This window comes from Wolbachia endosymbiont (group B) of Xylocampa areola, assembly GCF_964028205.1.
In the GTDB taxonomy this organism is placed as follows: Bacteria; Pseudomonadota; Alphaproteobacteria; order Rickettsiales; family Anaplasmataceae; genus Wolbachia.
Map to the genome: position 1 here is coordinate 230,687 of NZ_OZ034771.1, position 230,686 is coordinate 461,372.

Sequence of the window (230,686 nt, forward strand, 5' to 3'; positions counted from 1 at the left end):
TTTGCCCCTTGAATGATGAATCTTGGTTCAGGATTGCCAGCTCCAAATGGCTCTAAGCGCTGCAGTTGATTCCAAAGGGATAAGTTTATTGCTTTAGCTGTTACTATACCATCAGCTTTTATAGTTTTATCGTTTGTGGAGTTTGCAAATCTTTCAGTAAAAAAATCATGTAGATCACTTATTTTATCTTCTTCAATCGAAAATCCTGCTGCCATACTGTGACCACCACCTTCAATGATTAGGTTGGTAAATTTTGCAGAAAGAACCGCAGCACCAATATCTACTCCAGAAATTGACCTACAGCTTGCTTTTCCTATTCCATTGTTTAAAGATATCACTATCGTTGGTAAGTGAAACTGCTCTTTTAGTCTTGATGCAATGATACCAATTATTCCCTGGTGCCAATTACCACTTACCATTATAAAATTTACACCTAAGTGGGCAAAATTTTCCGCTTGTGTTGTGGCTTCCAAAATAGCCTCATTTTCTAGCATTTTTCTTGCATTATTCAAATCTATTAGTTTTAGCGCGATTGAATGTGCATCATCATCATCATCGGTGGAAAGCAACCTTGCACCGAGCGATGCTTCTCCAATTCTTCCTCCGGCATTTATACATGGCCCAATACTAAACCCTAATCGTGAAACACTTGGTTTTTCAAGGATTCCCAAAGCGTCAAACAAAACACGTAAGCCAACATTTTTTCTTGCTGACATAACTTTTAATCCTTGTAAAACAAAAGCCCTATTTAGGCCTGTAATCTGCATAACATCGCAAACAGTTCCAAGAGCAACCAAATCCAGTAGATCAAATAAATCTGGTTCTTTTTTGTTGGTAAAAAATCCTTGCTCACGTAGGATTCTGTTAAGAGCAACAATTAGCAGAAATGACACTCCAACTGCTGCTAAGTTATTATAAGGAGAGCTCTCATCAAGGCGGTTGGGATTAACAACTGCTACAGCACTTGGTAATTTTTCTGTTCCAAGGTGATGGTCGACAACTATAATATCAAGTCCAAAGACTTTTGCATCTTCTATTGGTTGATATGCAAGCGTACCGCAATCAACAGAAATACATAAATCAATACCATTCTTTTTAAGTTGTAATAAAGCATCTGTGTTCAATCCATAGCCCTCATCAACACGATCTGGAATATAGATTATAGAGTGTGTCCCAATCGCTCTTAGGTACCTATTAATCAATGCTGATGACGTTGCACCATCAACATCGTAATCACCAAATATTGCAATATTCTCATTATTGTTTATTGCTTTTATTATGTGAGAAACAGCTTTATCCATATCAAGGAGGTGAAAGGGATCTGGTAATAGCGATCTGATTAGTGGGTGTAAGAAGTCATGTGCATTTTCTATGTTAACACCACGAGCAACTAATATTCTTGCTAATATTTCTGGCAACTCAAATCTCTGTATAAGAGTAAAAATCTCCCTTTGATCTGCTTCTTGTAACTTCCACAGTGCATTTGTTATGCTGCGTTTTTCAATATCAAGTAGCATATTTTTTGTAAATAAAACTACTTTACCAGAACTTTTACGCTTGTTCTATAATTGTGTTAGACTTCTGTATAACCTAAAGAAAGATATAGGAGAGTGTCACTCGAAAGGAATCACATTTATTTTGACAAAGAGCATCTGTAAAATCTGATACTTCTTCTTGCATAACATGCTCTTTAATTAGTATTATATCTATATTAGCATATAAGTGTGAATATTATATTAGTGTAATTACTTTTTGGTATACATAACAAATTTATGCCTGGAAACAGTTTTTGGTTACTCAAACCTTTTCTACCTTTATTTCATATTCTTTAAAGTATTTTTTGCACTTTCTTTATAAAAACCATAGGTACCAATCGGTTTTTAGCTTAAGAATAAAGGTTAAGTATCTGGAATTCTGGACATAAAATCCTCCTGAAAGATTAGAAAGAAAATGCAGCGCACATACAACAGAATTTGAACACGTGCTGAAGAAGATACACTACGTTTTTTTTTGAAAAATTGACTGAAAAGTCTGCAGACGAAGATAGATTTTTGAGCTCTTAAAATACCTCTACTGTTAGAGTAAGGAAAGCGAGAAGGTTTGTCAAGCAATCTTTATTGGCTGTTGTACTAGAATTCAGTTTTTCGTATAATTTGCTAGAATTTGTGTGAAGAATTTTAAATATGAAAGGCCTATATATTAAAACTTACGGCTGTCAGATGAACGTTTATGACTCCATTTTAATGGAGAATATAGTTAAGCCTTTAGGGTTCAACGTTGTTAGTGATGCAGAACAAGCTGATTTGGTGATATTAAATACTTGTCATATTAGAGAAAAGGCAGCAGAAAAGCTTTACTCAGAGCTTGGAAGAATCCATTCATCACAAAAAAATAAGGAAATGACCATAGTGGTGGCTGGATGTGTAGCGCAAGCAGAGGGAGAAGAAGTGTTCAGAAGGGCTCCTTTTGTTGATATTGTTGTTGGTCCGCAGAGTATTCCTGCTTTACCGGAGTTGATAGTCAAAGCAAGCAGAAGTAAAGGTCATGTAATAAATACTGATTTTCCAGAAGTTGCAAAGTTTGATAAATTGCCGGATGAATGCTATGGCAATAGCCAGGGGTCTTCTGCGTTTCTTGCCATACAAGAAGGTTGTGATAAATTTTGTACGTTTTGTGTGGTACCATATACACGCGGGGCTGAGTATTCACGACCAGTAAATGAAATATTTCGTGAAGCATTGAATTTGGTTAAAAACGGAGCAAAGGAAATTACTTTACTTGGTCAGAACGTCAATGCTTATCATGGAGAGTGCGAAGGAGAGGTGTGGGATTTAGGAAAATTAATTAGTCACATTGCTAAAATTGAAAAGCTAGAAAGAATCCGCTACACAACTTCTCATCCAAGAGATATGCACGAATCTCTCTACTTGGTACATGCGGAGGAATCAAAACTCATGCCGTTTGTTCACCTACCTGTGCAGTCAGGTTCGAATAAAATATTGCATGCAATGAACAGGAAACACACTGCAGAGGAGTATTTGGGAATAATAGACAGATTGCGCAAATTGAAACCTGAAATCGAATTTTCTTCTGATTTTATTGTTGGTTTTCCTGGAGAAACTGAAAAAGATTTTGAGGAAACTATGAAGTTAGTAGAAAAAGTAAAGTACGCTCAGGCTTATAGTTTTAAATATAGCCCAAGGCCAGGAACGCCAGGGGCGGAAAGAAAAGATCAAGTACCAGAAGAGGTTAAAACAGAGCGTCTTCTTCGTTTACAGGAATTAATTAGCAAGCAACAACTTGAATTTAATCAGAGTATGATAGGAAAAACTATTCCTGTTCTATTCAGTGATAAAAAAGGTAAACACCAAAATCAAATTATTGGTAAAAGCCCATACATGCAATCAGTATGCGTTGATGATCCTGACGATAAATACAAAGATAAAATAGTAAATGTAAGGATATTGGAAGCTCGGCAAAATAGTTTGTTGGGATGCGCTGCCTAATTAGAGAAAAGTGCTCCCATGGTCTCATGTAGAAGCACTTTGTGTGTTTTTATAAGTTTATAAGCTATCTAGATTTAATCCTTAAGGGACTACAACTCTCTGTTACGCAATCATATGAGACTTGATATAATAGATTTGCGGGATTTTTTTCTTTTCCCACTGATAGTGTACTTTTTCAACCTTTCCAGAATTATTATATTCATAAGAAAGCGATCTCCAAATAACGCTGCTTTTACTATTATTTTTGTTAGCATCGTGAAATTTCTGATAAGGCCAACTGTTATTGTCTTTATTCATCTTTAACTTAAGTAAATAAGTCTGATTTATTAATATGCTGTATAATAATGTCAATACCTATCTATGTTTATAGAAACAGAGTTTTTGAATTTGTAATTTTCCAGAAAGCTCTATATTCTTTGATTTTATCCAGTTAAAATGAATATGAAGTATTATCCTGATACAAGCAGCAGTCCTGATTTTTCATTGCTAGAAAAGGAAATCATAAAATTTTGGCAGGAAAATAAAATTTTTGAGCAGTCAGTCGAGAAACGTTCCAAGGATCATTGTTTTGTATTTTATGATGGGCCTCCGTTTGCAAATGGACTTCCGCATTACGGACACTTGCTTACTGGTTTTATAAAAGATGCATTTGCAAGATATCAAACTATGCTGCAAAAAAGGGTTGAACGCAGATTTGGTTGGGATTGCCATGGGCTACCGGCTGAGATGGGCGCGGAAAAGGAACTTAGAATATCTGGTAGAACTGAGATAGAGAAATTTGGCATTGAAAAATTCAATAATCATTGCCGTACTTCTGTGATGAAATTTTCATCAGAATGGGAGAAGTATGTAAATAGACAAGCAAGATGGGTAGATTTTCACAATGACTATAAGACTATGGATAAGTCATTCATGGAGTCGGTCATGTGGGCATTTAAGCAGCTTTATGATAAAGGTCTGGTGTATGAATCAATACGCGTTGTTCCCTATAGCTGGGCGTGCGAAACTCCACTCTCTAATTTTGAAACAAGGCTTGATAATGCATATAGAGAAAAAATTAGCAAAGCTGTAACTGTTGCTTTTGAACTTTTAGAAAATCCAAAGCAATTTAAACAAAAATGTAGATTACTTGCTTGGACTACAACGCCTTGGACGTTGCCGAGCAATCTTGCACTGGCAGTAGGGGAGGATATTGAGTATTGTATGGTGTTAGTAAATGGTGAAGTCTGCATCTTTGCTGAAAGTTATTTAGAGAAATTTGTCAGCCACTGTGAACAAAGCAATATTCAATATGAAAACTGTAATACAAAACTTAAAGCGAGTGATCTTGCAGGTCTTTCCTATAAACCACTGTTTGATTACTTTAAAGATACAAAGAATGCGTTCCGTGTTTTCATTGCTGATTATGTTACAGGAGAAGATGGTACTGGTGTTGTGCACACTGCTCCTGGATTTGGTGAAGAAGATTTTTACCTTTGCCAAAGCCATGATATTCGAGCTGTTTGTCCAGTTGATAACGCTGGAAAATTTACTACTGAAGTTTCAGATTTGGCAGGAGTTCATGTTTTTGATGCCAATGATACAGTAATCAAGAAATTAAAAAGGCAGGGGAGCTGGTTTAAAACTGAGCAATATATTCACAATTATCCACACTGCTGGAGAACTGACACTCCTTTAATCTACCGCACTATGCCTTCTTGGTATGTTGCTGTGACAAAGTTTAAGGGAAGAATGACAGAGCTAAATAAGAGAGTTAATTGGATGCCAAATCATATAAGAGATGGTCAATTTGGAAAATGGCTTGAAGGAGCGCACGACTGGTCTATTTCACGCAATCGATTTTGGGGTACGCCAATTCCTGTGTGGAAATCAGATGATGCAAAATATCCAAGAGTGGATGTGTATGGCTCAATAGCAGAACTAGAGCGAGATTTTAATGTTAAAATAGATGACTTGCACAGACCATTTATCGATACTTTGATAAGACCAAATCCTGATGATCCAACAGGAAAATCAGTTATGCGTCGTGTGCCTGATGTGTTTGATTGTTGGTTTGAGTCTGGCTCGATGCCGTTCGCGCAAGTTCACTATCCGTTTGAAAATAAAGAATGGTTCGAGAAAAATTTCCCTGCGGATTTTATCACTGAATATATAGCACAAACAAGAGGATGGTTCTATACGCTTTTTGTGCTTTCCACTGCTTTATTTGATAGTGAGCCATTTAAGAATTGCATATGCCACGGTGTGGTTCTTGATGTGAAAGGTCAGAAATTATCCAAGCGTTTAAATAATTATGCAGATCCAATGGAGGTTTTTGACAAATGTGGTTCTGATGCGCTGCGTTTTCTTATGCTATCTGGTTCCATTGTTTGCGGTGGTAATTTACTACTCGACAAAGAAGGAAAATCGATACGAGATATTCTGAAGGACGTAATAAAACCTATTTGGAATAGTTATCACTTTTTTACCATGTATGCAAATGCAGATGGAATTAGAGCTGAGGTTTGTAAAGATTATCAGAGTACCATTGATCGCTACATGATTTCCAAATGTTTTGAAGCTGTGGAAAGTATACAAGCTTCTATGAACAACTATAATTCCCAAGAGGCTTGTAAAACCCTGATGAATTTCTTTGAAGTGTTAAATAATTGGTATATTCGTCGTAGTCGTGAGCGTTTTTGGAAAAATGATTTAGATCAAGACAAAACTGATGCTTATAATGTTCTATACACAGTTTTTTATTACATACTACGGGCTGCAGCTCCTTTGTTGCCACTCATAACAGAGACTATATGGCAAGGGCTTGAGTACAAAGAAACATCTGTTCATTTGGCTGATTTTCCACAATCAGATAGATATGACAGTGAACTCATTGCCAAGATGGATTTGGTAAGAGAGATATGTAACTCTGCATTATCCATCAGAAATACGTTTAACATGCGCATCAGGCAGCCACTTGGCAGTATGACCATTTATCATAGGTCTTCCTGCGATTTCCTTGAAAATGAATATCAAGAGATAATAAGAGATGAGGTGAATGTAAAAGAACTAGAAATAGTAAGTGAGTTGAAAGAAGTTGCGTCACTAGAGCTAAAACTAAATTTTCCGCTACTTGGTAAGAAGATTCCAGATAAAATCAAGAAACTAGTTCAATATGTCAAAGAAGAAAAGTGGAAGCAAATTGAGAATGAGCAAATATTTCTGGGGGATGAAACAGAGAACTATACTATAGAAAAAGGTGAATATGAACTATTGTTAAAAGCAAACAGTGAATATTCTTCTGTATTTGATGACAATAAAGGGGTTGTTATTCTGAGCACTGAGCTCAATGACGAACTAATTCTAGAAGGACTCGCAAGAGATGTTGTGAGGCTTATTCAAGAAACTAGAAAGCAGGCTGATTTCCATATATCAGATAGAATCAGAGTAATAATCAAAGCAGAAGATGAGAAAGTTAAAGAGGCAATAAACAGGTGGGATGAGTATATAAAAGAGCAGACCCTTGCCTTATCTTTGGACACTAATAAAGAGATCGAGGCCGATTTCTATTCTAAGGAATACCAAGGTTTGACAGTTGGTATTAAGTTAATAAAGTTGCAAAGTTAGTAATGTTTATGCTATACTTAAATTACCTTAAGTAGGGTGGTGATATGAATCAAGTTGTTGCAGATGGTCATAGAGAAGTTATTGATTTAAATAACAACAGTGATGGTTCAGGTAAAGTAGAATCTATTTCCAATGTTGCTTTGGAAGAGGAAGAAGAGTTTTTTGATGCTATGGAAGATGTTTCTAATGTAGAAGAAGGGAATGATTTAGGTCTTGCTAATTCAGAAGAGGAAGAAGAGTTTTTTGATGCTGTAAGTAAGCAGGATTGGTTAATTAAACAAATAGCTGCTTTTAATGTTCCGCTCAGTATATTCCATTATAAGGATTATGACTCTGACTTTTTTACCTCTTGGTATAATATGTCAAGCGAAATATTGAAAGAGATAAACAGAGCTTGCCCAGAGAAGAAAGTATTAAATTTAGCTCTGTCAGTTTTAATGCTCCCTTATATTGCTTTTACTGCACTGGGGTTAGTCATATACAGTAGATTTAAAGCAAATAGCAAGACACAAGAAGGTGTAGTGGAAGATAAGATAAAAAAGAGTGAAACAGGTGTGCCAAAAAGATTGGCATATGGCGCTCTTGCTGCAATGGCAATTTTTGTTAATGTGACTGTGCTTGTAGCCTTAATCGTTCCTGCAACAGTTGCTTTGGCTACTTTTTATCTTTTAAATAGAGAGTTATCTCACTCTTTAGTTACTGCTCTTAAAATAAGTATGGGGCAGTATTCTAATAAGCACCAAAATATAGAGGTATCTTTTCATGAAATGGAGGTTTCTGAGTCAAGCATTGCATATGATATGGAAATAAAGTTTCCACCGCAATTTAAACAATTACTTAAAGATTTATGCGAGAATGAAGATAATAAGTGGTTTAATGTGACACGAGATTCAGAGCATAATACCATACTGAAATTATCAGCTAATATCAATTTAAAAAATGGTCTTCAGCCCTTGCGTAATGAGATCGGAAGTGTAATTGCAACTTCGATTCAAGAATGCGCAAGAACTATGGAAGAGCTGGTGAATCTAGAAAAGAAAGATATTACACATGATAAACTGAAGGAATTATTGAGTAAATTCAGGCTGAAAGTGGTGAGTAGCATAGATTCTAAGTTGACAACTCACTTAATAGAAAATGCTTATCAAGTTGCTTTTATACAAGCAATTAAGTTTCAGCAAAATAGACGGGGAAAAGATTTTTCACTGGAGGATGAGCTAAAAAATACTTTAGTGAAACAGAAATTAGAAAGTCAAGGTAAGGAATTACCAAATGAGAAAGAAGTGATAATCAAAGATTTGAAAGAACTAAAAATAAAGGAGTTACTTAATTTGACTGATGAAGATGATCGGCTAGAGTCCCTTATGAAAGTAGATGATATAAGTGATGATGCACTTCCTGTATTTAAAGCAAAATGGAAACAGCTTATAAAAGAAGGGAAAATAGCTGAAAGGACAATAATTAATACTTATGAAGATATGTACCCTCAAGAAACAAAGAAAGCTCTAGATAATGCTGAAAGAGAGATTGAGGATTTAAGAGAAATAGTACAGATAAGATATAATGGTGAAAAATTAAAAGAGATGCATAAAAATAGGAAAAACGGTAACTTAAAAGATGGTGCTTTAAAAAGGAAATTAGAAGATTTTTTTAAATTTGAATATGATGGTCAAAAAGTTGAGAAAATGCTAATAGAATCGAGAATAAGGACTATTCAAACTCTACCGAATAAGTCAGATAAAAAAATAAAGCAATGTGAATTAAATGAAATAAGGATTTCGGGTGAAGTGAATGACTTTGTAGAGAAGATGTATTTAGAAATAACAAGATGTAGAATTCAAGAGTTATTTGAAAAGCAAGGGGAAAGTATAAAGAATGTAGAAGATAATAAGGACAGGCTATTCAATGGAGAAGATGAAAAACGTCTAGTAAACAAGATTGTTTCTTATCGAAAAAAAATTGGAGAATATTTTACGCAACCTACAAGACTGAAGGAAATAATAGGAAAGCAGAATGAGGATTTGGATGTTGAGAAAAATAGTAAAGAAGAGAAATCTTCAAGTATGGAGTTAATAGAGTTATGCTTGCGAAATAACCAAGAAATTCTAAAAACATTAGAACAGTTGAAATTGGAAGAAAAAGGATTATTGATAAATGAAAAAACAATAAATGATTATAGAGAAGAACTAGAATCTCGTGAAAAAATAAAATTTGCAATAATAGAAGATGATTTACTGAAGGCGTTCGAGCATGAAACTTTTAACGAAGAAGCAATTAAGAAATTATTAGAGAGAGCAGAACTTGAGTACTATTTTGCAGAAAAGTGCATAAAAAGTCCTGTGATTAAGACAAAAGACAATATCAAACATTTTTGTCAAGATTTATTGTCTCCTTTAATAAATAGGTTGGTGGAAAATATAGTAAATAATGTACCAAAAAGTGATAAGAGTTCATGGCTGCAGCCTATAAAAGCTATTAGGACAGGCTTGGGATATATTCAAACAGGTCTTGCCGTTGCAATGCGTGGGGATAAGAGCACAGAAGGAAAAGCGTTGAGTGTGGCACATGATACTCATAAGGAAGTAGAAACATTTCTTCAACATTTTCAATCAAGTTATGAGGAAGTAGGAGTTTTTTTGGGTAATTTATTTTCTGATGATGGAACGACATTTAAAAATGATGTATGGCCTAAAGTAGAAGAGCATTTGCATGGAATGTGGGATAGGTTTTTCAAGGATATTGAATTCAAGATAGGAAATAAATTGGATGAAGTAAACGTGACACAGCAAAATCAGGAAACGGCGATTACGGCTTAATGATGAGCTCTCAAAGTTCCTTCAGTATTTTCACACACTAAGTTGACTATCATATTTGATTCTTTTTGGATTTCCTCTTCAGTTAAAGTGTGAGTTGGAGAGCAGAAAGTAACTGAAAATGCTATAGACATCTTATTCGATTCTATATTGTTTCCATGATATACATCAAATATCAAAACTTCTGTGATGAGCTCTGAGCTTTTTTTCACCATATTGATTATACTGCCTGCTGCTACATCTTTATTTACAATAAATGCAAAGTCGCGTTTTACACTTTGATATTTATAATCGATAAATTTTTTTCTACTTATAGGTAAATTTTCGATATTTTCTAATATCAACTCAAAGCCTACAATTTTTTGTTTGATGTTAAAAAAATCCAATATACTCGGATGCAATTCTCCAAAATAACCAACTATTTTACTTCTAAAAGATAAGGAGCCTGATTTTCCTGGGTGATAATATTCTTTTTCTGCTCTCTCTATTGCTAAATTATCACAATTGACATTAAAAAGTTCCAAAGCTGTTATGAGGTCAGCCTTTGCGTCAAAAATATCTATTTTCCTATCAGTGTTATAGTGGTTTTTCGGCGAATTATTTCCTGATCTAATTCCACTTAAAACGTACTTAGACTGAGCCTCACCATTATAAATTGGTCCAATTTCAAAAATTGCGAGATCAGATATCCCGTGAGCAATATTATCTGCAGTGACTTGCAACAAATTTGGTATGACACTTGGCCTCATTATATTGAAGTTATTATTAAATGGATTATCGATAATGAATAACTTATTCAAGTAACCAAACTTTTCAGCTGTTGATTCACTCATAAAAGACCAAGTTATCACTTCATGAAACCCTCTGCTTGTCATTAAAATGCGCAAATCATCTTGTGTCTCTTCTTCTACTGTAACGTCTTCTGCTAGTTGCTCTTCCTTTATTTTATCATAGCCGTATATTCTTACTACCTCTTCAACTAAGTCAGCAGGTATGGTTACGTCCGGTCTCCAGCTTGGTACTTGTATATTCCAATTACCTTCGGTTTTTTTATCGATACTAAACCCTAGCTTTGTTAAAATATCGAATACCTCATTAGGTGATGCAGATACACTTCCAAGTTTGTTTGCATTCTGATAATCAAAATTTATCTTGGTATAAGCCTTATTCAAATTGCCAGCAGACACTATGCTTGACACTTCTCCGCCACATAAATCCAAAATCATTTTGGCTGCAAGATTGAGTCCATCAAGGGTAAATTCAGGGTCAATTGAACGTGCAAATCTGTAACTTGAGTCTGTGGAGATGCCTAGCTGCCTTGAAGATTTAGTGATGGAGATGGGGTCAAACCAAGCAGACTCTAAAAAGATATCAGTAGTTTCAAGTGTACATTCGCTATACTTGCTGCCCATAATTCCAGCAATTCCATGAACATTTTTATCATCAGAAATAACTCTTATTTCTTTATTTAATGAATATTCTTTACCATTTAAACCAATAAATTTTTCTCCATCATTTGCTTTGCGTACTATGAGCTCACCTTCTATTTTCTTTGCATCATATGCGTGCATTGGGCGGCCAAAAGATATCATGATGTAATTAGTAATATCAACTATTACAGAAATGGAGCGCATTCCTATCGATTCCAATTTATCTTTTAACCATTTTGGGCTTTCTTTATTTTTTACATTGGTGATGTATATTCCACTAATAAAGCTCTCCCCGTCAGTAACTTTGACGTTTACTGGTGAATTTATAGAGCAGGCAAGTTGTGGAATGTTTGAAGCCTTTAACGTTCCAATTCCAGTTGCTGCTAAATCTCGAGCTATTCCATATACGCCTAAGCAATCTCCACGGTTTGGAGTGATGTTTATGTCAATTACAGGATCGCAATTGAAAAATTTATCTCCTGTTTTATAATCATCAGAAAGCTCGATTATTCCTTCACTTTCATCTTGAGTCAGCGAAAGCTCAGAGGCAGAGCAGAGCATCCCTTCACTTAGCACTCCTCGTATTTTTGTAGGCTTAATTGTAAAGTCGCTTTCTGGCAATGTGCTACCAAGAGATGCAAGTACAGTCTTCATGCCTTCTTTAACATTTTTTGCTCCGCAGACTATCTGCAGAACTTTACTTCCATCATTTACTTTACATAATTTTAATTTATCAGCATTTGGATGAGGTGCGACTTCTAATACTTCTGCAACAACAAACCCGGCCAATCTGGAATTGTCGATCACATTCTCTACTTCCAACCCTATGTGAGTTAATTTATCAATAATTTCCTCTAAACTAGCATTGGTTTCTAAGTACTCTAATAACCAAGATAATGTGAACTTCATTTATTTAACAGAAAATAAAAAAGTTATTGTAATGTAAAATATAATGATTTTAAAGCTTGTTGTAGTGAGTAGCTTCTCTAATTGTAAAAAACGAAGGAGAAGCCTACTTTTTCTACAAAGAAAGAATTTTCTTTATATCACCTTTGCAGTCCATTTCCATGCAGAGTTGAATGTTCATATTGTGATCATCTATATGGAAATTATAAATGTAAGCATCACCAGTGAAATTTCCTATAACATCATGGCTTTCATTTAGCATTTCACCTGCCATGTGGAAAAGACCAGTGTCTGAGTTAGAAGAATAATCTGTAAACTTGATGTACCCGTTACCACATTCCTGTTCTAAATTTAAAGGTGGATTAGTAAAATCTATTTCGTTCATAATTGCCTCATATTAAAATTAAATTATAGTTAAAATAAGATGTTAAGTCAAGATGTTAAGTAACTTAATAAGATTAGTGAATTTTTAAATAGAACGCTGGCTATAATTAGCATTCTAATCACATACTTTGTTGATATATTTATGCCATAATGGCATGGATCTTCTATCTTAATTCTTGACTTTACCCTATAAAATCTATATTTTACTTACTATTATAGTTTAAGTATATAAATCAAGATGGCGTTAAATCCGCTAGAACAATTTAAAGTATATACAATAATAGAACTACCAAAATTATTTGGGTATGACATAAACTTTACCAACTCATCTCTTTTTATGATGATCTCGGTGGTATTAATGGTACTGTTTTTGCTCCTTGGAATAAGAAAAGGTGCAGTAATACCAGGATATTTGCAAGCTGCAGTTGAATATGTATATGATTTTGTTGTTTCAATAATAGAAAGTAACACTGGAAGCAAAGGTTTGGAGCACATTCCTTTGATATTTACAGTATTTATTTTCATTTTATCGTGTAATTTAGTTGGTGTTCTTCCTTATAGTTTCACAGTTACAAGTCATGTGATAGTTACCTTCGCTTTATCAATGGTGGTTTTTACTTATATAACGATTGTTGGGTTTAAAGAAAGAGGAGTAGAATTTTTACGCATATTGCTACCAAAAGGAACTCCTTCGTGGCTTGCACCTATAATCATCATTATTAAATTATTTGCTTATTTAGTAAGACCGATTAGTTTATCAATAAGGCTTGCAGCAAATATGATTGCGGGTCATACAATCATCAAAGTGATAGCAGGATTCGTCATAAATATGAACATATTTTTTACACCTGCACCTTTTTTGTTTATAATTGCACTAATAGGATTTGAAGTATTTGTTGCAGTTTTGCAAGCTTATATATTTACTATATTAACATGTGTATATTTGTCAGATGCAGTAAAGTAATTGACTTCCTTGCAGAATATTTTACAATTATATTATAAAGAAATAGTTAAAGGTAATATATGGATTTAGTGGCTTTAAAATTTATAGCAATTGGTTTGGCTGTATTTGGAATGCTCGGTGCTGGTTTAGGTATAGCTAATATCTTCTCTGCTATGTTAAATGGGATTGCGAGAAATCCTGAGTCAGAAGGTAAAATGAAAAGTTACGTTTATATTGGTGCTGCCATGGTTGAAATCATGGGGTTGCTTGCGTTTGTACTTGCAATGTTATTAATATTTGCTGCTTAACAGATGCCACAGCTTGATGTTTCAACTTTCTCTTCTCAAATTTTTTGGTTTTTAATTTTTTTCTCTTCACTTTTTTTTGTAGTCAGTTGTTTGTTTTTACCGAAGTTAGATGAAATAATAAGCACTAGAAGTAAAGAAGTGTTAGATTCATTTAATAGTTCTATTCACCTTTTAAGACTTACAGAAGAGCAAATTGCCAAGTATAATGCAGCTTTAAATCAAGCTAGAGTACGGGCAAAAAAAATCATAGATGATGCATTTGCTCAAGTAGAAGAAATGAGAGCGAATGTTAAGGATATATTGGAAGAGGAAGACAAGAAGATGATTAAACTTGTTGAAGAAAAGGTAGTACAATTTAAATCTAAGTATATTAGTGAATTAAAACAAATGGCTACTAGTATTGCTTTGATTTACTATACTAAGTTAACTAATTCTGAGATTGAAGAGGAATTTGTTGCTGACTTGGTGTCAAAAGAATTTTAGGGTTTTTATGTCTACATTACTAGTTATAAGCCTTGCTTTTTTAGTAGGTTTTATCCTCTCATATAAATTGTTAAGGAAGGTAATAAAAAACGCGCTTAACAATAAACGTAACAAAAGCAAGTTTTCAAGTGAAGAAACTGAAAAATTCAGAAAAGATATATTGGAGTATTACAAAAAATCTTCTGAAAAATACAAAAGATTAGATGCAGAAGTTAACAAAATGATGAATGAAGCACTTGATAAGGCTAATAGTATTATTAAGCATAATAGACAGCAACTCGATCAAACGTTAGATGAAAATTCCCATTCTAATTTGAAGAAAGTTACTGACCAAGTTGAAAAAGCTCTTGGGGATTTACAAGCTAACACAGCGAGTATAGCTGCTGATGCTGTAAAAAAAATAATGCATGAACGTAAAGATGATAAGCGTAGTAGTGAGGTTATATCTTCGTTTTCACGTGACTTGAGCAAAAAGTTGCATTAAGTTTAATGCCTGTACTTCAAACTGATAATGTAGAAAAAATTAAATTTGATTCTAGTTTATGCAAAGAACAAGAGAAACTTTTCTACTATAGGTTTAATATAATTCCTTGGCAAAAATTAAATGATACTACTTTTTTTATGGTTGAAGACATAAGCCAAGATATCAACCTTTGGGTCGAATCTCATTACGGTATTGAATATGTATTGATAAAAGTAGATAGCAAACAGATTTTAAATCTTCTTAACTCACACTTTGGTATTTCAGAATTCGCAAGTAACTACTTATATTATAAGAATCCTAATTTTTCAGCTAAAAGCATTAGGCTGAGTTCAATCTTTTTTTCCTCTTTCTTTGTTATGATTTCGACTTTAACACTGACAAAAAAATATGCATATTTTGCTTTGATGTTGATATTTATAATCGGATGTTCTAGTTCTTTATTCAAATTTGTAACTAAAATTTTTGGCTTGCGTAAAATTTCTAACCAAAAAGCAGATTATGATAAGATGAATGAACCTATATATACTATTTTATTGCCTGCTTTTAAAGAGAATGCGGTTATAAAGCAATTGATTAAGAGCATTGAAAGTTTGGATTATCCAAAATCAAAATTAGATGTAAAGCTTGTGATAGAGAGCGATGATCAAGAAATGTTGGCAGCTATAGAAAAATGCACTTTACCACAGTATTTTGAAGTAATAAAAGTGCCTCATTCTCTGCCTAGAACAAAAGCTAAGTCATGCAATTATGCTATGAGCTTTGCTAGAGGAAAGTATGTGGTAATATATGATGCAGATGACAAGCCAGATCCGTTGCAGTTAAAAAAAGCACTAATTGAATTTAATAAGGGCGACGAAAAGTTGGCTTGTGTACAGGCGAAATTAAATTACTATAACTTTGGTTGCAATTTTCTTACAAAATTCTTTTCTCTTGAGTATATGAACTGGTTTCAATATTTTTTGCCTGGATTTCAAAAAATGAACATGCCAATACCTTTGGGTGGTAGCAGTAACCATTTTTCAGTGGAAATTTTAAAGAAAGTGCTTTTTTGGGATGCTTACAATGTCACTGAAGACGCTGACCTTGGTTTGAGACTTGCGCAAATGGGATATAAAACCAGGATTATTGATTCAGAAACATTGGAAGAATCACCAACTACTGTGTTTGCTTGGATCAAACAAAGAGCACGCTGGATTAAAGGTTATATGCAAACTTATATCGTTCATTTAAAAAATATAAAATTACTTTTTAAGCACACTGGGCTTAAGGGAGTTTTGCTATTAAACCTTTTTGTTGGTTCCTCAGCTTTTATATTTTTCACGACTCCTTTTTTGTTACTTTCATTGGTGCTGACTCAAATTTTGAATGAATTATTCTTATATTATTTTATAATAGTATACGGTATTAACTTGATTTTTTTGATAATAGCTATCAGACAACAAAAAATGCCTTTTTATTTTTATATAGTATCAATATTTTTTCCCGTCTATAGTCTACTACATAGCGTTGCAGCTTTTCTCGCTTTGTGGGAATTTGTTATTCACCCTCAGCAATGGAATAAAACTCAGCATGGATTATGGAAGCAAAACCTGTAGCTATTTGGCTTTTTCTCTGCTCTCTCATGGTGATTTGCATGGTGGGAATTGGTGGATTTACCAGACTTTCAAAAGCAGGATTGTCAATCACGGAATGGAAACCAATTACCGGAACATTGCCACCGCTGAGTGAACAAGACTGGCTAAAAGAAAAATCAAAATATGAAGCTACACCTGAATATAAAGCATTTAATTATGGTATGAGTATGGAAGAGTTTCGCACCATATACTTAATAGAATATGTGCACAGGTTAATTGCAAGGCTGACAGGTTTAGTTTTTATCTTACCATTTATATACTTTACACTAAAAAAAAGAATACCTAAAAATGCAGTAATAAGGTTATCTACAGCACTATTATTTGGAATTTTACAAGCTTTTGCCGGTTGGTATATGGTTAAAAGCGGTTTGGTATCTAATCCTCATGTTAGTCACTATAAGCTCGCACTTCACTTACTGCTTGCGTTGGTTATCTTTGCATTATTGTCATATCAATTTTTTGATTACCAAATCAAACCAAAACAGATAATTAAAATTAATAGCAACATTACATGTTACATATGGATAATTTTAATCCTAGTGACAGTACAAATAATCTTCGGTGCATTTGTTGCAGGGCTAAATGCTGGTTTAATTTATAATACCTTTCCACTAATGGATGGACAAATTGTTCCGGAAGATTTATTTTACTTACAGCCTGCTTGGCTAAATATCTTTGAAAATAGAGTAACAGTGCAATTCATACACCGGGCATTGGCATTGCTGATATTAGTTCTGACAGCAATACTCACAATAAAAAATGCCAGTATAAAACCATTATATGTTATGCTATTCTCCGTCATCATTCAGGTAATTCTAGGAATAGTCACTTTGTTGCTGCATATACCAATGGCTATTGCTATAGCCCATCAAATGTTTTCATTTATCTTATTTGGATCAGGTTTATACTGCTTGCGTTATTTAAGAAATCAGATCTAATACCAAATCACCAGCATGTATATTTTTTCCTTCTTTAACAGGGATATTTTTTATCACCATTTCTGATTCAGCACATATTATATTTTCCATTTTCATTGCCTCCACAACAAAGAGAGGTTGTCCTACCTCTACCTGATCTCCAGCATTGACGTGTAATTTAACCAATAAACCGGATATTGGAGATTTTACAGCGTCTACTGAAATCCCTTCTGTTTTGTTGTTTAGCATTAATTTGCTTAGTTCAGCTACATGAGGTTTCAATACACAACATTTAGCTTTCATACCTGCGTGTCTTATAAAGTATTTGCTACCTTGTCTTTCTATTTTAAGTGCTATATTGGTATCATCATTAATTGTGATATATAGTAATCTGTAACTTGATTTCCACTTACCCACCACGGAGTATTTATTGTGGTTATATACTGTTGTTAATGTGTTATCTTGATACTTTGCATTTACGGAGTACTCATTGTCATCTATTTTCACTATGAATGCTTCGTCTGTTGACTTACTGTAATACTTTCCCTCATTTTCTAAGTGAACATACAGTGCAGCAAAAATAAATATTTTAATATATTCCTCTGTGATAAAATCGCCTTGAAACCCACTAGGATAATGGTCTGGAATGAATCTTGTGTGGAGTTTTGCTGCAATAAAGTTTGGATGATGGAAAATGGATTCTAGAAATTCTATATTATTTGTTACTCCTTCTATATAACATTCAGACAATGCTTTTTGCATTCTGCTGATTGCTTCTATTCTATCTTTTCCATAGGTTATAATTTTTGCAATCATTGAGTCGTAGAACATGCTGATTTCTGAACCGCTAGCTACTCCATCATCTATTCTTACATCATCTGGTTTGTCGTAATATTTGATTCTTCCGCTGGAAGGAAAAAATCTCTTTGATGGATCTTCAGCGCAAATTCTGCTTTCTATTGCAGAGCCAATAAGTTTAATATCATTCTGACCAAATCTTAATTTTTCTCCGCAAGAAATTCTGATCATCTCTTCCACTATATCTATTCCAGTGACAAATTCTGTGACTGGATGCTCAACTTGTAATCTCGTATTTACCTCAAGAAAATAGAAGTTTTGGTTCTTATCTACAACAAACTCGACAGTACCTGCTGAAAAATAATCAACTTGCTTTGCCAAAGAAACACATTGAGCATACATTTTTTGTCTTACTTCTTCACTAATAAATGGGCTTGGTGTTTCTTCTATTATTTTCTGGTTATTCCTCTGTACCGAGCACTCTCTCTCCCCAAGACACACTATATTGCCGTATTTATCTGCTATGATTTGTATTTCAATGTGTCTTGGCAGCTCTATATATTTCTCTATAAAAATACTGCCATCTTTAAAACTTTTCTCTGCTTCATTTGTTGCTGATGTAAATGCTAGTTCAATTTCTTTTTTGGAATATACAATTCGCATTCCTTTGCCACCACCACCTGATGCAGCTTTGAGCATAACGGGAAAACCAATCTCTTCAGCAACGATGGCTGCGTGGGCAGCATCTTCGATCTTACCCATATATCCTGGCACTACATTTACTCCAGCTTTTCTTGCCTCTTCTTTTGCCGTTATTTTATTGGCTGTAACTTCTATTGTTTCTGCACTTGGACCAATGAAATCTATGTTATGTTTTTCCAGAGCACGGGGAAAATCTGGATTTTCTGCTAAAAACCCATAGCCAGGATGAACCGCCTCGGCACCTGTTTCAACTGCTACTTCGCATATTTTTTCGATATTTAAGTAACTAAGATAAGCAGGCGAAGGGCCAATGTGCCTTGACTCATCTGCTTGCTTTACATGCACAGAATTTGCATCTGCATCTGAGTACACAGACACACAAGATATGCCCATCTTGTGCGCAGTTTTGATTATTCTGCAGGCAATCTCCCCTCTGTTCGCTACTAAAATCTTACTATACTTCTTTCTTATCATCTTATAAGTATACTTTCTTAAGTTAAGAAAGTAAATTTCTATATTACTACCTGCAAATACTTCACACTGGGGCTAAACCACTATCTAAAAGTTGCATAACATCAGGATCTGTCACTATAGTACTTTCGTTATAGAGGCCATATACTTCATTACATGCCTTAAATAACAGATATGAAGATCCTCCAGAAGCTATTGTTGCTATTGAAGCCAATGCAAGAGATTGAGAAGCCGAAAATAGAAGATACAAAGATACACACATAGCGGTAGCACACACTATAGCTCCTACTATATATAAGCATATATGAAACTTCTTATTACATATAAAGCCACATTTTATATCTGCAATTTGCTTAACTTCCTTCTGCTCTGAAGGATCCAAGAAGTAAAGAGGTGATACTGCCTTATTATCCTTAATATAGCTTTTATCGAGGAGTGCTTCCTTAATATATTTCTTATTATTCTTAAGTTCCTTTTCTAATCTTTTTACTTTTTCCCAGTCTTTTGCTTTTTCAACCTCAACCCTGGTACTTTCTTCTAAATCCTTTATGATCTTCTGTAACGCAGATAATAGAAACCCTTTACTTGCTGCTATATGAAATGGGTTTCCATTTTCATCAATTCTATGCTTAGCTACACAAGCAACTCTTTCCTTGCAAGAATCGACAAATTTATCCACATTCCCTTTTCTTGCAATTTCAAATAAATTATCCATATATACACCTCACTGCATTCACTAATATTAAATTATACAATGCAGTTTGTTAAAAATAAATGTAAATTGATCTTTCAAATTTACTATAGTTCCACGTTGTTGCAAGTACAAATTTTAGTTATCATCGGTTACGTTATCACAATAGACAAATATGCCAGGTATAGTCACTAGATTCGCTCCATCACCAACAGGATTTTTACATATTGGAGGAGCTCGCACAGCTTTGTTTAATTGGCTCTATGCGCAGCGTCATGGTGGCCAGTTTTTACTAAGGATTGAGGATACCGACAGAAAACGTTCAACACAGGAAGCAATTGATGCAATAATAGATGGGTTAAAATGGCTTGGAATAAGCTATGATGGAGAAATAGTATATCAATCAAAAAGAATAGATAGACATATTGAAGTTGCAAATCTTTTAGTTGAAAAGGGTAGGGCGTATCATTGTTACTGCCCCGAGAATGAAGTTGCGGAGAAGAAAATAAGAGCAAGGGAAGAAGGAAAAATATATAAGCATAAGTGTACTCATTCAACATCAAATGCAGAGCCTGTTGTTCGCTTCAAAGTGCCAGACTCAGAAGATATTGTTGTTGACGATAAAATATACGGCCAAGTTACAATAAGTAGCGACCAGCTTGATGACATAGTAATCTTGCGCTCTGACAATACTCCAACATATATTTTTGCTGTAGTGGTTGATGACCATGATGCTGGAATAACCGATATTATACGTGGCTCTGATCATCTCACTAATACCTTCAAGCAATTACTAATATACCAAGCTCTTGATTTTGATGTCCCACGCTTTGCACACGTACCGCTTATTCATGGAGAAGACGGGAATAAGTTATCTAAAAGGCATGGTGCAACAAGTGTTTGCGATTATGAAAAGATGGGAATATTGCCACAGGCAATGCGTAATTACTTGCTAAGACTTGGCTGGAGTCATGGCAACGATGAGATTATTAGCGATGAGCAAGCAATAGAGTGGTTTAATTTAGAAAGCATCGGTCGCTCACCTGCACGGCTCGATTTCAAAAAACTGGAGCATTTGAATAACCACTATATTAGTAATATGAGCAATGAAGATATTCTGACTCTAATGCTTAGAGAAAATACTCTAACTGACAAAAAAAAGGGCTATTTACTGCAGGGACTGACAGAGCTGAAAAAAAGAGCAAACTATTTGACCGAATTATTGGACTTAGCAAAATTTTATATTCAAGTTGATTTAAGTGAAGAAGCTCAGCAAATTGTCAAATCTAACCTCAATGTAATTAAGTTACTTGCATCATTTCTTTCGAGTGTAGGTAGTGAAGATTGGAATAAGAATTTTTTATCTTCTCAGATTAAGGAATTTTCAAAATTACATAATATAAAAATGAGCGATATATACCACTCATTACGCGCTCCAATAACTGGAATAATGGATGCGCCTGGAATCATCGATATCATGGTAATTCTTGGTAAAGATGAGTGTATAAAAAGATTGCAAGCAATTTAAATAAAAAATTGCTTGACAGACTCTAGTAGCTTCATTATAGTGGAGAATGAAGATTTTTTAGGATCCAAAATCTATCTTCACCTGCAGGTTTTTTCACCAAATAATCAAATTTCAGCAAAAAATATATAAGTTTATTTTTGCTAGCTCTTTATTCATATAGGAGGGTTTATGTCTAGAATTCCTGATACTTGACTTTTATTTTTAAGTTAAAAAAACAATTGGCGCCTATGGTTTTCACATTAAATCATTTTAAATTGTTAAAGTTAATACGGGCTTTTTTTGCCTTTTTTTATTGGTATTTTTTTCATATTTTATTATATCATTATACTGTGGTACCATATAGACTTCAGTTTCATGATAAGGGGAGCAGGCTCCGTCTCAGCTATGGAATTAAAAAATGACTATGCATAAGATCTAATGGTGTGTCTAATCTATAGATAATTTTTTGTATTGCTAAGTTAATATTTTACATATCTGTTCAGTAAAGTGGCAAAAAAGACAACTAAATGAGTGTCATGAAAGTAGCTTACACGTAGCTGTAGGAATTTCATTTTTTAAGGTAAATTACACAGCAAATATTGTCATTCAAGTAGCTATTCCAGCTTCTATAATGTCATGCCAGTGCTCGACACTGGCATCCAGCAAAATTTATCACAAACAAGACAACATTTTCAATTAAAAAACCAGTGTCTGGATGCTAAGATGACACCTTCATAAGGGAGCCAGCATCAGCTACTTTCATGACACTCATTTAGTTGTCTTTTCTCGTTTACCTTATTTTGCCACTCTGCTGAACAGATATTAAAATAGCAAGCCTCAAGGTCAGAAGCCTGCTATTACTTACTGATTACTTTACATCAATTTTCTTGATGTGTTTCTCTGATTTAGGTATGGTTACATGCAATACCCCATCTAAAAAGTTGGCAGATACCTTATCTTGCTCTACATTTGTTGGAAGTTGAATAGATCTATAGAAAGAACCATAGTACCTTTCTTTGTGGTAAAACTGCTTATCTTTTGATTCATTATCACATGTTTTTTCACCCTTCACTATTAAGTTATCGCCAGATATACTAATGTCTATGCTTTCTTTAGGAATACCTGGTAACTCTAATGATAGGCAATAGCTTTCCTTTGTTTCATAAAGGTCACAAACTGGTAGTAGGCTACTGCCTCTTTTAGAAAGCTCTGGGTTCCATCCTGTAAAAAAGCTATCAAATATGTCATCAACGGCTCTTTGTAACCCTCTTACACTAAAATTATCACGATTATTGTTTTTATTTAAATGAACTATATTACTCATGTTGTACCTTTTACTAATACATGAACTACATAATCACTCCACTTATTGATTTCAATCCTAAATCTAAAATTTTTTAGATGCGAAAAATTTTCCCCGTTTACTATAACCTGATTATGAAAAAAATCTTATTTGGATTACCACGAGTAGTTCTATAAACTAGATTAACTGTAAAAAAGGGCAAGTGTATGCAAATTTATTACTTCTCTTTCCACTTCCACAATCAAACAATTTTGAATGTTTCTTATTTGACTTGTCAACAATGAGAATTAGTATAACTGCTAGCTCCGTCTTTCAGCTATGGCATTAAACAATGACATGCATAAGATCTAATAATATGTATAATTTATAAATAATTTTTGAGGTAAATTGTGAAATTGGGCGTTAATATTGATCACGTTGCAACCCTTCGCAACGCACGTGGAGCTTCTTATCCAGATCCATTAAAAGCAGCAAAAATAGCTATTAATGCTGGAGCAGATTTTCTCACCGTACACTTACGAGAAGACAGAAGGCATATCAGAGATGAGGATGTATTCAATCTAAAACAAAACATTAGCACTGAGTTAAATCTTGAAATCGCAGCTACGGAAGAAATGCTCAAAATAGCAAAAGAAGTAAAACCCTACTCGATTTGTATAGTACCAGAAAAAAGAGAAGAATTAACAACCGAAGGTGGCCTGAATATCGTGAATATGCACAGTAAACTTTCTGGTATAATAGAGGAAATGCATAGCTTTGACATAAAAGTCTCACTGTTTATCGATCCAAATATTAATCAACTAAAATATCTTGAGAAGCTAGAAAGAAAGCCTGACATAATAGAAATTCACACGGGGGATTACTGTGATAATCCATCAGAGGAAAAATTAAAACTTATTACTAACTCTGCAGAATACATTAATAATCTAGGAATAGAATGCCACGCAGGACATGGCATAAATTATAAACACGCTAAAGAAATAAAAAAGATACCTCACATCTCAGCTCTTAATATAGGCCATTCTTTAATCAGCGAGGCTATATTTCATGGCTTACATAGTGTAACTAAAAAGATGAAAATGACAATATCTAAGTAGATAATACTTTTTGCTTGCTATTTAAAATACTTAAAAGAGTTTGGCTTATTTTAAATTTTACCCTTGTCTTTTCAGGAACGGTCATAATCTCACCATTTTGAGGATTACGGCATTTTCTCTCCTTATTTATAACAGTAGAGAATGTACCTATTCCATGTAGACGTATTTCGCCTTTGCGACTTAGCTGATCCTTTATCATTTCCATAAACATGTCATGAACATTACTTAAATCAGATTTTGTTATGTCTATATTCTGACTAACACAATCTTGTTTTAGTCGGTTTATTATATCTTCTTTACTCATAAATTACCTTAATATTGAAAAATCACATAAATAGCATATTATGCTAATGCTAATAGTCAACTAAATTTACTCTAAAAATAGGAAACATCATAAGCTTTACACAAATATTTATACAATATTTACAAAAAACATCACTATCTCTTAGAAAACTGACATTTTTTCCGAGCTTTATGTTGACCATATTTCTTACGCTCAACAACACGTGAATCTCTAGTTAGGAATCCACCCTTACGTAATATAGAGTGTAGATCTTGACTTATACTACTTAAAGCTCTGCTTATTCCATGAGCTAAGGCACCTGCTTGGCCAGATAGTCCTCCACCTTTTACAGTTGCAAACACATCATACCTATCTAACATAGAAGTTACTATGAATGGCGCTTTAATCATTTGACACACTGATTCTCTTTTAAAATAAGAAATTAAATCATCTTTTTTATTAACACTAAATTTTCCACTTCCTGGCTTTATCCATACTCTTGCTACAGATTCTTTCCTTCGACCTGTGGCATATGAACGACCAAGTGAGTCAATCATTGCCTTTTTTGGCTGATCATTATTATTTATTTTCACTTTTTACTCCATTATTTCTTATTTTTACGATTTAAAGAGGCAAAATCTATTTTTTCAGGTTGCTGTCCTTGATGCTTATGTTCTGAACCAGAATAAACATACAAATTTTCAAACCGTCTACGTGCCATAGGACCATCATCAAGCATTCTTTTTACTGCCATTTTTATCACACGCTCAGGGAATTTGCCATTTAAAATATTATCTGGAGTAGTTTTCTTTAAACCACCAGAATAACCTGTATGCCTATAGTAGATTTTATCTTTAAGTTTCTTTCCGGTAAAGTGTACCTTTTCTGCATTAACAATAATTACATTATCTCCACAATCCATATGAGGTGTGTATTCAGGCTTATGCTTTCCACGCAATAGCGCTGCTACAAACGCTGCAAGCCTTCCTACTACTAATCCTTCTGCATCTATAACAAGCCATTTTTTATCGACTTGTTTCTCTTTTAAGAAAAAAGTTTTCATATATCAATACATAACAGTAGATTATGATACACTGAGTTGCTTGATAGTGTCAACAACATTAGTTACAACATTAGTTATTGATTATTAAAGTAATTTATGCTAATAACTTAAACAACATGCTAGAAAGCAAAATGTTTCGATTGATTATTATACTTATAATTGCTTTTGGTACTATAGGTTGCTATGCAATCGATTTGGAAGAAGCCATAAGCAAAGCTATCAAAAACAGCTCAAAAATAAAGTCTCAGTTTTACCAATATAAGAGTGCTGAAAAACAGCTGAAATCTTCTGGATTGGCTGGATTTTTACCTGACATTAATTTACAATATAATTTCGATAGTAATTTTAATATTATTAACGATCGACAAAACTCTGGAAAGCGTCTAACATTAAGCCAAAGAATAATAGACGGTGGGGGCACTTTTGCTACATTTAGCCGATCAAGTCATCTTCTTAAAGCAGCAAAAATTAGATTTCAGCAGTCAAAGCAAGAAGTTGCACTCAGCGCTGTGAAAGCATATGTTAATGTTTTACAAAAGGCAGAAATATTAAAACTGAGAGAACATAAAGAACGTGTTTCTTTAGAACATTTGTCAGCTATGAAAAAACGCTTTTCTCTTGGAGAAGTTACTAATGCTGAGGTTTTATTCGCAAAAGCAAAATTTTCATCTTCTATATCCAAAAGAGTTGATGCTGAAGGTGAATTAAAGCTCGCTAATATTGCTTACTATCATTTAATTGGTGAAGATGCTGATAATCTTCACGAGACTAATGGTAAACTACCTTCTATACCAGAATTAAATGAATGTTTACAATTAGCAAAAACTAATAACTTGTCCCTAAAAGCAGCAGTTTATCAAAAAAGAGCAGCCGGAATGGAAGTGATCGCTGAAACTTCCAAGTGGCTTCCTTCTTTGAATCTAAGCGCAAGTAAAAATTTTGGAAAGGACAATATAAAATTGGACACGTTACTAGAAAATGTGAATGTTGTCTTTACTCTTGATATTCCGATCTTTAAAAGAGGAGTTAATGTTTTTGGTGTTAGTAGAGCTAAAATGGATGCAAAACAATCCACTTACGATTATTACGAAGCAGTAAAAAATATAGAACAAGCAGTTATAAATGCTTGGAATAACGTGCTGACAGCAAAAGCTATTATTAAAGCAAGTCAAGAAGCAGAAAAAGCAGCAGCTTTAGCATTGGAAGGAGTTGCGCAAGAAGTAAACTTAAATTTAAAGAGCACAATTGATCTTTTGGATACTGAAGATGAACTATTTAAAGCACGTTCCGATCTAATTCAGGCAAAAAGCAATTATGTAATTAGTGTTTACAACTTGCTTTTTATGATAAATAGTATAAACCTTTAAATTTAATGGTATGAGCGATAATCAATCTGTAAAAGATATACTAGAAGATATAAAAAAAGCTATATCGGGTAAAAATCCAAGTGGTGATAGAGCAGAAATAATAGATGAAGATGATGACGTATTATGCCTTGAAGAGGAGTACCCAGAAGACATCGAAGAAAAAGAAAATAGTGAAGAAGAGAATAATTGCCAAAGTGAGAAAATGAATAACCAATTTAATAGTTACAACTCAGAAGAGAAAAATTTGTATGATAATATCCAAATGAGTAATAACAAAGTGAGCTATCAAGAACAAAGTAACGAGCATTTAGTTTTAAAAGAAAATATGGAGGAAATTAAAACATTGCTTGAAAAGATGCAAAGCGAACTACGGCATAAACAACAAAAAAGAGCGGATCTTACTGTTGAAGAATTAGTTGTATCTCTTTTAAAACCTCAGCTTTCAGAGTGGCTGAATAAGTATCTACATGCATTGGTAAAAGAAGTAGTTGAAAAAGAGCTCAAAGATATAATCAATAATAAGTAGGTTATTAGTATAAAGACCAGAGTAAAAACAGCTAGAGGTAGAAAGTTATCTTCAACAAGATGGCTACATCGCCATTTGAATGATCAGTATGTGCAAAAAACCAATAAGGACGGTTATAGATCGCGCTCGGCATATAAGTTAATAGAAATAGACGATAAATTTAAACTACTCCAACAAGGGCAAAAAATTATTGATCTTGGCGCTTTTCCTGGTGGATGGTCACAAGTTGCATCTAAGAAAGGAGCGAGTGTGATTGCTGTTGACATAAAACCAATAAACGCAATTAGTGGAGTAGAGTGTATACAGTGTGATATTATCAGCGAACTTGAAATTTTAAGAGAAAAATTCAAGGATCACAAATTTGATGTAATTTTATCTGATATGGCACCAGAATCTTGCGGTTTAAAATCGTTAGATCATATCAGAATTATGCTTTTATGCGAAGCAGCGCTCAATTTTGCAAAGCATTTTTTGAATCATGATGGCAAATTTGTAGTAAAAATTTTTCAAGGAGAGTCTGATAAAGATTTCTGCAATGAGCTAAAAAAAATGTTTAAAACAGTAAGATACTTCAAACCAAAGTCAAGTAGATCTGAATCTACAGAAATGTATTTAGTAAGTTTAGGCTTTATTGGTGGCAACTATTCTGTATAGCAGGTACTTACAGAAATGTTGACGAATCTTATCCTATTAAACTGAAGATTAATAACGCTCGCACAAAAGCCCCTTTTTCTTGTTTAAATATTTATGATAATTAATTAAACTCTTGACTTTATTGCTTAAGTATATGATAATTAAAGTATATTATTATTATAGGAGAATTTTATATGTATTTAGCATTGTTGAAAAAGATATTAAGTACAGTAAATCGTGAAAATGATTTGAATGGTAATAACATAGTTGAAAAAATAAAAGAGGAACTAAAAAAAAGAGACCCCCCTGCTTATCAAGAGTGGGAGAAGAAAGCTTTTAATATGAATTATGAATTTAGTAAAAATAATGATTATAACAAAAAAGAATTAACATTATTAAATGTAGCATGTCTATATAATCAAGAAAATGTAGTAAAAGCTCTATTAGAAGTAAAAGGTATAAATGTTAATTTTCAAGATGGATCTGGAAAAACTCCTTTGTATATAGCTGTTGATAAAGGTCATCACAAGATAGTAAGAGCTCTATTAGAAGCCGGTGCTAATCCTTTAGTAAAAAGTCGTTGTAACAAAAATTTGGCAGAAATATTTACTAAAAAAGCAATTGGGAAAGCAGTAGACTTGGGTGCTCATATATTTATTATTGCATCTTGTATAGCTGCTATAGTAGTTACTTATGCATATTTTTTTGGTGTGTCATTATCAGTAGGTGCTATGGCTGGGATAGCTGTGGCTGCTGCTGTACTCACAGGACTTGTTGCTGGTGGTATTACGTATGAAGTGTATAAGCCTTGTGATGAGTTAAAGGACGCTATTGCAAAAGCAAAGTCAAGTCCTGGTCAGAAGCTAAATGGAGTTGATTTACAATCAGAAATTTCTTCAAAGTCAAGTGTAACAGTGTAGTTAAGTAGAAGGAAGAAGTCTCTTCTTCCTTTTCAAGTAGCTGACACTGATTTTCATCCAAAATAGTTTCATTCAAGTAGCTGACACTGGTTTCTTACCAAGAAAAACTTAGCATAACTTTTGTGCTCAAAAAAACTTCTGGATTCCAGCATCAAGTGCTGGAATGACATGGTGAAATATTATTCAAGTAGCCTCTGTCTCAGTGTCCATTTGGTGTCATTCAAGTCAGCTCTCTTCTTGTCATCCCAGTACTGGTATTCAGAAAACTGACCAGGTTGGTCACGCGCTGGCTCTCTAAAATTACTTTAGCTACAAATATTAAGAAATTTACTAAATAAAAAAAGACAAAAGAATCCCCATATAGCGAGTTTTAATAATTTAAATTGATAATGTGCTAACAAGCGCGATTTGGCTGAATGTAGAAAAAATAAAAAAAGCCGCTATAATTTTATGTAATTTGCCAATAAATATCTGAGTTTTTTACTGAATTTTGTCGTTTAGCCCAAAAACAAGGATAAATACCTTTATCAGTATAATAAGGAGAGTGGGAAGGTTTGTCAAGTAATAAAACTAGAGGGCTCAAATGGAAGAAGGTAAACTCTAAAGTGTACGTTCAGTAGCACTTTCTATAAGAGAGATTGTATTATCTATCCCATAAAGCTTAATAAAAGATCCCATTCTAGGACCGTTTTTTTGTCCAAGTAATGTTTCATACAAAAACTGAAACCAATCGCGTAAGTTATTGTAATTATGTTTTTTTCCGATGGAGAAAACCTGAGATTGAATCTCTTCAGCAGTGGCTGTAATAGGCAGGGAATGTAGGTTGTTCTTTAAATCTAGTAACGCTTCTTTCTCTTTTTCGTTTGAAGCTTTATACGCTTTTGTTGGCTTAATAAAGTCGTGATAATACCTAACTGCAAAATCCGAAAGCCTATCTAGCATTTTGTTGCTTTCTGGTGTAACGTTTGGTGCATAAGTTGATATAAAACCCCAAAGAATCTCTTTATTTTCAGCATTACAAGCTGCTGCCAGGTTTAAAAGTAACGAAAAATTTATGCCTGAAGTTTCTACGCTTGGAACTTTACCCTGGTGGATGTGCCATACAGGGCTATTTACATCCTTTTCTTCACTCTCATTGTAACGCTTAGCAAACTCTAAATATTCATCAGTTGATTTTGGTATCACATCAAAATATAAACGTTTAGCTTTTTTAGGACTCTGAAAGATGTATAACGCTAAACTCTCTGTGGGTGCATAAGTTAGCCACTCCTCAATTGAAATACCATTTCCTTTTGATTTTGATATCTTCTTTCCTTCTTTATCAAGAAATAACTCATAGCAAAACAAAAGCGGTGGCTTTTCTCCAAGTATTTTACATATTTGACTTGAAAGCACAGCAGATGGAGTCAAATCCTTTCCATGAGCTTCGTAATTAACTCCGAATGCAGACCACCTCATCCCCCAATCAGGTTTCCATTGCAGTTTACATTTTCCTTTTGTCACTGGAACTTCTATTTTTCCCCCGTTTGGGTCTTCATACGTGATTGTTCCTTTATCTGTATTTGTTTCAATTACTGGAACTTGTAAAACTTGGGAAGTTTTTGGGCATATCGGCAAGAATGGACTATAGGTTTGCTGCCTTTCTTCCCGAAATGATGGAAGCATTACGTCCATCACTTTATCATAATTTTTCAGCAGGAGTAAAAGTTTTTCATCGTAAACGCCAGATTTATAACACTCTGTTGCACTCCTAAATTCGTATTCAAATCCAAACAAATCAAGAAATTTACACAACAACGAATTCATGTGATGACCATAACTCTCATGAGTGCCAAATGGGTCAGGTATCATGGTTAATGGCTTGTTCAGATTCTCTCTTAGCATTTCCTGATTTGGTACATTATCTGGTATTTTTCGCAAACCATCCATATCGTCGGAAACTGCAATGATTTTGGTTTTTATACTAGGAGCTATTTTTTTTAGAGCGTTTGCAATAACTGTGGTACGAAAAACTTCCCCAAAAGTACCAATATGTGGTAAACCCGAGGGACCATAACCAGTCTCAAATATTATCTCTTTTTTATTAGGGAATTCTTGTAGTATTTTTTCTGCTTCTTGAAATGGCCAGCTTATAATCATTGAATTTAAATTAATTATCTTACCTAAAGTGCTATTCATTTCAATAGATTTTTAATTAATGATGTAGTATTAGTGTTAGAGCTCTTATTAGAAGGTTAAAGATATGTCTACTGGCAGCATACAAACGAATCAATTATTTAAAGGTCTTACAAGACCTGCAATGCTCTTTGGTGTGAGTTATATGTTTGCAATATTAAACGTTCTAATTTGCATGCTAATTTTCATTAATACAAATGATCTTAGAGTAATTCTCCTGATGTTACCAGGTATACATGGACTTGGCTATATAGCTTCTGCAAAGGAACCGTTGTTTATTGAGTTATTTATGGTAAAGTTGGGAAAATGTTCCAAATGTTTAAATCGGTTTTATTATGGAGCCAATTCTTATGACATTACTTGATGTTATGCAATGTTGAGATTTAGAGCTATTCAATCAAAGAATAAATCTATTCTAAGTAGAGAGGTTCACGCTGCCGAATTTATACCTTATTCTTGCTATTGGAATAGTACAACCTTGATAACAAAGCAGAATTGGTTAGTTAAATTTATAAAATTAAATGGCTTTGCGTTTGAAACGGCCGATGATGAAGACTTGGTGATACAAAATAATATCAGAAATCAGATGCTAAGAAGCATTTCATCTCCAGCATTTAGTTTGTACTTTCATACCATCAGACGTAAGAAAAATATTTTTTCTGATGAATTTGCAAATCAGAGTTTACCAAATTTTTTTGCTAACCATGTAAATCTAAAATGGAGAGAAAAACACGCAACTAGGCAATCTTTTATTAATGATTTATACATTACGATTATTCGTAGGGCAGATACAAAGGGAGTAGAATTTTTATCACATCTACTGAAAAAATTTGGGCATGTAACTTCAAAACATGCTTGGGAAAGTGATATGCGTGATACCTATGAAGATTTAGAGGAAACGACAAATCGTATAGTAACAAGCCTTAGGAATTATTCGCCTAAAGTCCTTGGAGTAAAAGAAACTCCAAACGGACTGTTTTGTGAAATAATGGAGTTTCTGTCTAGAGTTGTAAATTGTGGCTTTGTTACAAATACGCTTTTTCCACTAAAAACTGAAATATCAAGATACTTACCAGTTCATAGGTTATTTTTTGGCCATAAGATGATACAGGTTGTGACTCATAATGAAAGTAAATATGCTGGAATAGTTAGTATCAAAGAATATGGAAATAATACTTCCGCAGGAATGCTTGATTCTTTTTTACAACTTCCTTATGAATTTATTATCACGCAGTCTTTTCAATTTACAAATAGGCAAATGGCAATTGCGAAAATGCAGATACAGCAAAATCGTATGATACAATCTGCAGATAAAGCTATTTCTCAAATAGCAGAAATTTCTCATGCGCTTGATGATGCAATGAGTGGTAAAATTGCGTTTGGTGAACACCATTTAACTATCTTATGTATAGAAAAAAGCCCTAAATCATTGGACAATGCTTTATCATTGGTTGAATCGGAGCTTTCTAATTGTGGTGTTTATCCTGTTCGTGAGAGGGTTAATTTAGAACCAGCATTTTGGGCGCAAATTCCTGGTAATTTTGATTATATAGTAAGAAAAGGTACAATAAGTAGTCTTAATTTGGCCGGTTTTGCATCTCAACATAATTATCCTACTGGTAAAAAATTCAATAACCACTGGGGAGATGCTGTTACAGTTTTTGATACAACATCTGGCACTCCATTTTTCTTCAACTTTCATATAAGGGATGTTGGACATACTATGATAATTGGGCCAACAGGTGCTGGCAAAACTGTTTTAATGAATTTTTTATGTGCTCAAGCAATGAAATTTTCTCCAAGAATATTCTTTTTTGATAAAGATCGCGGTGCAGAAATTTTTTTAAGAGCACTTGGTGGTATCTATACTATAATAGAACCAAGAACTAAGACAAATTTTAATCCTCTGCAACTTGACGATACTCCTGATAATAAAACATTTTTGATGGAATGGATAAAATCTTTAATTTTAGTGTACAACGATAAATTCACTTCAGAAGATATTGCTAGAATTAATGATGCAATTGAGGGAAATTTTAAATTAAAAAAAGAAGACAGATTTTTGAGAAATCTTGTACCATTTTTAGGACTTGCGGGCCCTGATACTCTAGCTGGAGCAATATCTATGTGGCATGATGATGGCTCTCATTCTGCAATATTTGACAATAAAGAAGATTTGCTAGATTTTTCAAAAGCAAGAGTGTTTGGCTTTGAAATGGCTAGCTTGCTAAAAGATCCTGTTGCTCTTGGGCCGGTCTTGATTTATTTGTTTCATAGGATTAGTATATCGCTTGATGGCACTCCATCCATTATTGTTCTTGATGAAGCATGGGCGTTAATAGATAATCCAGTTTTTGCACCTAAGATAAAAGACTGGTTGAAAGTGCTGAGAAAGTTAAATGCTTTTGTGGTTTTTGCTACTCAGAGTGTTGAAGATGCAAGTAAAAGTGCTATTAGTGATACGCTTGTACAGCAGACAGCAACACAAATTTTTTTGCCAAATCTGAAAGCTACTAGTGTCTATCGAGATGTTTTTATGTTAACTGAACGTGAGTACATACTGATCAAACACACAGATCCAAGTACTAGATTCTTTTTAGTAAAGCAGGGAGTTAATGCTGTAGTAGCTAGAATAGATCTGAAAGATTTGGATGATGTGGTCAACGTGTTATCTGGACGTGCGGAAAGTGTTCTATTGTTATATGATATACTGAAAGAAGTCGGAGATGATCCAAAGATGTGGTTGCCTGTGTTTTATCAAAAGGTGAAAAATGTTTAAAACTAAACTGTCATTACTGTTAGTTGCGATATTTTTGTTAAATATAGATTTTTTGCTCTCGTATCCAGTGTTTGCAGATACAGTAAGTGGTACTGACAAAACGGAATTTGTTAGCAGATTTAATTCTACTGGCAGCTTTAGTCGTGCTTCTAATCCTGACTGTAAGGCGTTTGAAACAGCTGCAGCAGTTGCTGGGATAGCAATTGCTATTGGTGCAATATTTACTGGTATTGTTTTGATTGTCTCTTCTGCTGGTTTATTTACTGCTCTTGTTATCGTTGGAATGATAGCTGCAATTGTTGGGGTTTGGAAGGCGATAGGAGGACTTGTTGTTTGTGAGCATAGTTTTGTTAAACACCCAGTTGCACGTGATCATGATGGAAAGTATAAAGATTTCGAATTCTCAAAATCAGAATACTCAAAATATTCAGATTGCACAAATAAGAATTATCAAAAGGAAGATGAATATTTTAAATGTTTTGATGGGGCAAATGGATCAATAGAAGTAGGTAGAAAAATAGAGAAGGGCATTTTAAACTCCATACCTGACCAAAATACTGGTGGTTATTACTGGCCAAAAAACGGTGTGCAATACAGTGAATATATAGAAGTATGCCATAGAAATCCTTTAACATTTAGCAGATTGTTTTGGTTAGATACATCAATAAAAGCAGACTTTGATGTTAGAGAGAAGGACACTGGATATGAAGGTGGGTCATGGTCTCCAAAAGTTGATGGTGATCTGGAATGTAAAGTTCTTAAAGCAGGACAAAGCGAAACCATACATGGGTCAACATTCAAGGCAGTAAAAAAAATGGACAGATTGTGTGTGGAGCTGGCAAGTGTGAGAATGCTTGGTATCAAAATGACTCCTTGGCCGCAAGGGGTTGATATGGGATGCACAGAATTGCCACCTGACCCACTTGCTCCTATGTGTGAAAAATCTGTGATGATATTCAAAAATAAAGATGGTACAGGTGAATATGAGGAAGATCTTAATGATTCTAAAAATAAGGACAAAGATTACAAAACTATTATAAGGGAAAAGAAAGGAGAGGGAAAAATTTTTGTAGGTTATAATAATGCCAGTTGTTTTAGCCAGTATGTCTCTGAAGCTTGCTACAATCAAGCGGGAAGTAAGTCATTATCTCCTATTCCTATAACTTCTATGATAGTGCAATGTATTAAGGAGTCGTTAGATAATTTAGTGGCAGGTATTGATTCAAGTGGTAACTTACTTACAGACAAAAATGGACATGCTAAGGGTAGTTTTTTGTCTGTAGCACAAAAAAGACTGAAGAACACTGTTACTGCTATCTTAATTTTAGCTTTGATATTGTTCTCTATAAAAGTTATGTCTGGTGGAGTGCGTAGTCCGCAAGAAATGTACATGTTGATCATTAAATTCGCTTTAGTGATTTACTTTACGACAGGTAGCACTATGTCTCATTATTACGGGGAATTAACAAAACTTTCGAACGGCTTATCAGAAATAGTGCTTAAAGCTTCATCTGAGAGTAAAAATATATGTAATTATGAGGCAGGTAAAGATTATGAATACGATCGTGCAGGGCAGAAGGTATCCTACAGTTATCTTGCACCTTGGGATAGGCTTGATTGCAGAATTTTATTTTATTTAGGTGCCCCTTTAGATGGAATTGGTGGCAAAATTGGTACTGGAGGTGTTGCAACGTTAGCGGTCTTGCTTGGCGCTGCTCCTGTCTTGTTAGTTGCAGGTTCGGTGATTGGTATTATTTTCGCTGGTGGACAAATTTTAGTAGCTCTTGTCTGTATATTTATGGCCATTTTGATGATGATGGTTATTTTATGGATGTGCTATGTATTTATCTTATCTTTAGTTGCGCTTAGTGTAATTATCATCTTATCGCCTTTATTCATTCCTATGGTTTTGTTTCAACATACTAAAGGATATTTTGATGGTTGGCTAAAAGAGTTAATTACCTACAGTTTATACCCAGTTATCCTCTTTGCATTTCTATCTTTTATGTTCATAGCATGTGATAAAATCTATTTTAAAAATTTAAATTTTAAACTGGACGAGTCATATAAAAATGAACAACCAGACAAGTCATATGAAAAGAAACAAGCAGAAATCTCATATAGTAAGAAAAAACAGTGGTTTAAATTGAAAGATGGGGAATGTGATAAAAATGAAACTACTCTCGCATGTATGATGCAAAATTATAGCTTTAAAAAGAGCAGCATACTTGGTCTATTCGACTTTAGATACATGGAGTTTGGCAGCTCTCTAATCGGAGAATTATTAAAATTGTGTTTAGTATTATTCCTCTTTTACCACTTTTTAAACGTTCTTCCCGGCATGGCTGCTGAGCTTGCTGGTAATCACAGAGCAGCACTTGGTTCAGGTAGCACTCCTGCACAAATGGTGAATAAAGCTTTATCTGCTGCCAAAGCTGCTGCTGGAGGTGCTGGTCAAGTTGCTGCTGCGGCTGTAAATAAGGCAAGAGGGGCTATTGGAGGAGGTGGAGATGATAATAAGGGATCGGGATCTTCCTCTAGTGAATCTATAAAATCAGGTGGAGAGTGAGCGCAGGTGAGTAACAGATGTTTGAACATTTGAGCAACCAAAATTTGGTTAAGCTATGCATAAGTTTTGTGATACTCTTTTTATTATCTGGGTGCGGGTGTATTAAGCCAGAAGATTCATCAGGCTTGCGTGAGAAATTGGATATAGTGTCAACAGAGCAGAAATGGGTTGATTCTGGAGTCTATATTTCGGATAAAATAAAAGTAACAGAGATTAATATAGTACCTAATAAGGTTAATTTTTGTTCGCAATATAAAGATTTTGCAATTGAACCTGGAGTAAGAAACGTTACATTACCGTTTGCGCTTAAAGCTGGCGATGCGATAAGCTTTAGTGTTGTTGGAAGTAAAATGTGTAAAAACAATAATGGCATGGTCACCTGCAAAAAAATTGACGAAAATTGCGGTGAAGGGGAAAAGGAGTATTTTTCACATGTTTTAAATCAAGAGAAGTGTCAAGGTGAAATATGTCCTAATAAATATGAAATAGGCAATGCACAATGGTTAAATGGAAAAGAGTACTGGTCTTCAGAATTAGATCAAAGTGAAAGAGAGGAAATTAGAAATGTCATCGACTCTATAAAACAGCAAGGGGAAAATGTAGACTGTAGCAAGCTTTCAGAGAGCAGTGCAAGTAAGATAGATACGCGCATTTTAAATTTACTCTGTGGACGTATATGTAAATTTTCTTTCGGCAGCGGAGAAAAAGGTTGCGTATATATTGAATACAATAGTATAGAAGGTGAGATATTCAATACTTTAAATTCTAGAGGTGAATCTGTTATTGCTGAAATTATTGATAACGTATTAAAGGAAAAACGGGTAAAAACTGACATTACACTATTACGTGTTCACATGGATAATGAGGAATTTGAACACATTCCAGGAGGCGGTATATGTATTAACTGTGATCATAAGATAGATCGTAACCATCCAAAACCAGAGTTAACTTTTAGTTTAGGTGATGGTAAGGGCAAGGGTGGTTTCAATATAAGAGTAACGAAGAACCATAGTCTAAAAAACAACTTATATATACATGTTTCTGATAAGTTTCCTGAGCACAATCCTGGTGAAATTCTGGGGGATATACCTGTGGATATCAGTGAAGTTCATAATACTGAGTATATGGAAAGATTAAAAAAAAAGCTAAAAGACAAGAGTGGCACTATATATTACGGAATAAGAGATCATGGCTGTGATTATAAGAAAAATGAGGGTCAGTTTAGTATTAACCTTACAACTAAAGAGCCACCTGTAAGAACTTTTAGTGCGATATATAATTTTTTTGATGAAAAAGTAAAAACTGCATTTTTCGGTTCTAGCTACAAAGACACTAACGCGATTCACTCTGATACTAGCCCTGTGAAGTCTCTTTATCAAAGTTTTGTAGCATCAAATAGAACAAATACCATCAGATCTACAATAGTGTCGTTATTAGTATTATATATAGTTTTATACACCCTTTATTACTTTTTTGGATTGTCTCATGCTTCTATATATGAATTTTTAATTATATGTGTAAAGATAGGAGTTATTACCCAATTGCTGAACGATAACAGTTGGAGTTTTTTTTATAACAATGCATTTTCTATTTTTGTTAATGCTCCAAAACAGTTAATAGAAATAGCAAATTTCAGAGGTACAACATCAAATGTTTTTGAATTTCTTGATTTACCGCTCAATAGGTTTTTATCAGCACACTCAGTGTTACTAATAGTATCTCTTATATTCTCCGGTCCTTTGGGTATTGTATCGTTTTGCTTGGTGATTTGGGGTTTGATAACAGTGAGCTTATCGATGTTTAACGCCTTATTTTCTTTTATCACATCTATAGCAATAGTTGCATTATTGCTTTCCTTGGCGCCTCTTTTTATTATTTGCCTTCTATTTGGATATACTAGACAGATGTTTCACAATTGGGTCAAAAATTTAGCAAGATTTGCAATTCATCCGGTAGTGCTTTTAATTTTTATATCATTAATAAGCCAGGTTATGGATTATATTGTGTATTCGGTCTTTAATTTTGAGGTCTGTCCTACATGTATACTTAATCTTAACTTAAAGATTTTTAATCCTTGTATTATTTATGGTTATGCTTCCAAACATGCACCTAATATCACAGCTATGATGGCTTTTGTGATTTTGGGACATGCTATGAAAGCTTTAGTTGAGGCATCTTCAACAATATCTGATTCGTTGTTTGGTGTTTATGTGGCAAGCGAACCAGGAAGGCAATATCAGCAAAGCTTAATGGGAACAGTAGGTTTAGATGAACAAAGTATCCAAAGAAGAGCAGGTCAGCAATCTGGTACACCAAGTCGAAGACCTCAAATACCACAATCAGCTCAAAGATCAGCACCTAAAATACCGACAAACACAGGAAATCAATGATGAGCAGAAAATCATTATTATTGATACTATGTCTTGTAATTACTGGCTGCACAATGGATTGTGTTGAACCTGGGCTGCAGAGCAGAAATACTAGTGTCAGTATAGATGTTCCAGTTCGTGAAGCTGGCGAAGGAGTTAAAATTCATTGGGTTGATTCTGGTCAAGTAATTAGCAAGGATGAGAAAATCAAATTTACTCTTGGTGGGTCAGTAAATTTTTGTCCTCTTAAAGAAGGGAAAAATCCAAAGAGAGTACTTGTGCCCGCTGTATTTTGTGCTAATGATTTAATACCAAATTACAGTAATAAGTTAACTGATAATGCTAGTCTTGATGAACGAGAAATATGTGGGGATATAGGCTTTGGAAATAATGAATTCTATAGCAATAGACGTTATGTAGATACTGGAATTAAAGCAAATCCTGGTGATAAGTTAAGCTTTAGCTTAGTTCCCAGAGAGATAACGATTGATTATGACAATCCACAAGGAAAAGGTATCAGTTTTGATGATAATTGCTATAGAACTGAAAAAGGGGATGAAAAAGATAGAGCTACAATAAGAGACATGCTAAACGGAGGAAAGTTCTTTTGTGGAGAAAGTGGTAAAAGAACTGTAGTAGAATTTCCGCCGCTGAATAAAGAAGAAATGAATAAAAGAAGAGTGCTAGTTGGCAATGGCTACACTCCATATGATAATAAGGTACATTTTAATAAGGATTATATTCAAAATTCATGGATAAATGGTGCGTTGTTAGATCTACGACGAACTAAAATAGGACTGAATGAATTATGTAATGGGAAAAGGTGTGATTTTAATGAGCTGAACAAATACAGTTCTTATGAACTTAATTGTTACTATCAGAATATATGTTACAACGCAAAAGGTATAGGGGAGAATTGCGTCTCTTCTATAAGGTATGAGAAGTATGATAAAGGAAATACATGTGACATGTATTCTCACCTTAAACGTATTGAGGATGAACTAAAAAAGATTGAAGAAAATAAGAGGGATTCTAAGCAGATTGACATTAATTTAATATCAAATTCTAAATTAAACTTCAAAGAGGACAGAGGAGATATTTCTTGGGCCGAAGCTCTTGTTGCAAAAATTGGCGATTTTGATGATCAGGATATTGCTAAAGGTATTCAATGTTTTCCAAATGAGAAAGGTGCGAAAGGAGATAATGTATGTTCACAGATTAATTATAAATTTGAAGATTACTCTCTGAGATTAAATCATGATTATAAAATAAAAGGTATAACACCTGGTAGTAGTGTGATGCTTGCTATAGCAAGTAATGGCAACTACCAACTTCATAGAGGTGGATATCATGTTGAAGTAACTAGATCATGTAACTTTGATGGTGGTAAAAAATTGTATGTGTACTTAGGTGATAATCCGCCAAGGGATCCATCTGCTCGAAAGACTAATGATTTCAAAAAAGTAAAGAGGTTGGATAAAATAACAGAGGATAATGTAGACTATTACATAATAGATGGAAGTCATTTGGTAAATGAAGAGTCTAAGAAAATATATTTTGGTATTAATGTAGAAAACGTAGAGAAAGATGATATTACGGACAAAGATAGCAAATATTATGAAGATAACAAATACACAGTAAATTTATTTTTAAAAAGAAAAATAAACGATTTTATTTCATCAACTGTAAACAAGATTTTTGATTTCATAACAGACGGGAGTGAAGACGGAATTAAAATTCCATATGAAGGATATAGAAAGGGGCTTCTACAAGGAATAAGAGCTTTGCTTATTCTATACGTTATATTTACTGTTGTTGGCTATATGCTTGGAACAATACAATTAAGTAAATTCGATTTTATTATAAGAATATTCAAAATAGCATTTATAGCTTTTGCTTTTAGTGATAGAAGTTGGGAATTCTTTGGTACAACTTTGTCTGGGCTTTTTGTTGAGGGTAGCATTTATTTAGTTGATAGTTTTTCTGGCTATATAGGAGAAGGAGGTAAAAAATTTGCATTCTTAGATTTAACAGCCGGAGTATTATTTACAGGAGAAACATGGCTGAAATTTTTATCTTTAATGCTATCAGGACCTTTTGGCTTTATTGCATTTTTGGCAATACTTTATGCTACTTTTGTGTTTTTAAGATGCATTATTAGTGCTACGTTTAAGTATGTAATATCTACTGTTTTAGTGGCATTTTTATTGTCATTGGCACCTTTATTTATCGTATTTATTCTATTTCAACAAACTAAAACATTATTTGATAATTGGATAAAAACGCTGGCTCATGTTTCATTGCAACCAGTCATTTTATTTTCATCCTTGTCTCTTTTAAACCAGTTAATGTATTCAGTTCTATACAACCTCACAAATTTTTCTGCATGCTATCAATGCTTAATTAGTGTAAATTTTTTATCGTATGATCTGTGTCTTATGAAATCAATATTACCTCTTGGGTATAGTCCTGGTACTAGTGTTGATGTTGCGCTCAGTACTGGAGAAAGGGCTGGTGGGCACTTTGCAGCATTACCTATAGATCTAATCCAGGCATTTATATATCTCATCATTGCTAGTGCAATGGAAGCTTTTGTTTCTATATCAGAAACTATGGCGCAGGCGTTGTTCAGCTCTGGTTATGGAGTTGCTCAAAGTGTTAGTCATATTTCTAGGAGCGCATCACAAGCTATGCTGTCAACTGTTGGCCTTGATGATAGAACCCAAAATATGATACATAACATCAAGCAGGGAATGAGTAAAGATCGTAGCAAAATTGAAGCTAAATTGCCTGATACACCAAAGCAAGCAGATGGGAAAGGGAGTGCTGGCAGAGAAATGAGCAAATCTGAAACACTAAGCCAGCCAGATAAGCAAAAGGATTCTGATAAAACAAAAGGACAAGTCAAGGAAGATTGATGAGATATATGGAGTAACTAATTAAAAAGATATTTGAAGTAAGGTTTTAGAAATTTATTCTGTATTGGAAAAAGTTTAGGTATGCAATCACGCTTAGGCAAATGTTGGTTTAGGTTATTAATTTTGGTAATCTGTGTTCTGGTTACAGGTTGTAGTAAGAATGATATGCCTTTTCCAAGATGTATATCTGCTGATTATTTTGGTCCTGAACCCATTGCAATTGGTGCTCATTTTCCAATCGGTCATGATGCGTTTTTTCCAGAAGGTGAAAGTGGAGAACCTATTGATCCTGAAACCGGAGAAATCAATTATGGTTTTCACCCTAATCAAGTAGTGAAGTGGAAGGATACCGGCCTTGAAACCAATGGAGATAGTTTAGTAGTACGAGTAAATGGTGCATGGACATCTTGGAGCAATAGTAATAAGAAGAAATCTCAAAGTAGTTATAGTTTGGAAAGTTTGGAGCAGTTAAAATATGCAACCAAATTTGAAAGAGGGAAAGGTGACAACAGTCTGCCTGACTTTCACTTAGTTTGTAATGATTATAAACCTAGCATACAAAAATTTTCAAGTAAGCCTAAAGAAAGTTGCACTGTAAAGTGCAAGTGCATTAATGAAGATGATAGCGCAAATACAGTATCACGTGGTGCTCCATGTTGGTTTACTAACGGCCATGGTGCTTATCTTTTATTTAAAAGGCCTAGCGATTCTAGTCCTAACGAAAATTTAAAATCCATGCGTAACCCTGAGTCTCCTACTGTACATCTAGGTTACAATTCCGTAGCGGAAGATGGAAGTGGGCTTTTTACTTTAGACAGAGATAACACCACATTACAGGACAGGAGTTGTAATACGGTGAGGTTAGAAAAAGGATGGAAAATATATGTAAAGATATTAGATAGATATTATCTAGATAATGCAGGTGGCTACTCTTTTGAATTTTTGAGCGGAGTGCAGAAACCAAGTAACTTTGGATTTTTTGATTACATTTATAACTATCTAAAATGTGTATTATTGATTAACGAAAATTGTAAAAAGCATTTTGATAGCAATGATCCTGCAGCTGCACAGGCGATGTTCGAAAATATAGCTGAAAAAAGTACGAGCTTTCACAATTTTGTTCTTTCCTTGCTTGTTCTATTTATAGTGATTTCATCGCTTCTTTATCTTTTTGGAATGATAAGAGAAACTAAGCATGATATGCTCATCAGAATGATGAAAATCACTCTAGTAATAGTGCTTATATCTCCTGGAAGTTTTAGATTTTTCTATGATCATTTTCTTGTTTTATTTGTTAAAGGTCTTGAACAATTGATAAGCATAATTACTAATTTTGCTCCCAACATGAACACCGGAGGTAATTCAAACGTTGCTCAAGGAAATGAAGCTAAATTGTTTAGCTTCATGGAGGATATGTTTAATAAGTTTTTTGCTTACTCTGTTTGGAAAAAGTTTGCAGCATTTTTACATTATCAAATGTGGGCAAGTCTCCTTATGATACCGGCAATTTTTATAGGGATTGTCTTATATTTCCTGCTGTGTATGTATGCTTACATAATATTCCTTTCTGGTTTTATGGGTATAGCTTTTCTTGTAGCTATAATGCCGCTATTCCTAATCTCTATTTTATTTTCACCACTGAAAAGTCTATTTGAGGGTTGGATAAAATTCTGTATTAGTTTCTGTTTGCAATCAATTATGATATTTACCCTGCTGTCATTACTTGCTGCGATGATAATGAATACCTTTTATAAACAGTTAGGCTTTACTGTGTGCTATAATAAATGGCTTGAAATAAAGTTATGTGCTCCAAAATGGGTATTTGGTGGTTTTTGTATAATTGATAAAGAATACTTTAGCTGGACTCCAGGGCAAATTTTTGTACCTTATGCTATTGGAGAGGCTTCTACATTGAACGTAGATAAGAATATAGAAGGTATAGAAAAACTAAGCAGAATAGGTGGTACAGTAAAGTTTACTGGTGGCGCTGGATATATCCCTCTTCCACCAGATTACATTAATAAAGGTTTTCGTTATATAGATTATCCTTTCTTTAATCCAATTCCTGGAACTAAAGATAATCCAGCAGACCACTATATTGCGGAAAGTGATATGATAGTTAGTAATGGCTGTAGTGCAAAAGATCTAGTACGCTTAACAAATAGTTTATCTCATGCATCAGAGAGGGCTGACATTATATTACTGATCAACAATATAGAGAAAAGGATAGGTGATGTTAGTGAAATAATAAAACGCTACTGTCAAGATATAAATAAATGCAATAGTTATAGGGAAATAATTAATGAAATAAGATCTTTAGTGCGGAGTGCGATAAAAAAACAAGGTTGTAGAATACTGAAACTTCATGATTTATATAAGGATCCCAACAGTGAATACTGTCAGAAATGTAAAGATTGTGAGGATTGCAAAAATTATAAAGAAAATAGTGATTACCAAAGGGTGCAAGACATACAGAGAGGTTATTTAATCAACGCAGGAGAGATCTTTGTATTGTTCTTGCTTTCGTTTTTGATGTTTTCTTTGAAGGAGTTTGTACAACAGATGGGCTCAAGCATTGCCGGTGGTGGGTTTGGTGTTTACAATATATCTAGTATGTATCAAGCATCACCTGTGACTGGTTTAATGCAGGGATTAAAACAACAGATGCAAGATAAAATTGGTGGAGGGCTAGAGTCTTTAGGTAATTGGGCTACTCATGTACCGGACAGATTAGCTGGAGGTACAGCTAATTTGCTAGGTAGAATACCAGGAGTTGGGGGTGTGCTGAAATATGCTATTAATGTGCCACGTAAGCTTGTAGGTGCTACTATTGAAGCAACAAAATTTGCAACATCACCTAAAAATGATGTTGATAAGCTTGAGGAAAAAATCTACAGGGCGTTTGGAATTGATAAAGAAGATATTGCACATAGAAGAATTGATAAATATTTAGAATATTATAAAGGATATGTAGGATCACATTTGGGCTATACAATAGAAGATGCTATGAAGTTTACTTGGGAACATGGTCTCGACTCTATAGGAATTAACCCTGCTACAGGAGAAAAGGATGGTTACCAGCATAATCTACTCTATAGAGCAAAAACATATAGACGGGAATTTCTTGAGAAGCTTCATGACTACACTATTGGCCGCAAGAGAGAACCAGAAGAAGATGAATCATCAAAAGAAAATAAGCCTAATCAATCAAATCGAAAATTAGGTACGGAACCAGAAACCCTAAAAAACACTACAGAAGCTATACGTGCCGGAGAAGATAGAGAGCGTCAAGATAATGAAAGGAATGAGAACATAGAGAATGATGAAGAATCGTAATTTCAAAGGGCTAAGTTATTATGGTCTTCAGCAAGACGAAGATGGTAATATCAAGTTAAACGATTACAATGATGTTTTAAATGCGCGCAGAGCGAGGGTAGATTTGTTACTAGATAGCACTAAGCAAGGTGATGTTAGTCTTTCAAAGCTAAATAAAGCTCTGAATGAGAGACTTATAGATGATAAAGGGCTATCGTCAGAATTTGACAAAGAAGACAAAGAAATTGCACAGAAGGAGCTTAAGATGTTCTCTATTTTAGACGATCTTGATAATCTTGCAAACATTGAAAGTGAAGATCTATTAGAGGTTAGTTTGTTACTATCAGATCTTAGTTTTATAGAGAGAAATATTGTGTTGAATGCCGATCAGAGTTCTGATCTAATAGGGTTCAAAAGTCTATTTATAGAAAAAAAAGCATCTGGTGAGGAATATAGTGATGAAGAGTGTCACAATTTCCTCGATAGTATAGAGAAAATCAATACTTTAATTAAGTTAGAGTTAGAAAGTAGAATTGAAGGGATGGGTCATGATGAAAAAAACAACCATGATGATTTACAAGACGAGATTGGTCGTGCAATCAGTATAGAAAATAAATCAAAGAAAAGCGATTGATCTTGCGTTCCTCCACAAGCAACCTTCTTTCTATTAGACTGCTGAAGCTATGTTGACATTAAATGTGTGTTATAAATAATTAGTTAACTTCGAACTTGTTTTATATGTTACGTGTTATTGCGGGTAAATATCGTGGAAGAAAAATAACTACAGGCAAGAATTTAGCTGCACGGCCCACTATGAGTAGTGTCCGAGAAGCAATATTTAGTATACTTTCTTCAAGAAAACCTATTTATAACCTAAATGTACTTGATTTATTCTGCGGAAGTGGCTCTTTTTCATTTGAAGCACTTTCTCGAGGTGCTAAACATGCATTCATGGTAGATTCAGATTATTACAATTTGCAACTGCCTAAAAAAACAGCAGAAGATTTTGGAATTACGAACGATATCACGTTAATTTGTTGCAATGCTAACGGATTACCAAGACCTATTTCAAAGTGCGATATAGTTTTTATGGACCCACCTTATAATATCAATCTGGTTAACTCAACTTTAGACGAGTTAGCTCACTCAGGCTGGTTAAATGATAATGCGTTAATAATTCTAGAAATGAGGAAAAATGAAGGTTTTGAGTGCAATAAAAACTTCAATATAATTGTGGAGCGTACCTACGGTATTGCAAAAATAATTTTTCTTTCTTCACTCACTTGAATTTCTTTTGTAAACATCTATAGCTAAGCTAAGTAAGATTTTTCCGAGGACTGAAAGAAAAAATCAATTCGTTTTGGTGGGAATAGGGTGTGTAACAGCAAATCAATACGAGTTGATATACTAGAAGAAGCAGTATGGAAAGAAATGAAGATGGTACTCAAAGAACCAGAGGCAATGACTAAGGAATATCAGCTCAGACTCGTAAAACATGAAAGTACGCAAGCAAAGGATTAACTTGAAAAGCGTGCAAGTAAAATAGAACAAGGTATAGAAAAATTAGCTTATGTATATGCAAGGGGTCATATAACGAAGGAAAAGTATGACTTAGAAGTTGAGAGCATGGAAAAGGAGTTAAAGGAATCAGAGATCAAAGGGAAGAAGCTATCGATGAAAAGAGGCTACAGAGAGAATTAGATTTTATCACAAACAGTGTAGAAAGTTTTTCCTCTGAGAGAGCTTAATCAAGCAGACTATGAAACTAAACTTGATATAATAAGAAAGTTAGTTCAACGCATTGAAATTGATGATGATAACGTGCATGTAGTGTTTCGGTTGAAAGAACTCGCTCGAAAGGGAGTGTTAAATAAACTGTGTCAAACCGAGAAGTAAAGTAATAAATTGATAAAATGGAGGTTTGACACAGTTTATTTAACACTCCCCAACATTCTATCGGGATGCCAGTGTCAGCTACTTGCATGACATCCTCTTGCTTCTATAGGTGTCTTTATCTCGTCTACTTTATTTTGCCACACAGATACAATGGTTTCACATGCACTTGGTAGGCTATCTATTTTGAAAAAGAAGGACCACTAACACCTTCAGCGTTTGCATCACTAAACTTGCTTGCCACTTTATCAATAGTCCAAACGAGTGGTGTAACAACGAGCGCAGCAGCCCAGATAACAGCACTAACAGCATAATTCAAAACTGCATTAACAAATTCAGATAATGCTCCACTATGGTTCCATGCCTTAAGTGACAACATGGATGAATAATCTATCAATGATTTTGTATTTTCTGCAAAATCATAGCTACCTACTACTTTCGCCAATCCTTTTGCCGGCCAATATGATAGATACGCCAATGCTAGATATATAAAGGTTGTAGGGCTATATTAGCTAATGTATAAGTAGTAAGATAAGTCAGAGAATGACACCTCAAACTACCAAAAGCTACATTTTTCACTGGCTCAATAACACTATTAATATAATAAACGGACTTATAGAAACTATTTTGTGGAACTTCGTTACCTTCAACGCTTTTTCTAGGAATATCTCCGAACTTAGCATATCTACTAAAATTCTTGAATAAACTTGACATATTACCCCTCTAAAAATAAAAAATAATTACCTTGTCAGTATAGTTCATTTTAGAATAACTGCAATAAACATCTTACAAATTATGTGTTGCGCAAAAGCACATATTAACATACCATCGAAAATAAAGAGGTCAGCATGAGTTTTACTTTACCTGAGTTGCCATATGATAAAGCAGCTTTAGAACCTTACATATCTGCAAATACATTGAATTTTCATTATGATAAGCACCATAAGGGATATTTAAATAAACTCAACGAACTGGTTGAAAACACAGATTATCAACATATGGAAATTGAGGAATTAGTAACGAAAGTTCATGGAAATAATAATACAGTTCCTATTTTTAACAATGTAGCACAAGTTTGGAATCACACTTTTTATTGGAATTCAATGAAAAAAAATGGTGGTGGTAAACCTAAAGATGATGGTCTTCTAGCAAAAAAAATTCAAGATGATATTGGTGGCTTTGACAAATTTTGTGAAGAATTTTCAAATTATGGAGTAAGCCAATTTGGTAGTGGATGGGTGTGGTTAGTGCTTGAAAAAGGAAAACTCAAAATCACTAAAACTCCAAATGCGGATCTACCGCTAATTTATGGCCAGGTGCCACTACTTACTATGGATGTATGGGAGCATGCATACTATTTGGATTGCCAAAATCGCAGAATTGACTACATAAAAGTTTTTCTTGATCATTTGATCAATTGGGATTTTGTAGAAGAGAATTTAAAGAAGAATATATAAGATGAATATACCACAAGTAACAAAACTAGATAATGGTCTGCGCATAATAACTGAGAGAGTGCATGAAGTTGATTCCGTAGCTTTAAATATACGAGTTGGTGTTGGCAGTAGAGCTGAAAGTGCAAGTCAAAATGGAATATCTCATTTCCTAGAGCACATGGCTTTCAAAGGAACAAAGACAAGAACTGCTTTTGAAATTGCAAAAGCTTTTGACGATATAGGTGGAGCCTTCAATGCCTGCACCGGTAGAGAAAGCACCAGTTATTATGCAAAGGTTCTTAAAAAAGATATAAAAACTGGCATTGATATATTAATAGATATATTAATGAATTCTACATTTCCAGAGGATGAATTGGAACGCGAAAAGGGTGTTGTAATACAAGAGATTTTTCAAACTAATGATTCACCGAGCGATATCATTTTTGATAAGTATTTTGAAGCAGCTTATAAAGATCAACCATTTGGTAGATCAATCCTGGGCACGCAAGATACTGTCAAATCTTTTACTCGAGAAGATCTGAATAACTACATAAAGGAGCATTACTTTGGCGGAAATATGATATTTGCTGCTGCAGGAAATGTTGAGCATGAGGAAGTTGTTCAATTAATCAAAGACTTTCTCTCAAAGATTCATTCAAAAGAGCTGAAAAAAAGCGAGAATGCAGGTTATACCAGTGGTGAGTATCGAGAGCATCGTAAATTAGATCAGGTGCACTTGTTAATTGGGCTACCTAGTGTTTCTCGTGATGATAATAAATATCACACATTTAAAGTGCTTGATTCTATACTGGGAAGTGGCATGTCATCACGCCTGTTTCAGGAAGTAAGAGAAAAGCAGGGTCTTGCTTACTCCATTTACTCATTCAACTCTAGCTATGCTGATACGGGAATGCTTTCGATTTTTGCTGGTACAGATAGTAGTAATCTAGATAAGCTTTTAAAATCCATAACGACAGAGCTAAAGAAATTGTCTACAGATGATTTAAAGGAAGAAGAAGTAAATAGAGTAAAAGAACGAGTAAAATCTCAAATTTTAATGTCACGCGAAAGTGTTAGCTCACGTGCTGAAACATTAGGACACTACTACGGTAACTATAATAAATACATCAGTAAAAACGAATTAATAGAAAAAATTAGTGCTGTTACTATTTACGATATAAAAAAAGCAGCAGAAGAATTGCTATCTCAGCATGAAAAAATTACTTTAGCTGCGATTGGAGAAATTAATTCACTGCCAAGTTACGATAAAGTGGTTTCTATGCTTAGTGTACTTTAGTTATGTTGCTTATGCTCACTAAAAAGTTCAATGAATGGTTGCAAAATCCTTTCTATAAAAAGTTTGCTTTCTGGTTCATCGCGTATACCACTAATCATTTTATTGAAAGTTTTTTCGCTGTTTTGTAAAAATAAATAGCTTTCTACTGATTGCACAATAGACAAGGCAGTTAAAACTCCTCCTATCACTAAACAAGAAGCTATAGCAGGTACAGTACCCACTGCAATTCCAGTTGCGATTAATGATAAACCAGCTAAGAGTGTAAAGGCTGAAACGCAAAACGCTATTTGATGTTTTTCTTTATTTTTAACCATAAATGCCTCACAAAAATTATATTTCTAGTATATCCGTATATATAATGTACTGTCAAGTTTTTAAAGAAGATTAAAAAATGCAACGCACATGTGCAAAATATGAACTAGGTATATAATTCACAATGCAGCGGTATTTCACTAATCCAATTATTTTTTTCCTGATCTAGCCTATCATTCAATATTGCTTGTCTTATTGATTCCATCAACTTATTCATGAAGAAAACATTGTGAATGGTAACGAGTGTATAAGCCAGCAACTCTTTAGCTTTCAGTAGATGGTGTATATAGGCTCTTGAATGTTTTCTGCAAGTAAAGCACAAACAGTCATTTTCAATTGGGTTATCATCTAGTTCGAATCGTTGATTTCGCAAATTAATATGCTCTTTACGCTTTGAAGAAATAGAATCTCTGTTTTTTACTTTAACAAGCGCGCCACCATGTCTTGCGAGGCGAGTTGGATGCACGCAATCAAATGTATCAACTCCAAGCTCTACTCCACGAAAAATGTCTACAATTCCACCAATACCAAGCAAATGAGTAGGCCTATCTTTTTTTAAATGTTCCATAGTAAAGGAAACTACATCATACATCTGCTCTTTACTTTGACCAAGTGATCCACCTATTGCTTGACCAAAAAATGGCAAATCGTTGATAAAATCACAACTTTCTCTACGCAAATCTTGATACACTCCGCCTTGACTAATTCCATAAAGCGCCTGTTTGCCATCATTATTTTTTTCAAACTTATTTAAAGAACGTTCAGCCCATCTATGGCTCATGAGCATTGATTTTCTTGTGTATTCTTTACTGACATGGAATGGAGTACATTCATCTAAAACTAGGATTAAATCTGCACCTAATTTTTGTTGAATTTGTATCGACTTTTCAGGAGTTAGACAATAAGTTTTACCATTTATGTAAGAACGAAAAATTGCCCCATCCTCGTTAATTTTGATCAGAGTTTTTTGCTTCTGTCTTATTCCCTTTATTTCTTCCGAAACTGACCCGTGCCCTAAACTAAATATCTGGTATCCACCAGAATCAGTGAGCATTGGCCCACTCCATCCCATCATCTTGTGCAAGCCACCAAGCTTTGCCACAGTATCCTCTCCCGGTTGGAGCATTAGGTGATAGGTGTTGGAAAGTATTATCTGAGTACCTGCTTCTCTGATTCTCTCGATATCTGCAGCTTTAATAGCAGCTTTGGTTGCACAAAATATAAATGCTGGTGTTTCTATACTTCCATTTGGAGTTTTGATCGTTCCAACTCTTGCAGAACCTGATTGCTTAGTTATCCTAAACGAGAACTTTTCCATCTATTTACTTGAAAGTTCTGCTATGATATTTTCCACTTTTTCAGGAGTGAGGTTTTCATAAAAGTCATTATTGATCTGCACCACAGGGGCATTAACGCATGCACCAAGACATTCAACTTCCTTTAAAGTAAATAGATTATCTTTAGTAGTTTCACCGATATTGATTCCTAGTTTCTTTTTAAAGGTATTTAACACTTCTTCGCTATTGCACAACCAGCAAGGAGTTGTTCTACAAATTTGTATGAGATATTTACCTACTGGTTTTAAATTATACATGGTATAAAAATTTGCCACTTCATACACGCGAATATGTGGAATATGAAGCATGTCAGCAACGTAGCGCATGGCAGATTCAGGAACCCATCCGCATTGTTCTTGAACCAGGTATAGTAAAGGCATGACGGCACTACCTTCTCTACCTTTAGGATACATCTCTATAGACTTTTTCGCTTTTCTGAGGTTGTCTGATGTAAAACTAAACTGCTCTTCTTTCTCTTTCATCTAATAAAGTTCGTGTAAATCTCAACAAATTATACTTGAAGAGTTAACAATTGCAATTGTTGGTTTTTTGAGCTCTACAATATTATATCTGTAGAGTGGGTGCATTCAATTTGTGAATTCTTTACTGCTACTCATTTTCCATATTTCGCTTTGCAGATTATAAAGGTATTAATTTCTTAATTTTAGTTAAAATTTTATTGACGTTACATATAGAAATAATCATAATAGCGTTTTATTAAAATTTTAAATATAATTATGTCTATATTAAGTAGATTATTTAGAGTTAATACAACTACACTGAAAGTTAAAGAAGCGATAGGTTTTAACCCAGTAAACGTAGGGTTGATTGAAGGAAATGGAGTTACTTATGGACTCAGCTATCAAGATAACGGCAATGGAAGCAGTAGAGTAAAGTTACTTATTAGTCCATTATATCAATCGAAAACATACGAGTGTGATACATGTGTCAACGTAGCAAATGAATTCAAGGGCCAATTATCTCCCACACTAATAGAAAATTCAGCTGAAGTAGATAAAGTTGGAGTTATTTTTCCTACAGAAGAAACTAACAAAGAAAGAAAGTGCATCAAAGGCTTAACATTCAACACTTACGAAATCAAGCATTCAACTAATGTTCCCTTAGTTGAATACGTAGGAAAAGTAAAATTGTACAAGAACATTGATATAAATAATCTTGCAAATGAAGACAATAGTTACTTTCAACCAAAAGCAGTAAAAGTTGGTAATGGTAATGTCATTGTAATTGCTCATAACTTAAAGGATCAAATTTTAGTTTCTTGGTACTTAGAATTAAAAGTAGATGGAAAGTTCAGAGCTTTACCTGGAAAAGCAGGTATTATAGAAAGAAAATTATTCAAATTTGACAATCCAGGGCAATTAGTACTAGATGAAAATACGATGCTTTATGCACAGATGAGAAAGATTACTAAAAATCAAGAAGTAAGAACAAACATTTTTAAATTTGATGTGGCTGAAGTAGTTCAGAATCTGAAAGATAGAAAGGGAGCTAATGACTTTTTGCTTGGTAATAAAAGCGGCCAATTAAATATAGCACCATCTACTATCTATAATCCAGGAAAAATAAACTTTTTACAGTATGTAAGACGAACTGAAGGTGATGATTTAGTTGCTTTTCTTGCGAAAAAACAATCTTCTAATACGCAAGAATTGCATTTAGCAAGGCTTGCTAAGAGAGGACCAAAATCAAATTTTACTGTTTGTGAATGTGAAGATCCTATAGAACAATTGTATGTTAAAGACAATGGTCAAGGAGGTTTTATCGTCACTGCGGTAAGTGGAGAGAGTATTATAACTTTTAATAGAGAGAGCTCTGGAAAATCTTCTGAAGCAACGATAATACCGACAAGCAGTATCAAAGCTCTCAGTGATTTTGTTAATATCATTAACGGCCAATTGATGCCTAGTATTATTTCCAGCAGTACTGTGGCTCCTATAACTGTTACAGAGACGGTTGTGACTTCTAAGAAAACGACGACTGCTGCAATTACTAGCACAACAGAAACCGACACTGTAAAGACTACCAAATTAACAACAGAAGCATCAACTATCATTGTACCAACTTCCACAATGAGTAAATCTTCAACAGAGTCAACAACTCAGGCAAGTACAGTAACAGTGGAGTCAACAACAGTAGCATCAACTACCACTGCACCTACTTCTACAACGAGTAGGCCTTCAACAGAGTCAACAATTCAAACAAGTACAGTAACAGTGGGGCCAACAACAGTAGCAAAAACAACTACTACTCCACAAGCGACCACAGTTGCTACAACGTCAACTAGTGTGCCTTCGGAAACTGAGACAAGTACTGTAAAATCTACAGCAGCGACTGTTGAGTCAACTTTTACAGCAAGCAGTACTACGATGAGTAAGCCTTTAACAGAATTAACAACTAAGATGAGTACGTCATCAGAACCAACAACAGTAGCTGAAACTATTGCGACCTCACAAGCGACTATGATTACTACAATGCCAACTAATGTGACAACAACAAACTCAGAGGCAACTATACAAACAGTGTCCACTATATCAAATACTGGAACAAAGGTAACAACTCCTTTGTTCACTACAACTTTACTTCCTCAAACTACTCCTTCACCACAGCCCGCTCAGCTTGCTATAGAGTCTAATAGGGCAGGAATGATAGGTGGGTCTTTGGTTGGAGCGATAATAAGTATTGCTGGAATTATAGGATTCATAACATACAAATATGTTAAGGGTCGTAATTCTGCCCCTGTGTTAGAACTAACTAATTTCAATGATAGAAGGCGATCATCTTCAAGTGGCAATAGCGATGAAGAAATTTTTATCGCTAATAACAGAATGAGACATATATCTATGCGAACTATGGATCAATCTGAAACAGTGCTAAACAGTATATCGGTGGAGAGTAGTAGTCGGTCAAGAAGTAGCTCATCGTCTTCAAGCGGTGGACCAGGATCTTGACTGACTGAGCTAGAGTCTAAAAGTGAAAAAAGCTTATCTTGGGATAGCGATGATGTACCGGAATATCACCTTTAGCTATTTGTCTGAATGTTTTTAGTATGTAGACTGTTAGGAAATTTTCTTTTGCTTTTATGATTTTAATGTTAAAGTATAATTCCTAGGTGCAATAAGTAGCTGCTGTTGTGTGATAAACACAGCAGAGGAAAGTCCGAGCTCCAAGAAAAGGTAGTGACGGGTAACGCCCGCCGGAGGTAACTCCAGTTATAGGGCTACAGAAAATTACCGCCTAAATATTATTAGGTAAGGGTGAAAAGGTGTGGTAAGAGCACACCATAACAATGGCAACATTGGTAGTCAAGTAACCAACACTAGGAGCAAGATTAAATAGAAGTAGATTTTATGTTTTTCTCATATCTACTCGGGTAAATCGCACGAAGTAAATGGTAACATTTACTCCAGATAAATAGCTACATAAACAGAACTCGGCTTATATTTCACCTAGGCAATGCATGAATGTCAGCCATACTATGTAAATGTATCAAACATTTCACATACCCTGTACGCTCAATTTGACCACCTATATTCCTTTTACTTCTTGGCTTATCTCTTTATTTTATTTCCTTTTGAACTTAACAAAGCTTGAATTTTAACCGAGCTTTTCCTTTAACTAGTCATTCTCTATCTCTAAAGCCTTACTTTCTTACCTATAACTTTTTAGCTCCGCTTCCAACTTTTCTATCTTTTGTTGCAAATCTTTGTAAAGTTCTAAAAGACTGACCACGTTACCTCACTTTTAGGATTAGTTTTTATCTTACTAAATCTACCTTTTCGCTTCTTCAATCAACAAGTAAATAAAGCATTTCATGCGCTGTCCTTGACTTGTTCTGCTTGATAGTCACTACTGCTTTCGCTTATATTAACACTAGAGTATTCTTCATCGTCAACATACTCTTTTAGAACATATCCTCTACCCCAAACGGTTTCTATGTGGCTTATTCCGTCATTTGCACTTTCAAGTTTTTTACGTAATTTACACATAAAAACATCAACTATTTTGTTGTCTGAAGGTTCGTCCAAGCCATTGTAAAGATGGTTTAAAAACATTTCTTTTGTCAACACTGCTCCTTTACGCAATGCCAGCAATTCTATCATGGAATACTCTTTGTTAGTAAGGTGAACTGTTTTGCCTTTTACCTCAACAATCCTGTGATCAAAATTGATATTCATATTACCAATCTTTATCACTGATTCGGGATGGCCTTTAGTACGTCGGACTATGGCCTTAATTCGAGCTAATAATTCGCTCTTGTGAAATGGCTTGGTTAAGTAATCGTCGGCACCATACCCAAGTCCTTTAGCTTTATGGTTGGCAGCGGAGATACACGAAAGTATTAAAACAGGAACTTTGATTTTTGCACTTCTTAATCTTAACAGTATATCATATCCATCAATATCACCAGGCAGGTGTATATCTAGAATAACTAGATCGTAACAGTCTCCACCCGAGGAAACCATATTATTGTTATAATCTTGTGCAGAAGTAACAACGTCGCAAAAATGTCCATCAGAAGTTAAGGCATTAACTACAGTCCTTGCACTTACTTGATCATCTTCAATTAATAATATACGCATATTTTACACCCCATAAATAATTTATAATTTTAGTAATATATATAACCAAGGAAAGTAACAAATCAAATTTTTATTAATGAATAATAGAAATTACACTTATTAATTAATAGTTAATGTGTCGTTCCAAAATTATACAAATAGATCTAAAATACAATAGATATACTATAATAATACTATTTTTAGTAAATATTGAATAGAAGCTATTTTTATTAAAAGAATACTTAGGTTAATAGATATTTAAACTATTTTATACTTTTATGTTATATTTTTAATTTACTTATTCTACAGTTTTAAATTATAAGTAATACTTTCGGGAATATTGAGTGGTAATATCAGTTTTAGGTGCTGGCGCATGGGGTACAGCAATTGCGATTTCATTAAGTGGTAAGAAAAATGTAATTTTGTGGACTCGCAATAAGGCCATATTTGAATCAATTAAAGAGAAAAGAGAAAGTGACAAGCTACCTGATTGTCCAATTTCTGATAATGTATCAGTAAAATTAGCTATTGAAGATGCAGTGAATGCTTCAGTAATAATTCTAGCTGTTCCCACTCAGTCTCTAAGGGAGATATGTCATCAATTGAATGATTGTAACCTAAAAAAAAATGTAGCAATAATTTTGGCTTGTAAGGGAATAGAAAAATCTACATTAAAATTACCTAGTGAAGTAGTCAATGAAGTTTTACCTAATAATCCTCTTGCTGTTTTTTCTGGTCCTAGCTTTGCTATAGAAGTTGCAAGAAAATTACCATATTCGATGGTTCTTGCATGTCAAAATGAAGTATTAGGTTTAAAATTAGTATCAGAGCTACAGCAAGAAAATATTAAATTGTACCTTAGTAGCGATGTTATAGGAATACAGGTTTGTGCAGCGTTAAAGAATGTTTTTGCTATAGCATGTGGGGTTGTTCTAGGTAGGTTTGGGTTTAATGCTCATGCAGCATTAATTACGAAAAGTATGAGTGAAATTAAGGCTTTATACTCAGCAAAAGTTGGTGACGGCAATGTAGATATAAATACACTACTTGGACCAGCATGCTTAGGCGATTTGGTTGTGACATGCACATCATTAAATTCAAGAAATCTATCTTTTGGATCTAAAGTAGCTAATAGTAATGGTTCTAGTGCTCAGCAGATTTTATCAGAAGGTAAGTCGGTAATTGAAGGTTTTAACACTGCTAAGTCTGCATTTGATTTAGCAGAAAAGCTAAAGATAAAAATGCCCATATGTGAAGCGATCTATAGATTGCTATATGAAAATACTTCTATAGAAGATACTATTTCTGTTCTTGTAAATTAGTTTTATATTTCGGTATATTGTGAAATTTTTATATAAATTAATATCAACATGGTGGCTATCTGGCACGGTAAAACACATGCCAGGTACTATAGGCAGCTTGGCTGCTTACCCAATTGTTCCTATATTACTCAATGACAGAATTTTAGGTACAGCAATTATTTTTTTTTTATTCTTAGTTGGATTATGGTCTACAGGCAATTATATACAACATTACAAAGCTCCGCATGATCCAAAAGAGGTAGTAATTGATGAAGTAGTTGGTCAATTGCTGACAGTACTTCTAGTTTCAATATTATTAGAACAAGAAATGAATAGCTCTGTATTGTTGGTGTGCTTTTTCTCCTTTAGGTTTTTTGATATAATAAAAGTGTGGCCTATAAATTTGATTGATAAAAATACAAAAGGTCCTTTAGGTATTATGCTAGATGATGTTGTAGCTGCAATTTTAGCCTTTGTTTTTATAGGAGCCTTTTATTGTTTATTGTTGATTTATGCAGAATAAAAAAATTTGTTATTCAAGCTTAATTATTCAGAACCTAAAGGATTATATACTTTATGCAACGAATTTGTCCAAGTGGGAAATACATGACGAATTTGATAATGTTATATTTACAGTAAATGGTACCAGAGAATCGTTATTTAATTTTGTGTTTTGTGAAGATCAATGTACTGAGCTTTCCATATGCAGAACTCTAGATTATCTCAAAGCACGAAATATAGAAGCAACATGGATAATAAGTCCACGTATAAAAATAGGGGGTATTTTAGAAAAATGCGAAATAAAACACGTTAACGCACCAAAAAAAGTTTTACTCAATATAAAAGATTATTTTTTGCCTGATGATGCTGTTCCAAATTTGAAGTTCAATGTTGTAAATAGTAGTGAGCTCTTAGAGCAATTAGATTTACACACTTCTAAAATTTTTTATCATAGAATTAGTATTGTTAGCACATTTTTTCGCCAATTATCGAATTATGATGATAAGAGCTCAAGGTTAAGATTTTTTCTTGTAATGCTAAATAACGAAATTGTTGGAACATGCGGTCTTTATATTCAAGACAGCATAGCTGGTTTTTATAGCGATGGAGTTTTACCAATTTACAGGGGTCGTGGAATAGGAACTCAAATGGTTCTAGAAAGAATAAAGATAGCTAGGCAATTTGAGTGCAAATACATAGTAGCACATTGCATGAAACCTTCTGTAAACCTTTATAAGAGATTAGGCTTTAGGGTATTGGGCAATCTTCACTTATATACCTCTTCAGTACAATCTCTTTGCTGAGAGGTTACAAATTTTTATATTTGTTTTAGAATACTATGTTTTTTTTGTATGAAATAGTTTTACTACTAATTCTAGTATTCTTCTTTTTCTCATATTCTAAATTAAAAATTAGTAATAAAATTAAGGACTTACAACATCAAAATGTTATCATAAATAATTTAATAGATACTGTGAATGATGGATTTTATATTTGGGACGCAAAAAAACGTATAGAAAAATTTTCTCCCAATTTACTAATTTTGCTTAATACTGTTTTTTATTCATTTAATGAGTTTGTAAATTTTTTTGAGCAATCAGAAAGCTTAATTAAAAGTTTTGCTGAGGCAAAGGAAATAAATAAATCTTTTACTCTAGATTTAAAGTCAAAAGACAGTGAGGTTTATTGCACATGTTATGGTAAAAGCATAATAGATTATTCTAATAATGTGATTGGTGTGTTGTTATGGATAAGGAATATCTCCGATTATAAGATAAAAGCTAATGAACTTGAGTTAGAAAATAGTAAGCTTATGCGAGAATTGGAGAACTATAAAAAAATTTTTGACTCTTTACCATTTCCAATACTGAAGTACAATAAGAATAAAAAAGTAAGGTTTTATAACTTATTTTATGATAAATATATAGGCAGCTCTAAAAAATTTACTGTTGCAAGTGGCTCCTATAACGTAAAACCAGGAGAGTGTGTAATAACTTACAAGAACGAACCTAAGGTTTTTAATTTTGTTGAAGTTCCAATGCAAAATTCTAATAGCATAGTAATGTATGGAAAAGATATTAGTGATGAAAAAAAATTACATACTGAGCTAAGCAATTGTTTAGCTGCACAAGAAAGTTTGCTTGAGAAGCTATCGATTGCTGTAGCGATATATAGTAAGAATCAAAAGCTAAAATTTTATAATAATGCTTTTATAAAAACTTTTCAGTTTGATCCAAAATTTTTGGAGTCTTATCCAACTTATCACGAGATTATGCTTCACCTATTTGAATCTAAAAAGCTTTTAGGAAAAAAGGATTTTCAAACTATTAATAATCAAAGACATGAGTTGTTTAAAAGATTACTGGAATCATATGGTGAAACAATACATTTCATGAATGGAAGAACGTTTAGAGTATTAACAATACCCTATGCTTCAGAGGGTCTACTATTTTCTTACGAAGAGTGCCAGAAATAACACTCAAATTCCTTCTCTCTCTACCATAAGCTGTTTTACTTTCGCTATCGCTTTTGCTGGGTTAAGCCCTTTCGGGCAGGTTTTTGTACAATTCATTATTGTATGACAACGATACAACTTAAATGGGTCGTTTAAAGAAGCAAGTCTTTCTTCTTTCTTATTATCACGACTGTCAGCAATCCATCTATAAGCTTGCAGTAATACCGCTGGCCCTAAAAATTTATCACCATTCCACCAATAGCTTGGGCAACCAGTCGAACAGCAAGCACATAGTATACAATCAGACAGACCATCCAATTTTTTTCTATCTTCAGGAGATTGAAAGTATTCTTTATTTTGTAAGGCAGATTTATCTGTTTGTAACCAAGGTTTAATCGATTTGTATTGCTCATAAAATTGGCTTAGATCTGGAACTAGATCCTTTACTATATACATATGAGGTAGTGGATATATTTTTACTTCACCTTTTATATCATGTATAGATTTAGTGCATGCAAGAGTGTTGGTACCATCAATATTCATTGCACAAGATCCGCATATTCCTTCTCTGCAAGAGCGTCTAAAAGTTAAGGTTGAATCTATTTCATCCTTTATTTTTATTAATGCATCAAGTACCATAGGGCCACAATTATCCATATCGATAAAAAATGTGTCTATTCTTGGATTTTTATCATCATCAGCAGACCAACGATAAATTTGAAATCTTCTAATATTTTTTGCTCCAGTAGGAGTAGGATAAACCTTGCCCTTTTTATTAACTTTAGAATTTTTTGGTAAAGAAAACTGAACCATATTGCTTACCTTTTACAGCTAAAACCCCTTTTTTGTAAATAACATATTTTGGTATTATCTACCATACTTTTCCTTTTCAAATTCAAGCAAAGCTAAAATCTTGCTCTCTAAACTTTTCATTATAATTTCTTCATCTTCTTTTTGATGATCATAGCCAAGTAAATGCAGCAATCCATGAACTAACATGTGTGCAGTGTGAGTGAGGATAGATATACAGTACTCATGAGACTCTCTTTCTATTGTATCTACTGCAATTGCTATGTCTCCTAGATCACATTCACTAGATAACTGTTCGCATGGAAATGATAGTACATTAGTTGGCTTATCTATTTCTCTAAACTTAAGATTAAGTTGATGTAGCAAGTTATCATCAGCGAGAGCTATTGATATATTTGGTTTATAATGATCTATTTTTAATTCTTTTAGAGAAGCATTAATAATATTTAATACAAAACTCTGTGGGTCCTTCGTAATACTATGCCACCTCTTATCAAGAATATTTACTTCTAACATGAATAAAGCACCAGAAAGGACATTATCCCATCACTTGACATTGGAACCAAAAAAAGAAGAATTATAGACCATCGTATCATACACACAACTATACGAATATTGTACACTAGAAGTATGTCATCCCAGTCTGGGATCCAGGAATTCTGATTAGACATTAGGTGAGTGAATATAAAAGCTATATTAAAACACAACATTTTTAATGTGGTTGCATTACAGCTGGATTCCAGTGTCAAGCACTGCTTTGTGTTTGATGAAAAATCGGCTACTTCGAAACAAACACTCATACAGCTGTATGTTGTGTGCTGAGGTAATATTGTTTGGCAACAGGTATTACACATCACTCATCCTTATTATTTCATTCCACTCAGTCTCTAAAACTGGAGAAACTGATAAACGTGATTGTTTTAATATAACCATATTTTTCAAAAGTGGGTTTTGTTTTATACTGTTTAACGTCACTTGGTTACTTAAAGGTTTCAAAAATTTTACATTCACTAGTCCAAATTTGGAATTATAAACATGATAATACTCCTTTAATACTTCAACTATTCCAAGTATAACTCTCTCTTTACCTGTATGATAAAAAAATGCAAGATCGCCTAATTTCATAGCTCTCATGTAATTTTGAGCTTGATAATTGCATACACCATTCCACTGCGTCACCTGCTCCTTTTCCATTTTTTGCCAGGAGTATTCGCTTGGTTCTGACTTTAGTAGCCAAAATTGCATTATTTTTTTCTTCTTAAATAAGCTGGTATATCATAAACATTGCTGCCCCACTTAACTCTTTCATTTGTTTGCTCAGTTGAAGCATATTCTTTTGTTTCTAATATTGGAATTTGATTATAAGGCCATTTAAAATTTTTTTCCTCTGCTGGGATCTTGTTTTGATTAACAGATGAATTGTCGTTACAGCTATCAATGCCAGTTGCAAGAACAGAAACTCTAACTCTTCCCTCCATCGCCTGATCAAAAGTGGCACCAAATATTATATTTGCATTTTCATCCACTTCTTCACGCACTCTATTGGCTGCAGAATCAACTTCAAATAGAGTCATGTCTCCACCACCAGTAATATTAATCAATATTCCTTGCGCACCTTTCATTGATACATTGTCAAGCAATGGATTAGATATCGCAGCCTCTGCAGCACTAATTGCCCTATCTTCTCCTTCTGCCTCTCCAGTACCAATCATTGCTTTACCCATCTCACTCATTACTGTTTCTATATCAGCAAAATCAAGATTAATCAGTCCTGGCATGATCATCAAATCAGTTACTCCTCTTATGCCAATATGCAGAACATTATCGGCGAGTTGAAATGCGTCAGCAAATGTAGTTTTCTCGTTAGCAATTCTAAATAAATTTTGATTGGGAATGACAATAAGTGTATCTACGTATTTTTGCAACTCTTCAAGTCCAAGCTCTGCAATGCGCATACGTCGCACACCTTCAAAACCGAACGGCTTAGTTACAACTCCAACAGTCAGTATCTTTTTTTCTTTTGCTCCCTTATCTTTAACTACCGCTCTTGCTTCTCTGGCTGCCTTTGCAATTACCGGTGCAGCACCTGTTCCAGTACCACCACCCATCCCTGCTGTGATAAAGAGCATATGACTATCTTTTATATGCTCCATAATTTCATCAATTGATTCTTCTGCTGCACCTTTACCAACATCAGGCAAAGCACCAGCACCAAGGCCCTTAGTTAAGTTAATACCAAGCTGAATTTTTTTATCACATAATGACTTCTCTAACGCTTGAGCATCGGTATTTGCTACGACAAAATTTACCCCTTGTAAATTGGATTGGATCATGTTGTTTACAGCATTTCCGCCAGCACCACCCACTCCCACAACGGTAATCCTTGGGTGTAATACAGGTAGCTCTGGTAAACTAAGGTCGATTGACATTTAAATTTTACTCAAATATTAGTGAATTCACTTGATAACAAGTTACTGCTTTTTTAACAATATGCAAACATTTTTCATTTTGACATACGCAAACAGTAAACAAGATTTACTTATTCTTAACATTGTTAATCAGTAGGTATAATAATTGCAGACCTTCAAACAACACTATTTAAGATGCAAAAAAACAGAAAGTACTTGTAAGTAAAAAAGGACAGAAGCCTGTCCTTTTTGTTGAAAGCATAATTTATACAGAGAGGCCCTTCCCCAAGCAAAGCATTTCTTTAAGTTCATTAATCTTAGTACCTGGTTCTTTATTCTCTTCGTTTACTTTTGCTGCTATTTTGTCGATGTCGCCATTGAGGGCTTTAATTTTCTCTGATTTACCACTGTTTTTATATGCAAGCACAGGTGCAGTTATTAAAGCTGCTACTGCAGCAACAATTACCAAACTAGCAATGAGCGGATGAGCAACTGCAAATGCAGACATTGCAGTAATAGCAGGACTAACAAGTGTTGCAGCTTTTGTTCCAACTGTACCAACAAAGGTTGCATAAGCTGGACTTAAGAGATAAGCAGCCGTAAGCGCCACCACTGAAAGTGTAACAAGAGCAATTGCACCTGTTCTCCCTTTATTATGCATAGCGTACTGACCAGCTCCATTAGCAGCACCTGGAATTCCCCAGTATTTTTCAGCTCTTTCGTATCCTTGTGCAATAGCATAAGGAAAGCTATTCCCACTCTGATATTTATATTTTGTCCATTTCATAACTCTACTCCTAAAATATTAAAATTTCACTAATGGTAGTATATGGCAAAAAAAAGCTGCCCGTCAAGTAAATTAATTTATTTATACATTCTTATTCTGTAATTCAGCGCTTCTGAGATGTGTGCTCTTTTTATTTCCTCACTTTTCGCAAGATCTGCAATGGTTCTTGCGACTCTTAATACACGTGTATAGCCTCGATTGGAAATGTAATTTTCTTTCAGTACGTATTTTAGCAATTCTAACCCTTCCTGATCTGGTTCAGTGAATTTATTTAATGCTTCACCACTGACTTCTGCATTGCAACGAATATTAAATTTACTATAACGCTCAGTTTGAATTTTCCTCGCTGCTATCACCCTTCCTCTTATAGCCTCGGTACTTTCTCCCTCCACAGAGATTTCAGGAGAAAGTATGCTAACATTTGGCATTTCAATGCATATGTCTATTCTATCAAGCAAAGGTCCTGATATTTTATTTCTATAATCTGTGCCGCATTTTGGAGCTTTATTGCACGATCTGCTTACATCACCTAAATAACCGCACCTGCAGGGATTCATTGCAGCTATAAGTTGAAAATTAGCTGGATAAGTAATGTGAGCATTTGCCCTTGCGATAGTTACTTTTCTATCTTCAAGTGGTTGACGTAGAGAATCAAGTACAAGCCTTGGAAATTCAGGTAGCTCATCAAGAAATAACACACCATTGTGAGCCATGGTGATTTCCCCAGGCTTTGCATTTTTTCCTCCTCCTATCATCGCTGGCATGGAGCATGAATGATGAGGTTCACGAAAGGGACGAGTTACTTTAAATGTTTCGTTACCGGCTTTTGTTATGCTAGAGATAATATTAACATCAATCATCTCCTGCTCAGTCAAATCAGGTAATAGCCCTATAAATCGCTTAGCAAGCATTGATTTTCCAGTACCAGGAGGTCCAACAAGAAGCATATTGTGTCCACCTGCTGCTGCAATTTCAGCTGCTCTTTTTGCAACAACTTGACCTTTAATATCCTTTATATCTGGAACTGAATTTTTTTCTTTGGGTGCAGCGCTATAGTTAAAAGTTACCGGCTGAATTAACTGCTCACCCTTAAAATGTCTGATAATATCGGTTAATTTCTCTATAGCTAGAATAGAAACATTCTTTACCCATGAAGCTTCTATTCCATTTCCCCTTGGGCAAATTACTCCTTTATTTGACTGTTTTGCATTGATTGCTGTTGGAAGTACTCCTGAGATTGGTATGACTCTGCTGTCTAGTGCAAGCTCGCCCATAATTATATAAGACTGAACTTTTTCAACTGGTATCACACTCATTACAACAAGTAATCCAACAGCAATAGCTAAGTCATAATGACTACCTTCTTTAAGCAAATCCGCAGGGGAAAGATTAACCGTAATCCTTTTTGTAGGTAACAGAAGATTGATTGAATTTAACGCTGCTCTGATACGCTCTCTGGATTCTGCAACAGTTTTATCCGGCAGTCCAACAATATTAAAAGCTGGAATACCATTTGCCATGTGAATTTGTGCATTAACATTTACTGTGCTGGTTCCCTGAAGAGCAACGGTATTTATATTTGCAATCATACTATATTATATAAAGTTATTAATATAATATATTGACAAAGTAACGAAGTAAACAGTAGCTGTTAAAAGTGGTTTAATTTAGCAAAAAAGTGTAGTACTCTATCACTTTGCTGATTATATATGTTTATAAGAATAATCGCTTTTCTTTTGCTATATTCAAGCGCAGTTTTCTGTAGTGATTGTAACTTTAACTTACCGTATCGTGGGCTCAGTTGTGATTTGGATCTATCATATAGAAATTTAAGTAATATAAAGAAATTATTGAATAACAAAGATAAGTTTGTTGCACTTACGTTTGATGATGGTCCATCTTATAATAGATCAGGAGATATTATTAATATCCTGGAGAGCAATAAAACAAAAGCGACATTTTTTGTGCTTGGTGAGCGTATAAATAAAAAAACATCTGAAATAGTAAACAAAATCCATAAAGCAGGTCATGAATTAGGTAATCATTCTTGGTCGCATAGGAAGTTGACATCACTTTCAAGTGAGGAGCAATTGCAAGAACTGGAAAAGACAAATGTGGCAATTAAAAATGCAACAGAACAGAATGTAAAATGGTTTCGCCCACCATATGGATGTCATAACGATAATTTGATCGAAAATACTAATCGATTAAATATGTATTCCATATTATGGACAGTCGATTCTCTGGATTGGCAAGGTGATAAATCAGAGATTTTGGTTGAAAGAGTTTTAAGCAATGTACATAATGGAGCGATTATATTGTTCCATGATCACGATAACAAATCAAATACAGTTGAAGCTTTACCTCAGATTATTGAAATACTAAAAAAATCGGGTTACAAACTTGTTACCTTAAGTGAGTGGGAAGAAAGGGTTTGTGATGTAGTGAAAGCTAGAAATGTGCCAATAAAAGGAGGATGAGTGCGTTCTAAAGGAATTCTATGTGGACAAAAAACAAGGTCTTCAACCGTAGGTCATTCATATTAGGTGGTATTCAGCTTACTATTTCTGCTATTTTTAGTTGTAGGTTGTATACTTTACAAGTACGAGATAGACAAAAATATGAAGTGCTATCCAATAATAATAGGATAAAAGTTGTTACTATTGTGCCTAAACGAGGCAGGATTTTGGATAGGAATAGCGTTGAACTCGCAGTAAACAAAATTTCGTATATTGTTTTATTTGATGGGCAAAAAACCTTTACTAGGGAAGTTGATTTGCAGATGTTATCAGAAATTAAACCTGATACAACAAAATCATCAGATACAAAAATAACTGCTCTTTATAAACGTTATTACCCGTTTGGTTCGATATGTTCTCATATAATCGGATATACAAAAAAACAGCAAGACATAAATGAAGCAGGGGTTAGTGGAATTGAATATACATATGATCATGTATTAAAAGGCAAGACCGGAAAATCTGAGCAGGAAATAAATTCTAAGAAGCGTATCATGAGAGAGTTATCTAGCATACCGCAGCAAGATGGACAAGATATACAGCTGACAATTGATGTTGATTTACAGAAGAAAATTGCAGAGATATTTAAAGATCACCAAGGTTCCACAGTGGTAATTGATGTAAATAACGGAGAAATTTTAGCATTATATAATTCACCTTCTTACGATAATAATCTTTTCACTAGCAGATTATCAAATGAAACTTGGAAAAATTTAAACAATCCTTCATTACCGCTTGTAAACCGTGCATTATCATATCAAATTCCACCTGGTTCAATATTTAAAATAATAGATGCGCTTGCGGGTTTAAAAGATGGAATAATAACACCAGAAGAAAAGTTCTCGTGTAGGGGCTATATGAAAATAGGTGAACGAAAATTTCGTTGCCTAAAAAGCAAAGTCCATGGATATGTATCTTTAAACGAGGCAATGGCCTTCTCATGCAACACTTACTTTTATAATATAGGAAAAAAAATAAATGTAGATTCTCTACTAGAAATGGCTAGCAAATTTGGTATAGGAAGTGGACCATTAATTGGAATGTTTAAGGAAGAAGCTCCGGGATTGTTGCCTGATGTGGATTGGCGTGCACGCAAGCTATATTCAGAGTGGTATTTAGGTGATACCATTAACTTAGTTATAGGACAAGGGTATTTACTTACAACGCCATTACAGCTTGCAGTTCTTGCAGCGAGGGTTGCAACAGGAAAGGAGGTAATTCCCCACATTGAGATGAGTAAATCAGGGCAAGACTTTCTTGATATTGATGTGAATCATGAGCATCTTAGTGTGGTTCGAAAAGCTATGTTTGACGTGGTGAATTCTAACTATAGAAAAGGACTAGGCAGTATACAAATTGCTGGCAAAACCGGAACACCAGAGATAAACTCTAAAGGTGAAAGTCATAAATTGTTTATCGCTTATGGCCCCTACCATGATCCGCGCTATGCAATCTCAGTGTTTATAGAACATGGTAAAACTCCACGCCAAGATGTTGCAATTGCTAGTGAGATATTGCAATATATGCTTGAAAAATGAACTTATGAAATTGCCATATATGTTACTTGTAATTTATATATTCAAATCAGAGCTTTGAGGTTAAAAAAAAGAAACGAAAATTGCATAAACCTTTTCAATTTAGTGCTTTAATGTTTCTGATGAAGGGAAGGTATTATCCTTATTTTCTATGGAGGTAGACACACTAATTTCGTTATTATCATCAATTGAAGTAATAGGGTGCATCAAAGCAACTTTTATAACTTCATCAATATTCTCAGCAAAAATTACATTGATTTCTTCTTTTATATTTGCAGGAATCTCTTGCATATCTTTCTCATTTTCACTTGGTATAATCACAGTTTTGATTGATCCTCTTAGCGCAGCAAGCAATTTTTCTCTCAAACCCCCAATAGCCAACACTCTACCACGCAATGTTACTTCACCTGTCATAGCAACACTTTTGTTAACTGGTATATTTGTCATAAGAGAAACAATAGATGTACATACTGCACTGCCAGCAGAGGGACCATCTTTTGGCACAGCACCCTCAGGTACATGCAAATGTATATCATTATTTTGAAATTTTTCGGGTTTTATACCGAAAAATAAACAATTTGATCGCACATAACTATACGCAGCTTTTATAGACTCTTGCATAACCTCTCCAAGCTTTCCTGTGTATTTTATTTCCCCCTTGCCCGGAATTAGGACTGACTCTATCATTAAAATATCACCACCTGTTTCAGTATAGGCAAGACCAGTTACTATCCCTACCAAACTCTCATTTTCTGCAATGCCAAAGGTATACTTACGTACCCCTAGATAATCTTGTAAATTACCAGTCTCTACGGATATTTTCTTATTTTTATCAGTTAATATTGCTTTAACTGCCTTTCTCATGAGTTTTGCAAGTTCCCTTTCCATGCTTCGCACGCCGCTTTCACGTGTATATAAACGTATCAACTCGTATAATGCTTCATTGGTTATTTCCCACTCCTTCTGATGCAAACCATGCTCTTTTTTTAATTTTGGAATAAGGTGATGTGTAGCAATACTGATCTTCTCGTCTTCGGTATACCCAGATAATTGTATAATTTCCATCCTATCACGCAAAGGATGCGGTAAATTTAAGCTATTTGCTGTGGCTACAAACATTACACTTGAAAGATCAAACTCAACTTCCAAGTAATGATCTGTAAAATGTTTATTGTGCTCAGTATCCAAAACCTCAAGTAATGCAGATGCAGGATCACCACGCGAATCAGAACCCATCTTATCTATTTCATCAAGCAGGAAAAGCGGGTTGCATGAATTAGCTTTTTTCATGTGTTGAATGATTTTACCAGGCATTGAGCCAATATAAGTTTTCCTGTGTCCTCGTATTTCAGACTCATCACGTATACCACCAAGAGATATGCGAACAAAATCTCTTCCTACTGCTTTTGCCATAGACTTAGCTAAAGAAGTTTTACCAACACCAGGTGGTCCAACTAAGCAAAGTATAGGACCCTTTATCTCTTTTACTCTCTTTAATACTGCTAAAAATTCTATTATTCTATCTTTTACTTTCTCTATGCCATAATGATTTTCATCTAAGATTTTTTTAGCCGCATTTAAGTTAATTTTTGCATCTTTGTACTTTCCCCATGGCAAATCAAGCAACCAATGCAAGTAACTAGATATAACTGTTGCTTCAGGAGAAATGGGATTCATTTTCTTATATCTCTTTAAGTCAGTTATGGCTTTCTCTTTTGCTTCCTCAGAAAGCTTTGTTTCATTTATCTTTTTTTCAAATTCATTGAGTATATTCCCTTCATCTCCATTTTCAAACTCACCTAATTCTTTCTGTATAGCTTTTAATTGCTCATTAAGGTAGTAAACTTTTTGAGTACTTTCAACCTGTGATTTAATTGTCTTATACAAGCGGTTTTGTGCACTCAAAATACTTATTTCTCTCTCAATAAGAGCAAAAACTTTTTTTAAACGCTCTTTTGGGTTATAAACTTCAAGTATGTTTTGCTTATCTGATACCTTTATATTTAAGTGCGAAGCTATCATATCTACAATTTGATTAACCTCTTTAACTTGATCAATGGGGTCAATAATAATCTCGGGTCGACTTTTCTTGCTTAGTTTACACCAATTGTCGAATGCATCTATAACAGAACGCCTTAAAGCTTCTAAATCAATATTATCTTCATTTTCTCCATACTCATAATGACCATCTAACGCTACTCTGGCCTGTAACAAAGTGTGAGAGCTAATATATTCTATAACTCTTCCCCTTCTTACCCCATGAATCATGACTTTTACTGCATTGTCAGGCAGTTTTATTAATGGTTGTATAATGTTTGCTAACACGCCTACTTCATAAAGATTCTCTGGCTCTGGATTATCAATAGAACCATCTTTTTGTGCTATGAGAAAAATCTCGTTTTGGTGACTACTGCTACTTATTGCATACTCTAGTGCATGAACAGATTTTTCTCTACCTACGAATAAAGGCAACATTATATTTGGAAAAATTACTACATCTCTTAGAGGTAATACTGGTAATACAGTAGAATTAAAGTTTACAGCATGTCCAATACTCATAATATATGCCTCAAATTAATCATTAACCGTTATAACACTACCCTTATTATTATGATTAATCGTCACTTTGCCTAATTCTACCATTTTCTTAGTAACCGTTATAGTGCTACCTTCAAAACCTCCGTTGCCGGATATATACATAACATCAAGCAAAAGTGACTCTAAGATAGCACGTAACATCCTTGCACCTGTTTTATAGCTTATAGCTTTTTTAGCAATAGCTGATATTGCTTCATCTGAAAACTCAAGGTTTACTTTACTAAATGCAAGCAATGCTTTATATTGTTTTACTAGCGCATTTCTTGGCTCTGTCAACACATGTATTAAATCTTCGTGATCCAGCTCATCTAGAACAGCAGTTATTGGAACTCGTCCTACAAATTCGGGTATCAAACCGAATTTGATTAAGTCCTCAGGTTGAGCATCGCGTAAAGCATTTTTTTTCTTTTGTGCTTTAGACTGACTTATATCTGCTCCAAAGCCAACTGATGTTCCCTTTTTTCTTGCCTCAATAATTTTATTTAGGCCTTCAAAAGCTCCTCCACAAATAAATAGTATATTACTAGTATCTACTTGTATAAACTCTTGTTGCGGGTGTTTTCGCCCTCCTTGTGGCGGAACATAAGCAACTGTACCCTCCATAATCTTAAGCAGAGCTTGCTGGACCCCTTCACCTGAAACGTCACGGGTTATTGAAGTGCTTTCAGATTTTCTTGTAATCTTGTCTATTTCATCGATAAACACTATACCATGCTGTGCCTTTGCAACATCATAATTTGCAGCTTGTAATAGACGTGACAACACGCTTTCTACATCATCACCTACATAACCTGCCTCAGTCAAAGTTGTCGCATCGGCCATAGCAAATGGCACATCTGAAACTTTAGCAAGTGTTTTTGCTAGCAAAGTCTTACCAGAACCAGTAGGGCCAATAAGCATTATATTTGACTTCTCAATTTCAATATCACTTATAGAATGAAGTTGCACCATGGATTGACAATGGTTATACATAGCCACAGATAAAACGTGTTGCGCATGTTCCTGACCTACAACATGCTTACTAAGAAAAATTTTTATATCTTCAGGTTTCTTTAGTAATAGCTTCATATCAGATATATGATCTGAATTAAAAGCTCTCTCTTTCTTTTGACTTATTGCTTTATGGGATAACTCTATGCATTCATTACAAATGAACACCTTTAAACCATCTGAAGAGTTAGTAATCAATTTATCTACTTCGTTTTGTGCCTTGTTACAAAAAGAACAGTAGTGTAAATCATTATTGTTATCCATTAAACTACCTTTTGTTTAACTTTAATATTTTCAATCTTCATATCTTTACGCTCAGCTATTACTCTGTCAATTAAGCCAGTTTTCATTGCTTCTTCAGGATCCATGAATTTATCTCTTTCCATCATTTCTTCAATTTTTTTTAGTGAATTTCCAGTATGTTTTTCATAAATTTGATTTAATTTTTTCTTAACTCGCAAAATTTCATTAGCATGTATTTCTATATCAGTTGCTTGCCCATGATAACCACCAGATGGCTGATGTATCATAATTCTTGAATGAGGTAGCGAGTAACGTTTACCCTCCGCACCAGCTGTAAGCAACAAAGAACCCATAGATGCAGCTTGACCTATACACAAAGTTGAAACGTCTGGATTTATATACTGCATTGTATCGTAGATCGACAAACCAGCAGTTACAACACCACCTGGTGAGTTAATATACATACAAATGTCTTTATCGGGATTTTCCGATTCTAAAAATAAAAGCTGTGCTACTATTACGCTGGCCATGTTGTCTTCAATAGGGCCAGTTACGAAAATTATTCTTTCTTTTACTAGCCTTGAATATATGTCATAAGCCCGCTCACCGCGACTAGTTTGTTCAACTACAATTGGTATAAGAGTCATACCTTTTCCTATCAAATATTATCAAATAATTCCTTTAATTCTTTCACAGAAACAATCTGTTCTTCTTTACTAGCTTTTTCTATCATATAATCCGTCACTTTATACTCAAGCGCTTGCCCTCTAACTAATTCCTGAAATTGTCCATCTGATTTAAAATGTTTAAATACCCTGTCAAATGATACATCTTTACTGACATATTGATTTACAATAACATTCATAATATCACTTTGAGTTAATGATATTTCATGTTCTTTACTGAACTCCATGAATAGCATTGCAAGCTTTACGCGTCTTTCAGCTTCTTTACACGAATCATCTTTAGCATTCAACTCTCTTTCCACTCTCTGCTGTTCCTGTTTTACTACTTCTATAGGCAAATCAAAACTATAACTAGCATCCAAACAATCAAATAGCTCTTTCTTAATTAAGAGATCTTCCATTTCTTTACACTGATTATCAATTACTTCTTTTACATGATCTATTAGCGAAGAATGATCTTCAAAACCAATTCTCCTAGCTATTTCATTATCACTTTGCAAATCTTTGGCAATCTGAATGTCATTAACTCGAACAGAAAAAGCAGCCTCCTGTCCCGCAAGGGAAATTACCTGGTAATCTTCAGGAAATCTCAACTTAAAGCTTTTTGTTTCCCCTTTTTTCATGCCAATTAATTGATCTTCAAAACCATTTATAAATGTTCCAGATCCTAAATTAACAGTAAAATTTTTGCCACTTCCACCTTGAAAGAGCTTATTTCTAATTCGCCCTTCAAAGTCAATTATCAGTTTATCCTCGTTTTTTGCTTGATAAGAAGCATCATCAACAGAGACAAAGTTAGGAAATTTTGTTTTTATAGAATCAATAAATTCTTTTATGTCTCCCTCTTTGATTTTTGCCTTAACTTTCTTCAAATTTATTTTATCAAGATCTATTACTGGCACTTTTGGCATCGATTCAAAAGATAATTTGTACAGAAAGTCACCTTTTTTATCCTTTTTATCAAGGTTTGGTAATGACATAATATCAACCTTAGGATGGATGTGAGACTTAACTTCGATTTTTTTCATTAAATCACTTGAGCAATAGTCAATCGTATCGTTTATCACATATTCCAAAGCTTCGTTTTTATAATTTGTAATAACAAGATCGTAAGGCATCTTTCCTGATCTAAATCCAGGAAATTTTGCATTCTTCGCTATTTCTTGTAATCTAGAGTTTATCTTTTGTTCTATATAATCACTACTAACTGTGATTTCATACTCATACTTTAGTTTATCTACACTAAGTTCCTTATAGGTATATATATTACTTAATGTATCTGCTTCGACTGCATTTTGAGGTATATTACTAGACATTACAACCTGTTATCAATATTTTATTTATGTTTTAATAAAGCCATTTTACCAGAATTTAAGTTAAATACAATCCTTAAGAACAGGTTCTTATACAAACAAAAGTGTACTTAGTGATTATAAATTTTCTCTTAAAACCTGAGTTACATGACTTTAAGTGCGGATAGAGGGACTTGAACCCCCACGAGCAAGCTCACCAGGACCTAAACCTGGCACGTCTACCAATTTCGCCATATCCGCAAGAGCCCTTCATTAACTTATAGATAACCACTTCTGTCATCTTATGCAATTTAAAGATTAGATTTTAGTACCACAGACTGAACTTATAATACTGGTTAACTCCACTATGAGTCTAAGCCTAAATTACTTTAACTAACACTATTAAGATAAGTACTGTCTTAGAAATATTCAAGGCTTATTCAATTTATAGTATTTACACAATAAAAAAAGCTTATTAATATTCTTTAATTAAGGCTCTAAACTCTGGAAATTAATAATGAGATTAATAGCAAGCTTCTTACTCGCAATTTTTCTGATTACACAGAGTGGCTGTACGACTCTTGTAAGTGGTATAGTGGTAACAGCAACTGCAGCGGCTACAGCAATAACAATGCAAGATAAATCCTTGGGAAACATTATTGATGATACAACTATAGTAATAAGAATCAATAAGGGACTCTTAAAACACGGACTGTTCTCATCTATAAAAGTTAAAGTGAGTGAAGGAAGAGTATTACTCATTGGAAATGTTGATAATCATGAAAAGCAACTCACAGCAGAGAAAATAGCTTGGCAGCAAAAAGAGATTAAAGAAGTGATAAATGAAATAAGAGTCACACCAATTAAAATGACTTCTATGCTAGATGTTACTGTAGATGGTATGATAACAGCAGAGATAAGCACGAGGCTTCTGGGAAAAAGAAATATTAAATCAATTAATTATAGCGTTAATACAGTTGATAGAGTCGTTTATTTGATGGGTATAGCTCAAAATAAGGCGGAATTAAAAGCTGTAATAGCAATTGCAAGAAAAGTAAAAGGAGTAAAGCAAGTTGTAAGCTATGTGAGATATAGACATAGCAAATTGCGTCATTGATGAAAATTTACTTGAGTGTTAGTACCATGTAGCTAAGCCATAAAACTCCTTTACAAATTTCGTCAGTTCACTCTTATGGTATGTATAACAATGCTACAGAAAATAATATCATAGAATTCAATAGAATAATTCCTAGAAAATCTCTACATACTAAAAAAAGTAAAATGCTATTTAACACTCCCAAGCTTAAGAATAAATAGCAAACATCTATATCTCGTGCGATATGGCGTTTTATTCCTGAGATTTTTTTACCAGCGTCATAGCCTTTTTCTTCATCAGTGTCTGCGTTCTTTACACTCTGAGTGTCAATTATGCAAAAGCTGATTTTTTCTTTCCAAACATTGTTTTGTCGGACCACACTAACTATTTTTTTTAACATGCACTCCAAAATACTTTTTTTTATTTCCTTTTACTTTTTCACTCCATTTTTGAAATAATCATAACAATTGCGCTGTTTTGGGAAACTCTTTTGGTAGCATCCTCCACTGATAACCACTTTTTAGGGCGTACAACACTCCGCAAAATATATTCATACAAATCAAGTTTTCTTGGTTTTGTTTTTTCCACAAGACTCCAGATCTGGTGAAATAATCTCAAACTTCTCTCGACTTATGTCACTTGGGTATACACTCCTCATATATCCTAATTTATACACTCTATTTCTTACTTTATGCCTTTCTTGAGATTATGAACAGGTTCTTAGAAAGCTAGCGTTCTACTAGTCATGTTCTTTATCTTGCTTTACAACAATGCATCTTTTCATTCCAGCCAAGTCGTATACGTATTCCTGAAAAGCCAGTCCATATAAGGGTATTATTTTGTCAATATTGCTCTGATCTTCGCCTATTTCCAGTATCGCAAACCCATCTTTTTTAAGGCACTTTTTCAATATTGGAAAAATACTCAGGTAACAGCTCAATCCATCGATACCACCATCAAGAGCAATTCTTGGCTCTTTTTGCACTTCAGCTTGCAGATTTTTTAACTTACTTCTTTTAATATATGGAGGATTGCTTATTATAAGATCAAATAAATCTCTACATTCTGTCCACGAATTTGGAAATATTTTAGCTCTGTTGAGAAGATTATGTTTCTTTGTGTTCTGGCAGGTAATTTTGTATGCTTCCAGGCTTTTTTCAAAACCAACTCCAATAGCATATTCATACTCACTAAGTATGGAGATCAACAAACAGCCTGTGCCTGTGCCAAAATCTGCAATTTTTATTTTTTGCTTCTTATTTTGGTAATATTTTAACACTGTTGAAATTACTGTCTCACTATCTGGTCTTGGATCTAGAACATGTTGGTTAACTATAAAATTTTTACTCCAGAATTCACGATTACCTATTATTTGCGATATTGGATATCTTTCTGCTCTTTTTTTTGTTAATTTCCAGAATAGAAGCTCTTTGTTTCTTGGTACCTGATTGGTGTGATTCATGATTGTGAATGATCTTTCTACTCCAAGTACGTACTGCATGATGATTTCACAATCCAAATGTGGTGATTCAATTCTATGTGATGATAGTAGCTTTGACCCTTCTTTAATTAAAGCGCTGATTGTTTTCATTATTCTAAAAACGTGTTCCTTGTATGCAAGAACAGCAAAATTGAGTATAGAATTTTGAACTTAGGGTAGCTGCATTAAATCTAAGTGTCAAGAGTAGGATTGTAAAAATCATCTGGCTTTACTGGTAATTCGGTTAGTATTTTTGCATTAATGTTAGAAACTCTTGGCTCTATTATAAGGATTATTTTCTGCATATTCTTTGATAGCCATCACAGTATATTACTTGTTCCATATCTATATTAATTCGACCACAGCAAGTGATAATTTCTTAATATTAAAACCAATATGCGCTTTAGCATATAATTATCAGTAGCTTTCAAAGCAATTGGGCTGAGATTATTAGAGTAGTAATGTTTATTTTTATATTGACTATTGAGGTTTATTATTTTATAACTAAGACTTAGTTATTTTCAGAGTTTTAAATTTACAGTATATGCCTACGATAAATCAATTAATATGTAAGGGTAGATCAGGGTTAACTCGCAAGAAGAAGGTGCCAGCTTTGGGAAAATGCAATCCTCAAAGAAGGGGTGTTTGCACTAAGGTATATACTACAACTCCTAGAAAGCCTAACTCAGCACTACGTAAGGTAGCTAGAGTAAAGATTAGTGGATACGGTGAAGTGACGGCTTATATACCTGGCGAAGGTCATAATTTACAAGAGCATTCCGTTGTTTTAATACGTGGTGGGCGAGTTAAGGATTTGCCGGGTGTACGTTATCACATAATAAGAGGTGCTCTTGATCTACGTGGTGTGCAAAATCGAAAGAAAGCCCGTTCGAAATATGGTGTAAAGAAATCTGGTTAAAAATTTATGGCACGTCGTAATAAAGCAAAAAAAAGAACAAGCCCTGACTCTCGTTATGGTAGTGTCTTGCTTATGCGTTTTATTAATATAATTATGAAATGTGGTAAAAAGTCTATTGCAGAAAAGATTGCTTATAGTGCTTTGTCCTTAGCTGAAAAGAAAATAGGCAAAGATGCCTTATCAATTTTTGAAACAGCAGTAGAAAATGTTACCCCTTCTATAGAAGTACGCTCTCGGCGTATTGGTGGTGCAACTTATCAAGTCCCTGTTGAAATTCGTCAAGATAGAGCAATTTCTTTGGCATTAAGGTGGATTGCTAGAGCAACTTCTGCTGCTCGCAAAAAGAGTGGTAGAACTACTGTTTATTGTTTGCAGTCTGAAATATTAGATGCTTATAATAAATGTGGTGGTGCATTTAAGATGTGTGAAGAAAAGTATAAAATGGCTGAAGCTAATAAGGCATTTTCTCATCTTCGTTTTTAATATTAGCTGATTGATTGTGGTATGGAAGTTTTAATATCTAGGTATAGAAATATAGGAATAATGGCTCATATAGATGCTGGCAAGACCACCACAACAGAGCGTATTTTATTTTATACTGGTAAACAAAATAGGATTGGTGAAGTGCACGATGGTGCGGCTTCTATGGATTGGATGGAGCAAGAGAAGGAGCGTGGCATTACAATTACCTCTGCTGCAACAACATGTTTTTGGAATGATCATAGGATTAATATAATAGATACTCCTGGTCATGTTGATTTCACTATTGAGGTTGAGAGATCTTTGAGGGTTTTGGATGGTGCAGTTGCTGTATTTGATGGAGTTGCTGGAGTTGAGCCTCAGTCTGAAACGGTTTGGCGTCAAGCTGATAAATATACCGTTCCTCGTATCTGCTTTGTTAATAAAATGGATAGAATAGGGGCAAATTTTTATCGATGTATCGATATGATAAAAACGAAGCTTGGCGCATCACCTTTAGTTATTCAGTTGCCAATAGGAAGTGAGAAAGATTTTAAAGGCATAATCGATCTTATTTCTATGAAAGCTATTATATGGCAAGAAGAAACATTAGGCGCTAAATTTTCTTATGAAGATATTCCTTCTGATTTGCTTGATAAGGCTCAAGAGTATCGAAATCTTTTATTAGATGCTGCAGCTGAAATGGATGATGAGGCGATAAATACTTACTTTGAATCTAACGATCTGCCAATTGATTTGTTGAAAAAGTGTGTGAGAAGCGGGACCATTAAAGGAAAATTTGTCCCTGTATTATGTGGGTCAGCTTTTAAAAACAAAGGCGTGCAATCACTTTTAGATGGTGTGGTTGATTTTTTACCCTCTCCTATTGATGTTGATGTAATTATTGGAACTGATCCTAAAGATTCAGAAAAGAAAATTGAGATCAAACCTTCAGAAAAAGAGAAATTCGTTGCTCTTGCGTTTAAAGTGATGACGGATAAATTTGTAGGTAGCTTGACGTTTATTCGTATTTATTCCGGTAAGTTAAAATCTAAATCTGCTGTGTTAAATGCTGGAAAGAATGAGACTGAAGGAATTGGTAGAATGTTGCTTATGCATGCAAATAACAGAGAAGATATAAACGAAGCTAAAGTTGGTGATATAGTTGCCTTAGTTGGATTAAAGAAAACAATTACTGGTGATACTTTATGTTCATCTGATTTTCCTATACTATTAGAGCGTATGGAATTTCCTGATCCTGTTATTGAAATTGCTATAGAACCGAAAACCACCTCAGATCAGGAAAAATTAGGTGTTGCTTTGAATAGATTGGTTGCAGAAGATCCTTCTTTAAGGATGTCAGTAAATGCGGAGAGTGGGCAGACTATATTGAAAGGTATGGGTGAGCTGCATCTTGAGATTATTATTGATAGAATGAAGCGCGAGTTTAATGTTGAAGCTAACGTTGGTGCACCTCAAGTTGCATATCGTGAAACTATCACTAAATCTGTTGAAATTGATTACACTCATAAAAAACAATCAGGTGGTGCTGGTCAGTTTGCTAAAGTTAAAATAAAATTCGAACCTCTTGAGCCTGGTTTTGGCTTTCAGTTTGAAAGTAAAATTGTAGGCGGTGCTATTCCAAAAGAGTATATACCTGGAGTGCAAAATGGCTTAGAGTTGATAAAAGAAGGTGGTATAATTTCCGGCTTTCCATTGATTGATTTTAAGGCTACTCTTCTTGATGGTGCTTTTCATGATGTTGATTCTAGTCCTTTGGCTTTTGAACTTGCTGCTAAAGGTGCTTTTAAGGAAATGGCAAATAAAGCTGGTCCAAAAATGCTAGAACCTATAATGAAAGTGGAAATCATTACTCCTGAAGAATATATGGGTGATGTTATGGGTGATATAAATAGTAGAAGAGGCAGTGTTGTTGATATGCTGGATTTAGGTAATAATAGCAAAATAATTACTGCTTCGGTTCCTCTTGCAAATATGTTTGGTTATATAAATGTTTTGCGTTCTATATCTCAGGGAAGAGCTCAGTATAGTATGCATTTTTCTTGTTATGAACAAGTGCCACAATATGTGGTTGATGAGTTAAAGTTAAAGTATAATTAAAGGTTAGTAATTATGACAGCGATAGTAGAAGCATTTGGAAAGCCGCATGTAAATGTGGGAACGATAGGACATGTGGATCATGGGAAGACAACGTTAACAGCGGCGATAACAAAGCATTATGGTAATTTTGTAGCATATGATCAAATAGATAAAGCGCCAGAAGAAAGAAAGAGAGGGATAACAATAGCAACAGCGCATGTTGAATATCAAACAGAAAAGAGACACTATGCACACGTTGATTGCCCTGGACATGCTGATTATGTAAAGAATATGATAGTAGGTGCAGCACAGATGGATGCAGCGATATTGGTAGTGTCAGGGGTTGATGGGCCGATGCCACAAACGAGAGAGCATATATTGCTGGCAAAACAGGTGGGTGTTGGATATATCGTGGTATATATAAATAAAGCTGATGTTGCTGATGCTGATATGATAGATTTGGTAGAGATGGAAGTGAGAGAGTTGCTGAGTAAGTATGGATTTCCAGGTGATGAAGTGCCTATGATAGTTGGGTCTGCGTTAAAAGCATTAGAGGATGATAGTAGTGAGTATGGAAAGAAATCAATAGATAAATTGATGGAGAAGTTAGATGAGTATGTGGCAGTACCTCCAAGGCCTATAGATTTGCCGTTTTTGTTGCCAATAGAAGATGTATTTTCAATATCGGGCCGAGGGACGGTAGTAACAGGAAGAATAGAGAAGGGGGAGATAAAGACAGGGGATGAGATAGAGATAATAGGTCTGAAAGCGACGCAAAAGACGATATGTACTGGTGTTGAGATGTTTAAGAAGTTGCTAGATAAGGGAAGTGCAGGACTCAATGTAGGAATACTACTAAGAGGAACAAAGAGAGAAGAAGTGGAGAGAGGGCAAGTATTGGCAAAACCAGGGACAATAACCCCGCATAAGAAATTTAATGCGGAGGTGTATATATTGAAGAAAGAAGAAGGAGGAAGGCATACACCATTTTTTGGAAATTATCAGCCACAGTTTTATTTAAGGACAACGGATGTAACTGGGAGCATAAAATTGCTAGATGGAAAGGAGATGGTAATGCCAGGGGACAATGTAAGTATAGAAGTGGAGTTGCAAGTACCAATAGCAATGGATAAAGGATTACGTTTTGCGATAAGAGAAGGTGGTAGAACTGTTGGTTCTGGCGTTGTTTCGGAAATTTTAGAGTAAACTTTGAATTATAGGAGTGTAGCTCAATTGGTAGAGCGCTGGTCTCCAAAACCAGAGGTTGTAGGTTCAATTCCTATCGCTCCTGCATTAATATTATGGTAGAAATGTTAAAAAACCTGTATGTTTTTTTTTGCGATATAAAGCAAGAAATAAGGAGAATTGCTTGGATAAAAAAACAGCAGGTATTGTCATCTTTGTTTATTGTAATAACTGTTATATTATGCTTTTCGATTTTCTTTTGCTTCGTAGATTTTATGTCTCTTTACGTAATTAAGACTTTATTTGGAATTATTTATGGAATATAAGTATAAATGGTATATCATTAAAGTCGATTACGGGTATGAGAAGGATATATGCGAGTTGGCAACCAATACTGTTTACTTTAAGGAGGTGTTTATTCCTTATCAGACAGTATGTGATGTAAAATCTGATATAAAAGAGTTATGTGAAGTATATATATGTATGCATCTGTGTGATGAAAGCAAAAATATTTTGAATCAAATGACTGGGTTTTGTGGTGATGAGTCTGGTCATTTTGAGATGATTTCAGATGATGAGGTAATTTTAAAACGTAAGGAATTTAATAGATATAAGTGGTACATTTTAAGAGTTGCCTCTAATTATGAAGAGAAAGTGCGCCAATATATATTAGAAAATTCTATGAGATTGAATATTAATAATTATTTTAATAGGGTTTTTATTCCTTGTGAAGAATTAAGTGAGATGGATTTAAAATCTAAAAAAAATGCTAAACGAAGGAAGTCCTTTCCTGGTTATGTCTTTTTATACATGAATTTATGCGATGAGGTATTAAATTTTATTAATAATATACCAAAATCTCTTAAGGTTTATGGATTTTTGAAAAATGGTAATGTTCCAAAGGTGATTGAGGATAATGAGATTCGCTCAATGTGTAGTGCGCTTTACAATGCTCAAGAAACGAAAAAGTTGAGTTATGGTTATGAGAAAGGTGAAAAAGTAAAAATTAATGATGGTCTTTTTCAAAATTTTACTGGTAAGGTAGATATGGTAAATGATGAGAAAAAAATTATTAATATTGAAGTATCAATCTTAGGTAAGCCAACAATAATAGAGCTTGATTTGGCTCAAGTAGAGAAAATAGAGGATTAATTATGAGTAATGTAGTTGCTAAGATTAACTTGCTTATGGAAGCTGGAAAAGCAGTTCCAGGACCGAAAATTGCTTCAGTACTTGGCCCGCGTGGTATACCTGTTCCTAAATTTTGTGAAGCTTTTAATAAAGCTACTAGCGCTGCTAACGCTAGTTATAAAGTAGGTGATTTAGTAACAGTGAGAATTTCCATAAAGGATGATCGCTCTCATGATTTTACTGTCAGCGGTCCGCCTGTGGCTTATTTGCTTAAGCAGGAAGCTAAATTAAGTAAAGCTTCTGGTAATTCTGGTAAAGAATTAGTGGCTAAATTATCTATGTCTGCTATCATTAAAGTGGCAAAGTGTAAGATGGTTGATATGAAAGTGGATAATGAAGATTCAGCAGTGAAGATGGTTATAGGCACTGCAAAATCTATGGGTATAGAAGTTGTGGAAGGTTAGGTAAATGAGTACATATAATGATAATTCTAAGCAATGTTTGGAGAAGGTTGTTGAGTCTGCTTCAGCAAAATTTAATGAATCAGTTGATATCGCAGTCAATTTAGGTGTAGATTCACGTAAATCTGAAGAGCAGGTGCGTGGTACAGTAGTTTTGCCTAAAGGTATCGGGAAGAATATTAAAGTAGCTGTTTTTGCTCAAGATAAACATTTATTAGAAGCTGAAAAAGCTGGTGCTGATATTACAGGAGGAGAAGATTTAATTGAAGAGATAAAAAAAGGTAGAAAGTTGAATGTTGATTGGTGCATCACTACTCCTGATTTCATGGCAAAAATCACTCCTATTGCAAAAGTATTGGGTGCTAAAGGGCTGATGCCTAACCCTAAATTTGGTACTGTGACTTCTAACATTGCGGAAGCTACTAAAACCATTAAGTCTGGTCAAATAAAATTCAGGACGGATAAAAATGGGGTTATTCATGGTAAATTAGGAAGTATTAAATTTGATATTGATGATTTGCTGGAAAATTTAAAAGCCTTTCTTAAAGTAATTAGAGACAATAAACCTGCTTCTGTGAAAGGAGTTTACTTTAAAAGCGTTTTTTTAAATTCAACTATGGGTAAAGCTCATAAAATAAACAAAGTAGAAGATATAATTTAAGGGAGCGAAATTGTGAAGCGTAAAGATAAGGATGAATTTATACAAAACATAATGAATGTGTTTGTAAATAATGATTTCTTAATATTGGTAAATTTCAAGTCTATGAATGTTAGCAATTCATTAATTCTTAGGAATAGTCTAAAATCTGTAATGGGTGGGATGTTAGTAGTTAAAAATACTCTAGCTTGCTTGGCTTTGGAAAGGACTGGTAAATTTTCTTATTTATCAGGTAAATTTTCTGGTTCTGTTGCTATTATATATTCTAGTGCTATAGTAGAAGCTGCAAAGTTAATAGTTGATTTTATTAATGCTAACAAAGAAAAAATGTCTGTGATTTGTGCGGCTCATATAAATGAATTGTTAACAGTGGAAGATGTTAACAAATTGGCTAAGCTTCCCTCTCTGGATGAATTGCGTGTTAAAATTATGCGTTTAATATCTTATGATATTCCTGCTCGGTTAGCATTGTCTATTAATTCATCTTCTATGAGGCTTATGAGAGTTTTGGATTACTATAGTTCTAAAAAATAAATTTGTTGTTAAATAAGGTGGTCAGTATGAATAATGTAACAAGTGATTTGGTTGATAAAATATTATCTTTAAATCTATTAGAAGCTTCTGAACTTGTAAAAGTTCTAGAAGAAAAAATAGGGTTGCCTAGTGGTTCTTTTCTTGGTGGAGCTGTTGGTGCTGGGGTGCCTATTAGTGATAATGCTAATGCTCCTGTTGCTCAAGAAAAAGCTGAATATAAAGTTGTAATCAAAGAGATTGATGCAAGCAAAAAAATAGGAGTGATTAAAGCTATTAGAGAAGTTAATTCTACATTGAATTTAAAAGAAGCGAAAGAATTAGTTGAGTCTTTACCCAAAGATTTGACTGCTAATGTTTCTAAAGACGAAGCAGAAAAAATAAAGCAAAAACTTATTGAAGCAGGAGCAACTAAAGTTGAGCTTGAATAAAATGTTAGTATATTAATTTTATGTTGATATAGCTCTTTTAATTAGTGAAGGTATTTTAATGGTTGATTCTTCTTATATGTGTGCTTCTAGTGCTTTTGTTCCTAGAGTTTCTTATTCCAGGTCGATTGATTTAAAAGATTCTTTGTTGGATTTGGTTAAAGTCCAAAAGGGGTCATATAATTCCTTTACTCCTAATAATGAGAGTAATGAAAGACTTGAAGCTATCTTTCATACAATTTTTCCAATATCTGATCCTTTGCATAGGGCTACTATCGAATTTTTGAATTGTAGGGTAGATGATCTTAAGTATAGTGAATCTGAATGTATAAAACGTGGTATAACTTTTTCTGCTCAGGTTATTGCTTCTATACGTCTTGTTATTATGCAGGATGGTGTTTCTCTTGAAAAATATCAAGAGATTAAAGAAGATGATGATCATTCTAAGCTTGCAACTGTTATAAAATCTGCTGAAGAGCAGGAGGTTCGCTTTTGTGAACTGCCTATGATGACTGATAAAGGTACTTTCATCATCAATGGCGTAGAGAAAGTTATCGTTTCACAAATGCATAGATCTCCTGGAGTGTTTTTTGATAGTGATAGGGGAAAAACTTACAATTCTGGCAAATTGATCTATTCTGCTAGAGTTATTCCTTATAGAGGTTCTTGGCTTGATATTGAGTTTGATGTTAAAGATCATTTGTATTTTCGTATTGATAGAAAGAGAAAGTTGCCAATATCAGTTTTATTAAAGGCTTTGGGCTTATCAAATAATGACATACTTAATAAATTTTATGAAAAAATAGAGTATATAAAACATAAAAGTGGCTGGAGAGTACCTTTTTCCCCTGATAAATTCAAGGGAGTGAGGCTTCCTTTTGATTTAAAGAATGTTGAAGGCAATGTGTTACTTAAAGCCAATGTTCGTATTACTTCAAAATTAGCTAAAAATCTATATGATAACGGATTGAAAGAGTATCTAATTCCTTATGATTCTATATGTGGTTTATTTCTTGCAGAAGATTTAATAGATAGTGCTAGTTCTACAAAAGTCTTATCTGCTGGTGAATCTATAAAATTAGAGGATATAAAAAAGCTTGAATTATTATCTATAGATAAAATATCAGTGTTGAACATAGATAATGTTTCTGTTGGACCTTACATATTAAACACACTTTTCTTAGATGAAAACATGTCTTATGAGAACGCTCTATATGAAATATATAAGGTTTTGCGTCCTGGTGAAGTTCCTGTTTTAAAGATAGTAGAGGAGTTTTTTCGTAATCTTTTCTTCAGTTCGGAATATTATGATTTGTCTAACATTGGTAGATTAAAACTTAACTCTTGCCTTGGGTTAAATTATGAGGAAAATTTAACTACTTTAACACATGAAGACATTATTGAAATTATAAGAAAAATAGTATTGTTACGTGATGGTCAAGGATCTGTAGATGATATTGATCATTTAGCAAATAGAAGAGTCCGTTCAGTTGGAGAGTTTATAGAAAATCAATTTAGAACTGGATTATTAAAATTGGGACGGGCAGTAGTTGATTCTATGTCTACTTCTAGTTTAGATAAAGTCTCTCCATCTGATTTTATAAATCCAAAAGTGTTAACCAATGTCTTAAGAGATTTTTTCAACTCTTCCCAATTATCTCAATTTATGGATCAGACTAATCCATTATCTGAAATAACACATAAAAGAAGGTTGTCAGCGTTAGGTCCTGGTGGTTTAACAAGAGAGAGGGCGGGATTTGAAGTGCGTGATGTTCATCCAACTCATTACGGAAGAATTTGCCCTATTGAAACTCCTGAGGGGCAGAATATAGGCTTAATTAATAGCTTAGCTATATACGCTCGTATTAATAAATATGGGTTCATTGAAAGTCCTTATAGGAAAGTAGTTAATAAGGTTGTTACTGATCAAATTGAGTATCTGTCTGCTATAGATGAAGGTTTATATTATATAGCCGATACCAGCGCAAAGCTTGATGAGAACAACTGCTTTGTTGATGATATGTTATACTGTAGGTATGCTGGTACCTTTGTAATGGTAAATAGTAATCAAGTAAGTTACATTGATTTATCTCCTAAGCAGGTAATATCGGTTGCTGCTTCTTTAATTCCATTTTTAGAAAATGATGATGCTAATAGAGCGTTAATGGGTTCAAATATGCAGCGTCAAGCTGTACCTTTATTGAAGCCTACTGCTCCTTTGGTTGCTACTGGCATGGAATCTTTCGTAGCTTCTGGCTCTGGTGCTGTAGTTTTAGCAAAACGTGGTGGCATAGTTGACAGCTCAGATAGTAACTCTATAGTTATACGTGCTTTTGACAAAGGAGGAATTAACTACTTGGATGTAGATATTTATCATCTAAGAAAATTTCAGCGTTCTAACCATAATACTTGTATTAACCAGAAACCACTGGTGCATGTAGGTGATTGTGTTAAGGAAGGTGATGTGATAGCTGATGGTCCTGCTATTAATAACGGTGAATTGGCACTTGGCCAAAACTTGCTAGTCGCTTTTATGTCTTGGCAAGGTTATAATTTTGAAGACTCAATCATTATTTCTAGTGAAGTTGTTAAAAAAGATCTATTTACTTCTATTCATATAGAAGAATTTGAATGTGTTGTACATGACACTCCTTTAGGGTCGGAAAAAATAACTCGTGCCATACCCGGTGTTAATGAAGAAAATCTTTATCACTTGGATGATAGTGGTATAGTAAAGGTTGGTACAAGAGTTGGTCCAGGTTATATTTTGGTGGGGAAAGTTACACCTAAGCATTCTCTTTCATTGCCTCCTGAGACAAAATTGTTAATGACAATTTTTGGTGAAAAGTCATTTGATTGTGTGGATTCCTCTTTATATACATCTCCAGATATTGAAGGGATAGTGATTGATGTGCAGGTCTTTACACGCAGAGGGGAAGAAGAAAACGAAAGGGCGTTTCTTATTAAACAAAAAGAGGCAAACGACTTTGAGAAAGAACGAGACCATATAATCAATGTTATTAATCAATATTTCTATGATGAATTAAGAAAAATTCTTATTAATTCTGGCTCTCAAGATCGAGAAAGTATTAATTTTATTGAACGTGAGGGATGGTGGGATATAGGATTGAAAAACCAATCTATTTCTAAGCAAGTTGAGAGCTTAAAAAAAGATTTTGATGAAAAAGTATCACATGCGATAGCAAACTTTAAGCGAAAAGTAGAAAAATTGCATGAAGGCTATGATCTGCCTCAAGGTGTGTCGATGTCAGTAAAAGTTTTTATTGCTGTAAAACATAGTTTGCAGCCAGGGGATAAAATGGCTGGTAGACATGGAAATAAAGGTGTGATTTCTCGAGTTGTTCCAGTAGAAGATATGCCTTATTTAGAAGATGGTACTCCTATTGATATTATTCTTAACCCTCTTGGCGTTCCTTCGCGAATGAATGTAGGTCAAATATTGGAAACGCATGTAGGTTGGGCTTGTAAAAAATTAGGAGAAAAAGTAGGCAATATTCTTGATGAGATCAATAAAATCAAACGTGCTTTTTGTGAGGCAATTAGATCTCTCAGTGATGATGATTTTGAAAAATTTGCAGCATTATATCTTGATAATAAAAAATTTGAGGATATTAATGATGATGAAATAACGGCTTCTATTTTAGATACGCCTAATAAGGATGAATTAAATAATGAATTGACTACATTAGTAGAGAATTATTTCAACTCTTGTAAAGATGCACACAGTAGTTTACGTCACTTCCTGATTGAGGTTTATAGTTGTGGCAGTAATTTATCTATTTGTAATAACATTCGCGATATTAATGATAATCACCTCATTGAATTTGCGTATAAGTTGCGTGATGGCATTCCTGTTACTGCACCTGTATTTGAAGGTCCAAAAGATGAACAAATAGTAAAGCTATTTGAACTTGCTGGATTGGATAACTCTGGGCAAGTTGTATTATATGATGGTTGCTCGGGTGAGAAGTTTGATCGCAAAGTTACAGTTGGTTACATGTACATGCTTAAGTTGCATCACTTAGTAGATGGTAAAATTCATGCGCGTTCAGTAGGACCTTATAGCTTAGTTACTCAACAACCTCTTGGAGGAAAGTCTCATTTTGGTGGTCAGCGTTTTGGTGAAATGGAATGTTGGGCATTGCAAGCCTATGGTGCTGCTTACACTTTGCAGGAAATGTTAACTGTGAAGTCTGATGATATTAATGGCAGGGTTAAGATTTATGAATCGGTAATAAAAGGTGACAGTAACTTTGAATGTGGAATTCCTGAATCCTTTAATGTCATGATAAAAGAGTTGCGTTCCTTGTGTTTTAATGTGGATTTGAAGCAAAATGACATAGTAATTGAAGATATATCTCATACTAACATCGCGCAATCTTTTAATGAGGTTAGCATTTCCATTGCTAGCCCTGAAAGTATTAAACGTATGTCTTATGGAGAGATAACAGATGTTTCAACTGCAAACTACCGTACATTCAAAGTTGAGAAAGGTGGATTATTTTGTCCTAAAATTTTTGGTCCTGTCAATGATGATGAATGTTTATGTGGAAAGTACAAAAAAAGAAGACATAGGGGCCGTATATGCGAAAAATGTGGAGTAGAAGTTACATCTTCTAAAGTAAGAAGAGAAAGAATGGGTCATATAGAGCTTGCATCTCCTGTTGCTCATATATGGTTTTTGAAGTCACTTCCTTCAAGAATTGGAGCATTATTAGATATGTCTCTTAGAGATATCGAAAGTATTTTGTATAGTGATAATTATGTTGTAATAGATCCTCTTGTTTCCTCTTTTGAAAAAGGTGAAATTATTAGTGAGAAAGCTTATAATGAAGCTAAAGATAGCTATGGGGTCGATAGCTTTATAGCTATGCAAGGTGTTGAAGCTATAAGAGAATTGCTAATACGCCTTGATTTACATGAAATTAGGAAGAATTTAAGACAGGAGTTAGAGTCTGTTGCTTCTGAAATGAGAAGAAAGAAAATTATAAAGAGATTACGTATTGTTGAAAATTTTATCAAGTCTGGAAACAGACCTGAGTGGATGATACTTACAGCTATACCTATTTTACCACCTGACTTGCGTCCCTTGGTATCGCTTGAAAGTGGTCGACCTGCAGTTTCTGATTTAAATCATCATTATAGAACTATTATTAATCGAAATAATAGATTGAGAAAATTGTTAAGTTTAAATCCTCCTGAGATTATGATTCGTAATGAGAAAAGAATGTTACAAGAGGCAGTTGATTCTCTTTTTGATAATAGTCGTCGTAATGCTCTGGTAAATAAAGCTGGCGCTACTGGATATAAAAAGTCTATTAGCGATATGCTGAAAGGAAAGCAAGGTCGTTTCCGTCAGAATCTTTTAGGAAAAAGGGTAGATTATTCTGGACGTTCTGTAATAGTTGTTGGTCCAACTTTGAAACTAAATCAGTGTGGATTACCGAAAAGAATGGCTCTTGAGCTATTCAAGCCTTTTGTTTACTCAAGGCTTAAAATATATGGAATGGCTCCAACTATTAAATTTGCTAGTAAGTTAATAAGAGCAGAAAAGCCAGAAGTTTGGGATATGCTTGAAGAAGTAATAAAAGAGCATCCTGTTTTGCTAAATAGAGCGCCTACGCTACATAGGCTTGGTATTCAGGCTTTTGAGCCAGTCCTTATTGAAGGTAAAGCAATACAGCTTCATCCACTTGTTTGTACAGCATTTAACGCTGACTTTGATGGTGATCAAATGGCAGTACATGTGCCAATTTCATTGGAAGCTCAACTTGAAGCTAGAGTGTTGATGATGTCAATTAATAACGTTTTAAGTCCTTCTAATGGAAGACCGATTATAGTTCCTAGTAAAGATATAGTGCTTGGTATATACTACCTAACTTTACAGCAACTTAAGAAGGATGATTTACCACTTTTTTGTGCTTTTTGTGAAGTTGAGCATTCCTTAAACAACGGTACTCTGCATATTCATTCTCATATAAAGTACAAAATGGAACACATCAATAGCGATGGAAACATTCAGTATAAAACTATTTGTACAACTCCTGGACGTTTAATATTATGGCAGATTTTTCCTAAACATGAGAATCTAAGCTTCGATTTAATAAATCAGGTATTAACAGTTAAGGAAATAACTAGTATTGTTGATTTAGTATATCGTAGCTGCGGTCAAAGTGCTACAGTGGTATTTTCTGATAAATTGATGACACTTGGCTTTGAGTATGCTACATTTTCTGGTACTTCTTTTAGTCGTTGCGATATGGTCATACCTGAAACTAAAGCTACACACGTTGATTATACAAGGGGTGAAATTAAGAAATTTTCTGCACAGTATCAAGACGGACTAATCACTAAAAGTGAGAGGTATAATAAAGTTATAGATGAGTGGTCTAAGTGCACAGATATAATAGCGAATGATATGTTAAAAGCGATATCTCTGTATGATGAAAATAGTAAGTACAATTCAATATATATGATGGTTAGCTCCGGTGCAAGAGGTTCTACTTCCCAGATGAAGCAGTTAGCAGGAATGCGAGGGTTAATGACCAAACCTTCTGGTGAAATTATAGAAACACCTATAATTTCTAATTTTCGCGAAGGATTAAATGTATTTGAATACTTTAATTCTACTCACGGTGCGCGTAAAGGTTTAGCTGATACTGCACTTAAAACTGCAAACTCTGGATACTTAACTCGTCGCTTGGTTGATGTATCTCAAAATTGCATAGTTACAAAACATGACTGTAAAACGAAAAATGGCCTTATTGTAAGAGCTATAGTTGAAGGTAGTACTATAGTTGCATCTCTAGAGAGTGTTGTACTGGGTAGAACAGCTGCAAATGATATATATAACCCAGTAACCAAAGAGTTATTATTAAAAGCAGGGGAACTAATTGATGAAGGTAAAGTAAAGCAAATCAACATTGCAGGTCTTGATGTTATAAAAATTAGATCGCCTTTAACTTGTGAAATAAGTCCTGGTGTGTGTTCTTTGTGTTATGGAAGAGACCTTGCAACTGGTAAAATTGTTTCAATAGGTGAAGCAGTTGGTGTTATCGCTGCTCAATCTGTTGGAGAGCCAGGTACTCAGTTAACGATGCGTACTTTCCATATAGGTGGGGTAATGACTAGAGGTGTTGAATCCTCAAATATTATAGCTTCTATTAATGCTAGAATAAAATTAAACAATAGTAATATAATTATAGATAAAAACGGAAATAAAATTGTGATAAGCCGTTCCTGTGAAGTCGTTTTAATTGATAGCCTTGGTAGTGAAAAATTGAAGCACAGTGTGCCTTATGGTGCTAAACTTTATGTAAATGAGGGTGAGTTAGTAAAAATTGGTGATAAAGTTGCAGAATGGGATCCGTATACACTACCTATTATTACGGAAAAGAGTGGTACAATATCTTACCAGGATTTAAAAGATGGAATTTCAATCACTGAAGTGATGGATGAATCTACAGGGATATCAAATAGAGTAGTAAAAGATTGGAAATTGTACTCTGGTGTAGCTAATTTACGTCCTCGTATTGCACTGCTTGATGATAATGAAAAAGTAATAACACTTTCAAGTGGTGTGGAAGCATGTTACTTTATACCAGTTGGTGCAGTGCTTAATGTACAGGATGGCCAAAAGGTTCATGCAGGTGATGTTATCACAAGAACGCCGAGAGAGTCAGTTAGAACTCGTGATATTACTGGTGGCTTGCCTAAGGTTATAGAATTATTTGAAGCACGTCGTCCTAAAGAGCATGCTATCGTTAGTGAAATAGATGGCTATGTAATGTTCTCTGAAAAAGACCGTAGAGGAAAACGCAGTATAGTAATTAAACCTGTAGATAAGCAAGCTTCTCCAGTTGAGTATTTAGTATCAAGAAGTAAGCATGTAATAGTTAATGAAGGTGATTTTGTGCGTAAAGGTGATTTATTGATGGATGGCGATCCTGATCTTCATGATATTCTACGTGTGCTTGGGTTAGAAGCGTTAGCACACTATATGATTTCTGAAATACAGCAAGTTTATAGATTGCAAGGTGTGCGCATAGATAACAAGCATTTAGAAGTGATCTTAAAGCAAATGCTACAAAAAGTAGAAATTACCGATCCTGGTGATACTATGTACTTAATTGGAGAAAATATTGACAGGCTGGAAATTGATAGAGAAAATGATGCTATGAATAACTCTGGAAAACGACCTGCTCATTATCTTCCTATTCTGCAGGGAATTACTAGAGCAAGCCTTGAAACTAATTCCTTTATTTCTGCTGCCTCTTTCCAAGAAACAACAAAAGTACTTACGGAAGCAGCATTTTGCGGAAAGAGTGATCCTTTGAGTGGGTTAAAAGAAAATGTTATAGTAGGAAGGTTAATTCCTGCTGGTACGGGTCTGATTATGAATAAGGTGAAAGCACTTTCGCTTTGTGAAAATATAGATAAATATGAAAAATATTTTGATATTGAGACTTATGACGAAAAATTGCTGAGTGATAATAGTTATCAATTACATTCTGATGAAGAAGAGAGTGTGGTGGCATCGCACTATGATCAGTCAAATTGAATATATCTAATGAGGTAGTATGTTTAATCTGTTTTTAACTAAAAAAATCGATTATATTTTCTTTCACCTCTGTGCTGTCTATTATGTTATTTACTCTTACACGAAATTCAGATGAGTTTTGAAGCCCGCTACTGTACCATCCTATATGTTTGCGGGCCATCTTTATTCCTGTATCGCTTCCATAGTACTCAAGAATACTGTCATAATGCTTGAGTATTATGCTTAATCTCTCTGAGGCTGTTGGCTCAGAAACTTTATTTCCACTCAAAAAGTTTATTGCTTGATTAATCAGCCAAGGTTTGCCGTAAGCACCACGACCTATCATTACTCCATCTGCCCCAGATTCTTTAAGTGCACTTTGAACATCATTCAAACTCTTAATATCTCCATTTACTATAACTGGAATTTTTACCTGCTCTTTAACATTTCTAACGAATTTCCAATCTGCTTGACCATTATAAAGCTGTGCCCTTGTCCTTCCATGTACAGTAATCATCTTTGCTCCCAAATCTTCTGCAATTTTTGCCAAGCGCGGAGCATTACGATTTTCGTCATTCCATCCAGTACGCATTTTTACTGTAACTGGCACACTCACTGCCTTGACTACAGCTTCTATTATCTCAGCAGCCTTTTTTTCATCACGCATAAGTGCTGACCCTGCGTAACCGTTTACAACTTTTTTAACTGGACAACCAAAATTTATATCTATGATTTTTGCACCCATGCCCTCATTTAACTTTGCAGCTTCCGCCATAACATCAGGCTCACAACCAGCAAGTTGTACAGCGGTTAGTTCATCGACTTTTGCTTTTTGCATGCTCTGGCGAGTTTGCATGATCATAGCTCTGCTTGCAATCATTTCTGAGACTAGCAAACTTGCACCAAGTTTCTTTACAATACTCCTAAATGGATAGTCAGTCACTCCAGACATTGGCGCTAAAATAACTGGAGAATCAATCGTCAAACTTCCTATTTGTAGGGACATAGGCTTTCTAGTCGCTAGAAAATGCATTTTTAACACTATTACAAGCTGCTATTATAACATCTTGCACAAATGAATTTGCTTTCTCTATAAGAGAAGGCTCTACCTCTACCACCTCGCACCTCTCATAATGACCAGGCGTTAAGTATATCGTTTCTTGTTTTTTATTTCCCCATAGTTCGTTGTTCCGTTGATAACCTTCATTTATCATTTCAGGATTTGGCTTAAATATACCTTGATTATGTGATATATGAGGATGAAGGTGGATTTCGATATTTGCCAACGAAGCTAAGATAGGAATTTCTTCTATGAAAATAAAGTAATTTTGACTACTAATTGCCTCTAGATAAGATCTATAAATGGATTTGCCATTCAGAAAAGAATTTGTCACACTTTCGCTACTATAATTTTTGTCATATCTTTTTGTGCTGATAAGGTTATTAACAGCAAGTTCTCTTAAGTTACTACTCACTTCATTTTCAGGTAATCCTGTACTAAGTAGTTTTTTTATCAATTTTTCAACCTTTTTTTCAACCTTTTTTATTTTCTTTTTTGTGTGCTCAGCTAACTTTTCTATTTCCTTATACTTATCTGTTAGATCTCTTGGCCTGTCTAAAAACATATTAAAAACTGTCCGTAATTCAGCTCTTAAAGCAGGTGGCATTCTTTCATCATCTAAAGAATTGAATTGACTTAAAAATTTATGCCACTCTAATCTCATTTCTTGTGCTTTTTCAGCTCTATATTTACTGGAATCACCTTTCTTCGCTCCAAACACAGCATGGAAAAAGCAGTTACCGTCCCCTACAGTATAACATCGAACAACTTTTGTTTGTTTAGGTTGCTCACTTTTTGTTGAGCTGATACTAATACCACTATCTGTAGATGGAGAATAGGAATTTCTACGTACCCTCTTATCCGAATCATTTGTTTGTCTTGATATAGTATCTAGTCCACTATCCAGTGATTTACTTCTTGTGAATTTTTGCTCTTTTGGACTCTTTTCTTCCTTTACAGTTCCTTTTCCATCAACATAACCTTTTACCAAGTGAAATAAAGGTTCGACGATCATTTTATACGTCGCTGCAAGCACTATTCCCATTAAGATCCAAGCTACAGGATGAAAAATTAGCATAGCAAGTGGTAAGGTTAAGAGGAAAGACCCCACTATCAGTCCCAAACAGCCGATAGTAACTGTAGCTGCTAAGTATATACCAAGCGCATAAATGGCAAATCTTCCACCAGCTTTAAGTTTGGTGAAGTGAGTACTCTCTTTAAATTCATCGTATTTTTCTATGACGCCTAACATATTATATTTTACGTTTATTAATTCTAGCAAATTATGAAGGTAAAATCAATATTAGCATTTATATGTAAAAATATTGAGCATTCAAAGCTTTTGAAGTAGAGTAATGATGTTAGTAATAGCACAACATATGCATGATATAGAACATATACGCAAAAACCCTAAAGGATTTGAAAAAGCAATAAAAAGCAGAGGGGTGAAAGAATTTACTGCAAAAGAAATATTAGAGATTGACCATAAAAAAAGATCACTGACTACTAAATTGCAAGCTTTAAATAAGCAACGAAACGAGGTCACGGAAGAAATAAAGAGGCTTAAAATGAACAAAAGCCCATGTGAAGAACAAGTAAAGTTATCAAAAAGCATCACAAGTGAGATAGAGACAATCAGCCTCAAGGAGCAAACAGAAAAAAATAAGTTAGTGGATATTTTATCTAACTTACCAAATATTTCTGCACAAAATGTACCAATAGGTGAAGATGAGAGCTCCAACGTAGAAATCAGAAAATATGGAAAGAAAAGAAAATTTGATTTTACACCAAAATTTCATTATGAACTCGGAGAAAGGTTAGGCTTGATGGATTTTGAACAAGCAGCAAAAATTTCTGGATCAAGGTTTACAATACTAAAAGGACAGTTAGCTAAGCTTGGACGAGCATTAATAAATTTTATGCTGGAAACACATGTTAATGAATTTGCCTATACTGAGGTGTATCACCCAGCCCTGGTGAAAAACGAGGCGATGTATAACGTTGGTCAGCTACCAAAATTTTCTGATGACTCATATTTAACTACCGATAAATTAAGATTAATTCCCACAAGTGAAGTAGTTTTAACAAATTTAGTTGCTGACAAAATAATAGAAGAAAAAGAACTGCCTATTCGTTTTACTGCATATTCAGAATGTTTTCGTAAAGAAGCTGGCAGTGCAGGACGAGATACAAGAGGTATGATAAGGCAACACCAATTTGGTAAAGTGGAATTAGTGAGCATCACAACTGAAGAACAGTCAAATGATGAGCTTGAACGCATGACAAATGCTGCTGAGGAAATATTAAAAAAATTAGAACTACCGTATAGAATAATGCTGCTTTGTAGTGGTGATATGGGCTTTGCTGCACAAAAGACTTATGATATAGAGGTATGGTTACCTGAGCAAAATAAGTACAGAGAAATATCAAGCTGCTCAAATTGCGGTACGTTCCAGGCAAGAAGAATGAATACTAAATACTTCTTAGAAACTGACAGAAAAACAAAAAAATACGTTCACACTTTAAACGGCTCAGCTTTAGCCATAGGAAGAACAATTGTTGCCATAATGGAGAATTATCAAAATTCCGATGGGTCAGTTACAATACCAAACGTGTTGCAAAGATACATGAGTAATGATACTGTTATAAGCAAACAATAATTTTGACATATAGAAAAGCGAGGAAATAAAGATGAAGGTTCTGGTTATAGGTTCTGGTGGGCGTGAGCATGCTTTACTTTGGGCTTTAAAGAAGTCTCCTACCTTGACTAAGTTATATGTTACTCCTGGTCGCCCGGCCATGGAAAATTTTGGAGTTCTTGTGAATATAAATATTCAAGATTCAGTGGATGTTACACAATTTTGCAAGAAAGAAAATATAGAGCTAGTGATTATTGGTCCAGAGCAACCGATAATTAATGGACTTGCTGATGATTTAGCTGCAGAGGGAATAAATGTTTTTGCTCCAAGTCAAGCAGCTGCAAAACTTGAGGCATCAAAGTCTTTTACGAAGGAACTATGTAAACAGTATGGTATACCAACTGCAAAGTATGAGCGTTTTATTGATGAAAGGTTAGCTAAAAATTTTGTCCGTAGTAATAAAATAAAATTTCCGCTTGTAATTAAAGCAAATGGAATTGCAGCAGGGAAAGGCGTCATAATATGCCACACAGAAAATGAAGCTTTTTCAGCAATAGATTCAATGCTAGTGGAGAAAAATCTTGGTGAGTCAGGTGAAGAAATAATCATAGAAGAGTTTTTAATTGGAGAGGAAGTAAGTTTTTTTGCTCTTATTGATGGGTTGAAGGTAGTAACCCTTGGGTGTGCAAAAGATTACAAGAGAGTTGGTGAAAATAACGAGGGACAAAATACTGGAGGCATGGGGTCATACTCATCACCTTCGATTATAAGTAAGGAGATGGAGCAAAAAATTATCCAAAAAATAATATATCCTACAATTCAAGCACTGACTAACATGGGAACATCCTATAAAGGCGTACTCTTTGCTGGTTTAATGATTTGCAAAGATAGTCCAAAGCTTCTTGAGTATAATGTTAGGTTTGGGGATCCGGAAATACAATCTATTTTACCTAGACTTGATCCAAATTGTGATTTGTTAAAGTTGATGTTGTCAGTTGCAGAAGGCAAGTTAAATACAAAAATGGTGGAGTTTAATCACAAAACTACAGTTTGTGTAGTTGTTGCAAGTAAAGGCTATCCTGGTGATTATCAAAAAGGAGAGGTAATTAAAGGATTGGATAAAATTGAAAACATTCCTGGAGTGCTAGTATTTCATGCTGGTACTAAGCTAGATGAAAATGGTAATTGGATTTCCGATGGCGGAAGGGTGCTAAATATAGTAGGAGAAGGAAATACTGTGGAAGAAGCTAAAAGTAAAGTGTACTCAGCGTTAAATTTTCTAGAATGGTCAGGTGGGTTCTTCAGGTATGATATTGGTAGTTAATTTAGCTCATGCAGAAACGAAAAAAGTCACTTTGCAAGCAGTAAACTAAAGAAAAACATGATATCTGTTCAGATTCATGTGAAACCAGTGCTTCTTTTCTTGTCATGAAAGTAGCTGACACTGGGATCCAGGTTGATGAAAGCACACTAGCATAGAAAGTGGTTACAACGTTTTCGATGAGATTATATGGAAAACTGGATTCCAGTGTCAAGCACTGGAATGACACCGTCTATTATGCAAATTACCTGCTAATTGCAATGTTCGTACAGATGTGGGTCACGCGCTGGAATAACACCCTTGGTGGTAACAACTAAAGAAAAACATCAACTAGGTTTATATTCTATTACTACTGTTTTTGCAATTTTGTCATTAAGGAACTGTTTATGCTTATCAAATGTTGCAAACAATATGATAATAATTGGTAAAATTATAAATAGACTAGAAATACTCAATATTGTATAAAAAATTATAAAATATAACACTCCAAAAGTTCCTGTTCTGATTATTGTTTGTGTTATAGTGATTTTTTCAAGTGTATTTTTGTCTTTTATATGCATACGAAGCAATAATTGTCCCGGAGTTCCGCCGAATTCTATTATCGTAAATGCATAAAATATTAATTCCAATATCAACCCTATTACTTGTATAGCTACTGCTTTATCTAAAATCATTTCAGTTACATTGAGTGATAGAGAATATGCTAAAGTAAATCCAATGATAAATCCGATAACAAACCCCATTCCCTGTACTAAAATATAATCGATTGCAAATGCAAAAATACGTCTTGTAATCCCTGCATAACTTATTTTAGTATCCATACACTTTCCATATTTTGCAATGCTATAACCAGTATAAAAGTTCATTATTAAATAACCGTAAATATGCTATTTTAGCAACATTGACCCACTTTATTATTTGAATTAACATTAAATCATTTACAGTTAAGGAAGTTATGTCAACATCAGTCACAGTTGCGTATGGTGATGGTATCGGACCAGAAATTATGGAAGCGGTGCTGTCGATATTGCGTGAAGCGAAAGCAGAGATCTCAATAGATATTATTGAAATAGGAGAGTGTGTTTATAGTAAAGAATGGTCTCACGGCATTTCTCCAAGTGGTTGGGAATCTATCGAAAGGACAAAGATATTACTCAAATCTCCAACAACAACCCCTCAAGGTAAAGGGCACAAAAGCTTAAACGTTGCACTCAGAAAGAACTTAGGGCTGTATGCAAACATTAGACCATGCATTTCGTATCACCCTGTTATAGAAAATAAATTCGATAAATTTGATGTTGTTGTAATACGCGAAAATGAAGAGGACGTTTACACCGGAATAGAGCATAGGCTCACTGGTGACTCGTACCAATGCACTAAAATTATTACTAGATCTGGCTCAGAAAAAATATGCAGGTATGCTTTTGAATATGCGAAAAAACATAACAGAAAGAAAGTAACTTGCCTGACTAAAGACAACATAATGAAAATGACTGACGGCGCTTTTCATGCAGCGTTTGATCGTATTGCAAAAGAATATCCGGATATAAAGGCGGAACATTATATAGTTGATATTGGAATGGCACGTGTTGCCACAGAACCCGAGAATTTCGATGTTATAGTAACTGAAAATCTATATGGCGACATATTATCAGACATAGTAGCACAAACCTCAGGTTCTGTAGGGCTTGCAGGAAGTAGCAATATAGGTAATGAATATGCAATGTTTGAAGCGGTTCACGGCTCTGCTCCTGATATTGCAGGAAAAAATATAGCTAATCCTTCTGGTCTTTTAAATGCCGCAGTACATATGTTGGTCTATATTGGTCAAGTGAGTACTGCAAAACTAATCTACGATGCATGGCTCAAGACTTTGGAAGATGGAGTACATACCGCTGATTTATATAAGGAGAAAAAGAGTAAACAAAAGGTTGGAACAAAAGAATTTGCAAAAGCTGTTATAGATAATCTAGGGAAAAAACCCACAACGTTATCTGAGCTTATAATTAGCAGTGATTCGGATAGTAAAATAAATAAAGTACAAGACAATTACGAACAAGATTACAAAGTTAAAAAGCTAGTGGGTAGTGATATAACGCTTGCCTGGGACAAATCCAACAATTTTGATCAAATAGTTAGGTTATTTGAATCGAGTAATCTGAAAATGATAGCAATATACTCAAAAGGACTTGCAATTTGGCCAGGAGGCTCAAAGTCTTCAAGTGACCAAATAATCTGCAGGTTTATTGCAAATAATGAAATTACAAATAGTGATGTGAATAACTTGCTAATCAAATTTGAGGAACACAATTTTGATGTGGTGAGAATGGATAAGTTGTATTTGTATGATGGGAAAGAGGGTTTCTTCTCTTAGTGGTTGCTTGATATTTTTATGCTTGTGTGAAACATTAAATATATTATACTAATAGCATCGTGTATTTATGTGAGGTGTAGTAATGAGTCAACATTTTAAGTTAACTGGTCAGGAGTTTTATGATAGTAATGGTCTGTTTAACGTACTAGAGATAAAAGCTGAACAAATTGTAGGTAAAGATTATCAAGCTCTTAGCAAGTTTCTGAAAAAACAATATAATAAATTGATACTTGTAAACCATCCTGACAAAGGTGGAAACAAAAATAGATTTGATCAGATTTATAAAGCTTATCAAGAGCTAAAAAAGTACATTAAACCTTTGGAGTCAGGAAATCCTTGTGTTAAAGTCAGCGTTGATGCTGAAAGTAATGGACGTTTAACGGCAAGAGAGTTTCACTATAGGAGAAAGTTGTTTAACGAGCTAAAAATCAGTGAGGAAGAAGCTGTAGGTAAAGATTTTGATGGGTTGATTGCTATACTAAAAAGAAATGATTGTTCGTTTGGAGAAGACCTAAAAAGCTATAATGAACTTCAGGCTCAAATAGAGAGGATTTTGCTAAATCCAAATTTAGATAATTTTCAGAGGAGTGTACAAAGTGCAAAGTTAATGCAAGAGTTATATCAATATATAGCAAAGCCAAGCATACAATTATTCAATTATATTACTCCTCTAAAAGAAAAGAGAAGCCTAATTGAAGAAGATAAAAAGACATTAGCATTGAAATTTATAGAGCGCAAAAATGCTCTAATGTTAGTACCAAAAATAAGTTTTCTGCCTTTAGCTATATTAACTACAATTACTATAGGTTGCTATTTTTCATGGTGGATCATAGCACTTAATATCATTATTAATAACGCCTCTCGTTTATTAGTAGGTCATTATATGAAAAAGTATGCCAATTCAGAAATTTCTACTGATGAATTCATAAGTAAGATGAGCTATATCGAGCTAAGCAGTAAACTTCTTATCAACTATCCTTTAGCTGCTTTTTCTGTTTATTTAGTTACAATAAATTTCATTGCTAATGGATTAACTGTTGGTGGAGCTGTACTTGGTCCACTATTGTTATTGGCAGTATTAATTGAAATGTTAGCTCCTGTTTTCTCAAAAGGCTGTGAAATATATGCTGACAAGCACACAAAAGATTTACTAGAAGAGGATCCAAGAGATAGAGTGCAAAAGGAGACTGATCTGTTAGGACGGTATGATCCACGAAGGCTATTAATGCCGATAATTATGCCTCTTGTTAGAAAGTGTTTTGCAGAAGTGGCAAGCAAATTTGCTGAGAGGAATTTTGATGAGGTAAAAACTGATATGCCTGATGTTAATACTGAAGGACTATCTAATCCTCAAGCAATTGAATTTGCACAGCAAACAGTATAGTATAAGCTTTTAGCTCTATGCATGGACTCAAAAAAAGTAGAATTAATATTTGAAAAATTTCAACAGTCAAATCCTGCGCCAAAAATAGAGCTAAATTATACCAATCATTTTACGTTATTAGTTGCAATAGTTCTGTCAGCGCGGACGACCGATATAAGTGTTAATAAAATTACAAAGGAGCTATTTAGTATCGCTGATACGCCAGAAAAGATGTTGAATCTTGGGCAAAGTGAGCTGAGAAAATGCATAAGCAGTATTGGTTTATATAATTCCAAAGCAAAAAATATAATCGGGCTCAGCAAAATATTGATTGAGAGGTACAATAGCAAAGTGCCTACTAATTTCGATGATTTGGTATCTTTACCAGGGGTTGGGAGAAAGAGCGCTAATGTGTTCTTAAATTCAGGGCTTGGTATTCCAACATTGGCAGTTGATACTCACGTTTTTAGAGTGAGCAATAGAGTTGGGCTTGTGAAAGAAAAAGATGTACTTAAAACAGAGCAGTCTCTTTTGAATGTAGTGCCAAAAAAATACCTACTTTATGCTCATCATTGGCTAGTTTTACACGGTAGATACATTTGCAAGGCACAAAAACCTTTGTGTGAAGCGTGCACAATTCATGATTTATGTGAGTTTGAATGCAAGAGGTATAAAGTCTAGCACAACACTTCGATATTTCTTACTTTTATCATCCAAGTAGCTGATCTCTATGATGGTGTCAACCGAGTAGCTTACACTGGGATGGCTTTGTTGCATCGCTTATCGGATAGTGGGTAAAGCATAAAAAATTCATGAAACTACCTAAAACTTAGCCATGCCAATATCAGTAAATTTATTGAGTAAGTAACATTTTATTAGCAACTCTTTTTCTCGATTTACTTCAGATCTATTTCTAAAACTAAACCCAAATATTTGCTTTAATCTTGAAAAAAATCCTTCAATATATGACCTTTTTCCATAAACTGCTTCCTTCTTCCACTCTTTCACACCGTCTTTACCACATAATCTAATGGCAGCATTCCTTTCAGCCATATAATCCAATTTTGTATGCTCCGCTGCACGATTTTTCGGTAAAATTTTGTCTTTATATCATATTTTTTGCACAATTTATAAAGCTTGATAGGCTCTGTCTGCATATAATGCTTTTATAGCATGCTGAAAGCTGAGCAAGTCGCAAGCACCATAATGGTCGGAGTAGGCACCATTGCTATATTGTGCAGCTATAGCTTTTTTACTATTTATACTCAATATTACGTGTAGCTTTCTTACCTGTTTATAACTGCGATACTTCGCTATTTTCCTTACTGTGACCAGGTGTATTATCTGATACTTGTACTGTCTATGGCAATTTCAATATCTTCCATATTGTTTTTATCAACTCTGCAATCATTGATCTTAATATTGAAACCTTCTTGAAGCCTGCGAATAGCTAATGACTGCTAACTACTTGCTGCAAATATCCTTTTATAAACCCTACCGTTTGTCTTAAGCCAATTCTAAAGAGACTAGCGACTATATGCACTAAAATCACAACTTTATTACTATAAATATAATTTCCACCTCGCATTTTGGGGCTATTTTCGTACCAATTTTCTATTGCCTCATTAATAAAATGAAAAATATTTCCTCTTTCTTGCAGAAATCTGTTATATCCATGGCAGTTACTGACTCTCATTTTTTGTGACATATTTTTCTTTCGTAGGTTAAATGCCTGTTTTATAGTGAATTTCGTCAGTAACTTCCAGTTCTTTTTATCTGAGCTATGCAACAAAGCCCACTGGAATCCAGTCTTTCTTACCAACAAAAACTTAGAATAACTTTTGTTCTTAAAAAATTTCTAGATTCCAGACTCATGTTTCAATGTTAAACAAGGTACAATAGAATTGAGTAGGGTAATTTCTAGGGAATTATTATATTCTAGAAAAAGTAAAATGTCATCCAGATAGGCTAATGTACAAGGTAAGCTGAATGTCTATAAGGAAAAACAGCAAGGCATTTTAGGATTTGCTATAAATCGCATCAGGAGCTCAAGAGTACAGCTTACAATTACAGATAGGTATAGTTGAGTTTAAAGTAACTACATAAATTTACTACAATTTTCATACCTATAAGCTGCTATGCAACAAAGCCCTGTGTGGGTATAATTTTGACAGGATACAAAGCTTAATGGAGAAAGTTACGAACATCAGTGAAAAACATGGCAATTTTATTCTCATTTGCAGCTGCTATCACGTCTTGATCTTTCAATGAGCCACCTGGCTGAATTATAGCTGTAATTCCATGCTTTGCACTTTCTACTATACTATCTGGAAATGGAAAAAATGCATCTGAAGCAAGCGCTGCGCCTTTACATTTTTCACCTGCTTTTTTTACTGCAATATTCACACTATCTATTCTGCTTGTTTGTCCTGCACCGATGCCAATAGCACAACCGTCTTTTGCTATCACTATTGCATTGGATTTTACATGTTTACATATTTTCCAAGCAAAAATAAGATCTTCCTTCTCTTTTTTTGTTGTAGTGCATTCTGTCACTCGGTTTATTTCTTCTACTTTTACTGTATGGTTATTATTTTCTTGCACTAAGAACCCGCCAACAACATTTTTGATTTGATATTTTGCATTTTGCTGAAGAGATTGATGAATAATCACTCTTAAATTTTTCTTTTTTTGTAAAATTTTTAGTGCCTCATTGTTTACCGATGGTGCTATCATCACTTCCAAAAATATCTCGTTTAATTTCTCTGCTAGCTTTAAATCTATCTCCCGATTGAAAGCAACTATTCCACCAAAACTGCTTATTTCATCACATGATAGAGCTTTTTCATATGCTTTTAAAGCACTATCACTAACAGCAGCGCCACATGGATTATTGTGCTTTATTATCACTGCTGCAGGTTCTTGAAACTCAGAAATTATGTTAAGTGCAGACTCTATGTCGACTATATTATTATAGCTCAACTCTTTTCCATGTATTTTCTCCAGTGGATACTTGCTAAATTGATTGCTATAAAATGCAGCTTTTTGATGAGGATTTTCACCATATCTGAGTCCTTGTGCTTTACATCCATATAAAGTAAAAAACTCTGGTAACTCATTGCTTTTACCCTGTGATAAAAACCAATTGTAAATATTAGAATCATACTGTGCAGTCAGAGCAAATGCTTTAGTTGCTAGATGTTTTCTATATTCTAATGTTGTCTGATTGTTATTTTTGATCATCTCAGCTTTCAGTGTTTCGTAATCTTGAATGCTAGAAATCACTGAAGTGAAATGAAAGTTTTTTGCTGTAGCTCTAATTAATGCTACTCCACCTATATCTATTTGTTCTATGATTTGCTTCTCACTTGAGTTGCTATTAACCGTTTTCCAAAATGGATATAAGTTAGTTATAAGCAGATCTATCGGCTTAATTTCTAGATTCTGCATTTCCTTTTCGTGCCTTTTTCGATCACAGAGTATTCCTCCATGAATTTTAGGATGTAAAGTTTTCACTCTGCCATCTAGTATTTCTGGAAATTGTGTGTAATCTGAAACTTCTTGCGTTTTTATTCCCGCACCTGATAGCACTTTATAAGTATTCCCTGTTGAGAGAATTTCTATTTGTTGCTGCATCAAAAACGATGCAAGTTCAATTATATTTGTCTTATCGTATACTGATATTAAAGCTCTTTTAATTTTCATATGGAAGGTTTCTTAAGATTATATCTAAGAAAAGAAAATTTGTCTATATATAGCTACTACGTCATACCACTGCGGTATCTCGTTGTAGATTCCGCTAACAAGCACATAGCTGTACGAACATTGTGATACAAGAGATCAAGAAAGATGTCATCCTAGTCCCCAGACACTGGGATGGCTTTGTTGCACCACTCAAGGAAAGAACAGGCAGTTACTGATGGAATTTGTTATAAAATAGATATTTAGCCGACAAAGGAAAAATATGCCAATAAGAATGAAAGTCAGTAACTGCAATGAATATAACAAATTTCTTCAAGAAAGGGGAAATGTTTTTCATTATATCAACGATGCCATTGAAAATTGGTACGAAAATAGTCCAAAAGTAGCAGGTGGCAACAATGTCTACAGCGACAAAGTAGTGATTCTAATTCACATAATAACCTATCTATTCAGGATTGGTCTTAGGCAAACAGTGGGATTTATAGAGAAATATCTTGAGCAAATAGGGAAAATTTTGCAAATTATCAGCTATTCGCAGGCTTCAAGAAGGTTTAAAAAGCTTAATATCAAAATCAACGACTGCAGAGTTGATAAGAACGATATGGAAGATATTGAAATTGCTATAGATAGTACAGGTATCAGCATCTACAATAATATTCCAGGCCATAGTAAGGCAAATGGTACAGATAGAAAGTATCGCCGCTATGAGCAAACAAGATGTAATGCTAGAGATAGGTAGTAAAAAAGTTATAGCTGCAAAATACAGTAGTGGAGTTTATTCCGACCACTATGGAGCCTGTGATCTTATTGAAAGAGTGGATACCAAGTATAACATAAGCACGATATATGCAGATAGATCGAAAGAAGTTATACAAACTGTGCGATGAGCTTGACATAAAGACAAGGATTCCTCCGCAAAATAATGCAGTAGAGCATCCAAAGTTGGATTATATGAATGAGAGAAATTCTACAATCAAGCTCATAAAGTCATATGATGAAGATGGTATGAAGAGGTGGAAAAAAGAGATAAATTATTGGAAGAGATCTTATATAGAAAGTTTTTTCTCGCGACTGAAGCAAATATTTGGATTTAGTTTTAGGAATAAATCTGAGATTAATCGTGAGAAGGAACTGCTACTCAAGTGTTATTTGCTTAACAAATTTACTGAAATAGGCATGGCTAAGTTTGATATAGCTTCATGAATTTATTATACATTACCCACTATCCGAAGAGCTGTGCAACAAAGCCCACTGGAATCCAGAAATTTTTTGAGAACAAAAGTTATGCTAAGTTTTTGTTGGTAAGAAAGGCTGGATAGCTACTTGCATGACAAGAGGAGAACTACTGGGATGACAAGGGGAGAGCTACTAAATGACATCTTCAATTTCTATGTGTCAAGCACTGAAGAGGTCTCTCCTATTTTCTCTTGATGAATAAATCTAAGTAGAGTATAGTAAAAATGCATTTATGTAGCGATTAATGAGCAACTTAGTTTTAGTCTATATAACTTTTTCAAACCTGAAAGAGGCTAAGACTATTTCTGAAGAATTGTTAAACGAGAAGTTAATTGCATGTGTAAATATATTTCCCAAAGTAAATTCTCTGTATTTATGGGAAGGTAAAATTAATAGTAATTGTGAAATAGTGGCAATTATGAAGAGCAGGAATGATCAGACTGATAAGATTGTAGAAAAAATCGAGGCAATGCATTCTTATGATCAACCAGCCGTTGTGATAATACCCATAGGAAAAGCGAATAAATCTTTTACTAATTGGGTTAATAATGTTATTGATATAAACAATATTGGGGTGTAGCCAAGTGGTAAGGCAGCGGTTTTTGATACCGCCACGCGAAGGTTCGAATCCTTCCACCCCAGCTTTATTAAAGTGTGCGTGAAATGATATCACTTTTTTATAAATTAAGGTTATTTAATTATATACTGGGCAGCTTGAAAGATATAGTTGTCAAGCTATTTCTTTTCACTCTGTATCTTTATACATCGAGCATTATGCTCATGTTTCTCACCAGTGGCTTTTGGTATGCTGTAGAGTTTAGCTCTTTCAAAAATGCATTTTACCATTTGTATCAATATTTAAAATGGTATTATGAAAATAGAGATGATTTGGGTTATGGAGTTTCTATTAGAATATTAGTAGCGTTTCTTACTCCGCATTTTCTCTACAAATTATTTTCTGGCACAGGCTGGAAGTCTTTTTTCAAGGAGAAGATAGTTCAGATACTCAGCACAAGAAGAAAAATGAGTAATAAACCAAATGGCAGTAGTTATGGTTATAGTAATAAGAACAGTTACGGTAACAATAATCTTCAAGAGGCAAAACGGAAAGTGAATATGATAAAGCAGCTATTAATCCAAGATATAGATGAAGCTATAGAAAAAAGATTAAATGATATTTTTCTTGGTGAGAGGGGTAAACCTCATTAAAAGGGCTTTATCTTTTTTAGAATTGGCTGTATTTTGTTTTTTACGTATAATGGATCGCAATCAGCCAGTATACATGTTTCAACAAAATCTTGACTGAAGTCTGATAGCCAGGAAATTGCTTTACGTTTCTCTACCAAGCTTTCTGTTTTTTTACAGTTACTTGCTGCATCAATCATTGCCTGTGATATCACTGATTGCCACAGTATGCAGTACCTTTGTATATCATCTAAAGTGCTATTTGCTTCGTGATGGTGAAAAAATTCTTTGAAATTGAAGTTATTTGACATTACGTACCTCTTTAAGTTGAAAATTAGAATTTGAAGTAGTGCGAAAGTTGTCTGCTGCAATGAGTAGCCTTTATGACAGTCAGACCGGGTTTTATGTGAGCTATAAATGTTTAAGAAATTATATCTGTTCAGATCTATGTGAAACCAGTGCTTCTTTTCTTGTTATCCGAGCTGGGATGGCTTTGTTGCACAGCTCTTCGGATAGTGGGTAATGTATAATAAATTCATGAAGCTATATCAAACTTAGCCATGCCTATTTCAGTAAATTTGTTAAGCAAATAACACTTGAGTAGCAGTTCCTTCTCACGATTAATCTCAGATTTATTCCTAAAACTAAATCCAAATATTTGCTTCAGTCGCGAGAAAAAACTTTCTATATAAGATCTCTTCCAATAATTTATCTCTTTTTTCCACCTCTTCATACCATCTTCATCATATGACTTTATGAGCTTGATTGTAGAATTTCTCTCATTCATATAATCCAACTTTGGATGCTCTACTGCATTATTTTGCGGAGGAATCCTTGTCTTTATGTCAAGCTCATCGCACAGTTTGTATAACTTCTTTCGATCTATCTGCATATATCGTGCTTATGTTATACTTGGTATCCACTCTTTCAATAAGATCACAGGCTCCATAGTGGTCGGAATAAACTCCACTACTGTATTTTGCAGCTATAACTTTTTTACTACCTATCTCTAGCATTACATCTTGTTTGCTCATAGCGGCGATACTTTCTATCTGTACCATTTGCCTTACTATGGCCTGGAATATTATTGTAGATGCTGATACCTGTACTATCTATAGCAATTTCAATATCTTCCATATCGTTCTTATCAACTCTGCAGTCGTTGATTTTGATATTAAGCTTTTTAAACCTTCTTGAAGCCTGCGAATAGCTGATAATTTGCAAAATTTTCCCTATTTGCTCAAGATATTTCTCTATAAATCCCACTGTTTGCCTAAGACCAATCCTGAATAGATAGGTTATTATGTGAATTAGAATCACTACTTTGTCGCTGTAGACATTGTTGCCACCTGCTACTTTTGGACTATTTTCGTACCAATTTTCAATGGCATCGTTGATATAATGAAAAACATTTCCCCTTTCTTGAAGAAATTTGTTATATTCATTGCAGTTACTGACTTTCATTCTTATTGGCATATTTTTCCTTTGTCGGCTAAATATCTATTTTATAACAAATTCCATCAGTAACTGCCTGTTCTTTCCTTGAGTGGTGCAACAAAGCCATTCCAGTGTCAAGCACTGATCTTCAATCTCCCTACATCTCTGCGTCACGCACTGAAATGACACCCTGAAGCTTTAGCTATAAATATTAAGCAAGCAAAAAAAGGCAAAAGAAGCCTCATGGAGATAGTTGCTCCACTCTTTTTACTTGATGCTGCTCAAGCAGGTCACTTGGATGTAGTAAAATACTTAGTAGAAATAGCAAACGCAGGTGTTAATTATGTAGTTAGTACTCTTAGTCTACCTCATTTTGACTATGAAAAAACTTCTCTTGGAAAAACTGCTCTAATGTTTGCTGCTAAAAGTAGTCATTTTGTATAGTTTTATCCAACTCAGACGTAGTTTAACCCTAGAATTTATCCTTTGCAATTGTAATAAGGTCTATAAACTACTGCAAATCCAAATTTCTATTTGATCTTACATTCTTATTATAATAACCTCTATGGATCACACAGCATTAGTCGTGTATCTGAACAGATACTTTTGTACATGGATCAGCTTTATGTGTACCAATTCTGTCTACTTCAAGTTTCCAGCAAAACTACTTTCTAATGTATTGCTTTCAATCAAGTTCTTTGTTAAGCTCACTGTTAGTGGATGTTCAATTATCTTAACATAAAAATCAAGGCAGCTTTAGGTATAAATACGAGTAACTCGTATAAGTAAAGAGGCTATAAGAAGTTTCTTACCATTCTATTCAAACGGGTTTTAAACTTTTGAAATGTCATGACATTGTTGATACGTTTGTCAAGAAACGACAGGGTATCTGCAAAATCTTCTGAATAATCATTGATAAAAAAAAGTATCGTACTTAAGTACACTCCAGCTAATATTGCTCTTTTTGTATAGTAGTTAAAATCTGTTGATTGATCATGAATGCCATACCAAATCGCGCTAACAGTTCTGTACAAGAGTTTACTAGAAAAATATGTATTTTGGGGTAATATAGAGAATGATAAAACATTTTTTAAAAACTCTCTGTAATTTTGTAACTTAGCATAGTTTGAAAGGCGTATTTGGACAGCTAACTTTATCCGCTCTCTTACCTTCATATCTTCTAAATTGGAATTCCAAAGTTCAGTTTCCATTGAGCTATTTAAGTCCTCTGCTATGTACTCCAAAGCACTATATATTCCATTTTGAAATTTACAAAAACTATTGGCTAGGTTAAGGTTCGTGCACACTTTCAATAAGGTTGCATCACTTATTCCTTCAAATGGAACAACCTTAATCAGCTCATCTACTATTAACTTTTGTTCCATACAATATTATACTAAACATCACATATAATTATACCTGAGATTTTCAAACATTCTGCAAAATGCTTCACCGCGCTCTTCAAAATTTTTCCACTGATCAAAAGAAGAACATGCAGGAGAAAGTAATATCGCTACTTCTTCTTTGCTATTTATGGCCTCTTCAAAAGCCAGTTTAAATGCGTTTTCTAGATTATAGCACTTCATATAATCTATTTTGTTCTCCATAATGTTTGCAAAAACTTCAGTTGATTCTCCAATAAGAAAAGCTTTTCTAATCTTGGTGAAATGCTTGCTTAATGATTCTATTCCGCCTTTTTTGCTTTTTCCGCCAACAATCCAGTATATGTTTTTATAAGATAAAATTGCCTTTTCGGTCGATTCTGCATTGGTTGCTTTGCTATCGTTGATAAAAAGTACATTATGTATTTTGCCAAGAAATTCATTTCTGTGTCTTAGCCCTGGAAAGGATTTGATTTCATTGACAATAGTGCTGCTATCTACTCCAAGTAACTTGCACACAGCGTGTGCAGCTACTATATTTTCTACATTGGATACTAGGTTTACTTTCATATCACTCATTGATAAGTTGTGATTCTCTAGTTTTAGCGAGATCTCCTGAATCTCAGCACTCCTTTTGTCATCCAAGTAGCTGACACTGGGATCCAGATAATTTCGATCTATACCAGTAATCTGTTCACTATAATCAAGCAAATTGTTATCTGCCAATGATATTAGATCTCTTGCACTACCCTCTGTCATCTGGGTAGTTGGCAATGGTTTTTCTTTTCTGGTCACGCGCTGGAATGACACCAGGGAATATGTTACTGAAATTGGAATTTTGTTCCCAGTGAATTTATTGAATACATCAGCGGTAATTTTGTTATCACATCCTATCACGGCAATCTTGCTACTGTTTATCAGTTTTAATTTAGTTGCTATGTAGTTATTCATACTTCCATGTCTATCTATGTGGTCTGGTGTGATGTTTAGCAATACAGAAATGTCTACATTAATTTTATTTATTAGCTCCAATTGAAAAGAGGAGAATTCAATTACATAAATTTCTGCATCTCTTTCTAAATCCAAAATAGGCACACCTAAATTCCCGCCAATAGCTACTTTTTTCCCTGTGGATTTTAATATGTGCCCTATTAGTGACGTGGTGGTTGATTTGCCATTTGTTCCTGTAATGCCTATAACCTTCTGATTTGTAGTTTTAGTTTCAAGAAATAGCTCAATGTCTGATTTTATTTTGCAGTCAAAGCTTCTTGCAAGTTTTACTACCCAATGCGTTGGTATTGGCACTCCAGGGCTCAAAATTAGTGTGCTTATCTCATGCCAATTATACTCATTGGGATGAGTAAAGTTACACTCTTTATATATCTTTTTTGCATTTGCTATTTGCTCTTTATTATCATCCCATGCATATATTTTTGCACTGCTTTTTGTTAGAGCATTAATAACGGACAAACCAGTTTTACCAAGGCCGAAAACCGCAACACTTTGATTTTTGTATTTGTTTAGTTGCACTTCTAGATAACTTATGCGAACCATTTTATAAAGATATAATACAAATTATAATGACTTCTTCCATAGTTTTTGGCAGTGCTTAACTTTATTGTCACAACCTTAGCCAATAGAAAACTCCTTGACACATTTTGCCAGCTCCCTTGCCATGACAATAAGAGTATTTATCCTTTAGAATTAATTAAGAGAAAGTTTTTTCTCGACTTGTTGTATAATTTGATAAAAGTGATCAAAATCTAAGCTTGCACTACCAATTAAAACTCCCAATAGATTTGGAATACTGAGCAAGTTTCCTATATTTTCTGAGCTGACTGAGCCACCATATATAATGTGTTTTTTACCAGTACACAATTTTATTATCTCTATCACCTCAGCAATTGCGTCATTATTTGGCACATTTCCTGTTCCTATTGCCCATATCGGTTCGTATGCTATGGTATATTCACCTTGTGTTGGCAAACGGTTTTTGCATTGATATTCTATTACTTCTTTTGTTTTTTTATTTTTATAATCTTCTGAGTTTTCACCTACACAGATGATTGGGTGTAATCCTGATTCTATTGCTGTTTTCGATTTAAGTTTTATTTCACTATCTTTTTCATGAGCCCTTTCAGAATGTCCAAGTATTACGTAACTACATCCTAGTTCCTTCAACATTCCTGCACTAATTTCACCTGTGTAAGAACCGAACTCTTTATGATGGCAATTCTGTCCTCCTATTTTAATATTGTTGTTCAACTCTATATTGCTTGGAAATGATGTAAAAGGAGGGCAAATTACTAATTTAGAGGTAATTTCGTTGCTCTTGTTGTTAAGTTTGCCTATAAAGTCAACAAATGAAGAACGTGTTCCATTCATTTTCCAATTTGCTACTATTAAAAAAGACATCAATTTTTCTTATATGAATGAGAGTGCCGGCTGTCGGACTTGAACTGACAACCTACTGATTACAAGTCAGTTGCTCTACCAATTGAGCTAAGCCGGCATTAAATACACTGACAATATACAATTATTGATGAATTTTCGTCAACTAATTTTTAAAATACTGCATACTAAGATCATATGAAAAAATTTTTACTGAAGCCAAAAAAGAGTCTAGGGCAAAATTTTATTTTATCGAATGAGATAATAAAAAGAATAGTTGCCTTAGCTGGTAGCCTGAAAGATTTTAATGTTATTGAAATTGGTCCTGGGTATGGTGCGTTAACAAGAGAAATATTGGCATATAATCCAAAGTTTCTACTTTCTATAGAAAAAGATAGTAGTTTAGTGAAACATCACGAACAATTGCTAAATGAGCATCAGGGAAAATATAGAATTATAGAAGCAGATGCACTTAATGTTGTAGAAAAAGAGCTGGTAGAATGTCCAGTCAAAGTCATTGCTAACTTGCCTTACAATATCTCAGTAGCGTTATTTTTAAAGTGGTTAAATAATATAAAATTTTTTACGAATTTGACGTTAATGTTCCAAAAGGAGGTAGCAGAGCGTATTACAGCAGAACCTAATTCTAAAGATTATGGTTCCCTATCAGTGCTAAGCCAGTTACTATGCGACATAAAAAAGGAATTTGATATTGAACCTAAGGAATTTTTTCCAAGACCAAAAGTATATTCTTCAGTAATTACAGTAAAACCTTTACCCACTCCAAGATTTGCAGTAAATTTAGAAACCTTAACAAAGCTAACACGTGCTGTGTTCGCTCAAAGAAGAAAGATGCTGAGAAATAGCTTGCAAAGTATAACTAGTGATGTCTCAACTACTCTTGAGAATGCTAAACTGAGTGGAGACGAACGTCCAGAAAGCTTAACTATTGAGCAGTTCTGTTTGCTAGCAAATAATATAATTATGCGATAAATATATTAGGAGCTACATACCTCTTCTATCCTATTTTGATCTAAAAATAGCTGGAGCCAGGCTAATTTTGCAAAAGCTCTATTGCAATTTCATTAATTGGCGTATAAGCTTTAAATAAAGCATATGAAAAAAATGGAAGCTTGTTATTCGTTTGACGATGTACTTCTCTTACCGGCCTATTCTGATGTATTGCCTCGTGATGCAGACACAAGAACTTATCTAACAAATAATATAGAACTAAATATCCCTCTCATATCCTCTGCAATGGACACTGTCACTGAATCAGGCTTTGCAATAGCTATTGCCCAACATGGTGGAATAGGTTGCATACATAAGAATTTATCAATAGATGAACAAGTGTTAGAAGTAAGAAGGGTGAAAAAATATGAAAGCTGGATCGTGTATAACCCAATTACAATTTCCCCAGATAAAACAGTTGCAGAAGCAGTTTCATTAATGAGAGAGTATAATTATTCCGGCATTCCTGTAGTTGATCAACGCAAGTTAGTGGGAATTTTAACTAATCGAGATGTGAGGTTTATTGAAGACCAGAACATGAATATAAAAGTTTCCGAGGTAATGACAAAAGATAAGTTAGTAACAGTTCGAGAGCAGGCAGTAAATAGCGCCTCAGCAATGAAATTGTTGCATGCAAATAGAATAGAGAAGCTTTTGGTTGTTGATGAAAATTCTTGTTGCATAGGTCTAATCACAGTTAAAGACATCGAAAAATACAATAGATATCCAAATTCATGTAAAGACAGTAAAGGTCGACTCAGAGTTGCCGCTGCAATTGGTACTGGTAAAAAAGACGGTATAGAAAGATGTGAAGCTTTGGTCGAAGAAGAAGTTGATGTGGTTATTGTAGATACCGCTCACGGTCATTCCGAGAACGTTATCAGCACTATTAAGGAAATAAAAAAGATGTATCCGAATACGCAATTAATCGGCGGAAATATTACAACAAAGGAGGCTGCTGAAGCGTTGATTGATGCTGGTGTTGATGCAGTGAAAGTTGGAATAGGGCCAGGATCAATTTGTACTACCAGAATAGTTACAGGCGTTGGTATGCCACAATTCTCTGCGATCAAGAATATTGCAGAGGTTTGTAAAACAAAAAACGTCAGACTAATTGCTGATGGTGGAATAAAATATTCGGGAGATGTTGCAAAAGCTATTGCAGCTGGTGCTGATACTGTGATGATAGGTTCAATCTTTGCTGGTACTGAGGAAAGCCCAGGTGAGATTATCATGTATAAGGGTAGAGCATATAAGGAATATCGAGGAATGGGATCTATTAGTGCAATGAAACGAGGGTCAGCTAGCCGTTATTTTCAAGATTCAAAACTTGATTTAGTCCCACAAGGAGTAGAAGCAAGAGTTCCTTTTAAAGGTCCAGCTTCAGGAGTGATCTGTCAGTTAATTGGTGGGTTGCAAGCTGCAATGGGTTACACTGGCAACCGTAATATAGAAGAGATGAAAAAAAACTGCAAATTTGTCACTATTACTTCATCAGGGTTAAGAGAAAGTCATGCTCATGATATAATCATTACACAGGAAGCTCCAAATTACGCTTACCAAGCATCTAATTTATCATCTGATTCAGAGTAAATACAATCCCCTTTTGAGTGGGTCATTTCAACACTGGTACACAATTGATATTAATATTAAGAGTCAAAAAGATGTCATCTAAGTGGCTGACACTGGAAAATCGATTGTAAATAAACTGACTACATAAAATTTTTGATCAAAATCAGTGCTATAAGTTGGAATAGCAACTTAAGGTAGATTGCCAGCTTAATATATTTTGATAAATCCAAATTATTTTAGCTATAAGAGAGCTTTGCTTTTTTGCTCCATCAGAATTGGCTTACTTTTAGTGATTCATGGAGTTAAAAAAGTCAGCATTGCTCTTTGTTAAAAGTAATTTGTCACGTAAAAACTCCATTGCTTCAACAGATCCCATAGGGTTAAGTATCCTACGCAATACCCATATTTTATTTAGTATGGCCTTATCAACTAATAGCTCTTCCTTCCTTGTTCCGGATTTTGTAATATCAATAGCAGGGAATATACGTTTATCAGCAAGTTTTCTATCTAGTATAATTTCAGCATTACCTGTGCCTTTAAACTCTTCAAAAATAACATCATCCATTTTTGAACCAGTTTCTATAAGGGCTGTAGCGATGATTGTCAAAGAACCACCATTTTCAATATTACGAGCTGCTCCAAAAAAGCGTTTTGGTCTTTGCAGCGCATTTGAATCTACACCGCCGGTTAGAACCTTTCCAGACGAAGGAATGACTGCATTATAAGCACGTGCAAGACGAGTTATAGAATCAAGCAAAATCACTACATCTTTTTTGTGTTCAACCATTCTTTTAGCTTTTTCTATTACTATTTCAGCAAGTTGGACATGACGGTAGGCAGGTTCATCAAATGTAGAGCTTACCACTTCACCCTTTACAGAGCGTATCATATCTGTCACCTCTTCGGGTCTTTCATCTATAAGTAATACTATTAGTTCTATTTCAGGATGATTTGTAGCTATAGAGTGAGCCATTTGCTGAAGCAATATCGTTTTTCCTGTACGAGGTGGAGCAACTATCAATGCTCTTTGTCCTTTTCCAAGAGGTGTAACTATATCTACAGCACGCATGTTTATATCTTTTTTATTATCTCCGCTACTGTTGTTTTCAAGGATGAGGCTTTTTTCAGGATAAAGCGGAAGCAAATTATCAAAATGGACGTACTTTCTTAATTCACTGATTTCAGTAGAGTTTATACTTTGAACCTTAGTTAAAGTAAAATATCTTTCTTTATCACCAGGTGGCCTTATTTCTCCACATGCCATATCTCCTGTACGTAAATTAAACTTCTTTATTTGGCCATTGGAAATATAAACATCATCGGTACTTGGAGCATAATTTGCACTTGATGAACGTAAGAAACCAAAACCATCAGGCAATATTTCCACTACTCCACTTCCTGTGGTTATGCCTCCTTCTTCACTCATTTTCTTCATTAAACTGAATATCATTTCCTGTTTTAGCATCCTGCCATTGCCTTTACCACTAGTTGAAATTTTTCTTTCTTCAGCTAGCTCTAACAATTCTTCTGCTGTTTTCTCTTTCAATTCGCTCAGGTCCAATGTTTTCTTGTTTTTTTCAGCACCTTCACTGGTCATTTGTTTTACTGCGTCAGCATTATGAATTTGTTCGCTTTTTTCAGGTTGACCTACAACCCCTCCTTTTGCTAAGACATCTTCATTGATTGTTGTCATAATCCTCCAAAAATTTTAATTGATGCTTACTAACCTAAAATGTGAATATAAAACAATAAATTAGGCTGAGCTAGTTTTCAGTGCGTATTTAGACTTAATTATTATTAAACTAGATACTTTACTTGCATTATACTGATAAAAACTAACAAGTCAAGTCAATTTAATATTAACAAAGTACAAGAATTTGAGAATCATCAATAGCTATTATTTATATTTTTTAATCTTTGTTTCTTCTCTTCTTCTACTTTCGCTTTTTCTACTTCCGCTTCTAAATTTTCCTGGCTACATAAACCAAGTAGTACAGGATCTTGAGGTTTGATATTGAGTATGTTATGATGAGATCTATCTCTTACCTGCTCAACTGTGTAATTTGTTGTACCAACTAGCTTAGCTATTACATTATTGTTCAAGATAGGAAATTTTTTTACCAAATAATAAATCGCATTAGGTTTATCTCTACGCCTTGCTGTGGAAGCAAAGGCAAGAAAGCTAATCGTCTTTGCCCTTTTTTTCATATTTTTTATAATCAAATTTGGTACACGATTTGGATTTTTTTTGCAATTATCGATTTCTTTTTCAGTAATTATTTCAGAAATAATAGGGTCATACTTTTCAACTTCTATTTCCTCATCAGCTATGTCTTGTACTTTTTCAAGGGATAACTTGCAACATTGTGCTATTTGATCAAAAGTTAAGCTAGTGTTATCAACCAACCAAGCAGCTACTTGCATGAGAAATTGTTCATTTCTATCTTTATTGTCTTTAGAAGATTCCATTGACATCGAAAAAACATCTCCCATTTTAATATTCCTTTGCTGTTATAGAAATAAAATATAAACCATTAAAACTAAAAAAGCATTAACTTTGTCATCCAATGGCTTTTTGGTTTATATTTCTTATCTCTTAGAACCTGTTCATAATCTTTTGAAGAGGAAAGAAGCAAAAGCAAATTTGTAGGCTAGTATTAAATTTACGCTCGCAATTTTTCCAAAGTCGCCTACATTTTTCCAACCAGGCAAAAGAAGATCTCTCAACAACCCATCTTTTTGGCAATACAGCAAAGGTGCTTCACCTCAACAGTTGCACCAATAGTTACTTTTATCTGTGTTGCAAAATTTTCTCCAGTGTAGCCTGCATCAACCAGTATGTTTTTAACTTCAGAGAGACTTTCTTTAGCATTTTTAACCATTGTCAAAGCACTGCTACGATCAGTTATTTCTGCCGTTGTTATATGAATTGCGTGTGTCAAACCTTGTGTATCAACTGCGATATGACGCTTTATTACTGAAATTTTCTTGCCAGCATCATAACCTTTTTCTTCAGCAGTATCGGTATTTTTTACACTTTGGGCATCAATGATGCAGAAGCTTGTTTTGGTATTTCGACCACTGTTCTCTCCAACCAATTTTTTTAAAGACAATTTCTAGAACATTTTCTCTATCTTCATTCGTTTTTTTACTCCATTTCTTGAAGTAATCGTAAAAATTTCGCCATCTTGGAAACTCTTTTGGAAGCATTCGCCATTGACAGCCACTTTTTAGTACATAAAGCACACCACAAAATAACTCATATAAACCTAATCTTCTTGGCTTTGTTTTCTTTCGCACGCTTTCTAAAATTAGTCTAATCTTTTCGAATTTTTCACAACTTATGTCACTTGGATATGTATTTCTCATAGTTTACCTCATATCAACTATACTTCATCTTACCATATTCATAGATCACTTACAGGCTCTTAGGTTAATATAAGCTTCCATTCAATTTAATACACTACAATATTACATATATTAGCTAATTTGTTAATAGATTTACAAATATTAAATTATTGCTATTCTAAATTTAAGTGTTAGTTAACTAAGTTTACAATGAGTATTAGAAATTTTTTTACCAAGGCAATCGTTCTCCTTTTAGTTTGCTTATTAATCTTTATGGGGATTGGCAATCTTTTATCAAATGATGATGAAAGGAAAGAATTAGCTAAAGTAGGAAAGGAAGTTATAACATCAGATGAATATAAATTACTATATCAAAATTATAAAAAGCAAATTTCTGGATCTGATGTAAGTAAAGAACAAGTAAAAAAGCTGAAATATGATTTACTTAACGCACTTATAGAGCAAAAACTATTGTTTAACCTAATTAGCGAACTTGGATTAAAAGTTGGAGAAGAATCTATCAAAAGCCACATAAAAAATACCAAGTACTTTCAGGACGATAAAGGAGAATTTGACCATAATAAATTCCATCAAACTCTAAATAGCCTGCATATAACAGAAAAGGAATATATAGAAAAACTAGAGAAAATCCTGCCTGCAATGATGTTCATGACTTCGTTATTTAAAGATAATTATCCGGTAACTTTTGGTGAGAGTGTTGATGAGCAGATATACAAAAATCGCTACCAAACTAGAGTAGTTGATATTGTTAAAATAACTGAGAATGCAATTACAGACGTTCCTGAACCAGATGATCAAGCCTTACTTGATTTGTATGAAAGAAATAAGTCCAATTTTTATTACCCTGAGTATCGAACTGCGCAATACATTTCTCTGGATCAAAAATATTTTGAAGATCAAATCAGAATTTCAGATGAAGAGGTTGATAGTATAATAGAACATCAGGAACTTAAAAATCAAAGAGACATATTCAATGTGATATTTCCTACCAAAGAAAAAGCTGAAATAGCAAGAAGAGCACTTGAAGAAAGTAAAGCAAGCTTTGAACAAATAATAGAAGAGTTTAATAAAGTGAAACTCGATGAAACCAGAGTAAATAATATAACTAAGGATTTCTTACCTGAAAATATGAGAGAAAAGGTATTTGCTCTCAAAACAGGTGAAGTAAGTGAAGTTTTAACAAGCAATTTTGGATGGCACGTAATAAAGGTAGAAAGCATACATCAAATCTCTGATGAAGACTTGGTTGATTTAAAAAAAGACATAAGGTCAGTTTTAACCAATCAAAAGTCTTTTGAAAAAGTCAATGATTTCATAAATCAAGTGAATTATAAGATATACAATGGTGCAACGATTGAAGAAATCTCCAATAATTACAATTTACCTATACAAACCATTGGTCCAGTAGATGCTAGTGGGAAAGACCAAAGTGGTAATGAAGTAGGAAATTCCAGTGATTTCATTTCTTTCATTTTTTCACGCGAGAAAGATCAGAAGAGTTATTTTAAGGGTGTTGGAGATACTGTTGTTGGTGTAAAAATCAGTGATATCGTTCCTCCTAAATTACAAAATTTTGAAGAAAGTAGGGAATCAGCCATAAAGCTTTGGCGTAGTGAATTTATAAAAGAAAGAATGTTTAAAATGGGACAAGAAGTAGCAGTTCAACTAAGAGAAAAGACAGATTTGGAAGAAATGCAAGGTATAAAATTGGTTAAAGGCCAGCAAATACAACGCAATGAACAAAACTACCCTTTTTCTTTCATAGAAGAGATTTTCAATATGAAAACAACTAATTCGGTAACAGATCCTATTCAATACAATAATGAAATTATAATAGGCGTTCTAAAACAAATGCATTCATCAAATGGTAAATTAAACATGCTTGACACCGGAAAACGTGTGATGATATCGCTAAAGGAACAGTTAATTAGCTATCTAAAATCAAAGTATAGAGTAGAAGTTAATCATGCTATGATTGATGATATATAAAAAAGTTTATTATCTTCCTTTTATGAGTGATTAGAGGGGGCTATATTGTATTTTTAGGTAAAAGAGGTACAATTAGTTTGACTTGAGCTGTTTATTGTATTTAAATTGTAATTAATATATGAATAAAGGTTGACATGGCAGTTAAAATAAGGTTAGCAAGGTTTGGGGCAAAGAAACGTCCTTTTTATAGGATAGTTGTAGCCGACTCACGAGCACCAAGAGATGGGCGCTTTATTGAGAGAATAGGACAATATGATCCAATGTTGCCAAAAGACAATAAAAATCGTGTTGTGGTAAAAGCTGATAGATTAAAACATTGGCTAAGTGTAGGAGCGCAAGCAACTGAAAGGGTAATGTGGTTCATTAAAAAAGGCATAGTAGATTTAGAAACAGAATCGAAAAAAATAGAAAAGAAAAAAGTTGAGAAAGTACAAGGGCAAGAAGCATAAGTCCTCTTAAATGCTAAACACTGATTTAACAAAAAGTAGTAAATTAGATGATATTGTATCTTCTGATTTATTGGCTATGAATGACTTTATCTTCAAAAATGTCAATGATGAAGGTACTAAGCTTGCTACCGATATTACATCTCATCTTATTAATTCAGGAGGAAAAAAGATAAGGCCTAAGCTCATTTTTATTATGTGTAAAATGCTGAATTACTCTGGAGAGAGTAGGGTCAACATTGCTGCATCGGTAGAATTTATACACAACGCTACTTTACTTCATGATGATGTGCTTGATGAAAGTAAGGCACGCCATGGAGTTGCAACAGCAAATAAAATTTGGGGGAATAAATCAAGCATTTTAGTTGGTGATCTATTATTGACCTTAGCATTTAGATGGCTTATAGAATGTGGGAATTTAAGTGTTCTCTCTATTTTATCTAAGGCATCTAATTTGCTTGTCAAGGGTGAGATAAAGCAGATGACAACGCGTTTTGACCCTAACACAATTAGGAAAAATTATTTTAATATCATTGGAGAAAAGACAGCATCTTTATTTTCTGCATGCTCCGAGGCTGCATCAGTAGTATCTGGAGCCACAAGTGACGAAACAGAGAGGCTAAGGAATTTCGGGTTTAATTTTGGTATGGCATTCCAAATAATTGATGACGTGCTAGATTATACTGCTAATCAAGGCACTTTAGGAAAGCAACTTGGAAAAGATTTCTTTGAAGGTAAAGTTACTTTACCTTCTATTATAGCATATGAAAAAGGCAGTCCATCAGAACAAAAATTCTGGGAGAAATCTTTTTCTTCAGCTAGACACAATTTTGACCAAGCATTACAATATATTAATCATCATAATGCCATTCATGTTTCTATGGAAGAAGCTAAACACTATATTAATATGGCGCAAAGTAATATTGATACTTTTTCTGATTCTCTTTATAAAACTGCTTTGATTGACTTTTTAAATGCAAGCATAGAAAGACAAGGATAGCTAACGCTTGATATTTTTAGATTGATTGTTATATATTTATTAAGTTTGTAAGGGTGAATGATATGTCAGATAGTAATAAAGAGAAAAAAAAGAAATTTGCAGATATGGTCAGTAAACGAAAAGGGGATGATCAAGAAGATCAGCAAACAGGTGATTTAAGTGAAGAGCTTAATATATTAAAAGAACGTGCAGTTCAGCTTGAAGATCATTTACGTCGCGCTGTTGCGGATAATGAAAACGTTAAACGTATAATGCAAAAGCAAATTAGCGATGCAAGTGATTATGCAGTCACAAAATTTGCACGTGATATGATCGACTCTTGTGACAATTTAAAAAAAGCAATGGAAAACTTGAAAGATGGTGATCCTATTCATGAAGGAATAAAAGTGGCGCACCAAAAGATTGTGAGTGATCTAAAAAAACATGGAATAGAAGAAATAGATCCAATAGGTAACTCTTTTGACAGCAATTTACATCAAGCTGTTGTGGAAAGAGAAGATAATGAAAAAGAGCCTGGCACTATTGTAGAAGTACTACAAACTGGTTATACCATTAAAAATAGGTTGCTTCGTCCTGCAATGGTTATTCTTTCTAAAAAATCTGCTGATTGCGAAAGTAACTAATAAAACACTCAAGATATGGAAGAAGTTGTCTTCTCAGGTATTCAGCCAAGTGGAGTATTACACTTGGGCAATTATCTTGGTGCAATTAAGCAGTGGATAGGCTTGCAGGATAAATATAAATCTCTTTTTTGTGTTGTTGATCTGCATGCAATCACAGCAAATAAGCTTCCCGCAAATGAATTAAAAAATAATATTTTTAAAGTAGCAGCAACTTATATTGCATGTGGAATAGATCCGGAAAAGTCGATTATTTTCAATCAATCCGCAGTTAGTGGTCATGCAGAATTGGGCTGGCTGCTAGGGTGCTATACACCAATTGGTTGGCTTAATCGTATGACTCAATTTAAAGATAAGGCTGGAAGCGATAGACAAAAAGCTTCTCTTGGGTTATATAGCTACCCAGTACTTATGGCTGCGGATATATTGCTGTATCAAACTAAATATGTTCCTGTTGGCGATGATCAAAAACAGCATTTAGAACTTGCACGTGATATTGCATCAGCTTTTAACAATCATTATAAATGTAGTCATTTCATCATACCTGAAATCTTAACTTTGGATTGTACATCAAGGATAATGAGCTTAAGAGATGGAGCAAGCAAGATGAGCAAATCTGATTCTTCAGAATACTCATGCATTAACCTTGACGATACAGATGACTTGATTGTCAAGAAAATAGAAAAAGCAAAAACAGATTCAATTCTAGGCTTTGATTTTGCTACTTTAAAGTGCCGTCCAGAAGTAAACAATTTGGTAAACGTTTATTCAGTGCTTAGTGATTTAAATGTGGAAAAAGTGTGTGAAGAAGTGAATAAACATGATATGAAACACTTTAAAAAAGAGTTAGCTGACTTAATCATCAGTGTTATATCACCCATACGTGAGAAGTTGAACGGTCTTTTGAGGGATCAGCTCCATTTACATAAAATATTAAAAGAAGGTACAGAAAAAGCAGCAGAGATTGCAAATAACAATATAAAAAAGATCAAGGATATTATAGGGTTTGTTCAATAGGTTACAACTATTTCTTCCCATGGCTTTCAAATCGTGCAGCTATTTTCTTTACACTAACATGAGTGAGAAGAGGTTTTTTACTAACCGGAAGTTTAGAATCGGACTTTGCTGTTATGGGGTTCATTTTAGATCTTTTATTTCCTACCGGAAATGAGTGAGATTGGGAGGCAGTTTCTTGCGATGGTGCAGGATCTTTCTTCATACCGATATCTGCTTGTGTTGCAGGGGTGGCTTTGCTCTTAGCAACTTGATTTTGCTCAAACTTTCCTACTATTGACTTTACTCTACCGTCCTTCTTGCTATTTACTTTTTCTTTTATAATAACCGCTTTTACTTCTGATGATGCTTTATCAGCAGATTTTTTCAGGATTGGTTTACTTTCAGCTGATTTTTGCGAAGTCACTTCTACTATTATTGGTTTCGTGCTCACTTGTTGATCAACAATATCTAGCCTTTTAGGATTTGACAGTATTTCAGATTTATCTTCTTTAGTTTCTTGCTTAATTTCTTGATTGGTAGCGTTTAGCGCTGGTGGCTCTGGAGCCTGTCTCTTTTTATATCCTCTTCTTGTTCCTGCATTTTTCTTAGGTTTCGTTTTGTGAGTTGGCTCCTTTTTAGCTAACTTTGAGTCTTCCGAATCTTTTGTTGAAGATTTACTACTTTTCTCTTGATAATTTGATATTTCCTCATTTCCAGACTCTTCACTTAATGAACTTTCATAGCCTGAATCTTCAGGAGATACATTCTCTATTTCTGGTTTAAAGTGTACCTTTTTTGAGGCAGTAGGAGGTGGCGGAGGTGCCGTTGTTGGCCGTTTTATTTTCTTCATACCTGATTTTCCTGCCGGCTGTTTTCCTTTTTGCAGCTTAGGAGTATCTTCCTTCTGCTTTGATGTCGTTTTATTTTCCGTGCTTACTTCGTATGATTTATGTTCTTTATTGCCTTTTCCACTCTGTTTCGAATCTAAAATTTCTTTAAGTCCTTTCTTGAATAGATTAATTGTACTTAAAATATTTGTGTATTCGGCTGCTTTTTCTATAGTGAAACCTGATAATTCATCACCAACAAAATTTTTTATGTCATTATCATTAGTTGGAATATCTTTTCCCAAGACTCTATCTAATATCCCTTTTAATGTTCCAATAAAACCGAGTGGCTTTGTGCTCAAAGGTTCTACATAATTATTCAAGTCGCTATATATAACAAATTTGGCTACATCTTTTGCGTTGTTTGTAAAATTCTTCAGAGCTTGAGATAAATCTTTCAGTGTTTCATCATATTGTTCATTAATTTTTTTTGTATCCTTCAGCTTTATGACTCTTATCAAAGAATTGAGATTTTTATCATAATTGTCACTTTTAAATAGATCACTCATACCAATTACTGTTTATCGTTTACTTAAATATAAATTCAAAGTATTAAGACCGAGTAAATGTTATATGACTTATCCTCTGACTCATAAACGCTTGCGTTCCTTAATGTGCAAAAAATTTCAATAATCTTCAATCAGCAATAGTATAGAAATCCAAAAAACAAGTAGCTAACACTGGAATCTAGGAATTATGATTGGGCACAAGTTGATGAGTATAGTTGTTTTATGTTGAAATACAGCATTTATGGAAAGATTAGATGTCAGTCTAGAATGACACCCTTTCTGGAAAACTCGGATTACAGTGTTTGTATAACTTAATAATTAGAAACTAAAGGAGTTCTTTTTTAAAAAACTTAAGTTATACTTATAAGTATTTGATATCTTTTGTAGTGATTATGTCGAATTTAAGCTGCCTTTATGGCGATAATGTCGAATTTGTGGAAGAAATTTATAGCCGTTACTTGCAAGGCGATAAATCAATTGGAGAAGATTGGCACAGAATTTTTTCGAGCAATTTAGAAGTTAATAAAGCAGAACCCTGCAGGGCACAGAATGAAGCTAAGGTAGATGTTGATGATTTAGCAAATTTTTTCAGATTTTATGGTCACTTTTTTGCAGACTTAAATCCATTATCACCGCATGTAAATAAGGAAATAGATTATCAAAAATACTTGAATCTTTCTCCTACAAGTGACACTAGAATCTACAGAGATATTTACTGCAAGAATATCGGTTTTGAATTTATGCATATTTCCTCTTATGAGGAAAGAGTTTGGCTGCAGGAGAAAATTGAAAATCAGGTCTATACGCTAAGCCCTCAGGATAAAAAAGAAATACTAAGGCACTTGATTGAATCTGAGATGTTCGAGCAATTTCTCCATATGAAATTTCCTGGATATAAGCGTTTTTCTATCGAAGGTGGGGAGTCAGCCATTGTTGCAATTGAAAGAGTTATTAGTGATTCTGCAGCTTTTGGTATTGAAGAAATAGTTCTTGGTATGGCCCACCGAGGACGGCTCAATGTTCTAACCAAAGTGATGGGAAAAGATTATGCGGCAATGCTGTCTGAATTTCAAGGCAACCTTGCATATCCAAGTGGTCTTGAGGTGTCTGGTGATGTCAAATATCACCTTGGTTACTCTTCTGATCGAGCACTTGCTGGTGGTAAAAAAATACACTTAAGTTTATGTCCTAACCCATCTCACCTTGAGGCGGTAAATCCGGTTCTAGCTGGAAGAGTAAGAGCAAAACAAAATACGAGATCTGTGCTTGGCATATCAATTCATGGTGATGCAGCTTTTATCGGGCAGGGAGTGGTTGCTGAAACCCTGACTTTGAGCAACATTGAAGGTTATAAAGTTGGTGGTATCGTGCATATTGTCATTAATAACCAAGTTGGTTTTACTGCAAATCCTAATTGTGCACGCTCATCTTTTTATTGCACTGATGTAGCAAAATCAATAGAAGCTCCAATATTTCATGTTAATGGAGATAATCCAGAAGCTGTGAGTTTTGTTGCGAATTTGGCAATGGAGTATGTGCAGAAATTTAAAAAGGATGTGGTGATTGACATAATATGCTACCGCAAATATGGCCATAATGAAGGCGATGAGCCAAATTTTACTCAGCCACTTATGTATAAAGCAATATCAAAGCATAAAACTCCAGGCACGCTGTACGAAGAGAAGCTGACTGCAGAGAAAGTGCTAGGTAGCGATGAAGTAAGTAAATTACGCAGCGAATTTAGAACAAGATTGGATAAAAGCCTTACTGAGTCAACGACTTATACTCCGAAGAAAGCTGACTGGTTTGATGGAGTGTGGTTAAAACTCAGGAGAGCAAAGTTGAACGATTTGAGTGAATATTATACGGACTCTGGTGTTTCACCAGATGAGCTAAAAAAATTGGGTGTACACATAAATAGCAATATTCCAAGTAGTTTTAATCTCAATAATAAAGTCAGAAGAATACTTGATGGCAGAATAGACAGTATAAATTCCGGTAGCAACATAGACTGGGCAACTGGTGAAAGTCTTGCATTCGCGTCATTGCTTAAAGAAGGAATAGGAGTGCGCTTGTCAGGACAAGATTCTGGTCGCGGTACCTTCTCGCACCGTCATTCAAGACTTGTTGATCAAGTAACAGAAGAAACGTTTATTCCACTGAACAACATAAGTGAGAAGCAAGCTCGCTTTGAAGTTATAGATAGCGCACTATCTGAGTATGCTGTGATGGGTTTTGAATATGGATATAGCCTTGATTCTCCTTATTCACTTGTGCTCTGGGAAGGGCAGTTTGGTGATTTTGCAAATGGCGCGCAAATTATGATCGACCAATTTATCTCATCTGCAGAAACAAAGTGGTTGCGGTCAAGTGGTCTAGTTCTACTTTTGCCTCATGGTTATGAAGGGCAGGGGCCTGAGCATAGTTCTGCTCGTATAGAGAGGTTTTTGCAGCTCTGTGCAGAGGATAATATGCAGGTGGTTAATTGCTCTACTCCTGCGAATTATTTTCATGCTTTACGCCGACAAATTAATCGAGATTTTCGTAAGCCTTTAGTGGTGTTTACACCTAAATCACTATTGCGTCATAAAAGCGCAGTTTCTAACCTTTCTGACTTTGAAGGAAAATTTCTTACGGTAATTCCAGAGTGTAGAACAGGTTTAGTTGCAAGTGATAAAATACGTAAAGTTGTAATATGTAGTGGTAAAGTTTATTACGACATAATTGAAATGCTTGAAGCACAAAAAATAAACGATATAGCAGTAGTGCGTTTAGAACAATTTTATCCATTCCCGGCCGATAAACTAAACAATGAACTCGAAAAATATAAGAACGCTGAAATTATATGGTGTCAAGAGGAACCAAAAAATATGGGAGGATGGTTCTTTGTCAACCCATTGATAGAAGAGGTATTGTCTGGCCTCAATGCTCAAGCAAAAAGACCTAAGTGCATTGCAAGACCTGCTGCTGCATCTCCTGCATGTGGTTATGCTAATATCCATGCTCAGCAACAAGCAGAAATTTTGAAGCAAGTTGCGCAGGTACAACTGTACAAACACTGAGCGGCTTCAAGCAGACTTATTAATTAGACTCTAGCACTTAGATAACTTACAACAATCAAACCTTTTATATACTCATACAAATATAAAAAGACTTTTATTTTTTTATAAAAGTATAATATTTATTAAGATTTTCATTTATTTTTCTCAAAGTAGTTAATATAGTAAATATTAATATTAATTAATATAAGATATATATGAGGACAAAAACATTTGAGAGGCTAATAGGGCAAACTAGACTACGCAGCGATAGCAAGGCTAAAATCATACGGTTAAATAGAGACAAAAAGGCTTTTATAGATGAGGATAAAAAGTCTATCGAATTAGCTGAGGCTATTTTTGCAGAAAATAATATGTTTCGTTTTCGTAAACCAGGTCCTGCTACGGATTACATTTTGCACAAACTAATAAATGATAGAAAGCTTCTCGAGGAAATGAAAGATAGAGGTACAAGTATAATACGTCTTTTTTCTTTGCTATCAATGTATCGTGGTCTTCCTAAGTGCTATGTTGTGAGAAAAGAAGGGTGTATTACTGAGTTTGGAATACTTACTTATATTGACGAATGTTTAGAATCAGTACCTTTAGAAGATTTTATACTTATTGAGTCTTCCTCGTACCTAGAGTACATTTTGTTTGATAATGATAATATCAGAAATAGGTTAGCTGAAGATTTGACTGAAGATAAAACAAAATTAGATATTTTCGTAAATGGAATTTTAGCAATAAATAGCTCGAATTTAGTATTATCTTGTATCAACACAATCGAGGCTTTTAATGAGGAAGCTAGAAATTTTGTCAATCACATACAGAAAACCAATAGGATGGACTACCTCTTTAAGGAAAATGGTACAACACTTGTAAAGTTAGTTCTAAAAGAATTATTAAAACTTTCTATTTTACAAGAAAGAGAAAACACTACATTGGAATTTCCTCAAATTTCGAGTGTGGAACATTGTAATGGGCGATAGACTTTAAAATGTGCAAGGCTCATTTAAATATGAGCCTCAGTATCGCTTAACTTTTATGGAGCATACTTTAACTTTATTTCACTTCCACCAAGGGAATATTGTTCCAGCTATTGCTGCCATAGTTATCAATAGAAGCGTTTAGGTAATCTGTATCAAATCGTACTGGTACATCAAATTCGAAGCTTGCGGTGATTATTGTGCCTTTTGCTGGTGGTTTCATAAATGCTATTTCTCCAGTTGAATAATTCACTGAATATTTTTCTGTCTTTTCACCATATAGGTAAATTTTTATTGTATCATGCACTGGCTTTTTAATAGTTCGTATATGCTTGTCTTTTCCACTTATGTAAGTTTTCATCAGTTGAAAGATCGTTTTTTTATCGTCTCCTATGCCAATTTCTTGATTGATAACTGTAAAGTCTGACCAATCCTTAAAACGAAATCCTATTGCTTTACCTTTTCGTGCCTGAAAAAATGTTATGAGTTCTGTTAGCTGCTCGTTTGACCTAACTCCATAAGCTATGTTATACCTGGCACGTGCACGAGACCAATTGATATTGCGCTGCTCACAACCATTATGAGTTGTTACAACGTCAGTGGAAAATTCAGGTCCTCCAGTAGAGCCATAAGATATATTTTCTGGAAATCTAATTTCTGTAAATGACATATGCCCTCCTGTAAAAATAAAGTTGAGTTGATATAGATGAAGTAGGAAAGATCTTAAATTTTTGAAGCTGCTTTATCAATCAGGCTATAAATTTTAAATCCCGTTTCTTCTAGAAAAGTAAAGGTGTTGTTTTCTCCTACCTTACCTTTCAGTTCGTTAATGTCTTGATGACTCTGCGTTAACTGATATACACAAACACATGCAATGGCTAAAGCAACTCCAGCAAGACATGCTAAAGGCATTGGTTGAGTAAAAACAGCAGCTATAGCAGATGCTGTGAATGCTATAGCTGTTATTACAGCAGCTATGCTATAAATAGCTTCTCTTCTGTAACTATTGATTAATTTCTTTTCTATTTCCTCTTGTTGTGTTTCTTGCCCTTGTTGATGAGAAATAGTAATTACTGTATCTGTATGAATTGGCTCACTAGCGCTGGTATTAATTCTCTCTTTTTGTGTTTCATGATCTTGCACAATTGCTGATTTGCTAGTTCTGATATTATATTGTTCTTCTTGCTCTGATTGATCAGAAGCAGAAGCTTCTGTAACCTCACCAAAGATTTCTTCATTAGAAACTGATTGATTTTCTGTTATATCAGAAGGGATTTTGCTAAGAAGTGGCACAAAATGCCTCATGTAATTCACTACTCCTACAGTTTTTTTGCTACTATCTATCTCTAGTTGATTGAGATTTATATCTTGTATAAAAACTTCTGGATCATCATCATGTGCTGTAATTTTAGTTACCGTAACTTTTTGACTATCTTCCTCTATTGAATAAATATAAAGTTCCACTTTGTACTTGTCGCATATCATTCTCCCTTCAATCTCTGGACGACCCCATATAGCTAGAGAATTAGTTTCTGTAGACATATTTTTAATGTTGTTTAGATATTTAGAAAAAGACTTGGAATTATCTGGCTTAATAGTAACTTTTTCTCCTTTTTCTTTTCCATCTTCGCTTATTTCTTCTTCATCTTCGCTTATTTCTTCTTCTTTATCTTTACTTGTTTCATATTCGTTATAGTCTTCTAGTAACAAATCATTATCTGTGCCATATCTACTTTTCAAAATCTCTAAAATCTTCCCTTCTCTATCTTCACGATATTCCTCTAGTAACCAGCTGAAAAACTCCTCTTCTGTATATTTGGTTATTATTTCTTCACCTTTACACCAGTCTGTTTGTGCAGATATGCCTTTTTCATCTTCGCTATTTCTTTCCTTCGCTATTACTTTGCTATCCAAATTTCCTTCACCTACAAAATATCCTCCTTCTTCAGCATCTCCTGTTATTTTTTTATAAACCCACGAATTTGCATTTGCTTTAGCATAATTTTCACAATCTTCTCTTAATGATTTTGCGGTAAAACGATGACCAGGTTTTATATTTAGCTCATTCAATCCTTGAGCCAAGGAGTCAAAAAAGCAATCTCCTTCTGATATAGAAGCTCCTATTTTTAGCTTTTCAGGATAAGCTTTCTTTAGATCAGTCAATGAATTACTTTTTTTTGTTTTTTGTGCCCGAAATTTATCAACTAGTCTTCCTAGCCTTTGAGAATAAAAAGAGTCTAGATTATTCAATAAAAATTGACTTAATTTTGTGCTTTTTTCGACTTGCCGAAAAAGAGCAATTGGTTTTCTGTTGAAATTTTTCATGTTATAACTCCAAAATAATGATTGTATTTTAATAGATTAATCAGCCTAGGAAGGCTAATTACTTAAGGTCGTGCTGTGTTGCAAGCAAACATCACCTACTTTTCTTGAACTAATATGTAGCCTATACATATTGTTACTTAGTATATCTTAACTATACTTAAACTCTCTTATGCTGTCAAGCAGGGAATTTATTAATCTTTTAACTCATCCACTTTTTTGCGTAGCACATTTAAATCAGTTGCTCCTACAAAAAGACTATCTCCAATTATCAAAAAAGGTGTACCGCCTACTCCTAAATTCCTTACTAAAAGTTTGCTGTTGTTTATCATTTGCTCAATTTTGTCTGCATTATTTTTCATAGAGTTATTAAAATCGTTCTCGTTAATCCCTATATTTTTCACTATACCTAATATAGTTTTATCTGAAAATTCTCCTCTGTGATCTAGTGCAGCATAGTGAAAATCTAAGTACTTTTCTTTATCGATAAAATAAGTTGCTAAAGCACCTTTTGCTGCCTTTAAAGAATTGTTACCAAGTATTGGAGCATCTCTAAAGATATACTTAATTTTGCCATCATTGATCAATTGTTTTACATCGTTCTTTATAGCTTTGCAATATCCACAAGAATAGTCAAAAAAACCTACAGCTATGATATTGCTATTTTCATTTCCCGAGTAAGGATAAGTGGAGTCGAATATTTCATTTTTATGCTGAGAAATTTTATTTTTGGTTGCATTAGCATAACTATTTTTAGCTGACTCTTCCTGGAGAGCTTTTAGAACTCTATCAAAATTTTTACTGATGTAATTATCCAATCTCTCACCTATATAATCATCATTTAAGTTCTGACTGCGGTGTGAAAGCCAATTGTTTATTACTGGTAAACTTGCTACTGCAAGTATAAAAATCAATAAAAATGGTATCTTAGACATATACTTACTTAAAGAATACAAATATTAAAGAAATGCTTAATGTTAAAACATTTTTATCAAGAAATGCAAACTTTATAAAATGAAATTTAAGATATTTTTGTAAAGTTCATCATAAGATTTGGTGATGAAAAATTTTGCAAAGTAAGGCATTTATAAAGATTTAGATAGTCTTTACCGCTATTTCTAGCAAATTGTAAGCAAAAAAGTTGATTATCTTGTAATCGCTGCATATAATATCGGTAAGCGCGTCGCTAAGTAATATGAACACACTAAGTCTTACATTTCCGATAGTGTTGTTCGGATATAATAGAATGATTTTTCAATAAATGTAAGTAAAAAATGAGGTTTTTAAAAGCTGTCTTTAACTTAGCAATGTTAGCATTTTTTGTAGCTTCGACAGCTGAAGCAAGGTGGAGTAAGTACGAAGATGCTTCTGTCGAGGTTAAGTTTTCTAATGTTAACATTAATGTTAATAGAGATGGTACCTACGAAACGGAAGTAGAACTACAAGCAAAAATACTCAAGGAGTCTGGGCGTGATAGATTTTCTCTGTATAGTTTAATCTACAATGATGATAGTGCAGATTTGACTGTTTTAGAAGCTAAAACAGCTTATAACGGAGAAGAATATATAGTAACTGAAGACATGATGGAGGATAAACCGCTGGCTAGCCCTAGCAAAGGTTTCGATCAGTTAAGGCAAGTAACTATATCGTTTCCTAAAATAGAAATTGGTACAGAAGTATATTTAAGGTATAAACAAGTTAACAAAAAGGTTCCTGTTGATAACTTTTATGGCTTGAGCTTTTCTTATCATGGGGATTATTTACAAGCAGAAAATACTAAAATCAATTCTGAATTACCCCTGGAGATTAAAGTTAATGATCCAAGAGAAGTATTAGAAATCGCTGAGGAAAAAAATGATGATATACACTCTATAAGCATTGCTTTAAAGAAAGCAGTTTATGAAAACACAACAAATGAACCACATAATGGAATATTGAACATAAAACACAACACTTGGGTATCACTTTCAAGCTTATCTGAATGGGAGGATTTAGCTAAAAAATTAGCTCCTGGATATCATAGCGTTATCAATCAGCCGCTTCCTGCAACTTTTGAAGCTATAGCAGAATTTGCTGACAATGAGAGTACCGATGAGGAGAAAATTAATGCAGTCACTTCTTTATTGAATGAAAAAGTTCAGTACATGGGAGACTGGCGTACAGTGTCAGGAAAATTTTTTCCGAGAGATTTGGAGAAAATTGCTGATTCTCAAGTCGGGGATTGCAAAGACTTTTCTGCTAGCACGGCTGCTATTCTGCAAAAACTTGGTTATAAAGTTCAACCTATTTTAGTTATGAGAGGAACTACTAGCACTTCTAATCCTGAAGCATTACCTAATATGGGTAATTTTAATCATGTGATGCTCAAAGTAACAAATAGAGATGGAAAAATATATTGGATCGATCCAACTAATACCGTCAGTATGGCACAGGGTATTTTTCCAGACATTGCTGATAGGAACGCTCTAGTACTCGATTCTGAGGAAGCAGATTACATAAAGATTCCTGCTGTACAAGGTGAAAATTCAAAAGTGATATCCCATAGTGAATTAACTATAGAAGATAATGTTGTAAATGAATATGGCCAGCTTACCGTGCAAGGGGAAGCAGCCTTAGGCTTAACAGGGGTTGGATTGTATTATTCAAATGAGCAATTAAGGGATTCTGTTTTTCGTATGATTAGTGGAGTATATCTTGATGAAGAAGAAAAGAAGTTCTTAGAATTGCCTGACCTTACTTTACGTAATGTAGAAGATCTTACAATCAAATATGAGTTTCAGCAAAAAAATAAGATTTTTAAGACAAATCTAGGACCTGCTTTGAATTTAGGAGATAATTGGCTTAATGATGTTGTCAATACAGCTTCTGACCAAGTGTCAGATCTTTTTATTGGTGTTCCTAAAACTAAGGAAAGCCATATGATAATAAAAGATATCAAAATTAAAAATTGTGAAAATTTGAATTTTGAAATAAATTCTCCTTGGTTATATGTAAATAGGTTCTGTAAATATTAAAATGATGGAACCGAATTTAGCAATTTAATAACCATAAAGAAAAGCTTTATTACCAATGAAGAATTAAAGACTGCTGAATATAAAAACTTAAAAAGCGAATTGGAGAATAATTTTTCTAGAGCCTCTATAATAATAAGTGAATGAGTTGTGCTGGGAAAAGCACTTCTTAAAAGGCTTAAAATTTTTAAAATATGTACAATAACTTACGCGACTTCATCAGAGCATTAGAAGAAAAAAAAGATCTAATTAGAATTAAAAAAGAAGTTTCAACTATTCTTGAAATGACAGAAATTCATCGTAGGGTTTTGTCAAACAAGGGACCAGCTATCATCTTTGAAAATGTTGTCACAGAAAATGGCAAAAATTCAATTCCCGTTTTAGTGAATTTATTTGGTACTATTGAGAGAATTGCATTCGGACTTGGTATAAATTCTGATGAATTAAGGGATCTGGGTAAACTTCTAGCATTTTTGCGATCACCTGAGCCACCAAAAACCTTCAAAGATGCTGTGAAAATGTTTCCTCTACTAAAAGTTGTATTGTCGATGCGGAGCAAAGTTGTGAGCAAAGCCCCATGTCAAGAGGTGGTGCTAACTGGGGATGAGGTGGATCTTAGTTTGCTACCTATTCAGACATGCTGGCCAAACGAGCCTGCACCGCTTATCACTTGGCCACTTGTGGTAACAAAAGGACCAACAGCAGACAAGCAAGATAATTTCAATCTTGGAATATATCGTATGCAGGTTGTGAATAAAAAAACGACTCTCATGCGCTGGCTTGCACATCGTGGTGGTGCAGGTCACCATAAACGGTGGAAGGAGAGGGGACAAAATATGAAGTTTCCTGCGGCTGCTGTGATTGGTAGCGATCCTGCAACAATTATTGCTGCGGTAACTCCGGTGCCGGAGACTTTATCAGAATACCAATTTGCCGGGCTGCTGCGAAAAAAACCACTTGAGCTTGTAAATTGTAAAACTATTCCTCTTCAGGTTCCAGCTCATGCTGAGATCGTTCTGGAAGGATATGTAAGTTTAGATAAGTATAGAGATGAAGGGCCATACGGAGACCATACCGGTTACTATAATGCTGTTGAACAGTTTCCTGAGTTTAACATTACTGCAATTACAATGCGCAAAGATCCAATTTATCTCAGCACTTTCACTGGCAAGCCACCAGATGAACCATCAATTCTTGGTGAAGCACTCAACGAAATTTTTGTGCCGATTCTTATCAATCAGTTTCCGGAGATAGTAGATTTTTATCTGCCTCCAGAAGGTTGTTCATATAGAATAGCGGTAGTATCGATAAAAAAGGCTTATCCAGGGCATGCAAAAAGAATTGTTATGGGCATACTCTCTTTTCTCAAACAGTTTTTATATACCAAATTTATCATAGTTGTTGATGATGATATAAATATACGTGATTGGAAGGAAGTGATGTGGGCAATGTCAACAAGAATGGACCCTGTGCGTGATACAATTACGATAGAGAATGCCCCAATTGATTATTTAGATTTTGCTTCCCCTGAAAGTGGTCTCGGAGGTAAAATAGGGTTTGATGCAACAAACAAACTTCCACCTGAAACCAAACGAGAATGGGGAAGAAAAATTGAAATGAGCGAGGAAATAATAAAGAAAGTTACAGAGAAGTGGAAGGAATATGGGTTGACAGATGATTGAGATATGATGTAGACTACCGCCGTGTATTTAGGTGTGGTTTGTGAGGCTTTTATATCTTTTATTTTTGTCGGCATGTTTTTCTCTGTATTACTATGTGGGTCCTACATTCTCGCCTTGCCCAAAAGCAACAGTTTGCTTCTCACCTGAAGAAGACTGTGCTGTACCGATAATCAGCGAGATAGACCAATCTAAAGAATCTATCTTAGTTCAAGAATATACATTTACTCTTGGAACAGTTGCAAAATCTTTGATTAACGCCAAAGAGCGTGGTGTTGATGTTAAAGTCGTCTTAGATAAATCACAACTCCATTCAAAATATAGTGTCATAAGCGAATTGTTTTCAAATGGAATACCGATTTGGATCGATAATAAGCCAAAAATTGCTCATAATAAGGTAATAATTGTTGATAATCAAAAAGTCATCACAGGATCGTTTAACCTCAGTAAGACAGCTGAAAAGGGAAACGCTGAAAATTTATTAATTATTGAAAATTATCCTGAATTAGTCCAGCAGTATGTGAAGAACTGGGAAATACGAATGTCACAATCCTATCAATATGCTCCCTAGATACTTGATATCAAAAAAAGTCTTTTTATTGATAGATTTAATTTCTTGTGATATAATAAATTAAAAGGTTTTAAGGGGTAGGTAATGGATTACATAAATGATGCTGCTGATAGTTACGCTGCCATTCATGATTTTTTTCAAAATAATGGTGTTGGAGATTACAAAGTTCAATGCAATTATGGTGGTGTACCGTATGCTACTGACAAATATGTACATTCTGGAGACAAATTTTGGAGCAATAATTTTATAGACTCACATTTTGGAAGGGAAATAAAAATGTATCCTCAAAGTGAGCTTTTAGCTAAAGAGTATGCTGGTAATACACTACCGGTTTCAATATCACTAGACAAGGATCTAATAAAAATAAAAGAATGTCAGAAAAAAACTAAATTTGTAGAACTAGAAGGGGAATCAGGTGATATAGTATATGATAAGCAAAAGCATATAAAGTGCTACACGACAAAGTTATCATATGACGATGTTTCTGTTCATAATAAAAACGAAGTTTCAATACTGAATATTAGATATGATGTGCCAAACGATCCAAGATACAGTTTAAACATAGCCTTCACAAAGGTTAATGATAATAAACCAGGGTTTTGGCAAAAGTTTAAAAATATGTTTTAATAGAGTAGCTTCTAAATCAAGGGGATTTTGTTGAAAAATGAATATCTACTTAATAATGAATTTGGTCAGTAGCTACTAAGTTTGTTTCATAGCTATGCAACAAAAGGTTTGTGCCCTCACGTTTATTCTCTGCAACACGAAAAGTTCGTACAGTTGTACATGCTATGTAGTAGATAAACTTCTACTATATTTTTTTATTCAACTTACCTCTTGTCTATTGAATAGATTTTGTATTAAACCTAAAATTCAACGCACCTAAATATATAAGCATTCCCAACAAAATCATAGGTATAGAAAGCAACTGTCCCATAGTTAAATTGAACCATAAATAGCCAATTTGATAGTCTGGCTCGCGGAAAAATTCAACCATAAAACGTGCTACTCCATACAACATAACTGCAACTCCAGTTGTTGCACCATAATACAATCTCATTTTGTTCAAGTAAAATAGTGAATTTACAACTACGAAAAGTAGCGCTCCTTCAAAAAATGCCTCATAAAGTTGGCTTGGATGGCGCAATAAATTATCACCACTTTCTGGAAATACCATACCCCACGGCATAGTTGTAACCCTGCCAAATAACTCTCCATTTATAAAATTACCTATGCGGCCTAGAAGTAAACCTATCGGAACTCCACAAGAAATTAGATCCAGTGTGTAAAATATAGGAATGTTATGTCTTCTACAGGAGATTATTACTGCAAGCAAAACTCCTATAGCACCGCCATGAAATGACATACCTCCTTCCCAGGTCTTTAGTATTTCGATAGGATTGCTTATATAGAGAACTGGATCATATATCAATACGTACCCAAGCCTACCTCCAAGGATAATGCCTATAATAACGGCTGTTAATAACGAATCGTAAAAATTCTTAGTAAATATTTTTTGATTGTCTAGCTTATGTAAATACCAATATGCAAAAACTATACCCAAAACATATGCTAAAGAGTACCAATATATAGAAACAGGACCGATGCTAAAAATAACTGGACTTAAAGACATATTTTACTACAAATTATTCTTAGACAATCTACTTTTCTCACGTTCCCACTCTCTCTGCTTTATGGTTGCTCTCTTATCATAGAGTTTTTTTCCTTTCACAATGGCAATTTTAGTTTTTGCCAACCCTTTATCATTAAAATAGATAGAAAGTGGCACAACAGTTATTCCAGAGGTTTTGATTTGACCAATTAGCTTATTTATCTCTTTTTTATGCAAAAGCAATTTTCGTTCTCTTTTTGGCTTGTGATTCTTTTGGTTTGCAGCTTTATACTCTGCGATATGCATATTGTTTAGCCATATTTCACCTTTTTTTTCAGTAACGTAAGCATCAGAAATGTTTGCTTTTCTTTCCCTTAGTGATTTCACTTCACTACTTAAGAGGATCATACCTGCTTCAAATTCTTCTAAGATAAAGTATTCAAACCTTGCTTTTCTATTTTCTGCAATAACTTCCATATCTAAAGATATCTTTAAGCTTCAATATATTACAGAACTTTTGGTTTAATTCATAACAAAACAATTATCTCAGTAAATGCAAGTTTGGTTAAAAAAGCTCCAATCTTCCTGCAAGTGTAATTTGTTCCACTCTTCCTACTGCCATTTCAGCCCTAGGACTAGCATTACCTGACAAAGAACTTATCACATCTTTGCAGCCCCATTCAATAGCAAAGTGTAAAGGAGCATATCTATTATTGTTCTGTTTACTAACATATGCCCCACTTTCAATTAAAATATCTCTTATACTTTCATGATCGCTAGCAAAATGCAAAGGAGTGCGTCCACAACTATCCCACACATTAACACATGCTCCATGTTCAATCAGAGTTCTTACTATGTTTTCATTATCACTTTCAGCAGCAAAATGCAAGGGAGTGCTTCTATAATTATCCCACGCATCGACGTATGCTCCGTGTTCAATTAGAGCTATTACTATGTTCTCATAGCCACTCTTAGTAGCAAAATGTAGAGGAGTGTGTCCATCATTGTTCTGCGCGTTAACATCTGCTCCACATGCAATTAGAGCTCTTACTACACTTTCATTCCCACCTTCGGCAGCAAGATGTAAAGGTGTAAATACACCTACGACAATGTTGCAAATTTTTATTTTCCTTTCCATTATGTCCAGAAGAGTTCGGTAGCTCTTTTACGCGAAATACCACATTTACGTCCTCAAGGTTAATTTCAATTCTCTTGACCAATGTTCTGATAATATCACGTTTAGTTAACCAGTCTGCGTTATCAAGGTTTAACGTAATATTGGAAGAAAAGTCTTCTAAATTGGCCACAACCAGAGTTACCTCCTGTTCTAATTCCTTTTGATAAAATATCTTTTTCTTCTCTTCTTTAATTGTTTTTAAGCTTTGTTTCATTGCTTTAATTCGTGGTTCAAATTCCTCTTGATTGATATATTCTTGAGCATAACTATCGATAAGTCTAGCAATACCACGTTTTAATTTATTTTCTTGTTTCTCTAGCAGGTCACTTTTTTGATCCAATGATGATTTTTTTAGTTCTGAAAGCCTACGCTTGTATTCTTCTAAAATCCTGTTTGGATTTTTCAATAACTGCTTAACCTCTTCCCACACAGCTGTTTCTAATGCATCTGAGCGAATGGGTTTATTGTCACAAATCTTATTACCACCAAAACGGTAAGAATCTTTACCACTACAACGGTAATATGCATAATGACCACCTTCTTCTTCTCGTCTACTTCTCATGCAAGTTCCGTAACATCCGTAATTACAACGCTTACATATGACTAAACCTTGTAGTAAGTACTTTGCTCCTCTTTTTCTTGTCCTTGCTACTTTTCTATTTTCAGCTAATTGTTCTTGAACAATATCAAATATATCTTCATCTACTATATTTGGCACTTTAATATAAATCCAATTTGCTTTTTCAACAGGATAGACAGAGTGGTTACTTTTTGGCTGCTCACAAGAGCCTTTCTGTGGTCTTACTTGCTTTAATCTTACTCCTAACCTTCTTCTACCAAAAGCTGCTTGTCCTTTGTAAGCAGGGTTTTTCAACATACTCCAAATTGTACCTTTATTCCAGCGTTCTTTTCCTTTTTGTGTCTTAATGGACATAGTATTTAGCCGACGACATACTTCCCCAATACTTGTTCTTTCTCTGCCTATCCACAAAAATACTTTACGAACGACATCAGCTTCTTTTTCGTTAATCTCAAATAAAGCTTGTCCTCCTCCCATATGCTTATCTATATAACGATAACCATAAGGAGCTCCTCCCATTACATTTACATAGCCTTTGTTAGCTGCATAGATTTTACCACGACGACTTCGTTCCATAATTTTCGCACGTTCATATTCTGCTATCATACCTTGCATTTGTAACAGTAATTGAGATTCTGGGTTACCGTTAATCTCATAATTTAAAAAAACCACTTTTGCTCCTGCTTTTTCAAATTCTTCAATCAGCACCATTTGATATGCATATTTTCTAGATAAACGATCAGGAGAATGAATGTAAATCTTATCAATTTTACCTTCTGTTACTTTATCACGTAATTTTTCTAAATCAGGGCGGACTAAATGAGATCCACTGTAGCCGTTATCAATAAATTTATACTCACTTAACAATCTGTATCCGTCCAGATTAATTTGCTTCTCTAAAGCTGCAATTTGACTTTCTATCGTATTTCCTTCTACTTGTTTCCCCGAAGAAACTCTCGCATATAAACATACTGTTACCATTTGACCCTCCTTGAATCCCATTTTTATGTTTTAAGTTTTTTTGACTTATTTCCTTTGACACTACCTTTTCATAAGCATCTGATAAGCATTGTTCTGCTAACCGATTAGGTTCATAGCTACAGCTAATTTGGATAGCTAATCTCTTGTTTCTCATGACTTTTCCTTGAAATAATATGTTCATATCATTCCTTAAAGCCGATGGTTAATTGATTATTAGCGCTATAAGTAAATCGGACTCTTGGTTCTGGACACAGAAGTTTTCGAGAAATGGTTTTCTCTAGTTTTATTTTTATGTTTTTTGCAACATTGTCGGTAGTGTACATACATCATTGTCCCACGCATTAACATTTGCTCCACTTTCAATTAAAATATCTAATATGCCTTTGTGGTTCCATTCAGCAGCAAAATGTAAAGGAGTGCATCCATCGCTGTCCCATGCATCAACATATGCTCCATATTCAATTAGAGCTATTACTATGTTCTCATAGCCACTCTTAGCAGCAAAATGCAACAATGTAGTTTCTACAGGATCTAGATCACTATGTGTAGTGAATATATGATTGATATTAAATCCACTATCTTCCCACCTCCGTAAATCAATTCTTTCTAATTTTATTTTTATTCGTTCAACTATGTTGTTCTTGCTTAAACCTGAAGTATCATTTATTTCTTCAAGCATTTTTAGAAAATCATCAAGCGTCATAATCTCCACTACTTATTAAAATAACTTGGTTATTATGTTCTTTGACACAAAAATCAAGAACTTTTTATTTTTCTAAAAAATCATTTAAGTTATACTCCAAATCATGAAAGTCAGGCAAAATATTAAGTTTTTTTCTCTATCATTTGTGATTTTGTCTTCTCTATGGATTACATTGTCTGGTTATTTTGAGCCTTTTTTTATTCTCTGTGGAGTATTTTCTTCTGTGTTCACATTGATTATCTTTAAAAGGTTAATTGATGCTGAAAGTGCCCTTAGTCAAATTCTAAATGATAGTGGTAGGCTGTCACTTTATCAGCTTATAAGTTATATACCTTGGCTAATTTACCAAATTATTTTTTCAAGTATTTATGTAACAAAAAAGGTGCTACGATTCAAATCTACAGTTGAGCCAATTGTTATTGTAAGAGAATGCATAGGACATAATGATAAGACCATTGCATTATTTGCTAACTCGGTTACGATTACTCCTGGAACTTTAACTATCAATGTTGAAAAGAAGCAGAAAACATATTTATCTACCATATGTTTGATAGATAAAGATCTTGAAAGTGGCATTTCTGAAATAGAAGGTAAAGTCTTAAAAATGTTACACCTAGTTAAGTAATTGCTTTAAATAAGTTAACAGCGTCTCTGTATTCTCTTCTTAGGCTTTCAAGCATTTCTTTTGGAAGGCTATCAATAACAGTAGAACATAAATAATTGTACAAATCTTCTAGCCTTGATATGTTATTTTTCTTCTTGCTGTTGAATTTGTACGGAAAAATGCCCTCCATAATTTCAATATCAACAACCTTATTTAAAAATGCATTTTCACTTGTTATGCTTATTCTTGTAAGTATAGTATTAATTTCAGGTTCATTACTCGTATAAATATCTGATAATTCTGCCATTTTAATGACGTATAAAGTTACTACTTTTGATAAACAATTATCAGAATATTCACAATTTTTTATTACCTCCCACTGAGTAACCTGAGACTTGCTTGTTTTTGCATTGCTTGGTAATTTATTCATTGAATTTTCTCCATTTAATTCAGTGTAGTAAATTATACTAATACTTTGTTAAATAAATAATAACGCAGCCATAAAAATATGCATTTATTTACCATAAATTGTATAATATTCCTAAAATGAAATGTTAAAGTTACTTCAAACTGAATGATTTCTTTAATTCCATGTTATTCAGCAGTGTAAAATATTGCTACACAATAGTATTTATTCTAAAATAAACTTTCCTTTTGAGCTATTTTATTAATATCCATTCTTACGGCTGCACTAAAATGAAAAAGATAAAACTCGGAATACTAATTTCAGGTAGAGGATCAAACATGCAGGCTTTAATAGAAGCATGTCAAGATCAGAATTTCCCTGCTGAAACTGTGTGTGTTATCACAAATAATAGTGAAGCTGGAGGCCTTAAAATAGCAAAGCAAGCAGGAGTTTCAGCGTTTGTTGTTGAAGATAAGCCACTTGATACTGATAAAATTCATGAAATACTTGTTCAACATAAGGTTGATTTAATTTGCCTTGCAGGGTTTATGAGAATTATAAAGGCCAATTTCCTGAATAAATGGCATAACAAAGTTATAAATATTCATCCCTCTTTACTTCCGTCATTTAAGGGCCTAAATGCTCAGGAGCAAGCTCTGAAAGCGGGTGTAAAAATTACAGGATGTACTGTGCATTATGTTACTCCTGAAATTGATGCTGGAGCCATAATCGCTCAAGCTACTGTTCCAGTGTTACCAAATGATGATGTTCACAGTCTCTCAGAGCGCATTCTAGCTGAAGAGCATAAGTGTTATGTAAAAGCAGTAAGATCAATAGTAGAAGGTATTAACTATTGACCTTAAGCGTTTCTTCCAACTTCAACAAAAAATAAATTTTCAGGATTCAGTAAAGAACTTGCCAGCTTGTTTACTTTTTCCAATTGAACATCATTAATGATATTTGCATAATTATTTATATGGTTAATATCACGATCATCTATCTGCATACTATCCAGTAACGTTGCTGTATTCGCATTATTGGATAGAAAAGAGAAGATAAGGTTATTTACTAAACTGGTTTTTGCATCCTTGAATAATTGTTCGTCAATTCCTTCCTCTTTTATTCTGCTAAATGTATCTTTTACTGCTGATATAGCTTTGCTAGCAGTGGAACTATCAGTACTCATAAATCCAGATATAATATTTCCATGCTTATTAGGAACATTACGTGCACTAACACCATAAGTAATACCTAGATTTTGTCTCAACTCTTTCATCAGTATTGAGTTTAGACTCATACCACCAAGCGCATTAATCAAAACACTAGCATTATAGTAATTAGGGTCTTCATATGCTATGCCTTTTTGAGCAAAAAGTATTACACTCTGTGGTATATCCATAAAAACGCTCTTACTTTCTGCAGGCCCAAATTCATTTTTTACAGATACCTTCCTAACTTTCGATCTTTTTGATGGTAACTTAGATAAATATTTATCGAGCAGCGTACTAACTTCTTCTTTTGTTGCACAACCAACAATACTAATAACGATATTATCCTTAGTAAAACTACGCTTTATGTATGTTAAAACATCGTCTCTAGTAATGTTCATTATAGTGTCTAGAGTTCCATATGGATCTCTTGAGTAAGGATGTTTTTTGAACAACAATGTATCTAACTCTTTTGCAGCAATAAAATAAGGGTCTTTTTCAAAATTATTAAAGTTTACTTTGGCTTTTTCGAATACTCTATTTAACCCCTCAGGATCAACTTTAGGGCGCATTATAGCATCACTCAGTAGTGAAATTGCATCCTCTAGATTCTCAGATAAAGTGTTTAATGAAACCCTAAATGCTTCTAAACCAGAAGTAAAATTTAAACTAATTCCTTTATCCTCAAGCTTTTTCGCAAAATCTTTGGCATCATTTTTTCCTGCTCCTTCTTGAATTACAAGAGAAGTAAACCAAGCAAGCCCCTGCTTTTCTGCACTTTCATACACACAACCTGCATCTTTGAATGATATATTAAGTGAAACTTTTGGTAGATCATGGTTTTCAACAAATAAAAACTTAAATCCTTTATTAGTAGTAACCTCCTCTATATTTAAGTGACTGCTTGCTTGCAAATTAAAGCCTAGACAGAAAAAAAATAGAAATACATATTTACTTATCTTCATTATTACCTCCTTTTGGTAGCAAACGACCAACTAATTTATTAGTAGAAAAGATAGCGTGAACTTTATTATTTACATCCTCTAGATTGACATCATTAATTTTGCTATATGAAATGTCTATTTCATCAAGTGGAATACCTAGTGCTAGACGTGGTATATAAAACATTGCTATATTAGTTAAATCAGATAGATTATCAAGCTGTGCTGCTTTGTATTTAGACTTTGTACTTTGCAACTCTTCACTTGTTATTCCTTCAGAGTTAAAGTGATTAATAGAATTTTCTAACTCTCTTGCAACAGCATCCAAATTCACCCCGCTTTTTGGAGTTACCCGAATCTCAATGTAACCATTACTAAAAGCTAAGCTATTATAATAAGCAAACACTTCTACTGCTACATTCTTATCTAGAACTAAATCTTTATATAGCTTACTAGACTTGCCATTCCCCAAAACATCAACTGCCAAATCAACAGGAAAAGTTTCACTTATTTGCTCAAATAAAGGAACACTATAGCGAAAGTATAAAACTGGCTCTTTTACTTCAGTGCTTTCTAAAATTACCGATATATCTGCATTATGTATTGAATCTTGGTTCGGATAATGCTTCACTACAGGCTCAGCTTTAATTGCACCATATTTTTCCTTTGCTAATCCCACTACTTCTTCAAATTCTACATCACCAACAACGAGCAGTATAGCATTACCTGGATGATAATAGTTATCATGAAACCTTGTTATGTCATCTTGATTGTAAGTTTTAATATCGCTCTCCCAACCAATAACAGACCTACCATAACCATTACGATAAAATGCACTGTTCATTTCCTCCCATAGTAAAGCTTCAGGATTATTATCAAATCTCATCTTTCTTTCTTCTAATACGATATTTTTTTCTCTATCTATTTTGTCTTGAGTAACATCAAAATTGCCCATTCTATCTGCTTCAATTTCCATTGCTAGTGGTAAATCTTTTTTGAGAACTAATTCGTAGTAGCAGGTGTATTCTTTAGTGGTAAAAGCATTAAATTGGGCCCCAATGCTGCCCAAAGTGGATTCTATGTCTTTAAATTTTCCTGTAGTTTCAAACATTAAGTGTTCAAAGTAGTGAGCCAATCCTGCTTTGCCAATTGGGTCATCCATTCCCCCAACTTTATATATTATTGCATGAAAAACAGCTGGAATTCGGTGATTATGTACTACATAAACATCCAATCCGTTACTGAGCTTAGCATGCTTTATGATTTCAGCTTCCAAAGAAATCGGACAAATGAAAAAAAACACAGATAGTATAAAAAAACTAAAGAATTTGCGAAGCATTATTTCATTCCTCATTTTGCTTAGAGATAGACCTATCATATATATACCACTTATATAACAATGTACACATTCCACAAACTATAGATAGATCTGCTAAATTAAAGGCTGGCCAATACCAATCATTGATATGAAAATATATGAAGTCATATACAGCTCCCCAATAGATTCTATCAATTACATTTCCGATCGCTCCACCAATCATCAGAGAAAAACTAAGGTAAATTGACTTATCATTAGATTTATATATCAAGTATGCAAGTATACCAATTATTAATATTGAACATGCTGAAAAAAAGAAGCTGCCATGCGGCAGAGTACTACACATTCCAAAGCTAATTCCTGAATTCCAAACTTCAACTAATTTCATAAAACTAGTAATCTCGATTGACTCCCCCTCATCAATCAAAGAGTTTATATACAATTTACTTGTTTGATCGAATGATACTATAATCAATATAATAACTAAACATATCCTTTTCATAAGTTTATCTTTAACTGGTAAGCCTTCATTATATCACGGTCTATCTGTTTTGTTAACTCGTTAATACTATGGAATTTTTTTTCTGCCCTAATAAATTTTAAAAGTTGTATGTCAACCTTAAAATTGTATACATTTTCGTTGAAGTCAAATATATGCATTTCTACTATAGGTTTTTTTAAGTCCTTAAATGTAGGTCTCATACCAATGTTGACTACTCCATATAGCCAACTTGAACTATTTTCAGAAAATGCAACTTTGGCGTAATATGTACCAAGCTTAGGTTTTATCATGTAATCTTCTATCGGAATGTTTATGGTTGGAAACCCTATTTCTCTACCTCTACATGCACCTTTTGTTACAATACCAGAAACTTGATAAGACCTACCAAGCAATTTATTAGCAATTTCTATTTCGCCTTTTTGTAAACACTCTCTGATTGAGGAAGAAGAGCAAATTTTTCTATCGATTATCAATGGCTCTAATTTAGTTAAAGAATATTCATACATCTGAGAATATTTTTCTAGAGTTAATATGTTACCCAATCGTTTGTGACCAAAAGTACAACTTTCTCCAACAGTTATATGTTTAGCACCATACTTCTTTACCAAAATCTTACCAATGAAGTCATCGCAGCTAACCTCAGAAAAACCTCTATTAAAATTAATAATATACAAGTAATCTATACCATAGCTGCTGATTAGTTCCTTTTTTTGTTCTTGGTCTATTAACCTAAAATTGTTCCTACTAAATAAAACAGTTGATGGGTGAGGCTCAAAAGTTAAAACTGCAGAGGGTAATCCTCTTTCTTGTGCTACCTTCTTTAGATTGGAAATTGCAAACTTATGTCCTAAATGAACGCCATCGAAATTTCCGAAAGTTAGTGCCACATTATCTTTTATCCCTTGCTCACAGTTGTAAATAATTTTCATACAATTTGATATTTTATATATATTTTTTATATATAATAGTTGTATTTTATGAACTATGGAGATAAATCGTGAAAAACACTAAAGGAAAAGTTGTAATATATGTGAAGAAGTACTGCCCATTCTGCAAGAAAGCAAAAGAGTTATTGGATGAAAAAGGTGTGAAATACGAAGAAATTGATGTACTTAGAAACTCGGATTTGTTTGACGGTATAAAATCAAAATATAACGTCAGGACAGTTCCACAAATTTTTATTACTGATGAAAATGGTGATTATGTACATCATATTGCTGGATGTGACAAATTGATGGATCTTGAAAAAGAAGGAAAGTTGGATAATATGTTAAATAACAATGAAGATAGCATTAATGCAACAGCTTACACAAGCGGCAGTGATGAACACGAGGGATGTAATATAATACATAATGAAGATTTTATGTGATTTTTTTGTCTTACTGTTGCTGGCATACCCACTTTAAACAATTTTTAATGAATTAAAAATACAATTCATCTAGTGAGTTTTTTTAGTGGGAAAAAATGATAAAAAATATTATAATTGTTAGCAAAAACTTAATTAGTATTGAATTAATTAACAAACAAGATTTAGAGAGTTTCATCAAGATTTTCACAGTGCTTGATAAGCATATAGCAGCTAAAACTCTTTTTACAGAAGAAGTGACAATAGAGTATAAACAACACAATTGCATAGAAGTTGTTGAATTGATAAAAGATACAGGTTTTACATATCATGATGTTGAGAATGTGTTAAATCACCTAAGTAATCATGGAATGAAAGTACCAAGTAGCGTTATAGCAAGCACCCTTTCTTCTTCATACAATCACGCACTTGAGTCTAAGGATGTAGCATTTGCCTGTTCTAAAGGGTTGCCACAATTTTACATCAGGGTAAATAAGAATACCTTTATAATGACTCCTATAAGTGAAGAGAATCTGGAATTGAATTCGCAAAATAGCAAAATGCTTATAGAGTCATTAAAGAGCGAAAAAAGCACTTATGATTGCATAGTGGAAGAAAATATCATCAAAGTTATAGTGCATTCTGAAATACATCAGGCTATAAACTCGATTATAAAATCACTGATAAAGTCTTGCCTTTTAGCAAGAGATGAAGAAGAAAAATTCAAAGAGAAATTGAGACAACTTGCTTTTAAAGATCAAGCTTTCGTTGAGTATTCTAGCATCAAAACCATTCATAGATATCCGAATAACCATCCTCTGAGAAAGCATGAAAGTGTTATTAAAGATATAGAAAATATTTTATGTGATTTCATAATAAATGAGAACAGCGGGTTTGCTATAGAGCGGTTAAATAGACTGGGCTCAGAAGTCTCTCCAAATACTCCAAGAATCATCACTAAAACTATAGATAAGCTTGTTAAGTTTCACTAAAATGTTGTTGGAATGGTTTTAGCCAATGTCTACATATATCTGATTTTTACTGATTGAGTGGAGCAATTGAGCTGCTCTCTGTCATCCCAGCGTTTAACACTGGGATGATTTCGTTGTATGGTATCTTATATAGTGTTTTACAAATTCACATAGCTATTTCAAATTTACCCATATCAATGTCAGTAAATTTATTGAGGGAGTGTTAAATAAACTGTGTCAAACCGAGAAGTAAAGTAATAAATTGATATAAAAAATGGAGGTTTGACATGAGTCAAAAAATAGCAAATAGAACTACCGGTTTGGTAGACTATAAAGAATTAGAAACAAATATCTTATCATCTATACGAGAAGGAAGACCATTGACAGGAAGAGATGGTGCATTAACACCATTTATAAAAAAACTGCTAGAGGTGAGCCTGGAAGGTGAGATAGAAAACCATTTGTCAACTGAAAGCGAAGAAAACAACCGAAGAAATGGTAGAAATTCAAAGACTTTGAATACAAGTTCAGGATCATTTGAACTCTTCACGCCAAGAGATAGAAATGGGAGTTTTGAACCTCAGGCGGTTAAGAAAAGGCAAACTAATCTACATCCTGAGCTTGAAAAAAAGATCCTGAGTATGTTTGCAAGTGGCATGGGCTACAAAGATATAGCATCGCATGTTGAAGAAATTTATGACCACAAAATATCAGCGGCAGAGATATCAAGCATTACCGACAAATTACTGCCAGTGATAAATGAATGGCGCAGTCGACCGCTGCAGTCTGTATATCCGATAGTTTTCATGGACGGCATGTTCTTCAAAGTCAAAGAAGACGGACGGTGTGTAAGCAAATGCATGTATAACATATTAGGTGTAGATCAAGAAGGCAAAAAGGAGGTTTTGGGCTTCTATTTGGCTGAAAGTGAGGGAGCTAACTTTTGGCTCGGTGTGTTAAATGACCTCAAAGAAAGGGGTGTAGAGGATATTCTAATTGCTTGTGTAGATGGGCTGAAAAGCTTTCCTACGGCTATAAATAGCGTGTTCCCTAATGCAGAGGTGCAGCTATGTATAGTGCATCAGATAAGGAACTCGCTGAAATATGTGTCTAGCAAAGATGTGAAAAGTTTTATGAGCGATTTGAAGAAAATATATCAGGCTTCAAACAAGGAAATTGCTGAAAATTATTTGCTGGAGCTGGATGAAAAATGGGGCACGAAATATCCAATGGTTATAAAGTCTTGGCAGAATAATTGGGAAAATTTGTCTGGCTATTTTAAGTATTCTGACCCAGTGAAAAGGCTGGTTTACACTACAAATCCAATTGAGGGCCTGCATAGACAAATCAGAAAATTTACCAAAACCAAGGCCAGCATAAGTGCCTTGTACAAACAGGTATATTGTGCTATAAAAAAGGTGGAAGAGAAATGGACAATGTCTGTACAAAATTGGGCATTAACCGTGTCTCAACTTGATATTTTCTTTCCGAACAGATTGAAAATTGAGTTGAATTAAAAATGCGGTTTGACACAGTTTACAGAACACTCCCATTAATCATTTATTTTCAAAGCCTCAATAAAAGCATTTTGTGGGATGTTTATGTTTCCTACAGAATGCAATCTTTTCTTACCTTTCTTCTGCTTTTCAAGCAGCTTCATCCTTCGTGTAACGTCTCCACCATAGAGCTTGGCTGTTACATCTTTTCTATACGGGTTAATCGTTTCTCTAGCAATAATTTTTCCGCCTACTGCCGCTTGAATCGCGATTTTATATTGCTGGCGTGGTATCAAGTCTTTCAAACGTGCACATATTTCACGGCCTCTTTTTTCTGCCCTGCTTTTATGAACAATGCAGGCTAACGCATCCACAGGTTCTCCATTAACTAAAAAACTTAATTTATCTATCTGACTTTCCTGATAATCGGATATTTCCCAATCTAAACTTGCATATCCCTTGGAAATTGATTTTAGTCTATCGTAAAAATCAAAAACAACCTCAGACAGCGGTAATTTATACTTCAGTAGTGCTGTTGTCGTATTACCAACATAAGATAAATCCTGCTGTTCTCCTCTCCTTTCTTCACACAGAGATAGAATCTCTCCTAAATATTGATCAGGTACCATTATAGTTGCAGTGATCCACGGTTCTTCCACTATTTCAATTTTTGTAGGGTCTGGCATATCGCTTGGGTTATGGATATTTAAAACTTTACCATTTTGTGTTGCAACTTTATATATAACACTCGGTGCAGTTGCTGTTAGATCTAAATCAAATTCTCTTTCGAGTCTTTCTTGAATGACTTCAAGATGTAGCATTCCTAAGAAACCGCAACGAAATCCATAACCTAGGGCATTTGACGTTTCAGCATCAAATGTAAAACTAGCATCATTTAAATGTAATTTTTCTAGTGCTTCCCTTAAATATTTAAAATCATCTGTGTTATTGGGAAAAATACTGCAAAATACTACAGGATGTACTTCTTTAAAGCCAGGTAATGCCTTGTTGCACGGCCTTTTCTCTTCAGTAATAGTGTCTCCTACTTTGCAGTCAGCTACTTCTTTCATTGAAGCAGTTATAAAACCAACTTCACCTGCTGAAAGTTCACCAGTCATAACTTTTTTAGGAGTGAAAATACCGATATTATCGACCTGATATGTAGCATTATTAGACATCATAACGATTCTCATGCCTTTTTTTAGTACTCCATTTTTAACTCGCACTAAAATTACTACTCCTAGGTAAGGATCATACCAACTATCAACTAAAATTGCTTGCAGTGGAGCATTTGTATCACCTTGAGGAGCGGGAAGTTTTGTCACTATAGCTTCAAGTACATCCTTTATCCCAAGACCAGTTTTTGCCGATATCAAAATTGACTCAGTTGCATCAATTCCGATTACCTCTTCAATCTGAAGCTTTATCCTTTCTGGATCTGCAGCAGGAAGATCGACTTTATTAAGCACAACTATTATCTCATGATTATTGTCAATTGCCTTGTAGACATTTGCCAGGGTCTGAGCTTCAACTCCTTGGCTGCTATCTACTACCAAAAGTGAGCCTTCACATGCGGCTAAGCTTCGGCTGACTTCATATGAAAAGTCAACATGACCTGGTGTGTCCATGAGGTTGAGGCAATATTTATTACCATTATTTGCAGTGTAATTGAGTCTTACCGTTTGTGCTTTGATTGTGATTCCGCGTTCACGCTCTATATCCATTGAGTCAAGTACCTGATTGGTCATTTCCCTTGTCTCAAGACCGTTACATTCTTCTATCAAACGATCAGCAAGAGTTGACTTCCCATGATCTATATGTGCTATTATTGCAAAATTTCTTATATTGTTCATAGATCTACTTATTTAAGTAGATCTATTTTACATTTTAAGTATTACAAGAGCAATTACTTATCTTCCTTTTTGCTGAAAACATTAAGCTGGCGTCTGTACTGGTCGGAAGTATTCAGTAGTTGATGGTTGACTCAGTTTGCTACTTGCCTCATTCTTTTCCTGCTTGCATGTTTTTACTGCATCAGCAAGGCTTAGGTAATCATTACCAACTTTAATTCTTACATCTTTATTTTTTTCTAAATCCGCATCAGTTGGTCTATCACTTATTATTCTAATACTACCATCACTGTTAGCACCTAATGTAATGCTAAATTCTTTTCCGTCTACATACCAGTTAAACTTTATTCCATATTGAGCTGCAGTACCTAAATTATAATATCTAACCCCCTCATGTATGTAGCCACTGATAGGTTCTTTTTGATCTCCACTTGAAAGAAGAAAACCGGCAATATTGTTTTCTTTACAAAATTCACTATTTAAAAATTCGCTTATTTTAATATCTGTGCTTTTATTGTCTTCTTTTAGCTTAATTGTTGCATAAAGAAGATTTTTATCCCCATGCTTTGTAATTGATACCGCATCAATAGTGCCGCTTTCTATGTACTCGCTAAACTTTTCTTCAATTTTCTTTTCTAATTCTTTTTGCCTTTCTGCACTTTGTTGTTGCATTTTTTCTAACTCTTCTTTCATTTTTTTCTGAAGTGATGTAATTTGATTAAGTTCTTCTTCACTCCGGTTAACACTATTAAGCAACTTTAAAGCTTCTACTATTATACTTAAATTTTCATAAGCTACTACAACATCATACTTGTCACTTAAAGGCTCATTATTAGCTAAAGAGTGTTTAAAGCTATCCCAACACTCGTGTTGAACAATAAAACCTGCTCCTATAAGCTTTTCTTTTATGTTTTTCTCTTGATCAGGATGTTTTTTAATTAGCTCCAGGCTTTCTTTAATATCATTAACTAAATTATCAGATACAGGCGACTTTACTATCGACTTGCTCTGTATTGACTCATCTAGTTCTTTTATGATATCTTGAAGCTTTTCCAAAACCATACATTTTACCTCATAAAACTATTCAATATTATATACATAAACATTAGGGAATGTTAGCACTTTCTATATGCTTGCGCACTTCCTATTATTCCTTTAACATAGCTGACACTTTTTTTGAATGAGAAATCGCTTTATTAATCATATAATTCTCATGATTGTTATCTATTTTAGGCAGCTCATATAGATAATTCACCATTATTCCGGCTGACTGACTAATGCCTTTTTCAGAAGTATCAGCCATCCAGTTGATTTGTTTGATTGATGCACCATTGCTTAAATGAAAGTGTGCTACTGGATCATAAGCACCTCCACCACTGCTTTTAACCTTTAGCAAATAATGTGCACAAAGTTTCAGTAGGGACTGTTTTTCGCATTCAATGTTAGTTTTTATGCTTTCTAAAATTTCTGTACCTGATTGTTTTATATTAAGCTTACCTAATAAAGCTACGTCTTGATTTTTTAGCCATTTTGTAAATCCAGGAACTGGAGAAAGAGTTGCATACACTTTTACGCTTTTAAATTCTTGCGATAGTTTTTCTACGACTCTCTTTATTAAAAAGTTACCGAGGCTAATTCCAGATAAACCAGTTTGAGTGTTTGATATTGAATAGAATATAGCAGTACTTGCACTGCTTGGGTCACTTGAAGGAACTGACTCGTCCAAAACGTGTTGAATACTATCTGCAATCTCATTCATCAGTGCAACCTCTACAAAAATTAAAGGTTCATTTGGTATTTTGTAATGAAAGAAAGCAAAACAGAGATGATCAGAATCTAGTCTGTTTTTTAAGTCACCCCAAGAGGAAATTTTATGTACAGCTTCATATTTTATAAGTTTTTCCAACAATGATGCAGGTGAATCCCAGGTGATTTGATGAAGATCAAGTAGATCAACATCAACCAAAGTACAAAGTATACTTTTTAATTCGTTTTCTAGTGGACTTAGACTTTTATATTGATTCTTCAGCTTGAGTACATCAGAACGCATATCAACAATAAACTTAAGGCCCTCCGGTAAGGAGATAAACTGCTTCAATATTTTAGAGCGTGGTGATTCAAGGACTTTTATTAAGTCTTGTTCAAACTTATAGCTCGACTCAGAATCTTGATTTTTCTTATATACTTTCATTTCTTCATCTATTTTCGTTTTATCCGGATTGAACTTTTCTGCCAGGGTTTGTAAAAATTTTATTTGACCTGCCTCTGATAAACTCAAGTACAAATTACCAAGAGATACGGTGTTCTTACGTGCTGAGACTTCACCCCCCTTTGGGTTTAAGCATTCGTTCATCTTCAAGACTAAACTATCGACATCGCGACTACTACTTAAATCAGGGCCAATATTGCCAACCCATGACCTTACAGCATCTGCTACTTCACCTAATATTTTAAAAAATCCCTTTGTTGCTTTCTTATCTTCAACTTTTACTATATCAGTTTTTGCTAATGATTCTTTTGTCATATGTTCCTTTTATCGTGTATCTATCTTAATTTAAAGAAAAATCTTAGTCTATAAAGAAGGCATATATTTTCATGGTACAACTATTTTACAATCTATTTAAAATTTTCGTAAAGAGAGTTAGATTTTTAATTTCATTATTTCTCTTACAAAAGTACTTTTATTATAAAAATGCCCTTTTGCCTCTTTCTTTTCCGGGTAAGGCTGATTTTTTAATTACCTAGTCGAAGTTACTTAATTTTTACACATCTATTGTAAAGTACAAAATCTGACTTTGGAATGAAAATGCTAGCTGATGCTTGGACTTTATTGATAATTACGCTACTTGAAACTATACTTGGTATAGACAATTTAATCTTTATTTCTCTAGCAATAGATAAGGTGCCAAATCTGCTGAGAGAAAGAGCCCGCCTTATAGGTTTTGGCTTAGCGCTATTGATGCGTTTTGTAATACTATTTTTTACATCATATATACTATCAATGCAAAAGCCTATATTTCACGCTGTATCGCTAGATATCTCAGTAAAGGATTTACTTATGATTGCAGGAGGGTTATTCCTTATTGTTAAAAGTTCTATAGAGTTATGGAGCGAAATTTTTGTACATAAGGAGAACAAAACAAAGGCAAATGTTAAATCACAATTTTTTTTAGTTGTGCTACAAATTATATTAATAGACTTAGTTTTTTCGGTTGATTCAATATTAACTGCCATAGCATTAACTCACAATATGATAATCATTGCCATAGCATTTACATTTTCCATATTAGCGATGCTATTTTCATCAAATTATACCGCTCAGGTAATAAAATCCAACCCAAGCTTAAAAGTAATTGCCATTCTATTTATTTTACTCGTCGGTGTATATCTAACACTTGAAGGGCTTCACATAGAACTACCAAAAGCATATTTGTATTCTTCATTTATGTTTGCAGTGCTTGTGGAAGCTATAAGCAAAATAAAGACAATGCGGCCTTAAAATTATTTTGCACAAGGCAAAAGTCTAATTTTTATTCCGGTGTGTGACGAATATCTGTACGAACATTTCGATGTCATCCGAGTAGCTGACACTGGTTCTTTTTTTCTGGATTCCAGCGTTACGCGCTGGAATGACATTAAATAGTTTTCCTTAAAATTTGAGTTATGCAAGCAGTCTCTTTGGTGTGATTCGAGTAGCTGAAACTGGAATGAAATTATTGCTACTCCCACTCAATAGTTGCTGGTGGCTTGGAAGTTAAATCATACACAACTCGATTTACTCCGGAAACTTTGTTAACAATTATACTACTGACGTCTTGCAAAAACCTCCAAAATACTAACGAATGTTGATCTTTATTTTCAAATGGAAATGCATCAGCTGTCATGCCATCAGATGAAGTCACAGCCCTTAAAGCGCAAACATATCCGTATGTACGATTATCTCCCATAACTCCCACAGTTTTTACTGGTAACAGTACAGCAAAAGCCTGCCATATTTTATCATACAGATCATAATTTTTCATTGTGTTGATATATATTTCATCTACTTCTTGCAATATTCGTACCTTTTCTTCATCAACCTCACCTATGATCCTCACTGCAAGTCCAGGCCCAGGAAATGGATGTTGAAATATTATCTCATCTGAAAGCCCAATTTCTTTGCCAAGCAGCCTTACTTCATCTTTAAAGAGATAGCGTAAAGGTTCTACTAGTTTCAGATTCATTTTTTCTGGCAACCCACCAACATTGTGATGAGATTTAATTGTACTAGTGTTTCCTGAAGCGTGCCCTGATTCAACTACATCAGAGTAAATGGTGCCTTGCATTAAAAAATCCACATCACCTATTTTTTTTGCCTCTTCTTCAAATACTTCGATAAAAGTATTGCCGATAATTTTTCGCTTTTCTTCCGGATCAGTTATTCCCTTTAACCTACTTAAAAACAAGTTTGATTTATCAACGTAATTTATTGGAATTTCTTTTAACATAGCAGTGGTCTGGCTCTTACGCAATAACCCAGTATCGATAAAAATACAGTTTAATTGTTTTCCTATAGCTTTGTGTGTAAGAACTGCTGCAACACTTGAATCAACCCCCCCACTTACTGCAGCAATTACTTTTTTCTCCCCCACTAAGTTTTGAATTTTTTCCTTCTGTTTTTCAACGAATGACTTCATTGTCCAATCTCTCTCACAATTTGCAATATCTAAGAAATTAGAGAGAAGTTTACTACCATTTGTCGTAGGCTTAACTTCAGGATGGAACTGAGTACAGTAAATCTTCCGCTGTTCGTTGGCAATTATTGCGATTGTTTGATTTATTATACCTGAGGCAATAGCAGTAAATCCTTGCGGTATAGTTTCGACACTGTCTGCATGGTTCATTAGCACATCGACTTCGGAATTAACGTTCCAAGTATCCTTTATAATTGGGGATTCTTTTAGTATCTTGATTTTAGTTTTGCCAAATTCCTGATTGAATTCTTTTCTTACCTTTGCCCCGAAATAATGACAAATGAGTTGCTGTCCATAACATATTCCAAGTATAGGAGTGTTTATTGTTTCGTTAAGTTTTATAATTTTATGTGCTACTTCACTTACTTCAGAGCAATTGTCATTTACAGATTGCGGTCCTCCAGAAAAAATAAATCCATTGAATTTTGATACTGTTTCGAAATCGATATTGCTTGGAAATATTTCACAGTAAACGCCCATTTCCCTGATTTGTCTTGCAATAAGCTGTGTAAACTGTGAACCAAAATCAATAACGGCAATTGCTGACAATGTGCTCCTCCATATTATTTAAAGCAATATTTGATAATAAAGAAAACAATAAAGTAAGTAAACTAAGACCTGTTTAAAAACTTTAATATATGACTAAAGTAACTTAAATTTACTGCAACAGATTTATGATTAAGCTGTCTTAATTATCATTCTGATACTCTCTTCTTATCATAATAGCAACCCCAACATCTTTCCTTAAGTTGATGCCATTGCCTGAACGGATACGTTTAATATATATATAAATTCCTATCTTTTATATCTAATAAACCAAGTGTTGGTACGATTGTTGCTTTCAGGAAGATGACGGTTTCTACTGTCTTAGCCAGTTTTTTTGACTTTTGATGCAATAAGTTTTGGTTATCTTTTCTATGCTCTATAAGCCCACCAATTACCATAACTTCGCCGCTCTTAATTTTTAACGTAGAGTGCATTTCTCTGGTTTCAATAATTGGAATGTCACTATTTAATTTCATTTTATTCTGTTGTGCGACATATTCTATATTTGGGTCTTTAGTGTAATTGTTAATTCTTGATAAGGTTGGGTGTATATCCATAAATATTTCGTTAGTATCAATGTTAATGCTTGGGTGGATTATTAACACCACACCTATTGGAGTGCTATTCATCTTGGTAATTAAGGCATGATTGGAGTTTCCGGTATCTTTCTGTATATCGGAAGTAAAATAGATATGGTTTTTAGTAAATGAAATCATTGCTTGCTGATTATTTATAGCATGTACTCTAGGGCTTGAAATTACGGTTGAAGTGCCAAACTTGTCTAAAGTTTTTACTAAATTTTCTAAATCAGAGTTCATTACCAGGCTAGTAATGGAACTATCTTGATTTGTTATAGATTTTGTTTCATTATGCAAATCATTTAAGTTGATACCAGAAAGGTATTTATCGTCTAATACAACTTCAACTATTTTGGCCTCGATCATTACTTGAGAAGACGCCAATTTCTTAACTTTATTAATATATTCTTCAACAGCTTTGTGAATATCTTTTCTAGCATTTAGAATAATGACACCAGCTTCTCTGTTGGATGAAAGAAATTCACCATCATCCACTCCATTAACATCCATTATTGCATTTAAGCCTTTTTCTAATGAACTCCATAAGTCACTGCTATATTGAGACTTTCTAACATTCCTGTCAGCATCGCTGCTTGTAACATTGCCACTAACGACAAAATTGCTTTGAGCAGAGTGTTGAATATTGATGAAGTCTACGTAATAATTTTGTGCATATGGCAAATCTTGTTCAATTCTAATTACACCATTATTCATTGAGTAACGCAATTTGGCGCTGTTGGCTATATTCTGAATTACTTCGTTTATGTTCTTATCTTTTAGTTTTAAAGTAATATTACCTGATATTTTTGGGTCTATGTCTAAGTTAATGTCAGAAAGTTTTCCTATCTCAATCAGTAAATCCTTTACTGGTACTTTTTCATCAACATTAATCGAAAGAAACTGATTACTGGTTGTAAGATCGGGAAACTCTACCGGTAAAGGTATCATTTCTGGTATTGCTGGTTCGTTATTCTTCAAAGGAGTATTATATTGTTGCAACGAATAATCGTGCTTATAATTGTCTATATTAACAGAATGTTGCTTGTTAGGTAGATGTGTACAAGAAATAATGAAAAGGAGTATTAAACATTTTAAAATAGCCATGAGGGCAACATACAAATCTATACTAATAGTTTTCTATAAAAATGTTAAAAATGTATTTAATTGTATCCGTTCAGGGGAGTGGTTTAAGAAATGATAGATAGGAGATTATGAAAAGGGTTTAGCCGCATGGAAGTGGGATGAAAAGAAGCACTGGTTTCACATGCGTCTGAACAGACACCATTTTACAGCATTTTAAATTTGTCCTGTGCAATGTTTGTACAGTTGCGATAAAAATTACTTGACAAATTTTGACAGCTTTGTTACTTTGATAGTGAAGATATTCTAGAGCTCGAAATCTATCTTCGTCTGCAGACTTTTCAACTTCATTAATTTATAATCTCTAGTTAAAGTATATTGTACTTATGTATAGATAACTTCTATCATAGCTATATACATTTTTCTGAGTTTTTTTGTATTACTTAGGAGGATCATCATGTTTAAAATCATGGATTACGCATATCATTGACATAAATGCCTTAAAAGGACAGATGGTACCTACGTCCTCTTTATATAGATTATGTATTTGTTCAGATACGACTAAATTGTGTCTAGTGTAGAAAAAATTAGACAAATTCAGCCTTATATAGAACCAAATTCAACGGAAGTAGAATTATCCTCATTTCCATAATAGTAAGGATTTGCTTCTTGCGTATTATTAACAGCAGTTTTTAATAGTACTTCCTTATCACTATTCCATGCAACTTTCTCCATAATTGGAATATAATCCTTACACTTTTGATTATCTCCACAATCCTTGATTTTACCATCATCATTTAGATAACGCTTCAATGCATCATAGTATACTTTAGTGTTATTACCCTCTTTATCTATCATTTGTCCTAAGGTATTAACAAGTATCAATGGTGCAACTTGTTTTGCTTTTACAACACTTGTTTCACTGGGCTCTCTAAAGAGATTAGGACATGCTCCTCTGGAAAAAAAGCTTTTGTTGAATTCTGGATTACTATGGTAAACGTTCGGGTAACAGAAACTCTTAATCTCTTCTTCTTGACACGCTAACTCTATTTGATCATCCACACATTTTTCACATTCTATATTACCAAGCCAGGATATTGAATTAAGATCCTCTGTAAAGGCAAATTTAAAATTTACTGCACCATAATTACCATTTGCTCCCTCTTCTATATATTTTGCAATCTTAGGATTACTGTACATCTCAGGATATAATTCCTTTAGTAAATCAGATGAACTAAAACCTTGACAACCTATCTTATTATCAACTTTATAAAAATGAGAATACGGCCCACAATTTTCATACTTGGAACAATCTGAGGTTACTTTTCGAGATGTAATTTCTCCATTTTCATTCTCTCCTTCATCAGTAACAGGTTCGCCCGTATCAATTTCACCTTCTCTATCGGTAACAGGTTTATCTATACCACTTCCTTTTTTACATTCTTCAGCTATTTTTTATACCACTTAGTCTCTGCTGATGATTGCTCTACATTTTAATCTCTGTCGCTGTTCACAACATTACACTCTGGAACTGCATACCTAATACCGCATACTGATTTCTCTCTTTATCTTCTGCAAATTAATTAAATGAAGGGCATTAAGTATCCACACTACTAAAAAAAGTGTGGTACAAAATATAAACATTGCAATGAGTGGCAGCAGTAAAGAACCTTCTATTGCTACTCCACCTTTTCTAAAAATACTTGCTGGCTGATGAAGAGTAGACCATAAATTCACAGAAAATTTTACTATGGGAATATTTATAGCACTAAAAATGGCAAATACTGCTGATGATTTCTCTGCTCTTGCTTGATTATCAAAAGCGCTCCACAATGAAAGATAACCAACATACAGAAAAAACAAAATCAGCATTGAAGTAAGCCTTGCATCCCATACCCACCAAGTACCCCATGTTCCTTTTCCCCAGACGCTACCTGTGATTAAGCATATTGCCGAAAAGACTGTCCCTGCAGGAGCAGCAGCATGTGCCAAAACACTAGCAACGCTATTGTTCCACACCAATGAAATGAAACTGAGTGATGCAATGAGTCCGTATATTCCAAGAGCAAGCCATGCAGAAGGCACATGAAGATACATAATTCGTACGATTTCTCCTTGTTTATAATCTCCTGGGGAGAAGAATAATGCTAAGAACATTCCAATTAAAAAACATGCGAAACAAATAACCCCAAGCCAAGGTAGAGCTTTTTTAGTAAAAGAAGTGAAATTTGTAGGCTTTAATAAAAACATTTGTTTTGAGAATAATTGTGTTAAGAATTTATCAATTAGTTTGAGTTTTATCAACAAGATAGTTTTTCTATATTTACGTAGTATAATAAATTAGCACAATTTCAGTAGCAGATTGCTTGCTATTATTTTTAGTATAACGTTGATGACCCTTAAAAAGCTTAACCTACACTTAGTGTCAGATTCAAGTGGTGAAACTGTTATATCAGTTGCAAAATCAGCCCTGAAACATTTTCGTTCTGTAGAAACTATCGAATATGTTTGGTCTTTTGTAAAAGGAGAAGAGCAGATCGATAAAATTCTGGAGGAAATTGAGAGAAAAAGTGATGAGCATAACTTTGTTATATGCACTATTACTGATGATGGGCTCAGAAAATATCTAAAAGATAATTGTATCAAGTTAAAAATTCCATATCGAGCAATATTATCACATATTATTAGAGAAATCTCATCCTATCTTGAAATTGAAAAGGATGAAAAACTTGACCTGTATACTGAAATAAATAACGAGTATTTTCAGCGTATTGAGGCAATAAACTATACCATCAATCACGATGATGGACAAAATATTCAAGATATTGATAAAGCCGATATAATTTTGGTTGGAGTTTCACGCACATCAAAATCTCCCACTAGTATGTATTTAGCTTACCGAGGCTATAAAGTTGCAAATGTTCCTTTTGTTAGCGAGATACCCTTTTACGTCGACTTAGCAAAATTAAGAAATAAACTGACTATAGGAGTAACAATAGACGTAAGAAGGCTAATAGAAATACGCAAAAATAGACTGACTTCAATTAATAATGAAGGTAATAATATATATGCTGACCCTAGAAAAGTAGAAAAGGAAATTAAAGAAGCAGAGGAGTTCTTTAAGCAAAATAACTGGCCAATTATTGATGTTACGCAAAGGTCGATCGAAGAAGTATCAGCAACAATTATACAATATTTTAATAAAATTTAATCAATTGACTAACTCGCTGTAAGTGATAATAATGTAAGGTAATTCTATTCTTACTGTAGATATGAAAGTTAAAGGATCGCTAAAATCTCATCGTAACAGAGATAAAAATTGTAAAGTTGTGAAAAGGGGTGGTAAGGTTTATATTATAAATAAGGTAAAGCCAAGATGTAAAGCGCGTCAAGGTTCTTAGCTTTTTGTTTTCCTTTTTATGTCATATGTTTTTCATATGGAAGCATGGTTAGAAAGAAACAAAAACTGTTGCATAGCACTGCCCATTTCTTCTCTTACATTATATTTTGGTATTAACATGATTACAGGCAGACGTGGCTTGTTAACATTAATTAACTTAAAAAAAAGAAATTAATTACGTGCGTCAACAAGTCCATGAATTTTAGTTCCACCCTAAGCCCTCTTGAGCTTGAGAATTTTTTCTATATATAGGCTGAGCATGAATGACATCTGATCATCAATTATGCAAATCTTGTTGTGCATACTTAAGTCATTTTGCCAAAATTCCCTTTTTGCATCACCTTTTAAACCTCTTGTGTATACTTCTGTAATTGTGGTAAATTTTTGATCATTGGCAGCCACTTCTCCACACTGCTTCCATACATATTCTCAACTTCTTCTCGCTTTTACTGTGTATTCCTTTTGTGCTCTTTAAAACGGTACCTTCTATATATATATTTATTGTCATTAGGCTAAGTTACCGCTTTTTTTCCATTTTTATACTTCCTGCCCTTGATTAATTTGACCTGCTAACATTTTGTTTACAGGGCCTGCTATTAACTCTGCACAATTTATTCTTATGGTAAAAACTTCTTCTTCACTCTTATTTTTCCTTAACTTGACGCATATGGTTTGTTAAATACTCCCGTCTGTCAAGGAATTTCTACTCATGAAGGTTATGGCTTGGAAGATTACTGAAATTTTGAAAAATGTAGTCTACTTCTATATTCAAATATATCAAGCAGTAATTCAAAATTAGCTATTGTACCTTTTGCACTATTATATGCAAGGTTGAGCAATTCTCTGTCCTCATATAAATCAGCAAATTTAAACTCCATGCACCCTGATTGTTTTGTGCCTAGAATATCTCCGCTACCCCTCAGCATCATATCCTTTTCAGCAATATAAAATCCATCTTGTGACTCACACATAATCTTTAACTTTGAATACGAACTTTTACTGAGATTGTCATATAACAGTACACAAAAAGACGGTTTATTTCCTCGTCCTACTCTACCTCTTAACTGATGTAATTGCGATAACCCGAACTGCTCTGCATTCTCTATAATCATAATAGTTGCATCTGGTACATCTATGCCAACTTCTATCACAGTAGTTGCAACAAGCAGAGAAAATTCATTCCTCTTGAAGGAAAACATCACTTGATCTTTCTGCTCTTGAGTTAGTTTTCCGTGTATTATTCCAACTCTATCAAAAAATGTCTTTTGTAGTTCCTGAAAGCGCATTTCTGCTGCGGCAATATTGAGTTCTTCGTTTTCTTCTATATATGGACAAATCCAATATGCTTTTTCGCCTCTATTTATAGCATCTTTCAGTCTTTGAATAATATCTGATACTTTTTTAACGTTCATAATAACGGTTTTTATTGGCAATCTAGATTTTGGTTTTTCCCTTAAAATAGAACATTCAACATCACCATACATAGCTTGCTGCAAGGTTCTTGGAATGGGAGTTGCAGTAACAAAAAGTATATCGGTATTTTCTCCTTTTCCTACCAACCGATTCCTCTGTATCACTCCAAATCGCTGTTGTTCGTCTATGACTGCGAGTCCTAAATTTTTAAATGTAACGTTAGCTTGAAATAATGCATGAGTACCAATTACTATATTTAAAATACCACTTGCAAGTTCGTTCATAATAATCTTTCTTTCCTTGCGCGCAGTTTTACCGGTAAGCAAAGCAACTTTTATATCAGTACAAGATAGAGCTTCTTCGATCCAATTATAATGTTGCTCAGCCAAGATAGTAGTTGGTGCCATTAGAGCTGCTTGCATGTTATTTTCTACCACATTCAGCATCGCAAAGAGTGCAACTACAGTTTTGCCACTCCCAACGTCACCTTGCAGCAGACTTACCATGCGGTATCTGGATTTTTGTCTTTCTGAGATTTCATCTATCGCTCGAATTTGATCATTTGTTAATTGGAACGGTAATTCATTTAAGACCTGCTCTTTGTATTTACTCAATATTATAAATTCTTTTCCCTCTTTTTTTACATGATTTTCCCTTGCAAGCTTTAGTGCCAACTGGTACGCAAATAGCTCATCATAAGCAAGTCTTTCTCTGCAAACTTCTGCTTCTGCGAGTGAGCTCGGTCTGTGCAATCTTATGATGCTTTCTTTCCAATTCAGCCATTTCTTTTGCTTGATTAATGTTTCATCTATCCACTCTGGCAAATCAGGCAAATCTTTTAGATTAGAACTTATTATGTTTCTAATGCTCTTGTTAGTAATACCGCGACATAATTGGTAAACTGGCTCTATGCAGGCTATTTCTTTAAATAGATTGATATCAGACAACATGTAATCTGGGTGAGTAATTTGCCAATGTTCGGCAAACTTTTCAAGTTTACCACTGATTACTATATCTGTTCCAACTGGAAATAATTTATACAAATATTTAACTGAGTAATTAAAAAAAACTATAAATAAATACTGACTTTCACTTTCAACGATTACTCTATATGGCCTCCCTCTGGAAGTGGGACGCTGGTGCTCATACACTTTTGCCACAAAAGTTGTAAATTCTCCCACTTGAGCATCAGGTAGTGATTTACTTCTATCCACATAACTGAGTGGCTTATAAAATAGCAGATCTACCACTCTGTCTCCACCGCAAAGTTTAGGCAATATTGCGGAATGAAACTTAGGTATATTCTCAATTTTACTATTTAGAAAAGTCAGCACACTTGACTGCTCATCAACATTCATACTGTGTAAAACCGTTTATTCATAATAGAGCCTTACTAAAATCCTGTCACCCTATTATGACTGTCTATGTTAAGTATATTATTGATATATTAACTATTTTTATGTATTATTATACTATCAGCAATTCATATCAAAGTATTAACAATGAACAACTCTATACAGGAAAAAAAGGGAAATCCAGTAGTTACGCTAAAGGCTCAAGCGGAAAAGTTTGATTTTAGCAGGTTAAGGGCTGATAAAACCAATGAGTCAGCAAACACTGGTGAGCAGATGTATGAAGATTTTCGAAGAATGAGATTTGTTATTAACAGCAAAAATCTAGACCAAAGTTTAATTGGTGCATTGATAGACGGAGCTAAGCAATACAATTTTGATGAAGTTTGGGATAGGTATTATAAAAATCAAGGGATACCTGGCAATAAAAAAACCGACCAATATTATAAAGAGGAGTTTGAAAGGTTTTATAATCTAGGTAAAGGGTACGCTCATCTATTACCAAAAGAAGGAGATGAAAATAAAAGTTATCGTGCGTTTGGAAAAGAAGTTTTCAAGGAAATGTTCAAATATGCTGAAGCTCAAGTTCCAAGCGATTCTATCTTAAAAGAACTAGTTACTAACTGTAACCAAGCTGCTTATGTAGGTGCATTATATAATGAGGATAGTCCTCTTTTTCATGTAACTAAAATACATAAATTAACTTTCAGCTCCAGTCATACAACATATATTAATTGCAGTAATTCAGAACGTGTAGAAGTCACAGTTAAAGAGCTAATCTCTGCCACCGTATTTGTAAAGCCAAATGAAGAATTATGTAAATTGAACAGCTCACTAGAATTCGCACTTGAATCTCAAGATGGGAAAGATGATGTGATATATAAAGATGGCAAATTGTCACTTACTGTACCTCGAGAATTGAGAGATTATAAAACTGATGGCAGAAGTTTATTTGATATTATTAAAGAATATTTCTATAAATTCTGCGAGAAGTTAGGGTTCAAGTTTGAAGTAGAAATAGAGCATGATTTAGATGATCCGATGAGCTACCTCGAAGAGGTAGCTCTGCCCATTCATAGCAATGAACACGAAAATACACTCTAAAACTAACAATTAAAATATCTCAAGTTCTGTTAGCTTATTTGCATAGTCAGTTGTACTAGACGCAACTTAATCTGACAGAAAAACTAATGTCAATCTCTATGTTTGATGCTACTAATATTTTTCTAAAAAGCAATATGCTTGCTATCAAGAAAAGTCTGCATAGCAATATTTACCTAAATGAGGCCTTGTCTCAATTCCTAAATATAGCTGTGATTTTCTGGTTTATCATAGCCCATATCAGTCAAAATGCGCGATAATAGCACCATCAAAGAAAGATATATTAAAAAGATTAGCGGCAGTAATTGCAGTTTTCTCTGTTTGCCATAGCAACTCTTGAGTAGGTATCAGTAATAATGATAATCTATATATCTGCTATAAAACCTCGAGATCCGTAGAATAGGGCTGACTAAGGTTCTCATACATTCCTGTATGCTGAGAACATAAAAGCTCTTTTGATTCTATTCCTAAATCCTCAAGTATTTGCTCCTGTTCAGCTATAAGTTCTAATAGCCCTGTTCCACTTTCACTTACTTCACTTCGTTCAAGACACATAAGTTCTGTTAACTCTGCTATGTCTTCTCTAGAAAGCTGATTTTTTTCAGAAAAAGTTGTTTCACTCATATGGTCCTCTTTTTGATATAAAGAGTATCTTATACAAGAGAATAACTAAAATAATCTAAACTCTTGTGTCATATTTGTAGCTTGGTGTAGTTATATGGTACATTTCAGATAAGAGTACTGATTATCTAATTGTAGGAGAAGACCTAGTCAAAATATAAAAAAGCAGTGGAATTGGGGGTGGTAAATTCAGAAGTGTCTGAATAACTGTGTGAACTAAGTTCGGAGGAGAATAGTATCAAGAAAGGAGAAAATTATATGGTCTTACCTTTATTGATGTATTAATTGAGAAGAGTTCTTAAAAGTTAATGTTTTGTTAGTTGTTTCATACTAAAATAGGCATATATAAATAATTAGGAGAATGTTATGCGGTCTAATTCCAATTCACTTAATAAATACGGATATGTATCTGATGCAAATGGATTGTCTCACCAACAAATGGGAATGTATGATGATTTAGGAAGATATGAAGTTGCTGATGAAGATATGATGTACCAAAAAAACTATGGTATTATTGGTGATAGTTTAAAAAAAGTAACAAATCTGACTGGAGATACAGCAAAGAGTATAGCAGATTACCTTATTAAACCTGTTAGTGATCAGGTTGCAAAGCAAATCGTTGTTCCATTAGGAACGGAGATTATAAGTAAAATTGTCGTACCTATTACAAAGAAAGTTGCAGAACAAAATCAAGACATGATAAAAGAGCTAACAGATAAACTCATGGTTCGCGTGGAAGATTTTGCTCGGTTACAAATAGAAAAATTAAAAGAAGACGTAAAGCAAGAGATAACATCAATACCAGGTAAAGTTTTAGAGAAGATAAAACCTTCTTCATGGCTTCCATGGAAAGCAGAAAGTTTGGATGAAGCTTATTCTGACACTTATGTACCAAATGATATAGATGAATTTGCATGGTAGAGCTTCAAGGTTTAGCAAAATGTTTTTTGGTTTATATTCGCTTGAGGTTAACATCATTGGCCTTAAGCTTTTTTTAATGCTAAATGATCTTACTGTATATCTACAAATTCTTCCTGTGATTTTCAACTCTAGAGGTTATGCTTAAATTATAATATCTACCAAAAAAATAGTCATTTTGCTTGGATATTTGATATAATTTAGATCTATTAAAGCAAAAGCATGAATGAAGTAATAACATTTGGTTGTCGTCTAAATTTCTACGAGAGTGAGTTAATCAAAGAAGCATTAAAAAAAGCAAAGAGAGAAAATGTTGTTGTAGTGCATAGCTGTGCAGTGACAAACGAAGCAGAACGCCAAGTGAAGCAAAAAATACGTAAGATCTATAAAAACGACCCAAGTAAAGAAATTATCGTAGTTGGCTGTGCCGTTCAATTAGATCCTAAATCATATAGTGATATTCCTGGTGTAAGTAAAGTGCTAGGTAATCAAGACAAGCTAAGAGCTGAAAATTATCTACTAAATAATGATGAAATCTTAGTCAGTGATAACCAAGTAGAACCTATTCTCATTAATGGATTTGAAGATAAATCAAGGGCATTTATTGAAATTCAAAATGGTTGTAATCATAGTTGTACATTTTGCTCAATTACTGAGGCAAGAGGAAATAATCGATCTGTGCCAGTAAACAATATTATAGAGCAAATTAAGATTTTTATAGAAAATGGGTATCAAGAAGTGGTGTTTACAGGTGTTGATATTACTGATTTTGGTACAGATTTGTTTGGTAAGCAATCACTCAGTTCAATGATTAGAAGAGTTTTAAAGGATATACCACAGTTAAAGAGACTAAGACTTTCCTCTATTGATGTTGCTGAAGTTGATGATGAACTAATGGATTTAATAGCTAATGAGTCAAGACTTATGCCTCACTTACACTTGAGTCTACAGTCTGGTAATAATTTAATACTAAAGAGAATGAAACGTCGTCACAATAGAGAACAAGTGATAGAATTTTATCATAAAATGAAGAGCTTAAGACCTAATATAGCATTTGGCGCTGATATTATTGCTGGATTTCCAACAGAAACTGATGAAATGTTTCAGGATACAGTTGATTTACTGAAAAAAATAAATGTAGTTTATCTACATGCTTTTCCATATTCAGAGCGGAAAAACACACCTGCTGCACGGATGCCACAAATACCAGAGAATGTACGTAAAGAACGAGTAAAGCATCTAAGAGAAATAAATAAAGAAATGATGAGCAGTTTTTATCAATCTTTGCTCGGCACTGAGCAAAGCGTTTTGGTTGAGCAGAATAATATTGGTAGAACAGAAAATTTTGCATTAATAAAACTTACATCAAGAGTTCAAGCTAAAAGTATTGTGAAAGCTCATGTTAAAGGAATAGAAAATAATTGTTTAATTGGAAATATTATTTCTTAATTTTTGTACATTAAAGGAATATATGATATAGTAGTTATACTATAAGTGATAATTCATTTATGATAATTAGAATATCTATTGCTTTATTTTTCATCTTCATTCCGTGTGTCTATTTTTTTATTACTTATATCAGTAACAATACACACATTGAGCAAGTACAACCGTTAAAATTAGAAACAGATAATAATGAAAGTGTAATACGTTCTGAAGAGGTTGCTGAAAGAGAAATACCAATAAAATATCAAGAACTTAAAAGTAGTTCACCTTCTATTTTCCAAGCAGCTGGTCAGAAAAATATGTTGCCACGTATTACAGATCAAGCTGAACCTACAAAGGCAAAATCAAAAAAACTTGATTTCTATGTTAGTGCTAACGGTGGTAAGATATACAATGATAATTCAGAAACATTTGTAAAGGGTATAAAGGCAATAGGAGAAAGGTTTATTAATTTAATCAATACAGCTAATCCTAATCTTTCTTTGCAAGAAAAAGTAGTATCATTGTTTATCAAAGCGGGATTAGTGGATGAAATTCAGAGTATAGAGAAATTTAACGGCAAAATTGATTTCCAGTGGCTTAGGAGCGTATCTTTAGGTTACTATGCTGGGGAAAATGGCCGAGTTGATTTTGAAGCTATGTATTCTACAGCCAATATTAAAGATAGTAATTCTCCTCCGGTATTTGAGAAATCAGCAAGCGTGTTTGCATTTTTATTAAACTTCTATTATAACTCCAGCATTCAAGATACACAATTTGCTCCGTATATTGGTCTTGGTATAGGGCCAACAGTTTTTAGATTAAAAAAGATTAATGGGTCACCAGAAAATTCAATGCCACTGAATGTTCCTTGGTTTGCTTATCAAATAAAGCTTGGTGTTGACTACTCAATAATCCCAGAAGTTAAAACCTTTTTCGGCTATCGTTACTTTAGTATCCCAATACCTATTGCAGATGATATATCCACTCATAATATTGAAGTTGGTTTGATGTTTAATTTTTAGTAATAATATCTTTTCAATTCTAATATCCTGATTTCCATTCAGAAATTTGATAAATCTATCCATATCTTTAATCTTATGGCCATATCCTTTGTGATAGCCTGAAGATGGTTTCTGTTTCTTTTTTCCTTTTCTTCCACAAATATATTGGTTTTATGCTCACTAAATTGGTGAGCATGTTACAACGTTTTTGACGACGAAAAGACTGGATAGCTACTTTCATGACAACCATTTAGTTGTCTTTTCTCGTCTATCTTATTTTGTCACTCTGCTGAACAGATACTAAAGTACTAGCTTTTGTGGGTTGATGCACAATTCTATCAGAAGTTTTGTGACTATAATTGCAGAAAACATCGAGCATAAAACTCCTATCGATAAAGTGATAGAAAATCCTCTAATTGCTCCGCTACCAATAATGAACATTATTCCTGAAGCAATTAGTGTAGTGAGGTTTGAATCAAGAATTGTTTTTATTGCGTTTTTAAATCCTTCTTCAATGGCACGAGCTGTTCTTTTTCCTGCTCTTATTTCTTCGCGGATGCGTTCAAATATTAAAACATTTGCATCCACTGACATGCCAACAGTTAGCGCAATTCCAGCAATTCCAGGGAGAGTAAGAGTTGCTTCAAGTAAGGTAAGAATGAGTAGTATAGAGATTACATTAAAAACGAGTGCAACAGACGCTAATAAGCCTAATTTGCCGTAAGTAATGATTATAGATAAACCAACGGCTATGATAGAGATTATTGCTGCAATTTCTCCTGCTTTTATTGACTCTTCTCCAAGGCTTGGACCAATGTTTTTTTCTTCAATTATTTTAAGTGGTGCAGGTAGTGCACCTGATTTTAAAAGTATTGCAAGTTCACTCGCTTGTTTTTCAGTGAAATTACCGCTAATTTCTCCCTCTCCATTTAGAATAGGTTCACGTATTGTTGGTACAGTTAAGACTGTGTTATCTAAAACAATTGCAAAAGGCTTTCCTACATTTTCTTTAGTAATTTTTGCAAATTTTTTACTTGCTATGCTGTCGAATTTGAAATGTACTGTTGGTTTACCTAAATTGCCAAATCTAACTGATGCGTTAACTAATGAATCACCGCCTATTTCAGTTTTGCGGAATATCGGGTAGGAATTACCCAAAGAATCCTTGAGCATAATCGTAGTGTCATGATCGATATCTTGCATTTTAGCTACATTGGTGTTTGCCAAATGGAAGGCCAGCTTGGCTGTTTTGCCAAGCAGAGATTTTATCTGCTGAGTGTCTTCTACTCCAGGAACTTGGACTAATATCTTATTTTGTCCTTGTTTTTGCACACTTACTTCCTTAGTACCAAGCTTATCTAAGCGTCTTTGAACATTAACTATTGACTCTGAAACTACTTCATTGATTAATGAATTCTTATAATGCGGTTTATATGAAATGAAAATTGCAGTATTTTTTCTACTCAATTCTAAATTTTGGTTTATTTTATGTATTAACGTTGAAACTTTTTTGTAATCATCAATATTATTTAAAGTTACAACCACTTGTTTATCGTTTTTTGCGCTAAATTCAATCTTTTGTGTTAACAGACCTTCTTTTATTTCATCGGTTAGCATGCTTAGTTTCTCTTTGAAGTAAAAATCTAAGTCTACATTTAGAAGCAGAGATGATCCACCTTTCAGGTCAAGCCCTAAATTTATTCTCTTTTTTGAGGTAAAGAACTTATTATCAATAAAATTTGGCAGTATTATATATAAGGACAGCAAAAAAATTAGTAACACTGAAAGAGATTTAACTATTATCTTGTTTGGCATAAATTTAAACTATATTAGTGCATTGTAGACCGAATAGTTGCTAATCACAAGCACCTAAAAGATTAGGACCGCCTAAAGCCCTGATCTATAATTGATGGTCTGCGTTTGTTTTTCTAAAATATCATTATAAATCCATGAATGAGGTTCAGAGGTAGCTTTAAGATTCTCTATTTGTTTATTTTTTCTAATGCTATCAATCGGAAGGTAAATGCATAAACCAAGTATTGAGAAAGTAACTATGGTAGCTGGTATGTGAATAGCAAGAAATTCACTATAACTTGGATCTTTCCAACCGAGAGGACTAGATAGAGAAGGATGAGAGGAAAATCTGGGAATTGCTACTACTGCACTTAATGCTGTTAGAATAATAGCGACAGTAGTACATACAAGAGGTAAAATATTCTTTTTATTAAATCTGCCATTAGAATCTTTTAAAATATCAAACATACATACTCCTAGATTACTAAATGTTCGTGATACTAAGGGCTAATTGTAAAATGTTCAATAACTAAATTGGAGATAATAAAAAATGGGCATAGAATATAGACATATAATATGAAGGATATATGCTAGTTAAAATAGGTACGAGAGGAAGCGACCTTGCGCTCATCCAAGCTTTGGAAGCAAAACAAAGATTATTAGAGTCTTTTCCTAATCTATCCGTTGAGATCATTAAAATCAAAACTTCTGGTGATAAATATGCTAATGTAACCCTTGCTGAAATAGGAGGTAAAGGACTGTTCCTCAGGGAGATTGAGGCTGAATTACTCAAAAATAATATAGATATGGCGGTTCATTCGCTAAAAGATGTACCTGCGTTTTTCTCGAAGGACTTAACAATTCCTTGTGTTTTAGAGAGGCTAAGTCCATGTGATGTATTTATTTCTCATAAATATAAGAGCCTAAAAACTTTGCCACAGCAGGCTACAATTGCAACTTCTTCAATAAGAAGAAAAGTTCAGCTGTTAAATCTCAGGCCAGACTTAAATGTAGTGCCACTGCGTGGAAATGTGACAACTAGACTGCAAAATCAGAATTTTGATGGAATGATTTTAGCTGAAGCAGGGCTGATAAGATTAAAAAAATATCACTTAATTACAGAGGTATTGCCACCAAAAGTCATGTTAAGCGCAGTAGGGCAGGGGACAATTTGCATTCAATGCCGAAAGAATGATATAAAAGTTATCGATCTTTTAGAGAAAATTAATAATAATATGTCTTTTATAAGGGCAAAATCAGAGCGCAGTTTCATGAAGACAGTAAATGGTTCATGCTTTACACCGCTTGCAGCTTTAGCAGAATATGTGAGTGAAAACATGCTACATCTTTATTGTATGTTAGCGGGCGAGAGAGTTATATACTTTACTGAACGCACTTCGTTTGTAGAAGATGCAGAAAAAATGGGTATGGATGCAGGATTAGAGTTAAAATCAAAATGCTTATAAGCTTACCTAAAGTATGTGGAATCTACCGTTATAATGTTTCAATGTCTAAAATGACTTGGTTAAATGTTGGTGGCCAAGCTGATGTACTATTTAAGCCACGTGACATTGAAGATCTAATGTGCTTGATAAAAGATGCGGAGTTACCAATTAGCGTTATCGGTGCAACATCCAACATAATAGTGCAAGATAGTGGCATTCGAGGAATAACGGTGAAATTAGGTAAGGAATTTGCGTATATTAAATGTAAAGATAATAGCTCCATAGTTGCAGGTGGTGCTGCACTGCTTAGTAACCTTGCCTACTTTGCAGGGGAACAGCAAATTAGTGGGCTTGAGTTTCTTGCTGGAATTCCAGGAACAGTTGGCGGTGGAATAGAAATGAATGCAGGTGCATATGGTAGTGATATTGCGAGTGTTGTAAAATTTATAAGGGCAGTGAATCTAGAAGATGGAAATTTATATGAATTCTCCAGCGAAGAAATGGGATATTTTTATCGTGGACATAGTCTAAAAGGCAGGTGGATTTTTATTGAAGCTGAATTTAAAGGAGTAAGTTCAGAGTATGAGCTTATATTGCAAAGATTGAAAGAAGTTATTGATAAAAAAAATAAAAGTCAACCAGTAAGAGGAAAAACTGCTGGTTGTATATTCAAAAATCCAATAGGCTGCAAGGCATGGAAACTGATTGATGAATCTGGCTGCCGAGGATTAGATAATGGTGTAGCTAAAATTTCTAAGAAACATTGTAATTTTCTACTCAATTACAATAATGCAACTGCACTTGACTTAGAAAACCTTGGCAACAGAGTAAAAGATGCAGTAAAAGATAAATTTAACATTGAACTTGAGTGGGAGATAAGGGTTTTGGGTAGGTAACTTCTAACCTTCTCTAATATGACCTATTTCAATTGAGTACACTTCAATTTAAGTCCAAGGTACACTATTTTGCGAGGATAATTTATGCTTCCTTTGAAGAAAAGCATTCTTTTATTTTTTCAATTACCGGCTCTATAATGTAGTGATTTATTTTCTTAATCATAGGTTCTACAATCATATTTCCAACAATAAGGCCTGTAATTGGGGCAATAATTCCTATTGTCGCACCCATCAAAACTGCTGATCCTGTATTTAACATTACACCAGGAAAAATAGCACCTATAGCTGCACCAAGACCAATCCCGATTGCAGTGCTAGTAACGCCCATACAAAATATAGGGAAAATGCATTCTCGATTTACTTTATCTTCCTTATAATCACAATATGTAAGGTATGCGATAGATAATATTGTAGAAACAGCAGCAATAATTCCACCTATAATGGAAGGTGATAAAATTGCGAAACTTGGACCAAGACCTACAAGCACTCCTATTGAAATATTCATTCCCATTAATATTCCAACAAGGATTAACTCTTCTTTAGTTTTTTTATCCATACCCCTCCTTAACACTTAATTAATAATAAAATGTTACTCATCTTTACTTAACCTGTAAAGTTATCTTAACCTAATTTCAAAAATTATTGTATAATATCATTTTGAGGTTTTATTTTCAATGCGCAAACTTGCAATACTCTTTTCTATACTGTTTGCGGTAATTGCTTACTATTTAAACAATGAAGTAATGTTTGAAATAGCAAAGCTATTTAGTGATATATTCATCAGTTTGTTGAAATTAATCAGTTTACCTTTGGTTTTTCTATCTATCGTATCCACAATTTCAGGGCTTAAAGACTCAATTGAAATTAAAGTATTACTTAAGAAGACGCTGTTTTATACGCTGCTTACAACCATTATAGCTGCATTTGTTGCGCTATCTTTCTATTTATTCATAGATCCAGTAAGAAAAAATTTCATAAGTAACACAATAGAAAGTGTGAGTGACAGCAACCACAATTACTTCTCATACTTAAAATCACTCATTCCATCAAATTTTGTGCAAGTTTTTCTTGAAAATAACGTTATTGGCAGCATATTGATTGCTTTTTTGATGGGTGGAGCTATTATTTCGCTCTCAAAAGAAAAACAGGATATATTACACCAAATATTCTCTGCACTGTTTGATACACTTCTTAAAATTGCTCAAGGGTTGTTAAAGTTTATTCCTCTTGCTGTATGGTCTTTTATCACATGTTTTTTATACGAGTTAAAAGGTGGCAGCGAATTCCATAGTCTTTTTTGGTATTTTGCTTGCATAATGTCTGCAAATTTCGTGCAAGCATTTGTGATTTTGCCACTACTCATGTGGTATAAAGGTATATCACCAATTCAAACGATGAAAGGTGTTATGCCGGCACTCATACTGGCATTTTTTTCTAAATCATCCAGTGCGACACTACCGACAACCATAGACTGTGTGCAAAATCAGCTAAAAGTGCCAAAGAAATTGTCATCTTTTATTCTACCAATATGTACAACTATCAATATGAATGCGTGTGCTGCATTTATTTTAATCACAGTGATGTTTGTTGCGGAGATGAATGGGCACACATTTTCCTTAAGTGAGATGTTCATATGGATTTTCTTAGCTACAGGAGCTGCAATTGGCAACGCTGGAGTGCCGATGGGGTGCTATTTTATGGCAACTAGTTATTTGGTATCAATGAACGTTCCTTTGTACATTATGGGGCTGATTTTACCTATTTATACAATCATTGATATGTTTGAAACTGCAATAAATGTTTGGTCTGATGTCTGTGTAACGCAGATAATTAATAAAGAATGTAAAACTTAGAATGATACTAGACAATCCGATAATAAAAGAGTTTGAAGAGGCTGGTGCGGTTTTGCACGGACATTTTGTACTCTCGTCAGGGCTGCACAGCAACACTTACATACAATGCGCTAAAATTTTTGAAAATCCAAGCAGAGCAATGAAGGTTTGTGAGCTATTGGCAAATAAAATAAGAAAAGAGCTTGTTGAACCCATAGACTTAATACTATCTCCTGCAATTGGTGGAATAATTGTGGGTTATGAGATTGGTAGACAGCTTGGAATCCGAACAATATTTTGCGAACGTGTTAATGGTAAATTTGAATTACGCCGTGGATTTGAGATTAAACAAGGTGAGAAAATCTTACTAATTGAAGATGTGATTACCACAGGTAAATCTTCACTTGAAGCAGTAAAATGTGGAGAAGAGAAGGGAGGTAAAGTTGTTGCTGAAGCTTCTTTGATAAAGAGAAGTAGTGAGACAAAACTACCTTTTTCTGTTATATCTTTGATTGAACTAAACATTCAAAACTATAGCGAGAAAGAACTGCCAAGTGAATTAAAACAATTACCTATAATGAAACCTGGAAGTAGAGAATATTTAACAAAGTAATTCTATATATGGCTCAAGTGGTTCAGTAACTTTTACGTGTTATATTTTTTTCACCAAAGTTAGATATTACAGTTTATTTTCCCTGTATTCGTTCAGCAGAATGGCAAAATAAGATAGACAAATAAAGATATAAAGTAAAACAATAATAGGTGTCATTCCAGCGCGTGACGATGGAATCCAGAAAGGAACAATGGATCCCAGTGTCTGAGCACTGGGATGACAAGGTAGGAAGCACTGGGATGAAACCTTTTTGCTTCAATATTTTGCACAGTAGCCATGCAACTTGACAAATACTTTTCTCTTGATTTAGCTAAGGTTTTTATGAATTTTGCCCATAAAAACCCTGTTATAACTAAAAATACACTAAATCTTGGTTTGCACATGTTTCATTTTTTGCCATAAGAGACAATAATTCTGCACTCTCATTGAAACTATTTGCAGCAGTTTTTAAAACCTCAGATTTTGCTTCTATGAGTTCGCATTCAATCTTGTCTATTCTTGTATCCAAATCCCTATGTGCATTTTCGATTAACTTATTCATTTCATATTCTAGAAATTTGCTTGATTCTTCACTTTGTTCAGTGAGAAAATCACCTATTTTGCTTGTGATCTCAGGTTTGATAAGGCTTTCAATCTTTTCTTCAGTATATTTTTTTACTTCTTCTTCTACCTGAGTTTTTATTTCTGGCTTTAGCAAATCTGCAACTTCTGGTCCTACTTTTTTCACTGCTTTTTCAGCTGCATTTTTTGCTGCTTTTTCAGCATTTGCTTCTACTGACTTTACTGTTTTATCAATTGAAGTCGATATTTTTTTTTCTATTTGATTAGCTTTTTCGGTAGCTATTTTGTTAGCTTTCTCTTCAGCTAAAGTTAGCATTTTTCCTTCTATTTTTTTTACTTCATCTTGAGCTGCTTTTCTAGCTTCTAGTTTTAAATCGTTACCCATTTTAGATATTACTTGTTCTGCTGCTTTTTTTGCTGCTTTATCTATGCCCAACCATTCTCCTAATTTACCACTCACACCATATGCTAAAGTTTCAGAACTCAATTGACCTTCTGAATTTTGTGGCTGGTTCCTGTGTACTTTCCATACTGTATTCTGTGTGTCGTAACTTGGTTGATCGTTCCAATTTTTGTAATTGTATTCTTTCATAATGTACTCCTTAATTTAAAAACTATACTAACATTAATATACAAGTATAAAAATTATATTAATATTAGTATTGCTTTTCAGGGCAGTAGTATAAATTTATAGTACCTTTTGAAAAAATTCATGACTTGACGGCAAAGAGCATTATATTGGTATCATGACTGACTTGGAAAAGATGAGAGAAAAACTGCAAAATCAAATTAATTATCATAATATCTTATATTATCAAAAAAGTAAGCCAGAGATAAGTGATGCTGAATATGATGAACTGAAAAAAAAGTTAGCTGCAATAGAGCCAGAAGCTTATGCAACACAAGATAGTGTTGGTGCTCCGCCTGATGAGAGATTTTCTAAGGTGGAACATCAAGAACCTATGCTTTCTCTTGAGAATGCTTATGATGAACAAGGTGTAGAAAAATTTTTGTCTAAAATAAAGAGATTTTTAATTGCAGATGAAATAGAGATATTATGTGAGCCAAAAATTGATGGATTGTCATTTTCTGCAATTTATGAAGATGGGAAATTTGTTAAAGCTGCAACTCGAGGTGACGGTTTTGTAGGAGAGGATGTAACTCACAATGTTGCAACAATAAAAGGCTTTCCTAAGTTTTTACAAGATGTGCAAGGAAGACTAGAAGTAAGGGGTGAAATATATATCAGTAACAGCGACTTTTTAAAGTTAAATGAAAATAATGAATTCGCTAATCCTCGAAATGCAGCTGCTGGTTCTTTAAAGCAATTGAATGCGAACATTACAGCAAAAAGGCCTCTTAGATATTTTGCTTATTCTTTAATTGGTGGAATAGAGAAAAGTCAAAGTGAGATACTAGAAAAACTTGAGAAACTTGGTTTTTGCGTAAATGAGCATCGTTCCTTAACAAGTAGTTTGAATGGAATGCTAAAGTTCTATAACGAGATCTATGATTGTCGTTATAACTTGGATTATGATATCGATGGGATAGTCTATAAAGTGAATGATTTGGTGCTACAAAGTCGTCTGGGAAGTACACACAAAGCGCCACGCTCAGCGCTTGCATATAAGTTTTCTGCGATTTATGCGAAGACAAAGTTAAATAAAATATTTATACAGGTGGGTAGAACGGGGGTTTTAACTCCAGTTGCAGATTTGGTACCAGTTAATATTGGCGGAGTGCTAGTTAGCAGAGCAAGTCTACATAACCAAGATGAGATAAAACGTAAAGATATAAGAGAAGGAGATGTTGTAACAATTAAAAGAGCTGGAGATGTAATTCCTCAAATTGTCAAAGTAGATGAAGGTTCTCGTCATACAAATATGCCTGAATTTGTTTTTCCTGACATATGTCCTGAATGTGGTAGTAAAGTGCAGATTGAAGGAGTGGCAGTAAGATGTCCTGAAGAATTTAATTGCAAGGCTCAAATAGTAGAAAAACTAAAACATTTTGTGTCAAAAGATGCATTTGACATTGTTGGCCTTGGTGAAAAACAAATAAAGTTTTTTTATGATCTTAGCCTAATAAGACAAATTCCAGACATTTTTATTTTAGAGGAAAGATTAAAAGAGTTTTCCTTAAAAGAGCATCATGGTTGGGGCGAGAAGTCAATAGCTAATCTATTAAGTGCTATACAAAACAGAAGAGTAATCACTCTAGATAGGTTCATATTTTCTTTGGGTATCAGATTTATCGGCCAAGTTGCAGCAGAATTGCTCGCAAATTATTATGTATCTTATGATAACTGGTATAATTCGATGTCATCAAATGATGTTGAGTTGGTAGGTATAGATGGTATAGGAGAAAAAGTAGCTGAATCTTTAAAATCGTTTTTTTCTCAGGAACGTAACATTAAAATGTTAAATGATCTTACTGCATATCTGCAAATTCTTCCCGTGAGCTCCAACTCTAGCGATTCTTTTTTGAATAACAAAATTATAGTGTTTACTGGTAAGCTACGTGCTATGAGCAGAGGGGAGGCAAAAGTAAGAGCTAAAGTTTTAGGGGCAAAGATCAGTTCAAGCCTTTCTACTAAAACTGACTATTTAATTGCAGGAGAAGATCCAGGTTCAAAATATAAAAAAGCAATGGAATTGGGTGTGGAAATTTTAGATGAAGAACAGTGGAACAGATTGTGCTAAACACAACTTAATCTGACGGGAATGAATTAACTGATAGAAGAATTGAAAACTAATATCAGACTCTTATTTAATACAATTTATAGATGCGACAGAACCCTAAACTTTCCCTGTATCGGTTATAGGGTAGCATAAAAGATCTGTTCTGCACTAACATTAAAAAAAATTACTTAGCAACAATCTTTGATTATTCATTATTAATGATAGTCCAAGTAACACTAATAATAAGCCAACTAATAAAAACATTATATCAATTGTAATAAAACTGATTAGCAATGCACCAACCAAAGGAGAAATAATCATGAAAAAGTTTTGAATAGATTCGCTAAAGGCAGAAACTGAGCCTATTATACTTTGGTCAACTTCTGTCTGTAATAGACTAGCATATGGTACATTAATCAGCGCCCCCGTTATTCCAAATAAAAACCATATTAATACATAAAAATACACAGACAAATTTATATGATAAAAAGCTAATGAACCTAAAAGGAATAATAATAATCCACCAAGAGTTTGCCCTGCAGAAATCAACAGTATGTATCTAAAGCGCGTAATGTAAGTAGTAACTACTACTGCACCAACAACACTGCCCATTCCTATAGCACTTATTGCTATTGCATATATTGATGCACTAAAATTCATAAATTTGTTGAAAACTATTATATAAAGATCGAATATAAATATTATGGCAAACCTTAATGCACTATTAATAATAACAATTCTTAAAAGCTTATTGTTTTTAATTGTACTGGCAACATTTATTAGTTTCTTATATATAAAAGTCAATTTACTAATCTTATTGTTAGACAATTTTGTTTCTGTAATTTTCATAGGTAGACTAATAGCTTTGATAAAGCATGCAGATGCTAGAAAAGTTAAGGCATTGATAATAAACAAAAATTTTATATTGCAATACAAGATCAACAAACCACCAAATGCTGGACCAATAATTTTTGCAAGTTGACTTGAAGTATGCAAAAAACCTGATGCTTTTGGTAATAGATCATTAAGAACTAGTACTTTTAAGGCTATTTGCCTAGAAGGTAAGAAAAAACAACGGCATATTCCCTCCAAAAAGAGTAATAACAAAACTATTTCGTAATGATAAGCTAAAAAATATAAAATAATTGATAAAACTGCTCGAGAAATATCAGAATAAATCAAAATAGGTATTGGATTTTTATTATCTACAGATACTCCTATAATTGATCCAAAAAAAACGCTTGGAGCTGCAATAATAATTTCAACAATAGCAAGCATTTGTGATGATAAACCAATATCATAAAAGAATAATGAGCCAATAATAGGTATTACCATCCAGTCACCTAAACTGGAAATAAAGTCAGCAATAACTAAGTTAATATAGTTAGTATTACTAATCAAGCGATTTGTTTTTACCATAATTTAATACTATTAAACTTTACATGACAGGTGATATGCTTTAGCTTGAAAGCCATTATTTAAATAAAATTTCGAACCCAAATGATTACTCATACTTACATCGAGGTGAATTTGATGGTAACCAATTCTTTTACTTTCTTCTTTGAGCCATTCAATTAGCTGGTGCCCGTAGCCTCTTGATCGATACTCAGGTAGAGTTACTAAATCATCGACATAAACATATTTTCCAAACGCAAACTTATAGAGTAATCTATACGCTAAAATAGCAATAAGATCATTATCTACGTATTTGCCAATAACTTTATATCCATTATTGCATAAAGACGTAAAATTAGCTATAAAGGTATCTTCGTTATCAATATGTACATATAATTCATTAATTAAATTATATAACTGTTTAGGGTTAATAGTTTGAGATATCATGTTAAATAAGTTGTTGTTTTAGCCATTCAAATTCTTTTATTTTTAACTCAGCTATTTGCCGTATATCACCTTTATTTTCATCATTTAGCTGCCTTAAAGTAGGATATACGTTTTCTTCATACCAAGTTTTAAGTAAGTTATATAAAACTTTTGTGTTATTGTCTTGAAATTCAAAACTTCTGTGAAAGAATGACTTTTTTAAAAGATTATCTCGTTTAATTTTTAGCTCGATAGGGGTTCCTGGCATTACCTTCAATATGCTATTAGTTAAAAATTGGGGAATTCGATACCTACCAAATTTCTCAATTTTATCAAGCTCGAACTTTATACTTTCAATAGTTTGCCATGGATGCCACAGTATATAACTTGTTACAGTTTTTATATTATTTTTATCACATTCTTTAATAACTTTATGTAAATGAGCCTGATCAACTAACTTTCCAAAAATTTTTTTTAATGTTCTTTCATTGAAGGATTCTATTCCAATCAAAAAAGTTTTTACACCAGCATTTGAGAAATTTAAAATGGAATCTGCATCTAATACTTCGGACCTAATATTGAGTGCTATTGATATTTTGTCGCGAATATCATTTAGATGATCTGCTAGAATTTTAGCTCTATAGCTACACTCATATAAATTGCCACCAAATTCATTATCACTGAAAGCAAATCTTGTAATATTATGTACTTCATACAAGTAATGAATATCCTTTGCAGCTTCAGTTACATTACGCCCATACCAACCATGACCTACATCTTCATTATATGCACAAAAAGTGCACCGAGCATTACATCCACTACTACCTTCTATAGAAATAATACTATTTTCATAAAATTTGATGCTATTTTGTAGACCTCTAATCTGATAAAACTTATCAATATTGGCTTGAACATTTTCTGCAAGTGTTTGTACATAACTATCATACTGTATAAAAGAAAGTATTGATATCTTAGTCACAACAAGGTCAACAGCTTCATACTCCATCAGTTCCTCAGAAGCACTTGCTGCTAGATAACCGAAACCTATTATTACAACTTTATAACTTAATTTTATTAATCTTAACTCATCAGCTACTTTTTTTAAAACTATACCATAAGCATCAGTTTTGTTAAGAAATACAAGTATAAAGTAAAACTTTAGTGAGTTATTTGATAAATAAGCTAAGAGATCTACTTGTTTGCTAATTTTATAATTGGAATCTAATAAAGTAGTATTATAGCCTAAAGACTTAAGATATGTACTTAATGATAAACACCTACCTGTTACTACACGTTGCTTAAAATGTGCATCAAATAACTGTGGAGAATAAATTATTACTTCCCTGTCCATTAATATTAACCAAATAGACTCATTGGAGTTTCACACCTATGGCATAACCTACCTTCGTCAAGTTTTCTAAATTTATCTAACTTTACAGAATTAAACCATACATCATCTAAAGAATCACTTAGTATATTACCCATACATTGAGTTTTATCACTGACTCCAAATATACACGGATAAATGTCTCCTTTTTGTTCAATTGCGAATCCTGATATACCGGAGCCACAATTTCCACTACCAATAGTTTCTATTTTTGTGGAGTATTGTTTTGCAAGTCTTTCACATTCTGGTATTAATACATCAATTATTTCTCTATCACTTAAAATTATGTCAGAATATCCCTTAGACCTACCACAATTTTTCTGAGGAAAAAATTTAAATTTTTTTACCCCAAAACTTTGACCTATTGTAATAATATCTTTTAGTTCTGGAAAGTTTAGCTTGTTAACTACAGTATTTATCACAACTTCAGCAATTTCTGTCAGCTTTCTTATTCCCTTTAATACACTCCTATTGAATGATCCAAGACTTGCTCCTCTAATAAACTCATAAGTTTTAGATGTAGTACCATCTAAGGAAACTTGTATTTTTTTTATATTAAGTTCCCGTAATTTTGATACTACTGTTGAAGTAATAATACTTGCATTTGTACTTAACCCAAAGCCTAAATTCTTTGATAGAATAATTGAAGCTAGCTCAAAAAATTGTGGGAACATTAAATTTTCCCCACCTGTTATATAAATATCAAAAATCCCATAACCTCCTAACCTTTCTATAATACATTTCCATTGTTCAATGCTCAGAAGGAATGGATCTGCCTTAGTACCACCCTTACAATAGCAATGAATACATTTTTGATTGCATCTAGTAAAAGGTTGAAGGTGTGACCAGAAAGGCTTAATTATATTTTTTTTGGAGAATTTTCTTCAAAATGCTTTTTTATTTTAGGTACATCCTCCAGTAGGCTTATAGGGCGGTTATTAGTAGGCACAATGATGCCTTGTGATACAAGATCCTCAACAGCTTCGTTAAATTGAGTACAACTAATACCGAAATCTTTACTGAAACTTTTATAACCACTTTGTATTATATCCTGATACCTTGAAACTTGATAGATTAGTAAAACTAATGTATTTATTTTACCTAATTTATAAACTTGACCTGTTTTCTTATTTCTAAGTAAAGAACCAAAATACTCTAGCCTATATTGAAAATTAGGATTAATAATTAAAAATACCATAATACTAATACTGTACCTCACTTAAAAAGTAAAATTTCCACATGAGTAAGATTTGCATAAATGAAACCTTACTCATGTACCATATTTTAGCTAGCGCTTTGCTCAACTGTGCCCTTGTAACTAGTTGATCCAAGAGACAACGAAGCTTCTGTTATATCCTCATACTTTTTTATTTCTTCCTTAGTTGACTCTTGTGGCTGCATATTTGCTTCCATATAACCTCCATACTGTAAAATTAATTTACATAATGTAGTGATAAATTTAAAAGTCAAGCTACTATTTTTTATTCAGTACAATTATTTAGTAGATGACTAATCGCAGTGCTAAAGTTTTGTATACTTTTATTAGCAGGAAAAAATGCTATACACCCGAATTCTGGATTAAGGATGAAAAAAGAGCAAGAATATCAATAGCTTATAATTTAAACATTTACGATAGAAAAATTAATGGGCACCTAAATTTAAGCAGCAGGTATCTTAAAGCTACCAGTCAATTTAGTAAAATCCAAGAATTTCAGTGGCTTAGCCGTATGAGGCATGCAATAAACTGCCATTTTTAAATTTGATCGGACTTAGTTAAAAGAGTCAAGATTTTCAATAATTTACCTAAGATCTAATCCAGAATTCGCGTTTGTAAGGCTACTATAGTATTTCTAAACAGCAGAAAATAATTATGTGTGAACTTGTTTGTTATTTTGCTTAGAAAATACTACTGTGCCTTCTGCTAAGACTGTACAATAATCATTAAGTCTTTTACAAAAGATCCAGGAGCTTTTATAAACCATTATAAGTATATCTTAATGTTAATTAACTGTAAGATAGCCAACTCTACTCATAAGTCAATCCATTGTTTCAAAAAATATTTTAGCAAAATACCATAGAATTAGCGTTACACAGGATTCGATTATTTACTTTTTTATGAAAACGCAAAAAGTACGTACATTTGTGAGAACAAGCTGTCTAAAAATAGGGTTGTAAAAATCAAAGCATAAAATTATTGCAACAAAATTAGGCAGATTAGTTCATATATGAATTTAGCTGAAGTAAGCTAATGTGGGTAGTTTTAGCGTATAGTAAAATCACTATAATAAAAAGTTCGTATGTATCACATGGTAGACCAATTCATTCCAAAACAAACTCTTCTCACACTGCTGATTTTGAGCGCCGGAAATGGTTATATTATTTAAATTTATTAACACTATATACTGTAAAGTTAACGGCTGCTCATTTAAGATTTTCCTTCAAATAACTTGATATGTAAGTTTTTTTTACACTCCCTTCACAACCGGTTACCTCTGCCTGCCACTTTTACCTTTGCTAAGATCAGAGATATTACTAGCTTTAGGATCTTCTAAGGTAGATTGTGGGTTACCAAAATTGCCTATATCACTAACAGTAAGTGACATAGGTGGTCCTTTCCCTCCTTGTGGTTGCTGGTGCCATACCCCATGCGTTGGATATTGGCGCTCTAAAAAACTTAATAGTAATTGACGAATTTCATTTAGCCTTTGACATGATATAACAACCCTTCTATTGAGTAAATGCTCCTCCTCAGGAAATTGGTGAATATTATCAATGTTTTGAAATTCTCTTGAGATTGCTCTTCTCCGCTCTTGAAAGTATTGTCCATTTCTAAGATTGTCTGGATCAACTATATTATCCAGGCCTGGAACATTTAACGTAAGAAGATCACGCATTTCATCTAACACACCTCTACCTTGTTCTCCAAGATCACCATTTCGTTGTAAAGCTTGACTAATATCTCTGGCGTTTTCTAATGCCCAGATACCGCAATTATGGCCATCTCTCTGCTGTACTAACGCATTGTCTTGCTGGTCAGCAAGAACATTATGGACTGGAACAGGAGCACCATTTACTATAAGATTGTTTAGCTTATCCGGAACGTTACCACCAATTGAACTAGCATAATACCCATAATACTTCCTATTTTGAAAGGCAATAGTTAATGTAGCCCAATGGCTGCCATCTATATTAACAATCAAATTTGATATCAATATTTCATTGTTTTGCATTTCTTTATTGCTAATATGATTTTGCAACTTTTGCAAATGATCATTTACCCACCCTATAGGTAGTGTGGCAAAGAGCACATTATTATGCAGAACAGGCTGTAAGTTATATAGTGTTGTCCTTGCAGCAGAACGTATATCCCTTTCTTGAAGCCAATAATGATAGTAACGATTATCTGTTGCAAAGTCTAGTGTGAGTATATCATGCACATTTTCTATCGAATTAAGACCCATTATATTATCTTGAATATGCAGATTTACTAGGGGTAAAATATCATCTTCTAGCCTTACAATTCTTTCTGTCCTTCCACCGGGTCCTGAAGCACGACTGGAGTCAAGTTTATTTCTATGTGAAAATATAAGGTCCTCTGCTCCCTGTGCACCTCTATTAAATACAGCATAAGATAAAATCATACTTCCACAAGTAGAAAGTAACCTACGTTCTTTCACTTCATTCGTAAATTTACGTATCTTCTGTTTTGCATTACTTTTCTGTTGTGCTACTACGCTTTGATCATTAGCAAATCCTAATATAAATCCAATTGAGTGAACATCTGAATCATTCTCTGTAGGTTGCCTTGATACTAGGAGATCTAATCTATGCTCTGCAACTCTTGTATTTACTCGCTCCACTATTTTTCCTACCATTCTTATATCGGAAATACATATTTGACTTATCTTGTACCTAGAAACTACTTTACAAATATCGTCACAATTATAAAACACACCATACAATATAGACCGAAACTTGTCCTCGCTATCTACATCTATTATTGCATTACCATTCATATTTTCTGGCATTAATACTGCAGAAATGTTTCTAAGTAATTCTTGATACTGAGCTTTATCTCGCCAGCCATCATTTAAAACTTGATCTAAGGCATTATACACATTTCCAGCATTAGGGACTTTCACAAGATTACCACCAATAAAATTATTTGCATTATTATTTTGGTAATTGTGATATAAACCAAGGTTACCTGTATGAATATTAAAGTAAAGTTGATTATTAAGTGTGTATGAAACTTCCCATACATGAACATTATTCCCATTCATATTAAGATCTTGTAAATTGATTGCTCCTTGTTGTCGTGCATCGTGAGCTCTAATATGAAGTATAACTATATCAGAACCTTCAGCATGAAAGACCATAGTTAAACATCTTAAACCCTCATCACCATGTCTAAATGTATACTTTGTTACAGGTGCTTCCCCTCCCCCTTCGAGTTGTAAATGGTGCCTATCAAAAACACTATTTCCAGAAGCGAACCCAATTATGCAATCAAATATTCTATTATAATTCTCTGCATTTCTTGGTATTTCAGCAGGAAGATGTTCAAGTAAGAAATCTCTAACATTTTCTCTAATGCCTTCATTCTCTACACACTCAAATAATCTTTGTACTAAAGGAAATTTATCCTGTTGAAGTTCTACTGTATCAACACTAAAAGGATCTAGATTTACATTAAAATTCAATCCAACACAAACAGTATGCTTTGATGTAGGTATAAATGAAGAATCGTATAACCTTTCAGCGTAGCCTATGGCACGGTTTAATGCAACATCTGACGGTGCCTTACATCTAGTAATATTAAAAATAAAAATATTTTTTCTCTCTGCTTGATGATGTACAAGAAAAGCAACGTGTGAATTTCCAATAGACAATTCAAGGTCGATATCTATTTTGTAGCGATGACTAAAATTTACTAAAAAACCTAATAAAAACCCGTGACTCTCAAATTTTTGATTGCGATTTTTAATATTATTTTTTAGCGCTTGTCTGTAATTACCATAGATGTGAGTGATGTATGGCAAAACTTCCTCGCGCATTCTACGTTCTACATTTTGTTTTTGGTTGTTTGCTAGTATTTCCATAAAGTTGTCAGTCCCTTGTTGACTTTGTACTACCTGTGCAAAATTGACTGATCTATCAAGTTGTCTGAGCTGATTTTGATTAAGTTGTATTCCTGCTATTTCCTTAACTGTCAACACACTGCGTGGCACACGCACATTAATCTCCCTAAGCCTATTACGTTCTATATGCCTCAGAAGGCTAACCTCAGACGCTGAATATTTAGCAAATCTATCTCTTTCACTAATCACCCCGAATACTTTTGCAATTGCCTTTCCCTGACTCTTGCCCTTTCCATGCATGTATACTTTGTATTGCTCAAAAATTAAGTCTTTTTTCCTTAAATTTGGATTTTGCTGTCTAATCTCTTGCACTAGAGCATTTCTCTCCCTTGTACTGAACCTTAACCCATCACTATTAGGACGATCAGAAATACTGTAACATCTGACAACTTGCTGTCCGTCACGATAAACAGCGACTTTTAGGTTCCCTGTATTTCTATTTCTACCACCTGTATCAATACCATGATTATCAAAACGAAAATACACTCTCTCATTTGCTTTTAAGATATTAGCATCATGTGCAGTAGCAAACATACTAAAAAAGAATACAGGAAGGAAACGACCTGAACCCACATGATGCGAGAAAGATGAACAACGATCTAAAAAAGATTCAAATTCTTGTCTAAAAGCTTCAAGATTTCCATCAACTAAACTTCTAATTAAAGACACAAAACATCTCCCTATTTGCTACAACGAGAAAAATCACTTACACCAATGGGTGAACTACTTAATTAACACTCAGCGTAAAGGCCCTTTTCCTCTTACGAGAACCAGAAGAAATCACACCAGGAAATTCAAGCTCGGGCTCTGGCTCATTACCGAGAGTATTAAATAAACTGTGTCAAACCGCATTTTTAGCTCAACTCAATTTTCAATCTGTTGGGAAAGAAAATGTCGAGCTGAGATATAGTCAATGCCCAATCATGTACAGGCATAGTCCATTTCTCCTCCGCTTTCTTTATAGCACAATATACCTGTTTATACAAGGCATTTATGCTAGTAAATGAGCCCTTGGTTTTGGTGAATTTCCTAATTTGCCTATGTAGCCCCTCTATGGGATTAGTAGTATAGATTATCCTCCTAACTGGGTCGGAATACTTAAAATAACCAGATAGGTTTTCCCAATTATTCTGCCAAGATTTTATAACCATAGGGTACTTTGTGCCCCATTTTTCATCTAATTCCAACAGATAATTCTCGGCAATTTCCTTACTTGAAGCTTGATACACCTTCTTTAAATCACTCAAAAAACTCTTTGCATCTTTACTAGCTACATACTTCAGTGAGTTACGTATCTGATGCACTATACACACCTGCACTTCTGCATAGCACTGATAGGCATGTAAATCACAGTGAATTTACGCAGCTAATTTAAATTTAGCCATACCTATATCAGTAAATTTGTTCAATAAGTAGCACTTAATTAACAGCTCTTTTTCACGATTTACCTCTGATTTATTTTTCAAGCCAAACCCAAATATTTGCTTCAACCTATAGAAAAAGACTTCAATATAAGACCGTGCTCCATACTTAACTTTTTTCTTCCATTCATTAATACCATCTTCATAATTCTCATATGACCTAATTCTACTAATATACTTGTTTCTTTCTGATAAGTAGTCAGCTAAACAAATTTTAGTATCCTTCCTAGGGCGAATAATAGGCACAATATTGTATTTTCTGCATTCTTTATACACACTTTTTATATCATAAGCCGCATCTGCTCGAATAGAACAAATGTTATATTTATCACTGACTTCTTCTAACATATCGCAGACCGGCAAATAGTCTACAGCAACACCACTAGTGTAGTTCATGCTTATTGCTTTCTTATCATTTATGTTTAAAACAACATGTAATTTTCTTACTTGACCATAACCACTGTATTTTCTTTTTCGAATATTAAGCTTACTATGCCCACCGTTATTATTGTAGATACTAACTCTAGTGCTATCTACGGCAATTTCAACATTTTCCAGATCGTCTTTATTGCTTCTATGGTCATCAATCTTCAAATTAAGCTTTTTAAATCTTCTGGAAGCTTGTGTATAGCTGATAATCTTAAGTTTTTTGCCTATTTTACAAAACCTACAGCTTGTCTCAAGCCAATTCTAAAAAGATATGTGTATTAAAATTACAACTTTATCACTATAAGTGTTATTGCCACCTGCAACTTTTGGACTATTTTCATACCAATTTTCTATGGCTTGATTAACAAAATGAAAAACATTTCCTCTTTTTTTGAGAAACTCGTTATATTCTCTCCAATAACAAAAATTGGTAATCACTTCCTTTTTTTGTATTATATTTCTCCTTAAGCTATTAAAATAACTTTTTTATAATAAGTTTTGTCAGATGAAGTTTAGTGTTAGTATCCCCTTTGAAAAAGGAGAAGAAAAAAAGTTCCTGAAATATGTAAGTAGGCAGCAAGGTAAAGGTGAGTGTCAGTATTTAAAGGATAAAAAAGAAGAAAGCAATAACCCGATTAAACTTAGGATTGCAGAAGTTGCTGCGATTGAGGGTAAGTACAACCTTGGCGTGTACGCTCGGCAGTATATTAAAAAAGGTGATGTTATTGGTTATTACAAAGGGAAAAATGTTAAGTCTGGTGAAGTTGTTGATAGAAAATTTTTGATGATTATGAATAAAAATCAACAATTAGACGCAACGTGTATTTTTAACTGGACACGTTTCTTAAATCATTCAAGCTTTTCTTGTAACTGTTATTTTGCAGAAAGCAATGATGGTAGGGCTATTCAAGTGCTAAAAAATATTAAAGAAGGTGAGCAGCTGCTCATTGACTACGGTGGTTCTTACGTATTTGACATCAATATCGTTTATTTACATCCAACTGATAATGATCTTTCATATGAGGAAAAAGTGGCTGCTAATAAGGGATATGAACTATTGAAGATAACGAAAGACACAGTTCCATTAAGCAGTATGAAGAAAATTTTCGACTTCGATGATTGTGATGAGATTTATTTAATCAAATTGCATAAACAAGTGCTTTTCCCAAAACTTCAAACTGAATTCAATAAAGGCGAAGTAAACGAAGAAGAGGTTGATTTGCCATGTTATTTTTTAAAAAATAAGAAATATTCTTCCATTCAACAACAAGTTACACCTTTAATGTTTGCTTGCTATAAAGGACTTATAAAGGAGGTGAAGTACTTATTGAAACACAATGCTGATCCTTTACGCAATACGCTACATGGAGGGCATAACTCGCTGATTTTTACAATTTTAGGCACTGCAGAGAATAATACAAAAAAAGAAATTTTTAAACTTTTAACAGAAAAAGTGCTCTCTTCTACACCTCAAGGTTATAAACATCTAATTGAGGAAGAAACAGACTCTCAAGGTCTGAGCATATTTGATTACATTTGTAAGAGCGATCTCTTAACCATTATTACTGATCCTCAAGATAAAAATTCTGCAAACAAAATTTTACTTAATCTTCAAACAAAAATTTTAAATGGCAATTTTCCAAATAAGTTTTCGAAAAATGTTGTAAAGCAAATAGATCTTAAGAAGCTCAGTTTTGAGTTGCCTTGTGTTAATTTCTACGATAAAAATTTCAATAGTAAAAATAAACGTATAAAAGAAGAAAATAATCGAAAAGCAACTTTAACCGCAAGTGAAATAAAAAGAGAACATTATAAATATGTTAAGGCTGAGGTTGATGTAATTCAAGCTGAGGAGATTGAAGGCTTGCTGAGGAAATGTGAATATAAACTTAATCATAATGAAATAATTGAGATGTATAAGCAAGTCTTTGCTCACTGTGCATGTTACTTAGATGCTGTGGACAGCTTAAAATATAAAAACAAAGTCGATAATTTATTAAATTTTTTTCAGAACAAGATTTCCTGGAAAGAGAAGCTATTGATATTCAGTTACGCTCTTCAGAATCTTAGTTATTGGCATGGACGTGACTATGATGGGGAGCCATGGAATTCCATTCAAGCCTTCAAATACCTAAAAGATAAGCTTGATACAGATGAATATTGTGCTATACGAGATAAGATGTCTGTTAAAAAGAAGGAAGAGTTTGATAGTATGATGGGTCATTTTACCGATGTTAATATTGATCCTGCTATCATAAAAAAACTTTACAAATAGTTAATAGTGTGTACTAATGGCAGTATGTGTTTTTTGAGATCTGTATCATGAAAGCGTGTATAGTAAGTTCTATAAAGTCCAATCTTGAAAATGGTAAATATTCAGATGCTTGTTCAGATTTTTACAGCGAAGGGTATGACAACGAAGTGGACTTTTTATGTTATATTTTAAGAGAAAAAAGACTTGATTGCTTTTTAGAACCCTTGTTACTCTTTTACAAGCGAGATCTTCCAAGAATTCTCAAAGTAGCAGATAAAAAAAATGGTGAACATTTTGTGTGCGTTGCATACAGAGAAAGAAAGTTGCATAGGGTTCTCGAGGCGATCAAGCTTGAGGTGGAATCCTTCTATCGTGAAAACAATGAACGCAAAGCTTTATTGCACTTGATAGCTGATAAAGAAAAAGAACAAGACGAGATATTTAATTTGCTCAAAAATTTAAAAAAACATGGGGTGGACTTACATCATCGTTACAGTAATGGTGAAACTATTTTGCATTATGCTATTAAGTATAATAATGTTTGTATGGTAGTCGGAATTATTAAAAGCAATCTTGAAACTTTGAGAATTGAGGATAATAATGGTCTAAGTCCTCTTTCGTATGCTAGTAATAGGTTGTTAGACAAAATTTTGGATAGATTTCAAGAGTTAGATACGCATGGAAGAAAAATTATTGCCACTGATTTTCTTAGCATACTTGCTAAACGAAAAGATCAAGGAGTACAAATAGTTAAAAGGTTAATTGGGCTTGGCAAATCTGCCTCTATAGGTGAGGTAAGAAGTGATCCTGCAAGAGACATTATGGAAAAAGTAGATATAATAAAGCTCCTTTTTGAATTTGTTTCTTTTGGAAAGACAGATATTGTAAAGTTTTTTTTAGATAGATATCCGGATATTGTTAATAGTAAATTTGAGGGAAAAACAGCTCTTTTTTTTGCTATTGAAAGAGGTGACGTTAAGCTTGTTGAACTCTTATTGAAAAAAAAGGCCAATCTTAGTATTGAGTATGAAGGTCGTTCTCCTATTCACTATGCTGCTGGTAGTGGAAGTGTTGAGATATTGAGAGTTCTTTTAAAAGAAAAAGGTGGTTCTTCTATAGCTTATAATAGGGATGTATCTGGTTATATCCCTCTGTACCATGCAGTTATGAGTGTTGATATTGAAGTGGCTAAAAAAATGGTCGATCTTTTGGTAAAAGGTAGGCAAGAATGCGATATAAATTTGGTAGATCGCGAAGGTTATAATACTTTAGACCGTTTAGTCTTGCAAGGTTCAGAAGCCGGAATCGAGTTAGAAGGATATCTGAAATCTCTGGGTGCTGTTCATTCTGAAAAATTTAAACAGAGTCAGTCAAGAAGTTCAAGAAGCATAAGTAGTTTAAACTCTTCTACTATTTCTATACGTCGCTCGACGAGAGAAAAATCTTCATCTAGTTTTTCCAGTATGTCAAGTGGTATAGGTAGTGAAGGAAGTTACGTCGCTTCTATATCTGAAATTGTAGACGTTGATACTTTACCTAAGAAACGGTGTGAAGAAATTTTAAAGTGTATTGAAAAGAGGATTATCGAGGGATTCAGTCAAGATGATGATATTCTCAGTGAATTTGGCGAATGGAAACAAGTATTGAGGCTTCACAGTAAAAATGAAGACTATGCTGTTTTTAAGTGGGCTATTGATGGAGATTTTAACTACCCAGATGATAATTTTATCAGAATGAGTTTCATATTAGATAAAGCTAGTCAGGTTCTTTCTGAAAAGGAAAGGCTTGCTATGCTAACAGAAGGCCTTATATACTGTTGTGCTTGGCATAATAAAAGAGGAGAAGGCGATACCGTTTGGGATGCTTCACCTTGTATACGTTGGATATTTAAAAGATATAATGATGATAAGAAGGTTAGTATTATTATAGATGCTCTCACTGAACTTTATCGTTATGATGGAGCAGGTGCTAAAAATGAAGGTAAGCATGATTTTACACTCTCTAAGGAGGTTCTATTGAGCGAAGTTGCAAAGTCAATTGAGAATGGCGATGAGGATGGCGTAGAGGTTAGGCTTGCGACTGTTCTTAATTGCATTATAAATATGAGGAAGACTGAGAAGGTGAGTACATTCTTGCAAGATGTAAGCAAACTTAACGTCAAGACCGACAAGATATTTATGTTTGCTCTTGTTCATTCTATATCTAGCAATAAGTTTGCTATTGTAAAAAAGGAATACTTGGAAGGTTTCTGTAATAAAAGTGAGGACAAAATTCGAGAGGTGCTTGAATACGGCCTCAAGCATGCTATTTCTTTTAACAAAAAAATGTGTATGAAAAAACTGTTTGATGTGCTATCAGAATATGAAAATATGAAGTTCAAGATATTTCAAAGTGTCTTCAAGCATGCTATAGCTTTTGAGAAGTCAGACCTGTTAAATGATATATTGAGACAACTAAGCCAGGAAGAAGAGTTATTAAAGTTGTTTAAATGTGCTTTCAATCTTGCTGTACATTCTGAGATAGACTCTGTCCTACATGATTTGTTTAAAGAAGTTAAAAAGCGAAACTTTGAAAAAGAAGGGTTATTAGAGTTACTTAGATATGTTCTCAATCATGCTGTATCTTCTGAGATAGATTCTTCCCTACGTGTTGTGCTGGAAGAGGTTGAAAAAATAAGCTTGGAGGAAAAAGAGTTATTTAGGTTGTATGAAAATAGTGCGGGATTTGCTCAATCTGTGGGAAGTCCTGGTATTAAAAAAGTTTTCATAGAGAAGATGAGAAACTTAGGAAGTAAGTGTGCATCGCTTAATGAATTTTTTGCTTATACTGAAGAGGGTAAAAAAGAGAAGAAGGATTTAGCTTCGGATAATCTCCAAATCATTCAGAAAGCATTTAAGATCGCGAAAAAAAAATTAGGTCCTGGTCATCCATTTGTTTTAGATATTCTTTATAATATGGCAGAAATGCTTAGCAAGCTAGGTAATAAAAGTAAGGCTCTTGAAATATATCAGGAAGTACTTAATGCTCAAAAGGGATCAGATGTTTTAGGTCCTGATCATCCGGATACTTTAAGTACTCAGGATAGCATGGCAGTATTACAACAACAAATGGCAAGATTACAACAACAAAATGATGAACCTGGGCATTATTTAAGCGGTATAACAATAAGTAATCAATCAGTGGAAACAAGGGTGCCAGACTAAAACTATTTCTTTCTGAAGTTGCTTTATTTCAGCTTGAGGGAGGCCAGTAGATTCATCTACGTAATACCACAGCTAATATAGCTCATAAATAAAGAAGCCATCCGAATCGGACACGAAAAAAGCAGGAAAGAGGGTGAAAAATAGGCTAAAATAGCAGTCTAAAATTAACTCAAGGCGGGTGTTTCTATTGATGTTATTGCTAAAATAACAGGGTTTTCTGTTGATTATATTGAGAAAATTCAAGAAAAGAAGTTTTAGCCATAACGTTTTTTTTGTTAAACCCTCTATTCTAGTAATTTTAATATTGCAATCCATTCTAATGTCTGTACAATGCCTTTTTTACATAACACTGTTAATCCTTAATATGAGGAGTTAATGCTAACACAGAAAGAGCTTCGGGCTACGATGTCCAAAAAATTACAGGAAGCTATTAAACATACAGATCATGAGATTGCTGCTGGGAGGAAGTCAGCTATCAAGAGATGGGTGGGAGTCCTTCAAGATAACTTTATGGAGCACATAAAATACTTTAAGGGTGATAAGTTGAAGTTTTTGCACAATGTATTCCAAGATGAAGGTTGCTGGTCAGGTACAAGGTTAAATAATGCTGTTTTAGGTCAAAGATTTACTGAAGAAAAAATAGGTGGAATAGATAATCCACTTCGCAAATATGAGATGGCTTGTAGTTACTGTGTAGTGGATAAAATTCTTCCACTCTTTCAAAAAAGATTTGAATTTCTCAAGAGCAAATTTCCTCCTGGTAAATTTGATGGCAAAACTGAAACTGAAATTGACAAATACGTACGAGACTCCCTGCTAGATACTATAAAGAGAAATGGTCCTGTATTTGATTTCTGGATCGATAGAGGATCTGGGAAATTAAAGAAGTATGATGCAGTAGAAGGTTTTGACAGTGCTGTAAAACTTGAATGGAGCGAAGGAGTAGAGTATTTTTATAATCATTTAAAAGAAGAAGATAAGGAAAAGAAACTTACAGAAGCTATTCTTGCTCTATCTCGCGTTCAATCTGTTGAGAAAGACGCTCCTATTTTAGATTTTTGTATAAGGAATGTGGGTAATAAAGATACTATTTTACAGAAATTATCACAGAAAGATAAAGGAGTATATTCCCTTTTTGCTGAATTAATAGATTCGTGTTTTTTTGATACAGTACATGATTTAGTACAGTGCTGGTGTTACAAAGAAGCTTCAGCGCGTGGAGATAGTTCAGAGAAAACATTTTCACAGGATGAGTATGACCTCCTTCTTTACTCACTTTCAAATGTGATGTTGAAAAATCCTGAGTCAAGTACTCAAGCTAGATCTCTTATTATGAAGATTTGGAAATGTGACTGCTTTATTGAATACAGAAAGATTTCTGTTAATATTTCTAATTGTATAGTTCCTATACAGGACATGCTTGCAGGGTTAATAATTAACTGGAAACGAGAAGACATTTATAAGTCTGATGAGGAAAAAGAAGTAGAGAAAAAAGAAATATTAGATGTAATGTTATTTGCTAAAGATTGCTTTCCTGAAAAGTTTGAGTTCTTTGAAGAATTAATAACAAGAAATCTTAGATTATGTGGTAGGAAAGGCAAGAAAGTAAATGTAGATTATGGTCTATTTGCAGAAGAGTTATTCTCTGAGTTAGAAAAACCAACTTCACCTCCTAGAGATGATGGTTCCGGTGATCATCGAAGACGGTCTATAGTGATAGTAGAAGCTGAAGATTCTAGTCTTTCTATTAGACATGGTCGTTCTGGTGATGAGCCAGAGTCCGAGCTTGAATCTCCTGGTGTGATTTCTTCTGGTTCTCGTAAGAGAAAATTAGAGAGAAAACTCTTACCTGCTGGAAATTATAGTTCTGGTGATGAGCCAGAGTCTGATTTAACCGCAAGTGAAATAAAAAGAGAACATTATAAATATGTTAAGGCTGAGGTTGATGTAATTCAAGCTGAGGAGATTGAAGGCTTGCTGAGGAAATGTGAATATAAACTTAATCATAATGAAATAATTGAGATGTATAAGCAAGTCTTTGCTCACTGTGCATGTTACTTAGATGCTGTGGACAGCTTAAAATATAAAAACAAAGTCGATAATTTATTAAATTTTTTTCAGAACAAGATTTCCTGGAAAGAGAAGCTATTGATATTCAGTTACGCTCTTCAGAATCTTAGTTATTGGCATGGACGTGACTATGATGGGGAGCCATGGAATTCCATTCAAGCCTTCAAATACCTAAAAGATAAGCTTGATACAGATGAATATTGTGCTATACGAGATAAGATGTCTGTTAAAAAGAAGGAAGAGTTTGATAGTATGATGGGTCATTTTACCGATGTTAATATTGATCCTGCTATCATAAAAAAACTTTACAAATAGTTAATAGTGTGTACTAATGGCAGTATGTGTTTTTTGAGATCTGTATCATGAAAGCGTGTATAGTAAGTTCTATAAAGTCCAATCTTGAAAATGGTAAATATTCAGATGCTTGTTCAGATTTTTACAGCGAAGGGTATGACAACGAAGTGGACTTTTTATGTTATATTTTAAGAGAAAAAAGACTTGATTGCTTTTTAGAACCCTTGTTACTCTTTTACAAGCGAGATCTTCCAAGAATTCTCAAAGTAGCAGATAAAAAAAATGGTGAACATTTTGTGTGCGTTGCATACAGAGAAAGAAAGTTGCATAGGGTTCTCGAGGCGATCAAGCTTGAGGTGGGGTCCTGTTACCTAAGGAGAGAAAGTTGCCTTTCCCCCCTCGGCTTCAAAACCGGACTTAACAGTTTCCCGTTATCCTTCATGGCTTTGTTGCATAGCTAGTGTTGGTTGAGGTTATTGTAAAAAGAAAAGCTTTTTAATATATGGCTACTAACGCATTTTGTTGTAAAACAGGCATTTTTCAAACAAGTACAACTTATGCCACAAAAAATGAGAGTAAGTAACCAAAGAGAATATAACGAGTTTCTCAAAAAAAGAGGAAATGTTTTTCATTTTGTTAATCAAGCCATAGAAAATTGGTATGAAAATAGTCCAAAAGTTGCAGGTGGCAATAACACTTATAGTGATAAAGTTGTAATTTTAATACACATATCTTTTTAGAATTGGCTTGAGACAAGCTGTAGGTTTTGTAAAAGGTTATATGGTACAAATAGGCAAAAAACTTAAGATTATCAGCTATACACAAGCTTCCAGAAGATTTAAAAAGCTTAATTTGAAGATTGATGACCATAGAAGCAATAAAGACGATCTGGAAAATGTTGAAATTGCCGTAGATAGCACTAGAGTTAGTATCTACAATAATAACGGTGGGCATAGTAAGCTTAATATTCGAAAAAGAAAATACAGTGGTTATGGTCAAGTAAGAAAATTACATGTTGTTTTAAACATAAATGATAAGAAAGCAATAAGCATGAACTACACTAGTGGTGTTGCTGTAGACTATTTGCCGGTCTGCGATATGTTAGAAGAAGTCAGTGATAAATATAACATTTGTTCTATTCGAGCAGATGCGGCTTATGATATAAAAAGTGTGTATAAAGAATGCAGAAAATACAATATTGTGCCTATTATTCGCCCTAGGAAGGATACTAAAATTTGTTTAGCTGACTACTTATCAGAAAGAAACAAGTATATTAGTAGAATTAGGTCATATGAGAATTATGAAGATGGTATTAATGAATGGAAGAAAAAAGTTAAGTATGGAGCACGGTCTTATATTGAAGTCTTTTTCTATAGGTTGAAGCAAATATTTGGGTTTGGCTTGAAAAATAAATCAGAGGTAAATCGTGAAAAAGAGCTGTTAATTAAGTGCTACTTATTGAACAAATTTACTGATATAGGTATGGCTAAATTTAAATTAGCTGCGTGAATTCACTGTGATTTACATGCCTATCAGTGCTATGCAACAAAGCCATACTGGATCTCGCCTCTTCATAGATAATAGCAGAATGTTTCTTACATATTGATCACTTATCGGATTACCTTGACTTTCCATAAGATGGTACAAGCCTCCACCTTCTAGGTGGAGAAACTTTAGTTTGTCAATGTCATAACTGTACTTTATAAAGTATAGTTATGACGGAATATGACAAAGGAAAACACACTGTATTTTATCATAGGTACCATATAGTCTGGATTACAAAATATCGGTACAGAGTATTAACTAAGGCTATGAAGGAGAGAATACGAACAATCATAGCAGAAGTATCTGAAGAAATGGAGATTAAGATAGAAAACGGAGTAATATCATCAGATCATTTACATTTATTCGTAGTAATACCTCCTCATATAGCTGTGAGTGATTTTGTTCAAAGAGCCAAAGGCAGGTCTTCACGCAAAGTTCAACAAGAATTTCCAGAGCTAAATAAAATGTACTGGGGAAAGCGTTTTTGGGGAAGAGGATACTTTAGTGCTACCAGCGGACATATCACAGATAAAGTCATTAATGAGTACATCAATAAACATACAGATGCACATCAGCCTCATTCTATATCTAGTATAAGATTGGAGTAGCTTTAGCTTCTCACCGCGCTTCCAGCGCTATATCCAACCTTTCGGCTCTCAGCCGATAGTGGTTGAGTATCTATCTCTTCTGGAGTAAATTGACCCTTAGAGAATGCAAGCTGTTTATTGAAAAAATCACCTATCTTATCCATTATACAATACCTAGATGCCATATCATACCTTGGCAGTGGGTTATCTATTCCACCTATTTTCTCTTCAGTCAATTTCTGACCTAAAAAAACATTATTTAACCTTGTATCCGACCAACAATTTTCATCTTGGAATATATTGTACAAAAACTGCAGCTTATCATCCTTAAAGAATTGCACATACTCCATATAGTTTTCTACCCATCTCTTGATAGCTAATTTCTTTTCAGCAACATTTGGATCTGTACGTTGAATAGAATCTTGCAATTTTTCAAGTACTCTAGCATGACGATCTGTCCATCTTGGCATTCTACCTCCTATATAAAAATATTTACTGCATTATGCAAAAGTTAGAATCAAATATCAACAATAAAATTATCAAGGATAAAAAAATTTTATGAAAAACATTTTCTATATTTAGGCATTCTATGTTTGACTGATACGTAGAATTAGTGAGAGAATCAAATAGGCCAGTAGCAAGAATAGTGGAAGAGTTAGATATAGGCTTTAATATATTAGACTAATGGATAAGGGCTCTAAAGGAGTTACAATACTTAGGCTTTTTCCTTAAGTTTTGAAATTTCAACTTTAGGAAGACCGGTAGATTCAGCTATTAAGTCAACAGATACACCTGCTTTAAGTAGGTTTTTTGCAACTTCAATTTCTCTTTCTTTTCTGCCTTTTTCCTGGCCGATTTGGATGCCTCTTTCTTCTCCAACCCTAAGACCTTCATCAAATTTTTGAGCTAAAGCAGCTATTTCATCCATTATACGTTTTTTCATTTGTTCATATGCTAGTAATTCTTCTTCTGACCAGTTAAACTTATTCATCTCTTCATAAGCTCGTTTTATTATTACATCACTACCAACTATCTTATCTAGATCCTCTTCCCTTGTTTCTCCTGCATATCGAAAAAAATAACACCATTTCTCTACTATATTTTCTAGTTGATCTTCCTTTGTTTTTGTAAATTTTGGTAATTCTATGAATACGAAGTAAAAATCCTTTAAGTCATGTTCAAAGCTATTTTGATCTAAAATGACATGATTAGATTTGTACTCAGCTTTGTCTGGAAAAATAATACAATCAGCAACAGCAATAAAGATAATTTCCTTGAGGTTATGATAGTCATCACCTTGATCAGCTTGACTTGAATAGGCTTTAGCAGCATAATATTGAGCACGCTTTTCGAAGCCCTTGGTCTTAGTGAACTGGTCAGGTAAGGAAGCAGTATTACTACTACCCCCTCCCTTAGAAACGCAGCATGCAGGTTTCCCCACACTACGCTTGAGCCCCTTATCTAAGTTCTTCTTTTCTAGAACCGGCTTGTCCTTCATGATTCCTCAGGAAACATCATTCTTAATGGTGACACCAACAGTAGAGAACCTTCTCTTGAGAAAGAGCTTGCTAACATTCTTGTTCGTTTCACTCTCTCATCAAAATACTTTTTCCATTTTAAGTCAAGGGGATTTGCATCCGCTCTGATTTTAACATGTCGTCTGATAGGTATATCAATCAGCTTAAGCAGTCTTAAATACCGTATCTCTTTTGGTTTGTTCTTGCATATGGGTGCAGCAAAAACCCATTGGCGTTGACCCATTACTTTGAAGTAACGATTCTTTATCCAACGTAATCCTTTACGAGGATGTCTTTTCTTTGCCCATTTCCATAAACTATGCCAAATTTCATTGTCGATCTTTCTAAACGCTTTTTTAGCACACACATGGTGATAGTAATTTCCCCATCCTCTCAGTAGAGAGTTGAGTGACTTAATTACTATAGCCTGAGTGTTCGCTATATTTGCTTTTATCAATGTACGTGCTTTATTAAGAAGTCTTTTAATACTTTCTTTCGAAGGTTTAATAATTAACTTCTTATTATATCTACGTACATTACAACCAAGAAAGTCAAACCCTGTTGTGATAGATGTAATCTTTGTCTTCTCTTCTGACAGAATTAAACCTCGCTCATGAAGAAAAGATGATACTAAAGGCTTAACTTCCTTTTCCAGTACTTCATGTGTGAAACCTGAAATAATAAAGTCGTCTGCGTATCTGATTACATTCACTCCACTTCTGATTTTGTTTCTTTTTCTACTGCCGAGTTTACCAAATCGACTTTCCAATAACTTTTCAAGTCCGTTTAAGGCTAAATTGGCTAGTATTGGAGAAATTATACCACCTTGCGGGGTACCTGCAGTTGTGGGATACAGAGTTTTTGATTCTAGGAAGCCAGCTTTTAACCAACTATGCAGAATTTTTTTCTCCATAGGAATATGCTTCATAAGCCATTCATGATTAATGTTGTCAAAGCATCCTTTGATATCACCTTCAAGTATCCATTGTAGTTGATTACGACTTGCCAGTAACAAATGACAAGCTACTGTAGCATCTGCACAGGATCTTTTAGGTCTAAAGCCATAGGAGTGACGATCACTGATCGTTTCAGCTATCGGTTCCAGAGCAAACAGATATAATGCTTGCATGGCTCTATCTTTTATCGTGGGTATTCCAAGAGGTCTTCTTTTGCCATTAGATTTACTGATATAAATCCGTTTTAGCGGAGAAGGTTTATATCCTCTTTGCTTTAACAGCTTTATTCCTTGAAATTTAGCATTGCAAGTTGACCATAGTTGACGATCTACACCTGCTGTGGTTTTTCCTTGGTTTTCAGTTACTCTCTTAACAGCCAAAGCTTTTCCGCTAAAAGAGCGTGTGAGAAGATGTTGTAAAGCTTTTACCTTACCCCATCTTCCTTCTTGGACAGCCTTAACAATACGTCTTTGTAGCCTCACAATAACTTTCTGGCATTTCTTCCATGGCAATTGCTTCCATGCTTCAAAGCTTTCGGTAGATGCACTTACAGGTTTACTTGTAATCATCTGCTTTCCTACCTTAAGTGGTTAACAAAGTTTCTTGTCACGAGGGACCAAATGGAAGTCTGCTCGTTTTCACGCGAATTAATGTTACAAATTCTATCCATTTCGTTACAAAATGGCATTCGCTTTCTCCATTCTCCTTTACCTGCACTTCCATCAGCATTCCTTGCGGTTTGCTTGCCATGTAGGCGAAAATACAGGCTTACCCTGTTTCTCCAGTCATACAACAGTGGGTTAGGTGGCTTCTCTATACCGGTGGAGTTATTATTTGCGTACATCTAGAAATGAAAAATGTAACTTATCCACATTACCTTTTGGTCAGAGCTTATCAGCATCTTTAGCTCTTTCATCGTATCGGTACTTATAAAGCTTCACTTACGTTCACCATACCACTAGCCTAGCCCTCCAACCACATGATGCTTGCAGTTTATGCCCCTCTCACGATTGAGCATCTTCTTTTTCAAGAGGAGGTTCATTGTCCGCATCGCTTGGCACCAACCGGTTGCCCGATTCGCACTGATGCGTAGACTCAGACGGCAAAACATCTGGTTTAATAAGTTTTAGAATCCTTTCAGTTTCTTTCTGAATGAATTCCTCTCCTTTTAAACAATATGACCGAAGACTTTCAGGTCGCACCATCTCTCAAATGTATCAGAGATCCTTTTTTTATCGTGAACTAATTAGCCATTTTTATAAAGCTCACTTTCAAAATATTTATTGACTGCATATTCTACTAATACACTGAACATTGCTATTATTGGAATAAAAAATAATATACCTATAAACCCAAAATATGAGGTGCATATGACAACTCCTAAAATAATGATAGTTGGATGTATATGAACTTTTTTTCCTATTAATAAAGGCACTAATATGCTTGAGTCTATTAATTGACCAACACTAAATAATAGCAAGACAGCAGTACTTTCAAACCATCCACTAAATTGAGTAATGGCGCTCAAAAATCCGATAATAGTGTATAATAATGGCCCTATATAGGGTATAAATGTTAATGTTCCTGATAAAATTCCAATAGCTACAGAATGCTTCAGCCCAATTATGCTAAGGCCCACGGAGTAAAAGATCATCATGACTATACATACGTTTAACTGTCCCTTTAGGTAATTAGATATAATGAAATCTACTTTAGAAAAATAACCTGCAGCTTTTTCTCTGTAAAGAATGGGAATTAGTTTATTAGCCTTTTCTACAATTGCAGGCCAATCACGTAATACATAAAAAAACACCACAAGCGTAATAGCTATTAATGATACCATGTAAATCAAATTAAAGCTTGAATTTAGCACTTGAATTATAAGATTACTGCCCATGCTAAGAGCATTTATAAAATAAGATATATAATCACTGTAATTTTCTACTAGATTTTTAGACAAATGATCAAATAAACTATCTTCAGTTTTTATATTAAGAAATTCTAGCACAGAAGGAATCACTTTAAGCTTTAATGAAGGTATCTTATTTACTAAGAAATTTAATATTAAAGTAATTTGAAAATATATAATAGGTAAAACAAATGTAATAACTAATATAAAAGCTATCAATAAGGCAAGTGTTATAAAAACTACAGAACATGAACGCGGTATTCTATATTTTTCAAACTTGGTTACTAGCGGGTTAAATAGATGTGCAACAAAAACAGATATTAGACACGGAACAATCATAGGACGCATCAAAAATAATGCCCCTATTATGAAAAGCAGTACACAACAAATAGTTATATGACGTTTTTGCATGTGTTTAGAATAGTTAATTTACCGAAAAATATAAAGTTTTTTGTAAGTACTATCTATTCATTATTTTATTAGGCATGAGATCAGCCAAATTTTCACTCAATTGCCAACTAGATAAAACTCCGTTATGCGGGTTATCTGTAAAGCCTCTCAGATTAACGATCTTAATCGAATTTCTATTTAACAATAGATCATCTACTGCCTTTGCCAATTGTGCAGGATATGGTATTAAGGTGTCTCTTTCATGATTAATGACTACTATTGGTATATTATCATTTTGTAGCTTTTGTATATTGCTTATTATATCAAAATCTAAATTTAGGACCTTAAGCATCTTTTTCAATAAGCATGAGGGCAGTACACTTAAAATTTTTGCTTGAGGAATTGGAAAATGCTTTATTGCATTATGAAAAGAGCTGAAAGTGCTAGTAAAAATAACGCCTCCAAGTTTAATATTTTTGTCTGTAAAATATTTTAATACTTCTGATGCAACTGCTCCCCCAAAAGAATGGCCGAAAAGTATTATATTTTCCGATTTCACACCCTTCTCCATTAATTCATTGATTTTTTCTATTGAAGACTTAGATAAGCTTTGATTCTTATTTATAAATGGAATCATGAGTGGTGGTACAGATAAAAAGGTACAAGTTAAAGCTGCTAAGATGGCTAAACTTGCTGTACTAGATGTCATTGGATTAGTAAGTAATATTAAAGTTGGTAATAGTATTGATGTTCCTAAAAACAAGAAACTAGCTATTGCGTAAGTTATATAGTTTTGAAATGCAATTGGGTATTTATGTGCATGAGTGTGAAAATTAGACCTATGGAGATATGTAGATCTATCTTGTATATACCTGGCCGCATTCTTATAATTATCACCTATTCCATGAAAAAATATAAGATGTATCTCATTTTCTTTATTATACTTAGCAACGTGTATTATTTTCCTCTAGCATATATTACACCTAGTAAAAGAATATTCTTTTTTGAGAATTGGATCAACTTTTTTAAAATGCTAGATAACTTGTATTAACACCGAAAATGGTAAGCATGTACACTAACAGACTTGAGGAATACAAGATAGCAGCATTAATAGTTGCAGCAGGAGTAGGCAGTAGATGCAATGCCAAAATCCCTAAACAGTATATAAAATTGGCAGGTAAGTCTGTTTTATTTCACACAATTAGGAAATTCTTAGCTAATCAGTACATAAGTTACATAAGAGTGGTAGTGAATGAAAGTCAAAAAGATTTCTATAAAGAAGTTACGTCATCAACTATAGATACTAAATTGCTGAGTCCAGTATGTGGAGGAAAAAGCAGGCAGAGTTCAGTTAAACTTGGACTGGAGAGTTTGCAAAAGATCAATCCAGATTTTGTTATTATACATGACGCTTGTAGGCCTTTTGTATCAAATATTCTAATAAACAACTTGATTGAATCTATGATTAATGGTCAATATACAGGAGTAGTTCCAGCAATAGAAGTCGAGGATACTATATCGTTGGTGAGTAATAATTTCATTGAATCTACGATTTCAAGAGAAAAACTTAGAGCCATGCAAACTCCTCAAATTTTTAATTTCAGAGAATTATTATCGTGCCATCAATCAGTCAAAGAATTTACTGATGATTCATCACTAATGGTAGAGCATAAAAAACATGTTGCGATTATTGAAGGTGAGAAAAAGAATTTTAAGTTAACTACAAAAGAGGATATCAATATGGCAAAACTTCTCTTTGGAGAGCCAAAATTCCGTGTCGGAACCGGTTATGATATACATAAATTTGTTAAAATTCAAAATGATGCTAAGAGCTTTATAAAAATTTGCGGTGTGGAAATTGAGCATAATATGGCAATAGAGGCACATTCCGATGGTGATGTTGCAATACATGCAATCGTTGATGCAATACTCGGAGCACTAGGATGTGGCGATATAGGAGAACATTTTCCTCCTAATTCCTCTAAATGGAAGGATTGCAATTCATCTCATTTTCTTGATTTTGCTGCTAAAAAAGCACAGGAAAAAGGATATAGCGTGTCTAATTTAGATATTACTATAGTTTGTGAAGAGCCTAAAATATCGCCTTACAAAGCAGGAATGAAGGAATTCATATCAAAAATATTAGAAATTAATGGTGAATTCCTAAGTATCAAAGCAACCACAGCGGAAAAATTAGGTTCTATTGGCAGAAATGAGGGAATAGCAACGTATGCTTCTGTGCTATTGCGTGCAAATTTTTATTGAAGGTAGGAACGAAATAACTTACTTGACAAACTCCACCATTTCACTTCCATTGCAAGGAAAGTGGGAAGGTTTGTCAAGAAATTTCTATGGGCTACTTTCGACATTAATAGCTGATTCAAGTCTTCTATTCAAAATTTTCAATATAAAATCCAATTCATTTGAGTTGTTATAACGTATCATGACTTTACCCTTAGAATTACTGTCATTAATTTTGACCTTTAAACCAAGCTGAGAAGATATAGCTCCTTCTAATACTGCCATATCTTGATTTTTAGTAAACTTATGCTCTTTTCGGTCGTTATTTTGTTGTAAGTCTTTTATCAATTTTTCAGTTCGCCTAACGCTCAGGCCCTGAGAAACTATTCTTTCTGCAATACTTTCCGCATTTTCAACATTAATCAATGCTCTTGCATGACCCATAGACAATTTTTTCTCGTTGATCATTGTTTTTACTCCATTAGGGAGTGACAGCATTCGTATCATATTGGTTATGTGACTGCGGCTTTTACCTAAAGTTAAGGCTAATTCTTCGTGTGTATAGGAGAATTCATCTATTAGTTTTCTGTACGCCTCACCTTCTTCTATTGGATTAATATCTTGCCTCTGTATGTTTTCAATTATCGATACTTCTAAGCATTCCTTGTCATTTAAATCTTTTATGATAACCGGCACACTATCAAGATTTATGACCTTACTTGCTCGCCAACGACGTTCCCCTGCTACTATTTCATAACCTTCATTACTTGGATCTTTGCGCACCACAACAGGTTGTATTATACCATTTTTCTCTATCGAACCTGCAAGTTCTTTTAATGACTCCTCATCAAAATATTTTCTCGGCTGAAATTTGCTCGGGTGTAGTAATGAAATAGGTAACCGATCTTCTTTATTACCATAATTATCGCCTATGAGGCCAGCAAGACCTCTACCTAAGCGCCTATTGTCCTTCACGCTGCACCCTCACTTATCAGCTTTTTCTCTTTACAGATGCTCATGTGTTTCTTTAAAATTTCTTTTGCCAAACTTATATATGCTTGTGCACCAGGACACTTAAGATCATATACAATAGCAGGTTTTCCATGAGAAGGCGCTTCTGATAACCGTACATTACGTGGAATAATGGTCTCATACAAGGGGATAATAGTTTTATATACTTTATCATTTAAATATTGGCAAATATCATTTTTAATCTGCTCACTAAGTTTGTTGCGTCTGTCATACATTGTGAGCAATATTCCTTCTATTAACAGGAAAGGGTTTAGGTTATTTCTTTTTATCAGCTCTACAGTCTTAACTAAATGGCTCAATCCTTCCAGAGCGAAAAATTCACACTGAAGAGGAACAATAATCGAGTCAGCAGCGGTCAGAGCATTGATAGTAAGCAGACCAAGTGATGGAGGACAATCGATAATTATGTACTCATAATTATTACGTACTTTCTCTAGCGTATCTTTTAGTACGAATTTTCCCTGCTCAAGTTGTGATAGCTCAATTTCTGCAGCTGATAAGTCAACCACTGATGAAATCAGCGATAGATTTGGAATTTCCTTTATATTGAAAATTGCCGATTCCACCAATTCACTTTCGCTGCTCAGCAGTATTTTATATATATTTTTTTCTTCCCTGCTACGATAAGAAATCCCAAGTCCTGTACTAGCATTTCCTTGAGGGTCAAGATCTACCAGTAAAGTACTTTTTCCCACAGCAGCAAAGGCTGTTGATAAATTTATACTAGTTGTAGTTTTACCAACTCCACCCTTTTGATTTACTATTGCAATGATCTTGCTCACGCCTTTTATCTTATGTATAAAATAACTCTATTGTATATATGCAAGAAATTTTTGCATTAGAAAATTTTTTTTGTTGCCAATCATGCTCAAAGTAAACTGCCTTTTTTTGTCTTGTGTAACACACTTTGAACCTTATTTCCTAACTCATTCAGAGTAAATGGTTTTGGTAAAAAATGGAAGTCTTCTATATTGATTTCATCGCTCTTTAAAAAAGCATCCTCTGTATACCCAGAAATAAAAATAACTTTGATGTTTGGCCTATGTATCAATGTTTCTTTAACTATTTCTGGACCACTCACCTCTGGCATGATTACATCAGTGATTATTAGATCTATGTGTTGATTTTTTTTTCTAATGATCTCTAGTGCCTCGCTGCCTATGCTCGCTTCTATGACATTAAATCCTTTTCTTGTAAGAGCCTTAGCAGTAAATTCCCTTACTGAATCTTCATCTTCAATTAATAAAATTATACCATTACCTTTAATCTCTACCGGTTTCTCTATTTCTTTACTATCTTCCTCTTTATCATTTTCATCCGATATGTAAACTATGGGCAAAAATATGCTAAATTTAGTTCCATGATTCACTTTGCTAGCAACATAGATGTATCCTTCGGTTTGTTTAATAATGCCATATACAGTAGAGAGGCCAAGACCTGTACCAGAAGTAATATCTTTGGTAGAAAAAAATGGATCAAATGCCTTTTCAATTATATCACTCGTCATTCCACATCCAGTATCAATCACTTCAATCACAACATAATTCCCATGTTCAATCGTTTCCTTATCTGGAGAAAACATATCCTGAGGTGTAGAATTTAATGAATCAACCTTTTGATTAAAGGTTCGTATAGTTAACTCTCCCCCCTTTTCCATAGCAGCACCAGCATTAACTGCTAAGTTAAGCATAACTTGCTCTAATTGTCCTTGGTCAGCCCTAACAGCACCCAAATCGCTACCATAATAAATATTAAATTTTATATTTTCACCTATTAATCTTTTGATCATTTCATAAAGATTAGCTATCGTACCATTTACATTAATAATCTTTGGCTGCAAAGTCTGTCTTCTTGAAAAAGCAAGCAGTTGTCTTACTAAATTTGACCCACGTTTTGCATTTTGCTGTATCTGTATTATATCTCCAAAAGATGGATCGCTAGCTGAGTGCTGGAGTAAAAGCAAATCACAAAATCCTATTATTCCGGTTAATATATTATTGAAATCATGTGCAATACCACCTGCTAATTGCCCTATAGCTTGCACCTTTTGATAATGCTCAAGTTTTATCTCTAGTTTTTTACGTTCAGTATTATCAATAAAATAACAAAGTATGAACATCACTTTATTATGAAGAAACTTATTAAAATATATTTTCATGTTATTACCGCCATTGAGCTGCACATCAAAGGACGCATTATTTATCCTGTTACTTGAAAAATATTCACGCACTTTCATATGATAACCATCTGATATCAATGCAAAGATAGAATCATTACTTGACCCCGCAAGTTTTACTAATGCTATATTTTTCTTTATAAAATTGCCATTTATATCGCATTGTGCAATAGCAATTGACGAATTTGTAAAACAAGGGTGTAGTTGATAATCAACAATATTTGATTCAGTTGGTGTTATAAAGCCGTGTATATAGCTATGATTGTATTTATCACAAAATATAGCAGTACTCATATAAGCCTTAAATGGAGCACCGCTTATAGTAAAAAACATAATTTCATTTTTGGTTATTGTATCGTCATACTTAGATTGAGATATAAAATCATTGATTGAGCTACCTTTTTCCAATTTTTTTAGTTCAAACATGTCTAAAAATCTTTTATTTACAGATAAGATACCTCCTTTTGTATTTGCAACGTAAGTTGCTATATTGTGTTTCTCTATCAACTCTTCATATATCTGCTCTTTGTTTACCTGTGTTGCCTTCAGTACAAAATACCCATTCGGTCTTGCTATTGGGGCTAATGATAAATTTAAAGTCTTATTACTATTTATAGCAATTTGTGGATTATCCGGTATTGGTTCAGAGAGCAAAAGAAAGTTAGATATTCTACTCTTCTTGCTTAAGGAAATGCATACTTTTACAGAAGTGTTATTTCTTAACGCATGATAGAGTGATTTTCTGTCTTTTTCTGACACATCTCCTGCTTCAAGAATTTTATCTAGCGTAACATCATCGTTTATGTGATCTTTGAACCTTTCGTAGAACCTCGCATCAGCATAAATAATACCCTCATCTTTATGTAAAATGAGACAAAACTCTGTATTATGATTCAGCGCATTTGCAAATATTGCATTTTGAAACTCTATGATATTAAGTAGATACTTGTAACGTTTTATATTATATACCACAAAGAGAGTCATTAGAATGCTAATTAATAAATTAATCTCTATATTAACATGCTGACTATATACATTAGAAAAATAGAGTACTGATATTGCTATTGGAGGTAAGAACATAATGACTGCCATCACAATAATTGACATCCCATAATTTCTTAGTATGAAGTCAACTCTGTTCTCTTTTTTGTTATCTATGTATCTTTTACTCATTATTATTGCTTGGCATCCTTGCACATATAAAAATATTCTACTATATTGATTTAATTATTATAGATTTATTAACATCCTTGATGAGTAGTTACTATCCCAATCTAATTAAGTCCTGTAAATATAGAGTACAATAATATTAATAAGCCAACAGAAGGCATTATGGAAAAACAAAAGACACAAGCATTTGAATGGTTCTGCGCACTGAGAAACAAGATCACCGAATCTTTCTTATCAATTGAGGTACAGTCATTCACACAACCAAAAATCGAAAAAAGAAAGTGGAACCGACCAGGTGGAGGAAGTGGTGAATCTACAATTATCTTTGGTAATATTTTTGAAAAAGTTGGAATAAACGTTTCAAGAGTATACGGAAAGCTCGAAGACTCAGCCATTAATGAAATTTCTGGTGCAAGTGAAAGCAATGGAGAGTTTTGGGCAAGCGGTATATCTTTAGTGTCTCACATGCAATCTCCCCTTATCCCTGCAGCACATATGAACACAAGATTGATATATACCTCAAAACAATGGTTTGGTGGAGGAATGGACTTTACTCCAATTTATAAGGATGAGGGAGATTGCAAGTATATTCACGAATCAATTAAAGCAACTTGCGATGAGTTCAACATCGAATATTATCCGAAATTTAAAAAGCAATGTGATGATTACTTTTTTTTACAACATAGAAAAGAGCCACGTGGTATTGGTGGAATTTTTTATGACAATCTAACTTCTGGCAACTGGAAAAACGATTTTGAGTTCACAAAAGCAGTAGGTGAAGCCTTTTTAGAAATTTACTTACACATCATACACAAACATATGCAAAAATCTTGGACAAAAGAACAACGAGAAGAACAATTGATAAAACGTGGCAGATATGTGGAGTTCAATCTTCTTTATGATCGTGGTACAAGGTTTGGTTTAATGACTAATGGTAACCCCGATGCAATTATGATGTCGATGCCTCCTCTTGTTAAGTGGGTGTGAAAAGCGATTATTAATATAAAATAAATCGTTATAGTTTAAGATTGTACCACATATGGTGAGCTTTTGTATAGAGGGGTACAATCATGGGTATAAGTAGATAGTTTTTTAATTAAATCCGCTAGAAATAGCAATATAAGAGGCGTGAGGCTAGCTTTAAGTCTTCATAATATAGTAAACAGCTTTGAAAAACTCTTTTCTAGAATTAATCCTTTTAGGAACAAGGGGTCATTTGACTTGAATAATGATCAAACTTTAAATCGAGCTTTAGAGTATGCAGTAACAAATCTTGATCATAATGTAATGACGTTACTTATTAGTGCTGGAGCAAATATTAATGAGATAAATAATAGTATAGGAAATGTAATCCTTCAATACAAAATAGCATCATAAGCTATGCAGTACGGAGATAAGGACAGTCTCAAAGATCATAAAGAAAAATGTTGTTTAGTGCTTGGTGAGCTAATAAAAAAAGAAAGAAAAGAAATATTGGAGATTTTGAAACAAACGGAAAGTTGTGACAAGCTTAAAGAGGAAGTAGAGATAAAATTTAAGGCCAACTCACCTAAAAAACCTCCTAGGATTTTTGAGCATGATGATATTTTACTTTTAAAAGAGCCCATTTATGATGAGGTATATGACGCTAAGGTTAGTAACTCATTAGAAGAGTTGAGCGTATCGGAAGAATCCATTTATGCTGAAGTATATGATTTGCATAAAAGATCTACTGAAAATTTATCATTGAAAGATAGTGGTTATTCTAGTATATCAGGAGAACCTATTTATGAAGATGTAGATGATTTCTCAGAGCAAAAAAAGCCCACTAGCTTAAATCATAAAGAGCAACCAGAGCCTATTTATGCTAAAGTAGATTTATCGAAAAAGAGATCAGAAAGACAAGCAAAACATATAAAAGATAATTCTGGGACTTATCATGGATTAGTGAAGGATAAAGTGAATAATTTGCAAGTAAAACTAAATGAGCAAAGTGCTAATAAGCCAGCGAGTCAGCAAATCAAGACCAAGGCTGGCTTTAACGTAAAAGAAATAAGGCAAAATTTTGAGCGTAGAGATTCTGGATACGATTCTGGCTATGATTCAGATACAAAAGTTGAACAAAAATTAGAATTAGGATCTAAAGCTCCTAAATCTGAGATAGGTTCAGTAAGCATTGAACATGGGGTAATAGGAGGCTGTCGATATAAAATCACTACTCTAACTGTGTGATTCAAAATAATTGAATTGACTTTATATGTATAATCGATATAACTCAGTTAGATTCAAGTCGACTCTTTCGTCTAGTGGTTAGGACACCACCCTTTCACGGTGGTAACACGGGTTCAAATCCCGTAAGAGTCACTCAAACAGAATGCAAATAACTAAAGTTTTGAATGAAAAAAATTAGGCTTTATGTTGAAGAAGCTTTATCACAAAATGTAAGTTTGGCGCTTCATCCACGACAAAGTCACTATATTTACAATGTAATGCGGCTTAAGAAGCATGATAACATCTATCTTTTTAATGGAAAGGATGGAGAATGGTTAGGAGAAGTAGTGAATATATCAAGTAAATCGACAAAAATTATAATAAAAGAACGCACTAAACAACAACAACATGAAAAAAATCTATATTTGTATTGTGCTCTGGTAAAAAGCGGCGCCTTAAGCAACATAGTAAGACAAGCAACTGAAATGGGAGTAACCTGCATTCAATTTATTTCAACAGAACGTACAGTAGTAAAAAACATTAACCTAAGTAGAGCGAAATTACAGGCAATTGAAGCTGCGGAACAATCCGGTAGGACAAGTATACCACAGATTTTTCTTCCTATTAATTTTTGTGAATTATCCGATTCCCAGAATAAAAATTTTGTTTTGTGTGATGAAACAGGTGAAGGACAACCTCCTAATAAAGTTCTAAAAGGCAAGAAAAACGTTGCTATTATTGTTGGCCCCGAAGGTGGTTTTTCATCTTGCGAACTTGATTCTGCCAATAAATTTTGTCAGAAACTGAGTCTAGGAAAAAGAATTTTGAGAGTTGATACTGCTGTAGTTGCTGCATTAACCTTCACCAATTGGTATAGCTAGATTTTTTAATATGGCTAGTGCAACTTGACACTCTATATAAAGAAATCTGCATTATATTTTTCCTAAAAGAAATAAATGAAACTTGCATTTTTCCGAACTATCGATACTCTTAGTAAAGAAGTCGGGGCGTAGCGCAGCCTGGTAGCGCATTTGGTTTGGGACCAAAGGGTCGGGAGTTCAAATCTCTCCGCCCCGAGATTAGAAAAATTACAAGAGCACTGTAACCTAAGAGCAATTTTTATCAGCAAGTAAATGATTGACAGCAGAATGAAGCTTTTTTCATATAAATCACTGCATATCATATTCTATCGCTCAAGTTTATAAAATAATTGACAATGTTAATTTTCTAATTTATAAATGGATTTTGAAGTGATTACCGAAGGAGGTATAGAGTTTGATTGAAGTATCAGTCCATTATGGTGATGTAGATAGAGCTCTTCCAGTGTTGAGAAAAATAATTCAAAAGGAAGGAAGAGGGCTCAAAATGAAAAAAAAATATCACGAAAAGAAATCAGAGAAAACAGCTAAAAAAAAAGCTGAAGCAAGGAAAAAGAGGTATCAGCAAGAATGCAGAAGACAGCGTTATGGTTGGTAGTTTTTACTAAGGTTAATAATTAGTTATCTTATGAATATTCATGAATATCAAGCAAAGGAAATTTTACACAAGTTTAATGTCCCGGTACCAAAGGGTTTTGTTGCTACATCTGCAGAAGGAGTAGAAACTCAAATAAATCAACTAAAATCTGACGTGTTTGTGGTTAAAGCTCAGATTCATGCAGGTGGTAGGGGTAAGGCTGGTGGTGTAAAGCTAGCAAAGTCAGTTGAAGAAGCTCAACAGTTTGTAAAGAACATGCTCGGCATAACTTTAGTTACTCATCAAACAGGGCCTAGTGGACAGCAGGTAAGAAGAATATACATTGAGGAAGGTTCAAGCATTAAAAAAGAGTACTATTTGAGTCTAGTAGTTGATCCAAAGCTCAGTAGGTTAGTATTTATATTTTCCTCAGAAGGTGGTATGGATATTGAAGAGGTAGCAAAAAATTCTCCTACAAAAATTGTGAAATTTGATATTGACCCTGCTACTGGTTTTACAAATCTTGATAACAGTAAACTTGCCAATAATTTTAATTTGAATTCAGAACAAATAGAAAGAATAACAAATATTGCAAAAAATATATATGATGCGTTTATTACAACTGATGCAAGCCAAATAGAAATTAACCCACTAGTTGAAACAAATTCTGGGGATTTTGTTGCACTTGATGCTAAAATTAATTTTGATGACAACGCTTTATATCGTCATCCAGAAATCGTGCAGCTTCGTGATTATGATGAAGAAGTTAAAGAAGAGATAGAAGCTTCAAAACATGGACTTAGTTACATCAAAATGGATGGCAATATTGGTTGCATGGTGAACGGTGCAGGTCTTGCTATGGCAACAATGGATATAATAAAGTACTATGGAGCAGAGCCTGCTAACTTTTTGGATGTTGGTGGTGGAGCGAGTAAAGAAACTGTAACTGAAGCATTTAAAATCATATTGTCTGATAGCAACGTAAAAGGAATTCTGGTTAACATATTTGGTGGTATAATGCGTTGCGATATTATCGCAAGTGGAATTGTTGCGGCTGCAAAAGAAATGAGCATTAAAGTTCCTCTAGTGGTTAGATTATCAGGTACTAATTTTGAAGAAGGAAAAAAAATCTTAGAAGAGTCAGGATTAAATATTATTGCTGCAGATGAACTGGGTGATGCTGCGCAAAAGATAGTAAAAGAGGTAAAATAAAGCATGTCCGTTTTAGTAAACAAAGATACAAGATTAATATGCCAGGGTTTTACTGGTGCACAAGGCACATTTCATTCAGAGCAAGCAATTGATTACGGAACGAAAATGGTGGGAGGTGTAACTCCTGGAAAGGGTGGTAGCACTCACCTTAATTTACCGGTTTTTAATACTGTAGCAGAAGCCAAAGAAAAAACCTGTGCAAATGCTACAGTTATATATGTACCTGCTAAATTTGCTGCTGCTGCAATACTTGAAGCAATAGATGCAAAAATAGAATTGATAATTTGTATTACAGAGGGCATTCCTATACTTGACATGGTAAAGGTAAAGCATGCTCTCGCTGGTTCAAACAGTCGATTGATTGGCCCAAACTGTCCAGGGGTTATTACACCTGAAGAATGCAAAATAGGAATTATGCCAGGACATATTCACAAACGTGGACATATAGGAATTATGTCTCGCTCTGGAACTTTAACTTATGAAGCGGTAGCACAAACAACTGCTGTTGGTCTTGGTCAATCCACGTGTATCGGAATTGGGGGGGATCCAGTTCATGGTATGACATTTGTTGACTGTATGGAGCTCTTTTTAAAAGATGACGATACTCATGGTATTGTAGTTATTGGTGAAATAGGTGGAAACGAAGAAGAAGATGTATCACATTTTGTGAAAACAGAAAAAACTAAAAAGCCAATCGTTGGTTTTGTAGCAGGCCAAACGGCACCTCCAGGAAGACGTATGGGACACGCTGGAGCAATCATCTCTTCCAGCGGTGGAAGTGCTGGTGCAAAGTTAGAGGTTATGCGCAGTGCTGGGATTGCGATTGCAGAAACCCCTGCTGTGATTGGTAAAAAGGTGTTAGAAGTAATGAGTGTCAGTGCCTAGCCTAGGTCATAAAAACCCTATATCCCCAGTCATCAGTATATTTTTTGACCACTCAATCAGTAAATGACCTCCTGGTAAATGTACTGAAGTTTGTTTAGTAGCCAAACACTTACGAAGTATAGATGCAACAAATGCTGCACAAGCCGCACTACCACATGAAGCAGTAATACCTGTTCCTCTTTCCCAAACTCTTAAGTTTATTTCTCCAGATTTTTCTATTTGTGCAATACTAACATTTGTTTTCTGAGGAAATAATTCGTGATTTTCTAGCTTTGGTCCTAAATTCTGCAATGGTATTTCGCTTATGTTATCAACAAAAAAAACTATATGAGGGTTACCAATATTTACTGCAACTGGCTCTTTCAGCATTTCAAGCTCTATAGGTAGATAAAGGGGATCGCATTCACAAGAAAGAGGAATTTCATTCCATTTAAGCAGTGGTTTACCCATATTGACCTTTATTGATTTATCACCTACTTTAAAACATTCTAAGATACGATTATTTATCAGCTCAATAGTGATATATTCAGTACCTTTTTCTAACATTATCAAATACCCAACACAGCGTGCTGCGTTTCCACACATTTCAGCTCGACTACCGTCAGCATTGTAGATATGCATAAAGCAGTTTGCAGCATTAGACATTGTTATAATTATCACTTGATCACAACTGCCTTGATCAGCAATTTGTCTATAATTCCAGTCTAAATTATTTGCTGAACGTGAGTCTATGATAACAAAACTATTGCCAGTACCATGCATCTTTACAAACGGGATCTTGTCTGTTAGGTTACTTACCATTATAGCAAAATTATATAAGTGAAAATTTTTCTTCTAATTACAGCTGTTTTGTATTCTATAGTTTTCTGTAATGTGAGTGCTAAGTCAATACCGGAGAACAGCAAAATGCTCTTTTGGCAAACTGGAGTTAGAAAGGGAGCAAATGTTTTCAATAGAAAAGTTGATAGTGACTTAATCAAAGCAGCAAAGGAATACAAAATTGGTTTTATTCGTCTTGCTCCTGACAAATTTGAAACTACGCAACGTGACTTCCTCTTAGGTAATGCAGACAGTTATCAGGGCCTAATTCCCAAAGACCTGAAAGTTCTGAAAGATGTTTTAGATGCTTTTCATCAACAAAAAATACCAGTAGTGTTAACGATGCTTAGCTTACCTGGATCTAGATGGAAGCAAAATAATAACGATAAAGATGATTTACGTTTATGGTCAGATCAAGCTTTTCAAAAACAAGCAGCAAAATTTTGGCAAGATCTTGCGAAAGAGCTTAAAGATCATCCTGCTATTGTTGGATATAATATCTTAAATGAACCACATCCAGAAAGGCTTTATAATACTGCAGATTCGGCTATTTATAACGTAGAACAAAGCAAAGTTCAGAAGAATCTATTTGGCTTTTATAGCAGCGTGGTAAACAGTGTCCGCCAAGTTGACTCAGAGACCCCAATAATACTTGATAGCAGCAGTTATGCTGACTCTAATACTTTTGATAAATTCAAACCAGTTGATGATTCTAATATTCTTTATTCTTTTCACATGTATGAGCCCTTTGCTTATACAAATTTAAAATTAAACCAGGATAACTTTGCCTACCCTGGACATGTTCAATCTTTTGATGGAAAAAAAGTAGAGTATTGGAATAAAGATAAGTTAAAATTATATATAGAACCTGTAAAAATTTTCCAAGAGAAGTATAATATACAAGATTATCAGATCCTTGCTGGAGAGTTTGGCGTACATCGCTGTTCAAAAGGATTAGAGCACTATTTTCGAGATCTTACTTCTATTTTTAATGAATATAATTGGCACTTTGCTGTTTATGGCTTTCGAGAAGATATGTGGGATGGAATGGATTATGAATTGGGAAGTAAAAAGCTTTCATGGAAAGATTGGCAAGCAATTGAAGAGGGTAGGATGAAAAAAAATTATTTGCCAGATAATCCAATTTTTAAGATATTAAAAAAAGAATGGTCAAGTCAGCTCGCTGGCCATTCGTCATAAAAAAATATTTCTTCTATTGGCTTTCTGTTCTTTTCTTTAACTTCGGCACCTTCTTCCTCGTAACCAACCGCTATCACTGACATTACATTAAAATCATCAGGTACATTAAACCTCTCTATTATTTTGTCTTTGTCAAATCCGCCCATCTGATGAGCCATTAAGCCTATAGCTGTAGCCTGTAGCATAAGTGCGTAATTTGCTGCACCAGTATCATGCTTAGCCCAAAAATTTCCCCCTTTGTCTGGCTTTCGGAAGTTTTTAGCACTTAAAGATATGATTAACACTTGTGCATCTTTTGCCCACTTTTGATTAGATTCATCAAGGCAATCGAACAATTTTTTCCATGCGCTTTGATTGTTCTGTTTGTTGCATATCACATATCGCCAAGGTTCATCACCAAAACACGAGGGTGTTAGCCTTACAGCTTCTATTAAAATATCCATTTCTTTTTGAGATATTGCTTTTGTAGGATCGTATGAACGTCCACTGTGTCTTGCTTTCATCAACGATAATAGATCTTGTTTACTCATCATTTTTAAATAGTGCATAAATAATTCATTGTAGCGCAATATGAGCAAAATTTAAATTGCAAAACCTCTTATACACATATATTACATTTAGTAAGTTATTTCTATTGGGAAGATATGTTTATAACACAATCAAGCAGTAGGTCAACACTGGTTGAAATATTGTCTTGCGTTTTACTTTTATTCTTGATGGCTCAAATAAGCGTACCGTTGCAGCCTGTGCCTATCACATTGCAAACTTTAGGAGTAATGCTCATTGGGCTTAAATTTAACCGCAGAACAGCATTCTATTCTGTGCTTACATATCTATCACTTGGTGCAGCAGGATTTCCTGTTTTTGCGAATTTTTCTAGTGGTTGTCACATTTTTCTTGGACCAACAGGTGGATATTTAATTGGCTGTTTAGCTGCTGTTATGGTAATGAACAAAGTAAATGAATTACTGAACTCTAAATATAAATCATTTGTGTGTAATTCTTTAAGTTGTCTGGCCGGTACAGCTGTAATCTTTATTTGTGGTGTTAGTTGGCTTTCTGTTTACTTTGGTCTGGAACGAGCAATAATGGTAGGTGTTTTACCATTTATCCTTCCTGGTTTGGTAAAAATTTTTCTACTTGTAGCAGCTTTGCAATATTTGAAAAAATGATAAAATTTCGTCCTCATCATTTCATGTGCACTCTTGCATTTCAAGGATATGGGTATTCTCAGGGTTTTGTAGAAAATTACAAAAAGATAGCAAGTAAAGTAATTAATGATCCTAATACTAAAATCGAAGTAGTTGATAATCTTGACACTATTTGCAGTGTTTGCCCAAACCAGACTAAACAAGGTAAATGTACCACACAAGCTAAAGTTTTAGAGCTAGATAGAAGGCATATGGAAATTTTAGGAATGAAAATAGGAGAGATTTTAACCTGGAATGAAGCAGTAAAAAGAATTAGAAAGAAAATGTCTTTAGAGAAATTTGACTACGCATGTGAGGAGTGTAATTGGCAACCATATGGAATGTGTAGAAGTGCTCTTTTAACTCATTCTAAATAGTATCTGCCAATTAATAATATCTTTATTATTATATTAGATAAGTAATTTAGCATTTATGAATTTGTAATGTGTTGCGTATAGTTCAAAGAAATAAGATTTACTGGTTACGCGCTGCAGCCAATGCCACAACACTAGGATCTATGTTTGTCTGCATGTTAATTTGCGTTGTGATTTTATGGAGGTCTTCTGTTACTTATGCTAGTGAAAATTTGGAGATACAGAAGGTCTTTGATAGTGTTGTCAAGCATATAAAAGCTGATAAAAAATATAAAGATCTTGATGTTATCGAGAGAAAAAGTGACAAATTTAATATCAAAATTTCGCAGAATTCTGGCAAGAATTTTGACATATACTCTATTTTAAAAAAAGCAAAAGATTCCTTTGAGTTAGGAGATAGTGAAACAGCTACTTCTCTCCTCAATCAGATTATCGCAAAATTTCCTTATCATGAAAGTGCTTTAATTGGACTAGGGAATATCTATTACGCTAACAAAGAATTTAAAAAAGCTGTAGAGATTTACACAAGACTGTTAAAAGAATATCCTAGCAACCCTTATGTATTAAAGAATTTTCTGACGATAATTTCACAATATGATCCTAATTTAGCATTGAGTGAAATGTTGAAATTGTATGATACACTCAGAAATAGCGCCCCTTTATCAGCAAATTTAGGTTTGATCTATATGAAAAAAGGGGATTACATAAAAGCTAAAGAATATATGAAAGCAGCAATTTCTTTAGATCAAAACAATATTTTTTATACCTATAATTTAGCTGTTATTCTAGATAAGCTCTCAGATTTTAAAAATGCCACAGCATGTGATTCAAAGTTGTTGAACATGTCAAAAAATGCAAGTGAAAGAATACCTTTATACAAGGTAGCAGCAAGGCTAAAATTTATACAACTCCATAGTGCGCACTCAGCGATTCCATAAGAGTTGCTTGTATCGCTATTTTTGTTTACAACAACAACATTGAACTATAGAATTATATCTAGAGGGGCAATTAGCTCAGCTGGTAGAGCATCTCGTTTACACCGAGGAGGTCGGCAGTTCAAGTCTGTCATTGCCCATTAGCCTAGTTGAATATTAATATTACAATTATTTCAATCAAAGTATAGAAAATGCAAGACAACATAGTACCAGTTTCAATAGTGAAAGAGCTAGAGGATTCTTATCTCTCCTACGCAATGAGTGTGATCATAAGTCGAGCTATACCTGATGTGCGAGATGGATTTAAACCTGTTCATAGGCGCATATTATACGCAATGTCGAGGGCTGGGTTCGATGCCGGTAAACCGTATAAAAAAGCAGCTCGTATAGTCGGGGATGTAATGGGAAAATATCACCCACATGGTGACATGGCTATCTATGACTCCTTGGTCAGGATGGCTCAAGATTTTTCTCTTCTTTTACCACTGATTGATGGGCAAGGTAACTTTGGTTCGATAGATGGAGATCCGCCAGCTTCAATGCGATATACAGAAGCAAGGCTCCACAGAGTGTCGCATTTTTTACTAAATGATATTGACGAAGATACAGTTGATTTTAGGCCAAACTATGATGGAAATGAAACAGAGCCTGTTGTACTGCCTGCAGAATTTCCGAATCTATTGGTAAATGGTGCAAGCGGTGTTGCAGTTGGTATGGCAACCAATATTCCTTCTCACAACCTTGGAGAAATAATAGATGCTTGTATGTTATATATAGATAATCCTGAAGTTACTTTGGATGAGTTACTTGAAGTGATGCCAGGGCCGGATTTCCCAACTGGGGGAATGATTCTTGGAAGGTCTGGAATAAGATCAGCATTTGCAACTGGTCGTGGCTCAATTGTTGTGCAAGGCAAGACTCACATAGAAGACCTGCCACAAGATAGGCAAGCAATAGTGATTAATGAAATACCTTACCAGGTAAATAAAGTAAAATTAATTGAGAAGATAGGTGAGCTTGTAAAAGAAAAAAGAATTGATGGCATAACAGAAATTAGGGATGAGTCTGATAAGTCTGGTATTAGGGTAGTAATTGACCTCAGAAGAAATGCTGAAGCAAGTTTTATACTTAATCAAATATTAGGACTAACTCCACTAAGAAGTAGTTTTAGTGTTAACACTCTAGTCCTCAACAATAACAGGCCTGCTTTGATGTCATTAAAAGAAATCATAGCTGCTTTTGTTGATTTTAGAAAAGAAGTATTAATCAGGAGAACAGAATTTCGTCTAAGAAAAACGAGGGAAAAAGCTCATATATATATAGGGCTCTACATTGCGGTCTTGAGCATAGGTGAAGTGATAAAAATCATCCGTGGTGCAAAAGATCCTGCGGAAGCAAGTAGAGAACTTTTAAATAAAGAATGGAAAACTTCAGCTGAGATAAACACAATTATTGGATTAATCTCAGACAGCATGAGCTTTTTGAAAGACGGAGTGTATAGATTAACTGAGCTGCAAACGAAAGCTATTCTTGACATGAAATTGCAACGTTTAACAGGCCTTGAAAAAGACAAATTAGAAGCTGAGCTAAGTTCAATGATCAACCTGATAAAAGAATATATCGCTTTTCTTGGCTCAGGAGAGAAGTTGATGAAAGAAATAAAAAACAATCTACAAGAAATAAAGAACAGATTTGCTGTGCCGCGAAAAACTTCAATAGAGGAATCAGATACGGACATTGAAGCTGAAGATCTAATTCCACAAGAAGATATGGTAGTGACCGTAACTATGAATGGTTACATCAAACGTGTGAAGCTCTCTCACTATAGAACCCAGCATCGTGGTGGAAAAGGAAAGCTAGGACAGGGGTTAAAAGAGGAGGACGTAATCACAAAATTATTTGTTGGAAATACTCATACTAGCCTTTTATTCTTTTCTAATACTGGTCGAGTTTACAGATTAAAGGTTTATAAACTGCCTCTTGCAGAGCCAACTGCACGTGGAAGAGCGCTTGTTAATATATTCCCGCTTAGCGATGGTGAAACTATAACTAACATCATGCCGCTTCCAAGTGAGAATGACGAAAATCAAAATATAGTTTTTGTTACTGCTCATGGGAACATAAGGCGTAACTCCTTAGCAGATTTTCACTATATTCCAAGCAATGGAAAAATAGCAATAAAGCTCGACGAAGGGGATAGGTTAATATCAGTTAAAGTATGTAGCGAAATTGATCATGTTCTACTTTCAACAACACTTGGAAAAAGCATCAGATTTGTTGTAAGTGATGTGCGTCAATTTAAAAGTCGCAATTCAGATGGCGTAAGAGGTATCAAACTTGCAAAGAATGACAGCGTGATATCTATGACCATATTAAATGGGATAGGTGTAGCAACAGAAACAAAAGAACTTTACTTAAAAGTTCCACTTGCAAAAAGACTGGGGACTGCAATTAATAACTTCATTGATTCTAAATTGGAAAAGACTTTGAATGATTTAGGAATAGATAACAAACTGTTCTTAAAACTTGCAATGAATGAGGAGTTCATATTAACTATTACTGAAAATGGCTTTGGTAAAAGAACTTCTGCGTACGAGTATAGGGTAACAAATAGAGGTGGTGTTGGTATTACAAATATCCTGACTACCGACAGAAACGGTAATGTTGTTGCTAGCTTTCCAGTTGAACAGGGTGATAATATCATGCTTATTACAGATAAAGGAAAGTTAATTCGTATTTCAGTAAATGATATCAGAATTGCAGGACGTAGCACTCAAGGAGTCACTCTGTTTAAAACAGAGAGTAGAGAAAAGGTGGTGTCAGTAGCGAAAATTGAGGATCCCGATTCCACTGAAGATAGTATTTCCGAAATTGACAACTCTGTTTCTTCTTAACTGTATAGCAAAGGTTAAACAAATAGTGCAAATTTCTATTGATTAATCTATAATATTTAAATTAAAATATGTGTCTATGTTCAAGTAGAGATTGATGGATAAGAAGTTAACTAAAAATAAAAAATCATTGACGAATGAGAAGAATAAAAAAACATCTCTTGTTAAAGATTTTGCCAAAAATAAGAGTAGAAGAGATTTTATCACATTAACTACGTGTGCCATGGCAGGTATAGGAGCTGCAAGCGGTCTTTGGCCATTGGTTAAGTCTATGAATCCTTCTGCTGAGGTTTTAGCGATGTCTACGGTTGAAGTTAATCTATCTGATATTCAAGAAGGACAAGGAAAAAAGGTAAAATGGCAAGGTAAGCCAGTATTTATCCGCAAGCGCACAAAACAAGAGATTGAGGCTGCAAGAGCCATAAATGCAGAAAATTTGAGAGATCCTGAATCAGATGAAAAAAGAGTATACAAAGGAAAAGATGAATGGTTAATTATGATTGGAATATGCACCCATCTTGGATGTGTACCAGTTGATCACGCTACAAAAGACGGCAACGGTTGGTTCTGCCCTTGTCACGGTTCATATTATGACACATCAGGCCGAGTAATTGGCGGTCCTGCACCAAAGAACATGGCTATACCTGACTACTTTTTTCCAAGTGAAAATATTGTAGTAATTGGCAAGAAGGCTTAACGGATTTTCATAATTAAAGTAATAAAAGTATATTGCATTTCAAGAAGCACACTGACTTCATAGGCAAAGCTCTTGAAGTCTATCAAGCTAATTTTATACTATGCACATATTCGGGTGATAATTAAGAAACTTGCCTGCCAAATTTTCAGAGTTGACAGCTAAATTTAAAACTTGTTCCTTTGCGTCAGAAAAATTCTGACTAACTTGCTTAAAGTTATTTTCTAACTCTTCGAGGATGGAGCTGAAATTAAAAAAACTTTTCTGCATTTTATCAAGATTTTGAGTTATATAGCTTAATACATAAAGATAGAGACAAGAGGGGAAGAGATATGGTAAAGCAAGAAAAAGCTGAAAGTGAGGGAATAAATGGAGTCACCATATCAATATGAATTAAGGGAAAGAGTGATTTCAGTGGAATTGGGAGTCGCAATAGTAAAAGTGAAAGAAATCTTCAAAGTAGAACTATCCCCCAAAGCTGCACATGGACATAGAATATCCTTTGTCAGGGATGGACGTAAACATTGAAGATCTTCCCCTAGAGCTGGATATAGATATAAAGTCATTTATGCCATTACCTATATTCGAGAAAAATATCACATGCCAAGAACCTTGTCAAAATTATATAATCTATCTCTAGAGCAGGTTATTGAGAATGTCAATCCACATAAAAGAGCCAGGTATTCCTAACACCACTAAACTCACAAATTCATTTGCTAGAGTTTATAAGTTCTTGTTTATAATAATTTTATTATATCGTAAAACCATCTATATCGGCCTATTTAAACAGATTTTACTTTCCTTAAGGATTTTTTAAAGACCACCTATTGAATTCTATGATATTATTTTTTGTGAGATTGTTATACACGTTATGGCAAGGAAGGCAGAGAGATTTGTTAAGTAGTTTTTGCATCTATATGAGCTACTTGAATAATGGTTACAATATTTGTACAATTGTACAGCATGAGCTGAGTTCGCTTAGCCCTTATCTACATATTCAGTTCCACCAACAGTTATTGCATCGACCTTGAGTGTTGGCTGACCAACTCCAACAGGCACATTTTGCCCGTCTTTTGAGCACGTACCAACACCAGGATCTAACTTTAGATCATTACCAATCATTGATACTTTTTTTAGCACTGTTGGCCCATCACCAATTAGTGTTGCTCCTTTCACTGGCTGTGTAATTTTACCATTTTCTATTAGGTAAGCTTCTGAAGATGAGAAAACAAATTTTCCTGATGTTATATCAACTTGTCCACCACCAAAATTTACTGCATATAGGCCTCTTTTTACACTGGATATTATTTCTTCTGGTGCATATTTTCCTGCCAACATATAGGTGTTTGTCATGCGTGGCATAGTAACTTCTTTGTAACTTTCTCTTCTACCATTACCAGTTGGATTTACACCCATAAGTTTAGCGTTCATATGATCTTGCATATATCCTTTTAGAATTCCATCTTCTATAAGCACATTATAGCCAGGTAAAGTACCCTCATCGTCTATGCTAATAGAACCACGCAAATTAGGTAGAGTTCCATCATCAATTACAGTAATGTTACTGGCTGCCACTTGTTTACCCATAGAATTTGAAAATGCCGAGATTCCTTTACGGTTAAAATCACCTTCAAGTCCATGACCTACAGCTTCATGCAATAATATTCCTGGCCAACCTGAACCTAAAACAACTGTCATCTCTCCAGCCGGAGCTGGAATTGCCTCAAGATTTACTAGCGCTTGTTCTAACGCTTGGTTTGCAACTTTTTTCCACTTCTTCTCAGAAACAAATTTACTATAAGAGTCTCTTCCACCGTGCCCTGCAGAACCTCTCTCTGCTCGGCCATTTTTCTCTACGATGACTAGTACATTAAAACGTACCAAAGGCCTGATATCGCTTAACCTGTGATCATCTTTTATTATTTGTACAACTTGCCATTCTCCATTTAGAGTTATTTTTACCTGCTTCACGCAGTTATTCTTCGACCTTACATACTCATTAATCTCATTGAGTAGTTTAATTTTTGAGCTCAGATCCATTTCATTTATGGGATTAATCTTTGAATACAGGCTTTTTGCCTCCTCATTTAAGTTTACTGAATTTGTTTTGCTTAAAGATGCTGAACTTTTTACCATAGAAGCAGCTTTACTAATTTCTTTTTCGCTAATCTCAGAAGAGCAAACAAAAGACGTACTATCTTCACAAAAAGACCTGAGACCAAATCCTCTTCTGATATTTAAATCCATATGTTTTAATATATTATCATCAAAAATCAGGGATTCTGATTGGCAAAACTCTAAAAATAGCTCACCACCATCACTATTGCTCAAAGCGTTGTTGACTATTTTATATACATTATTAATATTAACATTGTTCTGAGCAAAAAATATTTGATCTAGATTTGGCATTACCTTTGAGCTAAAAATTGTTTAAGTATATTATTTAATTTTAACATAGTAAATCACAAAAAGCCCGGGTGGCGGAATTGGTAGACGCGCTAGCTTCAGGTGCTAGTAACTTTTCAAGTTGTGGAAGTTCAAGTCTTCTCCCGGGCACTCTGTATTGATTTTTGAGTCAATTAATGCTATGATATAATGTATTTACTACTAAGTTTATGAGTTATGAAGAAAAAAAGCTTGTTTACAGAAAGAAAATAAGAACTTATTCAAAACGCTTGGTTACTGCACTATCTATTGCTTCTTTGAGTGGGTACATAGCAGCATTAGCCCTAAATATTTCTTCCTTAAGCTTGTATTTTACTATTGTCAGCACTATACTAAGTGCACTTTCGCTTGCTTTAAATATATGGTCATTAACTGATCATTTTAGGCAGTGTGGCCTTAATAAGCAACTCGATACCTCTCGGCAAGAGAAATTAATGAAGATCTGCCTCGACATTGCATCTAACGTTTCATTTTTAATAGGAGGAATTACATCTATATTACCTCTTGAATTTCCTATTATCCCCTTTATTTCCGTTGCTTTTTTTATTCTAGGTTGTACCTTTATGGCAACCAATTTCATTCGAACTATGATTAGTCAGCCGCAAATAGATGAAACCAAAACCTCAAAGTTAGTGATCATTTGAACATTCAATCTGCAATAGCTGCCTAATTATTACATGTTAATAACTTAGCTTATTTAACTTGACAAATTACGCCATCTCCCTTACTATGATAGCAAGAGTATTTACCCTTGTTTTTAATCTCCGCGGATTTAACAGCAAAATTCAGTAAAAAACTCAAATATTTATTGGCAAATTACATAAAAATTATAGCGGCTGCATGTCTTTTTTATTTTTTCTACATTCAGCCAAATCGCGCTTGTTAGTACATTATCAATTTAAATTATTAAAACTCGCTATACGGGGGTTCTTTTGTCTTTTTTTACTTAGTAAATTTCTTAATATTTGTAGCTAAAGTAATTTTAGAGAGCCAGCGTGGGACACACAACCGCACTAACGTTTATTTTTGAAGGTACTATTTATATAGATGAAATGTTCAAAAGTAAAGCATTTAAATATCTAATTCTTACTTCCCAAATTTCAAATTATCTTCCTCCTATTTTATTAATAGCAGGTTTGGTGTTGCAGTACCAATCTAGTTGCGTAGACAGTAAAGTACTCATTGGATTTGCTATAGTACTAGGTTGTACTTTATTATTACAATTAGCAAGTGAGATCTACGAGAGAAAAGTTGTAAATCTTGTAAAAACTGAAGGAAGAGGTGATGAACAAAATGTACCTATAGGAGCATTAACCGAAAAGCCAAGCAGCATTGTAAATCCCGATAGTGTTCACGCTCATGGAAGAGAGCAAGTTGTGTAGTGCATTTATTGTTCTTGGATTAATTGATAGCTATTCTCCATACTCAAATCTCTGGCTAAAAATAGCGAGCCACAGATTAGTATGGTTTTGACGTTTTGTATAGAAGCTTTTAGTATGTGATTTGATATAGCATCTCTGATTGATTCACATTCGATAGCATTGATTCCTATATTATGAGCTCCTTCTCTAATTAAATCTGTACTTGTTGCTTTAGGTTCAGATTTAACACAAACGGCGCATAGTAGTTTGATGTATGGCTTTAAGTGCTCTAAGAACTCTGCGACGTTTCTGTTACGAGTAACACCAAAGATCATATAGATACCTTCAGCAAAATTGTCTCTTACCCACTTAGCTAACACTCTGGCACCATCATTGTTGTGCGCGCCATCTAGAAATAATTGCCAATCTTTTGGTAATAAAGAAATTAAATTACCTTCTTTTATAGACTCTAGCCGCGCAGGCCAATAAGTGCTCTGTAAACCTGAAGCAATGTCCTCTTCTCCAATATTAAATCCATACTTCCCACTCAAAATGCTACATGCTGCAATTGCGTTTCCTGAATTGATTATTTGATGATCTCCTTTTAAAGATGGCAAAGAAAATTCTATTGATTGAATAGTCGATTGAAAGACCATCCTGTTATTCTGTTTTTCGCAATTCCACTCAAATCCTCCTCTATATAAGGGAGATTTTTTGTTTATTGCGTGTTGTTCTAGCGTGTTCATTATAGATTTTTCTTGTGGTGCTATTACGCAAGGAACATTAGGTTTCATTATTCCAGCCTTTTCACCTGCTATGGTTTCTACGGTAGGACCAAGATATTCTGTATGGTCAAGTGCAATGGAAGTGATGATCGTTAGAATCGGATTATCTATAACATTTGTTGCATCAAGCCTTCCACCCAGACCCACTTCAACTAAAGTAATATCAGCTTTATGACGAGAAAAAGCTAAGAAGGCTGCAGTCGTTGCGGCTTCAAATAGAGTGATGGGTTGTTCTGCGACTGCTATACGGCATTCTTCCAGTGAGTTATGTAATTCACTATCATCGATATCATTGCCTGCAACAACTATTCTCTCATTAAAATTCACTAAATGTGGAGAAGTGTACGTATGAACTTTATACCCTGCTGCTTGCATTATATATCTTATAAAGGATAGTGTTGATCCTTTGCCATTAGTGCCAGCTATGTGAATTATTGGCGGTATTTTTTTCTCGGGATTACCCAGTTTATTTAGAAAACTTTTTATGCGATCAAGAGAAAAATCCTTTGGCCTACTGCCAATCGGCTTAGGCCA

General features: G+C 34.1%; 203 protein-coding genes, 8 tRNA genes, 1 other RNA gene and 3 pseudogenes (2 of these 215 cut by a window edge). 118 read left to right on the forward strand and 97 right to left on the reverse strand.

The window, feature by feature from the left end; all coding sequences use genetic code 11:
• A protein-coding gene (gene recJ, locus ABWU35_RS01100) for a single-stranded-DNA-specific exonuclease RecJ (protein WP_019236680.1) crosses the window boundary here: on the reverse strand, positions 1 to 1,517 show its 5' portion. It extends 223 nt beyond the left edge of the window; only the first 1,517 of its 1,740 coding nucleotides appear in the window; the start codon lies at positions 1,515 to 1,517; its stop codon lies off the left edge, out of view.
• Between the two features lie 666 nt (positions 1,518 to 2,183).
• On the opposite strand from recJ, the gene miaB reads away from it, so the two are divergent.
• From miaB to ABWU35_RS01115, 3 genes are all read left to right on the forward strand, one after another.
• A complete protein-coding gene (miaB, locus tag ABWU35_RS01105) occupies positions 2,184 to 3,506 on the forward strand; it encodes a tRNA (N6-isopentenyl adenosine(37)-C2)-methylthiotransferase MiaB (RefSeq protein ID WP_012481870.1) in 1,323 nt (440 codons plus the stop codon).
• Between the two features lie 435 nt (positions 3,507 to 3,941).
• On the forward strand, positions 3,942 to 7,112 hold the full coding sequence (gene ileS / locus ABWU35_RS01110) for an isoleucine--tRNA ligase (RefSeq protein ID WP_264685567.1): 3,171 nt from the start codon (positions 3,942 to 3,944) through the stop codon (positions 7,110 to 7,112).
• A gap of 44 nt (positions 7,113 to 7,156) precedes the next feature.
• On the forward strand, positions 7,157 to 9,928 hold the full coding sequence (locus tag ABWU35_RS01115; protein ID WP_264685568.1) for a hypothetical protein: 2,772 nt from the start codon (positions 7,157 to 7,159) through the stop codon (positions 9,926 to 9,928).
• On the opposite strand, the gene pheT is transcribed toward ABWU35_RS01115, so the two are convergent.
• Together pheT and ABWU35_RS01125 are read right to left on the reverse strand one after the other, a co-directional pair.
• On the reverse strand, positions 9,925 to 12,264 hold the full coding sequence (gene pheT, locus ABWU35_RS01120; RefSeq protein WP_264376607.1) for a phenylalanine--tRNA ligase subunit beta: 2,340 nt from the start codon (positions 12,262 to 12,264) through the stop codon (positions 9,925 to 9,927). The genes ABWU35_RS01115 and pheT overlap by 4 nt on opposite strands.
• Positions 12,265 to 12,376: 112 nt before the next feature.
• A complete protein-coding gene (locus ABWU35_RS01125; RefSeq protein WP_010402566.1) occupies positions 12,377 to 12,646 on the reverse strand; it encodes a hypothetical protein in 270 nt (89 codons plus the stop codon).
• A gap of 237 nt (positions 12,647 to 12,883) precedes the next feature.
• On the opposite strand from ABWU35_RS01125, the gene ABWU35_RS01130 reads away from it, so the two are divergent.
• From ABWU35_RS01130 to ABWU35_RS01155, 6 genes are read left to right on the forward strand one after another with little or no spacing between them, the layout of a single operon-like run.
• Positions 12,884 to 13,609 carry a F0F1 ATP synthase subunit A gene (locus ABWU35_RS01130; RefSeq protein WP_096097195.1) on the forward strand — a complete coding sequence of 242 codons (726 nt, stop codon included), beginning with the start codon at positions 12,884 to 12,886 and terminating at the stop codon, positions 13,607 to 13,609.
• A 59-nt stretch (positions 13,610 to 13,668) separates the two neighbouring features.
• Complete coding sequence (locus ABWU35_RS01135) at positions 13,669 to 13,896, forward strand: F0F1 ATP synthase subunit C (protein WP_006014985.1); 228 nt, start codon at positions 13,669 to 13,671, stop codon at positions 13,894 to 13,896.
• A 3-nt stretch (positions 13,897 to 13,899) separates the two neighbouring features.
• On the forward strand, positions 13,900 to 14,379 hold the full coding sequence (locus ABWU35_RS01140) for an ATP synthase F0 subunit B (protein WP_007302046.1): 480 nt from the start codon (positions 13,900 to 13,902) through the stop codon (positions 14,377 to 14,379).
• A 7-nt stretch (positions 14,380 to 14,386) separates the two neighbouring features.
• Positions 14,387 to 14,863, forward strand: a complete 477-nt coding sequence (locus tag ABWU35_RS01145) for a hypothetical protein (RefSeq protein WP_007302045.1) — start codon at positions 14,387 to 14,389, stop codon at positions 14,861 to 14,863.
• A gap of 5 nt (positions 14,864 to 14,868) precedes the next feature.
• Positions 14,869 to 16,458 (forward strand): glycosyltransferase family 2 protein, encoded by a 1,590-nt coding sequence (locus ABWU35_RS01150; protein WP_007302044.1) that lies wholly within the window; start codon positions 14,869 to 14,871, stop codon positions 16,456 to 16,458.
• Positions 16,440 to 17,435: a COX15/CtaA family protein gene (locus tag ABWU35_RS01155; RefSeq protein ID WP_012481867.1), complete on the forward strand. Its 996-nt coding sequence runs from the start codon at positions 16,440 to 16,442 to the stop codon at positions 17,433 to 17,435. The genes ABWU35_RS01150 and ABWU35_RS01155 overlap by 19 nt, the downstream gene beginning before the upstream one ends.
• Here the strand turns inward: ABWU35_RS01155 and ABWU35_RS01160 are convergent.
• Positions 17,418 to 19,388 carry an acetyl-CoA carboxylase biotin carboxylase subunit gene (locus ABWU35_RS01160; protein WP_012481866.1) on the reverse strand — a complete coding sequence of 657 codons (1,971 nt, stop codon included), beginning with the start codon at positions 19,386 to 19,388 and terminating at the stop codon, positions 17,418 to 17,420. The genes ABWU35_RS01155 and ABWU35_RS01160 overlap by 18 nt on opposite strands.
• A gap of 61 nt (positions 19,389 to 19,449) precedes the next feature.
• Positions 19,450 to 20,100, reverse strand: a complete 651-nt coding sequence (locus tag ABWU35_RS01165) for a hypothetical protein (RefSeq protein ID WP_007302041.1) — start codon at positions 20,098 to 20,100, stop codon at positions 19,450 to 19,452.
• Between the two features lie 151 nt (positions 20,101 to 20,251).
• On the opposite strand from ABWU35_RS01165, the gene gltX reads away from it, so the two are divergent.
• Entirely contained in the window at positions 20,252 to 21,604 is a 1,353-nt protein-coding gene (gene gltX, locus ABWU35_RS01170; protein WP_007302040.1) for a glutamate--tRNA ligase, read from the forward strand.
• Positions 21,605 to 22,451: 847 nt separating this feature from the next.
• Here gltX and ABWU35_RS01175 read toward each other — a convergent pair.
• Positions 22,452 to 22,907, reverse strand: a complete 456-nt coding sequence (locus ABWU35_RS01175; RefSeq protein WP_007302039.1) for an Hsp20/alpha crystallin family protein — start codon at positions 22,905 to 22,907, stop codon at positions 22,452 to 22,454.
• A 368-nt stretch (positions 22,908 to 23,275) separates the two neighbouring features.
• Between ABWU35_RS01175 and ABWU35_RS01180 the strand changes: the two genes are divergently transcribed.
• On the forward strand, positions 23,276 to 23,983 hold the full coding sequence (locus ABWU35_RS01180; protein ID WP_007302038.1) for a pyridoxine 5'-phosphate synthase: 708 nt from the start codon (positions 23,276 to 23,278) through the stop codon (positions 23,981 to 23,983).
• Here ABWU35_RS01180 and ABWU35_RS01185 read toward each other — a convergent pair.
• The 3 genes from ABWU35_RS01185 to rplM form a co-directional block, all read right to left on the reverse strand.
• Entirely contained in the window at positions 23,976 to 24,287 is a 312-nt protein-coding gene (locus tag ABWU35_RS01185; RefSeq protein WP_007302037.1) for an HU family DNA-binding protein, read from the reverse strand. The two genes, ABWU35_RS01180 and ABWU35_RS01185, sit on opposite strands and share 8 nt — an antisense overlap.
• A gap of 134 nt (positions 24,288 to 24,421) precedes the next feature.
• Positions 24,422 to 24,823: a 30S ribosomal protein S9 gene (rpsI, locus tag ABWU35_RS01190; protein WP_052264863.1), complete on the reverse strand. Its 402-nt coding sequence runs from the start codon at positions 24,821 to 24,823 to the stop codon at positions 24,422 to 24,424.
• Between the two features lie 47 nt (positions 24,824 to 24,870).
• Positions 24,871 to 25,329: a 50S ribosomal protein L13 gene (gene rplM / locus ABWU35_RS01195; RefSeq protein WP_006014941.1), complete on the reverse strand. Its 459-nt coding sequence runs from the start codon at positions 25,327 to 25,329 to the stop codon at positions 24,871 to 24,873.
• A 116-nt stretch (positions 25,330 to 25,445) separates the two neighbouring features.
• Here rplM and ABWU35_RS01200 point away from each other — a divergent pair, with 116 nt between their 5' ends.
• The 4 genes from ABWU35_RS01200 (at position 25,446) to ABWU35_RS01215 (ending at position 28,775) form a co-directional block, all read left to right on the forward strand.
• A complete protein-coding gene (locus ABWU35_RS01200) occupies positions 25,446 to 26,696 on the forward strand; it encodes a TolC family protein (protein ID WP_019236672.1) in 1,251 nt (416 codons plus the stop codon).
• A 10-nt stretch (positions 26,697 to 26,706) separates the two neighbouring features.
• Complete coding sequence (locus ABWU35_RS01205) at positions 26,707 to 27,222, forward strand: PopZ family protein (protein ID WP_007302034.1); 516 nt, start codon at positions 26,707 to 26,709, stop codon at positions 27,220 to 27,222.
• Between the two features lie 75 nt (positions 27,223 to 27,297).
• Complete coding sequence (locus tag ABWU35_RS01210) at positions 27,298 to 27,876, forward strand: RlmE family RNA methyltransferase (RefSeq protein WP_007302033.1); 579 nt, start codon at positions 27,298 to 27,300, stop codon at positions 27,874 to 27,876.
• A gap of 173 nt (positions 27,877 to 28,049) precedes the next feature.
• A complete protein-coding gene (locus ABWU35_RS01215; RefSeq protein ID WP_264685570.1) occupies positions 28,050 to 28,775 on the forward strand; it encodes an ankyrin repeat domain-containing protein in 726 nt (241 codons plus the stop codon).
• Between the two features lie 600 nt (positions 28,776 to 29,375).
• Here the strand turns inward: ABWU35_RS01215 and ABWU35_RS01220 are convergent.
• The gene (locus ABWU35_RS01220) at positions 29,376 to 30,953 is read right to left on the reverse strand and encodes a lysine--tRNA ligase (RefSeq protein WP_264685571.1); all 1,578 of its coding nucleotides are present in this window, start codon (positions 30,951 to 30,953) and stop codon (positions 29,376 to 29,378) included.
• A gap of 64 nt (positions 30,954 to 31,017) precedes the next feature.
• Between ABWU35_RS01220 and ABWU35_RS01225 the strand changes: the two genes are divergently transcribed.
• The 9 genes from ABWU35_RS01225 (at position 31,018) to ABWU35_RS01265 (ending at position 46,421) form a co-directional block, all read left to right on the forward strand.
• Positions 31,018 to 31,314 (forward strand): type IV secretion system protein VirB3, encoded by a 297-nt coding sequence (locus ABWU35_RS01225; protein WP_353276002.1) that lies wholly within the window; start codon positions 31,018 to 31,020, stop codon positions 31,312 to 31,314.
• A 9-nt stretch (positions 31,315 to 31,323) separates the two neighbouring features.
• Positions 31,324 to 33,729: a VirB4 family type IV secretion/conjugal transfer ATPase gene (locus ABWU35_RS01230; RefSeq protein WP_007302030.1), complete on the forward strand. Its 2,406-nt coding sequence runs from the start codon at positions 31,324 to 31,326 to the stop codon at positions 33,727 to 33,729.
• On the forward strand, positions 33,722 to 36,298 hold the full coding sequence (locus tag ABWU35_RS01235) for a type IV secretion system protein (protein ID WP_007302029.1): 2,577 nt from the start codon (positions 33,722 to 33,724) through the stop codon (positions 36,296 to 36,298). Before ABWU35_RS01230 ends, ABWU35_RS01235 begins: the two co-directional genes overlap by 8 nt.
• Positions 36,299 to 36,315: 17 nt before the next feature.
• On the forward strand, positions 36,316 to 38,688 hold the full coding sequence (locus tag ABWU35_RS01240) for a type IV secretion system protein (RefSeq protein ID WP_007302028.1): 2,373 nt from the start codon (positions 36,316 to 36,318) through the stop codon (positions 38,686 to 38,688).
• On the forward strand, positions 38,685 to 41,585 hold the full coding sequence (locus ABWU35_RS01245) for a type IV secretion system protein (protein ID WP_012481864.1): 2,901 nt from the start codon (positions 38,685 to 38,687) through the stop codon (positions 41,583 to 41,585). The genes ABWU35_RS01240 and ABWU35_RS01245 overlap by 4 nt, the downstream gene beginning before the upstream one ends.
• Positions 41,586 to 41,666: 81 nt before the next feature.
• A complete protein-coding gene (locus ABWU35_RS01250; RefSeq protein WP_214303239.1) occupies positions 41,667 to 44,921 on the forward strand; it encodes a type IV secretion system protein in 3,255 nt (1,084 codons plus the stop codon).
• Positions 44,905 to 45,534: a hypothetical protein gene (locus tag ABWU35_RS01255; RefSeq protein ID WP_064085846.1), complete on the forward strand. Its 630-nt coding sequence runs from the start codon at positions 44,905 to 44,907 to the stop codon at positions 45,532 to 45,534. Before ABWU35_RS01250 ends, ABWU35_RS01255 begins: the two co-directional genes overlap by 17 nt.
• 104 nt (positions 45,535 to 45,638) lie before the next feature.
• Positions 45,639 to 46,187, forward strand: a complete 549-nt coding sequence (rsmD, locus tag ABWU35_RS01260) for a 16S rRNA (guanine(966)-N(2))-methyltransferase RsmD (protein ID WP_007302024.1) — start codon at positions 45,639 to 45,641, stop codon at positions 46,185 to 46,187.
• Between the two features lie 87 nt (positions 46,188 to 46,274).
• On the forward strand, positions 46,275 to 46,421 hold the full coding sequence (locus ABWU35_RS01265; RefSeq protein ID WP_164819305.1) for a hypothetical protein: 147 nt from the start codon (positions 46,275 to 46,277) through the stop codon (positions 46,419 to 46,421).
• Positions 46,422 to 46,974: 553 nt separating this feature from the next.
• Here ABWU35_RS01265 and ABWU35_RS01270 read toward each other — a convergent pair.
• Together ABWU35_RS01270 and ABWU35_RS01275 are read right to left on the reverse strand one after the other, a co-directional pair.
• Positions 46,975 to 47,238, reverse strand: a complete 264-nt coding sequence (locus ABWU35_RS01270; protein ID WP_264685572.1) for a hypothetical protein — start codon at positions 47,236 to 47,238, stop codon at positions 46,975 to 46,977.
• A 35-nt stretch (positions 47,239 to 47,273) separates the two neighbouring features.
• Positions 47,274 to 47,507 carry a hypothetical protein gene (locus ABWU35_RS01275; protein WP_264685573.1) on the reverse strand — a complete coding sequence of 78 codons (234 nt, stop codon included), beginning with the start codon at positions 47,505 to 47,507 and terminating at the stop codon, positions 47,274 to 47,276.
• A 134-nt stretch (positions 47,508 to 47,641) separates the two neighbouring features.
• On the opposite strand from ABWU35_RS01275, the gene ABWU35_RS01280 reads away from it, so the two are divergent.
• Together ABWU35_RS01280 and ABWU35_RS01285 are read left to right on the forward strand one after the other, a co-directional pair.
• Positions 47,642 to 48,250, forward strand: a complete 609-nt coding sequence (locus tag ABWU35_RS01280) for a superoxide dismutase (protein WP_007302021.1) — start codon at positions 47,642 to 47,644, stop codon at positions 48,248 to 48,250.
• Position 48,251: 1 nt separating this feature from the next.
• Positions 48,252 to 49,526: a M16 family metallopeptidase gene (locus ABWU35_RS01285; RefSeq protein ID WP_264684948.1), complete on the forward strand. Its 1,275-nt coding sequence runs from the start codon at positions 48,252 to 48,254 to the stop codon at positions 49,524 to 49,526.
• On the opposite strand, the gene ABWU35_RS01290 is transcribed toward ABWU35_RS01285, so the two are convergent.
• The 3 genes from ABWU35_RS01290 to nuoE form a co-directional block, all read right to left on the reverse strand.
• A complete protein-coding gene (locus ABWU35_RS01290; RefSeq protein ID WP_052264788.1) occupies positions 49,523 to 49,840 on the reverse strand; it encodes a hypothetical protein in 318 nt (105 codons plus the stop codon). The genes ABWU35_RS01285 and ABWU35_RS01290 overlap by 4 nt on opposite strands.
• A gap of 104 nt (positions 49,841 to 49,944) precedes the next feature.
• Complete coding sequence (gene tgt, locus ABWU35_RS01295) at positions 49,945 to 51,156, reverse strand: tRNA guanosine(34) transglycosylase Tgt (protein ID WP_007302018.1); 1,212 nt, start codon at positions 51,154 to 51,156, stop codon at positions 49,945 to 49,947.
• Positions 51,157 to 51,657 (reverse strand): NADH-quinone oxidoreductase subunit NuoE, encoded by a 501-nt coding sequence (gene nuoE, locus ABWU35_RS01300; RefSeq protein ID WP_007302017.1) that lies wholly within the window; start codon positions 51,655 to 51,657, stop codon positions 51,157 to 51,159.
• A gap of 255 nt (positions 51,658 to 51,912) precedes the next feature.
• On the opposite strand from nuoE, the gene ABWU35_RS01305 reads away from it, so the two are divergent.
• Together ABWU35_RS01305 and rnpB are read left to right on the forward strand one after the other, a co-directional pair.
• Positions 51,913 to 54,144, forward strand: a complete 2,232-nt coding sequence (locus ABWU35_RS01305; protein WP_149168637.1) for a hypothetical protein — start codon at positions 51,913 to 51,915, stop codon at positions 54,142 to 54,144.
• Between the two features lie 157 nt (positions 54,145 to 54,301).
• Positions 54,302 to 54,650: RNase P RNA component class A (rnpB, locus tag ABWU35_RS01310), an RNA gene on the forward strand.
• Positions 54,651 to 55,005: 355 nt separating this feature from the next.
• Here rnpB and ABWU35_RS01315 read toward each other — a convergent pair.
• The gene (locus tag ABWU35_RS01315) at positions 55,006 to 55,776 is read right to left on the reverse strand and encodes a response regulator transcription factor (RefSeq protein ID WP_007302014.1); all 771 of its coding nucleotides are present in this window, start codon (positions 55,774 to 55,776) and stop codon (positions 55,006 to 55,008) included.
• Positions 55,777 to 56,099: 323 nt separating this feature from the next.
• On the opposite strand from ABWU35_RS01315, the gene ABWU35_RS01320 reads away from it, so the two are divergent.
• The 4 genes from ABWU35_RS01320 to ABWU35_RS01335 all read left to right on the forward strand — a co-directional run bounded on the left by ABWU35_RS01320 (position 56,100) and on the right by ABWU35_RS01335 (position 59,532).
• Positions 56,100 to 57,077, forward strand: a complete 978-nt coding sequence (locus ABWU35_RS01320) for an NAD(P)H-dependent glycerol-3-phosphate dehydrogenase (RefSeq protein WP_007302013.1) — start codon at positions 56,100 to 56,102, stop codon at positions 57,075 to 57,077.
• Between the two features lie 76 nt (positions 57,078 to 57,153).
• Positions 57,154 to 57,579: a phosphatidylglycerophosphatase A gene (locus ABWU35_RS01325; RefSeq protein WP_007302012.1), complete on the forward strand. Its 426-nt coding sequence runs from the start codon at positions 57,154 to 57,156 to the stop codon at positions 57,577 to 57,579.
• The gene (locus tag ABWU35_RS01330; protein WP_007302011.1) at positions 57,569 to 58,360 is read left to right on the forward strand and encodes a GNAT family N-acetyltransferase; all 792 of its coding nucleotides are present in this window, start codon (positions 57,569 to 57,571) and stop codon (positions 58,358 to 58,360) included. Before ABWU35_RS01325 ends, ABWU35_RS01330 begins: the two co-directional genes overlap by 11 nt.
• Positions 58,361 to 58,395: 35 nt before the next feature.
• A complete protein-coding gene (locus tag ABWU35_RS01335; protein WP_052264787.1) occupies positions 58,396 to 59,532 on the forward strand; it encodes a hypothetical protein in 1,137 nt (378 codons plus the stop codon).
• A 3-nt stretch (positions 59,533 to 59,535) separates the two neighbouring features.
• Here ABWU35_RS01335 and ABWU35_RS01340 read toward each other — a convergent pair whose 3' ends face one another.
• The 6 genes from ABWU35_RS01340 to ABWU35_RS01365 form a co-directional block, all read right to left on the reverse strand.
• Entirely contained in the window at positions 59,536 to 60,324 is a 789-nt protein-coding gene (locus ABWU35_RS01340; protein WP_019236657.1) for a succinate dehydrogenase iron-sulfur subunit, read from the reverse strand.
• Positions 60,325 to 60,378: 54 nt separating this feature from the next.
• On the reverse strand, positions 60,379 to 60,837 hold the full coding sequence (gene ybeY, locus ABWU35_RS01345; protein ID WP_015587883.1) for an rRNA maturation RNase YbeY: 459 nt from the start codon (positions 60,835 to 60,837) through the stop codon (positions 60,379 to 60,381).
• Positions 60,838 to 61,167: 330 nt separating this feature from the next.
• Positions 61,168 to 61,566 carry an EVE domain-containing protein gene (locus ABWU35_RS01350; protein WP_252153914.1) on the reverse strand — a complete coding sequence of 133 codons (399 nt, stop codon included), beginning with the start codon at positions 61,564 to 61,566 and terminating at the stop codon, positions 61,168 to 61,170.
• The gene (ftsZ, locus tag ABWU35_RS01355) at positions 61,566 to 62,750 is read right to left on the reverse strand and encodes a cell division protein FtsZ (RefSeq protein WP_012481860.1); all 1,185 of its coding nucleotides are present in this window, start codon (positions 62,748 to 62,750) and stop codon (positions 61,566 to 61,568) included. The genes ABWU35_RS01350 and ftsZ overlap by 1 nt, the downstream gene beginning before the upstream one ends.
• 244 nt (positions 62,751 to 62,994) lie before the next feature.
• Entirely contained in the window at positions 62,995 to 63,516 is a 522-nt protein-coding gene (locus ABWU35_RS01360; protein WP_264685574.1) for a hypothetical protein, read from the reverse strand.
• A 77-nt stretch (positions 63,517 to 63,593) separates the two neighbouring features.
• The gene (locus ABWU35_RS01365; protein WP_265023798.1) at positions 63,594 to 65,105 is read right to left on the reverse strand and encodes a YifB family Mg chelatase-like AAA ATPase; all 1,512 of its coding nucleotides are present in this window, start codon (positions 65,103 to 65,105) and stop codon (positions 63,594 to 63,596) included.
• 120 nt (positions 65,106 to 65,225) lie between these two features.
• Here ABWU35_RS01365 and ABWU35_RS01370 point away from each other — a divergent pair, with 120 nt between their 5' ends.
• Entirely contained in the window at positions 65,226 to 65,996 is a 771-nt protein-coding gene (locus tag ABWU35_RS01370; protein ID WP_007302003.1) for a polysaccharide deacetylase family protein, read from the forward strand.
• A gap of 20 nt (positions 65,997 to 66,016) precedes the next feature.
• Positions 66,017 to 67,573, forward strand: a complete 1,557-nt coding sequence (locus ABWU35_RS01375; RefSeq protein ID WP_007302002.1) for a penicillin-binding transpeptidase domain-containing protein — start codon at positions 66,017 to 66,019, stop codon at positions 67,571 to 67,573.
• Between the two features lie 99 nt (positions 67,574 to 67,672).
• Here the strand turns inward: ABWU35_RS01375 and lon are convergent, their stop codons facing one another.
• The 5 genes from lon to ABWU35_RS01400 all read right to left on the reverse strand — a co-directional run bounded on the left by lon (position 67,673) and on the right by ABWU35_RS01400 (position 73,640).
• Positions 67,673 to 70,129, reverse strand: a complete 2,457-nt coding sequence (lon, locus tag ABWU35_RS01380; RefSeq protein ID WP_019236653.1) for an endopeptidase La — start codon at positions 70,127 to 70,129, stop codon at positions 67,673 to 67,675.
• A gap of 15 nt (positions 70,130 to 70,144) precedes the next feature.
• Positions 70,145 to 71,422, reverse strand: coding sequence for an ATP-dependent Clp protease ATP-binding subunit ClpX (gene clpX / locus ABWU35_RS01385; RefSeq protein WP_007302000.1), 1,278 nt, complete (start codon positions 71,420 to 71,422; stop codon positions 70,145 to 70,147).
• The gene (gene clpP / locus ABWU35_RS01390) at positions 71,422 to 72,048 is read right to left on the reverse strand and encodes an ATP-dependent Clp endopeptidase proteolytic subunit ClpP (protein ID WP_007301999.1); all 627 of its coding nucleotides are present in this window, start codon (positions 72,046 to 72,048) and stop codon (positions 71,422 to 71,424) included. Before clpP ends, clpX begins: the two co-directional genes overlap by 1 nt.
• Positions 72,049 to 72,059: 11 nt before the next feature.
• Positions 72,060 to 73,403 carry a trigger factor gene (tig, locus tag ABWU35_RS01395; protein ID WP_007301998.1) on the reverse strand — a complete coding sequence of 448 codons (1,344 nt, stop codon included), beginning with the start codon at positions 73,401 to 73,403 and terminating at the stop codon, positions 72,060 to 72,062.
• A gap of 155 nt (positions 73,404 to 73,558) precedes the next feature.
• Positions 73,559 to 73,640, reverse strand: a tRNA-Leu gene (locus ABWU35_RS01400).
• A gap of 256 nt (positions 73,641 to 73,896) precedes the next feature.
• Between ABWU35_RS01400 and ABWU35_RS01405 the strand changes: the two genes are divergently transcribed.
• Positions 73,897 to 74,496: a BON domain-containing protein gene (locus ABWU35_RS01405; RefSeq protein ID WP_019236651.1), complete on the forward strand. Its 600-nt coding sequence runs from the start codon at positions 73,897 to 73,899 to the stop codon at positions 74,494 to 74,496.
• Positions 74,497 to 74,707: 211 nt separating this feature from the next.
• Here ABWU35_RS01405 and ABWU35_RS01410 read toward each other — a convergent pair.
• Both ABWU35_RS01410 and prmC read right to left on the reverse strand, forming a co-directional pair.
• A pseudogene (locus ABWU35_RS01410) lies at positions 74,708 to 75,133 on the reverse strand (transposase); the annotation flags it as partial.
• Between the two features lie 81 nt (positions 75,134 to 75,214).
• Positions 75,215 to 76,066, reverse strand: coding sequence for a peptide chain release factor N(5)-glutamine methyltransferase (gene prmC, locus ABWU35_RS01415; protein WP_019236648.1), 852 nt, complete (start codon positions 76,064 to 76,066; stop codon positions 75,215 to 75,217).
• A gap of 433 nt (positions 76,067 to 76,499) precedes the next feature.
• Here prmC and rpsL point away from each other — a divergent pair, with 433 nt between their 5' ends.
• The 12 genes from rpsL (at position 76,500) to ABWU35_RS01475 (ending at position 92,408) form a co-directional block, all read left to right on the forward strand.
• On the forward strand, positions 76,500 to 76,874 hold the full coding sequence (rpsL, locus tag ABWU35_RS01420; protein ID WP_010406837.1) for a 30S ribosomal protein S12: 375 nt from the start codon (positions 76,500 to 76,502) through the stop codon (positions 76,872 to 76,874).
• Between the two features lie 6 nt (positions 76,875 to 76,880).
• Complete coding sequence (gene rpsG, locus ABWU35_RS01425; RefSeq protein ID WP_006014699.1) at positions 76,881 to 77,357, forward strand: 30S ribosomal protein S7; 477 nt, start codon at positions 76,881 to 76,883, stop codon at positions 77,355 to 77,357.
• Between the two features lie 21 nt (positions 77,358 to 77,378).
• A complete protein-coding gene (gene fusA / locus ABWU35_RS01430) occupies positions 77,379 to 79,454 on the forward strand; it encodes an elongation factor G (protein WP_006014698.1) in 2,076 nt (691 codons plus the stop codon).
• 12 nt (positions 79,455 to 79,466) lie between these two features.
• Positions 79,467 to 80,639 carry an elongation factor Tu gene (tuf, locus tag ABWU35_RS01435; RefSeq protein ID WP_007301992.1) on the forward strand — a complete coding sequence of 391 codons (1,173 nt, stop codon included), beginning with the start codon at positions 79,467 to 79,469 and terminating at the stop codon, positions 80,637 to 80,639.
• 12 nt (positions 80,640 to 80,651) lie between these two features.
• Positions 80,652 to 80,724, forward strand: a tRNA-Trp gene (locus tag ABWU35_RS01440).
• A gap of 19 nt (positions 80,725 to 80,743) precedes the next feature.
• Positions 80,744 to 80,944: a preprotein translocase subunit SecE gene (gene secE / locus ABWU35_RS01445; RefSeq protein WP_007301991.1), complete on the forward strand. Its 201-nt coding sequence runs from the start codon at positions 80,744 to 80,746 to the stop codon at positions 80,942 to 80,944.
• Positions 80,934 to 81,770 (forward strand): transcription termination/antitermination protein NusG, encoded by an 837-nt coding sequence (gene nusG, locus ABWU35_RS01450; protein ID WP_010406831.1) that lies wholly within the window; start codon positions 80,934 to 80,936, stop codon positions 81,768 to 81,770. Before secE ends, nusG begins: the two co-directional genes overlap by 11 nt.
• Positions 81,771 to 81,772: 2 nt before the next feature.
• The gene (locus ABWU35_RS01455; RefSeq protein ID WP_007301989.1) at positions 81,773 to 82,213 is read left to right on the forward strand and encodes a 50S ribosomal protein L11; all 441 of its coding nucleotides are present in this window, start codon (positions 81,773 to 81,775) and stop codon (positions 82,211 to 82,213) included.
• Between the two features lie 4 nt (positions 82,214 to 82,217).
• A complete protein-coding gene (gene rplA, locus ABWU35_RS01460; RefSeq protein ID WP_007301988.1) occupies positions 82,218 to 82,871 on the forward strand; it encodes a 50S ribosomal protein L1 in 654 nt (217 codons plus the stop codon).
• Positions 82,872 to 82,883: 12 nt separating this feature from the next.
• Positions 82,884 to 83,402: a 50S ribosomal protein L10 gene (rplJ, locus tag ABWU35_RS01465; RefSeq protein WP_007301987.1), complete on the forward strand. Its 519-nt coding sequence runs from the start codon at positions 82,884 to 82,886 to the stop codon at positions 83,400 to 83,402.
• Positions 83,403 to 83,428: 26 nt separating this feature from the next.
• Positions 83,429 to 83,830, forward strand: a complete 402-nt coding sequence (gene rplL, locus ABWU35_RS01470; RefSeq protein ID WP_007301986.1) for a 50S ribosomal protein L7/L12 — start codon at positions 83,429 to 83,431, stop codon at positions 83,828 to 83,830.
• Positions 83,831 to 83,888: 58 nt separating this feature from the next.
• A complete protein-coding gene (locus tag ABWU35_RS01475; RefSeq protein ID WP_082241855.1) occupies positions 83,889 to 92,408 on the forward strand; it encodes a DNA-directed RNA polymerase subunit beta/beta' in 8,520 nt (2,839 codons plus the stop codon).
• 34 nt (positions 92,409 to 92,442) lie between these two features.
• Here ABWU35_RS01475 and dusB read toward each other — a convergent pair whose 3' ends face one another.
• The gene (gene dusB / locus ABWU35_RS01480) at positions 92,443 to 93,393 is read right to left on the reverse strand and encodes a tRNA dihydrouridine synthase DusB (protein WP_010402373.1); all 951 of its coding nucleotides are present in this window, start codon (positions 93,391 to 93,393) and stop codon (positions 92,443 to 92,445) included.
• 7 nt (positions 93,394 to 93,400) lie between these two features.
• Positions 93,401 to 94,699 carry an OTU domain-containing protein gene (locus ABWU35_RS01485; protein WP_264685577.1) on the reverse strand — a complete coding sequence of 433 codons (1,299 nt, stop codon included), beginning with the start codon at positions 94,697 to 94,699 and terminating at the stop codon, positions 93,401 to 93,403.
• Positions 94,700 to 94,826: 127 nt separating this feature from the next.
• On the opposite strand from ABWU35_RS01485, the gene serS reads away from it, so the two are divergent.
• A complete protein-coding gene (gene serS / locus ABWU35_RS01490; protein WP_264685650.1) occupies positions 94,827 to 96,107 on the forward strand; it encodes a serine--tRNA ligase in 1,281 nt (426 codons plus the stop codon).
• 31 nt (positions 96,108 to 96,138) lie between these two features.
• Positions 96,139 to 97,410 (forward strand): phosphoribosylamine--glycine ligase, encoded by a 1,272-nt coding sequence (gene purD, locus ABWU35_RS01495; protein WP_264685578.1) that lies wholly within the window; start codon positions 96,139 to 96,141, stop codon positions 97,408 to 97,410.
• A 323-nt stretch (positions 97,411 to 97,733) separates the two neighbouring features.
• On the opposite strand, the gene ABWU35_RS01500 is transcribed toward purD, so the two are convergent.
• A complete protein-coding gene (locus tag ABWU35_RS01500) occupies positions 97,734 to 98,228 on the reverse strand; it encodes an RDD family protein (RefSeq protein WP_264685579.1) in 495 nt (164 codons plus the stop codon).
• Between the two features lie 134 nt (positions 98,229 to 98,362).
• Between ABWU35_RS01500 and icd the strand changes: the two genes are divergently transcribed.
• The 3 genes from icd (at position 98,363) to nth (ending at position 101,825) form a co-directional block, all read left to right on the forward strand.
• On the forward strand, positions 98,363 to 99,781 hold the full coding sequence (gene icd, locus ABWU35_RS01505; protein WP_264684952.1) for an isocitrate dehydrogenase: 1,419 nt from the start codon (positions 98,363 to 98,365) through the stop codon (positions 99,779 to 99,781).
• Between the two features lie 82 nt (positions 99,782 to 99,863).
• Entirely contained in the window at positions 99,864 to 101,165 is a 1,302-nt protein-coding gene (locus ABWU35_RS01510) for a molecular chaperone DnaJ (RefSeq protein ID WP_264685580.1), read from the forward strand.
• A 21-nt stretch (positions 101,166 to 101,186) separates the two neighbouring features.
• Positions 101,187 to 101,825: an endonuclease III gene (gene nth, locus ABWU35_RS01515; protein WP_007301977.1), complete on the forward strand. Its 639-nt coding sequence runs from the start codon at positions 101,187 to 101,189 to the stop codon at positions 101,823 to 101,825.
• A 141-nt stretch (positions 101,826 to 101,966) separates the two neighbouring features.
• On the opposite strand, the gene ABWU35_RS01520 is transcribed toward nth, so the two are convergent.
• The 3 genes from ABWU35_RS01520 to purH form a co-directional block, all read right to left on the reverse strand.
• The gene (locus tag ABWU35_RS01520) at positions 101,967 to 102,197 is read right to left on the reverse strand and encodes a hypothetical protein (RefSeq protein ID WP_019078687.1); all 231 of its coding nucleotides are present in this window, start codon (positions 102,195 to 102,197) and stop codon (positions 101,967 to 101,969) included.
• A gap of 397 nt (positions 102,198 to 102,594) precedes the next feature.
• Positions 102,595 to 102,852, reverse strand: coding sequence for a transposase (locus ABWU35_RS01525; RefSeq protein WP_012481854.1), 258 nt, complete (start codon positions 102,850 to 102,852; stop codon positions 102,595 to 102,597).
• Positions 102,853 to 103,328: 476 nt separating this feature from the next.
• Entirely contained in the window at positions 103,329 to 104,849 is a 1,521-nt protein-coding gene (gene purH / locus ABWU35_RS01530) for a bifunctional phosphoribosylaminoimidazolecarboxamide formyltransferase/IMP cyclohydrolase (protein ID WP_007301976.1), read from the reverse strand.
• Between the two features lie 259 nt (positions 104,850 to 105,108).
• Between purH and ABWU35_RS01535 the strand changes: the two genes are divergently transcribed.
• From ABWU35_RS01535 to ABWU35_RS01560, 6 genes are all read left to right on the forward strand, one after another.
• Positions 105,109 to 105,585 (forward strand): transposase, encoded by a 477-nt coding sequence (locus ABWU35_RS01535; RefSeq protein ID WP_019236989.1) that lies wholly within the window; start codon positions 105,109 to 105,111, stop codon positions 105,583 to 105,585.
• Positions 105,551 to 105,733: a hypothetical protein gene (locus ABWU35_RS01540; RefSeq protein WP_038227351.1), complete on the forward strand. Its 183-nt coding sequence runs from the start codon at positions 105,551 to 105,553 to the stop codon at positions 105,731 to 105,733. The genes ABWU35_RS01535 and ABWU35_RS01540 overlap by 35 nt, the downstream gene beginning before the upstream one ends.
• Positions 105,693 to 106,049: a transposase gene (locus tag ABWU35_RS01545; RefSeq protein ID WP_007301972.1), complete on the forward strand. Its 357-nt coding sequence runs from the start codon at positions 105,693 to 105,695 to the stop codon at positions 106,047 to 106,049. Before ABWU35_RS01540 ends, ABWU35_RS01545 begins: the two co-directional genes overlap by 41 nt.
• Before the next feature lie 277 nt (positions 106,050 to 106,326).
• Complete coding sequence (cutA, locus tag ABWU35_RS01550) at positions 106,327 to 106,662, forward strand: divalent-cation tolerance protein CutA (RefSeq protein WP_007301975.1); 336 nt, start codon at positions 106,327 to 106,329, stop codon at positions 106,660 to 106,662.
• Positions 106,653 to 106,724, forward strand: a tRNA-Gln gene (locus tag ABWU35_RS01555). The genes cutA and ABWU35_RS01555 overlap by 10 nt, the downstream gene beginning before the upstream one ends.
• Before the next feature lie 138 nt (positions 106,725 to 106,862).
• The gene (locus tag ABWU35_RS01560; protein WP_007301974.1) at positions 106,863 to 107,291 is read left to right on the forward strand and encodes a hypothetical protein; all 429 of its coding nucleotides are present in this window, start codon (positions 106,863 to 106,865) and stop codon (positions 107,289 to 107,291) included.
• On the opposite strand, the gene ABWU35_RS01565 is transcribed toward ABWU35_RS01560, so the two are convergent.
• From ABWU35_RS01565 to ABWU35_RS01580, 4 genes are all read right to left on the reverse strand, one after another.
• Entirely contained in the window at positions 107,288 to 107,578 is a 291-nt protein-coding gene (locus tag ABWU35_RS01565; RefSeq protein WP_007301973.1) for a hypothetical protein, read from the reverse strand. The two genes, ABWU35_RS01560 and ABWU35_RS01565, sit on opposite strands and share 4 nt — an antisense overlap.
• A 224-nt stretch (positions 107,579 to 107,802) precedes the next feature.
• Positions 107,803 to 108,159 carry a transposase gene (locus tag ABWU35_RS01570; RefSeq protein ID WP_007301972.1) on the reverse strand — a complete coding sequence of 119 codons (357 nt, stop codon included), beginning with the start codon at positions 108,157 to 108,159 and terminating at the stop codon, positions 107,803 to 107,805.
• Positions 108,119 to 108,301, reverse strand: coding sequence for a hypothetical protein (locus ABWU35_RS01575; RefSeq protein WP_038227351.1), 183 nt, complete (start codon positions 108,299 to 108,301; stop codon positions 108,119 to 108,121). The genes ABWU35_RS01570 and ABWU35_RS01575 overlap by 41 nt, the downstream gene beginning before the upstream one ends.
• Positions 108,267 to 108,743 carry a transposase gene (locus ABWU35_RS01580; protein ID WP_019236989.1) on the reverse strand — a complete coding sequence of 159 codons (477 nt, stop codon included), beginning with the start codon at positions 108,741 to 108,743 and terminating at the stop codon, positions 108,267 to 108,269. Before ABWU35_RS01580 ends, ABWU35_RS01575 begins: the two co-directional genes overlap by 35 nt.
• A 204-nt stretch (positions 108,744 to 108,947) precedes the next feature.
• On the opposite strand from ABWU35_RS01580, the gene ABWU35_RS01585 reads away from it, so the two are divergent.
• Complete coding sequence (locus ABWU35_RS01585; RefSeq protein WP_230609266.1) at positions 108,948 to 109,148, forward strand: ankyrin repeat domain-containing protein; 201 nt, start codon at positions 108,948 to 108,950, stop codon at positions 109,146 to 109,148.
• A 350-nt stretch (positions 109,149 to 109,498) separates the two neighbouring features.
• Here ABWU35_RS01585 and ABWU35_RS01590 read toward each other — a convergent pair whose 3' ends face one another.
• The 4 genes from ABWU35_RS01590 to ABWU35_RS01605 form a co-directional block, all read right to left on the reverse strand.
• Positions 109,499 to 110,089, reverse strand: coding sequence for a COQ9 family protein (locus tag ABWU35_RS01590; protein ID WP_052264643.1), 591 nt, complete (start codon positions 110,087 to 110,089; stop codon positions 109,499 to 109,501).
• An 18-nt stretch (positions 110,090 to 110,107) separates the two neighbouring features.
• Complete coding sequence (locus ABWU35_RS01595; protein WP_052264644.1) at positions 110,108 to 111,640, reverse strand: Mur ligase family protein; 1,533 nt, start codon at positions 111,638 to 111,640, stop codon at positions 110,108 to 110,110.
• 150 nt (positions 111,641 to 111,790) lie between these two features.
• Positions 111,791 to 112,501 (reverse strand): triosephosphate isomerase, encoded by a 711-nt coding sequence (locus ABWU35_RS01600; RefSeq protein ID WP_064085403.1) that lies wholly within the window; start codon positions 112,499 to 112,501, stop codon positions 111,791 to 111,793.
• A gap of 24 nt (positions 112,502 to 112,525) precedes the next feature.
• A tRNA-Thr gene (locus tag ABWU35_RS01605) sits at positions 112,526 to 112,598 on the reverse strand.
• A gap of 77 nt (positions 112,599 to 112,675) precedes the next feature.
• Here ABWU35_RS01605 and rsmA point away from each other — a divergent pair.
• Entirely contained in the window at positions 112,676 to 113,470 is a 795-nt protein-coding gene (gene rsmA / locus ABWU35_RS01610) for a 16S rRNA (adenine(1518)-N(6)/adenine(1519)-N(6))-dimethyltransferase RsmA (protein ID WP_019236635.1), read from the forward strand.
• A gap of 123 nt (positions 113,471 to 113,593) precedes the next feature.
• Positions 113,594 to 115,081, forward strand: coding sequence for an IMP dehydrogenase (guaB, locus tag ABWU35_RS01615; protein ID WP_012481851.1), 1,488 nt, complete (start codon positions 113,594 to 113,596; stop codon positions 115,079 to 115,081).
• A gap of 265 nt (positions 115,082 to 115,346) precedes the next feature.
• Here guaB and rho read toward each other — a convergent pair whose 3' ends face one another.
• The 3 genes and pseudogenes from rho to ABWU35_RS01630 form a co-directional block, all read right to left on the reverse strand.
• A complete protein-coding gene (gene rho, locus ABWU35_RS01620; RefSeq protein ID WP_007301965.1) occupies positions 115,347 to 116,753 on the reverse strand; it encodes a transcription termination factor Rho in 1,407 nt (468 codons plus the stop codon).
• Positions 116,754 to 116,947: 194 nt separating this feature from the next.
• Positions 116,948 to 117,553: a cell cycle transcriptional regulator TrcR gene (locus ABWU35_RS01625; RefSeq protein ID WP_007301964.1), complete on the reverse strand. Its 606-nt coding sequence runs from the start codon at positions 117,551 to 117,553 to the stop codon at positions 116,948 to 116,950.
• Between the two features lie 103 nt (positions 117,554 to 117,656).
• Positions 117,657 to 118,429, reverse strand: a pseudogene (locus ABWU35_RS01630) (IS5 family transposase).
• 189 nt (positions 118,430 to 118,618) lie between these two features.
• Here ABWU35_RS01630 and ABWU35_RS01635 point away from each other — a divergent pair.
• The 5 genes from ABWU35_RS01635 (at position 118,619) to trpS (ending at position 123,501) form a co-directional block, all read left to right on the forward strand.
• On the forward strand, positions 118,619 to 120,418 hold the full coding sequence (locus ABWU35_RS01635) for a peptidylprolyl isomerase (protein ID WP_264685581.1): 1,800 nt from the start codon (positions 118,619 to 118,621) through the stop codon (positions 120,416 to 120,418).
• 134 nt (positions 120,419 to 120,552) lie between these two features.
• Positions 120,553 to 120,867 (forward strand): 30S ribosomal protein S16, encoded by a 315-nt coding sequence (gene rpsP / locus ABWU35_RS01640; protein WP_006015540.1) that lies wholly within the window; start codon positions 120,553 to 120,555, stop codon positions 120,865 to 120,867.
• A 10-nt stretch (positions 120,868 to 120,877) separates the two neighbouring features.
• Positions 120,878 to 121,864: a polyprenyl synthetase family protein gene (locus ABWU35_RS01645; protein WP_214303271.1), complete on the forward strand. Its 987-nt coding sequence runs from the start codon at positions 120,878 to 120,880 to the stop codon at positions 121,862 to 121,864.
• Between the two features lie 62 nt (positions 121,865 to 121,926).
• On the forward strand, positions 121,927 to 122,487 hold the full coding sequence (locus ABWU35_RS01650; protein WP_007301960.1) for a nucleotide exchange factor GrpE: 561 nt from the start codon (positions 121,927 to 121,929) through the stop codon (positions 122,485 to 122,487).
• Positions 122,488 to 122,502: 15 nt separating this feature from the next.
• Positions 122,503 to 123,501, forward strand: a complete 999-nt coding sequence (trpS, locus tag ABWU35_RS01655; protein WP_264685582.1) for a tryptophan--tRNA ligase — start codon at positions 122,503 to 122,505, stop codon at positions 123,499 to 123,501.
• 7 nt (positions 123,502 to 123,508) lie between these two features.
• Here trpS and ABWU35_RS01660 read toward each other — a convergent pair whose 3' ends face one another.
• Complete coding sequence (locus ABWU35_RS01660) at positions 123,509 to 124,876, reverse strand: hypothetical protein (protein ID WP_007301958.1); 1,368 nt, start codon at positions 124,874 to 124,876, stop codon at positions 123,509 to 123,511.
• Positions 124,877 to 125,268: 392 nt separating this feature from the next.
• Between ABWU35_RS01660 and ABWU35_RS01665 the strand changes: the two genes are divergently transcribed.
• Together ABWU35_RS01665 and ABWU35_RS01670 are read left to right on the forward strand one after the other, a co-directional pair.
• Positions 125,269 to 127,938: a 2-oxoglutarate dehydrogenase E1 component gene (locus ABWU35_RS01665; RefSeq protein WP_007301957.1), complete on the forward strand. Its 2,670-nt coding sequence runs from the start codon at positions 125,269 to 125,271 to the stop codon at positions 127,936 to 127,938.
• 194 nt (positions 127,939 to 128,132) lie between these two features.
• Positions 128,133 to 128,906 carry a hypothetical protein gene (locus ABWU35_RS01670; RefSeq protein WP_007301956.1) on the forward strand — a complete coding sequence of 258 codons (774 nt, stop codon included), beginning with the start codon at positions 128,133 to 128,135 and terminating at the stop codon, positions 128,904 to 128,906.
• Between the two features lie 73 nt (positions 128,907 to 128,979).
• Here the strand turns inward: ABWU35_RS01670 and ABWU35_RS01675 are convergent, their stop codons facing one another.
• The 3 genes from ABWU35_RS01675 to ABWU35_RS01685 all read right to left on the reverse strand — a co-directional run bounded on the left by ABWU35_RS01675 (position 128,980) and on the right by ABWU35_RS01685 (position 132,160).
• The gene (locus tag ABWU35_RS01675) at positions 128,980 to 129,573 is read right to left on the reverse strand and encodes a TIGR02217 family protein (protein WP_264685583.1); all 594 of its coding nucleotides are present in this window, start codon (positions 129,571 to 129,573) and stop codon (positions 128,980 to 128,982) included.
• Positions 129,574 to 129,626: 53 nt separating this feature from the next.
• A complete protein-coding gene (locus ABWU35_RS01680; protein ID WP_264685584.1) occupies positions 129,627 to 131,228 on the reverse strand; it encodes a hypothetical protein in 1,602 nt (533 codons plus the stop codon).
• A gap of 191 nt (positions 131,229 to 131,419) precedes the next feature.
• Positions 131,420 to 132,160 (reverse strand): DsbA family protein, encoded by a 741-nt coding sequence (locus ABWU35_RS01685; protein ID WP_052264650.1) that lies wholly within the window; start codon positions 132,158 to 132,160, stop codon positions 131,420 to 131,422.
• Positions 132,161 to 132,499: 339 nt separating this feature from the next.
• Here ABWU35_RS01685 and ABWU35_RS01690 point away from each other — a divergent pair, with 339 nt between their 5' ends.
• The 4 genes from ABWU35_RS01690 (at position 132,500) to ABWU35_RS01705 (ending at position 137,113) form a co-directional block, all read left to right on the forward strand.
• Positions 132,500 to 134,239, forward strand: a complete 1,740-nt coding sequence (locus ABWU35_RS01690) for a DUF3857 domain-containing protein (protein ID WP_265028092.1) — start codon at positions 132,500 to 132,502, stop codon at positions 134,237 to 134,239.
• A gap of 191 nt (positions 134,240 to 134,430) precedes the next feature.
• The gene (locus ABWU35_RS01695; protein ID WP_007301950.1) at positions 134,431 to 135,918 is read left to right on the forward strand and encodes a UbiD family decarboxylase; all 1,488 of its coding nucleotides are present in this window, start codon (positions 134,431 to 134,433) and stop codon (positions 135,916 to 135,918) included.
• Between the two features lie 40 nt (positions 135,919 to 135,958).
• Positions 135,959 to 136,486: a phospholipase D family protein gene (locus ABWU35_RS01700; protein ID WP_007301949.1), complete on the forward strand. Its 528-nt coding sequence runs from the start codon at positions 135,959 to 135,961 to the stop codon at positions 136,484 to 136,486.
• Positions 136,487 to 136,570: 84 nt separating this feature from the next.
• On the forward strand, positions 136,571 to 137,113 hold the full coding sequence (locus tag ABWU35_RS01705; RefSeq protein WP_007301948.1) for a hypothetical protein: 543 nt from the start codon (positions 136,571 to 136,573) through the stop codon (positions 137,111 to 137,113).
• A gap of 214 nt (positions 137,114 to 137,327) precedes the next feature.
• Here the strand turns inward: ABWU35_RS01705 and lgt are convergent, their stop codons facing one another.
• From lgt to ABWU35_RS01730, 5 genes are all read right to left on the reverse strand, one after another.
• Positions 137,328 to 138,119 (reverse strand): prolipoprotein diacylglyceryl transferase, encoded by a 792-nt coding sequence (gene lgt / locus ABWU35_RS01710; protein WP_007301947.1) that lies wholly within the window; start codon positions 138,117 to 138,119, stop codon positions 137,328 to 137,330.
• Positions 138,120 to 138,125: 6 nt separating this feature from the next.
• Positions 138,126 to 138,575 carry an SsrA-binding protein SmpB gene (gene smpB, locus ABWU35_RS01715; RefSeq protein WP_007301946.1) on the reverse strand — a complete coding sequence of 150 codons (450 nt, stop codon included), beginning with the start codon at positions 138,573 to 138,575 and terminating at the stop codon, positions 138,126 to 138,128.
• Positions 138,576 to 138,663: 88 nt separating this feature from the next.
• On the reverse strand, positions 138,664 to 139,236 hold the full coding sequence (locus ABWU35_RS01720) for an ankyrin repeat domain-containing protein (RefSeq protein WP_353276018.1): 573 nt from the start codon (positions 139,234 to 139,236) through the stop codon (positions 138,664 to 138,666).
• Positions 139,157 to 140,836: a recombinase family protein gene (locus ABWU35_RS01725; RefSeq protein ID WP_353276020.1), complete on the reverse strand. Its 1,680-nt coding sequence runs from the start codon at positions 140,834 to 140,836 to the stop codon at positions 139,157 to 139,159. The genes ABWU35_RS01720 and ABWU35_RS01725 overlap by 80 nt, the downstream gene beginning before the upstream one ends.
• Positions 140,837 to 141,125: 289 nt before the next feature.
• Positions 141,126 to 141,539: an ankyrin repeat domain-containing protein gene (locus ABWU35_RS01730; RefSeq protein ID WP_353276022.1), complete on the reverse strand. Its 414-nt coding sequence runs from the start codon at positions 141,537 to 141,539 to the stop codon at positions 141,126 to 141,128.
• 103 nt (positions 141,540 to 141,642) lie between these two features.
• On the opposite strand from ABWU35_RS01730, the gene ABWU35_RS01735 reads away from it, so the two are divergent.
• The gene (locus ABWU35_RS01735) at positions 141,643 to 142,164 is read left to right on the forward strand and encodes a Na+/H+ antiporter subunit E (RefSeq protein WP_006015458.1); all 522 of its coding nucleotides are present in this window, start codon (positions 141,643 to 141,645) and stop codon (positions 142,162 to 142,164) included.
• Here ABWU35_RS01735 and ABWU35_RS01740 read toward each other — a convergent pair.
• On the reverse strand, positions 142,157 to 142,573 hold the full coding sequence (locus ABWU35_RS01740; protein WP_007301944.1) for a hypothetical protein: 417 nt from the start codon (positions 142,571 to 142,573) through the stop codon (positions 142,157 to 142,159). The two genes, ABWU35_RS01735 and ABWU35_RS01740, sit on opposite strands and share 8 nt — an antisense overlap.
• Positions 142,574 to 142,839: 266 nt before the next feature.
• Here ABWU35_RS01740 and purN point away from each other — a divergent pair, with 266 nt between their 5' ends.
• A complete protein-coding gene (purN, locus tag ABWU35_RS01745; RefSeq protein WP_007301943.1) occupies positions 142,840 to 143,406 on the forward strand; it encodes a phosphoribosylglycinamide formyltransferase in 567 nt (188 codons plus the stop codon).
• 2 nt (positions 143,407 to 143,408) lie between these two features.
• Here the strand turns inward: purN and ABWU35_RS01750 are convergent, their stop codons facing one another.
• Genes ABWU35_RS01750 through ribF form a run of 4 tightly spaced genes read right to left on the reverse strand, consistent with a single transcriptional unit; the run spans position 143,409 to position 147,447 of the window.
• Complete coding sequence (locus ABWU35_RS01750; protein WP_019236622.1) at positions 143,409 to 144,722, reverse strand: M16 family metallopeptidase; 1,314 nt, start codon at positions 144,720 to 144,722, stop codon at positions 143,409 to 143,411.
• The gene (locus tag ABWU35_RS01755; RefSeq protein ID WP_026097227.1) at positions 144,709 to 146,037 is read right to left on the reverse strand and encodes a M16 family metallopeptidase; all 1,329 of its coding nucleotides are present in this window, start codon (positions 146,035 to 146,037) and stop codon (positions 144,709 to 144,711) included. The genes ABWU35_RS01750 and ABWU35_RS01755 overlap by 14 nt, the downstream gene beginning before the upstream one ends.
• A gap of 4 nt (positions 146,038 to 146,041) precedes the next feature.
• Positions 146,042 to 146,518: a signal peptidase II gene (gene lspA / locus ABWU35_RS01760; protein ID WP_007301940.1), complete on the reverse strand. Its 477-nt coding sequence runs from the start codon at positions 146,516 to 146,518 to the stop codon at positions 146,042 to 146,044.
• Positions 146,515 to 147,447, reverse strand: a complete 933-nt coding sequence (gene ribF, locus ABWU35_RS01765) for a riboflavin biosynthesis protein RibF (RefSeq protein WP_019236620.1) — start codon at positions 147,445 to 147,447, stop codon at positions 146,515 to 146,517. Before ribF ends, lspA begins: the two co-directional genes overlap by 4 nt.
• A gap of 68 nt (positions 147,448 to 147,515) precedes the next feature.
• On the opposite strand from ribF, the gene ABWU35_RS01770 reads away from it, so the two are divergent.
• The 3 genes from ABWU35_RS01770 (at position 147,516) to ABWU35_RS01780 (ending at position 150,351) form a co-directional block, all read left to right on the forward strand.
• Positions 147,516 to 147,887 (forward strand): glutaredoxin, encoded by a 372-nt coding sequence (locus ABWU35_RS01770; protein ID WP_006015443.1) that lies wholly within the window; start codon positions 147,516 to 147,518, stop codon positions 147,885 to 147,887.
• Between the two features lie 95 nt (positions 147,888 to 147,982).
• Complete coding sequence (locus tag ABWU35_RS01775) at positions 147,983 to 148,855, forward strand: hypothetical protein (protein WP_007301937.1); 873 nt, start codon at positions 147,983 to 147,985, stop codon at positions 148,853 to 148,855.
• Positions 148,856 to 149,121: 266 nt separating this feature from the next.
• Positions 149,122 to 150,351, forward strand: a complete 1,230-nt coding sequence (locus ABWU35_RS01780) for an IS256 family transposase (RefSeq protein WP_264685586.1) — start codon at positions 149,122 to 149,124, stop codon at positions 150,349 to 150,351.
• Positions 150,352 to 150,386: 35 nt separating this feature from the next.
• Here ABWU35_RS01780 and lepA read toward each other — a convergent pair whose 3' ends face one another.
• The 3 genes from lepA to ABWU35_RS01795 all read right to left on the reverse strand — a co-directional run bounded on the left by lepA (position 150,387) and on the right by ABWU35_RS01795 (position 154,704).
• The gene (gene lepA / locus ABWU35_RS01785) at positions 150,387 to 152,183 is read right to left on the reverse strand and encodes a translation elongation factor 4 (RefSeq protein ID WP_264375882.1); all 1,797 of its coding nucleotides are present in this window, start codon (positions 152,181 to 152,183) and stop codon (positions 150,387 to 150,389) included.
• Between the two features lie 81 nt (positions 152,184 to 152,264).
• On the reverse strand, positions 152,265 to 153,242 hold the full coding sequence (locus ABWU35_RS01790) for a hypothetical protein (protein ID WP_264375881.1): 978 nt from the start codon (positions 153,240 to 153,242) through the stop codon (positions 152,265 to 152,267).
• Positions 153,243 to 153,327: 85 nt separating this feature from the next.
• Positions 153,328 to 154,704 (reverse strand): malonyl-CoA decarboxylase, encoded by a 1,377-nt coding sequence (locus ABWU35_RS01795; protein WP_264685587.1) that lies wholly within the window; start codon positions 154,702 to 154,704, stop codon positions 153,328 to 153,330.
• A gap of 282 nt (positions 154,705 to 154,986) precedes the next feature.
• Between ABWU35_RS01795 and ABWU35_RS01800 the strand changes: the two genes are divergently transcribed.
• A complete protein-coding gene (locus ABWU35_RS01800) occupies positions 154,987 to 155,679 on the forward strand; it encodes a TerC family protein (RefSeq protein ID WP_026097226.1) in 693 nt (230 codons plus the stop codon).
• A 220-nt stretch (positions 155,680 to 155,899) separates the two neighbouring features.
• Here the strand turns inward: ABWU35_RS01800 and guaA are convergent, their stop codons facing one another.
• From guaA to ccmC, 4 genes are all read right to left on the reverse strand, one after another.
• Positions 155,900 to 157,462 (reverse strand): glutamine-hydrolyzing GMP synthase, encoded by a 1,563-nt coding sequence (guaA, locus tag ABWU35_RS01805; protein WP_139686404.1) that lies wholly within the window; start codon positions 157,460 to 157,462, stop codon positions 155,900 to 155,902.
• Between the two features lie 227 nt (positions 157,463 to 157,689).
• Entirely contained in the window at positions 157,690 to 159,141 is a 1,452-nt protein-coding gene (locus ABWU35_RS01810; protein WP_019236615.1) for a type II secretion system protein GspD, read from the reverse strand.
• A gap of 579 nt (positions 159,142 to 159,720) precedes the next feature.
• Positions 159,721 to 160,317 carry a hypothetical protein gene (locus ABWU35_RS01815; RefSeq protein WP_019236614.1) on the reverse strand — a complete coding sequence of 199 codons (597 nt, stop codon included), beginning with the start codon at positions 160,315 to 160,317 and terminating at the stop codon, positions 159,721 to 159,723.
• A 339-nt stretch (positions 160,318 to 160,656) separates the two neighbouring features.
• On the reverse strand, positions 160,657 to 161,367 hold the full coding sequence (gene ccmC, locus ABWU35_RS01820) for a heme ABC transporter permease CcmC (protein ID WP_007301928.1): 711 nt from the start codon (positions 161,365 to 161,367) through the stop codon (positions 160,657 to 160,659).
• A gap of 142 nt (positions 161,368 to 161,509) precedes the next feature.
• Between ccmC and ABWU35_RS01825 the strand changes: the two genes are divergently transcribed.
• Entirely contained in the window at positions 161,510 to 162,328 is an 819-nt protein-coding gene (locus ABWU35_RS01825; protein WP_019236612.1) for a pyruvate, water dikinase regulatory protein, read from the forward strand.
• 61 nt (positions 162,329 to 162,389) lie between these two features.
• Positions 162,390 to 162,518 (forward strand): type B 50S ribosomal protein L36, encoded by a 129-nt coding sequence (ykgO, locus tag ABWU35_RS01830; RefSeq protein ID WP_006015378.1) that lies wholly within the window; start codon positions 162,390 to 162,392, stop codon positions 162,516 to 162,518.
• 212 nt (positions 162,519 to 162,730) lie between these two features.
• Here ykgO and ABWU35_RS01835 read toward each other — a convergent pair whose 3' ends face one another.
• The gene (locus ABWU35_RS01835; RefSeq protein WP_007301926.1) at positions 162,731 to 162,919 is read right to left on the reverse strand and encodes a hypothetical protein; all 189 of its coding nucleotides are present in this window, start codon (positions 162,917 to 162,919) and stop codon (positions 162,731 to 162,733) included.
• Between the two features lie 329 nt (positions 162,920 to 163,248).
• Positions 163,249 to 165,288 (reverse strand): ATP-dependent DNA helicase RecG, encoded by a 2,040-nt coding sequence (gene recG / locus ABWU35_RS01840; protein WP_019236611.1) that lies wholly within the window; start codon positions 165,286 to 165,288, stop codon positions 163,249 to 163,251.
• A 144-nt stretch (positions 165,289 to 165,432) separates the two neighbouring features.
• Here recG and ABWU35_RS01845 point away from each other — a divergent pair, with 144 nt between their 5' ends.
• A complete protein-coding gene (locus tag ABWU35_RS01845) occupies positions 165,433 to 166,386 on the forward strand; it encodes a hypothetical protein (RefSeq protein WP_019236610.1) in 954 nt (317 codons plus the stop codon).
• 372 nt (positions 166,387 to 166,758) lie between these two features.
• Here the strand turns inward: ABWU35_RS01845 and ABWU35_RS01850 are convergent, their stop codons facing one another.
• Entirely contained in the window at positions 166,759 to 167,007 is a 249-nt protein-coding gene (locus ABWU35_RS01850; RefSeq protein WP_019236609.1) for a hypothetical protein, read from the reverse strand.
• Positions 167,008 to 167,370: 363 nt separating this feature from the next.
• On the opposite strand from ABWU35_RS01850, the gene ABWU35_RS01855 reads away from it, so the two are divergent.
• The 3 genes from ABWU35_RS01855 to ABWU35_RS01865 all read left to right on the forward strand — a co-directional run bounded on the left by ABWU35_RS01855 (position 167,371) and on the right by ABWU35_RS01865 (position 170,372).
• Positions 167,371 to 167,925, forward strand: a complete 555-nt coding sequence (locus ABWU35_RS01855; protein WP_007301922.1) for a hypothetical protein — start codon at positions 167,371 to 167,373, stop codon at positions 167,923 to 167,925.
• Between the two features lie 219 nt (positions 167,926 to 168,144).
• Complete coding sequence (mtaB, locus tag ABWU35_RS01860; RefSeq protein WP_010402133.1) at positions 168,145 to 169,371, forward strand: tRNA (N(6)-L-threonylcarbamoyladenosine(37)-C(2))-methylthiotransferase MtaB; 1,227 nt, start codon at positions 168,145 to 168,147, stop codon at positions 169,369 to 169,371.
• A gap of 59 nt (positions 169,372 to 169,430) precedes the next feature.
• Positions 169,431 to 170,372, forward strand: a complete 942-nt coding sequence (locus ABWU35_RS01865) for a P44/Msp2 family outer membrane protein (RefSeq protein WP_213863769.1) — start codon at positions 169,431 to 169,433, stop codon at positions 170,370 to 170,372.
• A 279-nt stretch (positions 170,373 to 170,651) separates the two neighbouring features.
• On the opposite strand, the gene secD is transcribed toward ABWU35_RS01865, so the two are convergent.
• Both secD and ABWU35_RS01875 read right to left on the reverse strand, forming a co-directional pair.
• On the reverse strand, positions 170,652 to 172,166 hold the full coding sequence (gene secD, locus ABWU35_RS01870) for a protein translocase subunit SecD (RefSeq protein WP_264685588.1): 1,515 nt from the start codon (positions 172,164 to 172,166) through the stop codon (positions 170,652 to 170,654).
• Positions 172,167 to 172,238: 72 nt separating this feature from the next.
• Positions 172,239 to 172,613 carry a hypothetical protein gene (locus ABWU35_RS01875; protein ID WP_007301917.1) on the reverse strand — a complete coding sequence of 125 codons (375 nt, stop codon included), beginning with the start codon at positions 172,611 to 172,613 and terminating at the stop codon, positions 172,239 to 172,241.
• A 119-nt stretch (positions 172,614 to 172,732) separates the two neighbouring features.
• Here ABWU35_RS01875 and hemC point away from each other — a divergent pair, with 119 nt between their 5' ends.
• Positions 172,733 to 173,611, forward strand: coding sequence for a hydroxymethylbilane synthase (gene hemC, locus ABWU35_RS01880; RefSeq protein WP_007301916.1), 879 nt, complete (start codon positions 172,733 to 172,735; stop codon positions 173,609 to 173,611).
• On the forward strand, positions 173,602 to 174,486 hold the full coding sequence (gene murB, locus ABWU35_RS01885; RefSeq protein ID WP_017531754.1) for a UDP-N-acetylmuramate dehydrogenase: 885 nt from the start codon (positions 173,602 to 173,604) through the stop codon (positions 174,484 to 174,486). Before hemC ends, murB begins: the two co-directional genes overlap by 10 nt.
• Positions 174,487 to 174,568: 82 nt before the next feature.
• Here the strand turns inward: murB and ABWU35_RS01890 are convergent, their stop codons facing one another.
• A complete protein-coding gene (locus ABWU35_RS01890) occupies positions 174,569 to 175,042 on the reverse strand; it encodes a glycine zipper family protein (RefSeq protein WP_007301914.1) in 474 nt (157 codons plus the stop codon).
• A 118-nt stretch (positions 175,043 to 175,160) separates the two neighbouring features.
• Here ABWU35_RS01890 and ABWU35_RS01895 point away from each other — a divergent pair, with 118 nt between their 5' ends.
• Both ABWU35_RS01895 and pyrE read left to right on the forward strand, forming a co-directional pair.
• Positions 175,161 to 176,339: a dicarboxylate/amino acid:cation symporter gene (locus ABWU35_RS01895; protein WP_264685589.1), complete on the forward strand. Its 1,179-nt coding sequence runs from the start codon at positions 175,161 to 175,163 to the stop codon at positions 176,337 to 176,339.
• Position 176,340: 1 nt separating this feature from the next.
• On the forward strand, positions 176,341 to 176,931 hold the full coding sequence (gene pyrE, locus ABWU35_RS01900) for an orotate phosphoribosyltransferase (RefSeq protein WP_264684969.1): 591 nt from the start codon (positions 176,341 to 176,343) through the stop codon (positions 176,929 to 176,931).
• A 352-nt stretch (positions 176,932 to 177,283) separates the two neighbouring features.
• Here pyrE and ABWU35_RS01905 read toward each other — a convergent pair whose 3' ends face one another.
• Entirely contained in the window at positions 177,284 to 178,084 is an 801-nt protein-coding gene (locus ABWU35_RS01905; protein WP_264684970.1) for a hypothetical protein, read from the reverse strand.
• A gap of 154 nt (positions 178,085 to 178,238) precedes the next feature.
• Between ABWU35_RS01905 and ligA the strand changes: the two genes are divergently transcribed.
• Positions 178,239 to 180,194, forward strand: coding sequence for an NAD-dependent DNA ligase LigA (ligA, locus tag ABWU35_RS01910; protein ID WP_264684971.1), 1,956 nt, complete (start codon positions 178,239 to 178,241; stop codon positions 180,192 to 180,194).
• Positions 180,195 to 180,347: 153 nt separating this feature from the next.
• Here ligA and ABWU35_RS01915 read toward each other — a convergent pair whose 3' ends face one another.
• The 10 genes and pseudogenes from ABWU35_RS01915 to ABWU35_RS01960 all read right to left on the reverse strand — a co-directional run bounded on the left by ABWU35_RS01915 (position 180,348) and on the right by ABWU35_RS01960 (position 190,810).
• Positions 180,348 to 181,592, reverse strand: coding sequence for an MFS transporter (locus tag ABWU35_RS01915; RefSeq protein WP_012481840.1), 1,245 nt, complete (start codon positions 181,590 to 181,592; stop codon positions 180,348 to 180,350).
• A 12-nt stretch (positions 181,593 to 181,604) separates the two neighbouring features.
• Positions 181,605 to 182,015, reverse strand: a complete 411-nt coding sequence (locus ABWU35_RS01920; protein WP_007301907.1) for a GNAT family N-acetyltransferase — start codon at positions 182,013 to 182,015, stop codon at positions 181,605 to 181,607.
• A 1-nt stretch (position 182,016) separates the two neighbouring features.
• Positions 182,017 to 183,345 carry a B12-binding domain-containing radical SAM protein gene (locus ABWU35_RS01925; RefSeq protein WP_230609079.1) on the reverse strand — a complete coding sequence of 443 codons (1,329 nt, stop codon included), beginning with the start codon at positions 183,343 to 183,345 and terminating at the stop codon, positions 182,017 to 182,019.
• A 5-nt stretch (positions 183,346 to 183,350) separates the two neighbouring features.
• On the reverse strand, positions 183,351 to 184,244 hold the full coding sequence (locus ABWU35_RS01930; protein WP_319803185.1) for a radical SAM/SPASM domain-containing protein: 894 nt from the start codon (positions 184,242 to 184,244) through the stop codon (positions 183,351 to 183,353).
• The gene (locus ABWU35_RS01935) at positions 184,241 to 184,579 is read right to left on the reverse strand and encodes a hypothetical protein (protein ID WP_019236599.1); all 339 of its coding nucleotides are present in this window, start codon (positions 184,577 to 184,579) and stop codon (positions 184,241 to 184,243) included. Before ABWU35_RS01935 ends, ABWU35_RS01930 begins: the two co-directional genes overlap by 4 nt.
• 86 nt (positions 184,580 to 184,665) lie before the next feature.
• Positions 184,666 to 184,794, reverse strand: a complete 129-nt coding sequence (locus ABWU35_RS01940) for a hypothetical protein (RefSeq protein WP_019236598.1) — start codon at positions 184,792 to 184,794, stop codon at positions 184,666 to 184,668.
• A 1,073-nt stretch (positions 184,795 to 185,867) separates the two neighbouring features.
• On the reverse strand, positions 185,868 to 189,191 hold the full coding sequence (locus tag ABWU35_RS01945; protein WP_230609069.1) for a cytoplasmic incompatibility factor CifB: 3,324 nt from the start codon (positions 189,189 to 189,191) through the stop codon (positions 185,868 to 185,870).
• 185 nt (positions 189,192 to 189,376) lie between these two features.
• Positions 189,377 to 189,847 (reverse strand): annotated as a pseudogene (locus ABWU35_RS01950) (transposase); the annotation flags it as partial.
• Positions 189,848 to 189,880: 33 nt separating this feature from the next.
• The gene (locus tag ABWU35_RS01955; RefSeq protein WP_230609067.1) at positions 189,881 to 190,537 is read right to left on the reverse strand and encodes a transposase; all 657 of its coding nucleotides are present in this window, start codon (positions 190,535 to 190,537) and stop codon (positions 189,881 to 189,883) included.
• 96 nt (positions 190,538 to 190,633) lie between these two features.
• Complete coding sequence (locus tag ABWU35_RS01960) at positions 190,634 to 190,810, reverse strand: hypothetical protein (protein ID WP_230609065.1); 177 nt, start codon at positions 190,808 to 190,810, stop codon at positions 190,634 to 190,636.
• Positions 190,811 to 190,877: 67 nt separating this feature from the next.
• Between ABWU35_RS01960 and ABWU35_RS01965 the strand changes: the two genes are divergently transcribed.
• From ABWU35_RS01965 to tnpA, 7 genes are all read left to right on the forward strand, one after another.
• Positions 190,878 to 192,647 (forward strand): SET domain-containing protein, encoded by a 1,770-nt coding sequence (locus ABWU35_RS01965; protein WP_353276031.1) that lies wholly within the window; start codon positions 190,878 to 190,880, stop codon positions 192,645 to 192,647.
• Positions 192,648 to 192,694: 47 nt separating this feature from the next.
• Entirely contained in the window at positions 192,695 to 195,829 is a 3,135-nt protein-coding gene (locus tag ABWU35_RS01970; protein WP_353276033.1) for an ankyrin repeat domain-containing protein, read from the forward strand.
• A 375-nt stretch (positions 195,830 to 196,204) separates the two neighbouring features.
• Complete coding sequence (locus ABWU35_RS01975) at positions 196,205 to 198,214, forward strand: cytoplasmic incompatibility factor CifA (RefSeq protein WP_319803706.1); 2,010 nt, start codon at positions 196,205 to 196,207, stop codon at positions 198,212 to 198,214.
• A gap of 47 nt (positions 198,215 to 198,261) precedes the next feature.
• Positions 198,262 to 198,654 (forward strand): hypothetical protein, encoded by a 393-nt coding sequence (locus ABWU35_RS01980; protein ID WP_230609060.1) that lies wholly within the window; start codon positions 198,262 to 198,264, stop codon positions 198,652 to 198,654.
• Positions 198,655 to 198,750: 96 nt separating this feature from the next.
• Positions 198,751 to 198,933, forward strand: a complete 183-nt coding sequence (locus ABWU35_RS01985) for a hypothetical protein (RefSeq protein WP_230609058.1) — start codon at positions 198,751 to 198,753, stop codon at positions 198,931 to 198,933.
• 40 nt (positions 198,934 to 198,973) lie between these two features.
• The gene (locus tag ABWU35_RS01990; protein WP_230609056.1) at positions 198,974 to 199,702 is read left to right on the forward strand and encodes a transposase; all 729 of its coding nucleotides are present in this window, start codon (positions 198,974 to 198,976) and stop codon (positions 199,700 to 199,702) included.
• A 206-nt stretch (positions 199,703 to 199,908) separates the two neighbouring features.
• Positions 199,909 to 200,346, forward strand: coding sequence for an IS200/IS605 family transposase (tnpA, locus tag ABWU35_RS01995; RefSeq protein WP_230609054.1), 438 nt, complete (start codon positions 199,909 to 199,911; stop codon positions 200,344 to 200,346).
• A 2-nt stretch (positions 200,347 to 200,348) separates the two neighbouring features.
• Here tnpA and ABWU35_RS02000 read toward each other — a convergent pair whose 3' ends face one another.
• From ABWU35_RS02000 to ABWU35_RS02025, 6 genes are all read right to left on the reverse strand, one after another.
• Complete coding sequence (locus tag ABWU35_RS02000; RefSeq protein WP_304956781.1) at positions 200,349 to 200,795, reverse strand: hypothetical protein; 447 nt, start codon at positions 200,793 to 200,795, stop codon at positions 200,349 to 200,351.
• 245 nt (positions 200,796 to 201,040) lie between these two features.
• Positions 201,041 to 201,823 carry an Rpn family recombination-promoting nuclease/putative transposase gene (locus tag ABWU35_RS02005; protein WP_230609053.1) on the reverse strand — a complete coding sequence of 261 codons (783 nt, stop codon included), beginning with the start codon at positions 201,821 to 201,823 and terminating at the stop codon, positions 201,041 to 201,043.
• Positions 201,820 to 203,367: a group II intron reverse transcriptase/maturase gene (gene ltrA, locus ABWU35_RS02010; RefSeq protein ID WP_353276036.1), complete on the reverse strand. Its 1,548-nt coding sequence runs from the start codon at positions 203,365 to 203,367 to the stop codon at positions 201,820 to 201,822. The genes ABWU35_RS02005 and ltrA overlap by 4 nt, the downstream gene beginning before the upstream one ends.
• A 435-nt stretch (positions 203,368 to 203,802) precedes the next feature.
• The gene (locus ABWU35_RS02015) at positions 203,803 to 204,000 is read right to left on the reverse strand and encodes a hypothetical protein (RefSeq protein WP_230609272.1); all 198 of its coding nucleotides are present in this window, start codon (positions 203,998 to 204,000) and stop codon (positions 203,803 to 203,805) included.
• A gap of 44 nt (positions 204,001 to 204,044) precedes the next feature.
• A complete protein-coding gene (locus ABWU35_RS02020; protein WP_026097254.1) occupies positions 204,045 to 205,118 on the reverse strand; it encodes an AI-2E family transporter in 1,074 nt (357 codons plus the stop codon).
• A gap of 49 nt (positions 205,119 to 205,167) precedes the next feature.
• Positions 205,168 to 205,734: an alpha/beta hydrolase gene (locus ABWU35_RS02025; protein WP_007302358.1), complete on the reverse strand. Its 567-nt coding sequence runs from the start codon at positions 205,732 to 205,734 to the stop codon at positions 205,168 to 205,170.
• Between ABWU35_RS02025 and ABWU35_RS02030 the strand changes: the two genes are divergently transcribed.
• Together ABWU35_RS02030 and ispD are read left to right on the forward strand one after the other, a co-directional pair.
• The gene (locus ABWU35_RS02030; RefSeq protein WP_019236829.1) at positions 205,733 to 205,879 is read left to right on the forward strand and encodes a hypothetical protein; all 147 of its coding nucleotides are present in this window, start codon (positions 205,733 to 205,735) and stop codon (positions 205,877 to 205,879) included. The two genes, ABWU35_RS02025 and ABWU35_RS02030, sit on opposite strands and share 2 nt — an antisense overlap.
• Positions 205,880 to 206,156: 277 nt before the next feature.
• Entirely contained in the window at positions 206,157 to 207,362 is a 1,206-nt protein-coding gene (gene ispD, locus ABWU35_RS02035; protein ID WP_012481959.1) for a 2-C-methyl-D-erythritol 4-phosphate cytidylyltransferase, read from the forward strand.
• Positions 207,363 to 207,446: 84 nt separating this feature from the next.
• Here the strand turns inward: ispD and ABWU35_RS02040 are convergent, their stop codons facing one another.
• The 3 genes from ABWU35_RS02040 to ABWU35_RS02050 form a co-directional block, all read right to left on the reverse strand.
• Positions 207,447 to 208,313: a ParB/RepB/Spo0J family partition protein gene (locus ABWU35_RS02040; RefSeq protein ID WP_007302356.1), complete on the reverse strand. Its 867-nt coding sequence runs from the start codon at positions 208,311 to 208,313 to the stop codon at positions 207,447 to 207,449.
• Positions 208,310 to 209,152, reverse strand: a complete 843-nt coding sequence (locus ABWU35_RS02045) for a ParA family protein (RefSeq protein WP_006014513.1) — start codon at positions 209,150 to 209,152, stop codon at positions 208,310 to 208,312. Before ABWU35_RS02045 ends, ABWU35_RS02040 begins: the two co-directional genes overlap by 4 nt.
• An 86-nt stretch (positions 209,153 to 209,238) precedes the next feature.
• Positions 209,239 to 211,719 (reverse strand): response regulator, encoded by a 2,481-nt coding sequence (locus ABWU35_RS02050; RefSeq protein WP_353276040.1) that lies wholly within the window; start codon positions 211,717 to 211,719, stop codon positions 209,239 to 209,241.
• A 159-nt stretch (positions 211,720 to 211,878) separates the two neighbouring features.
• On the opposite strand from ABWU35_RS02050, the gene hemF reads away from it, so the two are divergent.
• From hemF to sucD, 9 genes are all read left to right on the forward strand, one after another.
• Positions 211,879 to 212,703, forward strand: a complete 825-nt coding sequence (gene hemF, locus ABWU35_RS02055; RefSeq protein WP_007302354.1) for an oxygen-dependent coproporphyrinogen oxidase — start codon at positions 211,879 to 211,881, stop codon at positions 212,701 to 212,703.
• Positions 212,704 to 212,844: 141 nt separating this feature from the next.
• On the forward strand, positions 212,845 to 213,093 hold the full coding sequence (locus ABWU35_RS02060; protein WP_019078621.1) for a hypothetical protein: 249 nt from the start codon (positions 212,845 to 212,847) through the stop codon (positions 213,091 to 213,093).
• 3 nt (positions 213,094 to 213,096) lie between these two features.
• Positions 213,097 to 213,927 (forward strand): hypothetical protein, encoded by an 831-nt coding sequence (locus ABWU35_RS02065; RefSeq protein ID WP_007302352.1) that lies wholly within the window; start codon positions 213,097 to 213,099, stop codon positions 213,925 to 213,927.
• 60 nt (positions 213,928 to 213,987) lie between these two features.
• Positions 213,988 to 214,059, forward strand: a tRNA-Glu gene (locus ABWU35_RS02070).
• 32 nt (positions 214,060 to 214,091) lie between these two features.
• Entirely contained in the window at positions 214,092 to 214,787 is a 696-nt protein-coding gene (locus tag ABWU35_RS02075) for a 16S rRNA (uracil(1498)-N(3))-methyltransferase (RefSeq protein WP_007302351.1), read from the forward strand.
• 122 nt (positions 214,788 to 214,909) lie between these two features.
• Positions 214,910 to 214,983, forward strand: a tRNA-Pro gene (locus tag ABWU35_RS02080).
• Between the two features lie 198 nt (positions 214,984 to 215,181).
• Complete coding sequence (gene rpsU, locus ABWU35_RS02085; protein ID WP_007302350.1) at positions 215,182 to 215,382, forward strand: 30S ribosomal protein S21; 201 nt, start codon at positions 215,182 to 215,184, stop codon at positions 215,380 to 215,382.
• Positions 215,383 to 215,412: 30 nt separating this feature from the next.
• Positions 215,413 to 216,573: an ADP-forming succinate--CoA ligase subunit beta gene (gene sucC, locus ABWU35_RS02090; protein WP_007302349.1), complete on the forward strand. Its 1,161-nt coding sequence runs from the start codon at positions 215,413 to 215,415 to the stop codon at positions 216,571 to 216,573.
• Between the two features lie 3 nt (positions 216,574 to 216,576).
• Positions 216,577 to 217,458 carry a succinate--CoA ligase subunit alpha gene (gene sucD / locus ABWU35_RS02095; RefSeq protein WP_007302348.1) on the forward strand — a complete coding sequence of 294 codons (882 nt, stop codon included), beginning with the start codon at positions 216,577 to 216,579 and terminating at the stop codon, positions 217,456 to 217,458.
• Positions 217,459 to 217,464: 6 nt separating this feature from the next.
• Here sucD and dapF read toward each other — a convergent pair whose 3' ends face one another.
• Positions 217,465 to 218,259, reverse strand: a complete 795-nt coding sequence (gene dapF / locus ABWU35_RS02100; protein ID WP_012481958.1) for a diaminopimelate epimerase — start codon at positions 218,257 to 218,259, stop codon at positions 217,465 to 217,467.
• Between the two features lie 105 nt (positions 218,260 to 218,364).
• Here dapF and ABWU35_RS02105 point away from each other — a divergent pair, with 105 nt between their 5' ends.
• On the forward strand, positions 218,365 to 219,477 hold the full coding sequence (locus ABWU35_RS02105; protein ID WP_007302346.1) for a glycoside hydrolase family 5 protein: 1,113 nt from the start codon (positions 218,365 to 218,367) through the stop codon (positions 219,475 to 219,477).
• On the opposite strand, the gene ABWU35_RS02110 is transcribed toward ABWU35_RS02105, so the two are convergent.
• Positions 219,453 to 220,025, reverse strand: a complete 573-nt coding sequence (locus ABWU35_RS02110) for a nitroreductase family protein (RefSeq protein WP_026097255.1) — start codon at positions 220,023 to 220,025, stop codon at positions 219,453 to 219,455. The genes ABWU35_RS02105 and ABWU35_RS02110 overlap by 25 nt on opposite strands.
• Positions 220,026 to 220,121: 96 nt before the next feature.
• Between ABWU35_RS02110 and ABWU35_RS02115 the strand changes: the two genes are divergently transcribed.
• From ABWU35_RS02115 to ABWU35_RS02145, 7 genes are all read left to right on the forward strand, one after another.
• The gene (locus tag ABWU35_RS02115; protein WP_007302344.1) at positions 220,122 to 220,649 is read left to right on the forward strand and encodes a biotin transporter BioY; all 528 of its coding nucleotides are present in this window, start codon (positions 220,122 to 220,124) and stop codon (positions 220,647 to 220,649) included.
• Positions 220,646 to 221,044 (forward strand): DUF1284 domain-containing protein, encoded by a 399-nt coding sequence (locus ABWU35_RS02120; protein WP_007302343.1) that lies wholly within the window; start codon positions 220,646 to 220,648, stop codon positions 221,042 to 221,044. Before ABWU35_RS02115 ends, ABWU35_RS02120 begins: the two co-directional genes overlap by 4 nt.
• 68 nt (positions 221,045 to 221,112) lie before the next feature.
• The gene (locus ABWU35_RS02125; protein ID WP_353276044.1) at positions 221,113 to 221,979 is read left to right on the forward strand and encodes a tetratricopeptide repeat protein; all 867 of its coding nucleotides are present in this window, start codon (positions 221,113 to 221,115) and stop codon (positions 221,977 to 221,979) included.
• A 64-nt stretch (positions 221,980 to 222,043) separates the two neighbouring features.
• Positions 222,044 to 222,116, forward strand: a tRNA-Val gene (locus ABWU35_RS02130).
• Between the two features lie 51 nt (positions 222,117 to 222,167).
• Entirely contained in the window at positions 222,168 to 224,870 is a 2,703-nt protein-coding gene (gene gyrA / locus ABWU35_RS02135; RefSeq protein ID WP_007302341.1) for a DNA topoisomerase (ATP-hydrolyzing) subunit A, read from the forward strand.
• A 94-nt stretch (positions 224,871 to 224,964) separates the two neighbouring features.
• Positions 224,965 to 225,564: a ubiquinol-cytochrome c reductase iron-sulfur subunit gene (petA, locus tag ABWU35_RS02140; protein ID WP_006014178.1), complete on the forward strand. Its 600-nt coding sequence runs from the start codon at positions 224,965 to 224,967 to the stop codon at positions 225,562 to 225,564.
• A 366-nt stretch (positions 225,565 to 225,930) separates the two neighbouring features.
• Positions 225,931 to 226,089, forward strand: a complete 159-nt coding sequence (locus tag ABWU35_RS02145; protein ID WP_019078626.1) for a hypothetical protein — start codon at positions 225,931 to 225,933, stop codon at positions 226,087 to 226,089.
• A gap of 450 nt (positions 226,090 to 226,539) precedes the next feature.
• Here ABWU35_RS02145 and tldD read toward each other — a convergent pair whose 3' ends face one another.
• On the reverse strand, positions 226,540 to 227,970 hold the full coding sequence (gene tldD / locus ABWU35_RS02150) for a metalloprotease TldD (protein WP_007302340.1): 1,431 nt from the start codon (positions 227,968 to 227,970) through the stop codon (positions 226,540 to 226,542).
• A 62-nt stretch (positions 227,971 to 228,032) separates the two neighbouring features.
• Between tldD and ABWU35_RS02155 the strand changes: the two genes are divergently transcribed.
• From ABWU35_RS02155 to ABWU35_RS02165, 3 genes are all read left to right on the forward strand, one after another.
• Positions 228,033 to 228,117 (forward strand) — tRNA-Leu (locus ABWU35_RS02155).
• A 59-nt stretch (positions 228,118 to 228,176) separates the two neighbouring features.
• Positions 228,177 to 228,650: a hypothetical protein gene (locus ABWU35_RS02160; protein WP_007302339.1), complete on the forward strand. Its 474-nt coding sequence runs from the start codon at positions 228,177 to 228,179 to the stop codon at positions 228,648 to 228,650.
• Between the two features lie 351 nt (positions 228,651 to 229,001).
• Entirely contained in the window at positions 229,002 to 229,388 is a 387-nt protein-coding gene (locus ABWU35_RS02165; RefSeq protein WP_007302338.1) for a hypothetical protein, read from the forward strand.
• A 5-nt stretch (positions 229,389 to 229,393) separates the two neighbouring features.
• Here the strand turns inward: ABWU35_RS02165 and ABWU35_RS02170 are convergent, their stop codons facing one another.
• Positions 229,394 to 230,686, reverse strand: the 3' portion of a protein-coding gene (locus ABWU35_RS02170; RefSeq protein ID WP_012481955.1) for a bifunctional folylpolyglutamate synthase/dihydrofolate synthase. 18 nt of this gene lie beyond the right edge of the window; the window shows 1,293 of its 1,311 coding nt (coding positions 19-1,311); the start codon falls outside the window, past its right edge; the stop codon is at positions 229,394 to 229,396.

Bases quoted from the DNA above. Each gene is read 5' to 3' on its own strand.
- miaB (WP_012481870.1), top strand. From the start codon at position 2,184: ATGAAAGGCCTATATATTAAAACTTACGGCTGTCAGATGAACGTTTAT.
- ileS (WP_264685567.1), top strand. From the start codon at position 3,942: ATGAATATGAAGTATTATCCTGATACAAGCAGCAGTCCTGATTTTTCA.
- ABWU35_RS01115 (WP_264685568.1), top strand. From the start codon at position 7,157: ATGAATCAAGTTGTTGCAGATGGTCATAGAGAAGTTATTGATTTAAAT.
- pheT (WP_264376607.1), bottom strand. From the start codon at position 12,264: ATGAAGTTCACATTATCTTGGTTATTAGAGTACTTAGAAACCAATGCT.
- ABWU35_RS01125 (WP_010402566.1), bottom strand. From the start codon at position 12,646: ATGAACGAAATAGATTTTACTAATCCACCTTTAAATTTAGAACAGGAA.
- ABWU35_RS01130 (WP_096097195.1), top strand. From the start codon at position 12,884: ATGGCGTTAAATCCGCTAGAACAATTTAAAGTATATACAATAATAGAA.
- ABWU35_RS01135 (WP_006014985.1), top strand. From the start codon at position 13,669: ATGGATTTAGTGGCTTTAAAATTTATAGCAATTGGTTTGGCTGTATTT.
- ABWU35_RS01140 (WP_007302046.1), top strand. From the start codon at position 13,900: ATGCCACAGCTTGATGTTTCAACTTTCTCTTCTCAAATTTTTTGGTTT.
- ABWU35_RS01145 (WP_007302045.1), top strand. From the start codon at position 14,387: ATGTCTACATTACTAGTTATAAGCCTTGCTTTTTTAGTAGGTTTTATC.
- ABWU35_RS01150 (WP_007302044.1), top strand. From the start codon at position 14,869: ATGCCTGTACTTCAAACTGATAATGTAGAAAAAATTAAATTTGATTCT.
- ABWU35_RS01155 (WP_012481867.1), top strand. From the start codon at position 16,440: ATGGAAGCAAAACCTGTAGCTATTTGGCTTTTTCTCTGCTCTCTCATG.
- ABWU35_RS01160 (WP_012481866.1), bottom strand. From the start codon at position 19,388: ATGATAAGAAAGAAGTATAGTAAGATTTTAGTAGCGAACAGAGGGGAG.
- ABWU35_RS01165 (WP_007302041.1), bottom strand. From the start codon at position 20,100: ATGGATAATTTATTTGAAATTGCAAGAAAAGGGAATGTGGATAAATTT.
- gltX (WP_007302040.1), top strand. From the start codon at position 20,252: ATGCCAGGTATAGTCACTAGATTCGCTCCATCACCAACAGGATTTTTA.
- ABWU35_RS01175 (WP_007302039.1), bottom strand. From the start codon at position 22,907: ATGAGTAATATAGTTCATTTAAATAAAAACAATAATCGTGATAATTTT.
- ABWU35_RS01185 (WP_007302037.1), bottom strand. From the start codon at position 24,287: ATGAGTAAAGAAGATATAATAAACCGACTAAAACAAGATTGTGTTAGT.
- rpsI (WP_052264863.1), bottom strand. From the start codon at position 24,823: ATGATTGACTCACTTGGTCGTTCATATGCCACAGGTCGAAGGAAAGAA.
- rplM (WP_006014941.1), bottom strand. From the start codon at position 25,329: ATGAAAACTTTTTTCTTAAAAGAGAAACAAGTCGATAAAAAATGGCTT.
- ABWU35_RS01200 (WP_019236672.1), top strand. From the start codon at position 25,446: ATGCTAGAAAGCAAAATGTTTCGATTGATTATTATACTTATAATTGCT.
- ABWU35_RS01205 (WP_007302034.1), top strand. From the start codon at position 26,707: ATGAGCGATAATCAATCTGTAAAAGATATACTAGAAGATATAAAAAAA.
- ABWU35_RS01215 (WP_264685570.1), top strand. From the start codon at position 28,050: ATGTATTTAGCATTGTTGAAAAAGATATTAAGTACAGTAAATCGTGAA.
- ABWU35_RS01220 (WP_264685571.1), bottom strand. From the start codon at position 30,953: ATGAATAGCACTTTAGGTAAGATAATTAATTTAAATTCAATGATTATA.
- ABWU35_RS01225 (WP_353276002.1), top strand. From the start codon at position 31,018: ATGTCTACTGGCAGCATACAAACGAATCAATTATTTAAAGGTCTTACA.
- ABWU35_RS01230 (WP_007302030.1), top strand. From the start codon at position 31,324: ATGTTGAGATTTAGAGCTATTCAATCAAAGAATAAATCTATTCTAAGT.
- ABWU35_RS01235 (WP_007302029.1), top strand. From the start codon at position 33,722: ATGTTTAAAACTAAACTGTCATTACTGTTAGTTGCGATATTTTTGTTA.
- ABWU35_RS01240 (WP_007302028.1), top strand. From the start codon at position 36,316: ATGTTTGAACATTTGAGCAACCAAAATTTGGTTAAGCTATGCATAAGT.
- ABWU35_RS01245 (WP_012481864.1), top strand. From the start codon at position 38,685: ATGATGAGCAGAAAATCATTATTATTGATACTATGTCTTGTAATTACT.
- ABWU35_RS01250 (WP_214303239.1), top strand. From the start codon at position 41,667: ATGCAATCACGCTTAGGCAAATGTTGGTTTAGGTTATTAATTTTGGTA.
- ABWU35_RS01255 (WP_064085846.1), top strand. From the start codon at position 44,905: ATGATGAAGAATCGTAATTTCAAAGGGCTAAGTTATTATGGTCTTCAG.
- rsmD (WP_007302024.1), top strand. From the start codon at position 45,639: ATGTTACGTGTTATTGCGGGTAAATATCGTGGAAGAAAAATAACTACA.
- ABWU35_RS01275 (WP_264685573.1), bottom strand. From the start codon at position 47,507: ATGTCAAGTTTATTCAAGAATTTTAGTAGATATGCTAAGTTCGGAGAT.
- ABWU35_RS01280 (WP_007302021.1), top strand. From the start codon at position 47,642: ATGAGTTTTACTTTACCTGAGTTGCCATATGATAAAGCAGCTTTAGAA.
- ABWU35_RS01285 (WP_264684948.1), top strand. From the start codon at position 48,252: ATGAATATACCACAAGTAACAAAACTAGATAATGGTCTGCGCATAATA.
- ABWU35_RS01290 (WP_052264788.1), bottom strand. From the start codon at position 49,840: ATGGTTAAAAATAAAGAAAAACATCAAATAGCGTTTTGCGTTTCAGCC.
- tgt (WP_007302018.1), bottom strand. From the start codon at position 51,156: ATGGAAAAGTTCTCGTTTAGGATAACTAAGCAATCAGGTTCTGCAAGA.
- nuoE (WP_007302017.1), bottom strand. From the start codon at position 51,657: ATGAAAGAGAAAGAAGAGCAGTTTAGTTTTACATCAGACAACCTCAGA.
- ABWU35_RS01305 (WP_149168637.1), top strand. From the start codon at position 51,913: ATGTCTATATTAAGTAGATTATTTAGAGTTAATACAACTACACTGAAA.
- ABWU35_RS01315 (WP_007302014.1), bottom strand. From the start codon at position 55,776: ATGCGTATATTATTAATTGAAGATGATCAAGTAAGTGCAAGGACTGTA.
- ABWU35_RS01325 (WP_007302012.1), top strand. From the start codon at position 57,154: ATGCCAGGTACTATAGGCAGCTTGGCTGCTTACCCAATTGTTCCTATA.
- ABWU35_RS01330 (WP_007302011.1), top strand. From the start codon at position 57,569: ATGCAGAATAAAAAAATTTGTTATTCAAGCTTAATTATTCAGAACCTA.
- ABWU35_RS01335 (WP_052264787.1), top strand. From the start codon at position 58,396: ATGTTTTTTTTGTATGAAATAGTTTTACTACTAATTCTAGTATTCTTC.
- ABWU35_RS01340 (WP_019236657.1), bottom strand. From the start codon at position 60,324: ATGGTTCAGTTTTCTTTACCAAAAAATTCTAAAGTTAATAAAAAGGGC.
- ybeY (WP_015587883.1), bottom strand. From the start codon at position 60,837: ATGTTAGAAGTAAATATTCTTGATAAGAGGTGGCATAGTATTACGAAG.
- ABWU35_RS01350 (WP_252153914.1), bottom strand. From the start codon at position 61,566: ATGCAATTTTGGCTACTAAAGTCAGAACCAAGCGAATACTCCTGGCAA.
- ftsZ (WP_012481860.1), bottom strand. From the start codon at position 62,750: ATGTCAATCGACCTTAGTTTACCAGAGCTACCTGTATTACACCCAAGG.
- ABWU35_RS01360 (WP_264685574.1), bottom strand. From the start codon at position 63,516: ATGAAATGGACAAAATATAAATATCAGAGTGGGAATAGCTTTCCTTAT.
- ABWU35_RS01365 (WP_265023798.1), bottom strand. From the start codon at position 65,105: ATGATTGCAAATATAAATACCGTTGCTCTTCAGGGAACCAGCACAGTA.
- ABWU35_RS01370 (WP_007302003.1), top strand. From the start codon at position 65,226: ATGTTTATAAGAATAATCGCTTTTCTTTTGCTATATTCAAGCGCAGTT.
- ABWU35_RS01375 (WP_007302002.1), top strand. From the start codon at position 66,017: ATGTGGACAAAAAACAAGGTCTTCAACCGTAGGTCATTCATATTAGGT.
- lon (WP_019236653.1), bottom strand. From the start codon at position 70,129: ATGAGTATTGGACATGCTGTAAACTTTAATTCTACTGTATTACCAGTA.
- clpX (WP_007302000.1), bottom strand. From the start codon at position 71,422: ATGGATAACAATAATGATTTACACTACTGTTCTTTTTGTAACAAGGCA.
- clpP (WP_007301999.1), bottom strand. From the start codon at position 72,048: ATGACTCTTATACCAATTGTAGTTGAACAAACTAGTCGCGGTGAGCGG.
- tig (WP_007301998.1), bottom strand. From the start codon at position 73,403: ATGTCTAGTAATATACCTCAAAATGCAGTCGAAGCAGATACATTAAGT.
- ABWU35_RS01405 (WP_019236651.1), top strand. From the start codon at position 73,897: ATGAGATTAATAGCAAGCTTCTTACTCGCAATTTTTCTGATTACACAG.
- prmC (WP_019236648.1), bottom strand. From the start codon at position 76,066: ATGAAAACAATCAGCGCTTTAATTAAAGAAGGGTCAAAGCTACTATCA.
- rpsL (WP_010406837.1), top strand. From the start codon at position 76,500: ATGCCTACGATAAATCAATTAATATGTAAGGGTAGATCAGGGTTAACT.
- rpsG (WP_006014699.1), top strand. From the start codon at position 76,881: ATGGCACGTCGTAATAAAGCAAAAAAAAGAACAAGCCCTGACTCTCGT.
- fusA (WP_006014698.1), top strand. From the start codon at position 77,379: ATGGAAGTTTTAATATCTAGGTATAGAAATATAGGAATAATGGCTCAT.
- tuf (WP_007301992.1), top strand. From the start codon at position 79,467: ATGACAGCGATAGTAGAAGCATTTGGAAAGCCGCATGTAAATGTGGGA.
- secE (WP_007301991.1), top strand. From the start codon at position 80,744: ATGTTAAAAAACCTGTATGTTTTTTTTTGCGATATAAAGCAAGAAATA.
- nusG (WP_010406831.1), top strand. From the start codon at position 80,934: ATGGAATATAAGTATAAATGGTATATCATTAAAGTCGATTACGGGTAT.
- ABWU35_RS01455 (WP_007301989.1), top strand. From the start codon at position 81,773: ATGAGTAATGTAGTTGCTAAGATTAACTTGCTTATGGAAGCTGGAAAA.
- rplA (WP_007301988.1), top strand. From the start codon at position 82,218: ATGAGTACATATAATGATAATTCTAAGCAATGTTTGGAGAAGGTTGTT.
- rplL (WP_007301986.1), top strand. From the start codon at position 83,429: ATGAATAATGTAACAAGTGATTTGGTTGATAAAATATTATCTTTAAAT.
- ABWU35_RS01475 (WP_082241855.1), top strand. From the start codon at position 83,889: ATGGTTGATTCTTCTTATATGTGTGCTTCTAGTGCTTTTGTTCCTAGA.
- dusB (WP_010402373.1), bottom strand. From the start codon at position 93,393: ATGTCCCTACAAATAGGAAGTTTGACGATTGATTCTCCAGTTATTTTA.
- ABWU35_RS01485 (WP_264685577.1), bottom strand. From the start codon at position 94,699: ATGTTAGGCGTCATAGAAAAATACGATGAATTTAAAGAGAGTACTCAC.
- serS (WP_264685650.1), top strand. From the start codon at position 94,827: ATGCATGATATAGAACATATACGCAAAAACCCTAAAGGATTTGAAAAA.
- purD (WP_264685578.1), top strand. From the start codon at position 96,139: ATGAAGGTTCTGGTTATAGGTTCTGGTGGGCGTGAGCATGCTTTACTT.
- ABWU35_RS01500 (WP_264685579.1), bottom strand. From the start codon at position 98,228: ATGGATACTAAAATAAGTTATGCAGGGATTACAAGACGTATTTTTGCA.
- icd (WP_264684952.1), top strand. From the start codon at position 98,363: ATGTCAACATCAGTCACAGTTGCGTATGGTGATGGTATCGGACCAGAA.
- ABWU35_RS01510 (WP_264685580.1), top strand. From the start codon at position 99,864: ATGAGTCAACATTTTAAGTTAACTGGTCAGGAGTTTTATGATAGTAAT.
- nth (WP_007301977.1), top strand. From the start codon at position 101,187: ATGGACTCAAAAAAAGTAGAATTAATATTTGAAAAATTTCAACAGTCA.
- ABWU35_RS01520 (WP_019078687.1), bottom strand. From the start codon at position 102,197: ATGGCTGAAAGGAATGCTGCCATTAGATTATGTGGTAAAGACGGTGTG.
- ABWU35_RS01525 (WP_012481854.1), bottom strand. From the start codon at position 102,852: ATGTCACAAAAAATGAGAGTCAGTAACTGCCATGGATATAACAGATTT.
- purH (WP_007301976.1), bottom strand. From the start codon at position 104,849: ATGAAAATTAAAAGAGCTTTAATATCAGTATACGATAAGACAAATATA.
- ABWU35_RS01535 (WP_019236989.1), top strand. From the start codon at position 105,109: ATGCCAATAAGAATGAAAGTCAGTAACTGCAATGAATATAACAAATTT.
- ABWU35_RS01540 (WP_038227351.1), top strand. From the start codon at position 105,551: ATGAGCAAACAAGATGTAATGCTAGAGATAGGTAGTAAAAAAGTTATA.
- ABWU35_RS01545 (WP_007301972.1), top strand. From the start codon at position 105,693: ATGCAGATAGATCGAAAGAAGTTATACAAACTGTGCGATGAGCTTGAC.
- cutA (WP_007301975.1), top strand. From the start codon at position 106,327: ATGAGCAACTTAGTTTTAGTCTATATAACTTTTTCAAACCTGAAAGAG.
- ABWU35_RS01560 (WP_007301974.1), top strand. From the start codon at position 106,863: ATGTTTCTCACCAGTGGCTTTTGGTATGCTGTAGAGTTTAGCTCTTTC.
- ABWU35_RS01565 (WP_007301973.1), bottom strand. From the start codon at position 107,578: ATGTCAAATAACTTCAATTTCAAAGAATTTTTTCACCATCACGAAGCA.
- ABWU35_RS01570 (WP_007301972.1), bottom strand. From the start codon at position 108,159: ATGCAGATAGATCGAAAGAAGTTATACAAACTGTGCGATGAGCTTGAC.
- ABWU35_RS01575 (WP_038227351.1), bottom strand. From the start codon at position 108,301: ATGAGCAAACAAGATGTAATGCTAGAGATAGGTAGTAAAAAAGTTATA.
- ABWU35_RS01580 (WP_019236989.1), bottom strand. From the start codon at position 108,743: ATGCCAATAAGAATGAAAGTCAGTAACTGCAATGAATATAACAAATTT.
- ABWU35_RS01585 (WP_230609266.1), top strand. From the start codon at position 108,948: ATGGAGATAGTTGCTCCACTCTTTTTACTTGATGCTGCTCAAGCAGGT.
- ABWU35_RS01590 (WP_052264643.1), bottom strand. From the start codon at position 110,089: ATGGAACAAAAGTTAATAGTAGATGAGCTGATTAAGGTTGTTCCATTT.
- ABWU35_RS01595 (WP_052264644.1), bottom strand. From the start codon at position 111,640: ATGGTTCGCATAAGTTATCTAGAAGTGCAACTAAACAAATACAAAAAT.
- ABWU35_RS01600 (WP_064085403.1), bottom strand. From the start codon at position 112,501: ATGTCTTTTTTAATAGTAGCAAATTGGAAAATGAATGGAACACGTTCT.
- rsmA (WP_019236635.1), top strand. From the start codon at position 112,676: ATGAAAAAATTTTTACTGAAGCCAAAAAAGAGTCTAGGGCAAAATTTT.
- guaB (WP_012481851.1), top strand. From the start codon at position 113,594: ATGAAAAAAATGGAAGCTTGTTATTCGTTTGACGATGTACTTCTCTTA.
- rho (WP_007301965.1), bottom strand. From the start codon at position 116,753: ATGACAACAATCAATGAAGATGTCTTAGCAAAAGGAGGGGTTGTAGGT.
- ABWU35_RS01625 (WP_007301964.1), bottom strand. From the start codon at position 117,553: ATGGGAGATGTTTTTTCGATGTCAATGGAATCTTCTAAAGACAATAAA.
- ABWU35_RS01635 (WP_264685581.1), top strand. From the start codon at position 118,619: ATGAGTATTAGAAATTTTTTTACCAAGGCAATCGTTCTCCTTTTAGTT.
- rpsP (WP_006015540.1), top strand. From the start codon at position 120,553: ATGGCAGTTAAAATAAGGTTAGCAAGGTTTGGGGCAAAGAAACGTCCT.
- ABWU35_RS01645 (WP_214303271.1), top strand. From the start codon at position 120,878: ATGCTAAACACTGATTTAACAAAAAGTAGTAAATTAGATGATATTGTA.
- ABWU35_RS01650 (WP_007301960.1), top strand. From the start codon at position 121,927: ATGTCAGATAGTAATAAAGAGAAAAAAAAGAAATTTGCAGATATGGTC.
- trpS (WP_264685582.1), top strand. From the start codon at position 122,503: ATGGAAGAAGTTGTCTTCTCAGGTATTCAGCCAAGTGGAGTATTACAC.
- ABWU35_RS01660 (WP_007301958.1), bottom strand. From the start codon at position 124,876: ATGAGTGATCTATTTAAAAGTGACAATTATGATAAAAATCTCAATTCT.
- ABWU35_RS01665 (WP_007301957.1), top strand. From the start codon at position 125,269: ATGTCGAATTTAAGCTGCCTTTATGGCGATAATGTCGAATTTGTGGAA.
- ABWU35_RS01670 (WP_007301956.1), top strand. From the start codon at position 128,133: ATGAGGACAAAAACATTTGAGAGGCTAATAGGGCAAACTAGACTACGC.
- ABWU35_RS01675 (WP_264685583.1), bottom strand. From the start codon at position 129,573: ATGTCATTTACAGAAATTAGATTTCCAGAAAATATATCTTATGGCTCT.
- ABWU35_RS01680 (WP_264685584.1), bottom strand. From the start codon at position 131,228: ATGAAAAATTTCAACAGAAAACCAATTGCTCTTTTTCGGCAAGTCGAA.
- ABWU35_RS01685 (WP_052264650.1), bottom strand. From the start codon at position 132,160: ATGTCTAAGATACCATTTTTATTGATTTTTATACTTGCAGTAGCAAGT.
- ABWU35_RS01690 (WP_265028092.1), top strand. From the start codon at position 132,500: ATGAGGTTTTTAAAAGCTGTCTTTAACTTAGCAATGTTAGCATTTTTT.
- ABWU35_RS01695 (WP_007301950.1), top strand. From the start codon at position 134,431: ATGTACAATAACTTACGCGACTTCATCAGAGCATTAGAAGAAAAAAAA.
- ABWU35_RS01705 (WP_007301948.1), top strand. From the start codon at position 136,571: ATGGATTACATAAATGATGCTGCTGATAGTTACGCTGCCATTCATGAT.
- lgt (WP_007301947.1), bottom strand. From the start codon at position 138,119: ATGTCTTTAAGTCCAGTTATTTTTAGCATCGGTCCTGTTTCTATATAT.
- smpB (WP_007301946.1), bottom strand. From the start codon at position 138,575: ATGGAAGTTATTGCAGAAAATAGAAAAGCAAGGTTTGAATACTTTATC.
- ABWU35_RS01720 (WP_353276018.1), bottom strand. From the start codon at position 139,236: ATGGAAAGGAAAATAAAAATTTGCAACATTGTCGTAGGTGTATTTACA.
- ABWU35_RS01725 (WP_353276020.1), bottom strand. From the start codon at position 140,836: ATGGTAACAGTATGTTTATATGCGAGAGTTTCTTCGGGGAAACAAGTA.
- ABWU35_RS01730 (WP_353276022.1), bottom strand. From the start codon at position 141,539: ATGACGCTTGATGATTTTCTAAAAATGCTTGAAGAAATAAATGATACT.
- ABWU35_RS01735 (WP_006015458.1), top strand. From the start codon at position 141,643: ATGAAAGTCAGGCAAAATATTAAGTTTTTTTCTCTATCATTTGTGATT.
- ABWU35_RS01740 (WP_007301944.1), bottom strand. From the start codon at position 142,573: ATGAATAAATTACCAAGCAATGCAAAAACAAGCAAGTCTCAGGTTACT.
- purN (WP_007301943.1), top strand. From the start codon at position 142,840: ATGAAAAAGATAAAACTCGGAATACTAATTTCAGGTAGAGGATCAAAC.
- ABWU35_RS01750 (WP_019236622.1), bottom strand. From the start codon at position 144,722: ATGAAGATAAGTAAATATGTATTTCTATTTTTTTTCTGTCTAGGCTTT.
- ABWU35_RS01755 (WP_026097227.1), bottom strand. From the start codon at position 146,037: ATGCTTCGCAAATTCTTTAGTTTTTTTATACTATCTGTGTTTTTTTTC.
- lspA (WP_007301940.1), bottom strand. From the start codon at position 146,518: ATGAAAAGGATATGTTTAGTTATTATATTGATTATAGTATCATTCGAT.
- ribF (WP_019236620.1), bottom strand. From the start codon at position 147,447: ATGAAAATTATTTACAACTGTGAGCAAGGGATAAAAGATAATGTGGCA.
- ABWU35_RS01775 (WP_007301937.1), top strand. From the start codon at position 147,983: ATGATAAAAAATATTATAATTGTTAGCAAAAACTTAATTAGTATTGAA.
- ABWU35_RS01780 (WP_264685586.1), top strand. From the start codon at position 149,122: ATGAGTCAAAAAATAGCAAATAGAACTACCGGTTTGGTAGACTATAAA.
- lepA (WP_264375882.1), bottom strand. From the start codon at position 152,183: ATGAACAATATAAGAAATTTTGCAATAATAGCACATATAGATCATGGG.
- ABWU35_RS01790 (WP_264375881.1), bottom strand. From the start codon at position 153,242: ATGGTTTTGGAAAAGCTTCAAGATATCATAAAAGAACTAGATGAGTCA.
- ABWU35_RS01795 (WP_264685587.1), bottom strand. From the start codon at position 154,704: ATGACAAAAGAATCATTAGCAAAAACTGATATAGTAAAAGTTGAAGAT.
- ABWU35_RS01800 (WP_026097226.1), top strand. From the start codon at position 154,987: ATGCTAGCTGATGCTTGGACTTTATTGATAATTACGCTACTTGAAACT.
- ABWU35_RS01810 (WP_019236615.1), bottom strand. From the start codon at position 159,141: ATGGCTATTTTAAAATGTTTAATACTCCTTTTCATTATTTCTTGTACA.
- ABWU35_RS01815 (WP_019236614.1), bottom strand. From the start codon at position 160,317: ATGTACAGTAATCCTAAGATTGCAAAATATATAGAAGAGGGAGCAAAT.
- ccmC (WP_007301928.1), bottom strand. From the start codon at position 161,367: ATGTTTTTATTAAAGCCTACAAATTTCACTTCTTTTACTAAAAAAGCT.
- ABWU35_RS01825 (WP_019236612.1), top strand. From the start codon at position 161,510: ATGACCCTTAAAAAGCTTAACCTACACTTAGTGTCAGATTCAAGTGGT.
- ykgO (WP_006015378.1), top strand. From the start codon at position 162,390: ATGAAAGTTAAAGGATCGCTAAAATCTCATCGTAACAGAGATAAAAAT.
- recG (WP_019236611.1), bottom strand. From the start codon at position 165,288: ATGAATGTTGATGAGCAGTCAAGTGTGCTGACTTTTCTAAATAGTAAA.
- ABWU35_RS01845 (WP_019236610.1), top strand. From the start codon at position 165,433: ATGAACAACTCTATACAGGAAAAAAAGGGAAATCCAGTAGTTACGCTA.
- ABWU35_RS01850 (WP_019236609.1), bottom strand. From the start codon at position 167,007: ATGAGTGAAACAACTTTTTCTGAAAAAAATCAGCTTTCTAGAGAAGAC.
- ABWU35_RS01855 (WP_007301922.1), top strand. From the start codon at position 167,371: ATGCGGTCTAATTCCAATTCACTTAATAAATACGGATATGTATCTGAT.
- mtaB (WP_010402133.1), top strand. From the start codon at position 168,145: ATGAATGAAGTAATAACATTTGGTTGTCGTCTAAATTTCTACGAGAGT.
- ABWU35_RS01865 (WP_213863769.1), top strand. From the start codon at position 169,431: ATGATAATTAGAATATCTATTGCTTTATTTTTCATCTTCATTCCGTGT.
- secD (WP_264685588.1), bottom strand. From the start codon at position 172,166: ATGCCAAACAAGATAATAGTTAAATCTCTTTCAGTGTTACTAATTTTT.
- ABWU35_RS01875 (WP_007301917.1), bottom strand. From the start codon at position 172,613: ATGTTTGATATTTTAAAAGATTCTAATGGCAGATTTAATAAAAAGAAT.
- hemC (WP_007301916.1), top strand. From the start codon at position 172,733: ATGCTAGTTAAAATAGGTACGAGAGGAAGCGACCTTGCGCTCATCCAA.
- murB (WP_017531754.1), top strand. From the start codon at position 173,602: ATGCTTATAAGCTTACCTAAAGTATGTGGAATCTACCGTTATAATGTT.
- ABWU35_RS01890 (WP_007301914.1), bottom strand. From the start codon at position 175,042: ATGGATAAAAAAACTAAAGAAGAGTTAATCCTTGTTGGAATATTAATG.
- ABWU35_RS01895 (WP_264685589.1), top strand. From the start codon at position 175,161: ATGCGCAAACTTGCAATACTCTTTTCTATACTGTTTGCGGTAATTGCT.
- pyrE (WP_264684969.1), top strand. From the start codon at position 176,341: ATGATACTAGACAATCCGATAATAAAAGAGTTTGAAGAGGCTGGTGCG.
- ABWU35_RS01905 (WP_264684970.1), bottom strand. From the start codon at position 178,084: ATGAAAGAATACAATTACAAAAATTGGAACGATCAACCAAGTTACGAC.
- ligA (WP_264684971.1), top strand. From the start codon at position 178,239: ATGACTGACTTGGAAAAGATGAGAGAAAAACTGCAAAATCAAATTAAT.
- ABWU35_RS01915 (WP_012481840.1), bottom strand. From the start codon at position 181,592: ATGGTAAAAACAAATCGCTTGATTAGTAATACTAACTATATTAACTTA.
- ABWU35_RS01920 (WP_007301907.1), bottom strand. From the start codon at position 182,015: ATGATATCTCAAACTATTAACCCTAAACAGTTATATAATTTAATTAAT.
- ABWU35_RS01925 (WP_230609079.1), bottom strand. From the start codon at position 183,345: ATGGACAGGGAAGTAATAATTTATTCTCCACAGTTATTTGATGCACAT.
- ABWU35_RS01935 (WP_019236599.1), bottom strand. From the start codon at position 184,579: ATGGTATTTTTAATTATTAATCCTAATTTTCAATATAGGCTAGAGTAT.
- ABWU35_RS01940 (WP_019236598.1), bottom strand. From the start codon at position 184,794: ATGGAAGCAAATATGCAGCCACAAGAGTCAACTAAGGAAGAAATAAAA.
- ABWU35_RS01965 (WP_353276031.1), top strand. From the start codon at position 190,878: ATGAAGTTTAGTGTTAGTATCCCCTTTGAAAAAGGAGAAGAAAAAAAG.
- ABWU35_RS01970 (WP_353276033.1), top strand. From the start codon at position 192,695: ATGAAAGCGTGTATAGTAAGTTCTATAAAGTCCAATCTTGAAAATGGT.
- ABWU35_RS01975 (WP_319803706.1), top strand. From the start codon at position 196,205: ATGCTAACACAGAAAGAGCTTCGGGCTACGATGTCCAAAAAATTACAG.
- ABWU35_RS01980 (WP_230609060.1), top strand. From the start codon at position 198,262: ATGAAAGCGTGTATAGTAAGTTCTATAAAGTCCAATCTTGAAAATGGT.
- ABWU35_RS01985 (WP_230609058.1), top strand. From the start codon at position 198,751: ATGCCACAAAAAATGAGAGTAAGTAACCAAAGAGAATATAACGAGTTT.
- ABWU35_RS01990 (WP_230609056.1), top strand. From the start codon at position 198,974: ATGGTACAAATAGGCAAAAAACTTAAGATTATCAGCTATACACAAGCT.
- tnpA (WP_230609054.1), top strand. From the start codon at position 199,909: ATGACGGAATATGACAAAGGAAAACACACTGTATTTTATCATAGGTAC.
- ABWU35_RS02000 (WP_304956781.1), bottom strand. From the start codon at position 200,795: ATGCCAAGATGGACAGATCGTCATGCTAGAGTACTTGAAAAATTGCAA.
- ABWU35_RS02005 (WP_230609053.1), bottom strand. From the start codon at position 201,823: ATGAAGGACAAGCCGGTTCTAGAAAAGAAGAACTTAGATAAGGGGCTC.
- ltrA (WP_353276036.1), bottom strand. From the start codon at position 203,367: ATGATTACAAGTAAACCTGTAAGTGCATCTACCGAAAGCTTTGAAGCA.
- ABWU35_RS02020 (WP_026097254.1), bottom strand. From the start codon at position 205,118: ATGCAAAAACGTCATATAACTATTTGTTGTGTACTGCTTTTCATAATA.
- ABWU35_RS02030 (WP_019236829.1), top strand. From the start codon at position 205,733: ATGAGTGGTGGTACAGATAAAAAGGTACAAGTTAAAGCTGCTAAGATG.
- ABWU35_RS02025 (WP_007302358.1), bottom strand. From the start codon at position 205,734: ATGATTCCATTTATAAATAAGAATCAAAGCTTATCTAAGTCTTCAATA.
- ispD (WP_012481959.1), top strand. From the start codon at position 206,157: ATGGTAAGCATGTACACTAACAGACTTGAGGAATACAAGATAGCAGCA.
- ABWU35_RS02050 (WP_353276040.1), bottom strand. From the start codon at position 211,719: ATGAGTAAAAGATACATAGATAACAAAAAAGAGAACAGAGTTGACTTC.
- hemF (WP_007302354.1), top strand. From the start codon at position 211,879: ATGGAAAAACAAAAGACACAAGCATTTGAATGGTTCTGCGCACTGAGA.
- ABWU35_RS02065 (WP_007302352.1), top strand. From the start codon at position 213,097: ATGCAGTACGGAGATAAGGACAGTCTCAAAGATCATAAAGAAAAATGT.
- ABWU35_RS02075 (WP_007302351.1), top strand. From the start codon at position 214,092: ATGAAAAAAATTAGGCTTTATGTTGAAGAAGCTTTATCACAAAATGTA.
- sucC (WP_007302349.1), top strand. From the start codon at position 215,413: ATGAATATTCATGAATATCAAGCAAAGGAAATTTTACACAAGTTTAAT.
- sucD (WP_007302348.1), top strand. From the start codon at position 216,577: ATGTCCGTTTTAGTAAACAAAGATACAAGATTAATATGCCAGGGTTTT.
- dapF (WP_012481958.1), bottom strand. From the start codon at position 218,259: ATGGTAAGTAACCTAACAGACAAGATCCCGTTTGTAAAGATGCATGGT.
- ABWU35_RS02105 (WP_007302346.1), top strand. From the start codon at position 218,365: ATGCTCTTTTGGCAAACTGGAGTTAGAAAGGGAGCAAATGTTTTCAAT.
- ABWU35_RS02110 (WP_026097255.1), bottom strand. From the start codon at position 220,025: ATGCACTATTTAAAAATGATGAGTAAACAAGATCTATTATCGTTGATG.
- ABWU35_RS02115 (WP_007302344.1), top strand. From the start codon at position 220,122: ATGTTTATAACACAATCAAGCAGTAGGTCAACACTGGTTGAAATATTG.
- ABWU35_RS02120 (WP_007302343.1), top strand. From the start codon at position 220,646: ATGATAAAATTTCGTCCTCATCATTTCATGTGCACTCTTGCATTTCAA.
- gyrA (WP_007302341.1), top strand. From the start codon at position 222,168: ATGCAAGACAACATAGTACCAGTTTCAATAGTGAAAGAGCTAGAGGAT.
- petA (WP_006014178.1), top strand. From the start codon at position 224,965: ATGGATAAGAAGTTAACTAAAAATAAAAAATCATTGACGAATGAGAAG.
- ABWU35_RS02145 (WP_019078626.1), top strand. From the start codon at position 225,931: ATGGAGTCACCATATCAATATGAATTAAGGGAAAGAGTGATTTCAGTG.
- tldD (WP_007302340.1), bottom strand. From the start codon at position 227,970: ATGCCAAATCTAGATCAAATATTTTTTGCTCAGAACAATGTTAATATT.
- ABWU35_RS02160 (WP_007302339.1), top strand. From the start codon at position 228,177: ATGAGTTATGAAGAAAAAAAGCTTGTTTACAGAAAGAAAATAAGAACT.